Annotated in this window: 172 protein-coding genes and 1 pseudogene (1 of these 173 cut by a window edge); 53 read left to right on the plus strand and 120 right to left on the minus strand. The window is 74.2% G+C overall.

Features of this window, described 5'->3' with window-relative positions; translation table 11 throughout:
• Positions 1 to 111 precede the first annotated feature (111 nt).
• The 7 genes from LG396_RS06615 to LG396_RS06645 all read right to left on the minus strand — a co-directional run bounded on the left by LG396_RS06615 (position 112) and on the right by LG396_RS06645 (position 7,351).
• Complete coding sequence (locus LG396_RS06615; protein WP_018837174.1) at positions 112 to 618, minus strand: PhzA/PhzB family protein; 507 nt, start codon at positions 616 to 618, stop codon at positions 112 to 114.
• A gap of 288 nt (positions 619 to 906) precedes the next feature.
• Entirely contained in the window at positions 907 to 2,142 is a 1,236-nt protein-coding gene (locus tag LG396_RS06620) for an FAD-dependent monooxygenase (protein ID WP_225794019.1), read from the minus strand.
• 164 nt (positions 2,143 to 2,306) lie between these two features.
• Positions 2,307 to 3,206 (minus strand): aromatic prenyltransferase, encoded by a 900-nt coding sequence (locus tag LG396_RS06625; RefSeq protein ID WP_078524001.1) that lies wholly within the window; start codon positions 3,204 to 3,206, stop codon positions 2,307 to 2,309.
• Positions 3,207 to 3,634: 428 nt separating this feature from the next.
• Complete coding sequence (locus tag LG396_RS06630) at positions 3,635 to 4,450, minus strand: SAM-dependent methyltransferase (protein WP_225794020.1); 816 nt, start codon at positions 4,448 to 4,450, stop codon at positions 3,635 to 3,637.
• 29 nt (positions 4,451 to 4,479) lie between these two features.
• Positions 4,480 to 5,661, minus strand: a complete 1,182-nt coding sequence (locus tag LG396_RS06635; RefSeq protein WP_225794021.1) for a hypothetical protein — start codon at positions 5,659 to 5,661, stop codon at positions 4,480 to 4,482.
• Positions 5,662 to 5,894: 233 nt separating this feature from the next.
• Entirely contained in the window at positions 5,895 to 6,356 is a 462-nt protein-coding gene (locus LG396_RS06640) for a hypothetical protein (RefSeq protein ID WP_018837169.1), read from the minus strand.
• A 314-nt stretch (positions 6,357 to 6,670) separates the two neighbouring features.
• Positions 6,671 to 7,351, minus strand: coding sequence for a lytic polysaccharide monooxygenase auxiliary activity family 9 protein (locus LG396_RS06645; RefSeq protein ID WP_145900981.1), 681 nt, complete (start codon positions 7,349 to 7,351; stop codon positions 6,671 to 6,673).
• Positions 7,352 to 7,528: 177 nt separating this feature from the next.
• On the opposite strand from LG396_RS06645, the gene LG396_RS06650 reads away from it, so the two are divergent.
• Positions 7,529 to 8,107, plus strand: a complete 579-nt coding sequence (locus LG396_RS06650) for a dihydrofolate reductase family protein (RefSeq protein WP_037742661.1) — start codon at positions 7,529 to 7,531, stop codon at positions 8,105 to 8,107.
• A 28-nt stretch (positions 8,108 to 8,135) separates the two neighbouring features.
• Here LG396_RS06650 and LG396_RS06655 read toward each other — a convergent pair whose 3' ends face one another.
• From LG396_RS06655 to LG396_RS06665, 3 genes are all read right to left on the minus strand, one after another.
• Positions 8,136 to 9,668 (minus strand): MFS transporter, encoded by a 1,533-nt coding sequence (locus LG396_RS06655; RefSeq protein ID WP_225794022.1) that lies wholly within the window; start codon positions 9,666 to 9,668, stop codon positions 8,136 to 8,138.
• Between the two features lie 88 nt (positions 9,669 to 9,756).
• On the minus strand, positions 9,757 to 10,791 hold the full coding sequence (locus LG396_RS06660) for a Ppx/GppA family phosphatase (protein WP_225794023.1): 1,035 nt from the start codon (positions 10,789 to 10,791) through the stop codon (positions 9,757 to 9,759).
• Positions 10,792 to 10,873: 82 nt separating this feature from the next.
• A complete protein-coding gene (locus LG396_RS06665; protein ID WP_037742655.1) occupies positions 10,874 to 11,446 on the minus strand; it encodes a GNAT family N-acetyltransferase in 573 nt (190 codons plus the stop codon).
• A 190-nt stretch (positions 11,447 to 11,636) separates the two neighbouring features.
• Between LG396_RS06665 and LG396_RS06670 the strand changes: the two genes are divergently transcribed.
• Positions 11,637 to 12,461 carry an LLM class F420-dependent oxidoreductase gene (locus LG396_RS06670; RefSeq protein ID WP_225794024.1) on the plus strand — a complete coding sequence of 275 codons (825 nt, stop codon included), beginning with the start codon at positions 11,637 to 11,639 and terminating at the stop codon, positions 12,459 to 12,461.
• Positions 12,462 to 12,477: 16 nt separating this feature from the next.
• Here LG396_RS06670 and LG396_RS06675 read toward each other — a convergent pair whose 3' ends face one another.
• The 3 genes from LG396_RS06675 to LG396_RS06685 all read right to left on the minus strand — a co-directional run bounded on the left by LG396_RS06675 (position 12,478) and on the right by LG396_RS06685 (position 16,171).
• Complete coding sequence (locus LG396_RS06675) at positions 12,478 to 13,761, minus strand: FUSC family protein (RefSeq protein ID WP_225794025.1); 1,284 nt, start codon at positions 13,759 to 13,761, stop codon at positions 12,478 to 12,480.
• 96 nt (positions 13,762 to 13,857) lie between these two features.
• Entirely contained in the window at positions 13,858 to 15,138 is a 1,281-nt protein-coding gene (locus LG396_RS06680) for a glucuronyl esterase domain-containing protein (protein ID WP_225794026.1), read from the minus strand.
• Positions 15,139 to 15,277: 139 nt separating this feature from the next.
• Positions 15,278 to 16,171: a hypothetical protein gene (locus tag LG396_RS06685; RefSeq protein WP_225794027.1), complete on the minus strand. Its 894-nt coding sequence runs from the start codon at positions 16,169 to 16,171 to the stop codon at positions 15,278 to 15,280.
• A gap of 207 nt (positions 16,172 to 16,378) precedes the next feature.
• On the opposite strand from LG396_RS06685, the gene LG396_RS06690 reads away from it, so the two are divergent.
• Positions 16,379 to 16,924: a tellurite resistance TerB family protein gene (locus LG396_RS06690; protein ID WP_263978842.1), complete on the plus strand. Its 546-nt coding sequence runs from the start codon at positions 16,379 to 16,381 to the stop codon at positions 16,922 to 16,924.
• 66 nt (positions 16,925 to 16,990) lie between these two features.
• On the opposite strand, the pseudogene LG396_RS06695 reads toward LG396_RS06690, so the two are convergent.
• From LG396_RS06695 to LG396_RS06725, 7 genes and pseudogenes are all read right to left on the minus strand, one after another.
• Positions 16,991 to 17,218, minus strand: a pseudogene (locus tag LG396_RS06695) (DinB family protein); the annotation flags it as partial.
• 102 nt (positions 17,219 to 17,320) lie between these two features.
• Positions 17,321 to 18,751 (minus strand): dihydrolipoyl dehydrogenase family protein, encoded by a 1,431-nt coding sequence (locus LG396_RS06700; protein WP_225794028.1) that lies wholly within the window; start codon positions 18,749 to 18,751, stop codon positions 17,321 to 17,323.
• A 67-nt stretch (positions 18,752 to 18,818) separates the two neighbouring features.
• Positions 18,819 to 19,931: an RNA polymerase subunit sigma-70 gene (locus tag LG396_RS06705; RefSeq protein ID WP_225794029.1), complete on the minus strand. Its 1,113-nt coding sequence runs from the start codon at positions 19,929 to 19,931 to the stop codon at positions 18,819 to 18,821.
• Positions 19,928 to 21,463, minus strand: coding sequence for an MFS transporter (locus tag LG396_RS06710; RefSeq protein ID WP_225794030.1), 1,536 nt, complete (start codon positions 21,461 to 21,463; stop codon positions 19,928 to 19,930). Before LG396_RS06710 ends, LG396_RS06705 begins: the two co-directional genes overlap by 4 nt.
• A 130-nt stretch (positions 21,464 to 21,593) precedes the next feature.
• A complete protein-coding gene (locus tag LG396_RS06715) occupies positions 21,594 to 22,505 on the minus strand; it encodes a helix-turn-helix domain-containing protein (protein ID WP_100301541.1) in 912 nt (303 codons plus the stop codon).
• Positions 22,506 to 22,646: 141 nt separating this feature from the next.
• Complete coding sequence (locus LG396_RS06720; protein WP_037743016.1) at positions 22,647 to 23,459, minus strand: SAM-dependent methyltransferase; 813 nt, start codon at positions 23,457 to 23,459, stop codon at positions 22,647 to 22,649.
• 59 nt (positions 23,460 to 23,518) lie between these two features.
• The gene (locus LG396_RS06725) at positions 23,519 to 24,310 is read right to left on the minus strand and encodes an SDR family NAD(P)-dependent oxidoreductase (protein ID WP_225794031.1); all 792 of its coding nucleotides are present in this window, start codon (positions 24,308 to 24,310) and stop codon (positions 23,519 to 23,521) included.
• 76 nt (positions 24,311 to 24,386) lie between these two features.
• Between LG396_RS06725 and LG396_RS06730 the strand changes: the two genes are divergently transcribed.
• Positions 24,387 to 25,646 (plus strand): SLC13 family permease, encoded by a 1,260-nt coding sequence (locus tag LG396_RS06730; RefSeq protein ID WP_018843404.1) that lies wholly within the window; start codon positions 24,387 to 24,389, stop codon positions 25,644 to 25,646.
• Between the two features lie 3 nt (positions 25,647 to 25,649).
• A complete protein-coding gene (locus tag LG396_RS06735) occupies positions 25,650 to 26,171 on the plus strand; it encodes a universal stress protein (RefSeq protein ID WP_037742619.1) in 522 nt (173 codons plus the stop codon).
• A 10-nt stretch (positions 26,172 to 26,181) separates the two neighbouring features.
• Here LG396_RS06735 and LG396_RS06740 read toward each other — a convergent pair whose 3' ends face one another.
• From LG396_RS06740 to LG396_RS06750, 3 genes are all read right to left on the minus strand, one after another.
• Complete coding sequence (locus LG396_RS06740) at positions 26,182 to 26,868, minus strand: DUF899 domain-containing protein (RefSeq protein WP_225794032.1); 687 nt, start codon at positions 26,866 to 26,868, stop codon at positions 26,182 to 26,184.
• 63 nt (positions 26,869 to 26,931) lie between these two features.
• A complete protein-coding gene (locus LG396_RS06745) occupies positions 26,932 to 27,729 on the minus strand; it encodes a class I SAM-dependent methyltransferase (RefSeq protein ID WP_225794033.1) in 798 nt (265 codons plus the stop codon).
• 12 nt (positions 27,730 to 27,741) lie between these two features.
• Positions 27,742 to 28,599: a helix-turn-helix domain-containing protein gene (locus LG396_RS06750; protein WP_225794034.1), complete on the minus strand. Its 858-nt coding sequence runs from the start codon at positions 28,597 to 28,599 to the stop codon at positions 27,742 to 27,744.
• Positions 28,600 to 28,707: 108 nt separating this feature from the next.
• Between LG396_RS06750 and LG396_RS06755 the strand changes: the two genes are divergently transcribed.
• A complete protein-coding gene (locus LG396_RS06755; protein ID WP_225794035.1) occupies positions 28,708 to 30,210 on the plus strand; it encodes an MFS transporter in 1,503 nt (500 codons plus the stop codon).
• Here the strand turns inward: LG396_RS06755 and LG396_RS06760 are convergent.
• Positions 30,149 to 31,075, minus strand: a complete 927-nt coding sequence (locus LG396_RS06760; RefSeq protein WP_225794036.1) for an NmrA family NAD(P)-binding protein — start codon at positions 31,073 to 31,075, stop codon at positions 30,149 to 30,151. The genes LG396_RS06755 and LG396_RS06760 overlap by 62 nt on opposite strands.
• 141 nt (positions 31,076 to 31,216) lie before the next feature.
• On the opposite strand from LG396_RS06760, the gene bla reads away from it, so the two are divergent.
• Complete coding sequence (gene bla / locus LG396_RS06765) at positions 31,217 to 32,161, plus strand: class A beta-lactamase (RefSeq protein WP_225794037.1); 945 nt, start codon at positions 31,217 to 31,219, stop codon at positions 32,159 to 32,161.
• Between the two features lie 27 nt (positions 32,162 to 32,188).
• On the opposite strand, the gene LG396_RS06770 is transcribed toward bla, so the two are convergent.
• The 3 genes from LG396_RS06770 to LG396_RS06780 all read right to left on the minus strand — a co-directional run bounded on the left by LG396_RS06770 (position 32,189) and on the right by LG396_RS06780 (position 34,282).
• A complete protein-coding gene (locus LG396_RS06770) occupies positions 32,189 to 32,851 on the minus strand; it encodes a TetR/AcrR family transcriptional regulator (protein ID WP_225794038.1) in 663 nt (220 codons plus the stop codon).
• A gap of 68 nt (positions 32,852 to 32,919) precedes the next feature.
• On the minus strand, positions 32,920 to 33,996 hold the full coding sequence (locus tag LG396_RS06775; protein WP_225794039.1) for an NAD(P)/FAD-dependent oxidoreductase: 1,077 nt from the start codon (positions 33,994 to 33,996) through the stop codon (positions 32,920 to 32,922).
• Between the two features lie 73 nt (positions 33,997 to 34,069).
• Positions 34,070 to 34,282, minus strand: a complete 213-nt coding sequence (locus tag LG396_RS06780) for a DUF5132 domain-containing protein (protein ID WP_018843411.1) — start codon at positions 34,280 to 34,282, stop codon at positions 34,070 to 34,072.
• Positions 34,283 to 34,508: 226 nt separating this feature from the next.
• Here LG396_RS06780 and LG396_RS06785 point away from each other — a divergent pair, with 226 nt between their 5' ends.
• Positions 34,509 to 34,694: a hypothetical protein gene (locus tag LG396_RS06785; protein WP_225794040.1), complete on the plus strand. Its 186-nt coding sequence runs from the start codon at positions 34,509 to 34,511 to the stop codon at positions 34,692 to 34,694.
• Between the two features lie 7 nt (positions 34,695 to 34,701).
• Here LG396_RS06785 and LG396_RS06790 read toward each other — a convergent pair whose 3' ends face one another.
• The 4 genes from LG396_RS06790 to LG396_RS06805 form a co-directional block, all read right to left on the minus strand.
• Positions 34,702 to 36,189 (minus strand): acyl-CoA dehydrogenase family protein, encoded by a 1,488-nt coding sequence (locus LG396_RS06790; protein ID WP_225794041.1) that lies wholly within the window; start codon positions 36,187 to 36,189, stop codon positions 34,702 to 34,704.
• Positions 36,186 to 36,410 (minus strand): MbtH family protein, encoded by a 225-nt coding sequence (locus LG396_RS06795; RefSeq protein WP_018837133.1) that lies wholly within the window; start codon positions 36,408 to 36,410, stop codon positions 36,186 to 36,188. Before LG396_RS06795 ends, LG396_RS06790 begins: the two co-directional genes overlap by 4 nt.
• 97 nt (positions 36,411 to 36,507) lie before the next feature.
• A complete protein-coding gene (locus LG396_RS06800) occupies positions 36,508 to 39,021 on the minus strand; it encodes an ABC transporter ATP-binding protein/permease (RefSeq protein WP_225794042.1) in 2,514 nt (837 codons plus the stop codon).
• A gap of 77 nt (positions 39,022 to 39,098) precedes the next feature.
• On the minus strand, positions 39,099 to 46,775 hold the full coding sequence (locus tag LG396_RS06805) for a non-ribosomal peptide synthetase (protein WP_263978817.1): 7,677 nt from the start codon (positions 46,773 to 46,775) through the stop codon (positions 39,099 to 39,101).
• Positions 46,776 to 47,025: 250 nt separating this feature from the next.
• Between LG396_RS06805 and LG396_RS06820 the strand changes: the two genes are divergently transcribed.
• Together LG396_RS06820 and LG396_RS06825 are read left to right on the plus strand one after the other, a co-directional pair.
• The gene (locus tag LG396_RS06820) at positions 47,026 to 47,982 is read left to right on the plus strand and encodes a TIGR02996 domain-containing protein (RefSeq protein WP_225794043.1); all 957 of its coding nucleotides are present in this window, start codon (positions 47,026 to 47,028) and stop codon (positions 47,980 to 47,982) included.
• The gene (locus LG396_RS06825; RefSeq protein ID WP_225794044.1) at positions 47,979 to 49,904 is read left to right on the plus strand and encodes a hypothetical protein; all 1,926 of its coding nucleotides are present in this window, start codon (positions 47,979 to 47,981) and stop codon (positions 49,902 to 49,904) included. The genes LG396_RS06820 and LG396_RS06825 overlap by 4 nt, the downstream gene beginning before the upstream one ends.
• On the opposite strand, the gene LG396_RS06830 is transcribed toward LG396_RS06825, so the two are convergent.
• The 3 genes from LG396_RS06830 to LG396_RS06840 all read right to left on the minus strand — a co-directional run bounded on the left by LG396_RS06830 (position 49,805) and on the right by LG396_RS06840 (position 54,661).
• Complete coding sequence (locus tag LG396_RS06830; RefSeq protein ID WP_130457527.1) at positions 49,805 to 51,799, minus strand: ATP-binding protein; 1,995 nt, start codon at positions 51,797 to 51,799, stop codon at positions 49,805 to 49,807. The two genes, LG396_RS06825 and LG396_RS06830, sit on opposite strands and share 100 nt — an antisense overlap.
• Positions 51,799 to 53,283, minus strand: a complete 1,485-nt coding sequence (locus tag LG396_RS06835; protein WP_225794045.1) for a DUF2201 family putative metallopeptidase — start codon at positions 53,281 to 53,283, stop codon at positions 51,799 to 51,801. The genes LG396_RS06830 and LG396_RS06835 overlap by 1 nt, the downstream gene beginning before the upstream one ends.
• A gap of 130 nt (positions 53,284 to 53,413) precedes the next feature.
• Positions 53,414 to 54,661 (minus strand): serine hydrolase domain-containing protein, encoded by a 1,248-nt coding sequence (locus tag LG396_RS06840; protein WP_308190078.1) that lies wholly within the window; start codon positions 54,659 to 54,661, stop codon positions 53,414 to 53,416.
• 162 nt (positions 54,662 to 54,823) lie between these two features.
• On the opposite strand from LG396_RS06840, the gene LG396_RS06845 reads away from it, so the two are divergent.
• The 3 genes from LG396_RS06845 to LG396_RS06855 all read left to right on the plus strand — a co-directional run bounded on the left by LG396_RS06845 (position 54,824) and on the right by LG396_RS06855 (position 57,539).
• Positions 54,824 to 56,275 carry an MFS transporter gene (locus tag LG396_RS06845; protein ID WP_225794047.1) on the plus strand — a complete coding sequence of 484 codons (1,452 nt, stop codon included), beginning with the start codon at positions 54,824 to 54,826 and terminating at the stop codon, positions 56,273 to 56,275.
• Positions 56,276 to 56,523: 248 nt separating this feature from the next.
• Positions 56,524 to 56,985: a hypothetical protein gene (locus LG396_RS06850; RefSeq protein ID WP_225794048.1), complete on the plus strand. Its 462-nt coding sequence runs from the start codon at positions 56,524 to 56,526 to the stop codon at positions 56,983 to 56,985.
• A complete protein-coding gene (locus LG396_RS06855) occupies positions 56,973 to 57,539 on the plus strand; it encodes a hypothetical protein (RefSeq protein ID WP_018837123.1) in 567 nt (188 codons plus the stop codon). The genes LG396_RS06850 and LG396_RS06855 overlap by 13 nt, the downstream gene beginning before the upstream one ends.
• Here LG396_RS06855 and LG396_RS06860 read toward each other — a convergent pair.
• From LG396_RS06860 to LG396_RS06875, 4 genes are all read right to left on the minus strand, one after another.
• Positions 57,536 to 58,291: a DUF817 domain-containing protein gene (locus LG396_RS06860; RefSeq protein WP_225794266.1), complete on the minus strand. Its 756-nt coding sequence runs from the start codon at positions 58,289 to 58,291 to the stop codon at positions 57,536 to 57,538. The genes LG396_RS06855 and LG396_RS06860 overlap by 4 nt on opposite strands.
• Positions 58,292 to 58,345: 54 nt before the next feature.
• On the minus strand, positions 58,346 to 59,578 hold the full coding sequence (locus tag LG396_RS06865) for an RNA polymerase sigma factor (protein ID WP_225794049.1): 1,233 nt from the start codon (positions 59,576 to 59,578) through the stop codon (positions 58,346 to 58,348).
• Positions 59,575 to 59,898, minus strand: coding sequence for a YciI family protein (locus LG396_RS06870; RefSeq protein ID WP_018837120.1), 324 nt, complete (start codon positions 59,896 to 59,898; stop codon positions 59,575 to 59,577). Before LG396_RS06870 ends, LG396_RS06865 begins: the two co-directional genes overlap by 4 nt.
• A 109-nt stretch (positions 59,899 to 60,007) precedes the next feature.
• Positions 60,008 to 60,640 carry a dihydrofolate reductase family protein gene (locus LG396_RS06875; protein WP_225794050.1) on the minus strand — a complete coding sequence of 211 codons (633 nt, stop codon included), beginning with the start codon at positions 60,638 to 60,640 and terminating at the stop codon, positions 60,008 to 60,010.
• A 295-nt stretch (positions 60,641 to 60,935) separates the two neighbouring features.
• On the opposite strand from LG396_RS06875, the gene LG396_RS06880 reads away from it, so the two are divergent.
• Entirely contained in the window at positions 60,936 to 65,522 is a 4,587-nt protein-coding gene (locus LG396_RS06880) for an RHS repeat-associated core domain-containing protein (protein ID WP_225794051.1), read from the plus strand.
• Positions 65,519 to 65,965, plus strand: a complete 447-nt coding sequence (locus LG396_RS06885) for a hypothetical protein (protein ID WP_225794052.1) — start codon at positions 65,519 to 65,521, stop codon at positions 65,963 to 65,965. The genes LG396_RS06880 and LG396_RS06885 overlap by 4 nt, the downstream gene beginning before the upstream one ends.
• Positions 65,966 to 66,003: 38 nt before the next feature.
• Here the strand turns inward: LG396_RS06885 and LG396_RS06890 are convergent, their stop codons facing one another.
• Complete coding sequence (locus tag LG396_RS06890) at positions 66,004 to 66,387, minus strand: hypothetical protein (protein WP_018845146.1); 384 nt, start codon at positions 66,385 to 66,387, stop codon at positions 66,004 to 66,006.
• 40 nt (positions 66,388 to 66,427) lie between these two features.
• Positions 66,428 to 66,883, minus strand: a complete 456-nt coding sequence (locus LG396_RS06895; RefSeq protein WP_225794053.1) for a PaaI family thioesterase — start codon at positions 66,881 to 66,883, stop codon at positions 66,428 to 66,430.
• Positions 66,884 to 67,035: 152 nt separating this feature from the next.
• Here LG396_RS06895 and LG396_RS06900 point away from each other — a divergent pair, with 152 nt between their 5' ends.
• Positions 67,036 to 68,460 carry a hypothetical protein gene (locus LG396_RS06900; protein WP_225794054.1) on the plus strand — a complete coding sequence of 475 codons (1,425 nt, stop codon included), beginning with the start codon at positions 67,036 to 67,038 and terminating at the stop codon, positions 68,458 to 68,460.
• A gap of 170 nt (positions 68,461 to 68,630) precedes the next feature.
• A complete protein-coding gene (locus tag LG396_RS06905; protein ID WP_225794055.1) occupies positions 68,631 to 70,481 on the plus strand; it encodes an alpha-L-fucosidase in 1,851 nt (616 codons plus the stop codon).
• A gap of 50 nt (positions 70,482 to 70,531) precedes the next feature.
• Here the strand turns inward: LG396_RS06905 and dmpG are convergent, their stop codons facing one another.
• The 22 genes from dmpG to LG396_RS07015 form a co-directional block, all read right to left on the minus strand.
• On the minus strand, positions 70,532 to 71,554 hold the full coding sequence (gene dmpG / locus LG396_RS06910) for a 4-hydroxy-2-oxovalerate aldolase (RefSeq protein WP_225794056.1): 1,023 nt from the start codon (positions 71,552 to 71,554) through the stop codon (positions 70,532 to 70,534).
• Complete coding sequence (locus LG396_RS06915) at positions 71,551 to 72,522, minus strand: acetaldehyde dehydrogenase (acetylating) (protein ID WP_100301515.1); 972 nt, start codon at positions 72,520 to 72,522, stop codon at positions 71,551 to 71,553. Before LG396_RS06915 ends, dmpG begins: the two co-directional genes overlap by 4 nt.
• The gene (locus LG396_RS06920; RefSeq protein ID WP_018851445.1) at positions 72,519 to 73,349 is read right to left on the minus strand and encodes a 2-keto-4-pentenoate hydratase; all 831 of its coding nucleotides are present in this window, start codon (positions 73,347 to 73,349) and stop codon (positions 72,519 to 72,521) included. The genes LG396_RS06915 and LG396_RS06920 overlap by 4 nt, the downstream gene beginning before the upstream one ends.
• Positions 73,350 to 73,443: 94 nt before the next feature.
• Positions 73,444 to 74,880 carry an aldehyde dehydrogenase gene (locus LG396_RS06925; protein ID WP_018840858.1) on the minus strand — a complete coding sequence of 479 codons (1,437 nt, stop codon included), beginning with the start codon at positions 74,878 to 74,880 and terminating at the stop codon, positions 73,444 to 73,446.
• On the minus strand, positions 74,855 to 75,085 hold the full coding sequence (thmT, locus tag LG396_RS06930) for a 2-hydroxymuconate tautomerase (RefSeq protein WP_027745277.1): 231 nt from the start codon (positions 75,083 to 75,085) through the stop codon (positions 74,855 to 74,857). Before thmT ends, LG396_RS06925 begins: the two co-directional genes overlap by 26 nt.
• Positions 75,057 to 75,755, minus strand: a complete 699-nt coding sequence (locus tag LG396_RS06935) for a cysteine hydrolase family protein (RefSeq protein WP_100301512.1) — start codon at positions 75,753 to 75,755, stop codon at positions 75,057 to 75,059. Before LG396_RS06935 ends, thmT begins: the two co-directional genes overlap by 29 nt.
• Complete coding sequence (locus LG396_RS06940; RefSeq protein WP_018840855.1) at positions 75,752 to 76,465, minus strand: FadR/GntR family transcriptional regulator; 714 nt, start codon at positions 76,463 to 76,465, stop codon at positions 75,752 to 75,754. Before LG396_RS06940 ends, LG396_RS06935 begins: the two co-directional genes overlap by 4 nt.
• A 5-nt stretch (positions 76,466 to 76,470) precedes the next feature.
• The gene (locus tag LG396_RS06945) at positions 76,471 to 77,535 is read right to left on the minus strand and encodes an amidohydrolase family protein (protein ID WP_018840854.1); all 1,065 of its coding nucleotides are present in this window, start codon (positions 77,533 to 77,535) and stop codon (positions 76,471 to 76,473) included.
• A gap of 37 nt (positions 77,536 to 77,572) precedes the next feature.
• Entirely contained in the window at positions 77,573 to 77,902 is a 330-nt protein-coding gene (locus tag LG396_RS06950) for an extradiol ring-cleavage dioxygenase (RefSeq protein WP_130457532.1), read from the minus strand.
• 53 nt (positions 77,903 to 77,955) lie between these two features.
• Positions 77,956 to 78,804: a DODA-type extradiol aromatic ring-opening family dioxygenase gene (locus tag LG396_RS06955; protein ID WP_018840852.1), complete on the minus strand. Its 849-nt coding sequence runs from the start codon at positions 78,802 to 78,804 to the stop codon at positions 77,956 to 77,958.
• Positions 78,805 to 78,888: 84 nt separating this feature from the next.
• Positions 78,889 to 79,836 carry a creatininase family protein gene (locus LG396_RS06960; RefSeq protein WP_225794057.1) on the minus strand — a complete coding sequence of 316 codons (948 nt, stop codon included), beginning with the start codon at positions 79,834 to 79,836 and terminating at the stop codon, positions 78,889 to 78,891.
• On the minus strand, positions 79,833 to 80,687 hold the full coding sequence (locus tag LG396_RS06965) for an ABC transporter ATP-binding protein (RefSeq protein ID WP_225794058.1): 855 nt from the start codon (positions 80,685 to 80,687) through the stop codon (positions 79,833 to 79,835). The genes LG396_RS06960 and LG396_RS06965 overlap by 4 nt, the downstream gene beginning before the upstream one ends.
• Positions 80,684 to 81,520 carry an ABC transporter permease gene (locus LG396_RS06970; protein WP_225794267.1) on the minus strand — a complete coding sequence of 279 codons (837 nt, stop codon included), beginning with the start codon at positions 81,518 to 81,520 and terminating at the stop codon, positions 80,684 to 80,686. The genes LG396_RS06965 and LG396_RS06970 overlap by 4 nt, the downstream gene beginning before the upstream one ends.
• A 5-nt stretch (positions 81,521 to 81,525) precedes the next feature.
• A complete protein-coding gene (locus LG396_RS06975; protein ID WP_225794059.1) occupies positions 81,526 to 82,425 on the minus strand; it encodes an ABC transporter permease in 900 nt (299 codons plus the stop codon).
• A 104-nt stretch (positions 82,426 to 82,529) separates the two neighbouring features.
• Positions 82,530 to 83,510 (minus strand): ABC transporter substrate-binding protein, encoded by a 981-nt coding sequence (locus tag LG396_RS06980; protein WP_037742524.1) that lies wholly within the window; start codon positions 83,508 to 83,510, stop codon positions 82,530 to 82,532.
• A gap of 276 nt (positions 83,511 to 83,786) precedes the next feature.
• Complete coding sequence (locus LG396_RS06985; protein WP_018840846.1) at positions 83,787 to 84,569, minus strand: 2-keto-4-pentenoate hydratase; 783 nt, start codon at positions 84,567 to 84,569, stop codon at positions 83,787 to 83,789.
• Positions 84,570 to 84,712: 143 nt separating this feature from the next.
• A complete protein-coding gene (locus LG396_RS06990) occupies positions 84,713 to 85,561 on the minus strand; it encodes a cytochrome c biogenesis CcdA family protein (protein ID WP_225794060.1) in 849 nt (282 codons plus the stop codon).
• Positions 85,558 to 86,328 carry a DsbA family protein gene (locus tag LG396_RS06995; protein WP_225794061.1) on the minus strand — a complete coding sequence of 257 codons (771 nt, stop codon included), beginning with the start codon at positions 86,326 to 86,328 and terminating at the stop codon, positions 85,558 to 85,560. Before LG396_RS06995 ends, LG396_RS06990 begins: the two co-directional genes overlap by 4 nt.
• A 13-nt stretch (positions 86,329 to 86,341) precedes the next feature.
• The gene (locus LG396_RS07000) at positions 86,342 to 86,941 is read right to left on the minus strand and encodes a hypothetical protein (protein ID WP_225794062.1); all 600 of its coding nucleotides are present in this window, start codon (positions 86,939 to 86,941) and stop codon (positions 86,342 to 86,344) included.
• A gap of 156 nt (positions 86,942 to 87,097) precedes the next feature.
• Positions 87,098 to 87,484: a hypothetical protein gene (locus LG396_RS07005; RefSeq protein ID WP_225794063.1), complete on the minus strand. Its 387-nt coding sequence runs from the start codon at positions 87,482 to 87,484 to the stop codon at positions 87,098 to 87,100.
• Between the two features lie 135 nt (positions 87,485 to 87,619).
• A complete protein-coding gene (gene ybiA / locus LG396_RS07010) occupies positions 87,620 to 88,165 on the minus strand; it encodes a riboflavin biosynthesis intermediates N-glycosidase (protein ID WP_225794064.1) in 546 nt (181 codons plus the stop codon).
• 140 nt (positions 88,166 to 88,305) lie between these two features.
• Positions 88,306 to 91,476 carry an amidohydrolase family protein gene (locus tag LG396_RS07015; protein ID WP_225794065.1) on the minus strand — a complete coding sequence of 1,057 codons (3,171 nt, stop codon included), beginning with the start codon at positions 91,474 to 91,476 and terminating at the stop codon, positions 88,306 to 88,308.
• A gap of 296 nt (positions 91,477 to 91,772) precedes the next feature.
• On the opposite strand from LG396_RS07015, the gene LG396_RS07020 reads away from it, so the two are divergent.
• The 5 genes from LG396_RS07020 (at position 91,773) to LG396_RS07040 (ending at position 96,019) form a co-directional block, all read left to right on the plus strand.
• A complete protein-coding gene (locus tag LG396_RS07020; protein WP_018839831.1) occupies positions 91,773 to 92,060 on the plus strand; it encodes a heavy-metal-associated domain-containing protein in 288 nt (95 codons plus the stop codon).
• 285 nt (positions 92,061 to 92,345) lie between these two features.
• Positions 92,346 to 92,711: a BlaI/MecI/CopY family transcriptional regulator gene (locus LG396_RS07025; protein WP_037742506.1), complete on the plus strand. Its 366-nt coding sequence runs from the start codon at positions 92,346 to 92,348 to the stop codon at positions 92,709 to 92,711.
• Positions 92,708 to 93,622, plus strand: a complete 915-nt coding sequence (locus tag LG396_RS07030; RefSeq protein WP_225794066.1) for a M56 family metallopeptidase — start codon at positions 92,708 to 92,710, stop codon at positions 93,620 to 93,622. The genes LG396_RS07025 and LG396_RS07030 overlap by 4 nt, the downstream gene beginning before the upstream one ends.
• Before the next feature lie 192 nt (positions 93,623 to 93,814).
• Positions 93,815 to 93,958 (plus strand): hypothetical protein, encoded by a 144-nt coding sequence (locus LG396_RS07035; protein ID WP_225794067.1) that lies wholly within the window; start codon positions 93,815 to 93,817, stop codon positions 93,956 to 93,958.
• Positions 93,959 to 94,273: 315 nt separating this feature from the next.
• Entirely contained in the window at positions 94,274 to 96,019 is a 1,746-nt protein-coding gene (locus tag LG396_RS07040; protein WP_225794068.1) for a VanW family protein, read from the plus strand.
• A gap of 27 nt (positions 96,020 to 96,046) precedes the next feature.
• On the opposite strand, the gene LG396_RS07045 is transcribed toward LG396_RS07040, so the two are convergent.
• The 18 genes from LG396_RS07045 to LG396_RS07130 all read right to left on the minus strand — a co-directional run bounded on the left by LG396_RS07045 (position 96,047) and on the right by LG396_RS07130 (position 115,694).
• Positions 96,047 to 97,483 carry an NADH-quinone oxidoreductase subunit N gene (locus LG396_RS07045; RefSeq protein ID WP_225794069.1) on the minus strand — a complete coding sequence of 479 codons (1,437 nt, stop codon included), beginning with the start codon at positions 97,481 to 97,483 and terminating at the stop codon, positions 96,047 to 96,049.
• Positions 97,480 to 98,985 (minus strand): complex I subunit 4 family protein, encoded by a 1,506-nt coding sequence (locus LG396_RS07050; protein WP_225794268.1) that lies wholly within the window; start codon positions 98,983 to 98,985, stop codon positions 97,480 to 97,482. The genes LG396_RS07045 and LG396_RS07050 overlap by 4 nt, the downstream gene beginning before the upstream one ends.
• A gap of 8 nt (positions 98,986 to 98,993) precedes the next feature.
• Positions 98,994 to 101,009 (minus strand): proton-conducting transporter transmembrane domain-containing protein, encoded by a 2,016-nt coding sequence (locus LG396_RS07055; protein ID WP_225794070.1) that lies wholly within the window; start codon positions 101,007 to 101,009, stop codon positions 98,994 to 98,996.
• Entirely contained in the window at positions 101,006 to 101,311 is a 306-nt protein-coding gene (nuoK, locus tag LG396_RS07060; RefSeq protein ID WP_018839838.1) for an NADH-quinone oxidoreductase subunit NuoK, read from the minus strand. Before nuoK ends, LG396_RS07055 begins: the two co-directional genes overlap by 4 nt.
• On the minus strand, positions 101,308 to 101,871 hold the full coding sequence (locus tag LG396_RS07065) for an NADH-quinone oxidoreductase subunit J (protein ID WP_225794071.1): 564 nt from the start codon (positions 101,869 to 101,871) through the stop codon (positions 101,308 to 101,310). Before LG396_RS07065 ends, nuoK begins: the two co-directional genes overlap by 4 nt.
• A 63-nt stretch (positions 101,872 to 101,934) precedes the next feature.
• Positions 101,935 to 102,870, minus strand: coding sequence for a complex I subunit 1 family protein (locus LG396_RS07070; protein ID WP_225794072.1), 936 nt, complete (start codon positions 102,868 to 102,870; stop codon positions 101,935 to 101,937).
• Entirely contained in the window at positions 102,863 to 104,137 is a 1,275-nt protein-coding gene (locus LG396_RS07075; protein ID WP_225794073.1) for a hypothetical protein, read from the minus strand. Before LG396_RS07075 ends, LG396_RS07070 begins: the two co-directional genes overlap by 8 nt.
• Complete coding sequence (locus tag LG396_RS07080) at positions 104,128 to 104,490, minus strand: NADH-quinone oxidoreductase subunit A (RefSeq protein WP_027745242.1); 363 nt, start codon at positions 104,488 to 104,490, stop codon at positions 104,128 to 104,130. Before LG396_RS07080 ends, LG396_RS07075 begins: the two co-directional genes overlap by 10 nt.
• 125 nt (positions 104,491 to 104,615) lie before the next feature.
• A complete protein-coding gene (locus tag LG396_RS07085) occupies positions 104,616 to 106,535 on the minus strand; it encodes an SMI1/KNR4 family protein (protein ID WP_225794074.1) in 1,920 nt (639 codons plus the stop codon).
• Between the two features lie 37 nt (positions 106,536 to 106,572).
• Positions 106,573 to 107,472 carry a hypothetical protein gene (locus LG396_RS07090; RefSeq protein ID WP_225794075.1) on the minus strand — a complete coding sequence of 300 codons (900 nt, stop codon included), beginning with the start codon at positions 107,470 to 107,472 and terminating at the stop codon, positions 106,573 to 106,575.
• Positions 107,473 to 107,476: 4 nt separating this feature from the next.
• A complete protein-coding gene (locus tag LG396_RS07095; protein ID WP_225794076.1) occupies positions 107,477 to 108,139 on the minus strand; it encodes a hypothetical protein in 663 nt (220 codons plus the stop codon).
• Between the two features lie 5 nt (positions 108,140 to 108,144).
• On the minus strand, positions 108,145 to 109,437 hold the full coding sequence (locus LG396_RS07100; RefSeq protein WP_018839846.1) for a putative T7SS-secreted protein: 1,293 nt from the start codon (positions 109,435 to 109,437) through the stop codon (positions 108,145 to 108,147).
• A 2-nt stretch (positions 109,438 to 109,439) separates the two neighbouring features.
• The gene (locus tag LG396_RS07105; RefSeq protein ID WP_225794077.1) at positions 109,440 to 109,706 is read right to left on the minus strand and encodes a hypothetical protein; all 267 of its coding nucleotides are present in this window, start codon (positions 109,704 to 109,706) and stop codon (positions 109,440 to 109,442) included.
• Between the two features lie 204 nt (positions 109,707 to 109,910).
• Positions 109,911 to 110,768: a DMT family transporter gene (locus LG396_RS07110; RefSeq protein WP_037742475.1), complete on the minus strand. Its 858-nt coding sequence runs from the start codon at positions 110,766 to 110,768 to the stop codon at positions 109,911 to 109,913.
• Positions 110,750 to 112,480 carry a transposase gene (locus tag LG396_RS07115; protein ID WP_225794078.1) on the minus strand — a complete coding sequence of 577 codons (1,731 nt, stop codon included), beginning with the start codon at positions 112,478 to 112,480 and terminating at the stop codon, positions 110,750 to 110,752. The genes LG396_RS07110 and LG396_RS07115 overlap by 19 nt, the downstream gene beginning before the upstream one ends.
• The gene (locus LG396_RS07120; RefSeq protein ID WP_225794079.1) at positions 112,473 to 113,048 is read right to left on the minus strand and encodes an IS607 family transposase; all 576 of its coding nucleotides are present in this window, start codon (positions 113,046 to 113,048) and stop codon (positions 112,473 to 112,475) included. Before LG396_RS07120 ends, LG396_RS07115 begins: the two co-directional genes overlap by 8 nt.
• A gap of 183 nt (positions 113,049 to 113,231) precedes the next feature.
• Positions 113,232 to 114,683 carry a WGR domain-containing protein gene (locus tag LG396_RS07125; RefSeq protein ID WP_225794080.1) on the minus strand — a complete coding sequence of 484 codons (1,452 nt, stop codon included), beginning with the start codon at positions 114,681 to 114,683 and terminating at the stop codon, positions 113,232 to 113,234.
• Positions 114,684 to 114,818: 135 nt separating this feature from the next.
• Positions 114,819 to 115,694: a universal stress protein gene (locus tag LG396_RS07130; protein ID WP_225794081.1), complete on the minus strand. Its 876-nt coding sequence runs from the start codon at positions 115,692 to 115,694 to the stop codon at positions 114,819 to 114,821.
• 268 nt (positions 115,695 to 115,962) lie between these two features.
• On the opposite strand from LG396_RS07130, the gene LG396_RS07135 reads away from it, so the two are divergent.
• Complete coding sequence (locus LG396_RS07135) at positions 115,963 to 116,676, plus strand: CBS domain-containing protein (protein ID WP_225794082.1); 714 nt, start codon at positions 115,963 to 115,965, stop codon at positions 116,674 to 116,676.
• Positions 116,673 to 117,407 (plus strand): response regulator, encoded by a 735-nt coding sequence (locus LG396_RS07140; protein ID WP_308190068.1) that lies wholly within the window; start codon positions 116,673 to 116,675, stop codon positions 117,405 to 117,407. Before LG396_RS07135 ends, LG396_RS07140 begins: the two co-directional genes overlap by 4 nt.
• A 24-nt stretch (positions 117,408 to 117,431) precedes the next feature.
• Here LG396_RS07140 and LG396_RS07145 read toward each other — a convergent pair whose 3' ends face one another.
• The gene (locus LG396_RS07145) at positions 117,432 to 118,619 is read right to left on the minus strand and encodes a GAF domain-containing sensor histidine kinase (protein ID WP_225794083.1); all 1,188 of its coding nucleotides are present in this window, start codon (positions 118,617 to 118,619) and stop codon (positions 117,432 to 117,434) included.
• Positions 118,620 to 118,901: 282 nt separating this feature from the next.
• Here LG396_RS07145 and LG396_RS07150 point away from each other — a divergent pair, with 282 nt between their 5' ends.
• On the plus strand, positions 118,902 to 119,774 hold the full coding sequence (locus LG396_RS07150) for a universal stress protein (protein ID WP_225794084.1): 873 nt from the start codon (positions 118,902 to 118,904) through the stop codon (positions 119,772 to 119,774).
• Between the two features lie 21 nt (positions 119,775 to 119,795).
• Positions 119,796 to 120,470: a CBS domain-containing protein gene (locus LG396_RS07155; protein ID WP_225794085.1), complete on the plus strand. Its 675-nt coding sequence runs from the start codon at positions 119,796 to 119,798 to the stop codon at positions 120,468 to 120,470.
• A 47-nt stretch (positions 120,471 to 120,517) separates the two neighbouring features.
• Here LG396_RS07155 and LG396_RS07160 read toward each other — a convergent pair whose 3' ends face one another.
• Entirely contained in the window at positions 120,518 to 122,923 is a 2,406-nt protein-coding gene (locus tag LG396_RS07160; RefSeq protein WP_225794086.1) for a glycoside hydrolase family 65 protein, read from the minus strand.
• Positions 122,920 to 123,717, minus strand: coding sequence for an HAD family hydrolase (locus LG396_RS07165; RefSeq protein ID WP_225794087.1), 798 nt, complete (start codon positions 123,715 to 123,717; stop codon positions 122,920 to 122,922). Before LG396_RS07165 ends, LG396_RS07160 begins: the two co-directional genes overlap by 4 nt.
• Positions 123,718 to 123,928: 211 nt before the next feature.
• Between LG396_RS07165 and LG396_RS07170 the strand changes: the two genes are divergently transcribed.
• On the plus strand, positions 123,929 to 125,614 hold the full coding sequence (locus LG396_RS07170; RefSeq protein ID WP_225794088.1) for an NAD(P)H-dependent oxidoreductase subunit E: 1,686 nt from the start codon (positions 123,929 to 123,931) through the stop codon (positions 125,612 to 125,614).
• Positions 125,602 to 128,301: a formate dehydrogenase subunit alpha gene (fdhF, locus tag LG396_RS07175; RefSeq protein ID WP_225794089.1), complete on the plus strand. Its 2,700-nt coding sequence runs from the start codon at positions 125,602 to 125,604 to the stop codon at positions 128,299 to 128,301. Before LG396_RS07170 ends, fdhF begins: the two co-directional genes overlap by 13 nt.
• An 18-nt stretch (positions 128,302 to 128,319) precedes the next feature.
• On the opposite strand, the gene LG396_RS07180 is transcribed toward fdhF, so the two are convergent.
• The 10 genes from LG396_RS07180 to LG396_RS07225 all read right to left on the minus strand — a co-directional run bounded on the left by LG396_RS07180 (position 128,320) and on the right by LG396_RS07225 (position 142,915).
• Positions 128,320 to 130,995, minus strand: coding sequence for a cation-translocating P-type ATPase (locus LG396_RS07180; protein WP_225794090.1), 2,676 nt, complete (start codon positions 130,993 to 130,995; stop codon positions 128,320 to 128,322).
• A 206-nt stretch (positions 130,996 to 131,201) separates the two neighbouring features.
• The gene (locus tag LG396_RS07185; protein WP_225794091.1) at positions 131,202 to 131,858 is read right to left on the minus strand and encodes an NAD-binding protein; all 657 of its coding nucleotides are present in this window, start codon (positions 131,856 to 131,858) and stop codon (positions 131,202 to 131,204) included.
• The gene (locus tag LG396_RS07190; RefSeq protein WP_225794092.1) at positions 131,855 to 132,514 is read right to left on the minus strand and encodes a potassium channel family protein; all 660 of its coding nucleotides are present in this window, start codon (positions 132,512 to 132,514) and stop codon (positions 131,855 to 131,857) included. The genes LG396_RS07185 and LG396_RS07190 overlap by 4 nt, the downstream gene beginning before the upstream one ends.
• Entirely contained in the window at positions 132,511 to 135,252 is a 2,742-nt protein-coding gene (locus LG396_RS07195; protein WP_225794093.1) for a cation-translocating P-type ATPase, read from the minus strand. Before LG396_RS07195 ends, LG396_RS07190 begins: the two co-directional genes overlap by 4 nt.
• An 83-nt stretch (positions 135,253 to 135,335) precedes the next feature.
• A complete protein-coding gene (locus LG396_RS07200) occupies positions 135,336 to 136,214 on the minus strand; it encodes a universal stress protein (protein WP_225794094.1) in 879 nt (292 codons plus the stop codon).
• Between the two features lie 228 nt (positions 136,215 to 136,442).
• On the minus strand, positions 136,443 to 137,372 hold the full coding sequence (locus tag LG396_RS07205) for a pyridoxamine 5'-phosphate oxidase family protein (RefSeq protein WP_225794095.1): 930 nt from the start codon (positions 137,370 to 137,372) through the stop codon (positions 136,443 to 136,445).
• A gap of 38 nt (positions 137,373 to 137,410) precedes the next feature.
• Positions 137,411 to 137,869 carry an Hsp20/alpha crystallin family protein gene (locus LG396_RS07210; RefSeq protein WP_225794096.1) on the minus strand — a complete coding sequence of 153 codons (459 nt, stop codon included), beginning with the start codon at positions 137,867 to 137,869 and terminating at the stop codon, positions 137,411 to 137,413.
• A gap of 11 nt (positions 137,870 to 137,880) precedes the next feature.
• Positions 137,881 to 138,186 carry a DUF1876 domain-containing protein gene (locus LG396_RS07215; RefSeq protein WP_100301476.1) on the minus strand — a complete coding sequence of 102 codons (306 nt, stop codon included), beginning with the start codon at positions 138,184 to 138,186 and terminating at the stop codon, positions 137,881 to 137,883.
• 198 nt (positions 138,187 to 138,384) lie between these two features.
• Positions 138,385 to 142,074, minus strand: coding sequence for a hypothetical protein (locus LG396_RS07220; RefSeq protein WP_225794097.1), 3,690 nt, complete (start codon positions 142,072 to 142,074; stop codon positions 138,385 to 138,387).
• The gene (locus tag LG396_RS07225) at positions 142,064 to 142,915 is read right to left on the minus strand and encodes a DUF4132 domain-containing protein (RefSeq protein WP_225794098.1); all 852 of its coding nucleotides are present in this window, start codon (positions 142,913 to 142,915) and stop codon (positions 142,064 to 142,066) included. The genes LG396_RS07220 and LG396_RS07225 overlap by 11 nt, the downstream gene beginning before the upstream one ends.
• Before the next feature lie 181 nt (positions 142,916 to 143,096).
• Here LG396_RS07225 and LG396_RS07230 point away from each other — a divergent pair, with 181 nt between their 5' ends.
• Positions 143,097 to 145,541, plus strand: a complete 2,445-nt coding sequence (locus LG396_RS07230) for an AAA family ATPase (RefSeq protein ID WP_225794099.1) — start codon at positions 143,097 to 143,099, stop codon at positions 145,539 to 145,541.
• Between the two features lie 24 nt (positions 145,542 to 145,565).
• Here LG396_RS07230 and LG396_RS07235 read toward each other — a convergent pair whose 3' ends face one another.
• From LG396_RS07235 to scoE, 9 genes are all read right to left on the minus strand, one after another.
• The gene (locus LG396_RS07235) at positions 145,566 to 148,451 is read right to left on the minus strand and encodes a helix-turn-helix transcriptional regulator (protein WP_225794100.1); all 2,886 of its coding nucleotides are present in this window, start codon (positions 148,449 to 148,451) and stop codon (positions 145,566 to 145,568) included.
• A 59-nt stretch (positions 148,452 to 148,510) separates the two neighbouring features.
• Positions 148,511 to 157,828, minus strand: coding sequence for a type I polyketide synthase (locus LG396_RS07240; protein ID WP_225794101.1), 9,318 nt, complete (start codon positions 157,826 to 157,828; stop codon positions 148,511 to 148,513).
• A 172-nt stretch (positions 157,829 to 158,000) separates the two neighbouring features.
• Complete coding sequence (locus LG396_RS07245; protein WP_225794102.1) at positions 158,001 to 163,367, minus strand: type I polyketide synthase; 5,367 nt, start codon at positions 163,365 to 163,367, stop codon at positions 158,001 to 158,003.
• 95 nt (positions 163,368 to 163,462) lie between these two features.
• Positions 163,463 to 163,654 carry a ferredoxin gene (locus LG396_RS07250; protein WP_018839866.1) on the minus strand — a complete coding sequence of 64 codons (192 nt, stop codon included), beginning with the start codon at positions 163,652 to 163,654 and terminating at the stop codon, positions 163,463 to 163,465.
• 23 nt (positions 163,655 to 163,677) lie between these two features.
• Positions 163,678 to 164,937 (minus strand): cytochrome P450, encoded by a 1,260-nt coding sequence (locus LG396_RS07255; protein ID WP_018839867.1) that lies wholly within the window; start codon positions 164,935 to 164,937, stop codon positions 163,678 to 163,680.
• Positions 164,938 to 164,952: 15 nt separating this feature from the next.
• Complete coding sequence (locus LG396_RS07260; RefSeq protein ID WP_225794103.1) at positions 164,953 to 166,509, minus strand: long-chain-fatty-acid--CoA ligase; 1,557 nt, start codon at positions 166,507 to 166,509, stop codon at positions 164,953 to 164,955.
• On the minus strand, positions 166,506 to 172,895 hold the full coding sequence (locus tag LG396_RS07265; RefSeq protein WP_225794104.1) for a type I polyketide synthase: 6,390 nt from the start codon (positions 172,893 to 172,895) through the stop codon (positions 166,506 to 166,508). The genes LG396_RS07260 and LG396_RS07265 overlap by 4 nt, the downstream gene beginning before the upstream one ends.
• Before the next feature lie 43 nt (positions 172,896 to 172,938).
• Positions 172,939 to 173,490: an FcoT family thioesterase gene (locus tag LG396_RS07270; protein WP_225794105.1), complete on the minus strand. Its 552-nt coding sequence runs from the start codon at positions 173,488 to 173,490 to the stop codon at positions 172,939 to 172,941.
• A 65-nt stretch (positions 173,491 to 173,555) separates the two neighbouring features.
• On the minus strand, positions 173,556 to 174,446 hold the full coding sequence (gene scoE / locus LG396_RS07275) for a (3R)-3-[(carboxymethyl)amino]fatty acid oxygenase/decarboxylase (protein WP_443729173.1): 891 nt from the start codon (positions 174,444 to 174,446) through the stop codon (positions 173,556 to 173,558).
• A gap of 282 nt (positions 174,447 to 174,728) precedes the next feature.
• On the opposite strand from scoE, the gene LG396_RS07280 reads away from it, so the two are divergent.
• Positions 174,729 to 175,775: a hypothetical protein gene (locus LG396_RS07280; RefSeq protein ID WP_225794106.1), complete on the plus strand. Its 1,047-nt coding sequence runs from the start codon at positions 174,729 to 174,731 to the stop codon at positions 175,773 to 175,775.
• A gap of 214 nt (positions 175,776 to 175,989) precedes the next feature.
• On the opposite strand, the gene LG396_RS07285 is transcribed toward LG396_RS07280, so the two are convergent.
• The gene (locus LG396_RS07285; RefSeq protein ID WP_225794107.1) at positions 175,990 to 176,757 is read right to left on the minus strand and encodes an SDR family NAD(P)-dependent oxidoreductase; all 768 of its coding nucleotides are present in this window, start codon (positions 176,755 to 176,757) and stop codon (positions 175,990 to 175,992) included.
• 93 nt (positions 176,758 to 176,850) lie between these two features.
• A complete protein-coding gene (locus tag LG396_RS07290) occupies positions 176,851 to 177,867 on the minus strand; it encodes a zinc-dependent alcohol dehydrogenase family protein (protein ID WP_225794108.1) in 1,017 nt (338 codons plus the stop codon).
• Positions 177,868 to 178,133: 266 nt separating this feature from the next.
• On the opposite strand from LG396_RS07290, the gene LG396_RS07295 reads away from it, so the two are divergent.
• The 5 genes from LG396_RS07295 (at position 178,134) to LG396_RS07315 (ending at position 184,028) form a co-directional block, all read left to right on the plus strand.
• Positions 178,134 to 179,030, plus strand: coding sequence for a helix-turn-helix domain-containing protein (locus tag LG396_RS07295; protein ID WP_225794109.1), 897 nt, complete (start codon positions 178,134 to 178,136; stop codon positions 179,028 to 179,030).
• A gap of 63 nt (positions 179,031 to 179,093) precedes the next feature.
• Positions 179,094 to 180,158 (plus strand): sugar-binding transcriptional regulator, encoded by a 1,065-nt coding sequence (locus LG396_RS07300; RefSeq protein WP_225794110.1) that lies wholly within the window; start codon positions 179,094 to 179,096, stop codon positions 180,156 to 180,158.
• A gap of 221 nt (positions 180,159 to 180,379) precedes the next feature.
• Positions 180,380 to 181,774: an FAD-dependent oxidoreductase gene (locus tag LG396_RS07305; protein ID WP_225794111.1), complete on the plus strand. Its 1,395-nt coding sequence runs from the start codon at positions 180,380 to 180,382 to the stop codon at positions 181,772 to 181,774.
• A gap of 58 nt (positions 181,775 to 181,832) precedes the next feature.
• A complete protein-coding gene (locus tag LG396_RS07310) occupies positions 181,833 to 183,119 on the plus strand; it encodes an MFS transporter (RefSeq protein ID WP_051642896.1) in 1,287 nt (428 codons plus the stop codon).
• A gap of 72 nt (positions 183,120 to 183,191) precedes the next feature.
• Positions 183,192 to 184,028: a phosphotransferase gene (locus LG396_RS07315; RefSeq protein ID WP_225794112.1), complete on the plus strand. Its 837-nt coding sequence runs from the start codon at positions 183,192 to 183,194 to the stop codon at positions 184,026 to 184,028.
• A 4-nt stretch (positions 184,029 to 184,032) separates the two neighbouring features.
• Here the strand turns inward: LG396_RS07315 and LG396_RS07320 are convergent, their stop codons facing one another.
• Positions 184,033 to 184,731 carry a response regulator gene (locus tag LG396_RS07320; protein ID WP_225794113.1) on the minus strand — a complete coding sequence of 233 codons (699 nt, stop codon included), beginning with the start codon at positions 184,729 to 184,731 and terminating at the stop codon, positions 184,033 to 184,035.
• The gene (locus tag LG396_RS07325) at positions 184,728 to 189,092 is read right to left on the minus strand and encodes a hybrid sensor histidine kinase/response regulator (RefSeq protein ID WP_225794114.1); all 4,365 of its coding nucleotides are present in this window, start codon (positions 189,090 to 189,092) and stop codon (positions 184,728 to 184,730) included. Before LG396_RS07325 ends, LG396_RS07320 begins: the two co-directional genes overlap by 4 nt.
• 115 nt (positions 189,093 to 189,207) lie before the next feature.
• On the opposite strand from LG396_RS07325, the gene LG396_RS07330 reads away from it, so the two are divergent.
• Entirely contained in the window at positions 189,208 to 191,022 is a 1,815-nt protein-coding gene (locus tag LG396_RS07330) for a SpoIIE family protein phosphatase (RefSeq protein ID WP_225794115.1), read from the plus strand.
• Between the two features lie 99 nt (positions 191,023 to 191,121).
• On the opposite strand, the gene selA is transcribed toward LG396_RS07330, so the two are convergent.
• Complete coding sequence (gene selA, locus LG396_RS07335) at positions 191,122 to 192,432, minus strand: L-seryl-tRNA(Sec) selenium transferase (protein ID WP_225794116.1); 1,311 nt, start codon at positions 192,430 to 192,432, stop codon at positions 191,122 to 191,124.
• Between the two features lie 164 nt (positions 192,433 to 192,596).
• Here selA and selD point away from each other — a divergent pair, with 164 nt between their 5' ends.
• The 7 genes from selD to LG396_RS07370 all read left to right on the plus strand — a co-directional run bounded on the left by selD (position 192,597) and on the right by LG396_RS07370 (position 197,209).
• The gene (gene selD / locus LG396_RS07340) at positions 192,597 to 193,601 is read left to right on the plus strand and encodes a selenide, water dikinase SelD (RefSeq protein WP_225794117.1); all 1,005 of its coding nucleotides are present in this window, start codon (positions 192,597 to 192,599) and stop codon (positions 193,599 to 193,601) included.
• A gap of 142 nt (positions 193,602 to 193,743) precedes the next feature.
• Complete coding sequence (locus LG396_RS07345) at positions 193,744 to 194,448, plus strand: hypothetical protein (RefSeq protein ID WP_225794118.1); 705 nt, start codon at positions 193,744 to 193,746, stop codon at positions 194,446 to 194,448.
• On the plus strand, positions 194,445 to 195,023 hold the full coding sequence (locus LG396_RS07350; protein WP_225794119.1) for a MauE/DoxX family redox-associated membrane protein: 579 nt from the start codon (positions 194,445 to 194,447) through the stop codon (positions 195,021 to 195,023). The genes LG396_RS07345 and LG396_RS07350 overlap by 4 nt, the downstream gene beginning before the upstream one ends.
• 2 nt (positions 195,024 to 195,025) lie before the next feature.
• Positions 195,026 to 195,532, plus strand: coding sequence for a hypothetical protein (locus LG396_RS07355; protein WP_225794120.1), 507 nt, complete (start codon positions 195,026 to 195,028; stop codon positions 195,530 to 195,532).
• Entirely contained in the window at positions 195,532 to 196,452 is a 921-nt protein-coding gene (locus LG396_RS07360) for a peptidoglycan-binding domain-containing protein (RefSeq protein WP_225794121.1), read from the plus strand. Before LG396_RS07355 ends, LG396_RS07360 begins: the two co-directional genes overlap by 1 nt.
• Positions 196,453 to 196,456: 4 nt before the next feature.
• The gene (locus LG396_RS07365; RefSeq protein ID WP_018840948.1) at positions 196,457 to 196,630 is read left to right on the plus strand and encodes a hypothetical protein; all 174 of its coding nucleotides are present in this window, start codon (positions 196,457 to 196,459) and stop codon (positions 196,628 to 196,630) included.
• Between the two features lie 63 nt (positions 196,631 to 196,693).
• Positions 196,694 to 197,209 (plus strand): hypothetical protein, encoded by a 516-nt coding sequence (locus tag LG396_RS07370; RefSeq protein ID WP_225794122.1) that lies wholly within the window; start codon positions 196,694 to 196,696, stop codon positions 197,207 to 197,209.
• Positions 197,210 to 197,275: 66 nt separating this feature from the next.
• Here LG396_RS07370 and LG396_RS07375 read toward each other — a convergent pair whose 3' ends face one another.
• Positions 197,276 to 198,070: a GAF and ANTAR domain-containing protein gene (locus tag LG396_RS07375; RefSeq protein WP_225794123.1), complete on the minus strand. Its 795-nt coding sequence runs from the start codon at positions 198,068 to 198,070 to the stop codon at positions 197,276 to 197,278.
• Between the two features lie 310 nt (positions 198,071 to 198,380).
• Here LG396_RS07375 and LG396_RS07380 point away from each other — a divergent pair, with 310 nt between their 5' ends.
• Positions 198,381 to 199,034, plus strand: coding sequence for a hypothetical protein (locus LG396_RS07380; RefSeq protein ID WP_225794124.1), 654 nt, complete (start codon positions 198,381 to 198,383; stop codon positions 199,032 to 199,034).
• 15 nt (positions 199,035 to 199,049) lie between these two features.
• On the opposite strand, the gene LG396_RS07385 is transcribed toward LG396_RS07380, so the two are convergent.
• The 7 genes from LG396_RS07385 to LG396_RS07415 all read right to left on the minus strand — a co-directional run bounded on the left by LG396_RS07385 (position 199,050) and on the right by LG396_RS07415 (position 209,673).
• A complete protein-coding gene (locus LG396_RS07385; RefSeq protein WP_225794125.1) occupies positions 199,050 to 201,509 on the minus strand; it encodes a glycoside hydrolase family 95 protein in 2,460 nt (819 codons plus the stop codon).
• Positions 201,510 to 201,660: 151 nt separating this feature from the next.
• Positions 201,661 to 203,154 carry an aldehyde dehydrogenase family protein gene (locus tag LG396_RS07390; RefSeq protein WP_225794126.1) on the minus strand — a complete coding sequence of 498 codons (1,494 nt, stop codon included), beginning with the start codon at positions 203,152 to 203,154 and terminating at the stop codon, positions 201,661 to 201,663.
• 42 nt (positions 203,155 to 203,196) lie between these two features.
• Complete coding sequence (gene pgfA, locus LG396_RS07395) at positions 203,197 to 204,264, minus strand: cell envelope lipid trafficking protein PgfA (protein WP_225794127.1); 1,068 nt, start codon at positions 204,262 to 204,264, stop codon at positions 203,197 to 203,199.
• 86 nt (positions 204,265 to 204,350) lie between these two features.
• Positions 204,351 to 204,827 carry a (2Fe-2S)-binding protein gene (locus LG396_RS07400; protein WP_100301456.1) on the minus strand — a complete coding sequence of 159 codons (477 nt, stop codon included), beginning with the start codon at positions 204,825 to 204,827 and terminating at the stop codon, positions 204,351 to 204,353.
• Between the two features lie 18 nt (positions 204,828 to 204,845).
• Positions 204,846 to 207,152: a molybdopterin cofactor-binding domain-containing protein gene (locus LG396_RS07405; protein WP_225794128.1), complete on the minus strand. Its 2,307-nt coding sequence runs from the start codon at positions 207,150 to 207,152 to the stop codon at positions 204,846 to 204,848.
• Positions 207,153 to 207,174: 22 nt separating this feature from the next.
• On the minus strand, positions 207,175 to 208,398 hold the full coding sequence (locus LG396_RS07410; RefSeq protein ID WP_225794129.1) for an oxygenase MpaB family protein: 1,224 nt from the start codon (positions 208,396 to 208,398) through the stop codon (positions 207,175 to 207,177).
• 42 nt (positions 208,399 to 208,440) lie between these two features.
• Positions 208,441 to 209,673 carry an oxygenase MpaB family protein gene (locus LG396_RS07415; protein ID WP_018840450.1) on the minus strand — a complete coding sequence of 411 codons (1,233 nt, stop codon included), beginning with the start codon at positions 209,671 to 209,673 and terminating at the stop codon, positions 208,441 to 208,443.
• A 218-nt stretch (positions 209,674 to 209,891) separates the two neighbouring features.
• On the opposite strand from LG396_RS07415, the gene LG396_RS07420 reads away from it, so the two are divergent.
• Positions 209,892 to 210,575: a TetR/AcrR family transcriptional regulator gene (locus LG396_RS07420; protein ID WP_051642565.1), complete on the plus strand. Its 684-nt coding sequence runs from the start codon at positions 209,892 to 209,894 to the stop codon at positions 210,573 to 210,575.
• Positions 210,576 to 210,611: 36 nt separating this feature from the next.
• Here the strand turns inward: LG396_RS07420 and LG396_RS07425 are convergent, their stop codons facing one another.
• Positions 210,612 to 212,777, minus strand: a complete 2,166-nt coding sequence (locus LG396_RS07425; RefSeq protein WP_225794130.1) for a 3-hydroxyacyl-CoA dehydrogenase NAD-binding domain-containing protein — start codon at positions 212,775 to 212,777, stop codon at positions 210,612 to 210,614.
• A gap of 32 nt (positions 212,778 to 212,809) precedes the next feature.
• On the minus strand, positions 212,810 to 214,018 hold the full coding sequence (locus tag LG396_RS07430; RefSeq protein ID WP_130457567.1) for an acetyl-CoA C-acetyltransferase: 1,209 nt from the start codon (positions 214,016 to 214,018) through the stop codon (positions 212,810 to 212,812).
• A gap of 231 nt (positions 214,019 to 214,249) precedes the next feature.
• Between LG396_RS07430 and LG396_RS07435 the strand changes: the two genes are divergently transcribed.
• The 4 genes from LG396_RS07435 to LG396_RS07450 are packed head-to-tail and all read left to right on the plus strand — an operon-like array spanning position 214,250 to position 218,915.
• Positions 214,250 to 216,067 (plus strand): AMP-dependent synthetase/ligase, encoded by a 1,818-nt coding sequence (locus tag LG396_RS07435; RefSeq protein ID WP_225794131.1) that lies wholly within the window; start codon positions 214,250 to 214,252, stop codon positions 216,065 to 216,067.
• Between the two features lie 49 nt (positions 216,068 to 216,116).
• Positions 216,117 to 216,764, plus strand: coding sequence for a TetR/AcrR family transcriptional regulator (locus LG396_RS07440; protein WP_225794132.1), 648 nt, complete (start codon positions 216,117 to 216,119; stop codon positions 216,762 to 216,764).
• Positions 216,765 to 216,790: 26 nt separating this feature from the next.
• Entirely contained in the window at positions 216,791 to 217,933 is a 1,143-nt protein-coding gene (locus LG396_RS07445) for an acyl-CoA dehydrogenase family protein (RefSeq protein ID WP_225794133.1), read from the plus strand.
• Positions 217,934 to 217,943: 10 nt separating this feature from the next.
• Positions 217,944 to 218,915, plus strand: coding sequence for an NAD(P)H-dependent flavin oxidoreductase (locus tag LG396_RS07450; protein ID WP_308190069.1), 972 nt, complete (start codon positions 217,944 to 217,946; stop codon positions 218,913 to 218,915).
• A 185-nt stretch (positions 218,916 to 219,100) separates the two neighbouring features.
• On the opposite strand, the gene LG396_RS07455 is transcribed toward LG396_RS07450, so the two are convergent.
• Positions 219,101 to 220,264, minus strand: a complete 1,164-nt coding sequence (locus LG396_RS07455) for an aldose epimerase family protein (RefSeq protein ID WP_225794134.1) — start codon at positions 220,262 to 220,264, stop codon at positions 219,101 to 219,103.
• A gap of 188 nt (positions 220,265 to 220,452) precedes the next feature.
• Positions 220,453 to 221,463 carry a LacI family DNA-binding transcriptional regulator gene (locus LG396_RS07460; RefSeq protein WP_225794135.1) on the minus strand — a complete coding sequence of 337 codons (1,011 nt, stop codon included), beginning with the start codon at positions 221,461 to 221,463 and terminating at the stop codon, positions 220,453 to 220,455.
• A 320-nt stretch (positions 221,464 to 221,783) separates the two neighbouring features.
• On the opposite strand from LG396_RS07460, the gene LG396_RS07465 reads away from it, so the two are divergent.
• The 4 genes from LG396_RS07465 (at position 221,784) to LG396_RS07480 (ending at position 228,653) form a co-directional block, all read left to right on the plus strand.
• Positions 221,784 to 222,752 carry a glycoside hydrolase family 6 protein gene (locus LG396_RS07465; protein ID WP_225794136.1) on the plus strand — a complete coding sequence of 323 codons (969 nt, stop codon included), beginning with the start codon at positions 221,784 to 221,786 and terminating at the stop codon, positions 222,750 to 222,752.
• 143 nt (positions 222,753 to 222,895) lie between these two features.
• Entirely contained in the window at positions 222,896 to 224,542 is a 1,647-nt protein-coding gene (locus LG396_RS07470) for a glycoside hydrolase family 27 protein (protein WP_225794137.1), read from the plus strand.
• A 30-nt stretch (positions 224,543 to 224,572) separates the two neighbouring features.
• Positions 224,573 to 226,207 (plus strand): glycoside hydrolase family 43 protein, encoded by a 1,635-nt coding sequence (locus LG396_RS07475; RefSeq protein ID WP_225794138.1) that lies wholly within the window; start codon positions 224,573 to 224,575, stop codon positions 226,205 to 226,207.
• Positions 226,208 to 226,301: 94 nt separating this feature from the next.
• Positions 226,302 to 228,653 (plus strand): alpha-glucuronidase family glycosyl hydrolase, encoded by a 2,352-nt coding sequence (locus LG396_RS07480; RefSeq protein WP_225794139.1) that lies wholly within the window; start codon positions 226,302 to 226,304, stop codon positions 228,651 to 228,653.
• A 58-nt stretch (positions 228,654 to 228,711) separates the two neighbouring features.
• Here LG396_RS07480 and LG396_RS07485 read toward each other — a convergent pair whose 3' ends face one another.
• Positions 228,712 to 230,686: the 3' portion of a right-handed parallel beta-helix repeat-containing protein gene (locus LG396_RS07485; RefSeq protein WP_225794140.1), read on the minus strand. 38 nt of this gene lie beyond the right edge of the window; 1,975 of the gene's 2,013 nt are visible here — the last part of the coding sequence; its start codon lies beyond the right edge, outside the window; the stop codon is at positions 228,712 to 228,714.

Raw genomic sequence — 230,686 nt, forward strand, 5'->3', positions numbered from 1 at the left:
CCGGGGCGGCCCCCACCCCCCCCCCCCGGGCGCCCCCCCCCCGCCCGCCGGGGGGGGCCCCCCGGGCGGGGCCCCCCCCCCCGCCCCCCGCTCGGCGCGGGACCGGTCCCGTCAGGAGGGGATCCAGTCCCGCTCGATGTGAGGTGTCTCGATGCTCAGGGCGCGCATGTGCTCGATCGGGTTGGTGTACTCCCGGCTGGCGACGATGCGCCCGTCGCTGAGCGTGAAGCCGTGGATGAAGTGGTTGCGGTAGCGGCCCGGGGGATAGCCGGGAAAGAGGATGGTGCCCTCGCCCCCGCACTCGACCCAGATCACCGACGGGTCCTGGGTCTGGTAGATGTGCACGTCGCTCCACTGCCAGTCCGGCAGCACCTGCATCGACAACTCGCCGTGCCGCTTCAGCTTCTCGCGCCCCCTGACGACGATGGGCCGCCCCATGTCGGTGTAGAAGAGCGACGCGGAGCCGTCCTCGGTGTAGAGGGTGTAGCGGCTCAGCCGGGCCTCCGCGCCGGTCCGCATGTACTGCTCGACGGCTCTTCGGTTGCGGTCACGCAGGTCGTGGTGGTCGGCGAACACCGGAGCGGCGGTGTCGGGTGCCGCCGGCATGGGCGAGGTCATGGCGTCTCCTGGCGCGTGTGACGGATGTCGGTCGGTGGTGCCTTTCGTGGAGAGCGCGCACGCCGCCGTTGGGGGACGGATGCGGACGTAGGCGCCGCTCCTCGGCCGGGGCCCGGTTCGGGCCGCCGGCGGCGGCAGGTGCCGGATGCCGCGTCGGGGAGCAGGCGGGCCCGCCGGCAGCTGCCGGCGGGCCCCTTCGGTCCGGACTCCGCGGTGTCCCGTCGCCGGGACGCCGCCGGGCAGCGCCGCTGCCCGCGCACCGAGTCCTCGTGCCGGCCGGGGCCGGTCTCAGCTGCCGGCCCGTGGGGCCGGCGGGGTGTAGGAGGCGCGGGAGTTGAGCTCCGCGACCTCGCTCTCGGCCTTCATGCGGTACATCTCCATCATCTGGGTGACCTGAGCCCGGTCCCAGGTGCTGGGGCTGGTGGCCCGCTCCATGGCCCGGGCGGCCATGACGACGCCGTTGGCGGGCTCCAGGCGGGCGCGCTCGTACGCGGCCAGCCCCGCCGGCACGTCGCCGTCCGCCTGCGCCAGTTCGTAGGCGAGCACCCGCGCGTCCAGGACGGCCTGCGCGGCGCCGTTGCCGCCCGCCGGGTACATGGGGTGGGCGGCGTCGCCGAGGAGCGTGACGCGGCCGCTGCCCCAGGCGGGCAGCGGGTCGCGGTCGACCATCGGGTACTCCAGGACGTCCCCGGAGCGCTCCAGCAGGTCGCGCACGTCGAGCCAGCCCATCGACCAGCCCTCGTAGTGCGCCATCACCTCCTTGAGCAGGCCCTCGCGGCGGTCGTCGACCGGGCCGTCGGCGGCCTCGGGCAGCAGGCCCGGCTCGGCGACCCGCACCAGGCAGACCCAGTTGGTGCGGTCCTTGCCGATCGGGTACGCGACGAGCGTGACGTCGCCGTCGCTCGCCCCGACCCAGGAGCGGCCGGTGAGGAACGGCGGGACGCCCTCCGTCACACCGCGCCACATCCGCTGGCCGGACCAGGCCAGCGGCCCCTCGTCCGGGTGCAGCAGGGTGCGGACCGTGGAGTTGAGCCCGTCCGCGCCGACCAGCGCGGCGGCCCGGAGGGTCTCGGTCCCGCCGCCCGCGCGGTCCGTGACGCGGACCTCGACGGCGTCGTCGTGCTGGGCGAAGTCCTGCAGCCGCGCGCCGGTGCGGACGGCGTCGGGGCCGAGCCGCCGGCGGACCTCGTCCAGGAGCATCAGGTGCAGCTCGCCGCGGTGGATGCAGTACTGCGGCCACTTGGAGCCGGTCACCGTGCCGCGCGGCTGCGAGAACAGCTCGTTGCCGTACTTGTCGCAGAAGGCGTACTCGGCGGTGGCCACGCCGAGTTCGGCCAGCTCGTCGCCGAGGCCCAGCTCGACCAGTTCGCGGACGCCGCCGGTGAGGAGGTTGATGCCGACGCCGATGGGCTCGATGCGGCGGGCGCTCTCGACGACGACCGCGTCGATTCCGGCGGCGTGCAGGCTCAGCGCGGTGGTGAGCCCGCCGATGCCGCCGCCGGCGATGAGGACGGGAGCGGCCATCAACTGCCTCCCCCGGTGGCGCCGGAACACCGGGTGCGGGTGCTTCCGGCAGGGGCGGATGGGTGGTTGCGGAGGTGGACTGACAGCGTGGCCGGGTCCTCGGATTCGGTGCTTTCTCGGGTCTCGGTCATGCTCGGCTCCTTGTCCTCGCTGTTTTCCGGCGGTCAATCCGCGGGGCGGACCCGGTCGGAAACCTGAGACGACATCTGGTAATAGGACGCAAGCTTGAAGAACTCCTCGCCCCGCGCCACCGTTCCCGCGTAGACGTAGCTGGGCTCGCCCTTGTGCACGGTCGGCATCTCGCGTGCGAACTTCCCCACAGCGGGCTCTATCCGGGCCGGCAGCAGGTCCGGATCCGAGGTCCGCGTGGAGAAGCACATCCGCTCGATCCGGGTGCTGTCCCAGCCGAATGTCGGGTACATGGCATACGAGGTGCCGATGAACTCCAGCATGTGCTCGCTCGGCTCCGGCAGCCCCATGCCGCGGAGCGTCGGGATGATGGCGTCGGGCCGCGTGTACTCGGGGGTGAGCCCGCTGATGTACAGGTTCCACGACCGGCTGCGGTAGTCGACGCCGATGGCGGAGACCTTGCCGTCGAGTCCGGCGGCGCCGAAGGACTCGGCGTGCTCGGCGAGGGCCGGCGGGATCGACGACAACTCGGTGAGCGCCTTCATGCTCTGCGGCTCGGCCAGCGGGAAGAAGGCGACGGCCTTCCTGAAGCCGCCGACGATGCCGAAGTCGACGCCGTAGGCGTCGACGGTGAAGCGGTCCCTGATCTCGGGGAGCAGCCCGGCGATCGGGTGGTCGACCTTGTCCAGCAGGCCGCCCGCCAGCGCGGCGGCGTAGGGGTCGCCGGCCGCCTTGGGCAGGGAGAAGTCGAAGGCCAGCTCGCCCCGGTACCGGTTGCCGGTGCCCATGCTGAAGATGATGTGGGCGTCGTCGAGCCACTTGCCGAAGGTGTCAAGAGCCGGCCAGACCCTGTCCCGGGAGCAGGGTGCGTCCACTAACCGGGCGGTTTCCTCAACTGCTGAATAAATGGTTTCCAGCTCGGTGGCCTCGGGCATTCTTCCCTCCAAGGGGTCAACCCCAGCGATCGTCGGAATAGCAAATTCCTGTGCCCTTCCGGCTGTTCGCACCGGCCCTCTCGGCGGCGACCGGATCGGCGTCGAGGAGTTCGCGCCGGACGGCCGTAGCAGGCATTGGCGGAGGTTTACACCCCTCCTTTCGGCCTGCGGACACGTCCGGATCCTCCCACTTGCCTCTTGAGACTGACTTTACGTGGACTTGGCGATCGCTTGGCATCCCTGCCGCCACCTCGGGAAATAGCGCCGGGCGTTTGTGCGGCAGTGCGCGGACCGGTGGCCAATTCGGCAATTCCCGCACTGGCGAATTTACGGCGGTGCGGCCGGATCCGTACGGCACGCGAAACGGCCGCCGCCGGGGAGCCCCCGGCGGCGGCCGTCACCGCCCGCGCCGTACGGCGCGGTTCGCCTCACGCCTTGCGGAGCACCGCCCCGTAGGCGTCGCACGCGTTCCGCACCTCGCCCGCGGGCCGCCAGTGGCTGACCGGGACCAGGCCCGGTTCGACCGGCGTCCAGCCGTCGAGCATCCGCTCCAGCGCGGCGCGGTCCCGGTCGATCAGCGGGTCGCTGGCCCGGCGGAAGATCTCGATGACGTCCGGGACCCGGGGGTCGATGTCGGACGAGATGTGGTTGATCCCGAGGTAGCTGCCCGGCACCACCGCCTCGTGGATCCGGTTGACGATGGCGGCCGGGTCCTCCTCGTCGGTGATGAAGTGCAGGATGCCCGAGAGCAGGACCCCGACGGGCATCGTGAAGTCCAGGGTGGACCTGACGACCTCGTTGAACAGGACGGTGTCGGGGTCGCGTACGTCGCCTTCGAGGGCGACGGTGTACTCGCCGTCGGCCTGCAGCGCCGCCATGTGCGCGACGGCGACCGGGTTCTTGTCGACGTACACCACCCGCGTGTCCGGCGCGATGCGGTGGGCGACCTCGTGGACGTTGTCGTAGATGTCCGTGGGCATGCCGCCGCCGATGTCGAGGATCTGCCGCACGCCGGCCTCGCCGACCCAGTACTCGACGGTGCGGTCGACGAAGAGCCGCTGCTCCCGCGTGAGCACCTTGAGGTCGGGCATGATCCGCTCGGCCTCCTCCAGCAGGTCGCGGTCGGCGTGCACGTTGTCACGGCCGCCCAGCGCGTAGTCCCAGAAGCGCGAGGGGTGGGGCTTGCGCGCGTCCGGCAGCGGCATTCTCCCCTCACGGCCCGCCGACGACTCGTCAACCGTCATGTCTGCCTCCGTACCCGTGGCCACCGGTCTCACTCGCCGCCGAGCGTGATCGAGGTGTCGATGAACTCGTTGGTCACCAGGTCGTCGGGCGCCAGTCCGTCCTTGATCGGCTTCTTCTGCGACTCGAAGACCGGTCCGGCGAGGTCGATCAGCTCCTGCACCCGCCCGGTGTCGAACTCGCCCACGGGCTTGCCCGGGTCGGCGACGAGGTCGAGCGCCCGCATCTGCTCCACCGAGTACTTCCCGACGCCCTTGGAGAAGGGCTGGTCGGCCTTGAAGGTGTCGCGCAGCTCGATGACCTTGTCGATCACCGGGTCCGGGTTCTCCATCAGGTCGACCGCGCCCTGCTGGATGACGGGCACCAGCTTCTCCAGGCACGGCGCCAGCTCGGCCCTGTCCGCCGGGCGGATCATCGGCGAGGGACCGGGGTTCGGGTAGTACTCGTAGGCGAGCTGCGACTCGACGGGCTTGCCCCAGTCGGGCAGCTCCTCCTCGTAGATGTACGGGTCCTCGGTGGCGTACCCGGAGGTGGCGACGTCGCCGCCGGCGGCGACGAAGCGCGCCGGGGAGCCGTCGCCGGAGCTGTCGACCTGGTCCTTCTTCAGGATCCCCTTGCTCGTCAGGTAGTCCATGTAGGGGGTGGGGACGTAGACGACGGTGGCGTCGGTCCTGCCGATGTCCTCGATCGACTTGACGTCCGGGTACTTCTCCGGGTCCCACATGATGACCTGCGGGTTCTTCGCCAGCAGCGACATCACCGCGAGCGTCGGCTGCTTGTCGGAGTTCTGGATCGCCTCGTCGAAGCCCTGCGGGATGCCGAGGTGGATGGTGTCGTCCGTGTACATCTGCGAGGACGTCGGGTTGAAGCCGATCGCCGGGCCGCCGGAGCGCAGCTCCAGCTTCACGCCGGTGTCCTTGCCGCCGGAGGCGACCAGCGGGGCGGTGACCTTCTTGGCGTTGGCGTCGACGTCCATGTCGTCGCCGAGGAGCTGGTACATGGCGCCGGCGGAGGTGATGTCCGGCCACCACGCCGTCTGGACCACGATCGTCTCCGGGCACTCCTTGCTCAGGTCCGTGGCGCCGCCGGCGCCGGCGGCCGGGGAGGCGGTGTTCTTGCCGTCATCGCCGCCGTCGTCGTCGCTGTCGCCACAGGCGGCCAGCACGGACAGCATCGCTACGGCGGCGGCGAGGGGGACCGCCTTTCTACGCACGTGGTGCAGAGACATATGAGTTCCAGTGACGTTCGGGCGGCCGGGGGCCGGTCGGGCTGACGGGGGTGCCGGACAGACTGATGCCTGATCATAGACATGCCTTCCGCGCGTACGTTCGGCGCGTTCCCCGGTCGAGTTCCTTTTGCAACATGGGGGTTGGCGCGCCGGAGCGCCGCGTTCCGTACCGGCGGGGGCGGGGACGGCCGGTCGGCGCATCCGGTCGGCCCGGCCGGTCAGCCGAGCCAGTCGCCGATCCCGTCCCACGCCAGTTCCAGCTCGCGGTCGGGGCCGCGGCCCAGGACCGCCTGCACGTCGTCGTGCGCCCGGACCATCCTCCGCTTGCCGCCCATCCGGTGCAGTTCGGCGCCGATCTCGCGGGTGCGCCTGTCCTTGCCGGTGCGGGTGAGGAAGCCGCGGCTGAGGCCTATCTCGATCAGTTCCGCCACCAGCAGCCGCATCCGGTGGTCGGGGTCGGTCTCCCGGCGGCGCCGCTCCGCCTCCGCCACCCACGGCGGGGTGTCGACGCCGCCGTCCCGGGTTGGGCCCGATTCCATCCGGCGCCGGACGGAGTCGGGCAGGGTCCGCCGCCACGCGGCCTCCGACCGGCGGCCGCGCCGGTCGAGGGCGAAGGCGGCGAGGTTCAGGGCGGCGATGGCCCCCAGGACGACCACCACGACGATCAGCCACACCGGCATGCCGCACCTCCCGGTCCGCTCCTGCCGGGCACGTTCCCGCCGCTGCCCGGGGGCGACGACACTACCGGCGCCGGCGCGCCGCGTCAGGCGGGCGGGTCCGGGCCGTCGGCGATGCGCGGCGGCGCCGTGCCGTGACCGGCCGCACCGCCGCCGGCCGGGTGGGTCAGGCGCGCTGCGGAAGGCATGACGGCACGATAGGCGCGTGCCGCGCGGAAGTGTGCTGCCGCAGTGTTGCGCCATCCCGAAGGGCCCGCGGTACGGGCCTGAGCCGGGACGACGCCAGGCGCGGGCGGACTTCCACCGCCTGTGCCGCGCTAGAACGTCACGTCGCTGCAGAAGAAGTAGATCTGGTCGGCGTGCGACGCCTTCCAGATGGTGTAGACGATGTGGTGGCCGCTGCGGCCGGGGGCGCTGGCGTCCGCCGTGTAGTGGTTGGCGGGGCCGTACGGGCCGGCGGTGGCCACGCGCTCCAGGTCGCCCCAGTCGAGCGCGTCGGTCTGCGCGTCGTAGCCCTGCCGGGTCACGTAGACGTAGAGGTAGTCGGCGCCGTGGTACGCCTGGTCGAGGACGTCGACGGTGAAGTCGGTGCCGATGGCGTCGGTCTGCCACGGGCCGGGCGTGTCCATGGAGTCGTAGCGGCCGTCCTGGGTGCGGCCTGCGCTGCAGAGCTGGTTGTCGGGGATGTGGGCCTGGAAGTCGCCGCCGGTGCCTTCGCGGTAGAGCCCGTTCCAGTTCCACATGCCGTTGGTGTCGTGCTGCCACGCCTGCCAGCACATGGGGTCCTGCTGCTGCATGTCCGGGTTCTGGAAGTCGTCACCCCAGCGCTGCCAGCAGCCGTAGTTGCGGGAGACGGGGTCGGCGGCGGAGCCGTGGGCCTGGGCGGTGCCGCCGCCGGTCCACGGCGTCAGCAGGAGCGCGGCGGCGGCCAGGACGGTCAGGAGGGCGCGCACGGGCAGGCTCCGCGCGTCGGTGCGATCGTTCGGTAGCGATGACACTGCGACTCCTCCTCCGGGAGAGGGGTGGGGGAAACGGGATTGGGAGCGCTCCCATTCCTCGGACCTCTCCCCCGGCGGCGCCCGTGCGAAACCTGGGCGCCGCGCGGCGATGAGTTCCGGTGCCCCGCCCGGTCCCTACCCGCGTACCCCGTTCGACAGCCTTCCGAGGAGCGCATCATGACCGCCACGTACACCTTCGACGTCTTCAGCAGCCTCGACGGCTTCGGCGCCGCCGGCGGCGACTGGACCGGCTACTGGGGCAAGCAGGGCCCCGAACTGCTCGACCACCGCCTCGGCCTGTACAGCGAGGAGCAGCGGATGGTCTTCGGCGCGCAGACCCACCGGCTGTTCGCCCGGATGCTCGCCGAGAGCAGCGAGGGCGACGACGTGCGCGACCCGTGGGTCACCCGGATGACCCAGCTGCCCGCGACCGTGGTGTCGACCACCCTGACGGAGCCCCTCGACTGGCACGACGCCACCATCGCGCGCGGCGACGCCGTCGACGTCGTCGCGCGCCTGAAGGAGGAGTCCGACGTGCCGCTGCGCTCCCACGGCAGCCTGGCGATGAACCGCGCGCTGATGGCCGCCGGCCTGGTCGACCGGGTGCAGGTCACCGTCTTCCCCGTGATCACCGGCCGGTCCGGGCTCGCCCCGGTGTTCGAGGGCGCGGCCGACTTCGACCTCGACCTCCTCGAGACCCGGACCCTCGACGGCCGCATCCAGGAGCTGATCTACCGGCCCACCCTGCACGGCTGAGCGGCCGCGCCCGCGCGGGCGGCGGTCGTCAGAGGAGGTTCCGGCGCTGGGTGCGTACGACCTCCTCCGCCTCCGCCGCCGTCGCCACCGCGGGCGGGGAGCCCCACAGCGGCAGGCCGGCGGTCTCCTTGAGGAACGACACGGAGACGATGCCGACGACGGCGAACGCCATCGTGTAATACGCCGCCGCCAAGGGCGTGTCCAGGACGTGCACCAGCCCCTCGATGACGGCAGGGGTGGTGCCGCCGAAGACCGCGACGGAGATGTTGTAGCCGATGGCCAGGGAGCCGTAGCGGATCTCGGTGGGGAAGAGCGCCGGCAGCGTCGCCGACATGGTGCCCTGGAGGCAGATGAGGCTGCCGCCGAGCAGCAGCATCCCGAAGAAGACGGCGAGGACGGAGCCCTGCCGGACCAGCCCGTAGGCGGGCACCGTGACGACGAGGAAGCCGACCATGCCGATCATCAGCAGCGGTTTGCGGCCCAGCCGGTCGTTGGCGCGGCCGACGAGCGTGACGACGGAGATCATCGCGACCATGGTGGCGATGACGACGGCGAGCTGCTCGGCGCGCGGCCAGTCAAGGTTCTCCGTGAGGTACGTCGGCATGTAGGTGAGCAGCATGTAGTTGGCCACGTTGTACGCCGCCACCAGCGCGATGCACAGCAGCATCGTCCGCCGCTGCCCCGCCAGGATCCGCCGCAGCTCCCTGGGCGCCTGCTTCCCCTCGGTCTTCACCCCCTCGACGGGTTCCGCCTCGCCCGTCACCTGCGCCACGGTGGCCCGGCCCGCCTCGGACTTGACGAAGGCGGGCGTCTCCTCCAGCCGCAGCCGCAGATAGAGGCCGATCGCGCCGAGAGGGCCGCCGATGAGGAACGGGATGCGCCAGCCCCAGGAGGCCATCGCGTCCTCGCCGATGCCGGCCGTGAGCACGAGGACGAGCCCGGAGGCGCCGATGTAGCCGGCGAGGGTGCCCATCTCCAGGAAGGAGCCGAAGTAGCCGCGCCGCTTGTCGGGGGCGTACTCGGCGATGAAGGTCGCCGCGCCGCCGTACTCGCCGCCGGTGGAGAAGCCCTGCATCAGCCGGGCGACGATGAGCAGCGCGGGCGCCCACAGGCCGATGGTGGCGTAGCTGGGGATGAGGCCGATGGAGAAGGTGGCCGTGGCCATCAGGATCATCGTCAGCGCCAGCACCTGCTTGCGGCCGACGCGGTCGCCGAGCGGGCCGAAGAACGCGCCGCCCAGGGGGCGTACGGCGAAGGAGATGGCGAAGGTCGCCAGCGACAGCATCGTGCGGGTGCCCTCGCTCGCACCGGAGTAGAAGACGTCGCCGAGGGTGACGGCGAGGTAGGCGTAGATGCCGTAGTCGAACCACTCCATGGCGTTGCCCAGCGCGGCGGCGCGCACGGCGCGCCGGATCTCGGGCTCCTCGGTGACCGTGATGTCGCGCAACCGCCACCTGGGCCGCAGCTTGGCCTGCGCCACGCGGAAGAGCATGGGGTGGCGTCTGCGGGCCGCGGGGTCCCCGGCAGCGCCGCCGTCCTTGTCCTGGGCCTCTGCGTCCATGAGATCCGGGGTACCACGCCGCCCGCCGCCATCGCGGTCAACGCGCCGCCGCTGCCGCCCCTTCGGCCGTGGGGGGGGCGGGGCGGGCTCAGTTCGACAGGTTGATCTGCGAGCGCACCTGGTCGAACCCCAGTCCCGGGTGGGGCCGGCGAGGGCCCGGTACGCGCGGCTCGTCGCCGGCCGGGGCCGTCCACCAGCTCACGCTGCCCTCCTCGACGGTGCGCAGCAGGATGCCCTCGCGGATCGCCCAGGGGCAGACGGTGACCACGTCGATGCTCATCAGCTTCATCGCGGTGTGCGCGACCACCGCGCCGGCCAGCGACTGCCGGGCACGTGCGGGCGAGATGCCCGGCAGCCGCGCGCGCTCGGCCGCGGGCAGCCCCTGCAGTTGCTTGACGGCGCGGCGGAGGTCCTCCTGCGCCATCGTGCGCGGCACGAACGGGCCGTGCCGGCCGGGTGCGGCGCCGCAGAGGCGGGCGAGCTGCTGCATGGTGCGGGAGGTGACGACGGTGGTGCGGGGCGCCTCCCAGCGGATGCGGGCGGCCACGTCGCGCAGCCGGTGCCGCACGTGGCGGCGTACGGCCTTGACCTCGGCGGCCGGCGGCGGGTCGTGCTTGCCGAAGAACTCGCGGGTCAGCCGGGCGGCGCCGAGCGGCAGCGCGATGGCGAAGTCGGGCAGCCGGCTGCGGCCGCAGGCGACCTCGAACGAGCCGCCGCCGATGTCGAGGACGGCCATCGGCCCGGCGCGCCAGCCCATCCACCGGCGGGCCGCCAGGAACGTCAGCTCCGCCTCCTTCTCGCCGGGCAGCAGCTGCAGGGCCACGTCGGTGCGCTCGCGGACGGCGCGGCAGATGTCGCGCGCGTTGGGAGCGTCGCGTACGACGGCGGTGGCGAAGGCGAACGGCTCCGCGACCCCCCAGCGCCGGGCCTCCTCGCGCGCGGCGCCGACGGCGGCGGCCAGCTCCCCGACGGCCCGCTCGCCGAGCCGTCCGTCGGGGTCGGCGAGCTCCGCGAGGCGCAGCTGCCGCTTGGCGGTGTGCACCGGCAGCGGCACCTGGCCGTCCGCGTCCGCGACCACCAGGCGCACCGTGTGGGATCCCGCATCGATCACGCCGACTCTCATTCAGCCTCGCGTACCCCAATCGGCGGCTTTTTAGACATCCCTCCTCTTCCGACCCTGGTGCCCCGGGCTGCGCCGTACGCGCTCAGCGCAGGTCGAGCCGCATCAGGACCCGGGGGTGGCCGGCCAGCCGCGACGTCGTGTCGGCGGCGTGGGTGAAGCCGGCGCGCTCGAAGTTCTTCCTCAGCCCGGCGTACGCCATCGTCAGGTCGACCCGGGCGGACCCGTTGTCCAGCGGGTACGCCTCGACCACGGGGGCGCCGTGGTCGCGGGCGAAGCCGACCGCGCCGGCGATGAGGGAGTGCGAGATGCCCTTCTTGCGGTGGCCGGGGCGGACCCGGACGCACCACAGCGACCACACCGGCAGGTCGTCGACGTGCGGGATCCTGCGGTTGCGCGCGAAGGTCGTGTCCGCCCGCGGCGCCACGGCCGCCCACCCCACCGGCACGTCCCCCTCGTAGGCGAGCACGCCGGGCGCCGGCTCGCCGGCGCACAGCCCGGCCGCGTACTCGCCGCGGGCGGGGCCGCGCAGCTCCTGGTTGAGCCGCGAGGGGATCCGGTAGCTCAGGCACCAGCAGACGGTGGCGTCCGGGGATTTCGGGCCGATCACGGCCCTGACGTCCTCGAACACCGAGGCGGGGCGGACTTCGATGGTCATGGGGCGAGCATGTCATGCGGGCTCTCCGGCGCCCGCTCCCCGCCGCGTGCGCCCGGGGCGCGCGTACCGCCCCCGGGCGGTGCGTGCGGCGCCGCCGGCTGATCCTTGCGGGTCCCCCGGCGGTGTGCGAGCGTGCGTGGCCGTAGCCGGGCGGTACGCCCGGCGCGTACCCGACGAGAGGTGGCCGCCCGTGAAGTTCGGGGTGTCGACGTTCCTGACCGACGAGGGCATCGCGCCCGCGGTGCTCGGGCGGGCCCTGGAGGAGCGCGGCTTCGACGCGCTGTTCGTCGCCGAGCACACCCACATCCCGGTCGAGCGGGTCTCGCCCCTGCCGGCCGGCGGGGAGCTGCCGCGGAAGTACTACCGCACGCTCGACCCGTTCGTCGCCCTGTCGGCGGTCGCCGCGGTGACCCGGGACCTGCTGCTCGGCACCGGCATCGCGCTGGTCGTGGAGCGGGATCCGATCATCACCGCGAAGGAGGTCGCCACGCTCGACCTGGTCTCGGGCGGCCGGGTGGCCTTCGGCGTCGGCGCCGGGTGGAACCGCGAGGAGATGCGCAACCACGGCACGGAGCCGCGCACCCGGGGGCGGCTGCTGGACGAGCGGATGCGCGCGATGATCGCGCTGTGGACGGAGGACGAGGCGGAGTTCCACGGCGAGTTCGTCGACTTCGACCCGGTCTTCTGCTGGCCCAAGCCGGTGCAGCGCCCCCATCCGCCGGTCTACGTGGGCGGGGGCGGCGAGCCGGCCTTCGCCCGGGTCGCGGCGTACGGCACGGCGTGGCTGCCGAGCCGGGTGCCGGCCGGGGAGCTGGGCGGGCGGATGGAGCGGCTGCGGGAGGTGGCGGGCGACGTGCCGGTGGTGCCGTACTCCGCGTCGCACGAGCCGCAGGCGCTCCAGGCGTACGCGGAGCTGGACCTGGAGCGGGTGCTGCTGGACCTGCCGACGCTGCCGGAGGCGGAGACGCTGCGGAAGCTGGACGAACTGGCGGCGGCGGCCGGGGCGTACCGGTGACGCGGCGCCCGCGCGGTCAGCGGGTGAGCCAGGCGCCGAGGCGGGACAGCCGGGGGATGTGCTCGCGGTAGTCGCGGCTGTTGCGGTCCAGCGCCTCCAGGAGGCGGGCGGAGCGGTGTTCGGTGTCGAGTTCGTCGAGGATCCGGTTGACGTCGGCGAGCAGCGCGCCGTAGAGGAACCAGTTCTCCTCGTCTCGCCCCACGGTCTCCAGCAGCAGGCTCTCCACCCGGTCGCGTACGGCGTGGGCCGCCACCAGGTCCGCCTCCAGCCGGCCTGCGGCGGTCTCGGCGCTCTCCGAGACCTCGGTCGAGACCAGCTGCGCGAAGCTGACCAGCGCGTCGCCGAGGTAGCCGAAGAGGTCCTGCAGCGCGGCGCCCGCGTCGTGGGGGAACAGGGTCTCCCCCCTCCCCCGGGCCTTCGCCAGGTCGGCGAGGCCGCGGGTGAGGACGCGCAGCACCACCGCGCAGACCTCCAGCGTGTCCAGCCCCGTGCGCAGCACGACCCGGTGCATCAGGCCCTCGCTCACCCGGGGGTTGAGCCGCAGGCTGTCCTCGGCGCGGCGCAGCGAGGTGTCGACCTCGCCGACGAAGTCGTCCAGCTCGCGCGCGGTGTGCAGCCGGTCGGCCGCCGCCGAGGGCGTGGTGACCTCGGTGAGCTGCTCCGCGCTGCGCAGCATCAGGCGGCGCATGCGGCGGGCCAGGTCCTCGATGGCGTCGCCGGCGCTCTCCACCCACACCGGGGGCGCCAGCACCAGGTTGAACGTGAGGCCCACGACGGCGCCGGTGAGCGTCTCCAGGATCCGCGTGAACGCCGTGTCGCCCACGTGGCTGACGCCGAGGACGAGCATCGCGCTGATGGCGACCTCGGGCACGAACTCGTTCACCCGCACGATGCGGCCCGCGACGAGCGAGCTGAGGATGATCAGCCCCAGGCTCCACCAGCTCAGCCCGACCAGCGCGCTGAACCCGCTGGCGATGAGCACCCCGACGACGACGGCGGTGACACGCCGGATGCCGGTGGTGAGCGTCGCGTAGAACGTCACCTGGACGACGAGCAGCGCGGTCAGCGGCGCCGTCAGCGGCTTGGGGCCGCTGGTGAGCTGGAGGGCGACGACGTACGCGAGGGTGGCGGCCATCGCGGCGCGCATCGTCTGCGCCACGGCGGGCGCGCGGAGCCGCTCGGCGAGGCCGGCCAGGGGCGAGCGGTTCCTGGCGGCGTCGGCTGCGTAGGGCTTCAGCGCTCCTCCCGGTGACGTCGCGACCGGAGCGCCGCGGCGGTTCGCCGCGGCGCCGGTGATCACGCACAACGTCTCACAGAGAGGGGCCCCGCTCGCGCTGCGGAGCCACCCCCTCGGGTCCGGGTAGGCCGAGGGGGTGGCGTGGGGGGTCCGGCGGGGTCAGCCGCCGCCGGTGAGGACCGGGGTCTGCCAGGTGCGCCACTCGGCGAGTTCGGCGGGCTTCCTCGGCGAGATCCGGAACGCGCCGGGGGCGCTGCCCGTACCGTGCAGGAACGCCGCGATGCTCTGCTGGAGCGGGGCGCGCCACTCGGACCGGGCTGCGCAGTGGGTGCCGTCCTGCACATCGGACCAGTAGCTGATGTTCCGGCCCGCGCCGAGCGCCTTGTAGACCTCGGCCCCGCCGAGGGCCGCCACGGCGCCGGACCGGGCGCCGAGCCAGTCGACGTGCGGGTTCTCCATGAGGAACAGCCCGCGGGGTGCGATCATGCCGACCATCTCGTGGGTGTCCACCGGCAGTTGTGCGGGGTTGCCGGTGTACGAGCCGAAGGCGTCGCCCAGCCACGGCTGCTCCGAGTACCCGCTGCTCAGCGGCTGGGCGCCGCTCTCCCGGGCGACGCTGCGCAGGGCGGGGGCGCCCGCGGTGCCCGACTCGATGGGCATCGTCAGCGCGATGCGCTGGTCGAACGCGCCGGCGACGAACGCGCCCTTGCCGAACCGGGAGCAGCCGGTGACGCCGGTCGCGTCGGCCCGCAGCACGCTGCCGTCCGACTGCTCGATGACGTCGATGATGCGGCTCACGCCCCAGGCCCAGGCCATGAGCAGCCCGGTGCTGCTGGAGGAGCCGTAGACGCTGTAGAAGGCACCCTGCTTGTTGTTGCGCGGGGTGCCCTCGCGGCCCACGGCGTACGGGTCGAAGTTGACGACGGCGGCGCCCGCGGCCTTGATGGCGGCGGTGTCCGCGCCGAAGCCGCCGTAGACGACGACCGCGGGGAACGGGCCGGTGCCGCCGGGCAGCTCGACGCGCGCGGAGAAGCTCGCGCTGCGGCCCTGGTCCGAGACGTTCACCGTGATCTGGCTCTGCGACACGCTGCCGGTGACGCTCGCGGGCTTGGCCGGCTTCTGGCCGTAGACGGTGCGCTCGGCCAGCTCCCTGATCTCGGCCCGGCGGCAGCGCCAGTCGGACTTGGTGGTGACGCGCGTGCCGTCCAGTTTGGTGAAGGGGTCGGGCAGCAGGGTGTTCGAGGCCGTGGGCGGGCTCGGGACGGGGCAGTCGGCGCCGTCGTCCTCGACCTGCGGGGCCGCCTGCGCGACGGTCCCGATGCGGTCGGCGGCGGCGCCCGGCCGGGCGTCGAGGGTGGCGGCGAACATCGCGGCGACGGCGACGAGGGCGGCGACAACCCAGGAGAGCGGTCTGGGCCGGCGGAGCGGGCGGAAGCGCATGGGGGGAACCTCCAAGCCGGGTGGGAGCGCTCCCATACCGTAGGGAGGCGACCGGCACGCGACAACAGTGGTTTTCAGCCACTTTCGCGATGCTAAGCGAAACTTTCGGAGACCTATGCGTGTGCCGCGCCGCCGGCCCTCAGCCGATCACCGCGCTCGACGGCACCCGGTCGGCGGGCACCGAGAACACCGCCACGTACGGCTGCGGATCCCCGCACGCCCCGCCGCCCCGCACCGGCCGCAGCCGCCGCGACGTGATCTCCAGCAGCAGGTCCTCGCCGCAGCCCCGCCCCTCGAAGGCGAACCGCCGCGCCGGCCCCGGCAGGTCCGAGTCGTACAGGCTCCCCAGCTCGGCCTCCAGCGCCGCGGCCGGCTGCGCGGGCAGCGGGCGTACGAAGGCGTCGAACTGGTCCGGCTGGCTGACCTCGGCCGCCCGCGGCCGGCCCGCCGCCGCGCCGTCCAGCGGTGCGTACGCGAGGAGTTCAGCCGGTCCCGGCGGCTGGGGCGACGTGCCGCCGATCCTCGGGTCCGTGCCGACGTCCTCCTCCGCGACGGCGAAGACCGCGAGCACGTCCCAGGGGCTGTCGCAGGTCTCGTACGTCGTCGTGTCGGTCAGCCGCGCGGAGTAGCCGGTGTTCTCGGCGTACGTCAGCACCGCGCCCTCCGCGCTGGTGCACCCGCTGCTCCAGCTCATCGCGACCAGCGCCTTCGCGTCCAGGTCGGGTTCGAGCAGCTCGTCCCGCAGCCCGGCGCCCATGCTCTCCTGCGGGAACCAGCCGGCGAACGCCTTCACGTCCGCCGGCGACCGCAGCATCGTGCTGACCGGTGCGAACCCGTGGCCCTGCTCGAAGTGCACGGTCTGCGCCCCGGGCACCACCGCGCCGTCGACGCCGTCCGGGCCGGACACGGGCGGCCCGTCCGAGCCCTCCACCGCCCACCACACCCAACCCGCGAGCAGCGCCCCCGCGACGACCGCCGCCGTGATCCACCACGTACCGGCGCGCAGCCGTGCGTCCGCCGAATCCCCCGCCATCCCCGTCCCCCCGTCGCTCCCCCGCACACCTCTTCGACGGCACCCCGCCCCACGCGGTTCCCCGCGTCCCCCGGACGGGTGCATGCGGAACCTCTGCGTCCTGCGGGGGCGTTGAGAGACTGACCGCGGCACCGCGGTCTTCGGTACGACGACCGGAACCGACGAGCCGGGCGGCATGCCCGCAACCCGAGGTGGCATTCAGTGTCGATGTTTGATCGGATCAAGGACCAGGCCAAGGGCCTTCAGCAATCCCGGGGCGGAGCGCGGTCCGGGAGCCAGGGCGGCTCCGGCTCGCCGGGCTCGGGCGGAGGTTCCAAGGCCCAGCTCATGAGCATGTTCAAGTCGCAGCTCAGCTCGATGAAGACGGAGCTGAAGAGCGGCGCGTACCGGGACGCCAGCATGGCGGTGTGCGCGCTCGTGGCGGCCGCCGACGGGCACGTGCACCCCGCCGAGCGGGAGCGCATGGACTCGCTGATCGTGAGCAACGACGTGCTGCAGAACTTCCCGCCGGAGCAGCTGCGCCAGCGGTTCACCAAGCATCTGGACCGGCTCACGGTCGACTTCCAGCAGGGCAAGTCGGAGGCGCTGCAGGAGATCGCCAAGGCCAAGAAGAAGCCGGCGGAGGCGCGGGCGGTGATCCAGACCGCGTTCGTCATCGCGAGCGCGGACGGCAACGTCGACCCGGCCGAGCAGCAGGTGATCCGCGAGGCGTGCTCGGTGCTCGGGCTCTCGCCCTCGGAGTTCGGCCTCTGAGCCCGGACCTGCCGTAGTCCGCGTGCCCCGTACGCCCGTCGCGGGCGGCCGGGGCACGCGGTGCGCTCAGCCCGCGGCGAAGCGGGCCCGCCACAGGTCGCGCAGCAGCGCGATCTCGGCCATGTGGTGGATGAACTCCAGGTTGCCCGCCCACAGCACGTCGACGTACCGCTCGTCAGGGTCGGAGGCGTACGGGTACTGCGAGAAGCCGACCGTGTCCAACTGCTCCTCGGTGACGGTGGCGACGCTGTCGCGCCAGCGGTCGACGACCTCCCAGAACCGCGCGACGGCCACCCGCCGCCCGCGGGGAGTGACGGGGTTTCCCCGGGGCGGGGCCCTCGGGCGGGGCCCGCGGTCCCCGGGGCTTGCGCGCGGGCGGCCCGGGCTGACGTGCGGTCAGCCGCGGTACGCCTCCAGCAGCCGCAGCCACACCTCGCTGATCGTCGGGTACGACGGGACCGCGTGCCACAGCCGGCTCACCGGGACCTGCCCCGCGACCGCGACGGTCGCCGAGTGGATCAGCTCCCCCACCCCGGGCCCGACGAACGTGACGCCGCGCAGGATCTCCTCGTCCAGGTCGACGACCATGCGCGCGCGCCCGCGGTAGCCCTCCGCGAACAGGCCCGCGCCAGCGACCGAGCTGATCTCCACGTCCACCGCGCGCACCCGGTGGCCGGCCCGTTCCGCCTCGGCCAGCGACATCCCGACGGCCGCGGCCTCGGGGTCGGTGAAGACGACCTGCGGGACGGCGCCGTGGTCGGCGGTCGCCGCGTGCGCGCCCCACGGGTCCGACTCCAGCAGCGGCACGCCCTGCGCGCGGGCGGCGATGGCGGCGCCCGCGATGCGCGCCTGGTACTTGCCCTGGTGGGTCAGCAGTGCACGGTGGTTGACGTCCCCGACCGCGTACAGCCACTCGCTGCCCTCGACGCGCAGGCTGTCGTCGACGGCCAGCCAGGAGCCGGGCTCCAGGTCCACGGTCTCCAGCCCGATGTCGCCGGTACGGGGCGCGCGGCCGGTGGCGAAGAGGATCTCGTCGGCCTCGATGGTGTCGCCCGCGTCGGTGGTCGCGCGGACGGTGCCGTCCTCGCGGACGACGGAAGTGACGGAAGTGCCGGTACGGACCTGCGCGCCGGCCTCCGTCAGCGCCTCGGCGACGAGTTCGCCGGCGAAGGGCTCCATGCGGTCCAGCAGGGCGTCGCCGCGGACGAGGACGGTGACCCGGGACCCGAGCGCCTGCCAGGCGGTGGCCATCTCGACGCCGACCACGCCGCCGCCGACGACGATGAGCCGGCCGGGGACGGTCGCGGAGCTGGTGGCCTCCCGGCTGGTCCACGGCCGGACGTCGGCGAGGCCGGGCAGGTTGGGCAGCAGAGCGCGGCTGCCGGTGCAGACGGCGACGGCGTGCCGGGCGGTCAGCGTGCGTACGGCGCCGTCGGCGTCGGTCACGGCCACCGTGCGCGGGCCGGCGAGGCGGCCCCTGCCGCGGTAGAGGTCGGCGCCGATGCCGTCCAGCCAGGCGACCTGGCCGTCGTCCTGCCAGTGGGAGGTGTACTCGTCCCGGTGGGCGAGGACCGCGGGCGCGTCGAGGTCGCCGGCCACCAGGCCGCTCAGCCCGGGCACCCGGCGGGCGTCGGCGCGGGCGATCACCGGCCGCAGCAGGGCCTTGCTGGGCATGCAGGCCCAGTACGAGCACTCGCCGCCGACGAGTTCGCTCTCGACGACCGCGGTGGACAGACCGGCGGCGCGGGTGCGGTCGGCGACGTTCTCGCCCACCGGCCCGGCGCCGAGGACGACCACGTCGTACGCGAAGGATTCCGTTTCCGTCATGGGGCCAGTGTGGCCGGTGGGTGCGCGGGGGCGGAACAGCGGCCCGGCGGGGTGTGTCGCCCGGCTGTCACCGGAGGGCCGGCGGCAGCGAGAAGGCGGCGAACAGGGCGCCGGCCCGCGCCCCGTTGTAGTCGACGATCTCGGTGACGCGGCCGCCGGCGCCGGAGACGACCTCCAGCGCGAGCGGCCGGAAGGCGGTGCCGCCGGGGCGGCGGAGGTAGACGGCGACCGCGGGGCGGAGGTTCGCGGAGGTGAGCAGGAACCGGTAGTCGCCGGGGGCGGCGTGCCTGCGGCGGCCCTCGGCGAACTCCTCCCGGCCGTCGTACCACAGCGGCCTGGGCGGGAAGGAGATGCGCAGGTCGGCGCCGAGCACGTCGGCGAGCGCGGCGCCGCCGCGCTCCAGCGCCGTGACGTACCGCGCGGCGAGTTCCCGTTCGGCGGGCGCCGCGGCGGCGTCCTTCGCGCGCCAGTCGAGCCGGTCCCCCGGCAGCCGGCCGCGGAGCGTGGCGCGGGCGCGCTGGAGTGCGCTCTTGACCGCGGGCACGGACAGGTCGAGCACCGCCGCCGCGTCCCTGGCTGGCCAGCCGAGCACGTCGCGGAGGACCAGGACGGCGCGCTGCCGCGGCGGCAGGTGCTGGACGGCCGCCAGGAAGGCGAGTTCGACGGTCTCCCGGGAGACGGCGGCCGCGTCGGGGCCGGCGTCCGCGGGCGCCAGCAGCCCGCTGGGCACCGGGCCGACCCAGGCGTGTGCGCCGCTCTCGGCGGGCAGGGTGCCGTCGGCGTGGCCGGAGCCGACGACGTCGTACGGCAGGACGCGCCGCGGGCGGCCCTTGAGCAGGTCGAGGCAGACGTTGGTGGTGATCCTGTACAGCCAGGCCCGGACGCCGGCGCGGGCGTCGTAGGTGTGGCGGCTGCGCCAGGCGCGCAGCAGGGCCTCCTGGACGGCGTCCTCGGCGTCCTGGTGCGAGGCGAGCATGCGGTAGGCGTGTACGAACAGTTCGCGGCGGCACCGGGCGGCGGCCCCGTCGAACGCGGCGGCGTCGAGGGGCGCGGCGCCGGGCGCCGGACCGTCGGCGGTACGGGCCCTGGGGACGCCGGTCGCGGCGGCCTCCGCAGCGGGGGCAGTCGGGTGCCTGCGGGAGCCGGCCCGGCGGGCCGGAGGGTCGGCGGCGTGCGTCATCGTCCCAGCCTCCTCGACGCCAGTACGGCCAGCAGCGCGGCAGTGACCGCCGACACCGCGGCGACGACGCGGAAGCCGTCGACAAACGCGCCCCGCGCGGCGGCCAGTACCGCGTCGGCGAGCCCCGGTGGCAGGTCCGCGGCCGCCGCCCCGGCCTGGGTGAGCCCCTCGCCGGCGGACGAGGCGGCGTGGGCCGGCACGCCGTCCGGCAGTGCCGCGGACAGCCGGTCCCGGTACACCGCGCCACCCAGGGTGCCGAGTACCGCGACCCCGGCGGCGATGCACACCTCGGCCATGGTCTGCATCAGCGCGGCGGCGGAGCCCGCGCGCTCCGGCGGGGCCGCGCCCACGACGAGGTTCGGCAGCAGCCCGGTGGCGGGGCCGACGCCGAGGCCGCAGACCACGCCGGAGGCGATCAGCACGGGCACGCCGCCGCCGGCGTCCACGGTGGTGAGGATCAGGTATCCGGCGGCGACCGCCGCGAACCCGGCGGCGATCACCCGGTGGGGGGCGAAGCGCCGGGCGAGGTGCGGGGCCGCGAGCGAGCCGGCGACCATCGCGGCGGCGCCGGGCACCAGGCACAGCCCGGCGTCCCGGGGGCCCAGCCCGGCCACGTCCTGGAGGTGGACGTTGGTCAGCAGGTACGCGCCGCCGCCGATGACGCCGGGGACGGCGAAGGCGACCAGGGCGGGGCCGACGGACGGCAGCCTGAACAGCCCCAGATCCAGGAGCGGGTGGGTCAGCCGGGCCTGCCGGCGGACGAAGAGGACGCCGACGGCCGCGCCGCCGGCCAGCGTGGCCGCGGGCAGCGGCCCGAACCCCCGGTGTGCCAGTTCCTTCAGCCCGTACACCGCGAGCAGCACGGCGGCAAGGGACATCGCGGCGGACTGGGCGTCGACGGGGGCGTCGTGCTTCTCGCCGCGCGGCGGCTCCGGCAGGATCCGCGGCCCGAGCACCAGCAGGAGGGCCATCACCGGCAGCCCCGGGAGGAACACCGAGCCCCACCAGAACGCGGAGAGCAGCAGGCCTCCGACCACCGGCCCGAGGGCCATGCCGGCCTGGAACCCGGCCATCCAGAGCGCGAACGCCAGCGCCCGCTGCCGCGGATCCGCGAACAGCGCCCCGATCATCGCCATCGCGGACGGCACGAACGTCGCCCCCGCGACGCCCAGCAGCGCCCGGGCGGCGATGAGCATCCCGGGGCTCGTGGCGAAGGCCGCCGCGAGCGACGCCGCGGCGAACGCGGCCGCACCGGCCAGCAGCAGCCGCCGCCGGCCGACGCGGTCGCCGACCGCGCCCATCGTGACGAGGAAGCCGGCGAGGAGGAAGCCGTAGACGTCGAGGATCCACAGGGACTGGGTGCCGGAGGCGCCGAGGTCCGCGCCGAGTGCGGGCAGGGCCAGGTACAGGCCGGTGAAGTCGAGGGACAGGATCAGCCCGGCGAGCACGAGGACCGCGAGCGCGAGCCACTGCCGCGCTCCCGCGCGGGGGGCGTGCGACGGGTCGGTGGGGGAGGTGGAGGGGACGGGCATGGGCGGCGCTCCGGGTCTCGGGTGTCTGCCCGTATGACCGCAGCCCCCGGGAAAAGGAATCGGTGCGGTACGGAGGCACTTCCCGCCCGGGTCGCCCAGGTGGCCGGGTGGGGCGCGGCGCCCGCCGCCCTCAGTGGCCGTGCAGCAGGCGGGTCAGGAACTCCGCGGCGTCGGTGCCGGTGCTGACGGCCGCGGCGAGGTTGTCCAGCGCCAGACGGTAGCGGTCGACCTCGCTCGGCTTGTCGATGCGCACGGTGCCCGAGAGCTGGTCCAGGCAGACCACGTCCGGGAGTTCGGGCTCGGCGAACCGCAGCATCGTCAGGGACTGCGCCACCGCCGCCGTGCCGCCGGCCGCCAGCGGCACCACGTCCAGCGTGACCGTGGGGTGTTCGAGATGCAGCCGGAGCAGGTGCTGGAGCTGGCCCTCCATCACCCCCGGGGAGCCGACCGAGCGCCGCAGCGCCGCCTCGTCGAGCAGCACCCAGCAGCGCGGCGGGTCGGTGCGGGTGAGCGCCTGCTGGCGGCGTTCGAGCAGGTGCAGGCGGCGCTCCACCGTGTGCACCGGGTCCCGCGGGAAGCCGAGCTGGGTGACGGCACGGGCGTACGCGGCGGTCTGCAGCAGGTCCGGGATGCGCTGGGACTGGTAGCTGCGGATGACGGTGGCGGCCTCCTCCAGGCCGAGGTGGGTCTCCGCCTGACTGGGTATCAGGTCGCTGTACTCCTGCCACCAGCTCGGCGCGTTGGCGCCGCGGGTCAGCGCCGCGTACTCGTCGAGCTCGGCCTCGTCGACGATGCCGTAGAAGTCGAGCAGCGCCGAGACGTCGTGGTCCTTGCAGCCGCCCTGGCCCAGCTCCAGCCGGCACAACTTGGCGACGGAGGCGCCGATCTGACGGGCCGCGGTCTGCAACCGGATGCCCCGGTCCTGGCGGAGCCGGCGCAGCCGGGAGCCGAGAACGGACCTGCAGACGGGCCGGCCGCCCCGCTCGTGCTCCCCGGCGAGCGGGATCTCCGGGTCGTGCACTGCCGCCATCGGCACCGTCATCGGGTCCTCCGCAGGCGATGGTCCGTCGCCACCAAGACTCACGCTACCCGGCGAAGGGTAGCCCGCCACAGGCCGCAAAAGCGCACCTTGGCCCGATCTTTGCAAGCGGCGGACCTGCCTGGGGCGGCAGCGCGCCGCGGTCTACGGCTTCCGGCCGACGCCGCCCAGGACCGCCATCTCCACGGGGCTGCCGACCTCCACCGGCTCGGGCCGCCACAGCGGGCAGGACACCACGCCGGGCTCGACGGGCTCCAGGCCGTCGAGGTAGCCGGCGATCTGCTCGGCGCTGCGCAGGTGGTACGGCACGGCGCCGCTGGCGTTGTAGCCGGCGATCGCGCGGCTGTACTTCTCGTTCCCCTCGACGCCGTCGCGTATCGCCAGGTAACTGCCCGGCGGCAGCGGGTCCATCAGCCGCCGCACCACAGACCTGGCCTGCTCGTAGCCGTCGACGTGGGCCAGGATGCCCATGAGGATCACGGCGACCGGCCGGTCGAGGTCCAGGGTGCGCGCGGCGCCCGCGAGTATCGCCTCGGGGTCCTCGACGTCGGCGTCGATGTACGCGGTGGCGCCCTCGCGGGTGCTGGTGAGCAGGCCGCGGGCGTGGGCGAGGACGAGCTTGTCGTTGTCGACGTACACGATGCGGGACTCGGGGGCGATGCGCTGGGCCACCTCGTGGGTGTTGTCCGCGGTGGGCAGCCCGGTGCCGATGTCCAGGAACTGCCGTACGCCCGCCTCCCCGGCGAGGTGGCCGACGACCCGGCGGAGGAAGTGCCGCCCGCTGCGGGCGAGATCGACGATCTCCGGGAAGACCTGCTGGAACCGGGCGCTGGCGGTGCGGTCCGGCTCGTAGTTGTCCTTGCCGCCGATCCAGTAGTTGAAGATCCTCGCCGAGTGCGGCACGGACGTGTCGACGACCACCTGCCGCGCGCCGTCGTCGAAGGTTTCCTCTGACATGAACTCCACCTTCCGGATCGGGTGCGCGGCCCACAACGTAGCCGAGGGGAAGCCCGCCGTCACCGCCGCCGGTCCCCCGCGATGCCGCGGGACATCGCGAGGTGGCTCGCCAGCAGCCCGCCGTCCACGGGCAGGCTGACGCCGGTGATCCACGCCGCGTCGGGGGAGGCGAGGAACGCGACCGCCGCCGCGATGTCGTCCGGCTCGCCGACGCGGCCCAGCGGGTAGTGCTCGACGACCCGGGCCAGGACCTCGGGCCGGTTCTCCCAGACGGCGGTGCGCACCGTGCCGGGCTCGACGAGGTTCACACGCACCCCGCGTGCCGCGCTCTCCACGGCCAGGGTGCGGGTGAGGGAGACGAGCGCGGCCTTGGCGGCGCTGTACGCGTGCTCGCCGTAGTGGCGTTCGGCGTTGACCGAGCCGATGTTGACGATCGCGGCCCGGCCCGGCGCCGCGGCCAGCAGCGGCAGCGCCGCGCGGGCGCAGCGCGCCGCGCCGTGCAGGGTGACCTCGAAGTCCTCGTACCAGTCGGGCTCCTGCCAGTCCTCGAAGCGCGGCGGGTCGCGGTGTACGGCGTAGGCGTTGTTGACCAGCACGTGCAGACCGCCGAAGGCGTCCGCCGCGTACGCGACGGCCGCCCGGACCGCCTCCCCGTCCGTCACGTCGCAGGCGAGCCCCCGGGCCGTGCCGCCGGCGGCGCGTATCGCGGCGGCGGCCCGCTCGGCGCGGGGGCCGTCCCGGTCGGTGACCAGCACCTGCGCGCCCTCCGCCGCGAACCGGCGCGCGACCGCCTCGCCGATGCCCTGCCCGGCGCCGGTGACCAGCGCCCCGTACCCCTCGAATCGCGTCATCCGACCAGGTTAGAAGGCAGGTCCGACACGGCCTCGCCTCGCGTCGCGGCGGGAACCCGGCGGCCAGGATGGGGCGGTGAGCACTGCCGTGGCCGAGGCCCTGTCCGTCGCGCTGCTGGCGGCGGTGCTGGTCTGCGCGGTGGTACGGCCGCGAGGGCTGCCCGAGGCGGTGGTGGCGGTGCCGGCCGCCGGGGTGGTCGTCGCCACGGGGGCGCTCTCCCCCGGCCACGCGGCCGACGAGGCGGCGCGGCTGGGGCCGGTCGTCGGGTTCCTGGCGGCGGTGCTGGTGCTCGCCCGACTGTGCGACGACGACGGGCTGTTCGCTGCGTGCGGGGCGTGGATGGCCCGTACCGCCGCGGGACGTCCGCGCCGGCTGCTGGCGCAGGTCTTCGTCCTGGCCTCGGCGATCACCGCGGTGCTCAGCCTCGACGCCACCGTGGTGCTGCTGACGCCGGTGGTGTTCGCGACCGCCGCCCGGCTCGGCGCACGGCCGCGGCCGCACGTGTACGCCTGCACCCACCTGTCGAACGCGGCGTCGCTGCTGCTGCCGGTCTCCAACCTCACGAACCTGCTCGCCTTCGCCGCCAGCGGGCTGAGCTTCACCCGGTTCGCCGGGCTGATGGCGCTGCCGTGGCTGGCGGCGATCGCCGTCGAGTACGCCGTATTCCGCCGCTACTTCGCCGTCGACCTGGACGCCGGCGCCACCGCCCCGGCCGCGGTGGCGCCGCCCGCGGTGCCGGTGTTCGCGCTGGCGACGCTCGCCTGCACGCTCGCCGGCTTCGCGGCGGCCTCCGCGTTCGGGGTCGACCCGGCGTGGGCGGCGTGCGCGGGCGCGTCGGTCCTCGCCGTACGCGCCCTGGCCCGGCGCCGCACCACCCCGGCGGCTCTCCTGCGGGCCACCGCGCCCCCGTTCCTCGCCTTCGTCCTCGCCCTGGGGCTGGTCGTCCGCGCCGTCGTCGACAACGGCCTCGGCACGGCCCTGGGGCGGCTGCTGCCGACGGGCACCGGCCTGCTCGCGCTACTGGGGACGGCAGCGCTGGCCGCCGTGCTCGCGAACGTCATCAACAACCTGCCCGCGGTACTGGTCCTGCTGCCGCTGGCGGCCCCCTCGGGGCCGGCCGCGGTGCTGGCCGTGCTGCTGGGCGTCAACATCGGCCCGAACCTCACCTACACGGGCTCGCTCGCGACCCTGCTGTGGCGGCGCGTGGTGCACGCGCACGACGCCGAGGTGGAACTGAAGGAGTTCACCCGGCTCGGCGTGTACGCCGTACCCGCGAGCCTGGGCGCCGCGGTGCTGGCACTGTGGGTGTCGCTGACCGTGATCGGAGGAGGGTGACCCGTGGCCGTGGTGGTGTGGATCGTCGAGGGCACGTGGCCCGCCTGCGTGGACGCCGCGGGCGCGCACGCGCCGTACGACGCCGAGGTCGTCCTGCTCCACGTCGCCCCGGCCGACGTGCCCGGCGCGGCGCACGGCGCGCTCGCGGGGCTGCTCGGCCGGGGCCTGCCCGCGCCCGGGCGGCCGGGGCCCGGGGGGCCCGGCCGCGACCCCGGCGAGCGGCTGGAGCACCTCGCGGACGCCTCCGCCGACGAGCTGCTGGCCGAGGCCGCCGCGCGGCTGGGCCGGCCCTGCACCCTGGACAAGCGCACGGGGCGGGTCGAGCGGGAGGTCGTCGCGGCGGCGGAGGGCGCCGACCTGCTGGTCGTCGCCCGCGACGGCGACCGCGCGCACCTGGGCCCGCGCAGCCTCGGCCCGCCGAGCCGCTTCGTCGTCGACCACGCGCCGTGCCCGCTGCTGCTGGTGTGGCCCGAGCCCGCCCCCAGCACGTCGACGCTCCCGCCGCCTCCCCCGCCCCCGCACTAGCCGCGCGGGGTCACGCGTCCTCTCCGTAGAGGCGGGCGATGTCCTTCGAGTCGAGCCAGCCGCTGTACGCGGGCGACTGCGGCCAGCCCTCCGGCGAGTCCTGCCACTCCTCCTGCCGCCCGTACGGCAGCACGTCGACGAGCGGGAAGGTGTGGCTGAGCTGCTCGGTGCCGCGGCCGCTGGAGTGCCAGGTGCGGTAGACGGTGTCGCCGTCGCGCAGGAAGACGTTGAGCGCGAAGCCGCCGCCGGGCGGGGCGTCGACGTCGGAGCCGAACGGGCTGTTGGCGGTGGAGTACCAGGTCATCCGGTTGCCGACGCGCTTCTTGTACGCCAGGGCCTCGTCGATCGGGCCCTGCGTGACGATGACGAACCGCGCGTCGTACGGGTCGAGGAAGCCGAAGCGGGTGAACTGCGCCGTGTAGCTCGTGCAGCCCCCGCACTGCCACTCCTTGTCGTCGAACCACATGTGGTTGTAGACGATGAGCTGCGACCTGCCCTCGAAGACGTCGACCAGCCGGACCGGACCCTCCGCACCCTCCAGGGTGTAGTCGGGCAGCTCGACCATCGGCAGCCGGCGCCGCTGCGCGGCGATCGCGTCCAGCTCCCGGGTCGCCGCCTTCTCCCGGACGCGCAGCTCGTCCAGCTCGCGGCGCCAGGTGTCGGTGTCGACGACGGGCGGTAGTGCCTTGGCGGTCATGGTGGTCCTCCGGCGTTCAGAAAGTGCATGTCCATACCGGTAGACCGGCCGGCCCCGCGAAACTCATCGCCCGGCGCGATGGCACTCGGTCACGTACGGCATCTCACCCGGTCGCTCCACCGCGAGCAGCGCGCGGACCCGGTCCAGCAGCGCGTCGCGTACGGCGGGCGCCAGGGTGATCACGTAGCTGCGGGACGTGACCATGTCGACGATCTCCGCGTCCGTCATGGGGTGGCGCCAGCGGAAGTCACGGCGCTCGACCGGCCCGAACGGCGCGCCGATGCGGTCCGCCTGGCGGTCCTCGGCCGGGGGCGCGGCGTACTCCCGCAGGATGCGGCCCAGCTCCGCGACCCAGGGCACCGACTCGTCGCGGTTGTTCCACACCAGCGCGAGCCGCCCGCCGGGGCGCAGCACCCGGGCGGCCTCCGGGACGGCGCGGTCGGGGTCGACCCAGTGCCACGCCTGGGCGCAGACGACGGCGTCGGCGCTCGCGTCCGGCAGCGGGATCGCCTCGGCGGTGCCGGCGAGGGCCCGTACGCCGGGGAGCACCCGGGCGAACTCCTCGCGCATGCCGTCCGAGGGCTCCACCGCGACGAGTTCCCGGCCGGGGGCGCGCAGGGCGCGGGTCAGCTTGCCGGTGCCGGCGCCGAGGTCGACCACCGTGCGGGCGGTGCCGGGCACCAGCCAGGCGCTCGCCTCGGGCGGGTAGGGCGGGCGGCCGCGCTCGTAGGCGCCGGCGGCGGCGCCGAAGGAGCCGGCCTGCCGGCTGCGGTCGCGCTGCGACTGCTGGTGTCCCTGCTGGTCCCAGCCGTCCTGTTCGACGCGTTCGCCCCGTTCGCCCTGCTCGTTCGCTGAGGTCATGGCCGCATCGTGTCAGGCGCCCGGCGGGAGCGATGCGGCGGCCAGCAGCCGGAGCGCGTCGGCGGAGGCGGGGTCGCCGGGGGTGTAGACCTCCAGCCGGTGGTCGGGGCTGTCGGGCTGCAGCCACACCTGGTAGTCGACGTCGAGCGCGCCGACGGTGGGGTGGCGCAGCCGCATCGTGCCCACGGTGCAGTCGGCGACGTCGCCGGAGGCCCACAGCCGGGCGAAGTCGGTGCTGCCCATGGCGAGTTCGCCGATCAGCTCGGCGAGGCGCGCGTCGGCAGGGTAGCGGCCGGCGGTCAGCCGCAGGTACGCGACGTGGATACGGGCCAGCTCCGCCCAGTTGGCGTGCTGGTCCCGCGCCAGCGGGTCGAGGAAGAACATCCGGGGCACGGACGGCCGGCGCGCGGGGTCGCCCGGCGCGTCGAAGTCGACGTGCCCGGCGACGAGCGCGTGGCCGGTGCGGTTCCAGGCCAGCACGTCGCCGCGGCGCCCCAGCACGATGGCAGGCGTCGCCTCGGCCAGGGACGTCAGCAGCGCCAGCACCCGCGGGTGCGGCTCCTCCGGCGCCGGGCGGACCAGCCGGGGTGCGGCGGGGCGGCGCGCAAGGTTGTGCAGATGGGTCGTCTCCGCCGGGTCCAGCCGCAGCACCCGCGCCAGCGAGTCGAGCACCTGCCGGGAGGCGGTGCCGGCCTGCCCCTGCTCCAGCCGCGTGTAGTACCCGGCGCTCACCCCGGCGAGCTGCGCCAGCTCCTCGCGGCGCAGCCCCGGCACGCGGCGGGCGGCACCGTAGGTGCCGAGTCCGGCGGCGGCGGGTGTGACGCGGCCGCGGCGGGTCTTCAGGTACGCCCCGAGGGTTTCCAGCTCCATGGTCACGAGGCTACGTCGGGGCGGGCCCGGGTGCGGTGCCCGAGGGTATCCCTGCCGGGTGTACCCACGGCTCGGGGATGGCTGGCGGCGGCGCGGCGGAGCACCGTCGTGGCCATGGACGTACGGCGAACTCCCTCCCCTCCTGCCCCCGGCCTGCGCGCGTGGCTCGGCCTCCTCGTGGTCCTCGGCCCGGTGCTGCTGGTCGCGATGGACGGCTCGGTGCTGTTCCTGGCGATGCCCCGGATCTCCGCGGAGCTGTCCCCGTCCGCGGACCAGGCGCTGTGGATCCTCGACGGCTACGGGTTCGCGGTCGGGTCCCTGCTCATCGCGTTCGGCAACATCGGCGACCGCTACGGCCGGCTCCGGCTCCTGATGATCGGGGCCGCGGTCTTCGGCACCGCCTCGGCGGGGGCGGCGTTCGCGCCGTCGCCGGAGCTGCTGATCGCGTTCCGGGTCCTGATGGGCGTGGCCGGCGCCACCCTGCTGCCGTCCGCGCTGGCGGTGCTGAGCGAGCTGTTCACGGACGCGCGGCGGCGCTCGCAGGCCATCGGGATCTTCGCGGCGGCCTTCGCCGCGGGCTTCGCGCTCGGCCCGGTCGTCGGCGGACAACTGCTCGCGCACTTCTGGTGGGGCTCGGTCTTCCTGATCAACATCCCGGTGGTCGCGCTGTTCCTGCTGCTGGCTCCGCGGCTGCTGCGCGAGGTGCGCACCGGCGGCACGGGCCGCGTCGACGCGCGGAGTGTCGCGCTGTCCGCCGCCGGCATCCTGCTGACCGTCTACGGGATCAAGCACGCGGCGGCCGAAGGGCCGGCCGCCGTCCCGTTCGCCGCGACCGGCGGCGGCGTGGCCCTGCTCTGGTGGTTCGTACGCCGCCAACTGCGGCTCGCACACCCGCTGATCGACCTCCGGCTCTTCCGCGACCGGGTGTTCACCATCGCGGCCGTCACCGGGCTGCTGCCGCTGGCGGCCTGGTCGGCGATGGCGTACCTGGGCGGCATCTACCTCCAGTCCGTACGCGGGCTGGACGCCTCCGACGCGGCCCTCGTGGCGCTGCCCGGTGCCGTCGTGCTCACCGTCACCACCGTCGTCACCCCGGCGGTGGTCGCGCGCACCGGCACCCGCGCCGGGCTGCTCGCCTCCCACTTCCTCGTCGCCGGGGGCGTGCTGCTGATGCTGCCGACGGGCGTCTCGGGCGGCACCGGCTGGTACGTCGCGTCCACCGTCGTCGCCGGCTTCGGCTACGGCATCTCGTTCAGCGTCGTCGCCGACACCGCCGTCGCCGCCGTACCGCCGGAGCGCGCGGGGGCGGCCGGGGCCATCGCCGAGACGAGCAACGAGCTCGGCAACGCCCTCGGCATCGCGCTCCTCGGCTCGCTGGCGGCGCTGGTCTTCCGGCTCCAGGGCCCCGACCTGGCCGGCACCCTCACCGAGACGCTCCAGGTGCCGGGAATCACGGCGGCGGCGGCCGGGCGGGCGGAGTCGGCGTTCGTCACGGGGCTGCACGCGGCCGCGCTGGTCGCGGGGCTGCTGCACGCGGCGCTTGGGCTGTTCACGCTGCGGCACCTGCCGAGCCGCCGGCGCTCCGCGGCTGTGCCGGCGCCGGTTCGCTGAGCAGGGGCCGCAGGTGCGCGTACGCCCAGGCGGCGAGGGTGGTGGGCGTGGTGGTGAGCACGTCGCGCGGCTGCTCGGGGGTCATGTCGCGGGTGCCGGCGGCCATGCCGGCGACCGCCTCCACGGCGCCGGGCGGCAGCCCGGCGGAGCCCAGCGCGGCACGTACGTCGTCGTCGCCGACGGCCTCCACCCGCACCGGCCGGCCCAGGGCCCCGGTCAGGATCTCCGCGACCCGCACGAAGCTCAGGTCCTCGGGCCCGTGCACGCCCTGGACCACCCGCCCCCGCCAGTCGTCGGCGAGCAGCCGCGCGGCGACGACGTCGCCGACGTCCCGCGGATCGACCCACGCCATGGGGCGCTCGGGGCGGAACTGCGTGGTGAGCACCCCGCGCGCCAGGTCGTCCAGGGACATGAGGAGGTTGCTGAAGAAGTAGCCGGAACGCAGGTGGAGGGTGTCGGCGCCGGTGGCGTCAAGGCTCTCCTCGATCCGGCCGAGCGCGTCGATGTGCCCGGCGCCGCCGCGCAGTTCCGCGCCGACGCTGCTGAGCAGCACGACCCGTTCGACGTCGCCGGCGCGGGCGGCGGCGACGAGCCCGGCGGCGGTCCGCTCGGAGGCCGCGTTGGGGTCGGGGTCGGTGTGCGGGGTGGGGTCGACCCAGAAGACGGTCCGGGCGCCGGCCGTCGCCTCGCGCACGAAGGCGGTGTCGGTCATGTCGCCCTGCCGTACGTCGACGAGGCCGCGGACCGCCGCGTCGAGGCGCGCGGGGTCGCGGACGAGCACTCGGGGGCGTACGCCGGCTTGGAGGAGGAGGCGGACGACGCGGGATCCGACGTGGCCGGTGGGAGTGGTGACGACGATGCTCATGGTGGTGCCTCTCGTTTCTCGGCTCCCTGCCACCGTAGGAAGGAAGGAGGACGGTTCCCGGCCTCCTTCGCCCCGGCGTGGACGCATGATCGCCGGATGGGCGAAGGTGGTGGCGGCACTGATCGACCGGAGGTCCGGAGCATGCGGCTCACCCGCACCCACCGCGCGGCAGCAGGGGCGCTCTGCGCGCTCGTCCTCGCCTCACTGACGTCATGCGGACAGGACGCACCGCAAGCGGGACCCAGCCCCTCGCGGACGGCCGCCCCCTCGGCGCCGCCGGAGCCGTACGTCCGCGAACTGGCGGCTCTGGAGCGCGAGTACGACGCGCGGCTCGGGGTCTACGCCGTCGACACCGGCTCGGGGCGGGAGGTCGCGTACCGGGCGGGCGAACGCTTCCCGTACGCCTCGACGTTCAAGGCACTGGCCGCGGGCGTCGTCCTGCGCACCCACTCGGCGCGGGAACTGGACAAGGTGGTCACGTACTCCGCGGACGACCTCATCGCCCACTCCCCCGTGACCGGGGAACACGTCGCCACGGGCATGACGCTGCGCGACCTGTGCGAGGCCGCCGTCCGCTACAGCGACAACGCGGCCGCCAACCTGGTCCTCGCCGAACTCGGCGGCCCGGCGGGCATGGACGCGGAACTGGAGGCACTCGGCGACGACGTCACGCGCATGGTGCGCGACGAACCGGAACTGAGCCGCTGGAACCCGGACGACACCCGCGACACCAGCACGCCGCGCGCGCTGGCGGAGGACCTGCGCGCGCTCGTCCTGGACGACGCCCTCGACAGGCGGGACCGCGCCCGGCTCACGGAGTGGCTGCGCACCAACACCACGGGCGACACCCTGATCCGTGCCGGGGTGCCCGAGACCTGGCGGGTGGGCGACAAGACCGGCACGGGCAGCACGTACGGCGCCCGCAACGACATCGCGGTCCTCTGGCCCCCGGACCGCGCCCCGATCGTCCTGGCAGTCATGACCAACCGCACGCAACGGGACGCGGAACCCGACGACGCGCTGCTCGCGGACGCGGCTTCGGCGGTCGCCACGGCGCTCCCGCGGCCCCGGGGCGGCTCCTCCTGAGCGGACGGCGGCGCCGTGCGGCGGGGGTCACGCCTCGTCGGGGTGGAGGGCGTCGAGGATGAGACTCAGGCCGAAGGTGAACTCCGTGGCGTGGTCGCAGCCCGGTGCGCGGGCGCGGGTGGCGGCGAGTTCGGCGAGGTGGGGGTAGGTGCCCGGGGGCAGGCCGCGGGCCATGGCGTCCGCCGCCTCCTCCAGTTCGGCCATCCCGTCGAACGGCAGGCTCGTCTCCTGCATGACGAACCCGTACAGGTAGCTGTCGACGAGCGAGACCGCGTGGGTGGTCATGGCGACGGAGAAGCCGGCCGCTCGCAGGGCGCCGATGACCGCGTCGTGGTGGCGGAGGGTGGCCGGGCCGGGGCGGGTGCGGGAGTCCATCAGGGAGACGGCCCAGGGGTGGCGGCGCAGGGCGTCGCGCGCGGAGTGCGCGCGCTGGTGCATGGCGGACTTCCAGTCGGTGTCGCGCCGCGGCAGTGCGATCTCCGCGAACACCGCGTCCACCATGCCGTCGAGGATGTCCTCCCGGCCCGCGACGTGGTGGTACAGCGACATCGCCTCGACGCCCAGGGGGTCGGCGATGGCCCGCATGGTGAGGGCCGCCGTGCCCTTCCTGTCGGCGACCGCGACGGCCGTGCGGACCACCCGCTCACGGCTGAGGGGCGCGCGCCCCCGGCGCGTGCTTCGCTCGGGCATCGGGTCGCTCCTGTCGGTCCGTTCACTGCCTTACGGCATGAGGTCGCCGTTCCCGGCGGAGGGGTGGTTCACCGCGGGCGGCAGCGGCGCAGCTCCGGGGGCTGCTCGCCGGTGGCGAGTTCGGCCGCGACCAGGCGGCCCGCGGTGGGGGCCAGGGTGACGGCGGAGTGCATGACCGCGACGTAGGCGGAGCGGTCCGGTGCCGCGTAGCCGACGAGTGGGCCGTGCGGCGGCATCGGGCGGCGCCCCAGCCGGTAGTCCAGTAGGCGGCACTCGTCCGCACCGCGGAAGGCGTTCCTGAGTCGGTGGAGCGCCCTCTCGGCGGCCTGTGCCAGAGCCGCCGGCGAAAAGTCGTCGGGGCGCGGGATCGTCATGAGCAGTTCACCCTCGCGCACCTCGCGCACCTCGAACTCCGGTGTCGCCACGATCGTCCTGACCAGGCCGGGGCGGGCCGCGACCCGGACCAGGAACGCCGGGGACACGGGTACGCGGACGTCCGCGGGCAGCTCTGCGGACAGTTCGGCGACGCCGGTGCCGGCGGTGAGGACGACCGTCGCCGCCGGGTGGAAACCGGTCGACGACCGGGCGCCGACGACCCGGCCGGCCTCGGTCTCCAGGGCCGTCACGGCCGTGTCGAGGAGTACGGTCGCGCCCCGGGAGCGGGCGGCGGCGATCAGCGCATGGGTCGCCCCCGCCGGGTCGAGACCTCCGTCACCGGGGGTGTGGACGGCGTGCGCGGGCGGGTTGCGGAGGTGGGGCTCCAGCCTCGCGATGTCGTCCCGTACGACCCGGCGCCTGCCCGGCACCCCGGGCGGGTCGGCCGCGGTCTGCCCGGCGGGCCAGGTCAGCGAGCCCGTCCAACTGACGGCGTAGCCCGGCACCTCGGCCTCCAGCCGCCGGTGGTCGGCGAGTACGGACCCGCGCAAGTCCTCGGCGCCGCCGGGCCAGTCGCCGCCTGACCCGCCGGTGCCGCCGATCCAGGCGAAGGAGGCACCGGTGACGCCCGCGGCCGGGGCGGCCTCCCGGTCGAGCAGCGTGACACTCACGCCGTGGCGTGCCAGGTGGTACGCCACGGAGGCACCGACCACCCCCGCGCCGACGACAACGACACCGTCCCGCAACGCAGCCGGGCTCCCGGGCACCATGCGAATCACCTCGGCGGCAGTGTCGCATCCGGGCCCGGAGGCCGCCGGGGCCGCCGCCCGCTCAGTCGGCCGCTCAGTCGGCCGCGACCGCCTTGCCCGTGCGGGTCTTCTTCGCGCCCTGGCGCGGTACGTCCGCGTCGCCGCGGACGTCGGAGGCGAACGCCTCCGCGCTCGCCTCGGCGGCGATGTCGCTGATGTCCTCGTTGATCTCGTGCGCGGCCCGTTTCACATCGACCGCGAGTTTCACGGACGTCTTGATGGTGCCGCGGACCACCGGCCTGACCACTTTTTTGATGAGAGGCGCAGATACCGCCCCGACCAGAAATACAGGAAGCACTGGAAGCATCTTCAGTACCCGCCCCTTCGAATTTCGTTCACGTTCCCGTCCAACATTTCCGAGCCTAGCGGGAGAAGTATCCTTCCCACTAGCCTGACCTGCCAATCTTCACTCTTTCGAGTGCCGCGGGATTGAGTGGATCTTTCGCTTCCCAGCGTGATCTATCGTTTCCCGTGTGAAGGAACGGGAAAACACGGACGACGACCTCCTCTATTCCGCGGAACTACGGCATGCGGACGGCGAATATTTCCTCACTATCAACGACCACAGATGCGATGAAATCGAAGTCTTTCCGGTATCGCGCAAGGCTGTGAAGAGAATTCCCTTCTATCTCTCCGCGCTGCGCGGCAAGCTCCCCTGACCCCCCGTCACACCCGCCGCTGCCGCACCACCCGCACGCCCGCCCGGGGGCCTTCGAGCAGCGAGTGCGCGAGCACGCTGTACAGCACGTCGTTCGGGCCGTCGGCGATGCGGAGCCCGCGGATGTCCCGGAGGCGCTTCTCCATCGGGGTGTGGCACGTGTAGCCGTCGCTGCCGTGGAGTTGGAGCGAGAGGTCGACCGCACGGTACGAGGCGTCCGTGGCCAGGGCCTTCGCCGCGGAGCAGGCCGCCGCGTCGGCGCCCTCGGTGTCCCGGTCGAAGCCCTCCAGCAGGGAGAAGCACCAGGCGGTGGCCGCCTGCACCTCCGCCGCCGCGGTACCGAGCCGGGACACCACGGACGGGATGCCCGACAGCGGCGTCCTGCCGACGCTGCGCCGGCGGGTACGGGCCATCGCCTCGTCGATCGCGGTGCCGGCCGCGCCCAGGCAGACCAGCGCCATCATCAGCCGCCAGCCGGCGAAGTGCGCGTCGAAGATGCGGCGGCCGTCGCCGGGGGCGCCGAGCAGCCGGTCGCGTTCGACCCGGACGCCGTCGAAGTGCAGGTGGCCCAGGCTCCAGCCGCGCAGGCCCAGCGGCGCGGCGGTCTGGGTGCGCACGCCGGGGGCGTCCATCGGCAGCCAGAGCGCCGACAGCGGCACCTCCCGCAGCCCCGCGCAGGCACCGCCGTCGGCACCCGCGTCGGCACCCGCCGCCGGCTGCGCGGTCAGGGCCGCGGCCTGCTCGGGCGCGACCACCTTGCAGAACACCACGAAGCCGACGGCCTCCTCGACCCGGCTGACCAGCCCCTTGGTACCCGACAGGACCAAGTGGTCGCCGTGGTCGACGGCAACCGTGCGCAGGCCGCGCAGGTCCGAGCCCGAGTGCGGCTCGCTGGAGGCGACGCCGGCCAACTCGCCGCGCCCGACGACCCGGTCGCGTACCGCGAGGGCGACGGCGGGCGGCCCGTAGCGCAGGGGCATCGCGCCGTGGCCCGAGCTGAAGACCTCGCGCGCGTCGCAGTCGCGCCGGCCGGCCAGGTACATCGCGAGCCCCTGCGCCACCCGCTCCAGACCGGCGGGTACGGCACCGGCCCCGACCGGGGCGCGTTCACCGGCGACGCCGGCACCGGCCTCCCCGCCGCCGCGCGGCGCGTCGCCGCAGGTGCCCGGGGCGGCCACGTCGAAGCCCGTCAGCCCCGCCCGGGCCGCATGTCCGCGCAGTTGGAGCCAGGGCGGCCGGGCCGCCTCCTCCGTGACCGGCTCGGGCAGGTGCCGGTCGAGGAAGTCGGTGACGCGGGCGGTGAAGTCCGCGAGCGCGGGGTGGCGGGCCAGTACGGCGCGGAGTTCGGCGGGGGCCGCGTACGGGCCGCCGGCGGGCGGGAGTCCGGGGGCGGGACGGCCCGGCGCGGAGCCTGCGGGCGCGGCGTCGTGCGCGGCGTCCGCGGTGGCGCCCGGCGCGGCGCCGTTGGGCGCCGAGGTCGTCGGCGGCGGTGTCATCGGCCACCGTCCGCGGCCTCGGCGAGGCTGCGCGGCCGCATGTCGGTCCACGTCCTCTCGACGTACTCCAGGCACGCCTGCCGGGTGTCCTCGGGAAGGGCGACGGTCCAGCCCTGCGGTACGCCGGCGAAGGCCGGCCAGAGCGAATGCTCGCCCTCGTCGTTGACGAGCACCAGGAAGCGGGCTTCGTCGTCCTCGAACGGATTGGTCGCGTGCGTCATTCCACGCTCCTGGTTCTCAACGGACGTTCATTGTCTCGGTTCAGCGGCATTTCTTGCGGCTCCGCGTGTCGTTACCACCCGAAGGAATGACCACCTGCTAACTGGGCACCGGGCCGCCGGCCTGGAGCTTCCACAGCGAGCTGTAGACGCCGCCGAGCGCGACGAGTTCGTCGTGCGTCCCGCGCTCGGCGACCACTCCCCCGGAGCCCATGACATAGATGCGGTCCGCGCTCTGCACGGTGGAGAGCCGGTGCGCGATGACGAGCATGGTGCGGTCGATGCCGAAGACCTGCAGGGCCCGCTGGATGGTCGCCTCGGTCTCGTTGTCCACGGCGGAGGTGGCCTCGTCGAGGATGACGACCGGCGGGTCGCGCAGGACGGTACGGGCCAGCGCGATCCGCTGCCGCTGCCCGCCGGAGAGCGCCGAGCCCCGCTCCCCGACCCGGGTGTCGTAGCCGTCGGGGAGGCTGTCGATGAACGTGTCCGCTCCCGCCGTGCGGGCGGCGGCGACGAGTTGGGCCTCGGTGGCGTGGAAGGTGCCGTAGCGGATGTTCTCGGCGATCGTCGCGTCGAAGAGGAACGGCTCCTGCGTGACGTACCCGATCGCCCGCCGCAGGTCGGGCAGGGCCAGTGTGCGCACGTCGGTGCCGTCGAGCAGCACCTGCCCCCGGCCGGGGTGGCGGAAGCGCATGAGGAGCTTGGCGATCGTGGTCTTGCCCGCGCCGGTGGTGCCGACGAGGGCGGTGGTCCGGCCGGGCGGGATGACCAGCGAGGTGTCGCGCAGGACGGGGGTGCGGCCGGGGTAGGCGAAAGTGACCTTCCGCAGCTCGATCCGCCCCCGCAGGCTGCGCAGCGGCAGTTCCCGGCCCGAGGCGGCCGCGCCGCCGGCCCCGGCCTCCGCCACGGCGCGGTCCGGCGCGTACGGTGCGCCCGGTCCGAGCCGGCGCACCGGCCGGTCCGGGCCCACCGCCCCCGCCCGGCCGTCCGGTTCCACGGGCAGCTCGTGCAGCCGCTCGATCCGCTCCAGGGCGGCCAGGGTGCGCTGGTAGTGGTCGGAGGCGCTGCCGACGCGGGACAGCTTCAGCATGGCGATGCCCGGGAGTTCGATCAGCGGGCCGAACGCCGCCGTCGCCAACTCGCCGCGCAGCACGGCCCGCCCGCCCAGCAGCACCGTGCCCACCAGCGCCGAGCCGCCGGCCAGCCGCAGGATCTGCGGCGGCAGCGCGGCGCTGCGCCCGGCGGACCGGTTGGCCTCGCTGCACCTGCCGTTCAGCTCGCCGATACGGGCGATCTCGTGCGCCTCCGTCGTCGCGGACTTGATGGTGGTGTGGGCGTGCAGATTCTCGGTCACACGGCTGTTGAGCTGCGCCCGGCGCTCGCCGCAGGCCGCGGTGTCGGCGACCGCGCGCTCGTGGAAGCGGAACGACAGCCAGGCGACGAGCGGGATCGGCGCGAACGCGATCCAGGCGAGCTGCGGCGCGAGCAGCAGGAACATCGGTACGAGCAGCGCCAGCCCCGCGCCCATCTGCACGACGTCGTGCATGTTCGTGCCGACGAACGTGCCGAGCTGACCGATGTCCTCGGACAGCACGGCGTTGACGCGGCTGACGCGCTCGTTCTCCAGGTCCGCCGGCGCCACGCTCTGGACGTGGGCGTAGGTGCGGGTACGCCAGTCGTCCTCGACGTCCTGTGCCACCCCGCGCCAGGCGACTCCCGCGGCGTAGCCGGTGCCGGCCATGACGGCGCAGGCGAGGGCGCCGGCGCCGGCGAGGGTGCCCAGTTGGGCGGAGAGGCCGACGATGCCGTACCGGGTCAGGGTGGCGCTGCCGCCCCGCGCGACCAGCAGCACGATGGACGGGGTGAGCGCGAACAGCGCCATCTCGGCCAGCGTGGAGAGCCCGGAGAGCAGCGCCGCCATGCCGAACTTGCGCCGGTGCCGGCCGACGATGCGCCGGACCGCGTGCCGCCGCGGCCCCGCCCCGTCCGGCCCCTCGCGCGCCCGGTCCGTCCTGCGCCAGGCGCGCCGGACGACGACGGCCGTCGCGACGGCGGCGGCGCCGAGGGTGAGCAGGGGGCGTCTGAGGAACCGCAGCAGCAGCGGGCCGCCGGCGACCGCCGCCGCTGCCGCGCAGCCGAGGCCGAGGATCCTGGGCAGCCGGCGGGCGGCGCCTTCCGGACCGCGCGGCGCGCGGGCGGCGGGCAGGCGCGCGGGCGGGGTGGCGGGCTCGGCGGCAGGCCCGGAGCCCAGGGCGTTCACCGCAGGCGTGTGCAGGGCCGTGAGCACGCGGTCGACCGCGAGGTGCAGCAGCCGGGCGGCGTCGCGCGGGCCGAGGGTGCGGTCGTGCCGCAGGAGCACCCGGCCGGTGACCGGGTTGACGTGTACGTCCTCAATGCCCGGGGCCTGCCGCAGGGACGCCTCCGCCACTCCGGCGAGACCGGGTCTGCCGCGGAAGAGGTCGACCTCCCAGCGCTGCCGCCCGGGCAGGATCGAGCGCGGCCTCGGTACGGCGCGGTCGCGGCTCCCGGCGCGCGTACGGGTACGGGCGCGGTGTGCCGCCGCGGCCGCGCCGTTGGCGTGCGGGCCTGCGGCCATGGTCGGGGTCGGGGTCATCGGAGCTGTCACCGGTTCTCTCCAGCGGTGCGCCGCCGCGGCGGCGCGGATGATCGGTCTCGTACGACGGGCGCGTGCTATCCGCCCATGGAGGTCCAGTACGCCTCGACGGCGGCCTCGTCGACGTCCGGGATCCCGATCCCGTACCGCCGAAGTCGCGCGAGCGTCCGGCCGTTGTCGAAGGACCGGGAGGGTCTCGCGCCGGCCGCCCCCGCCAGGGCCTCCAGGTGTTCGCGGTACGGCGCGATCGGCAGCTCCCGGCCGCGGGCGCCCGCCGCGCGCAGGCGCTCCAGCCAGGCGGCGAGCGGCACCGCCGCGGAGCGGGTCCCGTGCAGCCGGCCGTGGCCGGCCATGAAGACGCCGGGGCCGGTGCGGCGCGGGTGGTGGAGGTGGTGGACGGACGGGCCGCCGTCGTCCCGCAGCACCAGCGCGACGAGGGCGCGGGCGAGGACGTCGACGGGGAGCAGCGCCTCGTCGAGCGCCGGCTCGGCCGGGTGGCAGCCGAGTGCGGCGCTGCTCACCAGGAGCCGGGAGAACATGTCGTCGCGGTTGACGGCGCCGGTCGCGGAGTGCGCCCAGATGCGGCCGAGCCGGTGGATGCCGCCGCTCGCGCCGCGCGCGAACGCCCGCTCCACCAGCCGGTCGGCGACCCATTTGCTCGCGGAGTAGCCCTTGCCGTACGGGTGTTGCTCTCCGCCGGTCGGGGACTCCTCCGTGACGGGCGGCGCGCCGGGCCCGGACTCGCGGAACACCCCGAGCGTCGACAGGTGGTGGAACGCCTTCGGCCGCCCCTCCGCCGCCAGGCCCAGCAGGGTGCGGGTGCCCTCGACGTTGGCCGGCTTCAGCCGGGCGTACGGAGAGACGTGGTGGACGCGCGCGCCGGCGTGGACGATCGTGTCGACGCCGTCGCGCAGCCCGGCCCATGCCTCCGGGCCGGTGCCGAGGTCGACGGCGCCGAGGTCGCCGGGGACGGCGACGGTCCGCGGGTCGCAGGCCGCGGCGCCCAGGCCGTACGGGCGCAGGGCGGCGGCCAGCCGCTCGCGCGCTTCGGCGGCGGTGCCCGCCCGGACGAGGCAGTGCACCCGGGCCGCCGTGGAGCGCAGCAACTCGGCGAGGAGGAAGGCCCCGACGAAGCCCGTGGCTCCCGTCAGCAGCACCTCGAGCGGGCCGCCGGCCGGCGGCGGGGCGGCGGTGAACCGCAGCGCCGGGCTGAGTTTCGCCTCCGTGTCCGGCACCCGGGAAGGCGCGGCCCGTGGTCCCTCGGCGGCGAGCCTGCGGGCGAGCCCGGCCGGGGTGGGGGCCTCCAGCAGCGCGGAGAGGCCGAAGGGCACGCCGAGCCGCTCGCCGATGCGCGCGGCGAGGCGGGTGGCGAGCAGGGAGTGGCCGCCCAGTTCGAAGAAGTCGTCGTCGACGCCGACCGCGGGCAGCTCCAGGGCTTCTGCGAACAGCTCGCAGAGGGCTTTCTCGTGCGGGGTGCGCGGGGCGCGGGCGGGGGTGGCCCGGGTGGCGGCCGCGGGGTCCGGGTCGGGCAGGGCGCGGCGGTCGAGTTTGCCGTTGGGCGTGAGCGGCAGCGCGGGCAGCGGGACGATCGCGGCCGGTACGGCGTGGGCGGGCAGCCGCTCGCGGAGGAAGGCGCGCAGCGCCGCCGGGTCGGGGTCGCCGGCGGCGGGCACCGCGTAGGCGACGAGCCGGGTCTCGCCGCGGAGGCCGGCGCGGGCGGCCACCGCGGCGTGGGCGATGCCGGGGTGGGCGGCGAGGGCGGCTTCGACCTCGCCGGGCTCGACGCGGTGGCCGCGGACCTGCACCTGGTCGTCGGCGCGCCCGGCGAAGTCGAGCAGGCCGTCGCGGCGCCGGCGGGCGAGGTCGCCGGTGCGGTACATCCGCGTGCCCGGCGGGCCGTACGGGTCGGCCACGAACCGCCGGGCCGTCTCGCCGGGGCGGCGCAGGTAGCCGCGCGCCAGGCCGGCCCCGGCGACGTACAACTCGCCGGTCACGCCGGGCGGCACCGGCCGCAGCGCGGTGTCCAGGACGTACGCCCGGGCGCCGGGGACGGGCCGGCCCAGCACGGGCGCGGCGGCGTCCGCCAGCCGCGCCTGCACGCAGTCGACGGTGCACTCGGTGGGCCCGTACATGTTGTGGGCGGTCAGCCCTGGGACGGCGCGCAGCTCCCGCCACAGCCCCTCGGGCAGCGCCTCGCCGCCGAGGACGGCGAGGCCGGGGTGCCGGCCGCCGGGCGCGAACAGGCCGCGGTCGCACAGCACCTGCATGTACGAGGGCGTCACGTCGACGCTGTCGACGCGCCGTGCGGCGAGCCAGGCGACGAAGCGGTCGGCGTCGGTCCAGGTGGCGGCGTCGGGTACGTGGAGTTCGTGGCCGCCGGCGAGGGCGGCGAGCTGCCCCCACGAGGCGTCGAAGGACACCGGGGCGGTCAGCGCGACCCGCAGCGGCCGGCCGCCCGCGCGCCGGGCGGCCGGGCCGAACACCTCGTCCCGGTACCGCTCCGCGACGGCGGCGACGCTCGCGTGCCGTGCGACGACGCCCTTGGGCGCACCGGTCGAGCCGGAGGTGTGGATGACGTACGCCGGGTGGTCGGGCAGCGGCCCGGGCGCGGGTTCGGTGCCGGGCAGGCCCGCCAGCTCCGCGACGGTCTCCGGCGCGTCGAGGAGCAGCCTCGGGGTCCCGGCGGCGAGGGTGCCGTCGGCCGCGGTGCCGGTGTCGGTGAGCAGCAGGACGGGCCGGGCGTCGGCGGTCATGGCGGCGAGGCGCGCGGCCGGGTAGCCGGGGTCGAGCGGCAGGTAGGCGGCGCCGGACTTGAGCACCGCGAGCAGGGCCGTGACCAGGTCGGCGGAGCGGGGCAGGGCGAGGGCCACGACGGCCTCAGGGCCGGCGCCGCGGGCGACGAGTGCGTGCGCCAGGCGGTTGGCGCGGGCGTCGAGTTCGGCGTACGTCAGCTCCGTACCGCCCGCCGCGACGGCCACCGCGCCGGGGGCGGCCCGTACCCGGGCGCGGAACAGCTCGGGCACCGTGCGCGCGGGCGGCGCCGGGGCCGGGGTCTGCTCGGCGCCGCCGCCCACCAGGAGCCGGCGCTCGGCGTCGGACAGCACGTCGATGCGGCTGACCGGCAGGTCCGGTGCGGCCGCTGCGGCCCGCAGCAGGCGCACCCAGCGGTCGGCGAGGTCCTGCACGGTGGCGTGGTCGAAGAGGTCGGTGGCGTAGTCGAAGGTGCCGGTCAGGCCGAGGGGTTCGCCGGCGGCGGAGCGCTGTTCGCCGATGCCGATGTCCAGGTCGAACTTGGCCGTCCGCGTGGGCACCCGGATCCGGGAGGTGCGCAGTCCGGGGAGCGTGAACTCCGCGGTCTCGTCGGCGTCGACGGACAGCGCGACCTGGAACAGCGGGTGGCGGCCCGGGGAGCGCGGCGGGCCGAGCGCCCCGACGATCCGCTCGAAGGGCACGTCCTGGTTCGCGTACGCGGCCAGCGCGGTGTCCCGTACCCGCTCCAGCAGCTCCGCGAATGCGGGGTCGCCCGAGGTGTCGGTGCGCAGCACGAGGGTGTTGACGAAGAAGCCCACCAGGTCGTCCAGCGCCTCGTCGGTGCGGCCGGCGATCACACTGCCGACGGGCAGGTCCGTGCCCGCACCGAGCCTGGTCAGCAGCGCCGCCAGGCCCGCGTGCAGCACCATGAAGAGGCTGGCGCCCGAGCGGCTGCCCAACTCGGCGAGCGCCCCGTGCAGTTCGGCGTCGATACGGAGCCGGACCCGGCCGCCCGCGTAGGAGGCGGCGGCGGGCCGGGGGCGGTCGCGGGGCAGCGCGATCTCGTCGGGCAGACCGGCGAGCGCCGTCGTCCAGTGGGCGAGTTGGCGGTGCAGCACGCTGTCGGGGTCGCCGGAGTCGCCGAGGAGGCGGCGCTGCCAGAGGGTGTAGTCGGTGTAGCGGACCGGCAGGGGCTGCCAGTCGGGTTCCCCGCCGCGCAGCCGGGCGGCGTACGCGGTCGCCAGGTCGCGGGTGAGGGGGGCCATGGACCAGCCGTCGGCGGCGATGTGGTGGATGACGAGGCAGAGGACGGACTCGGTGGGACCGAGCACGAACAGCTCGGCGCGCAGCGGCGGTTCGACGGCCAGGTCGAAGGGGTAGCGTACGGCGTCCGCGAGCCGCCGCCGCAGCTCCGCCGCGCCGGCCACCTCGGTGACGCGCAGCGCGGGCCGGGCCGCGGCGGCGCCGAGGATCCGCTGCCGCGGCCCGTCTCCGGCCGCGTCGCCGGCCCCGGGGTGTGCCGCGCCGACTGCCGCGGCCCCGTCCGCGTGGGGGAAGACGGTGCGCAGGCTCTCGTGCCGGGCCACGACGTCGCCCAGCGCGCCTGCCAGCGCGGCGTGGTCGATCCCGCCGCTGAACCGCTGCACGAGGGGGATGTTGTACGTGGCCGCCGGGCCCTCGGCGCGGTGCAGGAACCACAGCCGCTGCTGCGCGTACGACAGCGGCACCGCCTCCTGCCGCGGCTGCGCGGTGAGCGCCGGGCGGGCCGGCCCCGCGCCGTCGAGGCGGGCCGCCAGCCGGGCGGCCGTCGGCGCCTCGAACAGGGCGCTGAGCGCGAGGTCGGCGCCGAGTGCGGTGCGGATCCTGGCGACCAGGCGGATCGCCAGCAGCGAGTGCCCGCCGGCGGCGAAGAAGTCGGTGTCCGCGCCGACCCGGGGCACGCCGAGGACGTCGGCGAACAGCTCGCACAGCAGCCGCTCGCGCGGGGTGCGCGGCGGCATGCCCGCGGGCTCGCCCTGGTCCTGCCCGGGGGCGGGCAGGGCGTCGCGGTCGATCTTCCCGTTGGCGTTCAGCGGCAGGTCGGGGAGCATGACGAAGGCCGAGGGCACCATGAAGCCGGGCAGCCGGGCGAGCAGGCGCTCGCGCAGCGCGGGCGCGCCGAGCCCGTCCTCCGCGGCCACGACGTACGCGACGAGCCGCAGGTCGCCGGCCGGCGGGTCGCGGCGGGCGAGGACCGCGGCCCGGGCGACGCCGGGGCAGGCGAGCAGCGCGGCCTCGACCTCCTCCTGCTCGATGCGGAAGCCGCGGATCTTGACCTGGCGGTCGGCGCGGCCGACGTAGTCCACCTGCCCGTCGGCGCACCAGCGCACCACGTCCCCGGTCCGGTACATCCGGGTGCCGGGCGGGCCGTACGGGTCGGCGACGAACCGCAGGGCCGTCAGCCCGGGCCGGCGCAGATAGCCGCGGGCGAGGGACGCGCCGGCGATGTACAACTCGCCGGCGGTGCCCACCGGCACGGGCTGGAGGGCGCCGTCGAGGACGTACAGGCGGGTGCCCGAGTGCGGCCGGCCGATCGGCGGGGCGGTGCCGTCGGGGGTGAGCGGGTCGCTGGTGGTCACCATCGCGGTGGTCTCGGTCGGCCCGTAGACGTTCACGAGCCGCCGGCCGGGGGCCCACCGGGAGACCAGCCCCGGCGGCACCGGTTCGCCGCCGACCGCGAGTACCGCGACCCGGCTGTCCCGCTCGGCGACCGCGGCGAGCGCGGAGGGCGGCACGAAGGCGTGGGTGATGCCGAGGGCGGGGTCGGTGAGGACGGCCAGGGGGTCGTCCGCGGGGGCGAGTACGAGCGTGGCGCCGGTGAGCAGCGCGACGCACATCTCCCAGGTGCAGGCGTCGAAGCTGGGCGAGGCGAGCTGCGGGAAGCGGCTGCCGGGGGTGATCCGCAGCCGCTCGGTGTGGAACGCGACGAGGGAGGCGACGCCCGTGTGCGGCACCACGACGCCCTTGGGGCGCCCGGTGGAGCCGGAGGTGTAGATCACGTACGCGGGGCGGCGGGGGTCGACGGCGATGCGCGGGTCGGTGGCGGGCTGCCCGGCGGCCAGTGCGGCGAGGGCGCGCGGGTCGTCCAGGACCAGGGCGGGGCGGGCGTCGGCGAGCATGAACTCCCGCCGCGCGGGCGGGTATCCGGGGTCGACCGGCAGGTAGGCCGCACCGGCCTTCAGTACGGCCAGTTCGGCGACGACCAGGTCGACCGAGCGCGGCAGGACGAGGGCCACGACGTCCTCCGCCCCGATCCCGCGGGCCGCCAGCGCGTGCGCGAGGCGGTTGGCGCGGGCGTTCAGCTCCGCGTACGACACGGCGGTGCCCGCGGACTCCACGGCGGGCGCCCGCGGTGTCCGGCGCACCTGCGCCTCGAAGAGCGCCGCCACCGGCGCGGGGGTCGCGCGGGCGGCGGTGGCGTCGCCGCGCGCGAGCAGCTGCCGCCGCTCGGCCGCGGGCAGGAGGTCGATCCGGCCGACGGGGAGGTCGGGGCCGGCGTCCGCGAGCTGCGCGACGACGTCGAGCAGCCGCCGCTGGGTGTCCGCCAGCTCCGCGGCGCCGTACGCGCCGGGGGGCGCGTGCAGCCGCATGTGCGGGCCGGAGCCGTCCCGGCGGTCCCACACCATGATCATCAGTTCCGCGGCCAGCGGGAACGACAGGTTGTGCGCGGTGCAGCGGTGGCCGGCGAAGGAGATGTCGTAGTCGAAGCCGATGAGGTTGACCATCGGCGCGTACGCCGTGCCGGGTCCGCGGGACAGGCCGAGGTCGCGGTGCAGGTCCTCGGCGCGGTAGCGCTGGTGCTCCACGGCTTCGCGCATGCGCGCGTCGACCTGGGCGAGCAGGTCCCCCAGCGTCGTCCCGGGCCGCACGGTCAGGCGTACGGGAACGCTGTTGGCCAGCATCCCCGGGGTGGCGTGCGACTCCGGCCCCGTCCGGCCCGCGACGGTCAGGCCTACGACGATGTCGCGGGCGCCGGTGCGGCGGTGCTCGTGGAGCGCGACGGCGGCGAACACCAGGCGGAAGCGGGAGATCCCGGCGCGCCGGGCCGCGGCGCGCAGCGCCTCCGGGCGCGGCAGCGGCAGCAGCGGGGTGCGCGGCACGGCCGCCGGGTCCGGGGGCGCAGACCCGCCGGGGGCGGGTTCCCCGGGCGCCGGGCGCTGCTTCGGCAGCCGCGCGTCGGCGTCGCCCCCGACGCGCTTGCCGCCCCCGTCGGCCCCGTGGCTCCCGTCGCCCCGCTCGGCCCTGCCGCCCCGGCCGCCCGCGTCGGCCGCGGCGTCGCGGGTCCAGCCTGCCAACTGCCGCGTCCAGTACGCCCGGTCCTCGGCCCGGTCCGCCGAGTCCTGGTACTCCCGGTCGGCCCCGACGAGCGTCGCCAGCCGCCCGAAGGGCGACGGGCCGGCGGGCCGGCCCCGTACGAGAGCCGTGTACACCTCGGCGACCCGGCGGGCCACGAGCGCGTAGCCGAACGCGTCGACGGCCGCGTGGTGGTACGTGTGGTACCACCAGAACCTCTCCGGCCCGAGTTTGAGCAGCGCGAAGCTGAACAGCGGCCCCTCGGCCAGGTCCATCGGCCGGGCCACGTCGGCGTCGGCCCACGCCCGCCCGGCGGCCTCCGGGTCGGGTGCGCCGCTCACGTCGACGAAGGCGAGCGTCCACGGCAGCCGGGGCGCCACCACCTGTACGGGACCGTCCGCGCCCGGCACCAGGCGTACGCGCAACGCGTCGGCCTCGCCCACGACATGGCGCAGCGCCGCCTCGAACAGGCCGGGCTGCACCGGCCCGTCGATCTCCAGGTACTCGCCGAGCCGCAGGGCGGACCGGTGCCCCGGGGAGTGCTGCTCGGCGAGCCACACCTCCCGCTGCCCGGCGGTCACCGGCAGGGTCTCCGGCGCGTCGGCGGGCAGGTCGCGGTGCGGCGCGCGGGCACCGCCCTGCTCTGCGGAGACCTGGCTACGGGACGACAACGGCGTACCTCCTGCTGGTGCCGGCAATCTCTGCTGGAGAACGGTGGCTTGGGGCACTCCGGGCCCGGGGGAGGAAGATGTGGATCATCGTGCCAGCGGGCACGGGATATTCCCGAATCTGGCAGCACATAGCACTCGAAGGAATGATCTGCGGCCCGATGCACGGATATCGGTTGACCGCGGCACACCGGGGCGGCCGGCCCGCCGGGGGCGGAACCGGCGTGTCAGTGGGCGCTGTTAGCCTCCGGCAATGACCTTAGGGGCCCTGGAAGAAACACTGCGGGAACGCCCGGACGACCTGGCGTCCTGGCTGGTCTACGGCGACCGGCTGCGGGAGCGCGGCGACCCCCGCGCGGAGTTGATCAGACTGGCGGAGCGGCGCTCGCGCGTCGGCCCGGGCAGCGGCCGGGACGCCGTCGACCGGGAGATCGACGCACTGGTGGCGGAGCATCGCGGGAGCTGGGACGCGGAGTTGCCGGAGGGGGTCAGCGCCGCGGAGCGGCGGCACGGGTTCGCCACGGCGATCGCCGTCGAATGGGAGGACGACGACGCGCCCCGGGTGGTCGACGAGGTCCTGCGCGCCGAGCCGTTCGCGACCGCGCTGCGGATCGTGCCGCCGGAGTCCGACCCGGCGGAGTTCGACTACTGGGACGACGACACGGACGAGGACGGCGAGCCGCTGCCGTCCGCCGAGGTCGAGGCGGGCGTGCTCGCGACCCTCGACCTGGCCCCGTTCACCTCCGTCGACCTGTCCTACCTCCGCATCGGCGCCCTCGGCGCCAAGGCCCTGGCGGTGTCCTCGTACTTCCGCAGCGAGGCGGCCGGCGGTGAGAGCCTCGCCGCCGCGGCCGGGCCCGGCCGGCTCCGCACGCTCGACCTGCGGTACTGCCACATCGGGGACAGCGGCCTGGCCGCGCTCGCCGCCAACCCGTTCTTCACCGGCGTGCGCCGGCTGCACCTCCAGCGCAACGCGCTGGGCGCGAAGGGGGTGCGCGCCCTGCACGCCTTCGGCGAACTCACCGACCTCGACCTGCGTTACAACGCGATCGGCGACGAGGGCGCGGAAGCCCTGCTCGCGGCGCCGTTCGCCGGCTCGCTCACCCGGCTGCTGCTCTACTCCGCCGACGTCGGCGACTCCGGCGCGCGCCGGCTTGCCGCCGCACCCCAACTCCCGCCCGTACTGCGCAGTTATTGGAGGAGCGTGTGAGCATCGAGCTCCGCGACCGGTTCTTCGCCCTGTCCGCCGCCGCCGGGCAGGCGCCCGCGGAGGAGGTCGACAGGTATCGCGCCCTGGTGGACGCCGCCGAGGCGGAGCCCACCGCCGTACTCGACGGGCTCGCGGTCTCCTGGCATCCGACGGCGCGGTTCAAGGCGGTCCGCTTCGTCGACGCCGAGCGCATCGACGCGGACGTGCGCGAACTGTTCGCGCGGCCCAGCGCGAACGCGCCGTATCTGGCCGCCGTGTTCGCGGACCCGCGGGAGATGTCGTTCCGTACGTACGAGAACATCCTCCCGCTCGACCGGCTCTTCGCGGACGGCGGGCTGGACGTCGAGCTGACTGACCGCACGGAGTTCGCCGAGGGGGCGTACTCCTTCTCGGTCGGGCTGCCCGCCGCGGCGCGGGCGAAGCTGGCGGGCCTGGACGCCCTGGACCTCTACGTGCCGCCGCTCAACGCCCGCTCCCGCGGCGGCGACCGCTTCATCTTCCACTCGGCCCTGCTCGCCGAGGCCCTGACCGAGGCGGTGGCCAAGGCGCTGCCGCAGCCGCGGCTCGACGGCTTCGCGCACGTCAACCCCGTCTTCCGCTGCAACCGCTTCGAGCCGGACGACGCCAACTTCCACCGCCACCGCGACACCCCGTACTACGACCGGTCGCGCGGCCACGTCTCCCGCTACACCGTCCTGCTGTACCTCACCGGCGGCTCGGGCACGCCCGCGCTCGACCTGACGGGCGCCGCCGGCCTCACCGACATCGAGCCCTTCACCTGCGTGATCTTCGATCAGCGGTACGAGCACGAGGGTGCCCCGTACCGCGACGGGCGGAAGGTCTTCCTGCGCACGGAGCTGGTCTTCACCGAACCGGACGCCGCGCACGACCCGGAGATCGGGGCCCTCTTCGCCAAGGCGTGCTACCTGACGGGCGAGAGCGTCTTCGCGCCCGAACTCGCCCGGTACGCCGACGACTACTACAACCGCGTCGCCGCGGCGCACTGGAGCGGCGACCTCGGCACGGGCACGGCCGACGAGCCGTTCTTCCACAAGCGGTTCCGCGGCCTCGACTTCGTCGCCAACGGCCACGACTTCTGGTTCCCCGCGTCCGGCGGCCTGTCGCCGGCCGCGTGCGCGGCGATCACGCTGCTGGACTACTTCAACTGCAAGGTCGGCGACAGCGCGTTCCGCGCGGCGTGCGAGACGACGGTGGTCCAGGCCGAGGGCACCGACTGGATACCGGCGTTCCTGGCGGAGAGCGGCGTGACGTCACCGGTCACGGCGTTCGACAAGAGCCTGCTGTTCCCCCCGCCCGAGGAGCCCGCCACCGACGACATGCCCGACTGCGCGTGCGGCATCTGCGACGGCGGACTCCTCGGCCCGCACTTCGACACCTCGCGCAACGCCGACGTCATCAAGCACTACGTGCGCGCGCAGGACGCCGCGAAGGCGGACGTGCTGCCCGCGCCGGTGATGATGCTCGGCGAGGACGTGGTACTCGACCCGGACCGCTTCGTCGTGGAGGGCAACCGCATCCACGTGCTGGGCAGCAAGGCGCCGGCGCCGGTCAACTTCGCGTCCTGCCAGGGCGGTCCGCCGGTGCCCCCGGCGCAGGACTTCGTCACCACCGCGGCGACCGTGGACGTGGCGCACTTCCTCGTGCCGCCGATCCTGTTCACCGAGCACGACGGCCTCTTCCACCTGAAGTTCGACTTCTTCCGCAACTCCTGGACGGTGGACCACGAGCAGTCCACCGTCGCGGTGCCGATGGTCCGCCCGTTCAGCGAGGACGACATCGACGAGGACTGGGAGGACCACTACTACGACGAGGACGAAGAAGAAGAAGAAGAGGAGGAAGAAGAGGAGGAGGAAGAAGGGGGAGACGGGGAGGAAGAAGCGGTGGCGGCGGAGAAGGAGTAGGCGGGCGCGGAGGCCAGCTCCCCCATCCGGGCCAGGGCGGCGATCCAGAAGCGCTGGCGCGCCGCCGCCTGGCCCACGAGGTAGGTGGCGCGCAGCTTGGGCGGCAGGTGCGGCAGCAGCAGCGCCACCACGTCGAGGTGCCGTTCGAGCTGCGACACCTCCGCGTTGGAGAACACCTGGTGCACCAGGTCGGTGTCGTTGGTGCCCTCCGCGGACGTCTCGACGGCCGCCGCCAGCCGGGCCTGCCAGCCCGGCAGGTCGGCGGCCAGCTCCGCCAGCCCGATGTGCGGCCGCTCCGCGAGCCGCGCCTGGAGACCGGAGAGCGGCACCGGAGCGTACTCGCCGTCGCCGAGGTAGATCAGGCCCTGCTCCAGCGGGATGTCCGCGTGGTGCAGCTTGATGAGCCGTTCCAGGGTGCGCTTGGTGACCCAGTCGCGGCCCTCGTCGTCGATGTCGTTCTTCCACCACTCGAGGACGGTCTCGGCGGTCTCGCCGTAGGTCGAGATCAGCCACTCGTTGGCCGGGATGTCCGCGGGCTGCACCTCGTAGCTGACCGTGAACCGGCTGGCCTGGGCCACGTTGTTGCTGCTGACCAGCATCTTGCGGCCCAGGTGGTACGGCGGGTTCTGCAGCGCCACCTGCGCGCGCAGGCCGGGCAGCGGGCGGCCGGCGAGCGTCCACTCCTGGGTGATCTCCATCAGCTTGGCGTACGTCGCCTTGTCCTTGGGCCGGTTGTACTCGTCCCAGATCAGCACCTTCGGCTCCGGGTCGAGCAGCGACCGGGCGAGCATCGCCTCCAGCGCCCCGTCCGCCGTCGGCACCGGCACGCACAGGTCCTCGACGTTGGTGACCGGCAGCGAGAAGTACACCGGTTCCCGGCCGGTCTCCTCGCGGGCGACCTGCTTGGCGATCTCCGTCTTGCCGCAGCCGGGCGGTCCCTGGAGCAGCACCGCCCAGCGGTGCGCCGCCGCGGCCCGCAGGATGCGGCGAACGGGGTCGGTCACGGTGGCGGGGTTGGCCGCGCCGACCGCCGCGGCGACGGCGTCGAGCACTTCGTCGGTACGGTCCCGGCCCGGTGCGCCGCCGGCGCCCTCGGCGCCGGGCTCGACCAGCGCCAGCCGGCGGCCGTTGTGCAGCGGCAGCCCCCAGGCCAGCGGGAAGCCGGCGCGGGCGCAGTCGAGTACGTGCTGGAGGGTGCGCGGTGAGAGCAGGCCGCGCAGGTGCGGGTCGAGGGCGGCCCACTGCCGGAACACCTCGCGCAGGTCCCAGTCGGGGAACCGGGCGGCCAGCGCGTGCCGCCAGGCGGTGTCGTTGGCGGTCAGCCGGAGGGTGACCATCCGGTCCAGGATCGCCAGGTCGGAGCGGCGCACGCTGGTCTCGGCCAGCGACTCGTTGTCGGTGAGGAACACCCCGACGCAGCCCAGCTCGCGCAGGTCGTACTCGCCGAGGGTCCAGTTGCAGGCCATCTGCATGAGCTGGCTCTGGACCGTGTTGCCCGCCTGGAGGGAGTCGTCGACGAGGAGGACGAACGGCGTGCCGGGGGTGAGCTGGCGCATCACGAGCTGGCGCAGCGCCAGTTCGCCGCTGCGCTCGTCGCGTACGGGGGCGTTGATCAGCAGGTCGTCCGGGGCGAGGTTGGCCGCGGGGAGGACCACGAGGCCGGTGCCGGGGTAGCGCTTCGGCACGTACGAGACGAAGGTGGACGTCTTGCCGATGCCATGCTCGCCGAAGATCTGACCGGTCTGGCCGGTGGCGATCATCGCGTCGATGAACTTCTCCAGCGCGGCGGTCGGGCCGTCCCCGGGCGGCTCCGGGTAGGTGGCGTTCGCTCGCCACTGCCGGCCCGCTGCGGGCGTTGCGGGCGGTGTCGCGGCGGGCGGGGTCGCGGCGGCCACTATGCGGTGCTCCTCGGTTTCGTCGGTTGCCCCGGTTGCTGCCGTTCGGATGTGACCCGGTGGCAGGCCATCGGGCGGTGGTGGCGTTCGGGCCAGTCGTCGCCGCCGTCGGTGATGAGCCAGATCCAGCGGTCGGGGTCGGCGGGGGTGACGTGCGGCGCGTAGCCGTCGGTGACGACGATCACCGCGTCGGGCTCGTGCGGGAAGGGCTTGCCGGCGACCTCCAGCCGGCCTTCCGCGTAGTCGACGACGCATTGGAAGTCGGTGCCGCCGCCGCCCGCCACCCGCTCCCCGGGGACGAACGGCATCACGACGCCGTCGAAGGAGAGCCAGTGGCTCTCCACTCCGTCCGTCTGCCCGACGAGGGTGGTCAGCCACTCGACGACGGAGTCGGGCATCGACCCCGAGGTGTCGAACGCGACGAGGACCACCTTCGTGCGCTCCGGGCCGCGGCGGGTGAGCATCGGCTCGTGGCCGAGCGCGAGGACGATCGCGCCGTGCTTCTTCGGGTAGACCAGCCGTTCGCTCTCGGTCAGCTTGGAGGCGAGGACGTCGGTCAGCCACCGCTGCCACCAGTCGACCCGCCGGGTGCGGGGGGTGCTGCCGCGCAGCTGGTCCAGGCCGAGGCGGCCCCACAGCCGGCTGAAGCGCTCGCCGCCGTCCGCGGTGCGGTCGGCGAGGCCGAGCAGTTCCTCGCGCGCCGACCTGCCGCCGCGCAGCGCCGACTGCATCACCTCGCGCAGCACGTCGTCGCCGACCTGTCCGACGGTCTCGGGGTCGAGGGGGACCCCGGTGCCGGGTGCGCCTTGGGCGAGGTGGACGCAGAAGGCGGAGCGGGGCGTTTCGTGCTGCTTCATGCGGCGCAGTTCGCCGTAGACCGTCAGGTCGGTGCGGATGAAGTCGTCGTACGGCAGCGGGTCCAGGCCCTGCTCCCGCAGGTCGTCCCGGTACGCGCGGTACACCGCGTCCGGGTCGACGCCCACCGGTTCCGGCGCCCCGCCGCCGGGGGGCACCGCCTCGGGTAACGCGGTACGGCCCAGCCGGCGCAGGGCGACGTGGTTGATCGCCACCTCGGCGGCGAGGGTGAACACCGGGTCGGAGCGCAGCTCCTCGTCGACGTACAGGTGCCGGTGCATCAGGTGCCGCGCCTCGTGGAAGAGGACGAACTTGACGCCGTCGAAGTCCAGCGAGGCGAAGAAGTGCGGGTTGTACAGCAGCGCGCAGCGGCCGTCGCCGGTGGCGGTGACCGCGGCGGTCGGGACCGCGGTGGTGGCGAGGTGGCGGTGGCACTTCGCGTACAGCCACGAGGCGACGACGCTCTGCCCGACCCCGAAGTCCAGCAGGGCGGCCTCCTTGCGGCGCCGCGCCTCCGCCACGACCTCCGGGTCGGCGGGCTCCCCCGCGAGGTCCCCGGCCGGCGCGCCGGCGGCCGGCCGGGGCAGCATGCCGGGGGCCCCGTGCGTGCTCCGCCGCTCGCCCCGCACCCGTGATCTCCCCTCGCCGCTCGCGGGCACGCTACATGCCGCCGCTCGGGCGGTGCGACGCGGGTTCAGAGCGTGCCCGCGCAGAGCGCGAGGCGGGCCGTCCCGCTCCCGGCGGGACGGCCCGCGGCCGTCAGCCGCAGAACTCGGCCTCCAGCACGGCGTTCTCCCCCTCCTGGGCGCCCCAGTCGCCGTTCCGGTTCAGGGTGAGCACGTGGCGGCCGTCGCGGGTGGCCGCCGCCCGGGTCAGGGAGCCGGGGACCTGCCCGCCGTGGCCCCAGACCGTGACCCCGCAGGAGAGCCGGTCGGACCGGATGCCGAGGCCGTACGCGGCGGCGGGCGCGCCGCCCGTACCGGACTCCTCCGCCTCGATGGGCACGGTGGTCAGCATCTCCCGCAGCTGCTCGCGGGGCAGCAGCCTGCCGCCCAGCAGGGCGGCGTAGAAGCGGTTCAGGTCGCGGGTGGAGGAGATGACCTGGCCGGCGGAGCCGGCGACGGACGGGTCGAACTCGGTGACGTCGTACACCGGGGCGTTGGGGTCCTCCTCGTAGAGCCTGGAGTAGTGCCGGCCGTGGGGGCGCGGCACCGCGGCGGAGGTGCCGGGCACGGAGGTTGCCCGCAGGTGCAGCGGCCGGAGGATCCGCTGCCGGACCTGGGAGGCGTAGTCGTCGCCGGTGGCGCGCTCGATGACCATGCCGGCGAGGATGTAGTTGGTGTCGGAGTACTCCCAGCCCGTGCCCGGTTCGAAGAGCGGCGGGTGGGAGAGGCCGATCCCGACGAGTTCCTCCGGCGTGGCCCCGTCGTAGCGGTGGTCGAGGAAGGACTCGCCGGTGAACCTGGCGAGGAAGCCCTCGTCGCGGTTGTAGTTGAAGATCCCGCTGGTGTGGTCGAGCAGCCGGCGCACCGTGATCCTGCGGCCGTCGTTGCCGTTGCCGCGTACGACGCCGGGGAGCCAGCGCTCCACGGTGTCGTCGAGGGAGAGCACCCCCTCGGCGTCGAGTTGCAGCATCACCGTGGCGGTGAACGTCTTCGTCAGGCTCCCCACCCGGAACCGGTCGCGGTCCCGGCGCGGCTCGCCCGTGGCCAGGTCCGCCACCCCGGCGTCCCCGCGCCAGCGTGCGCGCCCGTCGCGCACGGCGGCGAGGGCGCCGGGCGTGCCCTCGGCGACGATGGCGTCCAGGGCCGCCTGCGTGGTGTCGTGCGCCCGCGGTAACCCGGCGTCCCGCTGCCCCGCGCCTGCCGCGGCGGCGGGTGCGATACCGCCCGCCACCAGCGCTCCCGCGGCGGCGAGCAGCGCCCAGCGCCGGCCCGCCGCGCGTGTGAGGTCGGTCATGTCGATCCCCCATTCCCTTGGTCCGCGGCGGTCGCCGCGGCCGTTCACCGCAGTCAACCGGCGAAGCGGTCCGCGGGCGTCAGGGATCACCCCCACCCGTCCCCGGACGCCACCCTCGGTCACCCCTGGGACTTGCATACCCCCCAGGGGTAATGTTATATCTCTGTCGCATACCCCCAGGGGGTATCCTGCTCAAGGAGGCGTACTGCCATGTCATCCGTCAACCCCCGCCGCTGGTGGGCACTGCTCGTGCTCGCCACCGCGCAGTTCATGGTCATCATGGACACTTCGATCATCGGCGTCGCGCTCCCGGAGATGCAGCGCGACCTGGGCTTCTCACCGGGCGACCTGCAGTGGGTCTTCAACGCCTACGTCGTCGCCTTCGGCGGTCTGCTGCTCCTCGGCGGGCGGCTGTCCGACCTCTTCGGCGCCCGCCGCGTGTTCGTCACCGGGTGGGGCGTCCTCATCGCCGGCTCCGTCGTGGCCGCGGCGGCGCAGACCGCCTGGGTCGAGATAGCCGGGCGCGCCGTGCAGGGCGTCGGCGGCGCGCTCATCGCGCCCTCCGCCATGACCCTGCTCATGATCCTCTTCACCCACGACCCCCGGGAGCTGGGCAAGGCGCTCGCGCTGTACGGCGCCGCCGCCCCGGCCGGCGGCACCGCCGGGGTCTTCCTCGGCGGCGTGTTCACCGAGTGGATGAGCTGGCCGTGGATCTTCATCATCTACGTGCCCATCGGCGTCGCCACGCTGCTCGCCACCGGCCTGCTGCCGTCCGTCCAGCCCCGCCGCGGCGGCGTGGACGTGCTCGGCGCCGGCGCCGTCACCGCCGGGCTCGCGCTCGCGGTCTTCGCCGTCGTGCGGGCTCCCGAGGTGGGCTGGGGCTCCGCAGGCACCGTCGTCCAACTGGCCGGCGCCGCCGGGCTGCTGGCGCTCTTCCTGGTGATCCAGCGCACCGCCCGGACGCCGCTCATGCCGCTCGGCGTCTGGCGCACGCCGCGGCTGGCGTCCGCGAACCTGGCCATGGTGCTGCTCGGCGCCGCCTGGATCCCGATGTGGTACTTCCTCAACCTCTACCTCCAGCAGGTCCTCGGCTACGGGGCCTTCGCCTCCGGCGCCGCGCTGCTGCCCATGACCGGCCTGCTCATGGTCGTCATGACCCTGCTGGCGGCGCGGCTCCTCGGCCGGTTCGGGCCCAAGCCGCTGCTGGTCGGCGGGCTGCTGACGCTCGCCGCGGGGCTGCTGTGGCTGTCGGCGGTCGAACCCACCGGGTCGTTCGCGGTCGACGTCCTGCCCGCCTCGCTGGTCGCGGCGCTGGGCATGTCGCTGGCGTACATCCCGGGGCTGATGGCCGCGATGTCCGGCGTCCCGCAGGAGCAGGCCGGGCTGGCGTCCGGCATCGTCAACACCACGTACCAGGTGGGCTCCGCCCTCGGCCTCGCGGCGCTGACCGCGCTGGCCACCTCGCAGGGCGCCGACCGCCTCGGCGACCTGCCGGCGCTCACCGACGGGTTCAGCGCCGCGTTCACCGGGGCCGCCGGGGTGGCGGCGGCGAGTGCGCTGCTGACGGCGCTGTTCATGGGGCGGCGCGGCAGCCGGCCGGCGGCCGGCGCCGCCGGCACGGGTGCGGGCACCGGCGCGGGAGCCGAGGAGGTACGCCTCTGACGGCCTGCCGCCGCGCCGCACCACCGGGGCACGGGTCACGGGACGCCGCCGCACGGCGGGCCCGTCACCCGTGCCCCGGACGCGTATTCGGGAGGGGTACCGAGACGGGCGCAGTACAACTGGGACCGGCGGCGGGCGACCGGCCGGACACGCAACGTACCGGCCGGTCCCCGCCGCCGGCACCGACCGACGACGACCCGCGCCGCCCGGCGCGGCCGGCGGCCGTGCCCCGACCGCGAGGAGGACCCGTGCCCACCGACTCACGCGTGTTCGCCGAAGGCAGCCGCGCCCTGCGCTACACCCTCGCCGGGATCGCCGCGCTCGCCCTCGTCTACGTCGCCGGCGTCCTGGCCTGGGGCGGCGCGTCCTGGTCCACCGCGCCGTTCCGCGGCGCCGCCGACGCACGCGAGCGCACCGTGGGCTCGGGCGAGTTCCGCCTCTCCACGTACGAGGAGTTCTTCGACCTGTGCGCGGCGGTCGAGACGAAGGAGGACGAGATCGGCGCGCTCCAGGACGAGTTGGACACCAAGCCGTCCGAGTACCGCAGCGAGCAGATCACCACCTCCCTCACCGCGCTGCGCGCCACGCGGGCGGAGCTGGTCAACGACTACAACGCCAAGTCCCGGCAGGAGCACCGCAAGGCGTTCAAGGACGCCGGGCTGCCCGCCGAGCTGAGCACCGACGCGAAGGAGACCTCGTGCGCCGCCTGACCCGTGCCCTCACCGCCCTCGCCGCGACCGCCGCCCTGGCCTTCACCGCCGCGGCCTGCACCGACGACTCCTCCCAGGCGCAGGAGTCGCGGACCAAGCAGTCCGGCTACGACCGGATGGTCCAGCGCCAGCCGGCGAACGCGATGACGTACTCCCCGACGCGGGAGACCATCAACAAGTGGGTCGACAACTGGGAGAAGCCCGGGAAGCTGTCGTACGTCTACCTGCAGAACGCCAACGGGGAGTACGGCTACTTCGTGCTGGAGGGGCTGCCCGTCTCGTACTGCGCCATGCTCACCCCGCCGGAGGACGTCGACACCTCCAACACCGGCATGGTGACGAAGACCGCGCCGGGCATGGACGGCGTCTACTACTCCGGCGGCCAGTGCAGCGCGTACTACGGCTTCGACGCCACCACCGGCGCGTACCTGGAGTTCACCATCGGCAGCAACCAGAGCTTCTTCCTCTATGACAAGCCGATGGCGCTGCCGGAGTTCCGCGACGCGACGCCGCTCGGCGAGACGCGCATCGAGGACGGCAAGATCGCCCGTTAGGGCTCTCGGGTCCCCGACTCCTCCCTGGCACGGGCGACCAGGACGAAGGTGACCGTGATCAGCAGCGACCAGGCGGCGAACTTGTCGATGCCCACCGGCTGCCAGCCGGCCGCCTGGTTCGGATAGCGCCACGCGCCGAGCCGGGTGGCGATGTTCTCCGCCAGCCACAGGAAGAAGCCGATGAGGACGAACGACAGGGCGAGCGGCATCCGGTGGCGCCTGCCGTGCACGGTGAACGTCACCCAGGTCCCCCAGGTCACCGCGAGCAGCACGGCCGCCAGCAGCCAGCGCGCGTCGGGCAGCCAGTGGTGGGAGAAGAAGTTGACGTAGATCGCCGCCGCCGCAAGCTCCGTGAGCCGCGGCCGGTACCGGACCAGGCCGAGGTCGAACAGCCGCCAGGCCCGGCACACGTAGCTGCCCACGGCGGCGTACAGGAAGCCGCCGTAGAGCGGCACGCCGGCGAGCTTCAGCACGGCGGGCTCCGGATAGCTCCACGAGCCGAGCGAGACCTTCAGCAGCTCGAAGGCCAGGCCGATGACGTGGCATACGGCGATGACCGCCACCTCCCGTCCCGTGTCCCAGCCGCGGACCCGGAAGAGGACCGTGAGCGCCAGCCCGTAGAGCAGCAGCAGGTCGTAGCGCGCCACCGGCAGCCGGGGTATCGCCCCGGAGAGCGCGACGCCGGCCAGCACGGCGGCGGCGAAGGCGCAGCAGCGCAACTGGATGCCGCCGAAGTGCCACAGCTGTCCCATGATCGTCGTGGCGGATCTCATGAGGGCTAGGACGGCTGCCGCCCCCGCCCGGTTCTACCCCGCCGCGTCGCGGCGGCGCGTCAGGTAGGCGGTCTCCGCGGTGTTGCCCGCCAGCTCGACGGCCCTGTCGTACGCCTCGCGCGCCGCACCGCCGCGGCCCAGCCGGCGCAGCAGGTCGGCGCGGGTGGCGTGGAAGGCGTGGTAGCCGGCGAGGCTGTCCGCGAGCCGGTCGACGGCCGCCAGCGCGACGTGCGGCCCGTCGGTCTCGGCGACCGCGACCGCCCGGTTGAGGGCGACGACCGGCGAGGGATCGAGGCGTACGAGCTGGTCGTACAGGGCGACGACCTGCGACCAGTCGGTGTCGCGGACGTCGCGTGCGGAGGTGTGCACGGCGTTGATGGCGGCGAGGATCTGGTAGCGGCCCGGGGCCTCGCCAGCGGCCAGCCGCTCGCGCACCAGCCGGTGGCCCTCGGCGACCAGCGCCGCGTCCCAGGACCCGCGGTCCTGCTCGCCGAGCGGCACGAGTTCCCCGTTCGCCGAGACCCGCGCCGGCCGGCGGGCCTCGGTGAGGAGCATCAGCGCCAGCAGCCCGGCGGCCTCGCCGTCCGCGGGCAGCAGGCCGCGGACCAGCCGGGTCAGGCGGATCGCCTCGGCGGTCAGGTCGCGGCGTACCGGGCCTGCGGCCGGACCGGTCGGCAGATAGCCCTCGTTGAAGACCAGGTAGAGCACGGCCAGCACGCCGGAGACCCGCGCCGGCAGGTCCTCCGCGGCCGGCACCCGGTAGGGGATGCGGGCCGCCTTGATCTTCGCCTTCGCGCGCGTGATCCGCCGCCCCATCGCGGACTCCTGCACCAGGAAGGCCCGGGCGATCTCGGCCACCGTCAGCCCGCCGACCATGCGCAGCGTCAGCGCCACCCGGCTCTCCGGCGCGAGCGCCGGATGGCAGCAGGTGAAGATCAGCCGCAGCCGGTCGTCGTCGATGGCGCCGACGTGCTCGTGCGGAGTGTCGTCGTGGAGCATCCGGGCCTCCCGCTGCTTGCCGTCGCGCTTGCCCTCGCGCCGGATCCGGTCGATCGCCCTGCGGGTGGCGGTGGTGGCGAGCCAGCCGCCGGGAGCGGGCGGTACGCCGTCGGCCGGCCAGCGCTCGACGGCGGCGGCGAACGCCTCGGCCGCCGCCTCCTCGGCGACGTCGAGGTCGCCGAAGCGCCGGGTCAGCGCGGCGACGATACGGGCCCACTCGGCGCGGTGCGCGCGGGCGACCGCCTCCCGTACGCCGTCGCCGCTCACAGGAACGGCCGTACCTCGACCCGGCGGTTGCAGTGCTTCGACCCCTCGGCGGCCAGCGCGAGCGCGGCGTCGAGGTCGGGTGCCTCGATGACCCAGAAGCCGGCGAGGAACTCCTTGGTCTCCAGGAACGGCCCGTCGGTGAGGAGCGGCTGCTCGCCCCGGTTGTCGATGACGGTGGCCGTGTCGGGCGCGGCGAGGCCGCCGGCGAAGACCCAGTTGCCCTCGGCGCGGAGCCGGTCGTTGAAGCCGTGGATGGCGGTCATCTCCTCCTCGGTGGCGGAGGCGGTCCTGTCGTCGATCACGGAGACCAGGTACTGCATGACGGGTCCTCTCTCGTCTGCCGGCCGCTCCCGGCGCGCGTACGCGGGCCGGGAGCGGCCGTCGGGGACGGCGGGTCGGGACGGCGGGTCGGGGACGGCGGGGCCGCGGCTACGAGTCGCGGCCCGGGCCGGCGTCCTCACCGGCGTACTCCGGGCGCCCGGCCGGCCGGTAGACCTGTGCCGTGATACCACCCGGGAAGGCCCGGTGGTCGACCAGGTCGAGCGCCGCGTCCGGCCCCTCGGCGGGAAACAGCCGCCGGCCCTGGCCGACGACCACCGGGTAGGTCAGCAGGGTGATCTCGTCGACCAGGCCGTTCGCGAGGAGGCAGCGCAGGAGCTTTCCGCTGCCGTGCACCTGCACCTCCCCTGCGCCGCCGGCCTTCAGCTCCCGTACGGCGTGCACGGGGTCGCCGGCCAGGACGCGGGTGCCCGCCCACTGCGGGTCGGTGAGCGTGTTCGACACCACGTACTTGGGCTGCCGGTTGAGGGGCCCGCCGATGGGGTTGTCCTCGGGGTTGGGCAGGACGCCCCAGGAGCCGGCGAAGACCTCGTAGGTCCAGCGGCCGAAGAGGAAGGCGTCGGCGCGCTGGTACACCTCGCCGAGGTAGGCCTCGGCCTCCGGCTCGAACAGCGGCAGCGCCCAGCCGCCCCGCTCGAACCCGTCCCTGCGGTCCTCGTCGGACCGGCCGAGGCCCTGCATCACTCCGTCGACGGAGACGTTGGTGACGGTCGTCAGCTTCATGGTCGTTCCCTTCTGCGGACAGCCCGCGCGGGTGCCCTCTCACCTCTTCCACGAACGCCGCCGCCCGGATCCGACACCGATCCCGTCGTGGTCTGCCGAAAGGTGACGCTACCTCCGCGATCACCACTCCCCGCGCAGGTACGAGCGCGGGCCGTCACCCGGGTCCCGGGGCGCGCCGGACGGGGCGAAACACCCGCCGTGTCGGCTATCTCCGCATGCGGACGGCCGGTGTACCTTCGTAAGGAGGCTCGCCGTCCACAACACGACGGCGGCCGCGGGGGGTTGGTGAGTACGCATGGGGAATCGCCCGACGGACTGGCATGTCCTGGATCTGGACGACGATCCCACGCCGGGGGATCCGGAGCGGGTCAAGCAGCTGGCGCGTGAGCTGCACGATTTCGCCGATGACGTGGCGGATGCGCTGCGGCAGATCAAGGGCATGGCGGGCGAGGATGCGCTGCTTCGCTGGGCGGGGAAGACGGCGAAGGCGTTCCAGGACGAGTTCGAGGAGGTTCCGAAGAACCTCAAGAAGCTTCAGCGTTCGTACGACCTGGCGGGTGACGCGCTTGCGGCGTACTGGCCGAAGCTGGAGCGGGCGCAGTCGCTGGCCGACAAGGCGCTGGCCAGGGGCCGTGAGGCGCAGAGCGACCTGACCGCCGCCAACGGCCGCCTCGACTCGGCGAACTCCTGGGTGGACCGGGCGACGAAGAAGACCGAGGAGTACGACGAGAAGGAGGGCAAGGAGAAGCCCGACGAGTCGGAGGTGCGCGCCGCCACCCGCAACGCCACCGACGCCAAGTCCGCCCGCGCCTCCGCCCAGACCGCCGTCGACAACGCCCAAGGCGGCCTGGAAGCGGCCAAGAAGATGGCCGCCGACGCCAAGAAGATGCGCGAGGACGCCGCGTCCGAGGCCAAGGACAAACTCGAAGACGCCTCCGACGCGGGGATCCAGAACCGCAAGTGGTGGGAGAAGGCGGTCGACTGGGTCAAGGACAACTGGGACACCATCGTCACCGTCTGCAAAGTCATCGTCGCCGTCCTCGGCATCGTCGTCCTCATCATCGGCGGACCCCTGGCCTGGGTCGTCCTCGCCGCGGCGCTGGTCGTCCTCGCCGACACCCTCGTCAAGTACATGAACGGCGAAGCGTCCCTCTGGGACGTCGCCTTCGCCGCCCTCGACTGCATCCCCGGCATGAAAGGCCTCACCACCCTCGGCGGCCTCGCCAAGGGCCTCAAGGGCGGGCTGAGCGCCCTCAAGGGTCTGAAGTCCATGAAGTCCGCCGTCCTCGGCCTCGCCAAGCGCGGCGGCGACATGCTCGCCAACGGCGCGAAGGGCGCGTACAACCGCCTCAAGAACGTCGTCCGCGGCTGCGGCGACCCCGTGGACATGGCGACGGGCAAGATGTTCCTGACGCAGACCGACGTCGAACTGCCGGGCGCGCTGCCGCTGGTGTTCACCCGCCGGGCGGAGTCGGGCTACCTGGCCGGCCGCTGGTTCGGCCCTGCCTGGACCTCCACCGCCGACCAGCGGGTGGAGGCGGAGGACGACGGCGTCGTCTTCGTCTCGGAGGACGGGCTGCTGCTGAAGTACCCGCATCCCGCCGGCACCGACGACGACGTCATGCCCGAGGAGGGGCCCCGCTGGCCGCTGCGGCGCCTCGAAAATGGCGGCTACCTCGTCACCGACCCCGGCACCGGCCACACCCGCCGCTTCGCCCCGCCGGCGGACCACGACGTGCTCGGCCCCGGCGTCGCCCGCATCGAGCAGGTGTCGGACCGCGACGGCCACACCCTCGACTTCGACTACGGCGAGGACGGCGCCCCGGCCGGCATCCGGCACTCCGGCGGCTACCACCTCAAGATCACCACCGCCGGGGACCGCATCACCGCCCTGGCCGTCGCGCGCGCCGCCGACGACGGCTCCGGCGTCACCGTCAAGAGCTTCGCCTACGACGAGGACGGCAACCTCACCGAGGACGTCAACTCCTCGGGCCTGCCGCTGGTCTTCACCTACGACGAGCGGCTGCGCATCACCTCCTGGACCGACCGCAACAGCCGCCGCTACACCTACACGTACGACGAGCACGACCGCTGCATCGCGCAGCGCGGCGAGTCCGGCGTCCTGGCCCTCGTCCTCGCCTACGACGGCGCCGACCCCGCGTGGCCGGGCGCGCGCGTCACCACGCTCACCACCCCCGAGGGCGCCGCCACCCGCTTCGTGATCAACGAGAACTCCGAGGTCGTCGCCGAGATCGACGCGGTCGGTGCGGTGTCGCGCACCGAGTACGACGCCCACCACCACGTCGTCTCCGAGACCGACGCCCTCGGCCACACCACGCGCTACACCAACGACCCGGGCGGCCGGCCGACGCTGGTGGTCCACCCGGACGGCACGGAGTCGGAACTGGCGTACTCCGCCCTGGGCAGGCTCACCTCGCTGCGGCTCACCGACGGCGCCGCCTGGTTCTGGGAGTACGACGCCCAGGGGCGCTGCACGTCGGTCACCGACCCGGCCGGTGCCGTCACGCGCTACGAGTACGACGAGTTCGGGCACCTCGCCGGGATCACCGATCCGCTGGGCCAGTCGACGAGCGTCAAGTGCGACGCCGCGGGGCTGCCGCTGACCATCGCCACCTCGACCGGCCGCCGCATCGTCCGGCGCCACGACGCCTTCGGCCGGGTGCGGGAGGTGGCCGACCAGCACGGCGCCGTCACCCGGCTGCGGTGGACGGTGGAGGGCAGGCTCGCCGGCCGTATCGGACCGGACGGCGCGCGGGAGGCCTGGGAGTACGACGGCGAGGGCAACTGCACCGGCCACCGCGACGCGCAGGGCGGCACCACGCGCTACGAGTACACCCACTTCGACCTCCTCGCCGCCCGCAGCAACCCCGACGGGGCGACGTACCGGTACAGCTACGACCCGCTGCTGCGGCTGACCGCGGTGGCCGACCCCGAGGGCCGGGAGTGGACGTACGAGTACGACCCGGCCGGCAACCTCACCGCCGAGACCGACTTCCACGGCGTCCGCATCGCCTACGGCCACGACGCCGCCGGCCGGATGTCGTCGCGGACCAACCCGCTCGGCCAGACCGTGGAGTTCGAGCGGGACTGGACCGGCCAGATCGTGGCCAAGCGCGTCGACGGCGCGGCCACGACGTTCGAGCACGACCCGCTGGGCAGGCTGCTCCGCGCCACCGCACCCGGCTGCGACCTGCGGCGCACCCATGACGTACTGGGCAGGCTGACGGCCGAGACGGTCAACGGCCGCACGCTCACCCTCGCCCACGACGCCGTCGGCCGGCCCACGGAGCGCGTCACGCCCGGCGGCAGGCGTACCCGCTACGGCTACGACGAGACGGGGCAGCGCACCGCGGTGGACTTCGCCGGCCACGCCATCCGGTCGGCCTTCGACGCCGCGGGCCGGGAGACGACGCGGTCCCTCGACGACGCCCTCCTCCTCGACAACGCCTGGGACGCGGCGGGCCGCCTCGGCGAGCAGCGGGTGCGTACGCCCGCGGACGACGTGCTGCGGCGCCGGTACGACTACCGGGCGGACGGCCACCTCGTCCACGTCGAGGACGGCGACCGCGGCTCCCGCCGCTTCCGGCTGGACCCCGTCGGCCGGGTCACCGGCGTCGAGGCGGCCGGCTGGCGCGAGGAGTACGCGTACGACGCCGCCGGCAACCAGACGCGGGCGTCCTGGCCCGAGCAGGGGGACCCCGACGCCCAGGGGGCGCGTGAGCTGGACGGCGGCCGGCTCGTCGGCGCGGGCCGGATCCGCTACACGTACGACGCCGCCGGACGCGTCACCGTACGCACCAGGTCGCGGCTCTCGCGCAAGCCGGAGGTCTGGCGCTACGAGTGGGACGCGGAGGACCGGATCACCGCCGTCACCACCCCCGACGGCACCGTCTGGCGCTACCTCTACGACCCGTTCGGCCGCCGCCTCGCCAAGCGGCGGATGGCGCCCGACGGCTCCGGCATCGCGGAGGAGATCCTCTTCACCTGGGACGAGAACACCCTGGTGGAGCAGACCACGGTGACCGCGGGCGGGCCCCATCAGACCACCCTGACCTGGGAGTACGACGGGCTGCAGCCCGTCGCGCAGGCGGAGCGGCTGACGGACGCCGCCACGCAGGAGGAGATCGACTCCCGCTTCTTCGCCATCGTCACCGACCTCGTCGGGGCACCCACAGAACTGGTCGATCCGCGCGGGGAGATCGCCTGGCAGGCCCGGCGCACGGTCTGGGGCCACACCCGCTGGCCGGCCGGCTCCGCCGGCTACACGCCGCTGCGCTTCCCGGGTCAGTACTTCGACCCGGAGACGGGGCTGCACTACAACTGCCAGCGCTACTACGACCCGGACACCGCGCGCTACGCGAGCCCCGACCCCCTCGGGCTCACCCCGGCGCCCAACCCGTACACCTACGTCCACAACCCGCACACGTGGTTCGATCCGCTGGGCCTCACCCCCTGCTTCATCGGCCCGCTCGACCACGTCGCCCTCGGCCGCAGCACCCGCGGCGGCCTCCAGGTGCAGGACTTCGCCGAAGTGGTGCAGGCCCGGCACTTCATGGACCCGGCGTTCGCCGCCACCTGGCAGGACGAGGTGGTCAACGCGATCGCCCGGGTGGGCCGCGGCGAGGGCCGCATCTCCTTCATGCTCGACGGCCTGCCCGCCGCGGGCGGCGGCCCGGCGCGGGCGCTGAACAGGGCGCTGACCGACGCGGGCGGGCTCCACCTGGCGGACGACGCGTTCGCCAACGGGCGCATCTTCGCCACCCAGTGGGAGCTCATCCAGGTCCACAAGGCCGGCCTTATGGATAAGGTCGACTTCTACCGCTGGAACAGGAAGTTCGACGAATGGAGGCCCGTTACGTGACGACGGAACGGCGGGAAGAAGCGGAGCCCGACTTCCGGGACGACCGTCACTTCGGGCTGCTGGTCTACCGGCCCAACTACCCGTGCGCGGTCTTCCGCGGCACTCCGCCGCTGGAAGACCTGGACGTGGACGACACCCTCGTGGTGCGGGACATCCTCTTCTCCGACCTGTGGCGCATCTCCAGCTGGAACGACCTCGGCCCCGTCCACCTGCGCAGGGCCGCGCCGGCGGAGCGGGAGACCCTGGCCGGGCGGCTCGGGGAGATCCGCCCGGGGCACGGGATCTACCTGCTGGAGGCCGGCTCCCTGGAGACGTACGTCATCGCCGGCGGTGTCACCTGGGCGGACTACGAGCTGGAGTCGCCCCTCCAGGACAGCCCGCTGCTCGCCCGCGCCGCGGACCGGCGCCCCCCGGTCGACGGAGTCATCCGGTACGGGAGCTGACGGCGCAGCGCCCGCGGCCCCCGGCGGGTCCGCGCCGCTCAGTCAGCGCGGCGGAAGCGGAACACGGTGTCGCCGGGGGCGCCGGTCGGGGCGGCCCGCATCGTGTCGCCGTCGACCTCCACGTCCAGGCTCACCGGGACGTCGACCGTGAGGCACGAGTTCGCGCCGGCGAACGCGATGCGGAAGCCGTCGTCGCCGGTGGCCTCGACGGAGGCGCCGCCGCACAGGCTCGACGGAGACGTGCCGAGCGTGGCCTCGCCGCCGTCGACCCTGATCATCGCGTGCTCCCCGAAGTGCGCGAAGCCGGCCGGCTGCGCCCCCTCCGCCGCCCACTCGCCGGTGACCGGGTCCAGCTCGTCCGAGCCGGAGCACCCCGCCGTCAAAGCGATCACGACGGCGCTGCCCGCCAGTATGCGACGCATCAGAAAACCCCCCACAAGGCCGCCGCCAGCCTACGCGGGGTCAGCGCTCCCGCGGCACCCGGATCAGCGTCTGCTGGCCGTTGGCGACGAGCTTGGGTGTGCCCTCGTCGCGGCGCCCGAACACCTCCAGCCCGCACACCGTCAGGGTCCGCCCCGGCTTCAGCACCGTCCCCACCGCCTCCAGGTGGTCGCCGACGGCCGGCGCGAGGAGGTTGATCTTGTACTCGACGGTGAGGACGTCGGCGTCTTCGGGGAACAGGGTGTACGCGGCGTACCCGCCCGCGCTGTCCGCGATCGCACTCGTGGCGCCCGCGTGGAAGTAGCCGTTCTGCTGGGTGACTTCGGGCCTGCCCGGCAGCACGATGTGCACCACGCCCGGCGCGATGCGGGAGATCCGCGCCCCGAGGTGGCTCATCAGCCCCTGCCGGCCGAAGCTCTCCAGCACCCGCTTGCGCACCGCCGGGCTCGCTTCCCCGGACTGCGACTCGTCCTCCACGGCTCTCCTCCTCCGGCAGCGCGGCACGGCCGCCGGCTCCTCGTCGAACGGGCGTCGGTGGTGCGCAGCGTATCGACGCCGCCCCTTGTCAGATGCGATTCCCACGTGAGAATCCACAGAGACAGCCACCTCACGGACCGCAGGAGCGCCGTATGACCTCTTCGCACCGTCTGTCCCGCCGCCATCTCCTCGGCGCCTCCGCCGCGTTCGGCGCCGCCGGCGCGGCCTCGGCCCTCGGCCTGCCGGCCGCCACCGCACGCGCCGCGAGCCCGGCGGCCGCCGCCGGCGGGGTCGTGCCCATCGACTGGGCCCGCCTCGGCCAGTACGGCGCGAACGACGCCGCGGGGCGGCGGGTCAAGGCGATCCTGGCGGGCAGCTCGCGCTACCTCATCGGCCCCTGGTACGCCGGGACCTACCGCACGTACCTCCCGGACGGCTACATCGACCTCCGCGGCACCGACGAGCGCGCCATCCGCCTGCCCGCCATGGCCGCCGTCGCCGCGACCACCGCCCTGGTCAGCGGCGTCTACGACCCCCGCACCCTCTCCGCCGCCAACGCCACCGTCCGCACCCGCAACCTCGTCCGCACCCTCGCGGCCCGGCACCTGGCCAACAACACCGATCCCGCGACCCGTTGGGGCAACACCTGGCAGAGCGCCCTGTGGGCGTACTACACCGCCCTCGCCGGCTGGCTCTTCTGGGACGAGCTGGACGGCCGGGAGCGCGGCCACCTCGCCGCGATGACGGCGTGGGAGGCGGACCGGCTCACCACCGGCAACGACGTCCACCTCATCGGCACCTCCGGCGAACAGCTCTACGAGAAGCGCCGCGACGGCACCGCGGTCACCCCCGGCGACAGCAAGGCGGAGGAGGACAACTGGAGCGCCGCCGTCCTCTCCCTGGCCGAGGCGATGATGCCCGGCGACCCGCGCGCCCCCGGCTGGGCCCGCCGCAACATCGAGCTGCTGCTGGCCGCCGCCGCCTGCCCCGCGGACCTCACGGGGAGCGAGACGGTCAACGGCATCGAGCTGGCCACCTGGCTCCAGGGCACGAACATCGCCGACGACGGCACCCTCGACAACCACCACATCCTGCACCCCCTCTACATGGTCGCGTTCGACCAGAGCCTCTACGAGGGCTTCGTCTACGGCCTCGCCGGCCGCCCTGCCCCGCGCGCCGCGCTCCACAACATCAACCGCGTCTACTCCGCGCTCGTCGACCTGCCGTTCACCGCGCCCGACGGCACCACGAAGACCATCTACCAGCCGGGCAGCGGCGAGATCCACTACCCGGAGGGCAACGACTGGGGCACCCACTTCCCCTTCTACTTCGGCAACTTCGACCTCCTGGTCTCCCTCACGGCCCAGGACACGGGCATCGACCCGGCCGCCGCCTCGTGGGAGCGCCACCACAACGAGGAGCAGCTGAGGATGATGTCCCGCTTCGACGACGGCCGCACGTACGGGGCGTCCGGCGAGAACACGTACTACGGGCGGGAACACCGCATCGGCGCGATGGCGGGCCAGGCGTACTGGACCCTGCACCTGGCCCGGAAGGACAAGCTGCACTTCGCGTAGCCCGGGCCGGGTCGGGTACTGCGGGGGTCCCAACGGGCCCCCGCAGGACGATACATAGGACCTCTCTCTCCTAACTCGCAGCCAGCGCACGCGAATTGGCCTTACGCCGTCCATTGACATCCGATGTATCCGTTCCTACCTTCCGGGTCATCCGATGAATTGGAGCTGCGATGCGCACCCCTCGCCCCCGCGCCAAGCGGAGAGTCACCGCACTGCCCCTGCTCGTCGCCGCGGCGCTCGCCGCCGCCGCCCTGCCCGCCGCGACCCCCGCCGCCGGCGCCGCCGGAGCCGCGGCGCCGCCCGCGGCCGGCCCCGGGACCGACCACGCCGTGGACGACCCGTTCGCCTCCGACCGCACGAGCTGGTTCCGGCAGGACCGGTTCGGGATGTTCATCCACTTCGGCGCCTACTCCAACCTGGAGGGCGAGTACACCCGTCCCGACGGCACCGTCTGCCGCGACGCCGAGTGGATCAAGCGGCAGTGCGACATCCCGACCGACGCGTACGAGAAGCAGGCCGCGACGTTCGACCCCGCGGACTTCGACGCCGAGGCCGTCGTCGGCGCGGCCAAGGACGCCGGGATGCGGTACATCGTCATCACCTCGAAGCACCACGACGGCTACGCGATGTGGCCGACGAAGGTCAACTCGTGGAACCTGCGGGACCACTCGGCCTTCGACAAGCGCCGGGACATCATGGCCGAGCTGAAGACGGCGGCGAAGAAGGCGGGCATCAAGCTCGGCTTCTACTACTCGATCTGGGACTGGCACGACCCGGACTTCGCCGACCCGGCCACCTTCCCGCGCTACGAAAAGCGCATGTACGCCCAGCTCGAGGAGCTGGTGAGGAAGTACGACCCCGCGCTGCTGTGGTTCGACGGCGAGTGGGAGACGGACCGGCCGAACAACCCCTGGACCGCGCAGGACGGCGAGCGCCTGGAGACGTACCTGCGCGGGCTCGACCCGGACCTCGTCGTCAACAACCGCGTCGGCAAGCGCCGGGTGACCGACGGCGACTACGGCACCCCGGAGCAGGAGATCCCCGGCGCGCCGGTCGACGGGCAGCTGTGGGAGTCGTGCATGACCCTCAACGGCCACTGGGGGTACGCCCGTTACGACGAGAACTGGAAGTCCGGCGCCTCCCTGGTACGCAACCTGCTCTCCACCGCCGCCCGCAGCGGCAACTACCTGCTCAACGTCGGCCCCGACGCCCGCGGCCGCATTCCCGCGCCTTCCGTCCAGCGGCTCGGGGAGATGGGCGACTGGCTGCGTACCGCCGGCCAGGGCGAGGCCGTCTACGGTGCGGGGTTCGGCGGGCTCGTCGAACAGCCCGGCTGGGGCACCGTCAGCCGCAAGGGCGACAAGCTCTACGCGGCCGTCACCGCCTGGCCCGCGGCCGGCGGCTCCCTGCCTCTCAAGGCGCGTACCGGCATCGACGTCACGGCGGCCCGCGTGCTCGGCTCCGACCAGGAGGTGGCGGTCGCGAAGACGGCCGACGGCTTCGACCTCACCCCCGCCGGCGCCGCCACCAACGACGCCGCGACCGTCATCGAGCTGACCGTCGACCCCGGCCCGACGGCCGCGCCGGGCAGCGGCACGGGCCTGAGGCAGGAGGTCTTCGACAACCCCGCGCTGTCCGGCTCGCCGAAGGTCACCCGCACGGACCCGGCGGTCAACCACTCCTGGAAGTACACGGGCTCACCCGCGGCGGACATCCCGGCCGACGGCTTCGGCATCCGCTGGACGGGCACCGTCGAACCGCGCCGCACCGAGACGTACACCCTGACCACGGTCTCGGACGACAACGTACGGGTCTGGCTCGACGGCGAACTGGTCATCGACAACTGGACCCCGCACAACGTGACCGTCGACAAGGCGGAGGTCGCCCTGAAGGCGGGCACGCGCCACGCCATCAAGGTCGAGTACGCGGAGCAGACGGGCGACGCCCACATGAAACTGCTCTGGTCCAGCCCGGGCCAGCCCCAGCAGATAATCCCCCGGCACCAGCTCTACCCGAACTGACCCAGGCAGCCCCGGGACGCCCCGCCCGAACAGCGGGGCGTCTCAGCCGGCTACGCCCCGGCCAGGTCGAGGGCTATGTCGGTGATCATGTCTTCCTGGCCGCCGACCATGCCCCTGCGGCCCACCTCCACCAGGATCGTGCGCGTGTCCAGGCCGTAGCGGGCCGCCGCCGCCTCCGCGTGGCGGAGGAAGCTGGAGTACACGCCCGCGTAGCCCAGGGTCAGGGTCTCCCGGTCGACGCGGACCTCGCGGTCCTGGAGCGGGCGTACCACGTCGTCGGCGGTGTCCATCAGCGGGAACAGGTCGCAGCCGTGCTGCCAGCCCATCAGGTCCGCGACCGCGACGAACGCCTCCAGCGGGCAGTTGCCCGCGCCCGCGCCCTGGCCGGCCAGGGAGGCGTCCACGCGGACCGCGCCGCTCTCGACGGCGACGACGGTGTTGGCCACGCCGAGGGCCAGGTTGTGGTGGGCGTGGATGCCGAGTTCCGTGGCCGGGTCCAGGGCGTCGCGGTACGCGCGGAAGCGGGCGCGTACGCCGTCCATCGTCAGCCGGCCGCCGGAGTCGGTGACGTACACGCAGTGGGCGCCGTACGACTCCATCAGCTTCGCCTGCCGGGCCAGCTCCGCCGGTTCGGCCATGTGGGACATCATCAGGAAGCCCGCCACGTCCATGCCCAGTTCGCGGGCCGCCGAGATGTGCTGGGCCGAGATGTCCGCCTCGGTGCAGTGGGTCGCGACGCGCACCGAGCGGATGCCGAGGCGGTGGGCGAGGCGGAGGTCCGCGAGGGTGCCGATGCCCGGCAGCAGCAGGGTCGTGGGGATCGCGGTGCGGGCGGCGTCGGTGACGGCTTCTATCCACTCCCAGTCGGTGTGGGCGCCGATGCCGTACGTGATGCTGGAGCCGGACAGGCCGTCGCCGTGGGCGATCTCGATCGCGCCCACGCCCGCGACGTCGAGCGCGGCGGCGATGGTACGGGCCTGCTCGACGGTGTAGCGGTGCCGCAGGGCGTGCATGCCGTCCCGCAGGGTCACGTCCTGGACGTACAGCGCGGTGGATCCGGAGGTCTCGGTCACGGGGTGCTCACCTTCGCGGTTCGGTCTGCGGCCATGCGCTCCGCGGTGCGCAGCGCGGCGGAGGTCATGATGTCGAGGTTCCCGGCGTACGACGGCAGGTAGTGGGCGGCGCCCTCGACCTCCAGGAAGACCGAGACCTTCACGGCCCCGGGAGCGTCCGCGGGCGCCAGCGCGCGCAGGGGGTCGTCCGCCGCCACCCGGTCGAACTGGACCCGCTGCTTGAGCCGGTAGCCCGGCACGTACGCCTGCACCGAGGCGACCATCTCCGCCACGGAGTCCGCGACCGCCCCCTCGTCGCACTCGCCGACCAGGCAGTACACGGTGTCGCGCATGATCAGCGGAGGTTCCGCCGGGTTCAGCACGATGATCGCCTTGCCCCGTGCGGCGCCCCCGACCTGCGCCAGGGCGGCGGCGGTGGTCTCGGTGAACTCGTCGATGTTGGCCCGGGTGCCCGGTCCCGCGGAGCGGGAGGCGATGGAGGCGACGATCTCGGCGTAGTGCACCGGGGTGACCCGGCTGACGGCGGCGACGACCGGGACGGTGGCCTGGCCGCCGCAGGTGACCATGTTGACGTTGGGCGCGTCCAGGTGCTCGTCGAGGTTCACCGGCGGTACGACGTACGGGCCGAGGGCGGCCGGCGTCAGGTCGATCACCCGGCGGCCGGCGGCCCGCAGCACCTCGTCGTGCCGGCGGTGGGCGCCCGCGGAGGTGGCGTCGAAGACGATCGCCACGTCCGCGAACCCGTCCAGCTCCAGCAGCCCGTCCACGCCCTCGTGCGTGGTCGCCACGCCGAGGCGGCGGGCGCGGGCCAGGCCGTCGGAGGCGGGGTCGATGCCCGCCATGGCGGCCATCTCCAGGGTGCCGGAGAGCCGGAGCACCTTGATCATGAGGTCGGTGCCGATGTTGCCGGAGCCGATGACGGCGACCTTCGTACGGCCGGTCGCGCCACCGGGAGCGCTGTCGCTCATCGTTCCTCTTCCTTCCCGAAGGTGACCCGCGCCGAGCCGAGGCCGGTGATGCGGGTTTCGAACATGTCGCCGGGGGCCGCCGGGACCATGGGCCCGAGCGCGCCGGTCAGCACGACGTCGCCGGCGCGCAGCGGGTCGCCGGCGGCGGCGAGCACGGAGGCCAGCCAGACGGCCGCGTTGAGCGGTCCGCCGAGGCAGTCGGTGCCGCTGCCCGCGGAGACCTGCTCGCCGTCGCGGGTGAGCACCATCCGCACCGCCCGCAGGTCGACGCCGGTCAGCGGGACCGGGGTGCCGCCGAGCACGAACAGCCCGCTGGAGGCGTTGTCGGCGACGGTGTCGGCGTAGGTGATGTCCCAGTCGGCGATCCGGCTGTCGACGATCTCCAGCGCGGGCAGCGCGAAGTCCACGGCGCGCAGCACGTCGGCGACGGTGCTCTGCTCGTGCGGCAGCCCCGCGCCCAGGACGAGGGCGACCTCCGCCTCCACCTTGGGCTGCAGCAGCCGGCCGGCGGGTACGGTGCCGCCGTCCGGGACGGCCATGTCGGACAGCAGCGCGCCGAAGTCGGGCCGGTCGACGCCCAGTTGCCGCTGCACGGCGGGCGAGGTCAGGCCGATCTTGCGGCCCACGACGCGCCGCCCGCCGCCGAGCAGCCGCTCGGTGTTCAGGCGCTGCACGGCGTACGCCGCGGCGGTGTCCGCGGCGTCGATCAGGCCGCGTACGGGCGGGCACGGGACGCCGGTGCGGGCGGCTTCGGCGAGCGCGTCGGCGGCCTTGGCCACCGCGTCCGGCGGCGGGGCGGCGCCTTCGGCCCGTGAGGGAGCAGGCATGCGGGCACTCCTGACGTGAGGGAGGGGTGAGCGGTGCGGGGACGGCGGGTGCGGGGAGGGGCGGCGGCGTGGTGTGCGGCGCGGGGTGGGGTCGTCAGGCGGGGGTCACGGCCATCACCACTGCCTTCGGCTCGGTGAAGAACTCCCTGCTGAAGTTCCCCCCTTCGCGGCCCACCCCCGAGTCCCCGACGCCGCCGAACGGCGCGCGCAGGTCGCGGATGAAGAAGCAGTTGGCCCACACGGTGCCCGCCTTCAGCGCCGCGGCCACGCGGTGCGCCCGGGAGAGATTCTCGGTGAAGACCATCGCGTTCAGGCCGTACGGGCTGTCGTTGGCGGCGGCCACCGCCTGTGCCTCGGTGTCGAAGGGGGTGACGACGACGACCGGGCCGAAGACCTCCTCGCGGTGGATCCGCGCCTCCGGCGGCGCGCCGGTGACGACGGTCGGGAGCACCGTCCAGCCGTCTCCGCGCCCGCCGGTGACGACGGTGCCGCCGTCGGCGGGCACGCCGTCGAGGTAGGAGGTGACCTTGGCGTGGTGCTCCGCCGAGGCGAGCGGGCCGAGCTGGGTCGCCGGGTCCTTGGGGTCGCCGGTCACCAGCGCCTCGGCGGCGGCGGTGAAGCGGGCGAGGAACTCGTCGTACACCTCGCGCTGGACGTACAGCCGGCTGCCGGCGAGGCAGACCTGCCCGGCGTTGCTGAAGATCGCCTTGATCGACCAGGAGACGGCGGAGTCGAGGTCGGCGTCGGCGAAGACCACGTTGGCGCCCTTGCCGCCGAGTTCGAGGCTGACCGGGGTGAGGTTCGCGGCGGCGGCACGGGCGATGGCGCGCCCGGTGCCGGACTCGCCGGTGAAGGTGATGCGGTCGACGCGCGGGTCGGTGGTCAGCGCCTCGCCGGCGGCCGCGGGCCCGTAGCCGTGCACGACGTTGAGGACGCCGGGCGGCATGCCCGCCTGGAGCGCGAGCCGGGCGAGCAGCGTCGCGGACGCCGGGGTGTCCTCGGCGGGCTTGAGCACGACGGTGTTGCCCCAGGCCAGGGCGGGGGCCACCTTCCAGGTCTCCAGCATCAGCGGGAAGTTCCACGGCGCGATGGCCGCCACCACCCCCGCGGGCTCGAACCTGCTGTAGGCGTGGTGGCCGCTGTCCATGGGCAGTGCCTCGCCGGCCGCGAGCCTGGCGTGGTCGGCGAAGAAGCGGAAGTTCAGGGCCGAGCGGGGGACGTCCTTGGCGGTGCTGTCGGCGATCGGCTTGCCCATGTCGGTGGTGTCCGCGAGGGCGAGTTCGCCGCGGTGCTCGTCGATGAGGTCCGCGAGCCGGTGCAGGATCGCGCCGCGTTCGGCGAAGCCCATCCGCGGCCACGGCCCGTCGTCGAACGCGCGCCGCGCGGCGGCGACGGCGAGGCCGGCCTCCTCCGCGCCGCCGAGGGACACCTCGGCCCACGGCTCGCGGGTCCACGGGTCGACGGTGGCGAAGGTCTCGCCGGAGGCCGACTGGATCTCCCGGCCGTCAACGATGTGCGGAATGAGGTCCATGGTCCTCGCCTTTCTGGTCCTGCTTCTCCTGGATGGTCACGTCGCCCGCCGCCCAGTGCGTGGCGGGCACCTCGCGGAGGATCACGCGGATGCTCTCCGGCGGCGCGTCCGCGGTCCGGGCCACCGCCCGGGTCACCTCGCCGATGAGGGCGCGCAGTTGGTGCGGCGGGCGGCCTTCAACGAGCGTCACTTCGACCAGCGGCACCGGTCCTGCTCCTCTCGTGCGACGGGTCGGGGCCGGGGCCGCCGGCGAGCAGCCCCGCGGCCTGACCGCCCCCGACGACCTCGGCGAAGACGGTGCCCATCAGCCGCAGGCTGGCGGCGTGCAGCTCCTCGACGTAGCCGGCGACGGCGTCGCGGGCTACGACGACCCGCAGGTCCCGGAAGAAGGCGTCGCGCACGGTGGACTCCACGCAGAAGTCGGTGCGTACGCCCGCCATGACGAGGGTGTCGACGGCGAGCCGGGCCAGCAGGTCGTCCAGCGACGTGCGGTGGAAGGCGCTGAACCGGGGCTTGACCACCACGTGGTCCCCGGGCCGGACGTCGAGCCCGGCGACCGGCTCCGCGCCCCAGGTGCCGCGGCGCAGGCCGCGCTCGCGCAGGAACGGACTGCGCTCGGCGAGCAGCCCGACGGAGTCGTCGTCGGGCCACTCCATCCGCACCCACACCACCGGCCGGCCGCCGCTGCGGGCCGCCGCCACCAGGGCGTTGATCCGCTCCACGAGACCGTCGAGGCCGGCGACCCGCAGCCCGGCCGCGGCGAAGACGCCGTCGGGGTGGCAGTAGTCGTTCTGGACGTCGATGACCACGAGTGCCGCCGTGGCAGAAGCCGCCGCGGCGGAACCGGACGTGGCCGGAGAGGTCGGTGTGCTCATCCGGGCTCCCTCGGTGTGACGGTGAGGCCGGCGTGGGCCTCCATGGCGGCGTCGAGCCGCTGCCTGCTGCCGGAGGCGATGGCCTCGACCAGCTCGCGGTGCACGGCGGCGCCGTCGGGGTTGATCCGGCTCGGCTCGTCGGCGGTGACGCCGCGCAGCCGGCTGGCGACGAACTCCAGCAGCGAGACGTAGGTGTGGCGCAGGATCTGGTTGGGCGTGATCTCGGCGATCCTGCGGTGCAGCGCCCAGTTGGCCGCGAGGTAGTCGGCGGCCGACAGCCCCTCGACGGCCATCTTCTCGGCCAGCGCGCGCAGTTCGGCCAGGTCGGCGTCCGTGCGGTGGCGCATCGCCTCCTGCGCGACGAGCGGCTCCAGGTTGTCCCGTACCACCAGGCAGTCGGAGACCGACACCGAATCGCCGCTCAGCTCCAGCATCTTGCGGCCCAGGCGGACGAGCGCGGGCGGCGAGGCGACGAAGATGCCGCCCTTGACGCCGGGGCGTACGGAGACGGTGCCGCGGGAGACCAGCAGCCGGACGGCCTCGCTGAACGTGGCCGCGGCCACGTCGTACTCGCGGCGCAGGCTCTCCTTGGTGCCCAGCTTGTGACCGCTGGGCAGGGACTGCTCGGCGATGCGCCCCTCGATCCGCTTGGCGACCGCCTCGGCGCGGGATGACCGGCGCAGCTCGTCCGTCCCTGCTTCGCTGCTCAATGTCCTCAGCCCTTCGACTGGATGGAATGGGATGGCGAGGGTAGCGAGCGCCCGCCGGCGGCCGTCGCGGGCCCGGTGCCGAGGCCCAGACCCGGCAGCAGCGCGGCGGCGTTGCCGCCGAGGATCGCGGCCTCGTCGGCGGCGTCGAGCCCGATGCGGCGCACGGTCTCCAGCGGCCGGTCGTCCATGAGGTCGAACGGGGTGTCGGTGCCGAGCAGTACGTTGCGGGCGGTGACGTCCTCGACGAGCCGGGCGATGGTCCGTACGTCGAAGACCGCCGTGTCGTACAGCAGCCGGCGCAGGAACTCCGTCGGCTCGCTGCCGACCACGCGCGCCACCGGCTTGCGGTGCCAGCCCAGGTCGAGCCGGGCGCCGACGGCGTGCGCGCAGCCGCCGCCGTGCGCGAGGCAGAGGGTCAGCTCGTGCCGTTCGAGTACGCCGCCGAAGATCAGCCGGGAGACGGCGAGGGCCGTCTCCAGCGGATAGCCGAGGAGTTGGACGAGGTGGTAGTCGGCGAGCCGGTCGCGCTCGGAGACCCGGCTGGGGTGCAGCAGGGTGAAGCAGCGGCGGGCGGCGAGCACCGTCCACAGGTCCTCGTTGACCGGGTCGTCCAGCTCGCGGCCCGCGCCGAAGGTGCCCATGGTGGCGCCCACCAGGCCGAGTTCGTCCAGCGCGCGGGTCAGCTCCGCGGCGGCCCCGGGGTGGCCGACGGGCACCGTGGCCAGCCCGTGCAGCCGGCCGCCGGACTCCGCGGCGAACTCCGCCAGCGCGTCGTTCGAGCGCCGGGCCAGCTCCAGTGCCAGCGCGTCGTCCGTCGCCTGGGAGGCGAAGAGGAACGGCGGCGCCGCGACCACGTGGTGGTCGACGCCGGAGGCGTCGAGCAGGGCGAGCCGGTGGTCCATGGCGTACTGCTCGGGCGGCAGCGGCACCGGCGCGCCCGCGGGCAGCCCGCACAGCGCGGGGTCCAGGGTGAGCACGCGGTCGCCCGCGCGGGAGAGGTCCGCGCGCCCCTCCCGCTCCAGCGCGCGCAGCAGCGGCAGGGGCATGGCGTGCGTGTGGATGTCGATCACAGGCGCGGGGGGTGCGGTCCCCGTACCGGTCGGCGTGTCAGTCACCGCGCGCTGCCATGTAGGTCTCGTACTCGTCCCCCAGCAGCGAGCGGATCAGCGCCGTCGCGGCCTCTGAGGTGCCGGCCTTCTCGCCGGTGCCGTAGATCAGCCGGGCCAGCTGCGACAGCAGGTAGGGGTGCAGCCCCAGGTCGTACAGGCGCCGGAAGTCGCGCGCGGCGATCGCGGTGCGCTCCTCCTCGGTGAGGGGGTACGCGGCCAGGACCTCCGCCTCGGACGTCTCGAAGCGGGCGCGCAGCTCGCGGTCCCACTTCAGCTCCTGCACCAGGTCGTTCGTCCGCAGTTGCGGATCGAAATGGTCGAGTGCCATCAGGTGTCCTTCTGTAGTGATTCGGGCGTCGTGGGGGTGCCGGTGCCGGCGGGTCAGGGCAGGTGCCACTGCACGGCGCCGACGCCGCACCGCCACTGATCGACCGCGACGTACCCCAGCGAGGTGCACGGGCGCGGGCCGATGGCGCCCATGACCACCACCCACGACAGCAGCTCCGCGGTGCCGCCCGAGCCGGCCTGCTCCATGCGGTCGAACGTCGCCTCGGTGAGGATCCGCTCGTGGTCGCCCTCCTGGAGCAGGTCGAGCCACCAGCGGTCGAACTTCTCGTCGATGTCCAGGTACCGCGGGCCGCCGGGCTCGTGGCTCAGCCCGCCGGAGCCGAGCAGGCCCACGCGCAGCCCGTCGGGCAGGCGGGTGCGGATCGCCTCGCCGAGCGCCTCTCCGAAGGCGTAGCAGGCGCGCTCGTCGGGGACCGGGGGGACGGTGCAGTTCTGCAGTACGGGGACGACCCGCACCCCCGTCTCGACGAGCCGGGCCATGGCGGTGGGCACGGAGAGGTTGTCGTCGAAGCGCAGGTCGCCGGGCTCGGCGCGCAGGCCGGGGCCGCTGTCCCGGACGGCCTCGAAGAGGCCGGCGGCGACGCCGGGGTCGCCGGGCAGGGTGTAGTCGTCGACGCGCAGCCAGGGCTTGAACCACTCGTCGGGGCCGCGGTGTTCGGCCGCGAGGCCGAAGGTGAAGTCGGCGTAGTCGCTCACCCGGGCGTTGGCGACGTGGTCGTTGCCGACGACCAGCAGCACGTCCGCGCCCGAGTCGACGACGGCGTCGTGCACGGCGTCGTACGCCTCGGTGACCACCCGGCGCTCGGGCTCCGGTGCCTTGTCGAACCAGCCGGTGAGGCCGGGCGTGTGGCTCGCGGCCAGGGCCAGGCATATCTCTGCCATTGCTCCTCGAACTCCTCCGTGTGTCGCTGAACTGTCGTGCGGTGCGCGTGCGGTACGCGCCGGGCCCCCGCTGCGGGCGCGGGGTCAGCCGGTTCCCAGCCGCTCCTCGATGGCGTCCGCCGCCAGTCGGGCGGCGGCGGCGTGCAGCTGCCGGCCCTCGTCGGCGCCGGCCGCGGCGGGGTCGCCGAAGTAGCCGCGCGGCGTCACGCGCCGGGCGTCGTCGTAGCCGCGCCGCCAGACGGCGAGTTCGGACAGGCCGTGGCCGGTGGCGGGCAGGGTGGCGCGGACCTCGTCGCGGACGAGGCCGGGGTGGGTGTGCAGCATCACCGACGTCTCCCACCGGCCGGCGTGGACGTCGATGCCGCCCGCGCCCGCGCCGCCCGCGGCGGACCCGGGAGAGGAGACGGCCACCCGGCCGCCGGGCGGCGCCCCGGGGGACGCCGCGGAGGCGTGCACGGTCAGCGCCGGGTCGTCCGGGTCGAGGCCGAGGCGCTGCGCCAGCTCCGGTTCCACGACGAAGCTGATGTCGGCGCCGGTGCGCTCCCGCCCCGCCCGCACCCCGGCGTGCACGGTGCGGTTGTGCAGCGCGTCGCCGTGGCCGGAGAAGCAGAAGACGCGCCGGAAGCCGTCGCCCGCCAGGCCGGTGAGGAGGTCGGCCATGACCTGCTCCATCAGCTCGGGGCGGATGCCGTACGAGGCCGGGAAGCTGCCGGAGACGACGTTGATGCCCCAGTAGTACGGCGGCACGATGAGCGCCTCGATCCCGCGGCCGGCCAGCAGCCGCCGGACCTCGCGCAGCCGGGCGCCGGGCAGGTAGACGTCGGTGCCGGCGGGCAGGTGCGGGCCGTGCTGCTCGATCACGCCGAAGGCCCAGAGCAGCACGGCCCCGTCGCGGGCGGCGCGCTCGACCTCGTACCAGGTCAGCTCGGCGATGGTGTCGGCGAACACGTCCGTCGTGCCCGCCGGCCCGGCCGGGGGCGCCTGCGGCGTCCCGGCTCCCGGGACGGCTGCGTCCACTCCGCCGCCGGTCATGGCCGGTCCCCCGCACCGGCCGCGGCGGCGGCGGAGTGGAACGTCTTGGCGCGCTGCACGTGGCCGTAGACGGCGGCGCGCAGTTCGGCGAAGCGGGGCAGCGCGCGGGTCGTCAACTGCTCGCGCTCGGCGGGCAGGTCGACGTCGATGTCCTCCATGACCACGGTCGGCGAGGCGGACAGCACGAGCACCCGCTCGCCCAGGTAGACCGCCTCGTCGATGTCGTGGGTCACGAACAGCACCGTCATGCCCAGCTTCCGCCACAGCGAGCGGGTCAGGTCCTCCAGCTCCGCCCGGGTCTGCGCGTCCACGGCGGCGAACGGCTCGTCCATCAGCAGCACCTTCGGCTCGTACGCGATGGCGCGGGCGATGGCCACGCGCTGCTGCATGCCGCCGGAGAGCTGCCAGGGGTACGCGGCCGGGGCGTCCTGGAGCCCGACCGAATCCAGCGCCTGCGCCACCAGGGCCGCCCGCTCCGCCTTGCCGATCTTCTTCTGCTTCAGCGGGAGTTCGACGTTCGCGCCGACGGTCATCCACGGGAACAGGCTGCGGCCGTACTCCTGGAAGACGACCGCCATGCCGGGCGGCGGGCCCTGCACCCGCGCGTCGCCGAGGCGCACCTCGCCGGACGTGGGTGCGAGCAGCCCCGCGACGCACTTCAGCAGCGTCGTCTTGCCGGCGCCCGAAGGGCCGACGATGCAGGCCAGGTCGCCCGCGCCGACGGTGAACGTCAGGTCGCGCACGGCCTCGACGGTCCGCCCGGAGCCCTGGTAGACCTTCCGCACTCCGCGGACGGCCAGCGCACCCGCGCTGTACTCGGTGGCGGGCGCCGCCGCCTTCGTGCCGGTCATTTCTCACCTCGCTGCGACTGCCTCAGGCCGCGGTACCAGCCGAGGACTCGGGACTCGAAAAGGGCGAACAGCAGCGACAGCGCGAAGCCGAGGAGACCGAGCAGCAGGATGCCGCTCCACATCTCCGGGATGGCGAACGACCGCTGGAACTGCACGACGGTGAAGCCCAGGCCGCTGGAGCTGGCGAACATCTCGCTGATCACCATGAGGATGATCGAGATCGAGAGCGCCTGCCGCAGCCCGGCGACGATCTGCGGTGACGCGCCCGGCAGCACCAGCCGGCGCAGCCGGGCGGTGCCGGTCAGGCCGTAGCAGCGCGCGGTGTCGGAGAGCACCTCGTCGATCGCGCGGACCCCTTCGACGGTGTTGAGCAGCACCGGCCACAGGGCACCGGAGATGATCACCACGATCTTCATGGTGTCGCCGATGCCGGCGACCAGCATGAGGACGGGGATGAGCACCGGCGGCGGCACGGCGCGGAAGAACTCCAGGACCGGCTCCAGCAGCGCGCGGATCCGCGGCCGGGTGCCGAGGAGTACGCCCAGGCCGATGCCGATGACCGCGGCGCCCAGGTAGCCGGCGGCCAGCCGGCCGAGGCTGGGCAGCACGTCGTCGACGATCCGCTCGGAGAACCAGGTCTCCGCGAACGCGGCCAGGATCTCGTCCAGCGTCGGGTAGTAGAAGTTCGTGCTGCGCGCGGCGAGCACCCACCACAGCGCGAGCAGCGCGGCGGGCAGCCCGAGGAGGTACGCCAGGTGCACCGCGCCGCTCCTGAGCAGCCGCAGCCCCCGGCCCGCGCGGCTCTCGGCGCCCTTCGTCTTCGTGCCGGTCATGCCGCTCACGCGCGGGCCTCCGTCCGCACCGAGGTGTGCCAGGACAGCACGCGCCGCTCCAGCGCCCGGGCCAGCACGTTCACGCAGACCCCGAGCGCGCCGGCCACCAGCACCAGCGCGTACATCCGCGGGATCGCGTTGCTGGACTGGGCGCGGGCGATCTCGCTGCCGAGTCCGGGGCTGCCGATGATGAGCTGGGAGCTGACGGTGAGGATCAGCGCCACCGACGCGGCCAGCCGCAGCCCCGTCATCAGGTACGGCAGCGTGGTCGGCCACACCACGTGGCGCAGCCGCGCCCAGGGCGAGAAGCCGTAGCCGACGGCGGTGTCGCGCGCCACCGGGTCGACGTCGCGGACGCCGCCGAGCACCTGGAGGAGCACGGGCCAGAAGGCCGCGTAGACCACCAGCAGCAGCGTCGAGCCGAGGCCGGTGCCCAGGACGAGCACCGCCAGGGGTATCAGCGCCACCGACGGGATCGGGCGGAGGAACTCGATGGTGGAGGCGGTGGCCTTGCGCAGCACCTCGACACTGCCGATCACCAGCCCCAGCGCCGTGCCGGCCACGACGGCGATGGCCAGGCCGTACGCCCAGCCCTCGACGGTGTCGAGCAGGGCGGTCCAGAAGGCGCCCGAGCCCAGCTCGTCGCCGAGCGCGCCGAGCATCTCGCTGAAGGGCGGCAGGTACTTCGCGGGCACGGCGCCGAGGCGCGGCAGCAACTCCAGCACGGCGGCGAACAGGACGATGCCGAGGACGCCGAGCGCGGCGTCGGGCACGGCCCGCAGCCGGGCCGCGGCCGAGGGTGCGGCGGGGGCGGGGACGGCCGTGGCGGGCGGGTCCGGGGGCCGGTCCGCCGCCGGCGACAGCGCGGGCGGGCGCCCGGTGTCGGCACGCTGGTGAACTCTCACGTCTTCTCCGGCATCTTGGGGGCTGGTGGGTCGGGTGCTCCTCGGGTGCAGAGCAGGGGCCGGCGGCGGCCGGCCTGCGGCAGCGGCCGGCCGCGGCGCGGCGCTCAGTCGGCGAGCAGGTCGTCCAGCGGGTCGAGGTTGTCGATCAGACCGGCGTCGGCGGTCAGCTGGGCCAGGCCGGCGATCTCGTCGCGGTCGGACTCGGGGTTCCAGCCGGGGAGCGTCAGGTCGTCGGTGAGGCCCTCGTCGAGGTCGAGGTAGGTGTTGAGCACGGCGCGCGCCTCGTCCGGGTGCTCCTCCGCGTAGCGCAGGGACTTCTGCAGCGCCTTGGTGAAGCGCTCGACGACCTCGGGGTTCTCGCCGGCGTACGCCTCGGAGGCGAACCAGCCGGCGAAGGGGAGCTGCTTGCCCATGCCGGCGTAGCTGACGGGCAGCGCGTGGCCGCCGTCCTTCTCCACGATGCTGATGAACGGCTCGCTCAGCATGGCCGCGTCGATGTTGCCCTTGTCGAGCGCGGCGGGCATGTCGGGGATCGGCACCTCGACGAGCTTGGCGGCGTCCCGGTCCAGGCCGGCGTCCTCCAGGCTGGCGCGCACGGCGACCTCGTTGATGCCGAGGAGGGTGTTGACCCCGATGGTCTTGCCCTCCAGGTCGGCGACGTCCTTGATGCCCTCGTCCTTGGTCATCAGCTGGCCGGAGCCGTCGTCGAGCACGTCGTCGGAGGCGCGGGCGCCCACCGAGAGCATCGTGACCGGCACGCCCTCGCTCTTGGCGATCAGGAGGCTGACGATGTTGGAGTAGCCGAACTGGTAGTCGCCGCTGACGACCGCGGGGGTGATCGCGGCGCCGCCCTGGGAGTTCTGCAGCTTCGGGTTGAGGTCCTGCTCCTTGAAGAAGCCCTTCTCGATGCCGAGCTTGACGGGCGCGATGTCGATGATGGGGATGACCCCGAGGGTGATGTCCGTGGGGCCGGAGCCGCTGTCCTCTCCCCCGCCGTCCGAGCCGCAGGCGGTGGCGGCGGTGAGGAGGAGAGCGGCTCCGGCCGCTATGGAGACGGTTCTGCGAAGACGGCGCGACGACGGCATGCCGGACTCCCTGCTGCGTGAAGGATCGATGGGGTGGCCGTCGGTCGCCTTGAGGGGCACGGCGGGGACGGCGGGCGAGGGGGGTGGCGTAGGCGGGTGGACGGGGGCCGGGCGCCGGGTACGGCGGCCGGGGCCGGGGTGGGGCGGCCCTGGCCGGGGTACGGCGGACGGGGCCGGTGGGTACGGCGGCCGGGCCCGGTACGGCGGTCGGGCCGGGGAACGGGGCCCGTGGCGGTTCGGGTGTCGAGGGCTGGGCGCGGTGGGTGGTGTGGCGCCTCAGCCGCCGACGACGGTGACGGTGCCGAGTGTCGCGAACTCGGCGGAGATCGTCCGCCCGGGTTCGACGAACACGGCGTCGGTGAGCCCGCCCGTCAGCACGGTCCACCCTGCTTCGAGGGCGATCCCGCGCCGGGACAGGGCGTTGGCGGCGAGCGCGAGCGCCCGGGCCGGATGGCCCTGGACGGCCGCGCCGGTGGCGGTGTCGACGACCTCGCCGTCGATCATGAGCCGGCAGGCCTCGGCGGCGAGGTCGAGTCCGTCCGGCGGCACGGCGCCGGCGGAGACGACGAACCGGCACGACGAGGCGTTGTCGGCGACGACGTCGGGGAGGGCGAAGCTGAAGTCGCGGTAGCGGCTGTCGATGACCTCGAACCCGGCCCGTACCTCCGCGACCGCGGCGAGCGCGTCCTCCGCGGTGACGCCCGGCCCGGCGAGCCGGCGGCCGAGGGTGAACACGATCTCGGGCTCGACGCGCGGGTGGATGGTCTCCGCCATCGGCACGGGCGCCCCGGCCGGCAGCACCATCGCGTCGGTGAGCCAGCCGGTCAGCGGGGCGTCGATGCCCATCCGCCGCTGCTTCGCGGCGGACGTCAGCCCCAGCTTCACCCCGATCACCCGCTCCCCCGCGGCGACCTTGCGGGCCAGCAGCTCGTCCTGTGCGCGGTACGCCGTGTCCAGGTCGAGGCCGGGCCACTCGTCGGTGATCCGGCCGCCGTCGCTGCGCTCCCGCTCGCGGCGGATCAGCTCATCGACGGTGCGCTCGACCGTCCATACGCTCATGAGCTCCCGCCTCCCTCCCGGACACGCGGCCGTGGGAACGGCCGCATCGATCTGCGCGGTGCGCGTTGGTCCCTGAGTATGTGACAAGAAAACATTGCAATCAATAGATTGATAGCAATGAGTTCTGGAACCCCGCCGGCGACCTAGCCTCCGGCGTCCGCCGCTTCCCGGCCCGCGCGGCTCCGGCGGCGCCCGGCTGCGAGGGCCGCGAGGGCGATCGCCGCGGCGGCGCAGACGAGCACCACGTCGGGCACGGCGGAACCGACGTCCCGGGTCCACTGCTCCAGCGCGAACTCCTCCTCCACCCCCACCGCGCCCGGCAGCGCACCGGTGCCGTCGAACGCCAGGAACACGGCGCCCAGGACGACGAACAGGGCGCCGGACACCAGCTGCGTGGAGTGCAGTTCGAGCCGGCCGAGGCGGGCCGGCCGCCCGCGCAGCCAGCGCCGGCGGCCGAGGTCGAACCGGTGCCACAGCAGGGCGAGTACGAACAGCGGGGCCGCCATGCCCAGCGCGTAGAACGCGAGCAGGACGCCGCCGTAGGCGGTGTTGCCGCCGAGCGCCGACACGGTCAGCACCGACCCCAGGATCGGCCCGGCGCAGAACCCGGCGAAGCCGTACACCGCGCCCAGCGCGTACACGCTCACCGCCGACTCCGGCCGGATCCGCCCCGCCGCCTGCTGCATCCGCCGCGAGCCGAACCCGAAGCCGAGCATCTGCGCGGCGCCGAGCGCGATGATCGTCCAGCCGCCGACGGCGATGAGCAGTTCGCGGTGGCCGTAGAAGAGCCTGCTGGCGAACGACCCGGCCACGCCGAGCGGCACCAGGGTGGTGCACAGTCCGGCGTAGAAGATCGCGGTACGGGCCAGGAGGCGGCCGGCGCCGCTGATCGAGTAGGCGAAGAAGGAGGGCAGCAGCAGCGCGCTGCACGGGCTGAGGAGGGCCAGCAGGCCGCCGAGGAACGCGGTGAGGTAGCCGACGTCCGCGCTCACTCCGCCTCCCCGGCCGCGGCGCGGGCCTTCTCGACCGCTTCCTCGAAGACCTCGGTGGGCTGGGCGCCCAGCACGGGCGTGGTGTTGATCAGGAAGGCGGGAGTGCTGGTCACACCGAGGTTCTGGCCCTCTGCGGCGTCGCGGGCCACGGCCTCCTCGGCGGCCCGGCTGCCCATGTCCCGCTCGAAGCGCGCGAGGTCCCGGACGCCGGCCGTCCGCGCCATCGCGATCAGCTCGTCGTCGGCGAACTCGCCGCTGTTCTTCTTCCGTTCCTCGCCGTACGCCACGTCGTGGAACTCCCAGAACCGGCCCTGCTCCCCGGCCGCCCAGCCCGCCTGCGCGGCGCTCTGCGACTCGTCGCCGAAGATCGGGAAGTGCCGCCACTCGATCCGCAGCACGCCCTCGGCGACGTACTTGTCGACCAGCTCGGGCTTGGTGTCGCGGGCGAACTTGCCGCAGAACGGGCACTGGAAGTCGGAGTACTCGATGAGGACCACCGGCGCGTCCTTCTCGCCCATGGCCGCCGGGTCGGCGGCGGCGCGGCGCTGCAGGCCGAGCAGCGCCCGGTCCTGCGCGGACGGCGCGTCCCCGCGGGCGCCGTCGCCGGGCCCGGCGTCCGCGGTACGGCCGCCGCCGGAGCCGGGGTCGGAGTCGGAGCCCGAGCCGGCGAAGAGGGAGAGGGTGCCGAGCCCGAGGGCGGCGGCGAGGACGAGGGCGACGACGACGGTGGACGCCTTGCGGGTGCGCTTGCTGGTGTCGGTGTTCATGGATGGCTCCCGGTCAGCGCGTCGGGTCGGAGGTGGGTTCGGTGGCGGGACCGGCGGCGGGCTGCACGGGCTGCTCCGTGTCCGGTTCCGCGTCCGGTTGCGTGTCCGGTTGCATGTCCGGTCCGCCCGGGGGGCCTGCGACGGCGCATGCCGCCTCACCGGCCAGCCGCTGCACCGCGGCCACCGCGAGCAGCGCCACGGAGCCCGCGCCGATCACGGGCTGCAGCGGCGCCCAGTAGGACAGCGCGCCGGAGGTGCCCAGGGCGACGAGGACGAGCTTGTTGCAGACCGGGCAGCCGACGGCCAGGAACGACAGCACGCCGCCGGCCGCGCCGAGCCGGGAGCCGCGCTCCGCGCCGGGCGGCGCCTGCGGCGCGCGGACGTACGTGGCCAGCACCACCCCGGCGAGCAGGGCGGTGGCGGCCAGCACCGGGTAGCTCCACCACTCCGGCGCGATCTCGCGGCCGAAGACGGGGTTGGGGACGAGGGCGGTCGGCAGTCCGATCGCCAGGGCGGTGGCGGCCGCCGCGGCGGCGGCGGTGAGCCGGCGGGCGGCGCCCCACAGGGCGAGTGCGCGCAGCGCGAGGCGCACGCGGTTACGGAGGAAGGGCATGAGGTGTCCTGCGGTCGGGTTCGGGAACGCGGAGGATCCGCGTGCGCGCGGGGACCGCCGCCGGAAGGCGGACAGGCCGTCAGGCGCAGGCGGGCAGGCTGCGGCGGCGGCTCGCGGAACGGGTCGGTTCCTGCGGCGGGCCGGCCGCGGCGGTGCCTACAGCCGCAGAACCACCAGTCGCGCTATGTCCGGCCCCGGTGGCGTACGGCCCTGGGCCCTCGCCGGTCCGGCGTCCGCGGGCGCACCGACCGCGGCGCGTACGTCCCGTACCGCGTACGGAACGGCCGCCTGCTCGCTGCCGGCCCGGACACCCGGCGCCGCCTGCTGCACGGCCGCGCCGGACTTCCGGCACCCGGGCGACTCCCGCTCACCGGCCTGCGACGCCTGCTCGGGAGCGGCGTCCCGCGGCGCGCCCGCGACCGCGCGGGCATCCGCCGCGGACGCCTCGGCGCCGGGCGCCACCTGGGCGCAGGCGAGGGAGATGAGCACCGCCAGCGTCACCACGAGCGCGCGTACGGCCGCGCGCGGGAGGGTGGCGGTCATGCTGATCCTCAGGTCCGGGGACCCCTCATTAGAACACGGCCGTTCAGGCCGGCGGCCTGCCGACGGCCAGGAAGAACCGCATGGCCGCGTTCCGCACCGGCGCGATCCGGCGGGGGGTGTGCACCGCGCGGTTCATCATCCGCGCGGCGCGCGCGAGCTGCTGGGTGGGCCGGCGAGCGTGGCCCGTACCTCCATCAGGGCGAAGCCCAGCAGGTTCAGGCCGCGCCAGGCGCCGGGGTCCCGGGCCCGGTCGTCGGTGGCGGCCAGGCCGATGCCCCAGACGCGGTCGACCGGGCTCGCCTCCACGAGGACCCGGCTGCCGGTGCCGAGGAGGTACGCGCCGAGGTCGGGGTGCCGGCCGAACTTGGCGAGGTTGCCGCGTACCACCGCAGCGAAGCGGTGCTCCTGCCACACCGCCTCGTCGAAGCCCCGCACCTTCCGCCCCTCGGCCTTGGCCGCACCGGGGTGGCGGGCGGCGAGTATGCGCGCGACGGCCGCCTCGTCGCCGAACAGCCGCGCCTTGGCGGCCATCATCCAGTGCTCGGCGGTCGCGTACGCGACGCCGTCCACCTCGAACTCGACCGGCCACCACTGACTGAGGCAGGCGGCGTCCACGACGCCGGGGCGCTTGGCGCGATGCCCCCAGAAACACAGGTACTTGAACCCCCGCCCCTCCCCCACCGCAACCCGCAACTCCCCCACAGACCCCGGCAACTCACCCACTGGCCCTCCCCCTCCACGCCCCGCACGTCCGTGTCCCGTACAAGGATGGGCCCGGCCCTCCTCGCGGGGAGAGCCGGGCCCGGATTGCGGCGCGCGGGCTACAGGCCCGTGTCGCAGCAGCTGTCCCGGCGCATCAGGCGGCCCACCTCCAGCCAGTCCACGTCCGCGCGCGGGGACGTCTTCGGTTCGAAGGACTGCACCAGGTCCTCCTGCGCGAACCGCCGTCCGCCCCGCAGTACCGACTCCGTGCGTACCAGGGTGGCGAAGTCCGTGAACGGGTCGCCGTCGATCACCGTCAGGTCCGCGTACTTGCCCGGCTCCAGCGTGCCCAGGTCGTCCGCCGCGCCGAAGGCGCGGGCCGGCAGGACCGTTGCGGTGCGGAGTGCTTCGGCCGGGGACAGGCCCGCGCGGTGGAGGGCGCGCAGGGCCAGGTGGAGGTGGAGGCCCACGGGGACGAGGGGCTGGTCGGTGCCGAGGGCGACGACGCCGCCGGCGGCCAGGATCCGGCGGTAGACGTCCGTTTCGGTGGCCAGGGTCCGCAACTCCGCGGCGCTGGGCGGCTGCTCGGCGCGCTGGACGACGGTCGCGGTGTCCCACGGCGGCATCAGCACCGTCACCCGCGGGTCCGCGGCCAGCGCCGGGTCGGCGCCGAGGAGCGGGAGCGCGGTGAAGGGGGTGGCGATGAGGTGGAAGTCGCCGGTCGCGGAGTAGATGTCGACGAGGTCCGCGTGCGCGCGCCCGGACGCCGTCGTCGCGTGGCCGAACTCCAGCCGCTGCGTGGCCTGCAGATGCGTCGTCAGGTCCTGGCCGAGCTGCACGCCCGGCGAGCACAGGTGGCTGCCGCTGCGTACGCCCAGCCGCTCGTGTGCGAAGGCCGCCGCCTCGGCCATGACCCAGCCGGGCGCGCGCACGTACGTCTTGACGAAGTCCCAGTCGAGCCCCTCCGCCCGCGTCAGCGAACGCCGCAGGCCCGCGCGGGTGCCGTGGGCGCGGCCCATGCTGTACGCGACGCGCGCCCCGTCGAGCAGTTCGCCGGTGGCCAGCAGCCTGGGGCCCGCCAGTTCGCCGGCGTCGGCGGCCTCGCGGACGCGGGCCTGTTCGTAGGCGAAGCCGCCGAGCGAGACGGCGGTGGTGATGCCGTACGCGAGTTGCAGCGCGGTCTGCCGGCCGCCGTAGGTCGACTGCCAGGGGTGGATGTGGGCGTCCCAGAGCCCGGGGAGGACCGTGCGCGCGGAGGCGTCGACGCGGCGGGCCGCGGGGCGGCCCGCGCGGTGGGGTTCGACGGCGGCGACGCGGCCGCGGCGGACGACGATGTCCGCGTCGTCCCGTACCGCGTCGGACGTGCCGTCCCAGAGCCGGCCGGCGTGCACGACGGTGTCGGGGGCGACGGGGCGGCGGTAGTCGAGCGGGATGCGTACCGTGCGGGCCCTGCCGGAGGCGACGTCGGCGATACGGACCCGCCCCGCCGACAGGTACGCCACCTGCCGGCCGTCGCCGGAGAACGACGGGTGGTCGGCGGCCTCGTCGGTCAGCTGCCGCGGCTCGCCGTCCGGGGTGCCGTCGGGCCGTACGGGCAGCAGCCACAGCGCGGACTCCACCACGACCGCCAGCCACCGCCCGTCCGGTGACCAGACGGGGCCGGAGTCGTAGCGGTCGGAGATCGAGGTGTGCGCCGCGACGGGGTGGAGGCGGGCGGCGCCGGTGGCGGCGTCGACGAGGCGGATGAGGTTGTAGCCCTCGCGGAAGCGCTGGTTGAGCCGGTTGCGGTCGCACAGCGCCAGGTAGCGTCCGTCCGGCGACCAGCTCGGCCGGCCCGGCAGCCCGCCCCCGCCCAGCGGCGCGGCGAGCACCTTCTCCGCGCCGGAGGCGAGGTCGGTCACCACGAGGTTGCCGGTCATGTCGACGGCGGCGAGCCGGGTGCCGTCCGGGGAGAGCGCGGGGAAGACCCGGCCGCCTTCCGCGAGCACGGTCTCCTTGCCGGAGGCGAGGTCGCGGCGGCGTACGGCGAAGAGGCCGTCGCGGTCGTCGGCGTAGACCAGGCCGCTGCCGTCGGGGGTCCAGGCGGGGGCGAGGAGGTAGCGGGTCCGGTCCGCCTGGACGACCTTGCGCGGGCGCGCGCCGCCGGCGATGTCGGCGGTCCAGAGCGCGCCGAGCGCGCAGAAGGCCAGGCTGCGGCCGTCGGGGGACAGCGCGGGCAGGTGGACGGCGCGCACGCGGCGTACGCCGCCGTCCGCGAAGTCGTACGACTTGGCGCGGTACCGCGGGCGCTCGACGGGCAGCGTGGCGGCGAAGTCGATCGTCTCCGTCCGGTCGGCGGCGGCGGGGTTCACGATGCGGAACCGCCCGCCGGCGGTGAGCAGCAGTTCCTCGCCGGAGACCCAGCGGGGCGGTACGGGCGACACGTCCGCCCCCGCGTCGCCGAGGTCGACGGGGGTGCCGTCGACGACGAGCGTGCACGACGCCGAAGGCGCGGCGGTCGTACGCAGATACGCCAGCCGGCCGCCGGGGCCGACCGCCGGGGTAATCACCTGGGCGCCGCTGGTGTCCGTGTGCTCGGTGCGCACCTCCTGCGGGCCGTCCGCGGCCACGGACGCGACGGTGCGGGCCGCGAGGGCGCCGTCTTCGCCGACTTCGGCGCGTACGAAGAGCACCCGATCGCCGTCCGGCGACCAGGCCGGGTCGAAGTCCTCCCAGGCGCCGCCCTGATGGGGGCCTTCCTGGTCCGGCAGCCCGGTCAGCGGGGTCAGTTCGCCGGTGGCGGGGGTGAGGGTCCAGATGCGGTACGGACTGCCGTCGACCGGGTCGCCGCCACGCTCCGAGCAGAACGCGATGCGGCTGCCGTCGGGCGACCAGGCGGGCGCGCGGTCGTCGAAGGGCCCGTCGGTGAGCTGGGTGAGCCCGGAGCCGTCGGGCCGCATCGTCCACAGGTGGAAGCCGCCGCCGCGGTAGGCGCACACGACCAGGCTGCGCCCGTCGGGCGCGAACTGCGGGCGGTTGGGCTCCAGTCCGGCGGTGGTGAGGGCGGTGGCTTCGCCACCCGATCGAGGGATCGACCACAGGACGTTCTGCACCTCGGCGACGATGCGGTCGCCGCCGGGGGCGAGGGTGGCGGAGCCGTTGGTGGCGGCGGTGAAGGACAGGGTGCCGGCGGCGCCGCGCGGTGCGGCGGCGGCCGGGGTGTCGAGGACGGCGCCGGCGGTGGCCGCGGTGGCGGCGGCCGTGGCCTGGAGGAAGCGGCGGCGGGAGAGGTCGAAGAGCTCGGCGTCCATGGGTCCTCCCGGGACTCGTACGGTGCGGGCGGTACGGGACGATACGGAGGAGTTCAGGGCGTTACGGACCGGGCGAGCGGGCGGTCCGGACGGAACACCCCGACTGTCAGTTGTACGCCGCCGGACGCTCCTGTTGTAGACCGCCTCCTGAGCACCACCCGTCCCGGGAGTCTCCGTACCGCGCACCGCAGCCACCCTCCGGCCGGGCTTGCCAATACCCCCTAGGGGTATTACTGTCGTCCGGGTGAAGGGGCACACGCCCCTCCCGTTCCACCTGGCATTCCGGAGGAAGAACCATGAGCGACGGCAACTCCTGCTGCACCACCGACGGCAGCTGCGGCGGCGGTGCCGCCACCGAGACCGCCACGGCGCAGACCGGCACCGTCTTCACCGTCAGCGGCATGACGTGCGCGCACTGCGAGGCGTCCGTCACCAAGGAGGTCTCCGCCCTCCCCGGCGTGACCTCCGTCAAGGCCGACGCCGCCAGCGGCACGGTCTCGGTCCAGGCCGGCGGGGCGCTCGACGACGCGCAGGTGCGCGGCGCGGTCGAGGAGGCGGGCTACGAGCTGGTCGGCCGGGCCTGACCCGCACCCGGCCCCACTCCGCACCCCGGGCCGGGCGGTGGCGAACACCGCCCGGCCCGGGGCCGGTTCCCGTACATCCGCCCTTCCCCTCGGCCCTCCCCTCACCCTTCCCCTCACCCTTCCCCTCGCCCTTCCCGTCGGCCCTCCCGGCCCTTCGCACCCGCAACGCCCATGCCCTTGGCGGTCATCGACGAGCCGGCCCGGTTCCCGCCCGGAACGGGTGGCTACGATGGGGCCGCGCCGACGCCGCGGCCACCGCCGGGCAGGGGGCCGAAGGGAGCGAGCGTGCGACAGCTGGGTGAGCTGGAGGCGGAGATCATGGACCGCCTCTGGGCCTGGGGGCGGCCCGCGACCGCGCGCGACGTCCTCGCGGACCTGAACAAGAAGCGGCCCCTCGCCTACAGCACGGTCAAGACCGTCGCCGACATCCTCCACCGCAAGGGCGTCCTGCGGCGGGAGAAGGAGGGCCGGGCCTGGGTGTACGAGCCGACGCTGACCCGGCAGGAGTACACCGCGGCGCTGATGCAGGACGCGCTCGGCAGCAACCCCGACCCGGCCGGCGCGCTGATGAGCTTCGTCGAGCAGATGTCGGCGGAGGACGTGGACGCGCTGCGGTCCGCCCTGCGGTCGGCGAAGCGGCGCGCCACGTGACCACCGTCCTGGCCCTGGCCGTGTACGCCGCCCTCGCCGGGGCGGTGGCGCCGTACGCGCTGGCCAGGGCGCGGTGGGCGCACCAGGCGCCGAAGGTGGCGGTGGTCGCCTGGCAGGGGCTGATGGCGGCGTTCGTCGTCACCACCGCCTCGGCCGTCCACCAACTGGCTCTCGTCGAGCAGCACGTGCACAGCGGGCTCGTCGGGCTGCTCGGCATCTGCGGCCTGTCCCGGGCCGTCACCGGCATCCCCGCGCCGACTCCGGCGGACGCCCTGCTGTTGCTGCCGCCGCTGGTCGTCGTCCTCGTACCGACCTGCCGGCTGGTGCACTGCCTCCGGCAGGCGAGGCGTGCGCAGCGCCGCTCGCTCGACATGCTCGCGCTCGTCGGCCGCCCGGCTCCGGAGTACGGGGCGACCGTGGTGGACCACGCCGCCGCTGCCGTCTACTGCCTGCCCGGCGGGGCCCGGCGGATCGTGGTGACGCAGGGCGCGCTCGACGCGCTGACCGAGGAGCAGCTGCGGGCCGTGCTGGCGCACGAGCGCGCGCACCTGGAGGGCCGCCACCACCTGCTGCAAGCCGCCACCAGGGCGTTCCAACGGACCTTCCCCGGGCTGCCGCTGGCCCGGCTGGGCCGCGAACAGACCGCGCTGCTGCTGGAGATGGCGGCGGACGACCGGGCGATGGCCGCGCACCCGCGCGACGTCCTCGCGACCGCGATGTACGAGGTCGCGGCGGGCCAGGCCCCCGAGGCGGCGCTCGGCGCCGGCGGTCCGGGGGCGCTCATCCGGCTGCGCCGGATGCTGGCGCCGCAGCACAAGCCGCGCCGCGTCACCGGATGGAGCCTGGTCGCCGCGTCCCTCGCCGCCCCGGTACTGCCGCTGCTGCTGGCCTGCGGCCCCACGACGAACTGAGCAACCCGCAACCGCCCGCCCGCGCCCGCACCGCTGACGGCGGGGCGGCGATCCGGCCCGACCATCAGGCGCCCCGCACCGCACATACCGCCGCCGACTGCCCCTCCGCGCCCCCGCACCCCGGCCGGCCGGGGTGTCCGAGGCGTCCGCTAAGGTGATTAACGCAAAGAAGCAGTGGACGGAGGTCGAACGATGCCCCGAGATCCCCGCCGGAAGCGCCCAGCCCCCGCCTTCCGCACCGCGGTCCCGGCCGCCGCCCTGCCCGCCGACGGCACCCTGGCCCCCGCGCGGCACGCGGGCCGGGACGCACGGCGGGACGGCACCCTCCGGCAGTAGGCGCACAGAGCCGCGCGGCCGGGTGGCAGACAGCCGGACCCCCGCAGGGTCCGCCCGGGCTGCGCGGGAGGGGCCGTACGCGACCTTCGCTCCGTCCGTACGGCCCCGCCCCGGCGCAGGCATCCGGACCTGCGCCCGGCAGGCGCCGGGCGGGTGCAACCGCCCGGCGCCTGCCACCCGCGGGGGCTCCGGGTCCGCCGCACGGCGGACCCGGGAACCCGGCCCCTCCCCCGCGACCGGCCGCCCGCGGCACCGCACCGGTTCCCGCGCGGCGGCGGCGATCGCCAAGAGACTTAGCCATGAAGAGGAGAGTCCGTGCTCCATACCGTCGACGGCGAGACACCGGACCGCCCGCCCGCCGGCCGTTACCGGCCGCGCCTGGTGGCGGGCGTCGCGGCCGGGGCCGCCGCCGCGGTCTTCGGCCTCCTCTGCCTCGTCGGCCTGCTCGCGGGCGGTGACGACATACCCTCGGGGACCCGCGTGCTCGGCCTCGACATCGGCGGCCTGAGCCGCGCGGAGGCCCAGGCGAAGCTGGAGCGGAACAGCGACCGGCTCGTACCGGAAACCCTGCGGATACGCATGGGCGACCAGCCCGGCGAACTCGGCACGGCAGCGGCGGGCATCACGGTGGACGCCGACGAGACCGCGGCCGCCGCCGCACAGTCGGGTTCCGGCCCGCTGACCGTCATCGGCCGGCTCTTCTCCGGGGGCGGCGGCGACGTGGAGCCGGTGATCCGCGTGGACGGGGAGAAGGGCCGCGCGGCGCTGACCGCCCTCGCCGAGTCGTACGACCGCAAGGTGCGGGAGGGCTCGGTCTCCTTCCACGGCGGCGAGGCCGCGGCCGTACAGCCGCGCGGCGGCAGGCAGCTCGACGTGGACGGGGCGCTGGCGGAGCTGGAGAACTCCGCCCCGGGCCGGGGGAGCGACCCGCTGCCGCTCCCGGTGCGCCGGGTCGAGCCCCGCGTCGGCGCCGAGGAGGTCGACCGGGCCATGGCCGGGTTCGCCGCTCCGGCCATGTCCGGGCCGGTCACGCTCACCGTCCCGGACGGCGGGGAGATAGCGATAGAACCGGCGGCGGTAGCCGGCCACCTCACGATGGAGCCGGACGCCTCGGAGAAGCTGACGCCCCGGCTCGACGGCCGCGGCCTCCTCGGCGAGTCCGAGGTGGCGGCCGCGGTCCGGGAGGCCACCGACGAGGCCGAGAACGCCCGGCTGGACTGGGACGGCGCGAAGGTCACGGTGGCCTCCGAGGGCAGTGCGGGACGCGAGATCACCCCCCGGGCGCTGTCGCGGGCGGTGCTGGAGCTGCTGCCCGAGGAGGGCGCGGACGCCCGTACGGGACGGGTGGCCACCCGGGTCGTCCAGCCGGAGCTCACCGGCGAGAACGCCGGCCGGCTGGGCATCAGGGAGCAGATGTCGACCTTCACCGTCGAGTTCCCGCCGGCGCCGTACCGCACGCAGAACGTCGGGCAGGCGGCGAAGCTGATCGACGGCTCGGTGGTCATGCCCGGCGGGACGTGGAGCTTCAACGACACCGTGGGCGAGCGGACGGAGGCCAACGGTTTCGTGGAGGGCATCATGATCCTGGACGGCAAGTACACGCGGGCCACCGGCGGCGGGGTCTCCGCGGTGGCCACCACCGTCTTCAACGCCGCCTTCTTCGCGGGCGTCGGCTTCGAGGAGTACGGGGCCCACTCGTTCTACATCGAGCGCTATCCCGAGGGCCGGGAGGCGACCGTGGCCTGGGGCAGCCTCGACCTGAAGTTCAGGAACGACTCGGGCAACGCCATCTACGTCCGGGCCGGTGCCACGGAGGACTCCGTGACCATCTCCTTCCTCGGCACCAGGAAGTACGACGAGATCGAGTCCGTCAAGGGCCCCCGGACCAACGTGCAGGAGCCGGGCAGCCGCAAGGGCGACGCGGCGGCCTGCGAGCCGCAGACCCCGCTGGAGGGCTTCGACGTCGCGGTCGAGCGGATCTTCAAGTCCGGCGGCCGGGAGGTCGACCGGGAGACGTTCACCACCACCTACACCCCGCGCGACAGCGTCACCTGCGACTGACCCCGCGCCGGGCGCCGCGGCCGCCGCTCAGCGGGCGAGCGGGCCGCCGAGGAGGTCCAGGACCGGTCCCGCGCCGACGCCGAGGGCGACGGAGGCGGCGGCCGCGGCGTACGCGGTCAGGGCCGCGGGCCGGACGAGCGGCCCGGGCCCCGGCCCGCCGGCGGTGGCGAACGCCGGGCGGATCCAGCGCAGGTAGTAGAAGAGGGAGGCGACGGTGTTGGCCGCGGCGAGGACGGCGAGCCAGGCGTAGCCGCCGTCGAAGGCCGCGGTGAAGACCTCCAGCTTGCCGAGGAAGACGGCGGTGGGCGGGGTGCCCAGCAGCCCGAGCAGGCAGACGGCGAGGCTGAGCGCGAGGCCCGGGTGCGCGCGCAGCAGGCCGCGGTAGCCGGCGAGGGTGCGGGCACCGGGCAGGGCGCAGACGACGGCGAAGGCGCCGAGGTTCGTCACGGCGTAGCCGGCGAGGTAGAACAGCAGCGCCCGCTGGGCCTCGTCGGCGCGGGTGGCGACCGCGACGGGCAGGAGCAGGTAGCCGACCTGGCTGACGGTGGAGTAGGCGAGCAGCCGTCTGACGTCGGTCTGGAAGAACGCGGCGAGGTTGCCGAGCGTCATGGACGCGGCGGCCAGCACCGCGACCAGTTCGTCCCAGGGCATCCGGGTGCCGGCGAGCGGCACCGCGGCCAGCCGGTGGAGCGCGGCGAGGGCGCCGACCTTGGGCAGGGTGGTGAGCAGTGCGGCGGCGGGCGGGCTGCTGCCCTCGACGGCGTCGGGCACCCAGAAGTGGCCGGGTACGGCGCCGGTCTTGAAGAGCAGCCCGGCCAGCAGCCCCACGGTGCCGGCGGTGACGAGGACGGCCGGGGCGCGGGGCAGTTCGCCGCCGAGTGCGGGGTACGCGCTGGCGCGCCCGGCCGCGTACAGCACGGTGATGCCCGCGAGCATGACGACGCCGAGCAGGGCGCCGGTGACGAAGTACTTCAGTGCCGCCTCGGTGCCGGGCGCGTCCTTGCGGAAGCCCGCCAGGGTGTACGAGGGCACGCTCGCCAGCAGGTACGCGGCGGCGAGCAGCAGCAGGTCCTGGGCGCCGGCGAGCATCAGGGCGCCGAGGGCGGCGAGTTGGACGAGGACGTGGAACTCGCTCTCGCGCGCGTCGCCGCGGAACGGGGCGAGGCCGAGGAGCAGCACGACCGCGGTGCCGGCGAGGATGACGACGCGGCCGGTCGACGTCACGGCGTCGACGGCGAAGGCCCCGTCGAAGGCGGCCGTGGGCCCGCCGCCGGCCGCCGCCCGGCGGATCGCGGCCGCGATCCCCGCCGCGCACGCCGCCAGGCCCAGCGCGGCGACCAGCCACTGCCGCCGCCGCGGCAGCCAGGCGCCGAGCAGCAGGCCGAGCACGGCGGAGCCGGCGAGGAGCACCTCGGGCAGCAGGTCGAGCGGGTTCTCGTTCATGCCGCCCGTCGTCCCGGTCATCGGGCGACGAGTTCCAGGACGGTGCGCGAGAACGGCTCGACGACGTCGAGCACGAAGCGGGGGAAGACGCCGAGCACGACGGCGAGGGCCAGCAGCGGGACGATCGCCGCCGCCTCGTGCGCGCGCAGGTCGGGGAACGGCCGCGGCGTACCGGGCGAGTCGGGCAGCCGCAGCGGGCCGAGGAACATCCGCTGCAGGGCCCGTACCAGCAGCGCGGCGGTCAGCAGGATGCCGGGCACGGCCAGCGCGGTCGCCACCGGGCGCGGGCCGAGGCTGCCGGCCAGGATCTGGAACTCCGCGATGAAGCCGGAGAACCCCGGCAGCCCGAGGGAGGCGAAGACGGCGACGCCGGTGAGCGCGGCGAAGGCCGGGGCGCGGGCGGCGACGCCGGAGTAGGCGTCCATGGCGTAGGTGCGGCCGCGTTCGTGGAGCACGCCGGCGAGCAGGAACAGCGCGCCCGTCAGCAGCCCGTGGCTGACCATCTGGTACGTCGCGCCGGTCACGGCGAGCCGCCGGGCGGCGGCCGTGTCCGCGCCGAGCGCGGCGGCGGCGCCGAGGGCCAGGAGGATGTAGCCCATGTGGTTGACCGAGGTGTACGCGATCATGCGCTTGAAGTCCGTCTGCGCCAGGGCCACCAGCGCCCCGTAGAGCACGGAGACGACGCCGACGGCGACGAAGGCCGGGGCGTACGTGCGCCACGACTCGGGCAGCAGCGGCATGGCGATGCGCAGGAACCCGTACGTGCCCATCTTCAGCAGCACCCCGGCCAGGATCGCCGAGCCGGCCGCCGGGGCCTCGGTGTGGGCCGGCGGCAGCCAGGTGTGGAACGGCACCGTCGGCGTCTTCACGGCCAGGCCCAGGCCGACCGCCAGCAGCACCAGGGCGCCGTAGCCGGACCGGCCCGCGAGCGGGTTCTCCCCGGCCAGCGCGACGATGTCGAACGTGTGCGGGTCGGCGGCGAGATAGAGGCCGATGAACCCGAGCAGCAGCGCGAGCGAGCCGGCGAAGGTGTAGAGGAAGAACTTCTGCGCGGCGCGCGCGGCGCCCGGGTGGCCCCAGCCGGCGATGACGAAGTACATCGCGACGATCGACAGGTCGAAGAAGACGAAGAAGAGGATGAGGTCGAGCGAGGCGAAGAGGCCGAGGCAGGTGGTCTCCAGGAAGAGGAACAGGGCGGCGAACTCCCGCACCCGGCGGGTCTCGCGCAGCGCGTACAGCGCGCAGGCCGGGAAGAGCACGGCGGTCAGCGCCAGCAGCGGCAGCGACAGGCCGTCGACGCCGACGTGGTAGCCGATGCCGGCGCTGGGGATCCAGCGGGCGTGCGTCTCGTACTGGATGCCGCCGCCGTGGTCGTAGCCGGTCCACAGCGCGACGGTCAGCGCGAGGACGGCGGCGGAGACGGCGGCCCAGGTGAGCAGGAAGACCCGGCGGCCGGCGGCGCGCGGCAGGCACAGCAGCGCGGCGGCCGCGGCGGCGGGCAGGAAGACGAGGGCCGTGAGCACGGGGGCGGTCACCTCACGAGGACGAAGACGGCGGCGAGGACGGTGAAGGCCGCGACGGCCTGGGCGAGGTAGGCGTGCAACTGGCCGGTCTGCGGGCGGCGGGCGAGCCGGCCCAGGGCGCGGCTCGCGGCGCCGACCGCCTCGACGGCGCCGTCGACGGCCGCCTCCGCGCCGCGGTCGACGCCGCCGGCGAACCGGACGGTGCCGCGGGCGAGGCCGTCGACGCCGCGGTCGAGTACCCGGTCGTCGAAGGCGGCCAGCGCGGCGGCGAGGCGCAGCACGGGGCGGACGAGGAGGGCGCGGGCGGCGGCCTCCATGCCGAGCCAGCCGGCGAAGGGGGCGGTGAGGCCCGCGGGGAGGTGGCCGCGGCGGCCGGAGCGGGCCCACGTGGCGGCGGACGCGGCGAGGGCGAGGGCGGCGGTGAGCGCGAACTCCCAGGCGTACGGGGCGGCTTCGCCGCGTGCGCCGATCCGGTCGGCGACGGCGGCGCGGGGGCCGGGCAGCGCGAGGGCGGCCAGGGCGGCGACGGCGAGGGCGAGCACGGCGAAGGACAGCGCCTCGGGGACGGGGAGGGCCCGGGGGCCGCGTCCCGGCGGCCCGGACCCGGCGCCGCTCCGCGGGGCCGGCGCTTCCACCGGAGTCTCCGTGGGCGTATCCGTGGACGTGTCCGTCGGTGCTTCCGCGGGGGCATCCGTCGGCGTTCCCGCCCGTGGTTCCGTTGCCGTTTCCGTGGGCGGCGCGGCGGTTCGGCGGGGTACGGGTCCGGGCGGATGCCACACGTACCACAGGGCCTTGACGGCGTAGACCGCCGAGACCACGGCCGCCGCCAGGCCCGCCGCGTACAGCGCGGGGCCGTACTCCAGCGCCCCGGCCAGCAGCAGGTCCTTCGCGGCCCACAGCGACAGCGGCGGCACCCCGGCGAGGCCGAGGGCGGCCACGGTGAACGCCGCCCCGGCGACGACGTTCCGCCCGGCGGCGCCGCGCAGCGCGGGCAGGGTCCCGGCGCCGAACGCCGTCAGCCAGAAACCCGCGACGAGGAACGCCAGGCTCTTCGCCGCGGCGTGCGCGAGGAGTTGCAGGGTGCCGCCGGTCGTCGCGCCCACCCCGGCGGCGAGCACCATGAAGCCGATCTGCGCGCAACTGGACGCGGCGAGGAGCTGCTTGAGGTCGCGCTGCGCCACCGCGACCAGGCCGAGCACGAGCGCGGTCGCCGCGCCCGTCCAGGCCACGGCGTCGTCGCCCCAGCCGGAGACGGCGAGCAGCGGCTGCACCCGGAGCAGCAGGTACGCGCCGGCCACGACCATCGTCGCGGAGTGCAGCAGCGCCGAGACGGGGCTCGGGCCCTGCATGGCCCGGGACAGCCAGAAGCTGACCGGCAGTTGGGCCGACTTGCCCAGTGCCGCGGCGAGGACGCCCGCGGTCAGCAGGTGCAGCCAGGGGGCGGGCACCTCGTGCAGCCGGTCGAGGTCCAGCCCCGTCGCCCGGCCGCCGGCGAGGGCCGCGCCGGCGGCGAGGTACAGCCCGAGGTCCGCGGCCCGGGTCGTCACGTACGCGACGCCCGCCGCCTCGGCCCGTACCGGATCGCGCCACTGGAAGCCGATGAGCGCCCAGGAGGTGGCGCCCATGAACTCCCAGCCCATGAGCAGCGCCGGCAGGGCGGTCGCGGTGACGGTGACCAGCATGGCGCCGCAGAACAGCAGCATGAGGCCGAAGAAGCGGGCGCGCGGCTCCCGGGCGCCGGCGCCGGCGGCGCTGGAGACGAGCACGGCCAGGGTGACGGCGGCGACGGCCACCGCCATCGGCCCGGACAGCCCGTGCGCGCCGAGCCCGAACGGCAGTCCCGCCAGCAGCGGCACCTGCGTCTGCGGCCGGGCCGCGGCGACGGACACGGCAGCCACGAGCGTGGCGGCGGAGGCCGTGACGGCGACGGCGGGCGCGTACCGGTCGGCCCGGCGCCCGGCCGCGGCGAGCAGCGCACCGGCGGCGAGCGGCACGGCGACCAGCGCCCAGAGGGCCGCGCTCACCCCTTCAGCTCCGCGGCGTCGTCGGTCATGTCGACCTCGCGGGTCCGGAAGAGGGCCGTGACCACGGCGAAGCCGACGGCCATCTCCACCGCCATCACGGTGACGGCCAGCACGACGAGCACCTGCCCGTCGGTGGCGGCGGGCGCGACGAAGCGCCAGACCGCGGCGGCGGCGAGGATGACGCCGCCGAGCATCAGCTCCAGGCCCATCATCAGCATCACGACCGACTGCTGGGAGAGGGCGCCGAAGAGCCCGACACAGAAGAGCGCGGCGGCCACCAGCAGAACGGGCTCCAGCGTCACCGGCGCGCCCCCGGACGTACGGGGTCGGCGGGGCGGCGGGCGCGCAGGTCGTCGCCGAAGCGGTCGTAGCGGCCGCGGCCGGTGGCGAGCACGACGGTGGCGACGATGGTGGTGAACAGGGCGAGGCCCAGCGTCATCATCGTCAGCATGTGCGGGCCCATCAGCGACTCGCCCAGCGCCATCGTCGGGTCGTCGTCCGGCCGGCCCCGCCGCCGCGGCCAGGGGGCGAGCAGGATGCCGGCGGCCAGCAGGGCGAAGACCCCGGCGCAGATCGCGGCCGCGCCCCGCTTGTTGTGGAGCATCGACATGGGCATCAGCCCGGCCGGGTTCATCATGAACATCACCATGAACACGGCCATGAGGGCCATCTCGATCGTCATCATGAGGATGACGACCACGCCCAGGTAGTCGAGGCCGAGCCGGATGACCAGGCCGCCGACGCAGAGCAGGGACAGCAGCAGCGCGTACGTCGCACGTGCCATGGAGTCGAGGCGGAAGACCATGGCCCCGCTCGCGACGGCCGGGACGGCGAGGACCCAGAACACGGCGTCATCGGGCATCGCGCCGGACTCCTTCCACCATGGGCCGGGCGGCCTCCGGCCGGGCCCGCGTCGGCCGGGACCTCATCGGCCGAGGACCACGACGGCGACGACCAGGGCCTGCACCAGGGTCAGCGGCACGAGCACCGCCCAGGCGAACTCCATGTAGCGCTCCATGCGCAGCGCCGGCAGCAGCCGCCGCCCGGCGACGAGCAGGCCGAGCACCGCGGCCGTCTTCAGCAGCGTCCACGCCCACGCCGGCAGCCACGGCCCGTAGCCGCCGCCGAGGAACAGCGGCACGCTGAACCCGGCGGTGACCACCAGCAGCAGCCACCGGCCGGCCAGCAGCACCAGCCGGTCCACGCCCGCGTACTCGGCGGCCGCGCCGCCCGCCGCGTCCCGCCCGAGGGGGTGGTCGAACGGGCCCCAGAAGGCCATCGCCAGCGCGCTCAGCAGATACACGGCGAACGCCGCCGGCATCCACACCGCGAACCACAGCCCCCGCTGCGCCGCCACCACCTCCCCGACGCGCAGCGACTCGGCGCCCAGCGCCGCGGTGGTGAGCGCGAACATGTGCGGCAGTTCGTACGCCATGCCCTGGGCGAGGAAGCGGTAGCCGCCGATCAGCGACAGCGCCGAGTTCGGCCCCCAGCCGGCCAGCCACACCGCCGCCCACGCCAGCACCTCCATCGCGTTGAACCACACCACGCCGACGACCGGATCCGTGACGGCCCGAAACCCCCACGGGAGCACGGCGCCGGCGAGCACGGCGGCGACGGGCACGAGGGCGATCCCGAGCCGGCCGAGCCACGGATCGCCCGCGGCCGTACGCCTCGGCTGCTGGCCCAGCATCCGCAGCCCGGCGTGCAGCGGTGCCGGTGCGGCGCGCAACGGGCGGCCGGAGCGGCCCCGTTCGGCGGCCGCGGCCAGCACGGCGTCGAAGCCGGCGACGACGGCCGCGGCGGCGGCGAGGGCGAACGGCAGCAGCACGACGGCCCACACGGGCGCGGTGTCAGCCATGGACGGCCACCGCCGGGCCGTCGAGGTCCGGGTCGAGGCTGGCCACGATCACGCGCGCGGACGTGAACTCGGCACCGGGCAGCAACTCGGGCAGGACGTCCAGCAGAGCGCGCGACGGCGGCCGCGGGCCGTCGAGCCGGCCGCGCGGGCCCTCCTGGTCGTACGGGGCGAGGAGCCGGCCGTCGTCTGCCTCGGCGGCGCGGCGCCCGGCCTCGTCGAGCCAGACGAGCAGCCGGTCGTACGCGTCGCCGTCGGCCGCCGCCGCGGGCCCGGTCACCCCGGACCGGCGCGCCCGCGCGGCGGGCAGCGCGCCCAGCCCGGCGGTCGACTCCCGCAGCACCCGCGACCCCCGCACCCGACGCGCGAGCCGCCCCAACTCCGCACCCCACGCCCGCACCGGCGCCCCGCCGAGCACGGCGTCGCGCAAGCGGCGCGCGCGGGCGGCGGGATCGGGCCAGCCGGAGACGGCCAGGAGCCGGCCGACGCTGTCCAGATGCGCGGCGCAGCAGCGCCGCGCGGCGGTGCCGCGCCGGACGTCCTCCCCGCGCGCGGCGCGCAGCCACGGCTCGTCCCAGTACGGCAGCCCGCCGTCGGGGGGCGGGACCGTCCGCACGGCTGCGCGCTGCACGACGTCGCCCTGCAGTGCCACGTCGAGTACGAGTCCGGCGGGCCAGTCGGTGAGCCCGGGCCCGAGCGGCAGGTGGAGCCGGTCGAGCCGGAGCCCGTCGCGGTCGTCGGCGCGCTCGGCCATGGGCAACCCGGCCACCGGGCCGATGTGGGAGTGCGAGGCTCCGTGGCCGCCGTGGCCGCCGTGGTGCTGATGACCCGCGCTGTCCTGGCTGTCCTGCCCATGGTGACTGCCGTGGCCTTGACGGCCGCCGTGGCCCTCTTGCCCCTCGTGCCCCTCGTGACCTCGGTGGCCCTCGTGCCCGCCCCCCTCGTCGTGACCACCGCCGGCGGGCGCCGCCACGGGCCGCACCAGCGCGTCCAGTGCCGTCTCGACGCCGGACGGACCGGCCACCGCGGACCGCGCCTTGGGGTACGGGATCTGCCCCCAGAGCGCGTCCACCCACGCGCCGTCCGCCGGCCCGCCCGCACCGACGACCAGCAGCCCGCTCGCCGCCGCCGGGCTCGCGGCCACCGGCCAGCCGCGCCGCCGCAGGCCCGCCTCCACGGCGAGCCGCGCCTGGGTGCCACCGGGGTGAACGGCCAGGAGGACGGCGGGTCGCCGGGTCGCGATCCGGCTCAGCGCGGTCCTCAGGCCCACCGCAGTGCGCCCTCGCGCCGGGCGTAGACGACGCCCGCGAAGAGGATGCCCAGGAAGAGGAACATCTCCACCACGGCCGGCGTGCCCATCTCGCCGACCACGCGCACCCACGGGTACATGAACAGCATCTCCATGTCGAACGCCAGGAAGATCATCGTCACGGGATACCAGCGCACGTGGAACCGGGAGAACGCGTGCTCCGCGGGCGGCAGCCCGCCGCTGAACGGCCCCGACTCCAGCGCGCCCGCGCCGCCGCGCAGCCACGCTCCCAGCCCGTGCAGCGCCGCGACCCCGCCGACCACCACACCGAGCAGTACCGCCACCGGCTCCCATACCGACACGGTGAGCATCATGCACGACACACACCGTCACCACCGGACGCCACGGCCGACGCCGGAGGATGACACGCCGTCATTTCAACGGATATGCAGAAGGATCGCGGCGCGAGGGGGACGACAGGCCGGCTGCCCGCCCGCGTTCAGCGCCGGGGCTGCCCGACGGTGACGTAGGCGTAGCCGAAGGGCTCGCCGTCCCCCGGTTCCCGGGTCCAGGACCGGGTCGTGAACGTGCGGAGCCTGCCCTCCGTCAGGGCGAAGCGGGGCAGCGAGAGCCCGAGTTCGGCGTGGAGGGCCGTCAGCACGCGCGCCTCGCGCTGCTGCCCGGAGTCCTCCGGGCGGAACAGCAGGGCGGGGTCCAGGGCTCCGGGTATCGCGCCGGAGCGCTCGGCCTCCGTGCCCCGTACGGTGAACGCGTAGAGTTCCTCGCCCTGTTCGGCCACGGACAAGTGGAACGCGGCCGGGTGGTCCGCCGAGTCCGGCGAGGCGCGGTTCACCGGGTCGCGCCAGACCACCGCCGCGCGGCCGGCCGCCGAGGCGGCCGCGGCCGGGGACCGGAACCGCGCGTTCAGCCGGTGGTGGGAGTGGGTCTCGAAGGCGAACGCCCAGTCCTGTGCGGTGCGTCCGACGGCGACCACGGCCCGGTCCTCCCAGAGTTCCACGCCCTCCCGCTCGTGGGGCGCGGGTGCGTTCCTGGACGCCTCGCGCGGGTCGGTGGGCGCGCTCAGCTCGGCGCCTTCCTCCCCGATCAGCGCCGCCAGGCCGGCGGGGTCGGCGCCCTCGATCCACACGCCGCGGTAGCCGTTCCACGGCAGCCGGTCGGCCGCACGCTCCGCCAGCCACGCGAGGCCCGGCGGGTCGAGGTCGGGCGCCGGCTCGGGAGCGGGCCCCGGCTGCCCGGCCCGCGGGGTCGCGAGGATCTCCCGCCCGCGCTCGGGCGTGACCAGCGGACCCAGCACGGGGTCGGCGAGCAGGCCGATCGGGGCGATCAGCGAGGGCCCGGGCGCCTCCCACGCGGGGAGCGCGGCCCGCAGCATCCGCCACGCCTCGTCGGTCCGCCCCCACTCGGCCGCCTCCCTGGCCCGGGCGACGGCGCGGCCCCAGCCGCCGGCGGGCGCGTAGCGGTGGGTGCCGTCACGCACCCCGTTCCACACGGCCTCGGCGGTCTCCCTCTCGACCTCGCGGGCGACCATCATCCTGAGCCATCCCTCCGCCTCGTCCCGGCGCCGGCCGCCGTACCCCCGGGGCATGGCCTGCGCGGGCAGGAGGTCGGGCAGGTAGCGCGGGTCGGCCACGAGGCCGCCGTAGTCGCAGGTGCTCCGCGGGGCCTTCAGGTGCCGGAGCTGGTTCAGCAGGGCGGTGGTGCGCGGCCGTCCGTAGGACTGCGCCTCCTCGAGCAGGGCCACCGCCTCCTCGTGCCGTCCGCGCAGAGCCAGCAGGCGGGCTTCCTCCACCCGGGCGTCCTGGGCCCGCGTGGTCGCGTTCACGAAGTCGGGGCTCTCGGCCCGGTCGCTGTGGAACTCGCGGTACATGGCCTCCATGTACGCGCGGAACGACGGGTGGCGGTCCGGCGATTCTCCGCTCCAGCCCTTGAAGACGTAGAGCGCCCACTCGCCGTCCGGGCCGACGTCGCCGGGGTCGAGCAGCGCGTGCGACATGTCGGAGTCCGTCTCCAGCCGCAGCGCCCGCCGCCACATGCCGGCCAGCAGCACGTCCTCCTCGCGCGGCCGGTCGCCCAGGTTGTCCTCGTACACCGGGCTCACGTCGTACGGGTCGCGGAACCAGTCGATGTCGGCGGCGCCCCCCAACCGGTAGACCCCGGCGGTCTCGTCCACGTGCCAGCCGTCGGTCACGGCGAGGAACTCCCGGTACGACGCCGGCAGCCGCGCCCCCAGCCGCTCCTCGGCCGCGGCGATCACCGCCTCCCCCGCACCGGCCCGCCCGAGGGCGGAGACGGCCCCCTCGCCGCCCTCGCCGTCGTCCTCGTCCTCGTCGGCCCGCGGAACCCACTCCGCCTGCCAACGCCCGAGGAACGCACGCCAGTCAAAACCCCCGCCGCTCATGCCGGGATACTGCCATCCGGCACTGACAGGCCCGCGGTCAGAGGTCGCCGGGCCGGGGCTCGGCCGGGGCTCCTGCCGCGTCCATGAGGATCGAGTGGGTCTCGTAGTGCCCGGGCGCCCGCTTCGCGGGGACCTGGCAGCTCACCTGGACGATGCCGCTGGGCAGCACCGTGAACGCCGGCTCCCCGGCGTCCTTGGGCAGCTCGCCCATGAAGCGGTCCACCCGGATCCGCTGCCCCTCCGTCAGATCCGACTTCTTCAGGCTGCCGACCGCCCCCTGCAACTGCCGGAGCAGCAGGGCCGCGTCGTCGGGGTTCTTCGTCGTCAGCCGCAGCCAGGAGGAGTCGGCGAAGGTGAGGCGCACGTCGGCCTCCAGCTCGCTGTACGGCATCCGCCGCAGCTCCCCGACCGCGTCGCGCGGCACCTCCCACAGCACGTCCGCCGGGCCGACGGAGCCCGCGGTGGTGCCGAGGAACACCAGCCGGCGGTCGGTCAGGGCCAGGTGCGTGCGGTACGCGTCCGGACGCCGGCCCGGGTCGAGTTGCCAGGGGGCGCTGCGGGCCGCGGCACCCGGTCCGGCCCACATGACGGGGAAGTCGTCGACCTCGTTCTCCGGCTCGTCCGGCCGGCCCCGTACGGACACGCCGCCGAACGGGGAGCCGCTGCCGCCGAGCGCGTTCGAGACGACGTTCAGGACGGCCGGGATGCCGATGCCCAGCACCCGCCCGGTGCGCCGTGCCGCCCGCTCCCCCGCGGGCCGTACGGAGAACTCCGGGCCCTCCGGCCAGCCCTGCTGCGCCCGCAGCTCGCCCTGGATGTCGCGGCGGCCGGTGTCCCGGAACCAGCGCGCCCCCGCCACCCGCGGCGCCACGCCGGCGGCGAAGTCCGCCCGCACCCGGCACTCCAGCGTCTCGTCCCGGTCCGGATACCAGTCCATGCCGTCAGCCTCCCTCCGTGCCTTCGGGCGCAGGAAACGCCACCGACTTCACGATCTCCGCCATCAGCTCGCTCAGGTCGTCCCACTGGTTCATCGCGCTGGTGTCGAGCGTGAACACCGCGATGTACGGACCGGTGGGGAACGGGACGTACACCTGGATCTGGCCCGTGATGAGCCGCGAGTCCTCGCCGGACCCGGTGTACTCGCCGTCGATCGTCAGCGCCTTGACGGTGACGACGGCGACGGCGGGGCCGCAGGGCAGGTCGAGCCAGCGCACGTCGTGCTTGGGGCGGCGTCCGAAGATCTCGCGCAGCCCGAGCGCCGCCGCCTCGGCGTCCTCGTGGTCGGACTCCATCGCGGCGACGGTGAGCGAGCAGTGCGCGACGCCGCCCTCCTGGTCGTCGTAGATGCCGATCCCGGTGAAGCAGACGCCGGAGCCGGCCATCGCCTCCAGCACGGGGACGTAGATGGCGCCCATCGCCTCCCAGAGCTGCGGGTCGCCCTTGGGGAAGACGTCCCGGACCAGCTCGGCGGCGGCCTCGGCCCGCTCGGCGGGGTCGAGGGTGAGGGAGACGGCGTGCATGCCCTCCGGGACGTGGAACCCCATGGGCGGCGGCGGGACGTCGACCGTCCCGTTCGACTCGTGCGGCTCGTTCGTCCCGCTCATGTCGCTCACCGGGCCGTCGCCGCGTTGGCGAAGCTGTCGCCGAAGCCGAAGTCGCGCTCCGCCAGCCCCTTGATCTTGTAGCCGGTGAGCGCGCCCTTGATGCCCGCGTCGATGCCGCGGCCCAGCTGCGACATGGGGGCGATCAGCTCGTCGGCCTTGATGAGCGGCTTGGCGAGGAGGTTGATCCCCTGGGTGCCGAGCCACTGGCCCATCCGGACGTTCTGGTACGTGCTCTCCGCCGCCAGCATCATCCGGCTGCCGCCCTTGATGAGCGGAAAGGACTTCAGCGGCCCGAACAGCACGAAGGTCTTCCCGATTCCGGTGACCCCTCTGTACGAGCTGCCCAGCTTCGCGGCGCGCGCCACCGCGTTGGTGCCCTTCGCGAGCTGCGCGCCCCCGATCGCGCCCTTGACGCCGGGGATGATGCCCAGCGCGTCGATGCCGATGTCCAGCCAGCTGACGTCGGCGCCCGCGGCCATGGCCGTCAGGTGGGTGACCAGGGCCAGCGCACTGGTCACCATGGAGGCGACGGCGAAGATGGCGCCGATGGGCTCGAACGGCGCGGTGATGATGGCCAGGACGCCGAGGATGCCGCTGAGGGTGCTCAGCAGGTCGCCGATGGCCTTGATGAAGTCGGCGTGGTCCTGGACCCAGTCGACGGCGTCGCCGAAGGCGTCGGCGATGCCGCCCGTGATCCTGTCGAACAGCCCGGGCTCGTTGGGCGCCATGTCGCTGGCGCTGTCGAGGTCGTCCGTGATCCGCTCGGCGGCGGCCTGGTAGCGGTCGCGCAGTTCCCCGGCGCGGTCGATGACGCGCTGGAGCGCGTCGTCGGCGTTCGACGAGGCCTCTTCCTTGCGCTCCTTGTCCTTCTCGGCGCGCTTCTCCTCGCGCTCGCCGTCGCTGTCCTCGACCGCGCCGGTGGCGCCCTTCAGCGCCAGCTTGGCGTCGTCGGCCTCCTGCTGCTTCCGCTTCGCCTCGCGTTCGAGGTCGGCGGCCTCCTCCTGGAAGTCCTCCAGCTGGTGCGACCAGCGGTTCAGCGCGTGCGATGCCTTCTCGAAGGAGTCCCGGGCCTCGCGCAGCTTGGGCGTGACGTCGTCGGAGACGTAGTCGGAGAAGGCGACGGCGGCCTTCCCCTTCCAGGCGCCGCACGATATCCGCTCCAGGTCGGCGACGGTGTCGCGCAGTTCGCCGGCGACGCCGCCGATCCGCTTGGCGAGGCTCCTGGTGCGGTGCACGTCGCCGGGGGTGGGGTCGAAGCCGAGGGTGGGGAAGCGGCGCGCGGGGTCGGGTGGTGCCACGGTCAGCCGGCCTCCGCTTTCGTGAGCGTCTCCATGAGGTCCTTGTCCAGCTCGTCGAACTTCGTGGCGATCTCGTCGATCATGTCCACGGTGGCGGCCGTGGTCTCGCCGATCTGCGTGATGCCGTACTTCCACTCGTCGGCGAAGTCGTGCACCTCGTCGGCGAGCTTCTCGGCGCCCACGGCGTCCCCGTCGGCGCCGCCGATCACCTTCCGGACGTTCTCCATGCGGCGGGTGATCGTGCTGAATGTCTTTCTGAGGTCCTCCATGACGGTGCCTCGGATAACCAGATCGCTCAACGCGAACGCCCCTCGGTGCAACGGGAGTTGATCGAAAGCGATCAGCTTAGGGCGCTCGGCGGAACGGCCGCGCCCGAAGGTGCCGTTCACAGGAAACTCCCATGCAACGGCTCACGGGCACCGGCGCGCCCGCCCCCGGGCGCCGGGCGGCCCCGGCCGCGCCGCGGGCGGCGGTCAGCCCGTCAGGACGCGGACGTTGGGGACGGCCCTGGCCAGCACGAGGACGCCGGCGATCACGAGGGCGACGCCGGCGCAGCCGGGGAGCAGCCACCACCCCAGGCGGATGCTCTCGTCGAAGAGGAACACCCCGAGGACGAGGCTGACCGTGGCGTCGCCGATGGTGAGGGCCGGCTGCGAGGCGGCGAGTGGGCCCGCCTGCAGGGCGTTCTCCAGCAGCAGGACGGCGGCGATGCCGCAGAGCGCGAACCCGTAGGTCTGCCAGGTCGTCAGGAACGCGACCAGGCCGTCGTTGATCAGGACGTGGGTGGCGGTCTTCAACTGCGCGGCGGTCAGCGCGTTGCCCACGGCGGACGCCGAGCCGAGGACGACCGCGCGCAGCAGGCCGGAGGGGGCGCGGACGCTGACGGCCACCGCGGCGGCCATCGCGCCCAGGCAGGCGATCAGCACCGGGACCCACCGGGTCATCGGCGCCAGGTCCCGGGCCCCGCTCGGGGCGGCGGCGCCGAGGGCCAGCGCGAGCCCGGCGACCACGGCGGCCACGGCCCACCAGCCCTCTCCCGGGAGCCGCCGGTGCAGCAGGTAGGTGCCGATCAGCAGGGCGAACGGCAGTTCCAGGATGAAGACCGGCTGCACCAGGGAGAGCGGCCCGTTGGCCAGGGCCACCGCCTGGCTGACGGCCGCCAGGGTGACCCCGGCGATGCCGATCAGCCACGCCGGCTTGCGTACCAGCGCGAGGAGGAGGCGCAGCCCGCCGCCCTGCGGCACGGTGGCCGCGGCCTTGCGCTGGAACGCCGTGCCCGCGGCGTTGCTGGCGGCGCCGAGGACCGCGAAGGCTACGGCGAGAACGAGCATGTCGGATATCCGCGCGGTAGGTGCCTGCCGCCCTGCCGGTCAGGGAGCATCCGCGGCACTGCGTTCGGACCGTACCGTTCCTCATCAGTGAGCAGGAGTGGGCCTTGGGCCCAAACCTGGTCAACTGGCGCATCCCGAACGGTTGTGGATGCGCTGGTCGCCCGCGTTCGCGCCGCGTCCGGCGACACGGATCGTGTCCGTGGTCCGGGGATGCGGGGGCGGGTTTCCTTACGCCCACGGGTGCCGTGTCCGGCCTGAGCGGTCCGATGCCCCACACGATCGCTCTGGTCGTGTGGGGGCGGTGCCGTCCGTCGCCGGATGCGGTGCCCGAGAGCGCGTCGCCCGATCGCGACGCCGGCGGCGTCGTGGCGGGTGGTCTTGCGGTTCTTGCTGCTGAGGGGCTTCTGCCAGTGCTCGGCGCCCCAGCGGGAGGTGTAGGCGGGGTCGACGACGACGATGGTAATACCGAGTTCGGCGGCCATGGACACGAGCCGTGCCCGCAGTCTGGCGACGGGCATGCCGGAGATCAGCTTGCGGAACCGCTTCCTGCGGCCGTGCTTCTCCCGCGTCTTGTCCGCGCCGAAGTCCAGGTCCTCGATCGCGAGGCAGACGCCTTCGCGCCGTGCCCAGTGAAGGAGGCGGGTGACAGCGTGCCTTACCTGGGCGTCCCGGCAGGTGGCCGGCCCGTCGAGGTCGTAGAAGAACCGGCGGGGCTCACCCATCGGGTTGCCGTGCTCATCCAGACGCCACGCTGCGAAGTGGTCGGCGTTGGTGTCCACACCAAGGAGGCCGTTCGCTCTGGCTGTGGTCAGGGGAACGGTCTGGACCGGCGGGAGCGTCCACGACGCGGTGAGGTACCAGCGGCCCCGGTCCACGTCCAGGTGGATGCGGTAGGCGACAGCACGGTTCGCCGATACGCGGTCGGCCCACTCTTCGCCGCGGTGGTGGAAGTTGATCCGGCCGTCGAGCACGTACCGGCCGCGCGGGGCGCCGGCCAGATGCGCCAGCGGAGCCGGGAGCTTGATGCTGACCTCGCCGTCGGAGCTGACACGGATGGTCTCGTTCCCGAAACGCTTCCCCGACTCCCCGTCTGCCTGGAGGAACCAGCGTACGGCGCTCCAGCGCCTGCGCCACTCGTGCTCGCTCAGCTGGGCGGCTTCCAGATGGTGCCGGCCTCGGGCCAGTCGCTTCCCGCCCCGCGCCACGTGCACGACACCGGCCTCACGATCGGACCGCTCGCGCTCCAGCCGGTCTTCCAGCACATGTAGGCGCCGGGTCTTTTGGAACCACTCCCGCTTCGTGCGGTAGCCGCCCGGCGCCCGCTTCGTGCCCTTCTCCCCGACGGGCTGGGACAGGCGGTGCGCGATCGTGCGCACCCCGGCCTCAAGGTCGTGGATGTGGGCGAGTTGGGCACGGCGCGCCAGGCCCCACTGGTCGTGGGTCGCCTTCGTGATGCTCCCGGCCCAGCGTGAGGACGACTCCTCGGTCAGGGCCCGCTTACGCTCCGCCCACTGGTCACCGTCGTGATCGGTGCCCGCCCGGCAACGTGCCTTGAGGTCGGCGGAAGCCAGCGAACCAAGGTGTGCGCCCACCAGGGACAGCACCTCACGGTCCCGCTGGGACATGCACTTGATACTTGTGCGGATAGCCACCCCGGACGGGCCCAGCGCAACGAACGGCGCCTCGATCGTGCGCAGTGTGGAGTCAGCCATGCTCGGCGGCCTCCAAAGCCTTGCGGGCCCGGTTCTTCGCCGACCGGCGACCGTACAGGCGAGCGCAGAACGAGGTCAGCACCTCCACCATGTCGCGCACCAGATCGTCTTCGACCTCGCCGTCATCAAGGACCACGAGGCGGCGCCCATGCGCGGACAAGGCGGCTTCGACAAGTTCGGTGTTCACCCGGCCCAGCCGATCCTTGTGCTCGACCACCACCGTGGTCACGTCCGGATCGGCCAGCAGCCGCTTGACTTTCGGGCGGGCACCGTTCATACCAGATGCGATCTCCGCCTCCACCCGCACCACCCCGCGGCCGGCCTGCGCCGCCCACCGGGACAGCCGGGCGACCTGCCGTTCCAGGTCAGTCTTCTGGTCATGGGAGGAGACACGGGCATACAGGCCCAGCCCACCGATCGCTTCGAACGCGGCATTGCCCCCCACGTTCACGAGAATCGTGCGCGGGCCGACCCGCTGAGCCGGTACCGGCAGCGTCCCCTCACGGAACCAGCGATACGCAGTCTGCGGATGCACACCCTGCGCCTTCGCCCATTCCGTGAGATTCATGCCCTGACAACGACACTCACTCACACATGGTTACGCTCACTCACCCGACTTTCAAGGCCAGCAGTTGAAAACCCCCCGGCACCTCCCGCCGGCCCACGGCTCGCCCTGGCACCCCACGGATGCACCGCACCACTGCCGCGCGCAGGCGCGGGAGGGTGCCGGGCGGTGCCGGGCGCGGCCGGGTCAGAGCAGCCGGCGGATCTCGCCGCGGACCCGGTAGAAGCCGCCGGCCGCCGCGTGCAGGGCGTCCACGACGTAGCGCGCTCCCGGTTCCCGTATCGCCCTCGGGAACTGGACGTTCCACGACGGGTGGTAGCCCTCGGACACCACGTGCACGCGCATGCGGCCGCCGTCCTGTATGCACTCGACGACGACGGCCCCGGCGGGGGCGTGGGCGACGGTGGCCACCGCGGCCACCGCGGTGGCCGGCGCGTACGTCGGCAGGGCGGCGTCGAGTTTGACGTCCCGCGCCACCGGCACCGTGCCCTGCTGCGCCGCCGCGATGGCCGCTTCGCTCGCGTCCACGCACACCAGTGAGCCGTCGGTGGTCACCAGGTACAGCCGCTCGTCGCGGTACTGCATCGAGAGCGCCGAGCCGCCGCCCGTGCCGAGCTTCCACAGGCGTGCGCCGTCCCGGTCGAAGCAGTAGACGGAGGACTGCGAGTCACCCGCGAAGACGAAGCGGCCACCGGGCGACGTGGCGCACGAGTACACCGCGCTGTCGCAGGTGTACTTGGCCTCGATGGCGCCGGTGGCCTTCGAGAGCCGCTGGGTGACGTGGTGCGCGGTGCCCGCGTACACGGCGTCGTCCTCCTGCCAGCCGAACAGGACGCCGCCGCGGGTGGGGGTGTGCCACAACTCGCCGCTGCCGTCGGGCGCGTAGGCGGTGACGCCGCGGTGGTGGCCGTGGTAGACGGCCCGTTCGTCGGCGCGGACCAGCCAGGCGTGCTGGCCCTGGCTGCGGCGGGCCCACTGGTGCTCGTCCTCGTGGTCGATGACCGTGAGCAGGCCGGCGCGGTCCGAGACGTTCAGCACGCCCTCGTGGATGTCCAGCCAGAAGATGTCGACGTCCGCCGCGATGTCGTACGCGGCGAACGGCAGCTTCGAGGAGAGGTCGTAGACCCGGCCGTCGTCGCACCCCGCGTAGATCCAGAAGTCGTCCGCGACCAGGCACTTGACGCCGTCCGGCAGGCCGAACCGGGCGAGGACGCCGCCGTCGTGGTCCAGCGTGTAGACGTCGCCCGCCTGGTTCCCCACCCAGCAGCGCTCGTCGTCGACGTGGATGCCGAACGCCGAGGAGCCCGTGCGGAACCGCCACAGGACGGGGGCCACCGCGCGCGCCGTGGACGGCGCCGAAGCCACCGAACGCCGCGTCACCGCACGCGGGGCGCGCTGTCCCGGCACCGCCGGGGCGTACCCCTTGCGGACCTTCTCCCCCACCTTCTTCGCGGCGGCCGCCTGCGCCTTCTGCGCCGTGGCGAACGTCGTCGTCTGCGTCTGCCCGGCGGCCCCGATCCGCCCGTAACGCACGGTCACCGTCAGGCCGTCGACGCTCACCTCGTAGAACTTGTGCGCGCCGCCGCCCTCTTGGGACAGCTCCAGATACGTCGTCGACACCGCAGTCCCGGCAGCCATGCCAGTCCCCTCCCCAGGCTGGACCCGCCCCGTTCCGGCCGGTCCGAACGCTACGCATCGTATGAGGAGGCACTGACATCGCGGCCGTTCGCCGCCGGCCGGGCACATGCCCGGCGCCGTACGCCGCGGCCGCGCTCAGTGCCTCTCCGGGATCACGGCGACGGGGCACGTGGAGCGGTGCAGGAGCGCGTGCGTCACCCGGCCCAGTTGGAGCCCCGCGTGGCCGCGCCGGCGCGGCGCGCCGAGCACGACGAGCCCGGCTTCCGCGGACGCGCCCATGAGCACGTGGTGGGCCGGCCCCTCGGTGACGCGGCGCTCCACCTCGACGTCCGGGTACGCCCGTTGCGGCTCGTCCAGCACGTCGGTGAGGATCGCCGCCGCCCTCTCCTCGTGGGGCGCCGCCGAGCCGTGTCCGAGGTGGTGTTCCCCCTGCTCGTAGACGGGGCACCGCCAGGCCCGTACCGCCAGCAGCGGGCTGTGCCGTGCCGCCGCCGCACGGAAGGCGAACGCGGTGGCGGCCTGGCCCTCGGCGAGTTCGCTCACTCCGAGGACGACGGGGCGGGACCGGTCGTCCCACGTGTCCTCGTCGCCGTGCACGACGATGACGGGGCAGGCGGCCCGGGCGGCCACCGCGAGGCTCACCGAGCCGAGCAGCAGCGAGGCGGCGCTGCCGTGGCCGCGGGAGCCCGTCACGACGGCGAACGCCGCGTGGCTCTCCTCCTGGAGTGCGGTGGCCGGCTCGTCGGACAGGATCCGGCTGGTCACCTCCAGGTCCGGCCGGCGCCTCTTGGCCCGCGCCACGCCGGACGCGGCGACGTCCTCCGCGAGCGCCTCGTACGGCGGGCGCTCGCCCTCGCCGATCTCGGGGACCTCCGACTCGTACCTCTCCCAGAGGGAGGCGAAGACGACGCGCAGGGGGACGCCGTGCCGGACCGCCTCGTCGGCCGCCAGGTCGACGGCCCGCAGGCTGTGGGGAGAGCCGTCGGTACCGACGACCACGGGGTGTTCCATCACCCTCACGTCCCTTCGTCGGGGTCGTCTCCCGCCCGGCGGCGGGAGCCGCCGCGCTCCCCTCAAGCGTCCGCCGCGGCGGAGCGAGCGGGCGAGGGGCCACCCGTCCCGACTGCGGCCCGAAGGGGCCCGTCCGAAGCGGTGCTTCCCCCTCGCCGTCCGGGTGACAGTTCGGCGCGCACGAGCGGGTTCCGCCGGCGGAGTGGTAACCCGACCTTGCTCGTCCGGTGCGAGGGCTGTGCCCTGTTCCGGCCTCGGAAGGATCGTCATGGACCATTCGCCGTACCTGGTCAGCGACGTGATGACGCAGACGGTCGTCGCGGTCGGGCCGGAGGCTTCTTTCAAGGAGATCGTCGCCGCGATGCGGAAGTGGCGGGTGAGCGCGCTGCCCGTGCTGGAGGGCGACGGCCGTGTCGTCGGCGTGGTGTCGGAGGCCGACCTGCTGCGCAAGGAGGAGTACCGCGACAGCCCGCTGCCCGTGGCGGACCCGGCCCGGTGGCCGGACGGCATCGTCAAGGCCGGTGCGGTGGTCGCACGGGGCCTGATGACCACGCCCGCCGTCTCGGTACGGGCCGACGCCACCCTCGCGGAGGCCGCCCGGGCCATGGCTCTGCGGCGCTTGAAGCGGCTTCCGGTCGTGGACGGCGAGGGGCGGCTGACCGGCATCGTCAGCCGCGGCGATCTGCTGAAGGTCTTCCTCCGGTCCGACCACGACATCGCGGAGGATGTCCGGCGGCAGGTCATCGACCCGCTGTTCCCGCTCGGCGGGGCCACCGTGGACGCCGAGGTCGACGGCGGAGTCGTGACCCTCACGGGCTGGTTCCGCGACACCGCGCTCGTCCCGGTGGCGGCCCGGATGGCGCGGGCGGTCGAAGGCGTCGTGGACGTCGGGTTCCGCCTGGAGCTGCCGGAGGGCCCGCCCGCGGGGACCGCCCGGCGGGACGGCGGGGGCGCGTCGGCGCCTCCGCCCGGGGACCCGTGACCGGGCCGGGCGGGTCCGCCGGGTCCGGCGAGTCCGCCGCGTCCGGCACCTCCGCCAGCGCGCCGATCCGCGTCTTCCTGCTGGACGACCACGAGGTGGTGCGGCGCGGACTGCGGGACCTGCTGGAGGACGAGCCCGACATCCGGGTGGCGGGCGAGGCGTCGACGGCCGATGAGGCCGTGGCCCGGGGTCCCGCGCTCCGGCCCGACGTGGCGGTCCTCGACGTCAGGCTCCCGGACGGCAACGGCGTCGCGGTGTGCCGGGAGCTGCGCTCCCGGATGCCGGACCTGCCGTGCCTCATGCTCACCTCCTTCGACGACGACGAGGCGCTGCTGGACGCGATCCTCGCCGGTGCCGCGGGCTACGTCCTCAAGCAGATCAAGAACTCCGACCTGGTCGCGGCCGTGCGCACGGTCGCGTCGGGGCAGTCGATGCTGGATCCGGCCACGACCGGCCGGCTGCTGGACAGCCTCCGGGGCGAGCCCGAGGAGTCCGGGGAGCAGGGGCCGCTCTCCGGCCTGGCTCCACGGGAGCGGGAGATCCTCGCCCTCATCGGCGAGGGCCTCACCAACCGGGAGATCGGCGATCGGCTGTACCTCTCGGAGAAGACGGTCAAGAACAACATCTCCCGGCTGCTGGGCAAGCTCGGCGTGGAGCGGCGCATCCAGGCCGCGGTGATCGCCACGGAGGAGGGCGTACGGCCGGAGGGCGACGGCACCCGGGACCGCTGATCCCGCGCGCCGCACCGGGTCCGGTCACCGGCGGGCGAGGGGCACCGACCAGGTCACGCGGGTGCCGCCCTCCCGGGGGGCCGCGACCGAGAGCCGGCCGCCGAGCCGCTCCGCGCGGTCCGCGAGGTTCGCGAGGCCGCTGCGCCGGCCGCCGTCCGGCATGCCCACCCCGTCGTCCTGCACCGACAGCGTCGCCGTACCGTCGGTGACGGCCAGGACCACCTCGGCGGTGGTCGCCCGTGCGTGCCGGGCGACGTTGGTGAGCGCCTCCCCCAGCACCGCACGGACGGCGTCGGCGACCTCCGCGGGCACGTCAGTGTCGATGAGGCCCTCCAGCCGGAGGGAGGGGGTGAACCCGAGGGCGGGTACGGCGTCCTCCACCGCCCGGACGACATGGGCGCGCAGGCCGCTGCCCTCCCTCCCCCGCCCGGCCCGGAGACCGAAGATCGTCGAGCGGATGATCCTGGTGGTCTCGTCCAGGTCGTCCACGGCGCGGAGCAGCCGGGCGCGGGCTTCCTCGTGCTCGACGAAGCGCAGCGCGCTCTGCACCGAGATCCCGGTGGCGAACAGCCGCTGGATCGCCAGGTCGTGCAGGTCCCGTGCGATGCGGTCGCGATCCTTCAGCAGCGCGACCTGCTCGGCGTCGCGCCGGTGGTCGGCGAGTTCCATGGCGATCGCGGCGTGCCCCGCGAAGGCGAGCAGCGGGCCGGTCTCCGCCTCGGTGAAGACGTCGAGCGGGTCGCGGCGGGCGAGCAGCAGCACTCCGCGCACCCCTTCCCCGGCGACCATGGGGACGGCGACCGCCGGCCCCAGCCCCCGCGCCCTGGGCGCCCCCGCGGTGATCCGCGGATCACGTGCGAGGTCGGTGCTCGTGATCGGCTTCCCGGCCTCGGCGGCGGCTCCCGCGAACGATCCGCGGCGGGGCAGGAGCCTGCCCCGGTACGTCTCGGCCTCCTTCCCGGAAGCCAGCGCCACCCGCAGCCGTCCGGTGTCGCCCTCGGTGAGGGCGAGGACGCCGAGGTCCGTGCGGAGGATACGGCGGGCGCGCCCGACGATCATCTCCAGGACGGCGGGTTCCTCCCGCCCGGCGAGCAGGGCGGCCGTGACGTCCGCGTTGGCCTCGAGCCACCGTTCGGTGAACCGCGGCTGTTCCGGTCGGCGTGCCGACCCGGCCGGCCGCGTCCCGTACGGCCGCACACTCCGATCGCTCACCGGACCTCCGTGACGGCTCACCCCCCGCGCCCCTTTTCTCACCTTAGCGCCGGGTTTTCCGCCTTGCTCCCGGAGCGGGGCACGCTACTCGCCGGGACGATCACGAAGCGTCATGGCCGTACGGGAGGACCGGTGCCCGAAGGTCCCTGCGATCAACCCCTCCGGCCCTCGTGGCCCACCCCCTCGCGGCGGCAGCCTGAAGGTGCGGCACAGCTGATGCCGCGACGCTCTTCCGTGACCGGGCCGCACCAGCCGCCCGGTCGGCTCCCCGGGGAGGCAGCAATGGCAGCGCGGCACGTGGTGGTCGGCGTGGACGGGTCGGATCCGAGCATGGCCGCCGTCCGGTGGGCGGCAGCGGAGGCGGCGTCACGCCGGATCTCCCTGCGCATCGTCCACGCGGAGGCATCGCTCTCGGGCAACCGGCAGGCCGGCCCCGCCGGCTCCCTGCACGACGAGTGGGTCCGGGAGCGGATCGCCCACGCATGCCGGGAGACCGCGGAACGGTACCCGGAGGTGGAGATCAGCGGCGGCGCCACGACGGAGACGGCGGTGAAGGCCCTGCTGGAGGCGGCGGAGGACGAAGAGCTGCTCGTGCTGGGGTCGCGGGGTGTCGGGGTGGCCACGGGCTTCTTCACCGGGAGCGTGGCGCTGCCGGTGGTCGCGCACGCCACCGGGCCCACCGTCCTGGTACGGGAGGACTGGCACCCGGACACCGCGGACCTCGATCTCCCCGTGGTGGCGGGGGTGGATCTCGACCACGGCTTCGACCCCGTCCTGGAGTTCGCCTTCGACGCCGCCCACCGGACGGGCAGCGTGCTCCGCGTCGTCCACATGTGGCGGCGCTCGTCCGTCTACGCCTACCCGTCGGCGCTGCCGGACCCGAAGGTCGGCGCCGATCTCAAGGCCGTCGCGCGGGAGAACCTCGACTCCGCCGTCGACCGCTGGCAGGCGCGCTATCCCGATGTGGTGACGGAGCGGGACCTGCTGGACGGCGAGGTGGCGCCCGGTCTGCTGGAAGAGGCCGCCGGTGCCCGGCTGCTGGTCGGTGGCCGCCGCATGCACAAGCGCCTGAAGTTCCCGACGCTGATCGGCCCGGTGACGCACGCCCTGATGCACCACGCCATCGCGCCCGTCGCCGTCGTCCCGCACGAGTGACAACCCGAGCGTGGAGGGAAGATGCAACACCGCAAAGTCAGCGATCTGATGACGCGGCATGTCGTCAGCGCCCGTTACGACGCCCCGTTCAAAGAGGTCGCCCGTCTGCTGACCGAGAACGAGATCGCCGCACTCCCCGTGGTCGATGACGGCGGCCGGCCCGTCGGCGTGGTGTCGGAAGCCGACCTGCTGCGGAAGGCCAGCGACCAGCCCGGGATCGGCGGCCGGGTCCCTCTGCCGCCTCTCGAGGCGTGGGAGCGCGCCAAGGCCCAGGGTGCCCGTGCCGGGGAACTGATGTCGGCTCCCGCCGTCTGTGCCCGCCCCGACTGGAACGTCGTCGAAGCAGCCCAACTCATGGAGGTGCAGCGCATCAAGCGATTGCCGGTCGTGGACGATACGGACCGGCTCCTCGGCATCATCAGCCGCCGGGACCTGCTCCAGATCTTCCTCCGCAAGGACGACGCCATCCGGGAGGAGATCGAGCACGACATCCTGCAGCAGACCTTGGGACTGGGCCCCTCACAGGTGTCCGTTGCCGTGCGGGGCGGCCGGGTGGAGTTGCGGGGCGTCATCGAGACCAGGAGCCTGATCCCGATCGTCGTACGGCTCTGCGGCGCGGTGGACGGCGTGGTCGGCGTCGCCGACCATCTGTCCTTCCAGGTGGACGACGTCGGCCGCACTCCGCTCGGGGCCTGAGCCCTCGGGAAGGCGTGCACTGCCGGGTCCGGTGCCGGAAACGTCGTTCAGACGTCGGGGAGCCGGAGTCGGCGGGACTCACCTGGCTCCACATTTACGGTGCGGTGGGGCAGGACGAGGGTCAGCGGCGGCTCTGTGGACGGTGGGACGGACACGTGGAGCCGGCCGGCCCGCAGGCCCAGTTCGATGCCTTCGTGCCCGCGGTAGCGCACGCGGAGCACGTACTCGGACATCTGCGGCATCGGCACGGGGTCGAGCCACAGCGCGTCCTCGCGCGTCGCCAGCCCGGTCAGGCCGCGCTGGACCATGTCGAGGGTGCCGGCCATCGCGCCCAGGTGGATGCCCTCACCGGTGGTGCCGCCCTGGATGTCGGCCACGTCGCTGGTGAGCGCTTCCAGGCAGTAGCTCCAGGCCGTGCTTCGGCGGGCGCGGGCGAGGACCCAGCCGTGCACGAGGCTGGAGAGGGTCGAGCCGTGGCTGGTACGGGCGAGGTAGTAGTCGACGGTGCGGCGCCACAACTCGTCGTCGAAGCGGTGCCCGAGCCGTCCGAAGACGTCCGCCAGCTCCGCCCGGGAGAAGAGGTAGCCGAGCATGAGGACGTCCGCCTGCTTCGACGCCTGGTAGCGGTTGACCGTGTCGCCTTCGGCCTCCAGGATCCGGTCGAGGCGGCGGATGTCGCCGTAGCGGCTCCGGTAGCCGTCCCAGTCGAACTCGGCGAGCGCGCCGTAGCCCTCGAACTGGCTGATCACGTCGCCGTGGAAGGGCACGTGGAGGGTGCGGGAGACCTCCTCCCAGCGCGCCGTCTCCTCCTTCCCCAGCGCCAGGTGTTCCGCCAGCTCGCGCCGGCGCGCCTCGGGCAGCCCGGCGAGCAGATCGAGTGCGCGCTCCAGCACCCAGGCGGCGAGGACGTTGGTGTACGCGTTGTCGTCGAGCCCCGGGCGGGAGGCGTCCGGGTAGGCGTCGTGGTACTCGTCCGGGCCGAGCACCCCGCGGATGCGGTGGCGGCCGTACGCGGGGTCCCAGACGGCGAGACCGGCGAAGAACCGCGCGATCTCCAGCACCATCTCGGCGCCCCTGCCGTGCAGATACACGGTGTCGCCGGTGGCCTGGCAGTACTGCCAGACGTTGTAGGCGACAGCCAGCCCCACATGGTGCTGCAGCCGGCTGTGGTCCGGCAGCCAGCGGCGCGAGCGCGGGTTGAGGTGCACCTCCTGGGCCTCCTCGCGGCCGTCGCTGCCGCTCTGCCAGGGGTACATGGCGCCGCGGTGCCCGGCCGCGGCGGCGGCCCGGCGGGCCGCGGGCAGGCGCCGGTGGCGGTAGTCGAGCAGGGCGCGGGAGACCTCCGGCAGGTGGAGGTTCAGATAGGGGAGCACGAACAGCTCGTCCCAGAAGACGTGCCCGCGGTACGCCTCGCCGTGCAGGCCGCGCGCGGGCACCCCGGCGTCCAGCCGGGCGGTGTGCGGGGAGAGGGTCTGCAGCAGGTGGAAGGTGTGCAGCCGCAGGACGGCCCCGGCTTCGCCGGGCACGCACAGCTCGCTGCGCTGCCACAGCCGCTCCCAGGCGGCGGAGTGGGACTCCAGCAGGGCCGTGAAGTCCGGGCTCCGGGAGGCGCATGCCCTGGCGGCGGGGAGCGGGTCGCCGGTCGCCGGGTCCCCCGAGGTGTAAAGGGCCGCGGTCTTCTCGACGACGACGGGCTCCCCCGCCGCCGCACGGACGGTCAGCACCCGTGCGGCGCGCGAGTCACCGTGCCGCACAGGACGCGAGCCGGTGGAAGCGCCTGTGGTGACCTCGGTACGGGCCGCCAGCGCAATCCGTACACCGGAATTACTGGTGCGACAGCAAAGCCACACCGTGCCCGGCTCATCGGCGCCGGTGCGGACGCGCGTGAGATGACGCCCGGCGAGGGACCGGTAGCGCTCGACACCGGAGTTGGTCACGGAGCCGTCCAGCGCGCTCTCGATCTCCAGCGTTCCCGACCAGCCGAGCGGGGTCAACGCGGTACGCAGCGCCGCCAGGTGCGGGCTGCCCATGTGCACCAGGCGCTTCTCGGACAGCCCGATCCTGTGCCCCTCGGGGTCGGTGAAGATCGCGCTGCGCTCCAGCACCCCGGTACGCAGCCGCAGGCACAGCCGGTACGCGGCGGGATCGGCGTCGGCAGTGGTCAGCCAGGGGCCGGGAGCGCCGGTGCGGGGGCGGGCGCGGAAGCGCAGCGGCAGCCAGTTGGGCAGGTTGACCATGTCCTCGTTCGCGACCCGGCGGCCGGCCACGGTGGAGGTGAGACGGTTGTAGACGCCGGCGGCGTATGTGCCCGGGTAGTGGGTCCCGTCGGCGGCGGACTCGGCAGCGGCGCCGCGCGTGGCGAAGTAGCCGTTGCCCAGCGTGCAGAGCGCCTCGCGCAGCCGTTCCTGCCGCGGGTCGTAGCCCTCGTATGTCCAGGTCCAGTCGTCGCTCACGGGTCGAGCAGCTCCGCCGGATCGCGGACCACCAGATGTGCGCCCGACCTGCTCAGGTCCGCAGCGCTCGACCCGGTTCCGGTGCGGTCCACCCCCACGACCAGAGCGAAGCCGCCGTTCCGGGCGGCTTCGACGCCGGCGAGGGCGTCCTCGACCACCGCGGTCTCGCGTGGTGCCGCCCGCAGTCGGCGGGCGGCTTCGAGGAAGAGGTCCGGCGCGGGCTTGCCCTTCAGGCCGAGGCGGGCGCTGTCGGCGCCGTCCACCAGGCAGGCGAAGCAGTCCCGTACACCGGCGCGGAACAGCAGGTCACGGGCGTGCCGGGAGGCGGAGACGGCCCCGCACGGCACGCCGGCCCGACGCAGCCGGTCCAGCAGCCGCACGGTGCCCGGGTACGCCTCCACACCGTGCTCCGCGAGGTGGGCGGTGAAGGCCGCCTCCTTGGCCGCGGCGACGGCCCGCACGCTGCCGGTGCCCGGGGGATCCCCGGGCCCGCCGGGCGGCAGGGCCATGCGGCGGGCGGCGAGGAAGGCCGTCGCACCGTCGATGCGGGACCTGCCGTCGACGTACCTCCGGTAGTCCTCGACGGGGTCGAACGGTCCGCGCAGCGCCGGGTCGGCGGGCGGGTGGGCGCGCAGGGCGGCGTCGAAGGCGAGCTGCCAGGCGGCGGCGTGGACCCGGGCCGAGTCGGTGATGACGCCGTCGGTGTCGAACACCACGGCGCGCAGGCCGCGCATCCGCGGCACCAGCCCGGACCGGGGCGTGCCGGACGGTTCGCCGGGGGCAGCCGAGGTCATCGAATCCGCCTCCTCTCCTGCGTAACGTACGGCCGTCCAGCCACCGCGGCGGGCACCCGCCCGCGAGTGACTGCCCGCAGAAACCCAACAACACCTGGATGCCGCCGTCACCGTCGTCCGGACCCGGCCCGAGCCCGGACCGCAGCACCACCACCGAATACACTTTGCCCTGATTGTGTCGCTTTGCACCAAATCATTTGGGGATGAGGGCATGACTCCCACAGCTCCCGGGGACCGCTTCGACGCCTTTCGCTCGCTGGCCGGCCGGCGCGGACGGCCGGGACACCAGTTGCTGGAGTCCCTGGCCAGGACCAGGTCGGGCACGGCAGAAGAGCCCGGAGCCTGGGCCCCGGCGGTCGCCACAGGCCTGGGGCTGCCCGCTGCCGCCGGGCTCGGGCCGGCGACCTACTACGAGGACCTCGCCACCCCGCACGGGCTCCGTCACGTTCGCGTCTGCACGGCGACGGCATGCTTCGCCGCCCGGGCCGGACGTCACCTGACGGAGGCGGAGGAGGCGCTGGGCGTCCGTGCCGGCACGGCCTCGCCGGACGGGAGGACATCGCTGCAACCCGTCCGCTGCCTGGGGTACTGCTACGCAGGTCCCGCAGCGCTCGACGGCGACACCCCCTGCACCGGTCCGACGCTCGCCGGTCAGCTCGCGGGACGCACCCCCGCCCGGGATCCCGCCGTCCCGGTGGCCGACGACACCGGCGATCCGGTGCTGCTGGGAGGGGCGGTGGCCGGCGATCCGGCATGGCAGGTGTGGCCGCGTATCGTCACCACGGGCGCGGCTGACGAGGTTCGGGCGCAGGTGGCCGCGTCCGGGCTGCGGGGCCGCGGGGGCGCTGGTTTCGGGGTGGCCGCGAAGTGGGAGGCGGCCGGCCTGGCGCCCGGCAGCGTGGTCGTGGCCAACGGGGACGAGGGCGATCCCGGGTCCTACGCCGATCGGCTGCTGATGGAGCGGGACCCGCAGCGGGTGCTGGAAGGGCTGGCGCTTGCCTGCCTCGCCTGTGCGGCCGAACAGGGTGTGGTGCTGGTGCGCTCGGAGTATCCGCACGCGCTGGCACGGATGCGGGAAGCGGTCCGGCAAGCCTACGCCGACGGCCACTTCGGGCCGTCGGTGCACGGGACGGACACAGCCCTGCACGTCGTCGTCGTGGCCGGCGCCGGATCGTACGTGGCGGGTGAGGAGACCGCCCTGATCGCCGGGCTGGAGGGGGACCGGGGCTGCGCCCGGCCGCGTCCGCCCTACCCGACCGATCGCGGTCTGTGGGACGCGCCGACGGTGGTGAACAACGTCGAGACTCTTGCCTCCGTCCCGTGGATCGTCGCGCGCGGCGGTGATGCGTACGCGCGCCGCGGGGTGCCGGGCGAGACCGGGACGAAACTGGTGTGCCTGTCGGAGCGGTTCGCCCGGCCCGGCGCGTACGAGGTCGAACTCGGTACGTCGCTGCTACGGATCGTCACCGAGCTGGGCGGCGGCCTCAAGGACGGCGGCGAACCGGCCGCGGTGCAGATCGGCGGACCCCTGGGAGGGTTCCTCGGCCCGGACGATCTGGATGTGCCCCTGACCACCGCCGGCCTGGCCGCCCGGGGAGCCGCACTCGGCCATGCCGGGCTCGTCGCCTTCGACCGGCACGTGGCCGCGGAGGACGTACTGCGGCACATCTGGCAGTTCGCGGCGGCGGAGAGCTGCGGCGCCTGCTCTCCCTGCCGCGTGGGCGCGCGCCGCGGCCTGGAGCTGTCCTCCACCGGAATCCCGCCCGGACCGGAATGGGAACGGCTCGGCCGGCTGCTGGCCGAGGCGAGCCTGTGCGCCTTCGGCCGGCGGATCCCCTCCGCCGTGCACAGCCTTGCCCGTGCCTACGGCAACCGTCCGGCGGGATGGGCATCGTGAAGTCGGCCGGGCAGTTCACGGTCGACGTCGACGGCGTCGCCGTCGAGGTGCTCCCGGGTGCCTCCCTGCTCACGGCGACGCGGGCGGCGGGAACCGACCTGCCCGCACTCTGCTCCGACGACCGGATCAGCCCGGCCGGGTCCTGCCGCACGTGCCTGGTGAGTGCCGACGGGCGGACCGTGGCGGCCTGCGTGACCCCGGCCTCGCCGGGCATGCGCGTCCAGACCGGCACCGACGGCCTCCGGCGCGTGCGCCGGGACGCGGTGGCCCTCATCGCCTCCGCGCTGCCGGCCCGCGCGCTGGCGGAGGGCAACCCCAGCGAACTGGCGCACGTCTGCCGGTCGATGGGTCTCGGTCCCGAGACGGCCCGGGGCGCCGGGGGCCAAGGGGAGGACCTCTCCCATCCGTACGTCCATCTGGACCGGGACCTGTGCATCGCCTGCGGGCGGTGCGTGCGCATGTGCGCCGAGGTCCAGGGCACTTTCGCCCTCACCCTGACCGGCCGCGGAGCCGGCACCGTGGCCGCGCCCGGCACCGGGGGCCCCTGGGCCGCCTCGGACTGCGTCTCGTGCGGCGGCTGCGTCGACACCTGCCCCACCGGAGCGATCACCGAGCCGGGCCCCGGACGCGGCCTCACCTCCGCACACCGCCCGGCCGCGACCCGTACGACATGCGGATACTGCGGTGTCGGCTGTTCCCTCGACGTCGTCACGTCCGGCGGCGGTGTCGCGGCTGTCCTGCCGGCCCCCGACGGTCCGGTCAACCGGGGTCACGCCTGCGTCAAGGGACGCTTCGCCCACGGCTACCTCACCTCCCCCGAACGGCTGACCCGCCCGCTGCTCCGCCGCGACGGCCACCTGGAGCCCGTCGGCTGGGACGAAGCGCTCGGCGAGGTCGCCCGGGGGATGCGCGCGGCCGTTGCGGCCGGGGGCGCGGACGCCGTGGCGGCGATCTCCTCTGCCCGCGCCACGAACGAGGAGAACTACCTCCTGCAGAAGTTCATGCGGGTCGTTATCGGCACCAACAACGTGGACAACTGCTCACGGCTGTGCCACTCCCCGTCCGCCGCCGGCCTGACCGCCTCCTTCGGCCTGCCCGGCGGCACCGACTCCTTCGACGGGGTCGAGGAATCCGACTGCCTGCTGGTAGTCGGCGCCAACCCCGTCGAAGCCCACCCGGTGGTCGGGGCGCGGTTGCTGCGGAAGGTGCTCCGCGGAGCCGGGCTGGTGGTCGCCGACCCCCGTGCGGTCGGGCTCGCCCAGCACGCGGACGTACACCTGCGGCCCCGGCCCGGCACCAACGTCGCGCTCTTCCACGGGCTCGGCCACGTCCTCGTCGCCGAAGGGCTGGCCGACCAGGAGTTCCTGCGCGAGCGGGCCGCGGGGCTGCCGGAGCTCACCGAGCTCCTGGAGGACTACCCTCCCGACCGGGTCACGGAAATCACCGGCGTACCGGCGGACGACCTGGTCACCGCAGCCCGGCTGTACGGACGCGCCCTGCGGCCCGCGATCGTCTACGGCCTGGGCGTCACAGAGCACCTGCACGGCACCGACGGGGTGCGGTCCCTGGCCAACCTGGCGATCCTGCGCGGCGCCGTCGGCACCGACCGCGGTTACGGTGTCAACCCGCTGCGCGGCCAGAACAACGTCCAGGGTGCCTCCGATATGGGTGCGCTGCCCGACCTCCTGCCCGGTTACGGCAAGGTAGGCAACCCGGCCGTGCGGGCGCGGGCGGAGGCGGTCTGGGGCTCGCCGGTCGCAAAGCGCCCCGGTCTGCGGATTCCGGACATGTTCGACGCCGCCCGGACGGGGGCGCTGCGGGCGCTGTGGATCATCGGCGAGGACGTCTGCGCCACCGATCCCGACACCGACCAGGTGGTCCGTGCGCTGGACGCGTGCCCGCTCGTGGTGTGCAACGAGCTGTTCCTGTCGGAGACGGCACGCCGGGCCGACATCGTGCTCCCCGTCGCGTCCTGGCTGGAGAAGGACGGCACCTTCGTCAACTTCGACCGCCGGTTCCAGCGGGTTCGCCCCGCCGTCCTGCCGCCGGACGGGGTGCGCAGCGACTACGACGTCGTACAGGCCGTCGCCTCGGCCATGGGCACCGGCCTCGGCTGCCCCACCCCGGCCGACGCACTGGCCGAGTGCGGACGGGTCGCCCCCGTCTTCGCGGGTCTCTCCCACGGCCGGCTGGACCGGGAGGGCGCCGTCCCGGCGCCCTGTCCAGACCCGGGGCGACCGGGTGAAGCCAAGCTGTACACGAAAGATTTCGCCACGGCGGACGGGCGGGCGCACCTCGCCGCGGCACCGTACCTTCCGCCGGGTGAACGGCCCGACGACGAGTACCCGCTGCTGCTGGTCACGGGCCGACGCTGGGCGCACTACAACTCCGGCGGCATGACCAGGCGCGGCGGCAACCTCGCACTCGACCCGGACGATGTCCTCGACCTGCACCCGGACGACGCGGCCCGGTACCGGGTCCCGGACGGCGCGGCACTCACCGTGGCGAGCCGGCACGGCGAGGCCAGGCTCGTCGCCCGGGTCGGCGAGGTGACGGCGCCCGGACAGGTCTTCTGTTCCTTCCACTTCCCCGCGAGCGGGGTGAACCGCCTGACCTCAGGACATGCCGACACCGTCACGTCCTGCCCCGAGTACAAGGTCACGGCGGTACGGGTGACGGTGCGATGAGTACTCCGCGTGCCGGACTCAGCGCCGTTTCGCACGTGGCGGGCCGCCCCGCGGCGGCCGCTCCGGTTTGAGCCGGGCCTGGAGGCGCATGACGGCGTGGCCGAGGCCGGACACCGCGCAGACGATGACCAGATCGCTGAGCGGCAGCGGTTCGGTGCCCAGCAGCTCCCGCAGCGGCGGCAGGTACACGCCGGCGACCTGGAGGCACAGTGCCGTGCCCACCGCCACCAGCAGAAAGGGGTTGGCCGCGGTGCCCGGGCGGGCCCGCGAGCCGAGCGCCACACCGAGCTGCGTGGCACCGAGGATCAGGAACATCATGGACTGCCAGGGCCGACCGGTCTCCCGCGCCCAGACACCTACCACCAGGGTCACCGCGGCGATGAAGGCGCCCATGAGGAGGATGCGGGGCCACAGACCGGCCCCCAGCACACTCTCCTCGGGAGGACGGGGACGGTGGCGCATGACGCCCGGCTCGACGGGCTCCGCGCCCAGCGCCACACCGGGCAGGCCGTGCGTGAGGAGGTTGATCCACAGGATCTGCGCCGGCAGCAGCGGGAGGGGCATCCCCAGGAACGGGCCGAGGAGCATGACGAGGATCTCCGCGGTGCCCCCGGCGAGCCCGTAGAGGAGGAAGCGGCGCACGTTCGCGTAGACGCGGCGCCCCTCCTCCACCGCGGCCACGATGGTGGCGGGGTCGTCGTCGGCGAGTACGAGATCGGCCGCCTGGCGTGCCACCTCGGTGCCGCGCCCTCCCATGGCGACGCCGATGTCGGCGCGGCGCAGGGCGGGTCCGTCGTTGACGCCGTCCCCCGTCATCGCCACCACGTGCCCGGCGGCGCGCCACGCCTGGACGATGTCCAGCTTCTGTTCCGGACTGGTCCGCGCACAGACCCGTGCCCGCGTCAGGTCGCCCGCCGTGCCTTCCCGGATCCGGTCGCCCGTGGTCACCTCCTCGTCCCGGGAGGCGACGCCAAGCCGTTCGGCCACGGCACGCGCGGTCAGCGGGTGGTCGCCGGTGATCAGTACCGGGATGATGCCGGCCTCCTTGCAGGCCGCGATCGTCGGCTCGGCCGCATCGGAGGGCGGGTCCATGATGCCCACGAGGCCGCGGAGCGACAGGTCCGACTCCCGTACCGGAGGACGCTGCGGCGCCTCCTCGTGGTCGGCGGAGGCGACGGCGAGTACGCGGTAGCCGTGGCGGGCCAGTACCTCCGCCTGCACATGCGCCCGGGTCACTGCATCCGGACCGTCGCGGAGGATCAGTGGCCGGAGCACCGCCTCGGGGGCTCCCTTGCAGGCCACCCGCACGCCGCCCTCCGGCCGGCGGTGGACGGTGGTCATGTGCTTGCGGTCGCTGTCGAACGGGATCTCCGCCACGCGCGGCAGGTCGCGGGCCTGCGCCGCACGGTCGAGCCCGAGGCGCGCTCCGGCCGCGAGCAGGGCGGCCTCGGTGGGATCGCCCAGTGCCCTCCACTCCCTGGAGTCGTCGGAGGGCGGCTCGAGCGCCGCGTCGTTGCACAGCACCGCGGCACCGAGCAAGTCTGCAAGGTCGGGCGCGGACCGCGGGGTCGCCGTCGTGCCGTCGCGCACGACCCGGCCGCCGGGGTCGTAGCCGGTGCCCTCGACCGTGGCCTCTCCTCGTGGTGTCCACAGTCGCTCGGCCGCCATCCGGCCCTCGGTCAGGGTGCCGGTCTTGTCGGTGGCGATCACGGTGACGGAGCCCAGGGTCTCCACGGCGGGCAACCGGCGGACGATGGCGTGCCGTTCCGCCATTCGCCTTGCGCCGAGTGCGAGGGAGAGGGTCACCACGGCGGGCAGGGACTCCGGGACGGCGGCGACGGCGAGGCTGATCGCCGCGACGATCATCAGCTCCACGGGCTGTCCCCTCACCAGCCCGAGCGCGAGGACCGCCGCGCACAACGCCACGATGACGGCCGCGAGCGTCCGGCCGAACCTCGCCAGGCGGCGTTGCAGCGGGGTCGGTCCGGGCGCGGCGCCCATCAGGGAAGCGATCCGGCCGAGCGCGCTCCCGGCCCCGGTCGCGGTGACCACGGCTCGGCCGTGACCGCGTACGACGACTGTCCCCGCCGACACCCCGCCGCGCACCGGGTCCCTGTCGGGTGCCTTCTCCACCGCTACGGACTCACCTGTCAGCGACGACTCGTCCACGAGCAGCCGCGTCGCGGCTGCCAACTCCGCGTCTGCGGGGACGATGTCCCCCTCGGCCAGCAGGACCAGGTCGCCTGGCACCACCTCCGCTGCCGGGACGGACCGTTCCGTACCGTCCCGCAGCACTCTGGCGGCGGGGGCGCTCATGGCGGACAGCGCCAAGACCGCCTGCTCCGCCCGCACCTCCTGGACGACGCCTACCACCGTGTTCACGGTGATCACGAAGAGGATCACGACCGCGTCCGACAGATCGCCGGTGGCGAGCGTCAGGGCGGCGGCCCCGAGCAGCACGAGGATCAGCGGGTCGCGCAACTGCTGGAGCACCCGCCGGACCACCGGGGTCCGCGGCGCCGCGGGGATCTCGTTGGGCCCGTGGCCGGCGAGCCGCCGCACCGCCTCGGCCGTCGAGAGCCCCGTGGCAGGGGACTGGACCCGGTCGGGACCGGCCGCGATCCGCCGCCCGCTTCCGTCCGGACGCGCGCCTTCGCCGGCGGCGTGTCCGGACGGCTGCGCGTCGCGTGCCATCCGTCACTCCCGTCCTCTGCCCGGCCCGCCCGGCGGCGCGCGCCCCGCCCCCTCAGCGTGCATCCCCGCCCCCCACCGCGCACGGCCGCGGGCCCGTCCGGCCTGCTTCCACGACCTCGGATCGCGTGATCGCCGACCAGCGGTGACCGACGGAGCCGGTTGACCGTCTTCCTCGTCGCCCGCACGCGGCCACACCTGGCGCACGCCTACTGGAAGGCCGCGTGGATCTCCTGTTCGGTCGCCGAGTGCGAGACGAGGAGCAGTTCGTCGCCGGACCTGAGCCGTACCGACGCGTCCGGAGCGATGGGCTGACCGTCGCGGACGACGGTGGCGACGACCGTCCCCTCGGGCAACCGCACCTCGGCCAGGCTGCGGCCCGCTGTCCTCGACTCCGACGTGATGGCCGTTTCGATGACGGCGACGCCGGCCTTGCTGAGCCGCAGCAGAGCGATCGTGTCGGTGGCCTCGGTGGCTTCCTCGATGAGGGAGATCAGCGGCGCGGCGGCGGGAACCGCGACGTCGACGCCCCAGTGGCCGTCGAACAGCCAGGTGTTGTCGGCCTCGTTCACCCGGGCGGCCACCCGGGGCACCGAGAACCGGCGTTTGGAGAGGAGGCTGATGACGAGGTTGGCCTCGTCGGCGCCCGTGACCGCGACGACCAGGTCAGCGGCCAGCGCACCGGCGTGCTCCAGGACCCACGGCTCACAGGCGTCCCCGGCGACCAGCCGGACGTCGATGCGGCCTCGGAGTTCGGCCACGCGGTCGTCGTCGGTGTCGATCAGGGTGATCTCGTTGCCCGCCGCGGAGAGCACCTGGGCGACCTGGGTGCCGAGCCGTCCGGCACCGGCGATGAGCACCTTCACGTCCCCAGCTCCTTGTCGAGGAAGCCGCGCAGAGTGTCCAGGGCCGCGGCGGTCACGGCGAAGGTGACGAGGTCGCCTGCCTGTACGCATGTACCGTGCGCGGGGAGCAGGGAGTGCCCGGCGCGTGTGACCTCGACGACACGGATCTCGCCGTCGACGTCGAACTCCGTCAGCCGCCGCCCGACCAGGTAGGCGGGCACGTCGGAGCGGACCAGCAACGTCTCTCCGTCCCCGAAGCTGAGTTCGGGTCGCAGGTTGCGGTGGAGCAGCATGCGGTGGATCTGGTGCACGGTCCAGCGGACGCCGGCGATCGTGGGGATGTCGAGGTCGCGGTAGACGTCGGTGTACCGGAGGTCGTGGATGCGGGCGAGCACGATCGGCACCCGGAAGGTCTCCTTCGCGGTGCGGGCACTGACGACGTTGCTGTTGTCACCCGACGTGACGGCCACGAACGCGTCGGTGTGTTCGATCCCCGCGGCCGTCAGCACGCCTCGGCTGAAGCCGTTGCCCTCGTGGAAGCGGATGCGGGAGTCTCCGGGAAGCCGCCGGGCCGCCCCGGCACGCCGGTCGATGACCCCCACCTCGTGTCCTTCGGCGGCGAGCAGACCGGCAAGCGCGGCTCCCACCCGTCCGCAGCCGACGACGATCACCTTCATCGTGAGGCTCCTTTTCCACGGTCGTCGCGGTGGCGCAGCCACCCTTTGCGGGCCTCGTCGGCAAGCAGCGGCAGCGTGCCGAGCCCCGCGAGGAGCGCCCAGTCGGCGGCGGCGAGCGGGGCGGTGTTGAAGACTGCCTGCAGCGGCGGCAGATAGCTGATGGCGGCCATGAGTGCGACACCGACACCGCCTGCCGCCAGCAGGGCCCGGTTGGACAGCAGCCCCGCCCTCAGGATGCTCTGGCGTTCCGTACGCACCGCGAGGGCGTTGAAGAACTGGCTGAGCACGATCCCGGCCTGGACCATGGTGACCGCCTCCTGGTAGACGAGTGTGTCCTTCGTGAAGTCCTGGAAGGGGATTCCCGAGGACGTGATGTGCCAGAAGAAGACCGCGGTGACGCTGATCGCCTGGATGCCGCCGAGGAACAGGATCCGTCCCACGACGGAGGCCGAGAACAGGCGTTCCCTGGGGGAACGCGGGGGGCGGTCCATCACGTCGGGCTCCGGCGGCTCCGCGCCGAGGGCCAGGGCGGGCAGCACGTCGGAGCCCAGGTCGATCGCCAGGATCTGCACCGCGCTGATGGGCACGAGCGGAAAACCGGCGAAGGTCGCGGCGAGGATGGGGACCAGTTCTCCGATGTTGTGGCTGAAGAGGTAGATGAGAAACTTCCGGATGTTCTGGTAGACCGCACGGCCGAGTCGCACCGCCGCGGCGATGGAGGCGAACGAGTCGTCCAGGAGCACCATCGAAGCGGCCTCCCTGGCGACATCGGTGCCCGAGGCCCCCATCGCCACGCCGATGTCGGCGTGCTTGAGCGCCGGGGCGTCGTTGGCGCCGTCCCCCGTGACCGCCACCACCTCCCCTCTCCTCTGGAAGGCGGAGACGACGCGCATCTTGTGCTCCGGGCTGACGCGGCACAGCAGCAGTTCCGACGGCTCGCCCAGCCGCGCGACAAGTGCCTTGTCGTCCATCGCGTCGAGCCGGTCGCCCGTCACCACGACCGGATCCGGAAGACGTACGATCCCGACCCGGCGGGCCACCGCCTCCCCGGTCAGCGGGTGGTCGCCGGTCACCATGACGATCCGGATCCCTGCCCGGCGGCAGTCGTCGACCGCACGGGTGACCTCGGAACGGGGCGGATCGAGCATGCCGACCATTCCCAGCAGGGTGAGACCTGACTCCGCCTCGGCCTGTGCGGGTCGTGGCCGGTCCAATGCCCGGCGCGCCACGGCCAGCACCCGCAGTCCCTCGGCTGCCAGCGCATCCCCCGCCTCCGCGGCCGCCGTACGGTCCTGCTCCGTCAGTGGTCCGCGTCGCCCTTCCCAGTCGATCGCGCTGCACCGCGCCAGCACCTCTCCGGGCGCTCCCTTGACACACGCCTGGTACGCCGCGCCGGCCTTGTGCACGGTGGTCATGAGCTTGCGGTCGGAGTCGAAGGGAAACTCCGTCACCCGCGGGGCCGCCGCCTCTTCCGCGCTCAGGTCCAGGCCGGCCTTGGCGGCGGCGACGAGCAGGGCGCCCTCGGTGGTGTCGCCGAAGACCTGCCAGTGCTTCCGCCGGCCGGCTGCTCCGGGCGGAACAAGCCGGGCGTTGCAGCACAGGCCGGCCACCCGCAACAGTTCCCGCACCGGCGCCGCGTCGGCGACCTCGCCGGCAGGGGCGTAGCCCACGCCGCTCACCTCGTGCGGCGCGCCCCCCGCCCACACCCGCGTGACGGTCATCTCCGCCTGGGTGAGTGTCCCGGTCTTGTCGGTGCACACCACGGTGGTGGACCCGAGCGCCTCCACCGCCAGGAGTTGCTTGATCAGAGCATTCCGGCGCGCCATCCTCCGTACGCCGATCGCCAGCGACACCGACAACGTCGCCGGCAGCCCTTCCGGCACCAGTGCCACCATCACACCCAGCGCGAAGACGAAAAGGGCCACCGTCGACTCCCCGGTGGGCAGCCGCACGGCGAAGATCAGGCCGCCGACCGCCAGGGCCGTCCCCGCCACCCGCCGAGCCATCACCGCGACCTGGCGCTGCAGCGGCGTCTGCTGCCGGGGAGCCGCTGCGGCCAGCCGGTAGATCCGCCCGAACTCGGTCTCCGAACCGGTGGCGAAGACCACGGCGCGCCCGGAGCCGGCAACGACGTCGGTCCCCATGAACACGCAGTTGCGAGCTTCCAGGGCAGGGCCGGCCGCCTCAGGGTCGGCCGTTCGGCCCACGGGGTTGCTCTCGCCGGTCAGCGGAGCATTGTTCACGGCCAGTTCGTGTGCCTCGACGACCCGGCAGTCCGCCGACACCGCGTCTCCGGCCACCAGCACCACCACGTCGCCCGGCACGAGGTCCCGGGCGGACACTTCCCGCCGTTCCCCGTCGCGCAGCACCCGGCAGGTGCGGGGGACCATCGCCGCAAGCGTCTGGGCCGTCCGTTCGGCCGAGTACTCCTGAGCGAAGCCGATGGCCGCGTTCAGCACCACCACGCCCATGATCGCCACCGCGAGCTGAACCGTGCTCACGTCACGCGGTTGCTCCAGGGCGTATGCCACGAAGGTGATTCCCGACGCGACGATCAGCACCACCGCGAACAGGTCCGTGAACTGCGCCCCCAGCCGCCGCCAGCCGGCGCCGTGCCGGGTGCGGGGGAGTTCGTTGGGCCCGTGCTCCGCCAGCCGGGCCCTCGCCTGCGCCTCCGGCAGGCCGCGCCGCGACGAGCCCAGTGCGGCGAAGACCTTCCCGGCATCCAGTTGCGGCACCCCGGCTCCCGCGCCGGGGGAAGCGGCGCCGTCCGGTGCCGGAGGGCCCGAACCCGTGGCGTGCTCCGCAGCCGTCCGCCGGTTCACACCGGAACCGAGATGACGGGGCACCGTGCATGGTGCAGCACCCCCTGGGTCACCGAGCCCAGCAGCATTCCCGTGAACCCTCCGCGGCCCCTGGTTCCCACCACCAGGCCCAGGGAGTGCTCCGAGGCGTCCGTGAGCGCCTGCACCGGGTGGCCGCGGACGACTTCGTGGTGCAACTCCACATCGGGGTACGTCGCTTCACGGCCCGCGACCGTCTCCGACAGCACCCGGCGGCATTCCCGCATCGCGGTGTGCTCGTCCGGCGCGCCGAGGAACGGAGAATGCCACACGTGCAGTGCCCGCAGCTGGGCCCGGCGCAGCGCCGCCTCCTCGAACGCCGTGTCCACTGCCGCGGCCGACTGCGGGCTGCCGTCCACGCCGACCACGAAGTAGGGGTGCTCCTGGGTCACGTGCTCCGGCTCCCTTGCGACGACCACCGGGCAGGGAGCGTGGGCGGTGAGCGAGAGCGCCACCGAAGCGGGGTTGAACAACTCGTGCCGCCGGCTGAGATGCCGGGAGCCCACGACGACCAGGGCGGCATCCCGTGCCTCCGCACGCAGTACCGCGGCCGGGGCTCCCTCCGACAGCACCGGCGTCACCTCCACGGACGGCTGCCGGGATTCGACGAAGGCAACCGCCTGCCGAAGCGTGCGGTCGGCCACGCCGTACAGCACGCGATTCCACTCGGCCCAAGCCCCCCGTGCCATCTCCGACCGGTATCCGCTTGTCGGAGGGGGCACATCCTGCGCATGCACGAGCCGAAGCGGCAGACGGCGCCGGAGCGCCTCATCGGCTGCCCAGGCAAGCGCCGTCCGCTGCACACGATCGGGGCCGACTCCCGCCACGATCGGCCGACGCCCGCTCGCACCAGCCATGACTGTCTCCAGAGAGGTCCTGCGCCTGCGCGCCTTCCCGCCCTGCCAGCCTGCCCTCTGCCGAGCCGGGGCAGGCTGTGCCACACCGTGACGGGCGGTTCCCCTCCGGGTGGCGTACCCCCGGTGGTGGAGCAGCAGTCCGTGGAGCGGGATCCGTCCTCCCGGCCGAGCGCCCGCCGCGCGCTGCCGGCAGAGCCGTCCGACAGCGGGCCCGACCGGCCGTCCCTGTCAGCGCCCGCCCTCCGTGATGCGGCGTCCCGTGATGCGCGTGGGCCGGATCGACACCCACATCTCGCGTTCGCCCCCGGCCCACGGGGAGGCATGGGCGCCCTCGGTCAGCCGCCGTACGGCGTCCGGCTCCGTGACCACCCGCGCGTACCCCACGACCAGCACGCTCCAGCCCTGGCCCGTGGCCTCGTCCAGGTGGTCGACCTCGAAGGCGACCTCCGAGCCGACGGCTGCCGCCGGGACCGAGTCCGGCGCGGTCCGGTACGCGATCGCCTCGTCGACGACCTCGTAGTTGACCGGAACGACCGCCGGGCCCCGCGGAGTCGAGACTGCTACCCGCCCCACGCCGGACGCGGACAGCAGCCGGCGGCACTCGTCGGGGCCGAGGTCCCGCATCCGGGGGTGCAGGAGCGCCTGGCCCTGACCGGGCGGTAGATCGATGTCGCCGCCCCGCAGTGCGACGGGCGTGGTGCCCAGGACTCCGGCGAGGCGGGCGAGACAGGCCGCCGTCGGATCGGCCGCCTGCTCCTCGAGGTACTCCAGGTACTCCGGCGCCATCCCGGCACGGCGGGCCGTCTCCTGCCGGGTCAGCCCGGCGCGTCTGCGTTCCGTGGCGACTCGCCGTCCGATGTCACCGGGGTGGGGCACCCTGCGGGGCGCGGTGGTGGCCGGCCCGGCGCTCGGCGCCGCTTCCGTCCGGTCGGTACGCGGCCGGGCGGACCCGACTGCTGCTCCCTGCCCGTGCCAGAAGCCGCGTACGTGCGCGTCCGGTCCGGGGAAGACGAGGGTCACCGCACCCGTGTCCGACCAGCGCACCTCGTAGGGGGGCGTGCCATCGGCATGGCGGATTCCGACAATCTCGCCATCACGTCCGGCGGCACCGGTGACGGGACTCTCGACAACGAGTTGATCGCCGAGTTCAGCTCGCATGATCTCCACCGTCTCCTCGGAATGCTGCCGTGCCGGGGTCAGCCCTCGATCTCGATACGCCGCGGCTCGGCCTTTTCGGCTTTCGGTACCCGGACGGTGAGAACGCCGTTGGCCAGTTCCGCGCTGACGTGCCCGGTGTCCGAGTTCGACGGCAGACTTGCGCGGTAGTCGAATTCCCCGACATGGCGCGCACGCCGCCGGACCACGCCGGTGCGTTCCTTCTCCTGGATCTCGCCGTGCACGCTGATCTCGGAGTCGGTGATCTCCACGGCGATGTCGTCCTTGTCCACTCCGGGGATCTCGAACTCCATCAGATAGGCGTCCTCGGTGTCCTCGATGTCGGCCAGGGGCGCCCATGCGCCGGGGGCGCCGGAGCCGGGTACGGCCGGAACGGCGGACTGCACGAGGCGGTCCAGGCGCGTGTGCAGGTCCTGCATCTCCCGGAAGGGGTCCCAGGTCTGGAGAGCCCCGCTGCTGCGACGGGCCGGCTTCGTCATCGTCCTCCTCCTCACATCCGGTCCGGGGCCGGCCAGCCGGCCCCCGGGCGCGCGCTCCGCCCGGAGGAGGCGACCGCGTCGATGTCCTCGATGTCGTGCCGGGCGGTGTCCAGCAGCTGCCGGCCCAGGTCGTCGAGCGCCCGGCCGGCCGCCAGCTCGTCGCCGATCGCCGGCACGTCCGGGTCCACGGGGTTCCGGTGCGCGTCCCCGTGCCCGGTGAACTGCGTGGTCGCGGTGTCCAGCACCGCGCGTGCCTTCGTCGCCCCCTCCTCCTCGAAGAGGTAGAGGTCGATCTTCCACTTCTCGGTGTGGTCCATGGTCCTCACTCCGCATCTCGCTGCGGAGCGCCGGCGCGCCGCGCACTCCGCCCGGAAAACGCCCTTTCCACCAGTCTGTGACTGTGTGCACACCCCCTCACAGGGCCGAAGGTCCCTGCCGCCAGGCCGCTCGGCCCGCACCGGGCCGCGGCGTGAGGGCCGGGAGCGGGGCCGCTCCCGGCGGTCGCACCGGTACGGTCAGCCGGGCCGGCGCCGGAGGTGTTCCGCCGCCAGCCGCTCGGCCGTCGCCCGCTGGTCCCAGAGCCCTCCCGGGTCGTCCGGCATCGCCGCGTCGTACAGCTCCAGGCGGGCTTCCGTGGGCACCCGGCTGAGCCTTTCGCACGCCTCGGCCGTCTCGGTCGCCTTCAGCCCGAGGGCGGTACGGGTGCCGGGCGGCAGAAACTTGCCGGTGTGGACGCCACTGGCGTCGATCCCGGGCAGGCCCGTCAGCCACAGGGCCGCCTCCGCGCGGTCGAGGCCGGCGGCCCCGGCGAGGCGGGCTGCCGCGTCCGGGTCGAACGGCACCGGTCCGCGCCGCTCCAACTCGTCGGCCAGCGAGCGGAGCCGCTCGGCGGTGGCCCAGCCCCGCGCCACAGGCCGGACGTCGACGAAACCCTCCGGCGGGGGCATCTCGCCCCGCTGCAGGAACGCCTTGATCCGGTAGTTGCGGCCTGCTTTCGACCGGGACCACTCGCCGTAGTGCATGGCGATGTCCAGCGGCAGCTGCCTGCCCTGAGCGGTGGACCGGGCCACCGGGGGTTCCTCGTCCCCGTCCTCGCCCGGGTCCAGCAGGCCGCGGTGCAGCGCGGGATCCGCCAGCGGCGAGGAGGCCCAGAAGCGCAGCAGTGCGATCACCGCCGCGCGGTGCCCTGCGGGGGTGACGGCGCTGGCCGCGCGGACGCCCAGGCCGCCGATCCGGCCGGCCAGCTCCGTCCAGTCGTAGTGGCTCCCGTGGACCGTCCAGTGGGCCATGGCCGTCTCCCCGTCGATCGAGCCGGCGAAGAACGCCGAGGCCAGCTCGATCTGCCGGACCGTACCGCCGGATCCCTCGGGGCAGTAGGAGACCAGCCCGTCCAGTGCACCGTCCAGGTCCGGCTCCGGCACCTCCAGCAGCCGGGGCGTCTGCCGGTCGAGCACCTTCAGGAGGCGGTCCCGGTGGCGTATCCGCCGGTCGGTCTCCTGGAAGAACCCGGTGAGGCCGTCCAGGAGCGCCGGGTGGGAGACCTCGGGCAGCAGGGACCCGAGGGCCTTCCGCAGGGCCTGGGCGGAGGTGGCCGCCGCCGCCAGCAGCGCCCGTACGGTGTCCTCGGAGACCTCCCGCAGCGCCCGCGAGCCCGGCAGGTCACGGGGCGTCAGGAAGTGCCAGAACGCCTTCGGCGGCATCCGCCGCGTGCCCGCGGCCATCGGCGACGGCTGGTTGACGATCCAGCTCTGGTCCATCATGTAGACCCGCCAGTGGGCCGCGCCGGTCTCCGGATCGCGCGCGGTGACGTCGTAGCCGCCGTCCAGCAGCAGCCGCCGGTCCGAACCGGGTACGTCGAGGAGCCCCCAGGGAACGGGGGGCTTGACCGACCAGCGGGCGTGCGGCAGGGATCCGGTCGTCGGGAGCGCGGTGCCGTGGACGCCGTCGATGCGGTGGTAGCGGACCCGTCCCGTCACGCGGTCGTAGGAGACCCGGAAGCCCAGGTGGGTCCCGTCGGTGCCGAGGGGCGAGGCCGCGGTGCCGGTGGCGACCGGGGCCAGCGAGGAGCGCTCGACCAGCCAGGTCTCGTCCGCGCCCAGCAGGGACGGGTCGAGGAAGGCGGGCAGGCCGGGCTCGCCGAGCTGCTCGGTGACCAGGTCGACGGGGCGCACCACCCGGGATTCCCTGTCCACGCCGGTGTACCACCAGTAGGTGCGGCCGTCGTGGAACATGTGGCCCTCGGGGCCGACCCTGCGCTCGCCCAGGACCAGCGGCCGGTGGCCCGTGAACCGCCGGGCGCGGGGCCCCAGGAACGTGTAGCCGGCGCGCGTCTTCTCCCCGTAGCGCCACCTCCAGGAGGTCTCCTGTTCCGCGTGGATCTCGCCGGGCTCGCCCGACCAGTACACGCTCTGCTCCTGGTTGACGGCGTGGAAGACCTGGAACTCCCCTTCGGAGAACAGCGCCCGGACGTCGTAGTCGAACTGGGCGGCGCCCTTCGGCACCACGAGCCGGTGCTCCGCGATCCGGCCGCCGGGGCCGACGGCGATGGCCTTCTTGCGGTCGTGCACGGTCAGGATGGGCCAGCTGGCCCGGCACCAGATGTCCTCGTCCGACAGCTCGCCGGCGGCCTTGTCCAGGGCGTCCCAGCCCAGTTCGTCGAGGATGCCCGCACGGAGCGTCGTGGTCAGCGGGGTGACCAGGTCGACGGCGGCGAGCCGGCCGAGGAGGCCGGGCAGTTCGGCGACCGCCCGCCGGGACAGCGTGTCGTAGAGCCAGTCGAACGCGTCGAGGGCGCTCTGCAGGGTGCCGGAAGTCGCGCAGTCCAGCCGGTCGTCGATGATCCTGCGCAGGAAGGGCCGCAGGGGTTCGACCGTCCACGCACTCTTCCAGCGTTCGTCGGACCACTTGTCCGCCAGGAGTGAGGCGGTCAGCGGGCCGGCGAACCGGCCGTCGGCGGTCAGCGCCTCCAGATCGACGCGGTCGTGCTCCCACCAGTACCCCAGCAGCAGCCTCGGATCGGGGTCCGGCACCGGGATGCCCGCCGCCAGGCAGCCGGCGACGACCGCCGCGTCGATGCGGTACTCCTTCGCGGCGCCGGTGCCGAGGCGCAGCGGGCCCTCTTCCGGGCCGATCCGTGCGGCCAGGCGGGGCAGCAGGGCCAGGAGTTCCCCGGGGGCCCTGGGAGGACGTTCGTCGAATCCGCGGTAGCGGCGGAGCATGGCGGTCAGCCACCGGCCGGTGTCGTCGCCGAGCAGGTCGAAGGCGCCCGCCTCGTCGAGGAAGGCGACCCACCAGGCGTCCATGTCCGAGCACGGGAGGCCGGCCAACTGCCGTACCAGCCGCCGCTTGACGGTGTCCGACGTGGCGACGGCGGCCAGCCAGGTCTTGCGCTGCGAGGTCCAGAAGCCGTCCGCGGCCCGCCAGAGCGCGGGGGCCTCGACGAGGGACTCCAGCAGGGACCCGTGTTCCGCGGCCACGTCGAGGCCGGCGGCCCTGGCCAGCCTGGTGAGCTGCTTGAGCATGTCGGGCCAGGGCGGCAGGCCGCCGAGCGTACGGCGGACGGCCAGCTCCCGCAGCTCCCGGTACGCCCCGGCGGGGTCGCCCCCGCGCTTGCCGAGGTCCGCGACGTAGCTCTTGATGTCCTTGACCGACAGCGCCCCGGCGAGGGCGAACTCCAGGAACACCGCGCGCTGCCTGGCCGGGTCGACGGACGGCAGGTGCCGGTCCGCCCGGCGGGCCCGGCCGAACATCATCGCGGCCTGCCGGTGGCGGCCGGCGGCGGCGAACGCCCGGCCGACCTGTTCCCAGTAGGCCGGCAGGTGGTGGTCGGGCAGCGTCGCGGCGAGCTGTCCGTACAGGTCGAGCGCGGGTCCCGGCCTGGGTCCCGCGAGCCGCTCGGCGCGCGCCATCTCGGGCGCCGCCGCGAGGGCCGCGTCGGCACCGGCGGGGTCGTGGAGTACGGCCCACGCCGGGTAGCCGGGCTCCCGGCGGTGCCCGGCAGCCACCGGGGGGCCGGCGTCGGGCGCGGAGAACCCGGCGGCGGCCAGCACCCGGTCCTCGCCGGGTGCGGCGGCCTGCCCGGTGAGCCGGACCACGGGGCGGGTGCCGAGCAGGGGGTGGGTGTAGCGGCGGGCGGTGACCGGCTCGCCGCCCGCCGTGCCGGCGGGCGCCAGGCCCGTGTCCAGCGCGCTTCGGTCAGCGCTCATCGGTCGTCCTCCCCGCGTGGATCAGCTCTGCCATGCGTACGCCTTCGGACCAGGCCACCGGGCCGACCCCGCCCAGCGCGACGGGCCGCTCCGAGGCGTCCACCCACAGCAGCCGCCCGGTCTCGGCGGGCAGGCCGGGATCGTCGGACCCCAGCCAGTAGCGGGCCTCGAGGACCGCGCCGCCCTCGGCGATCCGCACCATCGCGAACCCGCCGCGCATGACGAAGCCGTACCGGGCGGCGCGGGCGGTGGCGTGCCGCAGCTCCGCGAACTCGCCCCCGGCGTAGTCGTCGAGGCCGGTGGCCGCGGCGTCGACGGCGACCGGCCGGTCGTGGACCTCGCGGGCGAGCTGCGGGATGCCCTGCGCGGCCTCGCGGGCGCCGAGCAGCTCCCGCCACTTCTCCGCGTCGGGCAGCAGGACCGGATGCGGCAGGGACACGGGGCCCGCCGGCGGGGTGAGCGCGCCGCCGTCCTGGCCGGCCAGGACCGTACGCCCCTCCCCGGTCACCTCCGTGAGCAGGCCCGTCCGCCCGCCGACGACCACCACGAGGTGCTCCAGGACGGACCGCCAGCCCGGGTCGGGCCACACGCGGGCCAGCAGGGCGGCGGGCACCGGAACGCCGCCCAGTAACCAGGACTCCGCGGTGGACCGGCACTCCTCCTCGTGCCGCAGCAACCGCTCGCCCAGCTCCGCCAGTCTCTCGCCCGCCGCGCTGGCGCGCACGGCTCTGGGGACGGACCGCAGCACGCGGCCGTCGGACTTGCGGCATCTGAGAACGGTTCCGTCCAGGGCCAGTTCGTGGCCACGGGTGGCGGGAACCCACACGAGTGGAGTCGACATGGCGGGCATCGTGCCAGCCCCCTGTGACAGCCGGCTCCCTATGTGCGTGTACGCCCCCGGATACTCCGTATGTCAAGCGCCGGACAAGGGGGCTTCAAGGGCGATCTGCGACAGTTCCCGCCGAAGACCCGATCCGCGCTCGGGAAGGCCGCACGTCGGATGGATGGGGGACACCTTCGCCATGCCCGGAACTCACCGTCTCAACGCCATTCCCCTCGTCGAGCGCGATTACCAGCTGCGTCTGCTGGAGGTCGCCGTCGACTCCTGCCGGAGCGGAGCCGGCGGCCTCGTCGTCGTCGAAGGGCGCTTCGGGACCGGGAAGACCTCCCTGCTGCGCGCCGCGCGCGAGCACGCCTGCGCCGCCGGGCTGACCGTCCTCCGCGCGCGCGGCAGCGAGTTCGAGAGCACCTATCCGTACGGGGTCGTACGCCAGCTCTTCGAGCCGTACCTGGGGTCCGTCCCGGCAGGCGTACGCGCCGCCGCCGTCGCCGGTCCCGCCGCGCCGGCCGCGCCGCTCTTCGACCACCGGCACCCCGTCGCGTACGGCGAGCTGCCGCGCCGGCAGCACGAGGCGATCCTGCGCGGACTGCACTGGATGCTCGTCAACATGAGCCGGCACAACGCCGTCCTGCTGCTCCTCGACGACCTGCACCTTGCGGACGCCGCTTCGCTGCACTTCCTGCGGTACGTCGAGGACCGGCTGAACGGCCATCCCGTGCTGTGCGTCGCCGCGACCGCCCCGGTCGACTGCGGTGCCGACAGCGACATCAGCCACGCGCTCCGCGGCTCCGCCGCGGGGCGCTCCGTTCCCGTGGACGTGCTCAGCGAGAAGGCCGTGGGCGAGGTCCTCGGTGCGGTCCTGGACGCGGAGCCCGGTGCGGAGCTGGCGGCCGCGGCCCGGTCGGTCACCGGCGGGAACCCCTGCCTGCTCAGCGAACTCGTCGGTGAACTGCGCCGCCACCCGGGGCCGGAGGCGCCGTGGGAGCCCGGACTCGTGGCCCGGGCGGCGCCGCTGAAGGTCGCCAGGGCCGTGCACCGCTGGGTGGGGCACGTACCGCAGGAGCACCGGGAGGCGGCCCGGCGGCTCACCGACGCGCTCGCCGTCGTGGACGGCGGCGCCGGATACGGCGAGCTGGCCGACGTCACGGGGCTCACCTCGCGCGAGGTCGGGGAGGCGGTCGGCATGCTCACCGACATGGGCATCGTCGCGCCCCGCCTGCCGCCCCGCTTCGCCCACCCCCTCGTGCGCAACGCCGTCTACGCGCACATGAGCCACGCGTCCCGCTACCGCGTGCACTCCGGCGCGGCGCAGGCCCTCACCCGCAGAGGCGCCGCCGCGGAGACGATCGCCGGCCACCTGCTGCACCTCCCGCCCGCCCGCGGCGGCCGGCCCGCCGCCGTGCCTGACGCGGCCGCCGCCGCCGGCGCGCCGCCTGCGCGGCGCGCCTTCGCCGCGCTGCTCGACGGGGCCGGCGCGGCCGAGGTCGGGCGGCTGGCGGAGGAGGCCCTGCGGCACGGCCCGCGCTGCCCGGAAGCGGACGACGACGCCCTCGCCCCGGCCCTGATCGCGCTGTGCCTGTTCTGCTGCGGGCGCCTTCCCGAGGCCGCGGCCCTCCTCGACGACGCCGTCCGGCGGGCAGAGGCGCTGGGGCTGGTGCCCGCCTCCCGCGACCTGCGGGCCCTGCGGGCGTTCGTCCAGCTCGGCCGCGGCATGCTGGCGGAGGCGGACACCGACGCCACGGCCGCGCTCAGCGACGCCGACCCGGACGACGCGACCGTACTCGGCCGCTCCTTCGCCGTGTACGCGCTCACCGAAGTGCTCCTGCTGCGCGGTCAGACGGGCGCCGCGGCGGCCGCGTTCGCACGCCACGGAGCACCCGGCGGCCCCGCGCACCACACACTGTCCCTGCCGCTGACGGCCGCCCGCGGCCGGCTGCGCCTCGCCCAGGGCGACACGGCGGCGGGCGCGCTCGACCTGCTGCGGGTGCACGAACTGCTGGCCGAACGCGGGGTCCGCTCCCCCGCGTTCGACCCCGGGGTACGCGCCGTGCAGGCGCTCGCCGCGCTCGGCAGGGCCGACGAGGCCCGGGCGCTCGCCGGGGAGCGGCTGCTCGCCGCGCGCGCCTTCGGCGAACCCCGCACCCTGGCATGCGCCCTGGCCGCGCGGGCGGCCGTCCTGAGCGGTGACGCGTCGCTCGCGCTGCTGGCCGAAGCGGCGGAGCACATCGAGGGCACCCACGCGGTCGTCGACAGGTGCGCGATCCTCGGCCGGCTCGGAGCCGGGCTCCGGGCGGCCGGCCGGACCGCGGAGGCCCGCCGCGCGCTGAGCGAGGCCGTCAAGGCCGCCGACTCCGCCGGCCTCACGTCGCTCGGCAGGCCGGCCCGCCGGGAGCTGTCCGCGATGGGCGTACGCGTCCGCAGGGCCGCGCGCACCGGCGCCGCGGGGCTCACTCCCCGCGAGCACCGCGTGTCGCTGCTGGCCGTGGAGGGCAGGACCAACCGGCAGATCGCCGGCATCCTCTTCGTGACGGTGAAGACGGTCGAGTGGCACCTGAGCCAGGCGTACCGCAAGCTCGGGATCGCCGGGCGGCGGGAACTCGGCGCCGCCCTCGCGGGCGACCGATGAGCGCGCCGGTGCCGGCCCGCCGCCTCAGACTGCGGTGGCGCGCTGCCGCGCCAGCGCCTTCGGCAGTTGGTGTCGCGAGGTGATGCCGAGCTTCCGGTAGGCGCGGTTGAGATGCCACTCCACGGTCTTCACGGTGACGAAGAGGGTCTGCGCGATGTCCCGGTTGCGGATGCCCTCCGCCGCCAGCGCCGCCACCCGCCGCTCCTGCGAGGTGAGGGCGCCGGCACCCTCCTCGGTGACGCGGACGCGCACCCCCATCGCCGACAGCTCGGACCTGGCGGCCTTCGCCAGCCCCCACGCCCCGCAGCGCTGGGCCACGGCGAGGCCGTTGTTGAGGGTCCTTCTGGCCCGCGCCCACCGCTCGCACCGGCGCAGGCCCGCCCCGAGGTCGACGAGCGCCGTGGCGTAGTCGAGCCGCGCCTCGGAGCCGGCGAGCATCTCGGCGGCCTCCTCCAGGTACCGCACGGCGGAGCCGGGCGCCGCCGTCAGGCCGCGCGCCCGCAGCGCGGCGGCGACCACCCGCGGGGACGCGAAGGCCCGTACGCGCGGAAGCACCCGCTCGGTCATGACGCGGGCCGCCTCCCCGCGGCCGGCCCGGTTGAGCATGACGGCGGCGTCCAGGGTGTACAGGAGGGCGGGGTCGCGCAGACCCCAGTCCTCCATGAGCCTGCACCCGTGGAGGATGTCCTCGACGGCGGTGTCGGTGTCGCCGAGGGCCGCGTGCAGATGGCCGCGGGCGAACAGGACGGGGACGTAGACCGCCGACCGCCGCATCGAGGCGCTGAAGTCGTGGGTGCGCAGGACGGCCGCCGCGGCGTCCAGTTCGTGGCGCGCGGTCAGCACCCTGGTCAGCGCGCCGACGGCGAACACCGCCATCGGGCTGCGCAGGGCGGCCCCTTCGCCGCGGTCCAGCACGTGCCGCGCGTCCGCCTCCGCCTCGGCCAGCCGGCCGCGCTGGTACCGGGCCCAGGCGCGCACGGAGCGGTAGGAGTCGGCGGCGATCGACGCGCCGGTCTCCTCCGCGTCCGCGAGCGCGTGGGTGAGCAGGCGCTCCGCCTCCCCCAGCAGGTCGCAGGAGATGAGGAGGGCGGCGACCCGGCACCAGAGCTGCGCGGACGCCTCGTGGTCGTACGGCGCGAGGCCGTCCGCGAACACGTCCGCGAGCGCCCGCTCGGTCAGCTCGCGGATCCGGTGCGCGGGCTCGCCGCGGCGCAGGGCCGCGGCCTGTTCGTCGAGTGCGATGAGCCTTGCCGCCCCCGGGTCCCCGGCGCCGGCGCGCGCCAGTTCGCCGAGGCGCTGCGCCGCGATGCCCCGCAGGTGGGTGGCCTGGCTGGCGGCGACGACGAGCGCGATGTCCAGCCGGCTGCCGAGGTCCCCGTCGAGGCCGTCGACCTCCTCGCGCAGCCGCTGGAGGAGGGACACGGCCTCGCCCACCCGGTCGGCCGCCACGAGTCCCTCCGCGAGGCCGAGGCCGACCGTGCCCCGTTCCACGGGGTCGTCGCTCAACTCCACGGCCTGGCCGAGGTGGTCCAGCGCCGCGGCCTGCCGGGCGCGCAGTTCCGCCCTGCCGAGTTCGGTGAGTACGGCCACCTCGTCCTCGGGTGCCGGCGGCTCCTGCGCGGCGCGTGTCAGGTACGCCACGGCGGCGGTCGGCCGGTCGTCGGCGATGGCCTTGCGGGCCGCTCTGCGCAGCAGCCGGACGGCGTCCCGGTCGCCGGCGACGTCGGCGTGCAGCAGGTGCCGGGCGACGTCGTCCACGGGGGCGGCGGCCTCTGCGAGGACGCGCGCCGCCCGGGCGTGGACCGCGTTGCGCCCGGTGGCCGGCAGGCTGTGGTAGATCGCGGTGCGGACCACCGGGTAGAGGAACCGCGGCGGCAGGTCCGGCTGGAGCAGGCCGCCGTCCACGAGCGACCCGAGCGCGCCTGCGACGGCCCCCTGGTCGATGCCCGCGACGGCGCCGGCGTACGTGAGGCCTGGTTCGGTGCCGAGCACGGCCATGGCCTCGACGAGGGCGACCGCGGGCGCGGGCAGCGGGCGCAGCCGGCGCAGCACGCCGTGCACGACCCGGGGCGGGGCGAGGCCGGGCACCAGGGCGGCCGGGGGCGGACCGCCGTCCGGCGGGTCGACGGCGGCCAGTTCGTCGATCAGCTCGCGGAGCAGGAAGGGGTTGCCGCCGGTCGCCCGGTGGCACGCGTCCGCGAGCGCGGAGCCGGCCGCCTCGCCCAGCCGCGTACCGAGCCACGCGCCGGCCCCCGCCGCGCTGAGCGGGGCGAGGCGGAGCAACTCGGCTGCCGGGAGGCTGACGATGGCGTGCACGCCGCCGATGCGGGGCCCCTTCTGGGCGGGGTCCGTGGTGGCGCCGAGCAGGATCGGCCGGCTGTCCAGCCGGGTGGCGAGGTAGTGCAGGAAGCGGAGGGAGGGGGCGTCACCCCACCAGACGTCGTCGAGCAGCAGCGCCAGCGGCTTGCGCTCGGCGAGGTGGACGCACATCCAGTAGAGGCCGTTGAGGAGTACGTGCTGCCGGTCGCCGGAGTGGAGCGCGGCCTCCCGGCCGGCGTGCAGGGGGTCCTGGGACCCGTAGTCGAAGAGCCTGCGCGCGGGACCCGCCGGCCCACGGAACACCCGGCGCTGCTCGTCGGGGGACGCCGCGGCCAGCCAGCCCTCGAAGAGCTGGCGCACGACGCCGTACGGGAAGACCCCCTCCGACTCGTCGCTCCTGGCCTGGAGCACGTGGCAGCCCTCCGCCTCCGCCCTGCGCCGCAGGGCGGCGAGCAGCGCGGTCTTGCCCATCCCCGGCGCGCCTTCGATCAGGAGCAGCTGCCCGGCGCCGCGCCGGCACCTCGTGATCGCGCTGTCGATGACCGCGAGTTCGTGTTCCCGCTCGATCAGCGGCACGTCTGCTGAGCGCATGAAGTCCTTCCCCCGTCGGTGACCCATTGTCGTGCGGACGAGCCGGGATCGCCGGCTCGTCACCCGCCCTCCACAGCCTTGTCGATGAGGGCGAGCAGCTCGTCGTCGACGATCGTCGCGTGCTCCGCCTCCCCGGCCGCACCCGCCGCGTCCGGGCCCGGCTCGGCGGCCCCGCCGGACGCCGCGTCCACGGGGTCCGGCGGGAAGAGTTCCGCGTGCAGCCGGTCCGCCAGCTCGGCGGGGGTGGGGTGCCGGAACACCACCGTGCTCGGCAGCCGCACGCCCGCCGCGGTGGTGAGCCGGTTGCGCAGCTCCACCGCGGTGAGGGAGTCGAATCCCAGCTCCCGGAAGGGGCGGTCCGGCACGATCTCGTGGGCGGTGCCGTGCCGCAGGACGGTGGCCGCCTGGGAGCGGACCAGCCCGAGCAGCACGCGCTGCCGCTCCTCGGGCGACGCGCCGGCCAACTGCCGTGCCAGCGCGCCGTCGTCGGCACCGGGCTCCGCCGCGGTCCCGCCGGCCGCGGCCCGCGGCCTGACCGTGCCGACCAGACCGCGGAACAAGGGTGGAAGCCCGCCCGCGGCGGCCTGCCGCCGCAGGCCCGGCAGATCGAGCCGGGCGGCGACCTGGACGGGCTCGCCGGCGGCCAGTGCCGCGTCGAAGAGCGCCAGCCCGGCGGCGGTGCCGAGCGGCGCCACGCCGGCGCCCGCCAGCCGGTCGAGGTCCCGGCCGGCCAGGTGCCCGGTCATGCCGCCGGCCTCCCGCCAGAGGCCCCAGGCGAGGGAGACGGCGGGCAGCCCGCGCTGCCTGCGGCGCCGGGCGAGGGCGTCCAGGGTGGCGTTCGCGGCGGCGTAGTTGGCCTGCCCCGCGGTGCCCAGCAGCCCGGCGACGGAGGAGAACAGCACGAAGGCGTCCAGGTCGAGGCCTTCGGTCAGCTCGTCCAGGTGCTGCGCGGCCCGCGTCTTCGCCCGCAGCACCTGCGCCACCCGCGCGGCCGTGAGCGCCTCCACGACCCCGTCGTCCAGCGTCCCGGCGGCGTGGACCACCGCGCCGAGCGGCCGGTCTGCCGGAACGTCCGCGAGCAGGTCGCGCAGCGCCCCGCGGTCGCCGGCGTCGCAGGCCGCCAGGCGTACGTGTGCGCCGAGATCCGTGAGTTCGGCGGCGAAGTCCGCCGCGCCGTCCGCGGCGGGGCCGCGCCGGCCGGCCAGCAGCAGGTGCCGTATCCCGTGCCGGGTCACCAGGTGGCGGGCGAGCAGGCGGCCGAGCGTCCCCGTACCGCCGGTGACGAGGACGGTCCGGTCCGGGTCGAGGGGGCGGGGCAGGGTGAGCACGGCCTTGCCGAGGTGGGCGGCGTTCTTGAGCGTCTCGAACGCGTCCGGCGCCTCACTGACGTCCCACGAGGTGATCGGCGGCGGCGGGAGCGTACCGGCGGCGAAGAGACCGGTGAGGCGGCGCAGTACGCCGCCGACCCGGCCGGGGTCCTCGGCGAGCAGGTCGAAGGGCCGGTAGACGACGCCGGGGCGCTCCGCGGCCACGGCGCCGGCGTCGCGGACGTCGGTCTTGCCCATCTCGACGAACCGGCCGCCGCGGGGCAGCAGGTCGAGCGAGGCGTCGGTGAACTCCCCGGCGAGGGTGTGGAGGACGACGTCCATCCCGGCGCCGCCGGTGGCGTCCCGGAACCGTTCCCGGAAGTCCAGGTCGCGGCTGGAGGCGATGTGGTCGTCGTCGAGCCCGAGGCGGCGCAGCAGGTGCTGCTTGGCCGGCCCGGCGGTGGCGAACACCTCGGCGCCGACGTGCCGGGCGACGTGCAGCGCGGCCAGTCCGAGCCCGCCGGTGGCGGTATGGACGAGGACGCGCTCGCCGCGGGCGAGGCCGGCCCCCTCGACCAGCCCCATCCAGGCGGTGAGGTACACCACGGGCACGGCCGCCCCCTGCGCGAAGGTCCAGCCCGCCGGCATCCGCACCAGGGTGCGGGCGTCGGCCACGGCCACGGGGCCCATGGCGCCCGGGATCAGGCCCAGCACGCGGTCCCCGACGGCCGGTTCCGTCACGCCGGGCCCGACGGCGGTCACCGTGCCCGCGCCTTCGACGCCCATGTCCGCCTGCCCGGGATACATGCCGAGACCGACCAGGACATCGCGGAAGTTGAGCCCCGCGGCACCCATCGCGACGCGGACACGCCCCTCGGGCAGGGGCCCGTCCGCCTCCGGGGCGGGCAGCGCCGCGAGGCTGTCGAGCGTGCCCCGGACGGTGGTGCCGATCCGCCACGACCCGCCGTCCGCCGGGACGGGCAGGCGGGCGGCGGGGATCTCCAGCCGCGGGACGCGGACGTCCCCGGCGACCACGCGGATCTCCGGCTCCGCCGCCGACGCGAGGGCGTCGGCCGTGGCCCGGTACCCCGGGTCGTCGGTGACGTGCGCGAGTGCGAAGCGGCCGGGGTGCTCGGTACGTGCCGTGCGCACCAGCCCCGCGACGGCGGCCTGCGCCGGGCCTTCGCCGGTGACGGCGAAAGCGAGCCGGGACGCGGCGAACCGCTCGCCGGCCAGCCACTCCTGGACGAGCGCCAGCGCCCTCGTGGCTGCGTCCTCCGCGGTGCCCTCGTCGGGAACGGGTGCGACCACGGTGGCCGGCACGGGGTCGGCGAGGGCGGCGAGCCGGGGTGCGCGCGCGTCCAGGACGCAGGGCGGCGGGGGCGTACCGGGGCCCGCCGCGCCCGCCGGTCCGGCGGCGGCGGACACGGCCGACGGCCCGACGGGGCCGGCAGGGGCGGCGGGGCCGGCAGGGGCGGGGGGCCGCCAGCCGATCCGGTACAGCCGCCCCGAGCCGTCCGCCCCGGCGGCGCCGCTGGCGGCGGTGCCCTCCCGGAGCGTCAGGGAGTCGACGGCGGCCAGCGGGCGGCCGGCGGCGTCGGCCACGTGCAGCGCGAAGGCCCCGTCGGCGTCCCCGTCCGGGACGATGCGCACGCGCGCCGCCGTGGCGCCGGTGGCGTACAGCTCCACGCCGCTCCACGCGAACGGCAGCGCCGGCCCGGCGGCCCGCTCGCCGGTCCGGCCGGGCAGCGCGGCGTGCAGGCAGGCGTCGAGCAGCGCGGGGTGCATGCCGTAGCCGGCGGCTTCGAAGGGGAGCCCGGCCGGGAGCGCGACGTCGGCGAACACCTCGCCGCCGTGCCGCCAGGCCGCCGCCAGGCCGCGGAACGCCGGCCCGTAGTCGTAGCCGAGGGCCGCGAGTTCCGCGTACAGCTCGTCCGCGGTGAGCGACTCGGCGCCGGCGGGCGGCCATGCGGCGGGGACGGACCCGGGGTCCGCACCCCGTACGGGCACGAGGACACCCGTGGCGTGGCAGGTCCACGGCTCTCCGGGCGCGGCGCCGGCGGGCCGGGCGTGGACCGCGACGGAGCGGCGGGGCACCGGGGCCGCCGGGTCCTCCGGGGGCCGCACGGCGATCTGGAGCTGGACCGCGCCCTGTTCCGGCAGGTGGAGCGGCGTGCTCAGGACCAGTTCCGCCAGCCGCCCGCAGCCGAGCTCCTCGCCCGCGCGCAGCACCAGCTCGACGAAGGCGGCGCCGGGCAGCGGTACGGCGCCGGAGACGACGTGGTCGGCGAGCCACGGCGCGGTGCGGCGGGACAGCGTCGCCGTCAGCAGGGCGCTGTCGGAGTCGGCGAGTTGCGCGACGGACCGGGCCAGGGGGTGGTCGCCGGGTTCCGCGGCGGGCGCCGGTGCGGCCATCCAGTAGCGGCGGCCCTCGAAGGCGTACGTCGGCAGGTCCACGGTGCGGGCGCCGCGGAAGGCGGGGGCCCAGTCGACGGCGGCACCGTGCACGTGGGCCTCGGCGAGCGAGGTGAGGAAGCGTTCAGCGCCTCCGTCGCCGCGGCGCAGGGATCCCACGGCGACCGCGTCCGCCTCGGCGGTCTCCTGGACGCCCATGGTGAGGACGGGGTGGGGGCTGGTCTCGACGAACATGCGGTGGCCCAGGCCGGCGAGCTTCGATACGGCATCCGAGAACCGCACGGTCTGCCGCAGGTTGCGCACCCAGTAACCGGCGTCCAGCTCCCGGCCGTCCAGCATCTCGCCGGTCACCGTCGAGCAGAACGGCACCCGGCACGGCCGCGTACGGACCTCCCCCAGCACCTCCGTCAGCTCCGCCGCAATGACGTCGACCTGGGCGGAGTGGGACGCGTAGTCGACGTTGGTGCGGCGTACCCGTACCCGGTCGGCCTCCAGCGCGGCCGTCAGCTTCTCCAGTGCCGCCACGGGGCCGCTGACGACCGTCGAGGCGGGGCCGTTCACCGCCCCCACGCACAGCCCGCCGCCGACGGCGTCCAGCCGCTCCTGCACCTCCGCTGCCGGCAGTGCCACCGACAGCATCCCGCCGCTCCCGGCGAGGCCGCGGGCGATGACCCGGCTGCGCAACGCCGCCACCCGCGCACCGTCCTCCAACCCCAACGCCCCCGCCACCACCGCAGCCGCGATCTCCCCCTGCGAATGCCCCACCACCGCAGCCGGCACCACACCGAACGACTCCCACAACCGCGCCAACGACACCATCACCGCCCACAACGCAGGCTGAACCACATCCCCCCGACCAAGACCACCCCCCAAATCCGCCACCAACGACCGACCCGTATACGGAGCGAGCGCCTCCGCACACTCGTCCAACGCCCCCGCAAACACCCCCGACTCCCCGTACAACTCCAACGCCATCCCCCGCCACTGCGACCCCTGCCCGGGAAACACGAACACCGGACCGGCCCCCGGGCCCGTGGCCCTGCCGGTGACGAGGCCGGCGGCGGGCGCGCCCGCGGCCAGCGCGTCCAGGCCGTCCGCCAGGTCGCCGGCGCTCCTGCCGACCACCACGGCCCGGTGCTCCAGCGAGGCCCGGGTCGCGGCGAGCGACCAGCCGATGTCCGCGGCGGCGTGCCCGGGGTGCGCCCCGGCGAAGTCGCGCAGCCGCCCGGCCTGGGCCGCCAGCGCGCGCGGGGTGTGTCCGGACACGGGCCAGAGAAGCACCGGAGCGGCGGGCGGCGCCGATTGCGTACGCGGCCCGGCGGGCTCGGCGGAAGGTACGGGCTCGGCGGGTTCGGGGGCCTCCTCCACGATCACGTGCGCGTTGGTGCCGCTGATGCCGAACGAGGACACGCCTGCCCTGCGCGGCCGGTCGCTGCCGCCGGGCCAGGAACGCGCCTCGGTCAGCGGGGCCACGGCGCCGGACGCCCAGTCGACGTGCGGCGACGGCGGATCGGCGTGCAGCGTGCGCGGCAGTACGCCGTGCCGCATCGCCATCACCATCTTGATCACGCCGCCCACTCCCGCGGCGGCCTGGGCGTGGCCGATGTTGGACTTCAGCGAGCCCAGGTGCAGCGGATCGCCCGTCCCGCGGTCCTGCCCGTACGTCGCCAGCAGCGCGTGCGCCTCGATCGGGTCGCCGAGGGTGGTGCCCGTGCCGTGCGCCTCGACCGCTCCGACGTCCCCGGCCGCCAGCCCGGCCACGGCCAGGGCACGGCGGATGACCTGTTCCTGGGCGCGGCCGTTGGGGGCGGTCAGCCCGTTGGACGCGCCGTCCTGGTTGACCGCGGAGCCGCGCAGCACGGCGAGGACGCGGTGCCCGTTGCGGCGGGCGTGCGCCAGCCGCTCCAGTACGAGCATCCCCGCCCCCTCCGCCCAGCTCGTGCCGTCCGCGGCGGCGCCGAACGCCTTGCAGCGGCCGTCGGCGGACAGCCCGCCCTGGCGGCTGAACTCCAGGAACATGCCCGGGTTCGACATGACGGCCACCCCGCCGGCGAGGGCGAGGGAGCAGTCCCCCTGCCGCAGCGACTGCGCCGCGAGGTGGAGGGAGACCAGCGACGAGGAGCAGGCGGTGTCGACGGTGAGCGCCGGCCCCTGGAGGCCCAGCGTGTACGCCACGCGGCCGGACAGCACGCTGGGGCTGCCGCCGGTGAGGATCTGCCCTGCGAAGCCCTCCGGCGCCTGATCGAGCCGGGCACCGTACTCCTGGGCCATGGCGCCGACGAAGACGCCGGTGGTGGTGGCCCGCAACGCCGCCGGGACGATCCCGGCCCGCTCGACCGCCTCCCAGCAGACCTCCAGCAGCACACGCTGCTGCGGGTCCATGGTCAGCGCCTCGCGCGGGGAGATCCCGAAGAACCCGGCGTCGAACTCGGTGGCGCCGTCGAGGAATCCGCCCCGCCAGCTGCCGCCCGCGTCCCAGCCCCGGTCGTCGGGGAAGCCGGTGATCGCGTCGGTGCCGTCGGCGACGAGCCGCCACAGGTCCTCGGGCGACCGCACGCCGCCGGGGAACCGGCAGGCCATGCCGACCACCGCGATCGGCTCGTCCCCGCCGCCGTCGCCGGGCCGGTCCGCCGGCCGCCGCGGCGCGCCGGCCGCCGCGGGCCCCTCCGCGGTCCCGCCGCGCAGCCGCTCGGCGAGAGCGGCCGGTGTGGGGTACGAGAACAGCACGTCGGACGGCAGGCGCAGCCCGGTGGCGGTGGCGAGGCGGTCGCGCAGCTCGACGGACATGTGCGAGTCGAAACCCGCGTCCTTGAACGTCGTTCCCTCCGCGACGCGTTCGGGGTCGGCGTAGCCGAGCACGGCCGCCGCGTGGCTGCGTACGACATCGATCAGCGGCAGTTGCCGCTCGCCGCCGGCCGGCCCGGCCGGATCGGCCGGATCCGCCGGCTGCGCCAAGGCGCCGGCGGCCGGTGCCGCGTCCTCGGCACCGGGGGCCGCGGGTTCCGCCGCCGCGCCCGGCCGGGCGTCAGCGCCGGGCAGCCAGTGGCGGGTGCGCTGGAAGGGGTATGTGGGCAGCGGGACCCGCCGCGCGCCGAGACCGTCGAACGCCGCCTCCCAATCGACCTCCGCTCCCCGCGTCCAGGCCTGCGCAACGCCGGTGAGGAATCCCTGCCGGCCGCCGTCGCCGCGCCGGAGGCTGCCGATGGCGGCGGCTTCGACGCCGAGTGCGTCGGCGGTCTGGGAGACCGCGGTGCTCAGCACGGGGTGGGGGCTGGACTCGACGAACGTGCGGTGGCCGCGGCCGAGGAGGTTCCCCACGGCGTCGGAGAAGCGCACCGTGCGGCGCAGGTTGCGTACCCAGTACGCGGCGTCCAGCTCCCGGCCGTCGAGGGGCTCCCCCGTCACCGTCGAGTGGAACGGCACCCGGCAGGGCCGGGTGGGGATCTCGCCCAGGACGTCGAGGAGTTCCGGCACGACGGCGTCGACCTGGGCGGAGTGGGACGCGTAGTCGATGTCGACGCGGCGTACCCGGACCTCCCTCGCTTCCAGCGCCGCCGTGAGTTTCTCCAGTGCCGCCACGGGGCCGCTGACGACCGTCGAGGCGGGGCCGTTCACCGCCCCCACGCAGAGGCCGCCGCCGACCGTGCCGAGCAGTTCCCGTACCTCGTCCGCCGGGAGCGCCACCGACACCAGCCCGCCCTGCCCGGCGAGGCCGCGGGCGATGACCCGGCTGCGCAACGCCGCCACCCGCGCACCGTCCTCAAGACCCAACGCCCCCGCCACCACCGCAGCCGCGATCTCCCCCTGCGAATGCCCCACCACCGCAGCCGGCACCACACCGAACGACTCCCACAACCGCGCCAACGACACCATCACCGCCCACAACGCAGGCTGAACCACATCCCCCCGACCAAGACCACCCCCCAAATCCGCCACCAACGACCGACCCGTATACGGAGCGAGCGCCTCCGCACACTCGTCCAACGCCCCCGCAAACACCCCCGACTCCCCGTACAACTCCAACGCCATCCCCCGCCACTGCGACCCCTGCCCGGGAAACACGAACACCGGACCCGCGCAGGGCCGGGCCACGCCCTGCACGACGCCGGGCGCGGGCTCTCCCCTCGACAGGCTCGCGGCCGCCGCGCGCAGGCGGTCCCCGCCGCGCCCGATGACGACGGCGCGGTGGTCGAACTGCGCCCGGGTGGTGGCCAGGGACAGCCCGACGTCCTGCGGTCTGCGCCCGGGGTGCGCGCGCAGGTCGCGCAGGAGCCGCGCCGGCTGGTCCCGCAGGGCGGGCAGGTTACGGGCGGAGAACGGCCAGGGCAGCGGCCGGTCGTCGTCCGCGGCGCCGGCACCGTCCGGCCGCGGACCGGCCGCGGCGGCGTCCGTAGCGGCGTCGGGCCGGGCAACCACGACATGGCAGTTGGTGCCGCCGAGGCCGAACGACGAGACGCCCGCCACCAGCGGCTGTTCCGGACGCGGCCACCCCCCGCGGGCCACCTGCACCCGCAGGTTGAGCCGGTCCAGCGGAATCCCCGGGTGCGGTGCCGTGTGGTGGAGGGTGGGCGGGAGTTCACCGCCGCGGATGCTGAGCGCCACCTTGAGCAGGCCGACGATGCCGGCCGCGCCCTCCAGGTGGCCGACGTTGGTCTTGACGGAGCCGACCGCGACCGGGTCGCCCGCGGGGCGCGCGGCGCCGACGACCGCGCCGAGGGCCGCCGCCTCGACCGGGTCCCCGACGGGGGTGCCGGTGCCGTGCAGCTCGACGAACTGGACGTCGCCCGGGTCCGTGCCGGCCCGCCGGTACGCCTGCCGGAGCACCTCCTCCTGGCTGCGGCGGCGCGGCGCCCCGAGGGAGTCGCCGCCCCCGTCGTTGTTCACGGCACTGCCGCGGATCACGCACGACACGGTGTCGCCGTCGGCCAGCGCCCGCGCCAGCGGCTTGAGGACGAGGACCGCGCCGCCCTCGCCGCGGACGTAGCCGTCGGCGGCGGCGTCGAAGGTGCGGCAGCGTCCGGTGGGGGACAGCGCGCCCATGCGGTCGGAGGTGGCGGTGGACTCCGGGGCGAGGACCAGGTTCACTCCGCCGACGAGGGCCAGGGTGGACTCCCCGCGGCGCAGGCTGTCGCATGCGAGGTGGACGGCGACGAGGGAGGAGGACTGCCCGGTGTCCACCGTGAGGCTGGGCCCGGTGAGCCCGAGGGCGTACGAGACCCGGTTGGCCAGCATCGCCCGCCGGGTGCCGGCGAACGTGTGGTGGGTGCGGGCCGACTCGCCGCGCCGGCTCGCCAGTTCGGCGTAGTCGTCCCAGATGGCGGAGGCGTAGACGGCGGTCGCCGACCGGGCGAGATCGGACGGGACGGTGCCCGCGTCCTCCAGCGCTTCCCACGCCAGCTCCAGCATCAGCCGCTGCTGCGGGTCCATGACCGCGGCCTCGCGCGGGGAGATGCCGAAGAACTCCGGGTCGAAGGAGTCGACGCGCTCCAGGAAGCCGCCGCGCACCATGCCTCCGGCGTGCTGCCCGCGGCCCTCGGGGACCTCTCCGACGGCGTCGGTCCCGTCGCGCAGCAGCCGCCAGAACTCCGCCGGGCCCGACGCGCCCGGCAACCGGCAGGCGAGGCCGACGACGGCGATCGGATCCGTCCCGGTCATACCCTCTGCTCCCCCCCGTGCCATGTCACCGGTGCCGCGGCTCCGCCGCCGCACCGGTCGCGGTCTCGTCGTTGCAGGGACAACAAGATTCTGTGCACCAGTACCAGCCGTCCACCCTGGTGCACACCCCCGGCCAGACCCCAGCCATCCCCGGTCCCGGCGGGGGGCACGGCTACTCGGAGGGTGGGTCCGGTGGGTGCGGGAGGTCGAGGTGGGAGAGGAGGTGGCCGGTGAGTTCCGCCGGGCTCGGGTGCTCGAAGACGGCCGTGGCGGACAGCCGCACTCCGGTTGCGGCGACCAGGCGGTTGCGCAGCTCGATCGCGGCCAGCGAGTCGAACCCGGCGTCGCGGAAGGGCCGTTCGGCGTCGCGGAAGGACTCCTCGGCCCCGGCGTCGGCGCTCCCGCCGTGGCCCAGCGCGCCGGCGGCGTGGACACGCACCAGGTCGAGGACCAGGCGCCGGCGTTCGTCGGCGGAGGCGCCGGCCAGGGAGTGCGCCAGCTTCTCCGCGTCGGTCCGCTCCGCCTCGGAGCGCTCCGCCCCGCCGGCCGCGGGGACGGTGCGCCGGGCCGGAGCACGGACCAGGGACCGCAGCAGCGCGGGGACGCCGTCCCCGGCAGCCCCCCGGGCCCGGACGGCCGCCGGGTCGAGCCGTACGGGCACCAGGGTGGCCCCGTCCGCCCGGTCCGCCCCGTGCGGTTCGTCGGCGCCACCGGACCCGTCCGCGGCCAGCGCCGCGTCGAAGAGCGCCAGCGCCTCGTCGGCGCCGAGCGGGCGCATGCCCCAACGGTCCATCCGGGCCCGGTCGGCCGGCCCCAGCGCGCCGGTCATGCCGCCGGTCCCGGCCCACGGACCCCAGGCCAGCGACACGGCGGGCAGGCCGCGAGCGCGGCGGCGGGCGGCGAGCGCGTCGAGGTAGGCGTTGGCCGCCGCGTAGTTGCCCTGGCCGGGGGTGCCGAGCACGCCCGCGGCGGAGGAGAAGAGCACGAACGCCGACAGGTCCGTGCCGGCGGTGAGTTCGTCCAGCGCGAGCGCCGCATCGGCCTTGGGTGCCAGGACGCGGGCCACCTGCTCGTCGGTGAGGGAGGTGACGACCGCGTCGTCCAGCACGCCCGCGGCGTGCACCACGGCCCGTAGCGGGAACTCCTCCGGGATGTCCGCGAGGAGGCGCGCCAGCGCGGCGCGGTCGGCCACGTCGCACGCGGCGACCTGCACCGCGGCTCCCGACCCGGCCAGCTCCGCCGCCCACGCCTCGGCGCCCTCGGCCGCCGGGCCGCGCCGACTCGCCAGCAGCAGCCGGCGTACGCCGTGGCGTTCCACCAGGTGGCGGGCCAGCTGCCGGCCCAGGTGCCCGGTTCCGCCGGTGAGGAGCACGGTGCCGTCGCCGGACAGCGGCGAGGGCCCGGAGGCCTCCGCGGGGGCGGCGCGGACCAGCCGCGGGCGGAGGACGGCGCCGCCGCGCACGCGGAGGTGGTTCTCGCCGGCGGCGGCCGCGGTGCGGGCGATGCCGGCGGGCGGCTCCGTGTCCCCGTCTGTGGTCACCAGCACGAAGCGGCCGGGGTGTTCGGCCTGCGCGGAGCGGATCAGGCCCTCGGCCGCGGCGTGCGGCGGCAGGCCGGCGCGGGTGACGACCGCCAGTCGCTCGTCCGCGGGGCGCGCCGCACCGAGCCGGTCGCGTACGAGCGCGAGGGCCTGGCGGACGGCTCCGCGCGCGTCGGTGTCCTCGTCGAGCCGGGCCACGGCGAGACCGGGACCGGGATCGGGGCCGGGATCGGCGGCGGGGGCGGAGCCGCCGGCGACGGGCTCCCACACGACCCGGTACAGGGAGCCGGGTGACGCCGGTGCGGGGTGCAGCCCCCCGGCGGGAGCGTTCTTGAACGTCAGGGAGGAAACGGCGGCCACGGGCCGCCCGGAGCCGTCCGCGACGTACACGGACACCGCGTCGCCGGCGGCCGGGGTGAGCGCGACGCGCAGCACCGTGGCGCCGGTGGCGAAGAGTTCGGCCCCTTCGAAGGAGAACGGCAGGGCCGGTGCGCCGTCGGAGGACACCATGCCGGCGAGGACCACGGGGTGGAGCGCGGCGTCCAGCAGCGCCGGGTGGAGGCCGTAGCCGCGCACGTCCGCGTCGGCGGCCGGGGCGACTTCGGCGAACACGTCGCCGCCGCGCCGCCAGGCGGCGCGCAGCGCCCGGAAGCGGGGGCCGTAGTGCAGGCCGGCGGCGGCGAGCCGGGGATAGCAGTCGGCGAGGTCGAGGGGTTCGGCGTCCGGCGGGGGCCAGGAGGCGAGGTCGGCGGGCGGGCGCGGGGCGGCCGGGAGTGCGCCGGCGGGGGCGAGTACGCCGGTGGCGTGCCGGGTCCACGGCGCGCCGGCCTCCGCGTCCGGCCGGGCGTACACGCCGAACGGGCACCGGCCGGCGCCGTCGGCGGCGTCCACGGCGATCTGGAGCTGCACGCCGCCGCGGTCGGGGACGGCCAGCGGGGTGTGCAGGGTGAGTTCGGCGGGCCCGCCGCGGCCGGCCTCGTCTCCGGCACGCAGGGCGAGGTCGAGGAAGGCCGTGCCCGGCACCAGCGTGCGCTCCCCCACGCGGTGGTCGGCCAGCCAGGGCTGGGCCGACAGCGCCAGCCGTCCGGTGAGGACCACGCCGCGGCCGTCGGCCATGTCCACCGCCCCGCCGAGCACCGGGTGCCCGGCGGCCCGTACCCCGAGGGCGGCTGCCGCGGCCGTGCCGCCCGGCGCGGGCCGGAGCCAGTACCGCCGCCGCTGGAAGGCGTACGTGGGCAGGTCGGTGCGGCGCCCGCCGGGGCACAGGGCCTGCCAGTCGACGTCGACGCCCGCGCACCAGGCGCGCGCCAGCCCCTCGACGGCGGCCTGCGGCTCGGGGCGGTCCCGGCGGCCCAGGGGGCAGAACACCACGCCCCCGGGGTCGGCGAGGGCTTCGGCGGCCATCCCGCTGAGCGTGGCCTCGGGGCCGATCTCCAGTACGTGCCGGATGCCCTCGGCCTCCAGGGTGCGTACGGCGTCGTGGAAGCGGACGCCTTCGCGGGCGTGCCGCACCCAGTAGTCCGCGGACGCCAGGTCGCCGGGCCCGGCGAGCCGGCCGGTCACCGTGGAGACGGCCGGGATGCGCGGCGTGTGGAAGCGCAGGCCCTCGGCGACTTCGCGGAAGTCCGCGAGCACGGGCTCCATCAGCGGCGAGTGGAAGGCGTGGCTCACCCGCAGCCGGCGGGTCTTGACGCCGCGTTCCGTGAACCCCCGGGCGACGGCCGTCACCACCGGTTGCGCCCCGGAGACGACCACCGCACGGGGGCCGTTGACCGCGGCGATGGCGGCCTCGTCCTCGTGGCCCGCCAGCGCGGCGGCCACCTCGTCCGCGGACGCGGCCACGGCGACCATGGCGCCGCCCGCGGGCAGGGCCTGCATCAGCCGGCCGCGGGCCACGGCCAGCGTGCAGGCGTCCTCCAGGGTGAGGATGCCGGTGACGTGCGCGAGGGCGATCTCCCCGACCGAGTGGCCGGCCACTAGGCGCGGCCGGACGCCCCACGACTCCAGCAGCCGGAACAGGGCCACTTCGTGGGCGACGAGGACCGGCTGCGCCCACTCGGTACGGCGCAGGGTCTCCTCGTCCGCGCCGAAGGCGACGTCGTTCAGCGGGCCGGGCAGCAGTTTGTCGAGGATCTCGCGCGCCTCGTCCCAGGCCGCCGCGAACGCCGCGAACGCCTCGTACAGCTCGCGGCCCATGCCCGGCCGCTGCGCGCCCTGGCCGGCGAAGAGCACGGCCGCCCCCGCGGCGTCGCCGCGCACCGCGCCGCGGACGATGCCCGGCCCCTCCGTCCCGGCGGCCACGGAGTCGAGGCGGCGGGTCAGGTCCTGCGGCGTGCCGCCGACCACGACCGCCCGGTGCTCAAGGTGCGTCCGGGTGCGGGCCAGCGACCAGGCGACGTCCACGGGATGCGGATCCGTGGCGGCGCCGGCCGCGAACTCCCGTAGCCGCACCGCCTGCTGGCGCAGGGCGGCCCCGCCGCGTGCGGAGAGGATCCACGGGACGACGGCGGGGGGTGCGGCGGGCTCCCCGTCCTCCTCCGGTGCCCTTGGTCCGGCGGCTCCGTGTCCGGCTTCCCCGGCTTCCGGGGCTTCCCCGGCGTCCCCCGCGTCCCCGGCTTCTTCGAGGATGACGTGGGCGTTGGTGCCGGTGATGCCGAACGACGACACGCCCGCCCGCCGGGGCCCGCCGCGCTCCGGCCACGGCCTGGCCTCCGTCAGCAGCTCCAACACCCCCGCCGCCCAGTCGACATGGGGCGACGGCGCGTCGACATGCAGCGTCGCGGGCAGCAGGCGGTGGCGCATCGCCATGACCGTCTTCATGACCCCGGCCATCCCCGCCGCCGCCTGGGTGTGCCCGATGTTCGACTTCACCGTCCCCAGCAGCAGGGGCCGTTCGGCGGGGCGGCCCCGGCCGTAGGCGGCGGCGAGCGCCTGGGCCTCGATCGGGTCGCCGAGCCTGGTGCCGGTGCCGTGGCCCTCCACCGCGTCCACGTCGGCGGCGGTGAGCCGGGCGTCGGCCAGCGCGTCGCGGACGACCTGTTCCTGCGCCTCCTCGTTGGGGGCGGTCAGGCCGTTGCTCGCGCCGTCCTGGCCGACCGCCGTGCCCCGTACGACGGCCAGCACGGGGCGGCCGTGGCGGCGGGCGTCGGACAGCCGCTCCAGCAGCAGCACGCCCACGCCCTCGGCGGGGCCGAAGCCGTCGGCCGCCGCGGCGAACGCCTTGCACCGGCCGTCCGCGGCCAGGGCCCGCTGGCGGCTGAGGTCGACGATCCAGTTCGGGGACGACATGACGGTGACGCCGCCGGCGAGCGCCATGGTGCACTCGCCGCGGCGCAGCGCCTGCACGGCGGTGTGCAGGGCGGTCAGCGAGGACGAGCAGGCGGTGTCGACGGTGAGGGCGGGGCCGCGCAGTCCGAAGGCGTACGCGATCCGCCCGGACATCCCGCTCGTGGTGGTGCCGACGGCCAGGTAGCCCTCCAGGTCCCGCGCCGCCGGGTCGCCGTGGCGCGGCGCGTACTCCTGGGGCGTCCCGCCGACGAAGACGCCCACGGGCTCGCCCCGCACCTCTCCTGCCGGGAGACCGGCGCGCTCGAACGCCTCCCACGCCACTTCGAGCAGCAGCCGCTGCTGCGGGTCCATCGCCAGCGCCTCCCGCGGCGAGATCCCGAACAGGTCCGCGTCGAAGTCGCCGGCCTCGCGCAGGAATCCGCCGGCGCGCAGATACGTCGTGCCGGGCAGCCCGGGGTCGGGGTCGCGGAGCGCGTCCAGGTCCCAGCCCCGGTCGGCGGGGAGGGGCGACAGGCCCTCCCCGCCGTCGGCGACGAGGCGCCACAGCTCCTCGGGGGACGCCACCCCGCCGGGGAAGCGGCAGGCCATGGCGGTCACGGCGACGGGCTCGTGCCGCCCGGCCTCGGCCCGTTCGAGACGCTTGCGGGTCTCGCGGAGGTCGGCGGTGACCAGCCTGAGGTACTCGCGCAGCTGCTGTTCGTTGGCAGACACCGGAAAGGGACTCCCGTCAGTGACATGGAGCGCGGGTACGGGGCGCGGACGCCCCGCCGTGTCGGCGGTTCGCTCCCCCGCGGCTCCCGGGGCGGCTACTCGACGTCGATCACCTGCGCGGGGCAGCGCACGGCCGCCTCCTGCACCGCCTCGTACTGGTCCTCGGGCGGGTCCCGGTGCAGGACCACGACCACGCCGTCCTCCTCCCGCTGGCCGAAGACCCCGGGCGCCACGAACGCGCACATGCCGGAGGCCACGCACTTGTCGACGTCGACGCCGATCCTCATCGGTCCGCCGCCCCCGCCGCCCGTCATCCCGCCTTTCCCGCGGGCAGAACGGCGTCCCAGGCCACGGGGACCTCGGCCGGCCCGTACACGATGCTCCCGGTCTTGAACGGGACGTCGTCCAGCGGTACCGCGAGGCGCAGCGACGGGACGCGGCGCAGCAGGGTCTCGAGGGTCACCGTCAGCTCCAGCCGGGCGGTCTGCTGTCCGAAGCACTGGTGGGTGCCGTAGCCGAAGCCCAGGTGGTTGTTGGGCCGGCGGCCCAGGTCCAGCCGGTCGGGGTCGGGGAACGCGTCGCCGTCGCGGTCGGCGGCCTGCATGGCGAGGACGACGTACTCGCCCTCGGCGACCGGGTGGCCGCCGATCTCGGTGTCCCGGGTCGCCTGGCGGACGATGCCCGGGGCGCCCCCGAGGAAGCGCACGATCTCCTCGACCGCGCTGGGGATCAGCGACGGGTCGGCGCGCAGCCGCGCCAGCTCCGCCGGGTGTGCGAGCAGCGTGAGGAGGCCGTGGGCCATGACGGTCGCGGTGGTGTCGAAGCCGGGGACGAGCAGGGCGGCGCAGATCCCCACCAGCTCCAGGTCGGTGAAGGGCCGCTCGCCGGCTTCGCTGCGCGCGATGATGCGGCTGAGGCTGTCGTCCGCGGGTGCCGCGCGGCGCGTCACGACGAGCTTGTACAGGTACTCGTGGAGCGGCCGCATCACCTTGAGGACGTCCGCCTGGCTGGTGGCGCCGCTGAACATCACCGCCGCCGCGTTGTGGAACAGCTCCCGGTCCTCGTACGGCACACCGACGAGCCCGCCGATCGCGGCGGTGGTGACGGGGACGGCGAAGTCGCCGTAGAAGTCGGCGCCCGGCCCGGCGGCGGCCAGCGCGTCGAGCCGCTCGTCGACGAGGTCCTGCACCATCGGACGCAGCTCCGCCATCCGCTGCGCGGTCGACACCTCCGGGCCGATGATCCGGCGGAACCGCTGGTAGTCCGCGCCGTCCATGCGCGAGAACTCCACGTCCCCGACCGGCCGGCCGGGATCCGCGTGCGCCATCAGGTGGATCGCCTGCCCGGCGCGGCTGCTGAAGCGCTCGGCGTCCCCGAGCACGTCGCGCACGTCGTCGTAGCGGGTGACGAGCCACGCGGTGATGCCGGTCGGGCACTTCACCCGGACCACCGGCGTGCGCTCGCGCAGCCCCGCCATCTCCGGGGGCGGCCCGAAGGGGCACTCCCGCGGCTGCGGCAGCGGCAGGTCCAGCAGGTCCGGCCCGCCCGGGCGGTCGGTGCTCGCGTCCATGGTCGGTTCCTCTCCCTAGGAACGGCCGCGCAGTTCGCGGCGCAGGATCTTGCCGCTCGCGGTGCGCGGCAGGGCGTCCACGAAGGCGTAGTCCGTGGGGCTCTTGTAGTCGGCGAGCCGGTCCTTGAGGAACGTCGTCAGCTCGCGCGGGGACGGCCGCTCCCCCGCCCGGGGTACGACGTACGCCCTGACCGCCTCGCCGCGCACCCGGTCCGGCACGCCCACCACGGCCACCTCGGCCACGCCGGGGTGCTTGCCCAGGGCGTTCTCGACCTCCGCCGGGTACACGTTCTCCCCGGCGACGAGGATGACGTCCTTGATGCGGTCGCGGATGTGGACGTAGCCGTCCTCGTCGAGGAAGCCCGCGTCGCCGGTGTGCAGCCAGCCGTCGACGACGGTGCGTTCGGTGTCGCGGGGCCGGTTCCAGTAGCCGTCCATGACGGCGGGGGTGTCGAGGAGGATCTCGCCGACCTGCCCGGCCGGCAGCGGGTCGCCGGCGCGGTCGACGACCTGCACCGCCACGCCGGGGTACGCGCGGCCCGCGGCGGTGAGGCGGGGCCCGCCGGGGACGTGGTCGGCCGGGGGCAGACAGAGGGCGGAGGCGCATGTCTCGGTGAGGCCGAAGATCTGCGCGAACTCGCAGCCCATCACCTCCAGGCACCGGCGCAGCAGGGCCTCCGGCATCGGCGAGCCGCCGTACACGACCTTGCGCAGACCCGCGAAGTCGGCTTCGCCCGCGCCCGGTTCGTCGAGGAGTACCTGGAGCATGGACGGCACCATCAGGGTGGTGGTGATGCCGCCGTCCCGGATCTGGCGGAGGGTGCGCCCGCCCTCGAAGCCCTGCCCGAGCACGTTGGCGGCCCCGGCGCGGAAGCCCTGGAGGAACCACCACGGGCCGCCGATGTGGTGGCCCGGCAGGACGTGCAGGATCCGGTCGTCCTCGCGCCAGTCGAGCCAGTCCAGGCGGTGGCGGGCCAGCAGGTCGTTGACCGCCCAGAAGCTGCGCTGGCTGAGCACCACGCCCTTGGGGGTGCCGGTGGTGCCGCTGGTGTAGATCTGCGTCAGCGGGTGGGCCGGGTCCGGGACCGCCTCGGGGGCGGTGTCGGGACGGCCGCCGGCCCAGTCGGCGAAGCCGCCGCCGGGCGCGTCCGGTTCGAGGCCGACCACGGCACGCAAGTCGGGCAGCGCGGGCCGGATCCGCTCGGCGGCGGGCAGCCGCTCGGCGTCGGCGAACAGCAGGGCGGCGCCGGAGTCGCGGAGCACGTGCTCGATCTCACCGGGGGTGAGCCGGGGGTCGGCGGGCACCAGCACGGCCCCGGTCTTGGCGCAGGCCAGGAGGATGTCGTAGTAGTGCTCGGTGTCCGCGGCGAGGTACGCGACGCGGGTGCCGGCGGTGACGCCCTCGGCGGCCAGTGCGTGGGCCGTACGGTTGCTGCGCAGGTCCAGGTCGAGGAAGGTGACCCGGCGGCCGGCGCACTCGACGGCGGTGCGGTCCGGGCGGGCCGCGGCGTGGTGGGCCGCGGTGGCGGCGATGGTGGGGAACCGGACGGCGGTTCCGGCGGCCTGGCTCATCGTGCGTCTCCGTCCGTGCTGTCCGTGCTGGTCGTGCTGGTCGTGCCGGGGGTCGCGCTGGTCGCGCCGGCGGGGGCGGCGGCCGTGAGCCGGCCGTCGAGGAACTCCGCGAGCTGGGCCACCGACGGGTGGTCGAAGACGCTGGTGGCGGAGAGCTGCAGCCGGAAGCAGAGCTCCAGCGCGTTCTTCAGCTCGACCGCGGCCAGGGAGTCGAGGCCCACCTCGAAGAAGCGGGCGTCGGGCGGCACGTCGTCGGCGCTGTCGTAGTGCAGCAGGTCGGCGATGAGCCCGCGGACGGCGCGGGAGACGGTCTCCTGCCGCTCCGCCGCGGGCAGCGCCCGCAGGGCGTCCGGGTCGACGTCGACGCCCCGGCGCCGCGGGCCGCGGGCGACCTGCTGGTACAGGGCGTTGGGCTGCGGCCGGGTGGCGGCGAAGCGGTCCCAGTCGACCTCGGCGATGGTGACCTGGGCGGGCGGCCGGTCCAGCAGCCGGAACAGGGCGCGGATCCCGGCCGCCGGCCGGAAGAAGGAGAAGCCCTGCCGCTCGACGCTCGCGGCGTGCTGCGGACCCGCGGCGGCGGCCAGGCCGATCTCCCCCCAGGCGCCCCAGTTGACGCTGGTCCCGGGCAGCCCGGCGGCGTGCCGGCGGTGCATCAGGGTGTCGAGGAACGCGCTGCCCGCGGCGTAGTTCGCCTGGCCGCCGTTGCCGACGATCGAGGTCACGGTCGAGTAGCCGATGAAGAACCGCAGTTCGGGGAGGGAGAGGGCGGCCTTGTGCAGCAGCCAGCTGCCGTAGACCTTCGTCCGGAAGACCGTCTCGATGCTCTCCCAGGTCTGCGCGGCCACCGGCGCGTCGGCCAGCACGCCCGCGGCGTGCACGATGCCGCCCAGCGGCCACTGCCGGGCCCCCAGGTCCTCGAAGACGCGGCGCACGTCGTCCTCGTCGCCGATGTCGGCCGCGTAGGCGGCGACTTCGACGTCCGGGCCCAGGCGCTCCCGGAGGGCGGCGAGGTCCTCCTCCGCCGGGGTGCGCCTGCCCAGCAGGGCGAGGTGGCGGGCGCCGAGGACGGTGAGGCGCTCGGCGACGAGGCCGCCGAGCGCGCCGAACCCGCCGGTGACGAGGTAGGTGTGGTTCGCGTCGACCTCGACGGGCGGTGCGGCGGGCGGCGGTTCGGCGCCCAGCCAGTCGTCGAACCCGATGACGAGCTTGCCGACGTTGGTGCCGCGGCTGAGGGACCTGAACGCCTCGTCGACCTCGTCGAGGGTGTGGACGGTGGTGGGGATGGGCGGCAGTTCCCCGGCGTCCACCAGCTCCATCACGGGGCCGAGCACGTCCGTGGTCAGCCGGCGGAGCTGTTCGGGGTCGAACACGCTGAAGTCGAAGGTGTGGTACGCGACGTCGGGCCGGGCCGCGTGGATCTCGTCGGGCGTCCACGCGCCGACCTTCCCCAGTTCGACGAAGCGGCCGCCCCGCCCGAGCGCGCGGAGGCTGGCCTCGACGCGGTCGCCGCCGAGGCTGTGGAGCACGATGTCGGCTCCCTCCCCGTCCGTGGCGGCCAGCACCTCGTCGGCGTACGCCGGCTCGCGGGAGTTCATGACGTGGCGGATGCCCTGGCCTCGCAGGAACGGCCACTTCTGCGGGCTGGCGGTGGCCAGGACCTCGGCACCGGCCCGCTGCGCGAGCCGTACCGCCGCCTGGCCGACGCCGCCGGCCGCGGAGTGCACCAGCACCCGGTCGCCGCGCCGCATCCCCGCCAGGTCGTGCAGCGCGTGGTGCGCGGTGAGGTACGCGATGGGCAGGCCGGCGGCCTCCGCGAAGCCGAGCCGGGCGGGCTTGGGCACCGCCCTGTCCGACTCGACCGTCAACTCCCGGCGCAGGGCGCCGAGGTGGGCCGTGACGACGGCGTCGCCGACGCGGAACGCGGCGTCGGGCCCGGCCGCCGTCACCACCCCCGCGCACTCCATCCCCAGCGGCAGTTCGGTCAGCGGGTTCCCGGCCTCCTCGGCGAGCGCGCGGTGCAGGCCCAGGACGTTCGCCACGTCCACGAAGTTCAGGCCCGCCGCGTGGACCCGTATCCGGATCCGGCTGCCGGTGGGCGCGGGCTCCGGTGCGAGGGGCACCGCGACGACGCCGCCGATCTGACCGTACTCCTTGGTGACCAGCTCGACGTCGGTGTGCGGGCCGCCCGGCTCGGCGTACACGCGGCGCACGTGCCGCACCCCCGAGCGGTACGCCACCTGGTAGTCGGCGGAGTCCACGGCCGTCCACTCGTCCAGCAGCGAGAGGTATCCGGCGCCGTCGCTCTCCGGCCGCGGCAGGTCGACGAGGGTGACACCGTACGCGGGGTGCTCGGTCCACATCACGTGCCCGAATCCCCACAGTGTGGCGGCGACCGGGGCCGCGCCGCCTCCGTCCGATCCGTCCGGCCGGTCGCCGGGGAGCCACTGGCCGCCTTCGGTGACGAGCCACAGCCGCTGGCCGTGCCCGAACCCCGCCTGGCCCAGCGCGTCGCGCAGCGCCAGCAGATCGCGGTAGTTGCGTTCGCACTCGGCGGGCAGCGGTTCGCCCGGCTCCGGCGGCGGCCGCCAGAACCAGCACACGTCGGTGGGCCGCTCCGCGAGGAGCGCCGCTGCCTCGGCGGGGGTGGCGGCCACCGACAGGTCGACCTCGTGCTCCTCGGCGGACCCGGCCAGGGCGCGCACGCCGGCCGGATCGGCGCCCACGAGCAGCACCCGGCGCGGCTCGCGCGGGGTGGCCTGCAACGCGCGCTTGACCCACCGCACCTCGGAGTACATCCGGTCGCGGTCGGGGGCGGCGTTCGCGACGCGCCGCAGGGTGAGGCCCTCCAGCACGAAGACCGTGCGGTCCCCGTCCAGGACGAGCACGTCCGCGGTGGGCAGCTCCCCCTCCCCCGCCGCGTCGCCGCTGCCGCCGTCGGCGGGCGGGTTGACGCGCAGGACGCTGCGCAGGGTGCTGCCGCGGGGCTTGCGCAGCAGCCGGCAGCGGGCGAACCCCACGGGCATGGCGACGGTGTCGTCGTCGGCGAGGGCCGTGAGGGTCTGGAGTGCGCAGTCGAGGACGGCGGGCGGCAGGAACTCGCCCGGGGCGGCGTCCGGCCCGCGCAGTTCGCCCACGGCGAGGTCGTCGCCGTGCCGCTCGACGCTCCGTACGCCCTGGAAGTGCGGCCCGTACTCCACGCCCAGCTCGGCGAAGTCCGCGTACAGGTCGTCGGGCAGCCGCCGGGAGCGCGGCTCGCCCGCCGGGTCGAGCAGGGCGTGCAGGGATTGTTCGGTGCCGGCGAGCCCGGCGGCGGCCCCCGCGTCGACGGTGGCGGTGACGTGGCGCCGCTCGAACGGCTCGGCGCCGGGGTCCTCGCTCTCCACCACGCTGACGATCTCCACCTCCGCCGGGCCGCCACCGTCGCCCGGCCGCAGCCGGGTGCGCAGCTCGACGGTGCCCTCCTCGGGGAGGAACAGGGCCTCGTGGATCGTCAGCCCCGCGAGGGGCAGGCCCGTCTCGCCGTAGACCGCGTCCTGGAGCGCGAGCAGCGTCTCCACGTAGCCGGCGCCGGGGAAGACGACCCGGCCCATCACCTTGTGGTCGGCGAGGTAGCCGGGCCGGCGGGCGTCGATGCGGGCGGAGAACGTGCGGACGCCTGCGGCCCGTTGCTCGTCGGTGGAGACCTCGCGGCCGAGCAGGGCGTGTACGTCGTTGCGGCCGAGGGCCGCGGCGCCGCCGCCGCCCGGGGCGGGCAGCCAGTGCCGGCGCCGGTCGAACGCGTAGGTCGGCAGGGTGAGCGTGCTGCGGGGGCGGTCGCCGTAGTAGCCGTGCCAGGAGACGGGGGCGCCGGCCGCGTAGAGCTGGGCGAGGGACTGGCGGGCCACTGTGCCGTCCGAGTCCTCGGCGTGCAGGCTGCTCAGCCACAGGTGGTCGCCGGGGGCATCGAGGCCCTGCTTGCCCATGCCGACGAGTTCGGAGGCCGGGCCGACCTCCAGGAAGGCGTGCCGGCCGCGCTCGGCGACGGCGCGCATGCCCTCCGCGAACCGTACCGGCTCGCGCAGGTGGCGGGCCCAGTAGTCGGGCGTGGCCAGCTCGGCCGGGTCGGCGACCCGGCCCGTCAGGTTGGAGACGAGGGTGAACTCCGGCGTGTGGAAGGTGAGTCCCGCGGCGACGGCGCGCAGTTCCCCGGCGGCCTCGGCCATCAGCGGCGAGTGCGAGGCACAGGACACGGCGAGGCGCCTCGTCTTGATCCCGCGCCCGGCGAGGGCCTCCTCGACGCCCGCCAGGGAGGCCTTGCCGCCGGAGAGGACGATCTGCCGGGCGCCGTTGACGGCGGCCACCGACAGGTCGTCGTGCTCCGCCAGCAGGTCGGCGACCTCGGCGGGACCCGCCTCCGCGGCCGCCATGGCACCGGGCGGCGAGGCGTCCATGAGGCGGGCGCGTGCGGCCATGAGCGTGACGGCGTCGTCGAGGGAGAACAGGCCGGCGACGGTGGCCGCGACGATCTCGCCGACGCTGTGGCCGGCGAGGACGGCGGGCCGTACGCCCCAGGAGAGCCAGAGCCGCGCGACGGCGTACTCCAGCGCGAAGAGCGCGGGCTGCATGTACCGGATCTGGTGGATCAGCTCGGCGTCGTCGGCGTCGCCGAGCACCATGTCGCGGATCGACCGGCCCAGGTGCGGCGCGAACAGCCGGTCGCAGTCGTCCAGATGCTCGCGGAAGGCGGCGAACCGCTCGTACAGCGGCCGGCCCATGCCCACGTACTGGGTGCCGCCGCCGGAGAAGAGGAACGCCACCCGGGCGGCGCCGGCCGGCTGGTCGGGGCGGGTGGAGCGGGTGAGGGCGTTGTCGAGGAAGCGGGCGACGTCGTCGTGGTCGCGGACGACCCCGGCGGTGCGCAGGTCGAAGTGGGCCCGCCGGGTGGCGGCGGCGTGGCACAGCTCCGCCACGTCGGTCCCCGGGCGGTCGCGCAGCAGCCGCTGGTAGCGCTGGACCTGCCCGCGCAGCGCGCCGGGGCTCTTCGCGGAGAGCGTGAGGACGTGTGGCTCGCCCGCGGGGGGCGGGACGGCGGCGGGCTCCGCCGCGGCGTCGGGGGCCTGTTCGAGGACGACGGAGGCGACGATGCCCGTGAGGCCGAAGGCGCTGACCATGGCGCGCCGGGTGGCCGCGGTCCACTCCCGGCCGGCGGTGGGGACGGAGACCGGGAGGTCGTCCCAGGGGATGCGCCGGGAGGGCGTGTCGAGGTTCAGGTGCGGGTAGAGCGCGCCCTCGCGCAGTTGCAGGACGGTCTTGATGACGCCGCCGATGCCCGCGGCCGACTCCATGTGCCCGATGTTCGTCTTGAGCGACGCGACCGCCAGCGGGTCCTCGCGGGTGTGCGACGCGCCGAACACGGCGCCGATGGCGCCCATCTCGATGGGGTCGCCCAGCGGCGTACCCGTGCCGTGGGCCTCGACGTACGAGACGTCCCCCGGCTCCAGCCCGGCGCCGGCCAGGGCGGTCCGCAGCAACCGCTCCTGGGCCGTGCCGTTGGGCACCATGAGGGAGCTGCTCTCGCCGTCCTGGCCGACGGCGGAACCGCGGACGAGGGCGTAGATCCGGTCGCCGTCGCGCTGGGCGTCGGAGAGCCGCTTGAGCACGATGACGCCGCAGCCCTCGCTGCGGCAGTAGCCGTCGGCCGCGTCGTCGAAGGTCTTGCACACGCCGTCGGGGGCGAGCATGTTCCCGCTGCTGGCCATGACGTACGCGCGCGGGCTGTGGATGGTGTTGACCCCGCCGCACAGCGCGATGTCCGTCTCGCCGGCGCGCAGCCCCTGCGCGGCGAGGTGCACCGTGACCAGGGAGGCGGAGCACGCGGTGTCCACCGTCATGCAGGGGCCGCGCCAGCCGAGGAAGTAGGACAGCCTGCCGGAGAGCGCGCTGAACGTGCCTCCGGTCGCCATGTAGGCGTTGAGGTCGTCCAGCGGGTACGTGCTCATCTCGCCGATGTAGTCGAGGTTGCTGACGGCCATGTAGACGCCGCCGTTGCCGTGGCGCAGCGGGGCCGGGTCGATGCCGGCGTCCTCCAGGGCCTCCCAGGCGACTTCGAGCGCGACCCGGTGCTGGGGGTCGACGTAGTCGGCCTCCTTCGGCGAGACGTTGAAGAACTTCGCGTCGAAGTGGTCCGGCCTGTCGAGGAATCCGCCCTGCGCGCACCGGATGGCGCCCCGTGCCCCGGGGTCGTCGGGGTCCGCTTCCACGGGGTCCCACCGGTCGGTGGGCAGCGGCCGCAGCGCGGACCGCCCGTCGCGCAGGAACGCCGCGAATCCGTCGGGGGTGGTGTTGTCGCCCGGGAACCTCAGGCCGATACCGACGACGGCGATGGGCTCGCCGTGGGGTGTGGACATGACTCCGTACTCCCGTGTCATCCGTGGGCAGGGTCTGGTCGGTCTACGCCGTCGCGGCGGAGAGGTCGTCGGCGCCGGCGGCGGCCTTCACGGCGACCAGCACCTTGCCGTGGGCGGCGGGCTCGTCGGCCTCGCCGAACCGGCACGTCGTACGGAGGAACAGGAACGGGCCGCTGCCCCAGTCGCCCTCGAACGCCTCGACGACGTCGAGCTCTCCCCAGAAGCGGCGACCGCGCATGTGCCGGCGGAAGGAGCTGTGGAAGTCGACGATGAACATGTCGGCCAGCTGCCGCGCCCAGAAGTCGTCCAGGGACCAGCCGGCGAAGGAGCGCATCAGCCGCTGCTCGACGGACTCCGCCATGAGGAGGTAGATCATCTGGTTGTAGCAGATGTTGAACTCGACCGCGTTGAAGTGCCCGGTGTCGTCGATGTAGCAGGACTCGGGGATGTGGAAGCGGCCCCGTACGCCGACCTGCCCGCCCTCGTCCGCCGGATCTCCCCCGGCCGTCACCGTGGCCGACTCCAGGTACCGGCAGTGCGGCTTGTAGACCCGGAGCACGCGTTCCAGCAACGCCTCGTCGCCGTCCACCGCCACGCTCCCTCCTCCCGCGTCCGTCTCTCCTCCCGGGTCGTCTCTCCTCCCGGGTCCGCCGTCGCCGCCTAGGGGCGGCCGATGCCGGGGTAGAAGTCGTACTCGTCGTGGACCGTCACCCGGAAGGACACCGTGGGCTCGGGGTTGACGGTGTGCAGGGCGCGGTGCACCAGGCTGCGGTTGTCCCAGACCAGCAGGTCGCCCTCGTCGAACCGCTGCAGGTGGATGGCGGGGTGGGTGAAGGTGCGGTCGGACTGGCCGACGGCCTCGAAGAGGTCCTCCAGCAGCCCGTCGCGCAGCGGCTTGCCCTCGCCGTCGATCAGCTGGTAGCTGACCGCCTCGCTGATGTAGAGCACCGGCCGCCCGGTGACCGGGTGCGGGAAGACCGTCGGGTGGGCGATCGCCGGGGTCTGCTCCTCGATCTCCGCGATGATCTCGGATATCGGGCGGTAGACGTCGGTCGGCCGTATCTTGAAGTACCGCCGCACGCTGTTCAGGACGCGGCTGCCCTCGATCTCGTCCTTCAGCTTCTGCGGCAGGTGCTCGTACGCCTTCTCCAGGTCGATGAAGAAGGTGCCGCGTTCCCCGCGGGGGATGACCTGGGGGTAGATCAGGGTCAGGCCGAACGGACGCGGCATGAAGGAGTAGTCGTGGTGCCAGAACTTCCCCGTCTGGGGAACGCCGACCTGCTCCCCCTCCTTCTTCACGTTGGAGGAGACGAAGATCTCGCTGTGCTCGGGGTGGTGGTACATCGGCTGGTAGTACGTCTCCACCTCGCCGAGGCGCCTGCCCAGCGCCACGAACCCGGCCGGGTCCAGCCGCTGGTTCTTCAGCACCACGATCTTGTGGGTGTAGACGAGCTGCTTCAGCGACGCGAGGTCCGCGTCCGGTGCGCCGAGGACGTCCATGCCGTCGACGGCCACACCCATCAGGGACTGTTCCTGCGGAATAGTGATCACGGGCACTGCTCCCACCTGGCGCTCGGCACTGAACCGAGGCTCACCGTAAGCGCGCCCCGACGCCCGGACAGGGGCCCCGGTGCCGAACCTGGGGTGGAGGCTGGGGTAGCCCCCAGAGAAGCGGGCCCGGCGCCGGGCACACGGGGCAACGCGGCCGGCCCGGACCCCGCACGGGCCCGGACGGCCCCGGCCACGTGGCAGCCGACGGCCGCACGGCACGGGTGTTGCGGAGCCGTGATCTTCCGGGGACAACCCCGGACGGGCCGGCGCGGTCCTATGTACATGCCGCGTCTGCCGATGGTGCTTGCCTTCCCCCGTGTGCTCCGCCACCTGCGTTCCGTCGGCGCCTCGCTGCCGCCGGTGACCCAACTGGGCGTCGACCGCCCCGATCCCGTACTGCGGCCGGTGCTGTCCGCGGCGTGGGACGGCGACCACGGCCCGGCCCGCGAACTGCTCGCCGACACCCGCCGCCGCGGGGCGTGGGAGCGGCGCGACACGTGTGTACGCCACCTCGCGAACGTCGCCCTGACCCGGCCCCGGTGGCTGGAGGACTGGCTGCAGAAGGACGCCGACGACCCGGACGCGGCCCTCGTCGCGGCGGAGTCCGAGGTCTGCCGCGCCTGGGAGGCGCGGACAGGCGCGTGGGCCAAGCACGTCTCCGCGGAGCGGTTCGACGAGTTCTTCCGGATCCTCGCCCGGGCCGCCCCGCTCATCGACAAGGCGACGGAGCTCAGCCCCGGCGACCCGGTGCCCTGGCGCGTCGCCCTGCAACACGCCACGGGCTCCCGGGCCCCCCGCCCGGTGTTCGACCGGCTGCTGCTGAACGTCATGGACCGCGACCCCGACCACTACGGCTGCCACTCCAGCGCCCTGCAGTACCTCTGCGCGAAGTGGTACGGCTCGCACGAGGAGATGTTCGACTTCGCGGAGGCCGCGGCAGCCCGCGCCCAGCCGGGCCGGCTGCTGGCGGCCCTGCCGATCGTGGCGGCGACGGAGTACCTCACCGAACACCCGACCCGCGGCCCGGTCCCCCGCCGGCGCATCCACGCGGCGGTGGACCACACCCTCGCCGCCTGCGCCGCCTACGCCCCGGACGACCCGGCCGTCACGGGAATCCGCAACCACCTCGCGCTGGCGCTGACGCGCTGCGGGCGCTGGGAGGAGGCGCTACGGCAGTTCGAGCTGATCGGCACGGACGTGCGGGAGTTCCCGTGGTGCTACCTGGACGGGGAGAACGAACTGCGCGCGTTCGTTGACGAGCGCGAGAACACCCGGGTCCAGGTGGCCAAGGCGATACCGCTCTTCTCCCGCTACCACCCGGCCGCTTGAGCGGCTCCGCTCGGACCGGGTGGTGGGCTCCGGATCGGCGGTCAGCACAGGCACATCGGATCGCAGGCTGATCCCGCCGGCACGGGGCGGCGTTCGGGTCGGGCAGGCAAGCGCCGGACCCCTCGTCCGGCTGCCGCCCGCCTGGCGAGCCGGAGCATGTCCGGCTCCGGGTCCATGCCGATGACGGTCCCCCTGGACGCGAGCGGTGCGGGGGTCATTGTGCGGTGTAGCCGCCGTCGACGGGGAGGGCCACGCCGGTGACGTAGGCGGCGCCGGGGCTGCACAGCCACAGCACGGCCTGGGCGACCTCCTCGGCGGTGCCCAGGCGGTCGATGGCCTGGCCGGTTTCGGCCCGGGCGCGGTCGAGTTCTCCCCTGGCGACCATGGTGTCGACCATGGGGGTGCTGATGGTGCCGGGGCAGACGGCGTTGATGCGGATGCCGCGTGGGCCGTATTCGAGGGCCGCGCTCCTGGTCAGGCCGATCACGCCGTGCTTGGCCGCGTGGTACGCGGCGCGGCCCGGGTTGCCGACGAGGCCGCCGAGTGAGGAGCAGTTGACGATGGCCCCGCTGCCCTGCGCCCGCATGTGGCGCAGTTCGTGCTTCGTGCTCGCCCAGATGCCGCGCAGGTTGACGGCGTTGACGCGGTCGAACTGCTCGGCGGTCTCGTCGGCGGCGTCGGTGGGCGGCGCCATGACGCCGGCGTTGTTGTAGGCCATGTCGAGCCGTCCGAAGGCCTCCACGGTGCGGTCGACGGCGGCAGCGACGTGGTCTTCCCGGGTGACGTCGCAGACCAGGGCGAGGGCTCGGTGGCCGGCTCCGGTGAGGTCCCTCGCGGCGCCGGCCACGGCGTTCTCGTCGATGTCGGCGAGTGCGACGGCCGCGCCCGCTTCTGCGAACGCGCGGGCGGCGGCAAGGCCCATGCCGGAGGAGGCGCCGGTGATGAAGGCGGCCTGGCCGGTGAAGTCGTACGTGGGGTTCATGGGGTTGCTCCCGATGCAGGTGCGCGGTGCGGCCCGGGGGCGGGCCGGGTCAGGGGGCGTTCTCGGTGCGGGCGGTCGCCGCCGCGGGGTGCGTCAGGGGATGAGCAGGGTCTTGACGGCGCGGCGCTCGTCCATCGCCCGGTAGCCCTCGGCGACCTGGTCGAGGGGCAGGGTGAGGTCGAAGACCCTGCCCGGGTCGATCCGCCCGTCGAGGACCCGCTGGATCAGGTCGGGAAGGTAGCGGCGTACGGGGGCGGGGCCGCCGCGCACGCCGACGTGGGAGAAGAACAGCTCCTGCCCGTCGACGGCGACCTCGTGCGGGACCCCGGCGAGTCCCACGTTGCCACCGGGGCGGGCGGAGTGCAGCGCCTGCTGCACGGACTGGGCGGTGCCCACGCACTCCAGGACGCAGTCCGCGCCGATCCCGCCGGTCATGTCCTTGATCCGGGCGACGCCCGCCTCGCCGCGCTCGGTGACGATGTCGGTGGCGCCGCATGCGAGGGCGAGCCGCTGCCGCGGTTCGTGCCGCGACATGGCGATGATGCGCTCCGCTCCCGCCTCCCTGGCCGCGAGCACCGCGCAGAGGCCCACCGCGCCGTCGCCGACGACCACGGCGGTCGAGCCGGGCCGCACCTCGGCGGCGTCGGCGGCCCACCAGCCGGTGCCCATGACGTCGGAGACGGCCAGCAGCCCGGGCCAGAGGTCCTCGTCCGGCACGTCGTCGGTGGCGACGAGGGTGCCCTGGGCGTGGGGGATGCGGACGTACTCGGCCTGGCAGGTGGACATGAACTCGCGGTCGAGGCAGTTCGACGGGAACCCGTTGCGGCAGTTCGCACACGTGTTGTCCGAGGTGGCGAACGAGCCGACGACGAACTGGCCCGGCCGGACCGCCGTCACCTCGGCTCCGACCTCCTCGACGAAGCCGACGTACTCGTGGCCCATGGGGTGGGCCCGCCCCGTCGGCTCCGCACCGCGGTAGGGCCACAGGTCCGAGCCGCACACGCAGGTCGCGGCCGTACGGATGACGGCGTCCGTCGGCTTGACGATCTTCGCGTCGGCCACGGTCTCGAAGCGGATGTCACCGGGGCCGTGGATCACTGCACCGCGCATGAAGAGGGATTCCTTGCCTGCTGAGGCCGCCGGCGCCGGAGGGCGCCGGCAGGCCGCCGAACGGGTGGCGGGTCCCGGGGGGCGGACGGGGAGACCGCTTCCCCCGGGCCCGGGGCGGGCACCCCGGCGCCCTCCTGCTCCCGCAGGCGGGCAGCGAGTGCCACGCCCTCCAGGCAACCCCCGTCCGGCCGGGACAGCGAGTCCCTGATGAGGGGTGTACCGGCGGTGCACCCCTCCGCGGCCCGCCAGGCCGTACCGTCGAAGGCATGGACAACCGTGCGGAGGTCCGCGAGTTCCTGACCTCGCGGCGAGCGAAGATCACCCCCGAGCGGGCCGGGCTGCCCTCCGGCAGCAGGAGGCGCGTGCCCGGGCTGCGCCGCAGCGAGGTCGCCGCCCTGGCCGACGTGAGCGTCGAGTACTACGCCAAGCTCGAACGCGGCAACCTCGCCGGCGCCTCCCCGGTCGTCCTGGAAGCAGTGGCCCGCGCCCTCCGGCTCGACGAGGCCGAACGCGCCCACCTGCTGAACCTCGCCCGCGCCGCCGACGGCTCCGACGCCCTGACCCGGCCCGCCCGCCGCCGTACCAGGGACCACTGGAAGCCGCACCGCAGCCTCCAGTGGATCCTCGACGCCGTCACCGCCGGGCCCGCGTTCGTACGCAACGGGCGCATGGACGTCCTCGCCGCCAACCCGCTGGCCCGCGCCTTCTACGCCGACCTCTACGCCGCCCCGGGCAACCAGGCCAACCTGGCCCGCTTCCAGTTCCTGGACCCGGCCTCCCGGCGCTTCTACCCCGACTGGGACGCCTTCGCCGACGTCGCCGTCGCCATCCTGCGCACCGAAGCGGGCCGCAACCCCCACGACAAGGGCCTCCACGACCTGGTCGGCGAGCTGTCCACCCGCAGCGAGGAGTTCCGCACCCGCTGGGGCGCCCACGACGTCCGCCACCACGGCACCGGCACCAAGCGCTTCCACCACCACGCCGTCGGCGACCTCACCCTCGCCTACGAGGGCCTGGAGATGGCCGCGGAACCGGGCCTCACCCTCACCGTCTACGCCGCCGAACCCGGCTCGCCGTCCGAAGAGGGGCTGCGCCTCCTCGCCTCCTGGACCGCCACGCAGGACGCCGGAGGCTCCCCCTCCCGGCGCACCCGCAGCGGATGACGCCGGACACCGCGGCGGGCCCGACCTGCCCTGTCCGCTCCCCCCTCCCCTAGGATGACGCGCGTGGGACCTGCGGACATGCCCGGGGATTCGCCCCGCCGGCCGCTTCACGAGGATCGGGATCCCGACCGCTACGAGCCCGGGGCGCCGGGAGTCGCGGCGGACGGCAGGGTCGAGACCGCCCTGCGCGTCGCCCAGCAGTACTACCTCCAGCGCGCCACCATGGGCGCCATCGCCAAGGAGCTGGGGACCTCGCGCTCCACGGTGTCCAGGCTCCTCGGCTACGCCAGGGACACCGGGCTGGTGGAGATCCGCATCCACCGCCCCCAGCCCCGGGTGGGCGTGGTGGAGCGGCGGTTGCGGGAGCAGTTCGGCGTCCGGGCCCACGTGGCCCGGGTCCCGGCGGCCGCCACCAACGTCGAGCGGCTGGAGCTGACGGCCATCCAGGCCGCCCGGGTGATCAACTCCGTCTTCGACTCCGACATGGTCATCGGCCTGTCCTGGGGCACCATGGTCAACGCCATCAGCCGGTGCCTGATCCCCAAACCGGTCCACAACTGCCAGTTCGTGCAGTTGAACGGGGCAGGGAACTCGCGGGTCACCGGCACCCACTACTCCCATCAGCTGTTCTCGGCGTTCGGCGCGGCCTTCGACGCCGTCGTCCAGCAGCTGCCGGTGCCGCTGTTCTTCGACTCGGCGGAGACCAAGCGCGCGCTGTTCCGCGAGCGCGTGGTGCGCAGGGTCACCGAGTTGCAGCAGACCGCCGACGCGGCCCTGTTCAGCGTGGGAACGGTGGCGGACGGGATGCCCAGCAGCCCCTACATGGCCGGCTACTACCTCGACGAGTCCGACTTCGCCTCCCTCGCCGAGGACGAGGTGGTGGGCGACATCGCCACCGTCTTCATGCGCTCCGACGGGAGCCATCACGGGGTGCGCCTCAACGAGCGTACGAGCGGCCCCGACCTGGACCGGTTCCGGGACGTGGGCCACCGGATCTGCGCCGTCTCCGGCGACCACAAGATCGATGCGCTGCGCGCGGCCCTGGCCGGGGACTACATCACCCGGCTGGTGATCGACGAGCGCACCGCCGTCCTCCTGCTCGACGGCCCCGCCGCGCCGTCCGCCTGACCGCACGGCCGCCGGCTCCCCGCCCCGTACGCCCGTCCCTCACCTTGCGGGCACCAGTACGCGCTGGTCAGACGCACAATCGACTCACGCTGCACATGTGTGCACTGCCCTGGTAAAACGTGCACGGGAGCAGGCATGGTGGCGGGCACCACCGGGCCCGTGAGCCGCAGAACCAAGCGGGCCCCTCCCCCGCACCCCCTGTCACGGAGGTCTGTTCCACCATGCCCAGTCACACGTACACCCGCCGGCTCCCGATGAGTGAGCCCACCGACGTCCTCGTCGTGGGGAGCGGGCCCTCCGGGCTGGGCGCGGCGCTGGCCGCCGCCCGCAACGGGGCCTCGGTCCGGCTCGTGGAGCGGTTCGGGTTCCTCGGGGGCAATCTGACCGCCGGCCTCGTGGGGCCCTGCATGACCTCCTTCTCGCTCGACGGCACGACCCAGCTCGTCCGCGGGATCTTCGACGAGTTCGTGCGGCGCATGGTCCGGGTGGGCGGCGCGGTGCACCCGTCCGAGACCCGTTCCGGCAGCCCGTACTCGGGCTTCATGGTGTACGGGCACGAAGCGGTGACCCCTTTCGACCCGGAGGCGGCCAAAGTGGTCGCGCTCGACATGTGCCAGGAGGCCGGGGTCGAGCTGCTGCTGCACACCTTCGTCGCCGACGCCCTCACCGAGGACCGCCGGGTGACCGGCGTGGTGGTGGGCAACAAGAGCGGCCTCGGCGTGCTCCCCGCCACCACGGTCGTCGACTGCACGGGGGACGGCGACGTCGCCGCCCGCGCGGGGGCCGGCTTCGACCTGGGCCGGGACGGGGACGGCCAGATGCAGCCGATGACCCTGTTCTTCCGCGTCGCGGACGTCGACGACGACGCCGTACGGGCGTATCAGGACGCGCACCCCGAGGAGCGGTTCCCCTTCCAGGGGCTGGTGGAGCAGGCGAGCGCGGACGGCTCCTTCACCCTCCCCCGCCGGGGCATCCAGCTCTTCAAGACCCTGGAGCCGGGGGTGTGGCGCATCAACACCACGCGCGTCCTCGGCCTGGACGGCACGGACGCCGGCGACCTCACCGCCGGGGAGATCGCGGCCCGCCGCCAGGTCGTCGAGCTGATGCGGTTCTTCCGCGAGCGGCTGCCCGGGATGGAGAACTGCAGGCTGCTCGACACGGCCGCCACCGTCGGCGTCCGCGAGACGCGGCGCATCCGGGGCGAGCACCTCCTCACCCTCGACGAACTGACCTCGGGGCACGCCTTCGAGGACACCGTCGCGGTGGCCGGCTATCCGGTCGACATCCACAGCCCGACCGGCCCGAACGGCCCCTTCGACGACGGCATCCCGCCCACCGCCAACATCTACGAGATCCCCTACCGCAGCCTCGTCCCCCGGGACCTGGACAACCTGCTGTTGTCCGGGCGGTGCGTCTCGGCGACCCACGAGGCACTCGCCGCGATCCGCGTCATGCCCCCGTCCTTCGCGATGGGCGAGGCAGCGGGGGCCGCGGCCGCCCTCGCGCAGCGGGACGGGGTGCTCCCCCGCGCCGTCGACGTACCCGCGCTCCAGCGCCTGCTCCTCGCCCAGGGCGCCTACCTGGGCCCCCGTTTCGAGTCCGCCCCCGTCAGCTGACCGTGCCGCACCGGCCGGCACACCCTGTACGAAGGGACACGCCATGATTCGTCGCGTCGTGAGCGCCAGCACCGTGGGCACTGCCCTGGAGTGGTACGACTTCATGCTCTTCGGGACCGCCGCCGCGCTGGTCTTCGACGAGGTCTTCTTCCCGGGCCACGACCCGATGGTGGGGACGCTGTCCGCACTCGCCACGTTCGCCGTGGGCTTCTTCGCCCGCCCCTTCGGCGGCCTCCTCTTCGGCCACTACGGCGACCGGATCGGCCGGAAGAAGGTCCTGGTGATCACGCTCTGCCTGATGGCGGTGGCGTCCACCCTCATGGGCCTCATCCCCGACTACGACAGCATCGGCGTCGCCGCCCCCGCGCTGCTGGTGGTGCTGCGCATCCTCCAGGGGCTCGGCGCCGGAGCGGAGTACGCCGGCGGGGCGCTGATGGCGGCCGAGCACGCGCCGCCCGGCAAGCGCGGCCTGTACGCGGCCATCCCGCCCACGGGCAACGGGGTCGGCGTCATCCTCGCCGCCGCCGTCTTCACCCCGTTCACCCTGCTCCCGGACGACCAGTTCACCTCCTGGGGCTGGCGGATCCCCTTCCTGCTCAGCATCCTGATCCTGCCGGTGGGCCTGTACATCCGCATGCGCGTGGCCGAGACACCGGCGTTCGACCAGGCGAGGGAGCAGGGCGAGCGGACGCCGGTGCCGGCCCTGGACCTGGCCCGGAACCAGCCGAGGACGCTACTGCGGTGCCTGCTCGCCAACATCGGCCCGAACGTCGCGACCTACGTGCCCAGCGTCTACGCCCTCACCTACATCGAGGACGACCTGGGCATGGCCGCGAGTGTCGGCACCGTCGGGCTGCTGATCGCCAACTCCGTCAAGGTGGTCACGCTGCCGCTGTCCGGGGCGCTCTCGGACAGATGGGGCCGCAAACCGGTCTTCGCGTCGGGAGCCGTGCTGTGCGCCCTCCTCGCGTTCCCCTTCTTCTGGCTGCTCGACACCGGCCATTCCTGGGTGGTGTGGATCGCGATGACCCTGATGCTCACCTTCGCCAACGACCTGATGCTCGGCGCCCAGGCGGCGATGCTCCCCGAGCAGTTCGACACCCCGGTGCGGTACACCGGCGTCGCGGTGAGCCGGGAGTTCGCCGCCGCGATCGCGGGCGGCACCCTGCCGTTCATCGCGGCTGCCCTGACCGCGCTCACCGGCGGGACGTGGGCCCTGTCCACACTGATGATCTTCATGTGCGCGCTCTCGCTCATCGGGGTCGCCGGCCTGCGGGACGGCCGGGAGCTGTCCTTCGTCGAGGAAGGCCCCCGGCTCGAAAAGGAGATCGCTTCCCCGCGGTAGCTCGCGTACCCTCCCGGCGGTGAGCGGCGCCTGCCGCCGCCGAACCACTCTCGACCGTGAAGGGGGGACGGCATGGAGCCGTCGGAACTCGGGCGCGCGGTCGCGGCAGGGCGGACGACCGCCGCGGAGCTGGGCCTCCGGGCCGACGACGCGGTCGTCGTCAACGACTCGGACCGCGTCGTGCTGCGCCTGCTCCCGTGCGACGTCCTGGTGCGGGTCGCGCCGCCGCGGCTGCTGGCCGACTCCGAGATCGAGGTGGAGGCCGCCCGCCTGCTCGCCGACGCCGGCGCTCCGGTGGCCGAGCTCGATCCCCGGGCCGAGCCGCGGGTATACGTCCGCGGGGGCTTCGCCGTCTCGCTCTGGCGCTACTACGAGCCCGTGGGACCGGAGATCGCGCCGGCGGACTACGCGGACGTCCTCATGCGGCACCATGCCGCCCTGCGCCGGATCGACCTGGACGCACCCCACTTCACCGACCGGGTCGCCGAGGCGCTGAGAGAGGTGAGGGACCCGGAGCGCTCCCCCGAACTGCCCGATGCCGACCGGGCCTTCCTCGGCGACACCCTCAGCGGCCTGGGCGCCGCGATCGGCGCCGGAAGTCCCGGGGAACAGCTGCTGCACGGCGAGCCGCATCCGGGCAACCTCCTGAGCACGAGGAGGGGGCCGCTCTTCGTCGACCTCGCCACCTGCTGCCGGGGGCCGGTCGAGTTCGACCTCGCCCATGCGCCCGAGGACGTGGGGAAGCACTACGCTGGAGCCGACCGGCGCCGGCTCCAGCAGTGCCGCGCCCTCGGCTGGGCGATCTTCTCGGCCTGGCGCTGGCGCCGGGACGACGGCATGCCCGACCGGGCCCGCGGGAGAGTGGAGGGGCTCGAACGGGTCCGTGCCGTACTCGGCCGCGACCGGTGACGGCCTACGGGCCGCTCCCGCCGCCGTCCGCGGCGGCGCCTTCACCGGTGTCCGTGTCCGCGTCCGCATCGCCGTGCCGGGCGAGGCCGCGTACCGACGCCTCCAGGTCCTTGATCCGGTCGGCGAGGGCCGGCCCGCTGAGGTTCGCCCCCTCCCGCAGTAGCGACTCGACCTGCATCAGCCGCCAGGTGACGTCGCTGAGCCGCTCCCCGAATCCCGTGGCCCCGTCCTGGTCGGTGATCAGCAGGCGCTGCAACTGCTCTGCCTGCACCGCGAGTTGCCGGTTCTTGCGGTGCAGCTCCAGGAAGACGTTGACCTTGGTGCGCAGTATCCAGGGTTCGATCGGCTTGGACAGGAAGTCGGCGGCGCCCACCGCATAGCCGCGGTAGGCGTAGTCGGGGTCGATGCCGTGGCCGGTGAGCAGGATGATCGGGACGTCCTTGGTCTGGTCGAGGCGTTTGATGTTCGCGGCGGTCTCGAAGCCGTCCATCCCCGGCATCAGGATGTCCAGCAGGACGACGGCGAACTGCTGGCGCAGCATCGCCTTCAGCGCCTCCTCGCCGGAGTGGGCGACGACGACGCGCTGGCCGAGCGGACCGAGCACCGCCGTCAGCGCGACCAGGTTCTCCTCCATGTCGTCGACGATGAGGATGCCGGCCGGGTCCGGAGCGGGCGGCGGCGTCGGCGCGGTGGGGGCGGTCATGCGGCCCGCCCGGGTGCCGTCGGGCCGTCGCCCTGCGAATCGTCACCCGGCGAATCGTCGTCGGGGTGCGGGGCGGAGGCGGGCCGGTCCTCCCCCGGCCCGGCGGCGCGGCGGGCCCCGAGGTCCGTGACGGCGGCGTCCGCAGCCCCGGAGTCCGCGTCCCCGGAGTCCCCGGCCGGGCGGCCGGGGTCCGACCGCCGGTCGTGCGAGTCGAGTTGCTCGTAGATCGCCGCCAGCAGCCGGTCGACGTTGACCGGCTTCGGCACGTAGCCGTCCGCACCGGCCTCGATGGCCTTCTCCCGGTCGCCCGGCATGGCCTTGGCGGTCAGCGCGATGATCGGCACGGCGGCCAGGCGCGGCGTGGCACGGATGGTCCGGATCACCTCGTAGCCGTCGATCTCCGGCATCATGATGTCCATCAGCACCAGCGAGATCTCCGGGGAGCGGTCCAGGACGTCGAGCCCCTCGCGGCCGTTCTCCGCGTACTTCACGGAGATCCCGACCCGGCCCAGCATGTGCGTCAGGGCGAACACGTTGCGGATGTCGTCGTCCACGATGAGGACGTGCCGGCCGGTGAGCACCTGCCCGGGCCGGCCGCTGAGCCACTGCCGCAGCCGGGTCGTCTCCGGCCAGGTGTCCGCCCGTTCCCGCTCCGACGGGCCGGCGCCGCCGGCCGCTTCGGGACCGGGTGCCGGCTCCGTGGTGCGTACGGCGTCGCCCTCCGCGCCGCGGGCGGGGGCGCGGGCCGCCGGCGGTGCCTGCGGCTCGGCCGGGTGCTCCCGCCGCTCGCCCCGGTCCCCGGCGGGCCGCTTCTTCCAGGGCCCGCGCACCTCCGCCGGTTCGAGCTGCGGCGTCGCGCTCCCCGAGGCGGCCGCGAGCGCCTTGCCGGGCAGCTGCGCCGGTACGTAGAGGGTGAACCGCGAGCCCACGCCCTCCTCGCTCTCGGCGTCGATGCGCCCGCCGAGGAGGCCGGCGATCTCCCGGCTGATGGACAGCCCCAGCCCGGTGCCGCCGTACTTGCGGCTGGTGGTGCCGTCGGACTGCTGGAACGCCTCGAACACCACGTCCAGCTTCTCGGCGGGGATGCCGATGCCGGTGTCCTTGACGGAGAACGCGACGACCACCTCCGCGTCGCGCAGCGTGTCCTCCTCGAACTCCTCCGACGGGACCCGGTCCACCCGCAGTTCCACCCGCCCGCTGCTGGTGAACTTCACCGCGTTGGACAGCAGGTTGCGCAGCACCTGCTGGATGCGCTGCTGGTCGGTGTGCAGCTCGGACGGCACGTCGTCGCCGACGGTCACCTCGAAGCCCAGCCCGCGGTCGATGGTCAGCGGCCGGAACGTGGCGCGTACGTACTCCAGGAGCTTGGTCAGCGGGATCCGCTGCGGGCGCACGTCGACCCGGCCCGCCTCCACCTTGGACAGGTCCAGGATGTCGTTGATGAGCTGCAGCAGGTCGGAGCCCGCCTGGTAGATGGTGCCGGCGAACTCCACCTCCTGGTCCGACAGCCGCCCGTCGGCGTTGTCGGCGAGCAACTGGGCGAGGATCAGCAGGGAGTTCAGCGGCGTGCGCAGCTCGTGCGACATGTTCGCCAGGAAGTCCGACTTGTACTGCGACGACGTGGCCAGCAGCGACGCCTTCTCCTCCAGCTCCGCGTTGGACCGCTGGAGTTCCTCGGAGCGGGTACGCAGCTCGGACGTCAGCCGCTGCGACTGCGACAGCAGCGCCTCGGTGCGGGCGTTGGCGAGGATGGTGTTGAACGAGACGCCGATGGTGTGCGCGAACTGGTCGACGAAGGTCAGCTGGATCTCGTTGAACTTGCTGAACGAAGCCAGCTCGATCACGCCCAGCAGCCGGTCCTCGAAGAGGATCGGCAGGATGAGGATGCTGGAGGCCGGCGCCGAGCCCAGGCCGGACTCGACGGTCACGTAGTCCTGCGGGGCGTCCTCGATCAGGATCCGCTTCTTCTGCTGCACGGCCTGGGCGATCAGCCCGCGGATCGGGGACTCCGACTGGAGGTCGTCCCGGCCGCGGCCGCCGACGCCGTAGTCAGCGATGAGCTCCAGGCCCTCGCCGTCCGCGGCGCCGGAGTCGACCCGGAAGAACAGCTCGGAGTGCGCGTTCACCAGCGGCGCCAGCTCGCGCAGGATCAGGTCCGCGACCTCCACCATGTCGCGGTGGCCCTGCATCAGGCCGGCGATGCGGGTGAGGTTGGACTCCAGCCAGTCCTTGGTACGGGTGGTCTCCCGCAGGTTGGACACCATGCGGTTGACGTTGTCCTTGAGGTCGGCGACCTCGCCCTGCGCCTCGACGGTGATGGACCGCGACATGTCGCCCTTGGCCACCGCGCTCGCCACCTCCCCCATGTTGCGCACCTGTGTGGTGAGGTTCAGGGCCAGCTCGTTGACGCTCCTCGTCAGCCGCTTCCAGTTGCCCGACACCCCCTCGACACGCGCCTGGCCGCCGAGGCGGCCTTCGCTGCCGACCTCGCGCGCCACCCGGGTCACCTCGGAGGAGAACGACGACAGCTGGTCGACCATCGTGTTGAGGGTGGTCTTGAGTTCGAGGATCTCGCCGCGCGCGTCCACGTCGATCTTCTTCGACAGGTCGCCCTTGGCCACCGCCGTGGCCACCTGGGCGATGTTGCGGACCTGCGACGTCAGATTCGACGCCATGAAGTTCACGTTGTCCGTCAGGTCCTTCCACACCCCCGAGACACCGTGCACCTGCGCGCGCCCGCCCAGCTTCCCCTCGGTGCCGACCTCGCGCGCCACCCGGGTGACCTCGTCCGCGAAGTCGCGCAGCTGCTGCACCATGCTGTTCACGGTGGTCTTGAGTTCGAGGATCTCGCCGCGCGCGTCCACGTCGATCTTCTTCGACAGGTCGCCGTTGGCCACCGCGGTGGTCACCAGGGCGATGTTGCGGACCTGCGACGTCAGATTCGACGCCATGAAGTTCACGTTGTCCGTCAGGTCCTTCCACACCCCCGACACGTCCCTGACCTGCGCCTGACCACCGAGGTTGCCGTCGGTGCCGACCTCGCGCGCCACCCGGGTCACCTCGGAGGAGAAGGCCGACAGCTGGTCGACCATGGTGTTGAGGGTGGTCTTGAGTTCGAGGATCTCGCCGCGCGCGTCCACGTCGATCTTCTTCGACAGGTCGCCGTTGGCCACCGACGTGGCCACCTGGGCGATGTTGCGGACCTGCGACGTCAGATTCGACGCCATGAAGTTCACGTTGTCCGTGAGGTCCTTCCACACCCCCGACACGTCCTTCACGTGGGCCTGGCCGCCGAGGATGCCGTCGGTGCCGACCTCGCGGGCCACCCGGGTGACCTCGTCGGCGAACGCCGACAGCTGGTCCACCATCGTGTTCACCGTGCTCATGAGCTGGCGTATCTCACCGCGCGCGTCCGCGGTGATCTTCTGGCTGAGGTCGCCCCGCACCACCGCCGTGGTCACCTGGGCGATGTTACGGACCTGGGAGGTCAGGTTCGAGGCCATCAGGTTGACGTTGTTCGTGAGGTCCTTCCACACCCCCGACACGTCCCTGACCTGCGCCTGGCCGCCGAGGATGCCGTCGGTGCCGACCTCGCGGGCCACCCGGGTGACCTCGTCGGCGAACGCCGACAGCTGGTCCACCATCGTGTTCACCGTGAGCTTCAGCTCCAGCAGCTCCCCCGCGGTCTCCACCGTCACCTTGCGGGTCAGGTCGCCGCTGGCCACCGCGGTGGTGACGGCGGCGATGTCGCGCACCTGACGGGTCAGCCGGGAGGCCATGGTGTTGACGGCCTCGGTCACCGCGCGCCAGGAGCCGGACAGCCCCCGCACGCTGGCGCGGCCGCCGAGCCTGCCCTCGGTGCCCACCTCGTGCGCCACGCGCATCACCTCGCCGGTGAAGGCGGACAGGTGGTCCACGACGCGGTTGAGCCCCACGCCCAGACTGCGCAGCTCGCCGTGGAGCTGCCGGGTGCCGACCCGCAGCTCCATGTGCTGGCTCAGGTCGCCCTCCGCCACGGCCTCCAGCACCCGGGTGGCGTTCGTCATCGGCACGGCCAGCGCGTCGAGCAGGTCGTTCGCGTCGTGCACGGTCTGCGCCCAGTCGCCCTGGCCCGTGCTGGCGGATATCCGCTCGTCCAGCACGCCTTTCCGTGCGACCACCCCCCGCACCCTGCGCACCTCGGACGCCAGGTGCTCGTTGCGGGCGGCCACCTGGTTGAAGGCGTCGGCCACCTCGCCGAGCACCCCGTCGCCGTCCTCGGGCAGGCGCGCGGAGAAGTCGCCGTCGCGCAGCGACCTGAGCGCGGTCAGCAGCGGGCGCAGCTCGGCGGGGTCCGCCGACTGCTTCTCACGGTCCTCCATCACTCCCCATCCCGGCACGCTCGGTGCCTGGCCGGTCGCGCCTCCGTGTTCGCTCCTCACCCAAGGAGCTTTTGTTCATTATATTAGGATTTGTCTAGGTTGAGAGGAGCCCTCAGTGCAGGCCGTCTCTCCGGGCAGGTCCCGCGCGCAGGACGGGTCCGGCATACGCACGGAACTGCCGGTCACCCGGCAGGCGCCGGCGCGCGCCCGGGCCTACGTCCGCGCCATGATCACCGAGCGGGCGCTCGCGACCTCCTCGCTCGGCCCGCCCGCCGAGCAGCTGGCCGACGACGCCGCGCTGCTCACCGGCGAGCTGGTCACGAACGCGCTGATCCACGCCGGCACCCCGATGGAGCTGGCCTGCCGGGTGGAGACCGACCCGGCGGCGGACGACGCCCTGACCGGCGCCGTGGTCGAGGTGTACGACCGGCAGCCGACGGCCACCGTGCCGTGCGCCCCGGACGGCACGGGCAGCGGGCGCGGGCTGGGACTCCAGATCGTGTCGACCCTCTCCGACGCGTGGGGGGTCACCTACCGGCACACGGAGAAGGCCGTGTGGTGCCGCCTCACCCTGCCCCCGCCGGGCGAGACGAAGGTGCCGGTAGGCCCGCTGAGCCCGGTGCTCTACCAGCAGCTCCAGGCCACGGAGGTGGCCCACCCCCTCGCCCGTACCGAGTACCGCGGCCAGGCCGGCGTGGGCGGCCACGGCGGCACGTTCCTCGCCGAGGCCAGCGAGCTGCTGGCCGGGCAGCTCGACGAGAAGATGGTCGCCGCCCTGGCCACCCAGCTCATGGTGCCCCGGCTCGCCGACTGGTGCGCCGTCTGGCTGCTCGCGGAGGACGGCGGGATGCGGCTCACCAGCGTCTGGCACGCGGACGAGCAGCTCATCGGCCCGCTCCGCGGCGACCTCGAAGCCGAGGCCCCGCCGCCGAAGCTGTGGACCGCGGGCACCCCCTGGCCGTGGCCGCAGAGCGCCGGCACCGACGACGGCGGCTCGGCACTGGCGTTCTCCCTGGTCTCCGGCGGGACGTACCAGGGCACGCTGCTGATCGGGCAGGCCGGCCCGCCCGAGATCACCGACTCCGTGGCCCACATCGTCGAGGACGTCTCCCGCCAGGTCGCCCAGGCCCTCGTCACCGCCCGCCAGTACACCCGCCAGACGAGCATCAGCAGGGCCCTCCAGCGCCGGCAGCTCCCGGCCACGCTGGGCCGGCTGCCCGGCATGGAGTCGGCGATCGTCTACGAGCCCCACGCCAGCGGGCAGACCGTCGGGGGCGACTTCTACGACCTCTTCCCCACCGGTGACGGCCGGTGGTGCTTCCTCCTGGGAGACGTACAGGGCAAGGACGTCGAGGCGATGTCGGTGACCGGCCTGACCCGCCACCTGGTGCGGCTGCTCGCCCGCGAGGGCCACGGCGTCGAGTCCGTGCTGCGCTGGCTGAACGCGATGATGGCGGAGGACGCCGCGGAGGCGGTGAGCGCCAGAGGAGAGGGGGCGCGGCCCCGCTTCCTCAGCATGGTCTACGGGGAGCTGACGCCCGACCCGAGCGCGGGCGGCGCCCAGTGCCGCCTCGCCAGTGCCGGCCACCCCCTGCCGCTGCGGATGACCGCGGACGGGGAGGTGGGCTCCGTGGTCCGCTCCCAACTGCTCCTCGGCATCGACGAGGACGCCGAGTTCAGCGCCGACACCTTCCGGATCGCGCCCGGCGAGACGCTGCTGTGCGTCACCGACGGGGTCACCGAGCGCCGCGACGGCCAGCGCCTCCTCGACGACGGGGACGGGCTGGCCGGCATCCTGCGCACCTGCGCGGGCATGGGCGCGATGGCGGTGGCCGAACGGGTCCGCCAGGCGACGCACGACTTCAGCCCCGAGCCGGTCGAGGACGACCTCGCGATGGTGGTGCTGCACGCGGAGGCACCGGCGCGCTGACCCCGGCGGGGGTGCGGGCGCACCGGCGAACACGCGCCACCTGCCGGCTCCCGCGCCGGTGAGCGCCGGCTGCGGCCGTACGGGGCCGGGGAGCCGCGGTTACGCCTCCCGCGGCGGCCCGCCGGCCGTGGCGAGGACGGCGGCGAGCAGTGCCGCGTCCTCCTCCTCGGGCACCGTCCGCAGATCGAGCAGCAGCCGGTCGCCGTGTACGCGGCCGACGACGGCCGGGTCGCCGGCGCGCAGCGGCCCGGCGAGGGCGGCGGGCAGCGCGACGGCGGCGCTCGGCAGGGTGACGCCGGGTGCTCCCCCGCCGCCGACCCGGGCGTCGCTGGGCACCGCCTCGGCGGCGACGCCCCGTTCGGCGAGCCCGGCCGCCAGCGTCTCGGCGCGGGCGGCGAGTTCGGCCTCGCCGGCCGCGAGGGCCCGGGCCACCGGGGGGCGGGGGCCGAGGAGGGTGGCCTCCAGGGCGGCGAGGGTCAGTTTGTCGACACGCAGCGCGCGGGCCAGCGGATGGGTGCGGAGCCGTTCGACAAGGTCGCGCCGGCCGAGCAGCAGGCCCGCCTGGGGGCCGCCGAGCAGCTTGTCCGCGCTGGCCGTGACCAGGTCGGCGCCCTGGTCGAGGGAGGTCGCGGCGTCGGGCTCGTCCGGCAGCGCGGGGTAGGGCCGCAGCAGCCCGGAGCCGATGTCGTGGACCACGGGAACGCCCAGCGTGGCGAGCCTGGCGACCGGAACGGCGGAGACGAAGCCGGTGGTCAGGAAGTTGGAGGGGTGGACCTTGAGGACGAAGCCGGTGTCGGGGCCGGCGGCGCGCGCGTAGTCGTCGAGGTGGGTGCGGTTGGTGGTGCCGACCTCGACCAGCCGGGCGCCGGTGCTCTCCAGCAGCTCGGGGAGGCGGAACCCGTCGCCGATCTCGACCAGTTCGCCCCGGCTGATGAGGATCGCCCGCCCGCCGGCGAGGGCGGTGGCGGCCAGCACCAGTGCGGCGGCGTTGTTGTTGACCAGATGCACGGCCTCCGCGTTCGGGACGGCCTCGGCCAGGGCGGCCGACGCGCCCCTGCCGCGCCGCGCGCGGCGCCCGTCGCGCAGGTCGAACTCGACGTCCGTGGGTCCTGACGCGGCCCGCAGCGCCTCGGCGGCGGCCGCGGAGAGCGGGGCGCGGCCCAGGTTGGTGTGCACGACGACGCCGGTGGCGTTCACCACCGGGCGCAGCGAGGTGGCGTTGCGCGGCAGGGCGGCGACGGCCGCGTCCGCCGCCTCCTCGGGGGCCAGCGCTCCGGCCCGTACCCGCTGCTGGGCCTCCGTGACCGCGCGGCGGACCAGGGTGGGCCCCAGCCGCCGTACGGCGTCGGCGAGCCGGGGGTCGGCGAGCAGGGCGTCGGTGCGCGGAACGCGGCGTCTGGCGTCCGTCAACGCCTGCCTCCCCGGTGGCGTCGGAGCAGCCGGGGGCCGGCCGCATCGGCGTGGGCGGCCGTGGGGCACCAGGCGCCCACCCGCCTCGGGCAGGGAGTCTACGTCCCGGGCGGCGCCCCGAACCCCCTGTCCGGGCACGGCGGTCCGGGGGTAGCGTCCGGCGGATGACCGTGCGACTGACCCAGTACGCGGGCGGCGGTGGCTGCGCCTGCAAGATTCCTCCCGGCGAACTCGACGACCTGGTCTCCTCCCTGAACCGGACGAGCAGCAGCCCGCAGGATCCGGCCGCGGAGTTGCTCGTGGGCCTCGAAGGCGGCGGGGACGACGCCGCCGTGGTCCGGCTCGACGGCGAGCGGGCCGTCGTCACCACGGCCGACTTCTTCACGCCGGTGGTGGACGACGCCTACGACTGGGGGCGGATCGCGGCGGCCAACGCGCTCTCCGACGTCTACGCGATGGGCGGCACCCCGTGGGCGGCGATCAACCTCCTCGCCTGGCCCAGGGAGACGCTGCCGATGGAACTGGCCGCCGAGGTGCTGCGGGGTGGCCGGGACGTGGCGCACGCGGCGGGCTGCCAGGTCTCCGGCGGCCACAGCGTGACCGACCCGGAGCCCAAGTACGGGATGTCGGTGGTGGGGATGGTCCACCCCGAGCGGATGCTGCGGCTGGACGCGGCCGAGCCGGGGCGGGCACTGACACTCACGAAGCCGCTGGGCAGCGGGGTGCTCAACGCCCGGCACAAGGCGACGGGCGAGGTCTTTCCCGAGGCGGTCGCGGTGATGGCCGCGCTGAACCGGGACGCCTCGGTCGCGGCGGTCGCCGCGGGCATCCGGGCGGGAACGGACGTCACGGGCTTCGGCCTGCTGGGCCACGCGTACAAGCTGGCGCGCGCCTCCGGTGTGACGCTGGCGATCGACGCGGCGGCCGTTCCGTTCCTGGCGGCCGCCGGGCCGGCGGCGGCCGGCGGCTTCATCAGCGGCGGCACCCGGCGGAATCTGGCGTGGGTGGAGCCCTGGGTGGAGTTCGGTTCGCTCCCCGAGGTGGACCGGCTGCTGCTGGCCGACGCGCAGACCTCGGGAGGGCTGCTGCTGGCCGGCGAGGTGGCGGGGCACCCGGTGATCGGCGAGGTGCTGCCGCCCGGCGAGGCGCCGGTGGTGGTACGCGGGTGAACGGTGCGGCCCCGGAGCCCGGTTCGTGCGGCGGGGAAAGGAGTCGGCTTGTATGTACACCGTCATTCTACCCGGGTAGAGTGAGCCGCCGTCCAGCGCAACAGGTTCGAGACACCGTCCCCAGGGTTCTCAGGAGGACCACGTGGCGTCATCCACTGCCGTCGAGCACCGCGCGTTGGACGGTATCGCGTACCGTCTCGCCGCCGACCTCGACCTGACACGGCCCGCGACCTCCGTGGTCGAGGTGATCGCGGACGGCCGCCTGTACGAGCTGACCGCCGGCCCGGCCGACCTGGCCGAGTCGGTGGCCGCGTCCCTGGGGGTCACCGCGTTCGACAACGAACTCTCCTTCCAGGGGGGCACGTTGCGGACCGCCACCACCAGCGAGTACGACGCGCAGTCGCAGCAGGTGGAGAACCCGGTGCTGGTGGTCTGGCGGGGCCGGCGGTTCAGCCTGGTCACCCGGCTCTACCGGGCCGCGCTCAGCGACGTGCTGCTGCTCCTGCGCACCCTCGGCATCGCCGAGCACTCCGACGGCATCACGCTCACCCCGGACGCCGCCGCCGGCACCCGCCTGGCCCGGCCGGCCACGGTGCTCAAGGAGGTGCCGACCCTCGGACTGGTCGAGATGAGCCGCCCCACCCGCGAGCACACCGTTCAACTCCCGCCCTGGAAGGGTGCGTCGGTGTCCTCGGGAGAGCTGTTCCGCGACTCGCTCTCCGACGGGCGCCCCTTCTTCGTACTCTCCGGCGAGGAGGTGTGGGCGACCATCGTGCCGCTGGCCGACACCGCCGCCGAGCACGTTCCCACGCTGGTCGGGGCGCTCGACCTGCGGGCCGTGGGGTGACGTCCCTGATCGCCGCCACGGCGACGGGCGTGGCGCTGCTGGCCCTGCTCGCGGGCGGCGCCGCACACCTGAGCCGGCCCGCCGCCCTCCCGGACGCGCTGACCGCGCACCGGCTGCTGCCGCGGCGCGCCGTGCTGCCGGCCGCGCGGGCGGTGACGGCCGCCGAGTGCCTGCTCGCCGTCGCCTGCGCCGCCGCGCTGCTCGCCGGCCACCGCGCCGGGCTCGCCGCCGTACTCGGCGCCGCGGCGCTCGTGTTCGCCTGCTACGCCCTCTACACCGGGTACGCGTTGGCGGCCGGGCGCGGCGGCCCCTGCGGCTGCTCGCGCTCGGACGTCCCCCTCAGCTCCTGGGTCGCCGGCCGGGCCTGGGCGTTCGCCGGGCTGGCCGCCGTCGGCGCCGCGCTGGCGGCGGGGCGCATCGATCCGCCGGGCGGCCCGGCCGAGTGGACCACGGCGGCGCTGGCCGCCGTGACCCTGGCGGCCCTGCTCTGGGTGCTGCCGGCCGCCATGGCCCGGCCCGTCCCGCCGGCACGCGCACCGGCCGGCCCCGTACCCGCCGTCGAGGGAGGCCGCTGACCGTGGACTTCACCACCAGCGCCCTGATCCTGTCCTGGGTCGCCATCGCCCTGCTCGCCCTCGTGGTGTCCGGGCTGGTGCGGCAGGTCCACCAGCTCTCACGGGGCCACGTGGTCCGCTCCCCCGGGCGGTTGGGCGTCGCCCCGGGCAGCGCCGCGCCGCACGCGGACGAGCTGCTGGCCGGGGACGGCGAGACGCTGCTGCTCTTCCTCAGCGCCGAATGCCGCACCTGCGCCGACGTGCTGGCGGCGGCCGGCCGCCTCGACGGGCCGCCCGCGGTGCGCGCCGTCTACGCCGGCGACGCGCCTGCCGCCCCGGCGGCCGGCGTGCCGGTCACCGGGAACCGGCCCGACCTCTTCACCGCGTACGACGCGATCGCGACCCCGTTCGCCGTGCTCGTCGGCCCCGACGGGCGCGTCGTGCGCAGCGAACCGCTCGGCTCCGCCGACGCGTTGGGCGACCTGGTCGCCGCAGCCCCCCACCACACGAGTCAGCCGAGGAGCGCGTGATGACCACCCTCGACGAGGTCCCCCAGCTGCGCCGCGCCGGCGCGGCCGACCGTCCCGCCCGCCGCCGGAGCACCTCCTCGCTGCCGAGCCTGGCGCCCCGCCGGCGCACCGTGCTCCAGTCGGCGACGGTCGTCGGCTTCGCCGCCCTCGGCGTCTTCGGGGCGGCCAGGGAGGCGTACGCCGACGGCTACGACATCTGGGAAGGCGCGTGCCCCTCCTACGCCTCGGAGCACGACTGCTCCCCGGGCTGCGGCCCGAGCACCGTGCACGCCGCCGCATGCGAGACGAGCGGCCCGAACGAGGGCTTCCACCGCAACGACGGGGTGACCTGGACCCTGCGGCCCAACCAGTGCTACTCCGGCTCCTACGACGGGTGGCTGTGGGCGTTCAGCGGCGCGTGCGGCGCCTGCGGCTGCGGCATCGAACGGCGCTGCCACGACGGCTACTTCAACTCCGGCTCCGGCTGGGTGCGCTCCATCTGCCGCTGGACCACCGACTGCGGCTGCGAGGGCGCCGTCGCGTGGCCGACGCTGCGGGACGGCTCGCGCGGCCCGGACGTGGCCACGGCCCAGCACCTGCTCGGCTTCCGCGAGTTCCCCACCGAGCCGGACGGGATCTTCGGGCCGAACACCGAGACCGCGGTCACCGGCTTCCAGGAGGCCCAGGGCCTGCAGCAGACCGGCACGGTCAACGCGACCACCTGGACCCACCTGGTGGCCACCGTCCGGCAGGGCGACTCCGGGGCCGCCGTCAGCGCGGCTCAGCGGCAACTCGTCAAGCACGGCTACCCGTTGACGGTGGACGGCAAGTTCGGCGCGCTCACGGCGGACGCGACCCGGGAGTTCCAGGGGGGCGCGGGACTGACCGCGGACGGAATCGTCGGCCAGCAGACCTGGCGCGCCCTCGTCGGCGGGGCGTGAGCCGGTGCACGTCGGCACGGGGCCGGCCAGGCCGGCGTGGCGGGGCCGGCTGACCGACCCGGCGGTGCCGATGCTCGTGCTCAGCTGCGGCGCGGTGGCGGCCGCCTGGTACGGCCCCCTGCTCACCTGGGCGGTCCTCGGCGGCCTGGCCGGCTACTCGCTCTCCGGCTCCGTTTGAACGCGTAACAGCGCGCACGCGCTTGCCTCGCCAGGTTGGCGGGCCGTTCACCGACAGACCACCGTGCTCGGGGTCTTCTCCACCGGGCTGCTGCTCGGCGCCCTGCTGTCGGCCACCGTGCTGTGGCTCGCCTCCGGGCTGGCCGCACCTCTCCCGGCGGACTGGCGCGCGGGGGCGACGGCCGCCCTCGGGCTGCTCGCCGTCGCGCGCGACGGCGGGGTGCTGCGCCTGCGGCTGCCGCAGAACGCCCGGCAGGTCCCGCAGGACGTGCTGCAACGCCATCTGGCGCGCGGCGCGCTCCAGTTCGGGTTCGAGATGGGCACCGGGGTGCGGACCTACGTGTCGGCGAGCCTGCCGTACGCCCTCGCGCTGGGAGTGCTGCTGGCCAACGACGCGGGCGTGGCGCTGCTGGCCGGCGTCGGCTTCGCGCTGGGCCGCGCGGCCACCCCGGTCCTCCGGTTCGCCTCCGGCACGGGCGAGGAGTGGGACGACCGGCTCCTGACCCGCCTGACCCTGCTCAAACCCGGCGCGGCGACGGTCGCGACGGCGGCCTGGGCGGTGCTGGCACTGCGGGGGTAGGCACCGTCCGGCGGAGCGGCACGGTCCGCGTCGGGCGGCGGTGGAAACGCGGTCGGCGCCGTCCGGTCAGGCGGCGTTCGCGGCCGGGCCGGACGGCGCCCGGGCGCGGGCCTTCGCGGACCGCGGCTCCCCGGGGAGTCCCGCCGGATCGCGGTGGAGGGCGTCGGCGACATGCGACAGGCGCTGTTCGGTGGCGATGCTGCGGGCCCGCAGGTGGGCGAGCGCGGCGTGGGTGGTGCAGCCGTGCCGGGCGCTGAGGATGCCGACGGCCTGGTGGATGCGCCGCCAGCTGTGCGCCGCGGCCGTGCGGCGGCGGGTGTCGTGACCCCACTGGAGGATGGCCGTGGGGCCCGGGCTCACGTCGTAGACGGCCCACGAGCCGCTGTCGCCCGGCCGCTGGACGCGGCGCGCGCCGCCGAAGTCGAAGCGCCGGGGCCCGGCGTAGTACAGGGTGAGCACGCCCGGGATGTGCCGGCCGATGCGGACGGGCAGGGCGAGCAGCGCACCGACTCCGGGCAGGCGGCCTGCCAGCCGGCCACCGGGCGAGGCGGCGGGCGGGCGGTGCAGGTCGCCGGCGGCGACCGGGCGACGCTCCGCGGCGGCGGTGCAGGTCGGACCTTCGCCGAGGAGGAACTGGGCCTCCTCCCCCGCCAGCGCGAAGTCGGTGGATGCGTAGAGCAGTTGCCACTGGTCGGCGTGCGGTACCAGCGAGAGCGCGACGCCCTGCGCCCCGGTCCGCCCCGCGATGTCCTCCGCGAGGGAGCGCGGTGGGAGGGCCCGGGTGCCCCGCTCCACGACGTCGGCCAGCAGCAGGGGGATCGGCAGCGGGCTGTCCTCGGTCGGCAGCGGATTGCCCTCCATGGTTCGCATCCTCTCTCAAGGGCTCGTGGTGCTCGTGGCTGCTGGTACCCCCCGCGGATGGCGGCATGCACGCCGGACATCCGTCCGGCAGCGGCGCGGTGGGCCGGGCGGGTTTCGCCCACGGTCACGGTGCGCGTTCACGGCGGCGTCGACCCGGGTGGTTCCCGCGTCGATACGGGCAGCTCAAGGCCGCAGACGCGGGATTCGGAGCCCCGCCGCGGTGACGTTGGGTGCGTGCCGCGGAGGAAGCTGGGTAACGGGTCGATAACGCCAGCCTCGCGAGGGGGAGCCTTCACCGGAAGGACGCACCATGCCCAACGGGACAGCGATCATCATCCTCGGCCTCGGCCTCGCCGGCGTCGTGGCACTGGCCTTCGCACCCACCGTGCTGGTCAGCAGCCGCGCGCTGCGCCGCCGGTTCGGACCGGAGTTCCAGCTCGTCCTCGACCACCACGGCGGAGAGGTGAAGGCGGCGCGCAAGGAGCTGAGCAAGCGGCTGTACCAGTACGGCGACCTGCCCGTTCAACCGCTGTCCGCGGGGGCCCGCGAGCAGTACCTGCGCGAGTGGGCCGAGATCCACCTGCGGTGGCTCAACGCCCCCGCCGAAGCCGTGGTGCAGGCCGAGGGACTCCTCTTCCGGCTGGCGGCCGACCGGGGCTTTCCCGGCGGCGACGCGAAGCAGCTCGGCGACGCGCTGTCCGTGCGCCACCCGCGGCAGGTCGCCGGCTTCCGCCGACTGCACGAGGTGGCCCAGCGCGTACGCTCGGGCGACGAGAAGACGGTCGGCTTCCAAGGGGTCCTGTCCGGCAGCCAGGAGCTGTTCGAGCAACTGGCGGAGGACCGGCCGCGCGGCCGGGGGCGCGGCCGCGGCCCCGGCTCGCGTACGCGCTTCGGCATGACCGGCCGGCCGCGGCAGCGCCCCCGCTCCGCGCAGGACGGCACCGCGCTGCGCGAACCCCGCTGAGCGGCCCCTCGGGCGTCACTTCGCCTGCGGGACGATGCGGTACGTCGCCCCCGCCCTCGTCGGCAGCGTGAGAGTGTCGCCGTCGGTGGCGAAGCCGGCGGGCCTGCCGTTGGCGCGGTAGACCCGGACCTTTCCGCGGAACACCCCGTGCCGCAGCACCGCGTCACCGCCCTCGGCCGAGGTGAGCCGGATCTCCACGGGCTTGCCCGAGCGCCACGTCGCACCCACGGTGAACGCACCGCGGGCCTTCAGCCCGTCCACGCTCCCGTCCGCCCAGGCGCCCGGCAGGGCGGGCAGGACGTCGATCGTGCCGAGGTGGCTCTGCAGGAGCATTTCGGCGACCCCGGCGGTGGCGCCGAAGTTGCCGTCGATCTGGTACGGGGGGTGCGTGTCCCAGAGGTTGGGGAGCGTGCTGGTCCGGAGCTGCTGGGTGAGCAGCCTGTGCGCGCGGTCGCCGTCGAGGAGCCGCGCCCAGAAGTTGATCTTCCATGCCTTGCTCCATCCCGTGCCGTCGTCCCCGCGGGCGTTCAGCGAGACCTCGGCGGCTTCGGCGAGCGCCGGCGTGGTGGTCGGCGAGATCTGCCGGCCGGGGTGGACGGAGAACAGGTGCGAGACGTGCCGGTGCTTCTCGTCCGGGTCGTCCCTGTCGGCCTTCCACTCCTGCAACTGCCCCCACGATCCGACCCGCAGCCCCGGGTCCAGCTTGTCCAGGACGGCGCTCGCCCGCTTGGCGAAGGCCTTGTCTCCGGTCTCGGCGGCGGCTTCCGCAGTGTCCGTGAAGAGGTGCCACAGGATCTGCTGGGACATCGACGCGCCGGCGGTCGCCGGACCGATCTCCGGGGAGCGGCTGGGGGTGGCGACCAGGGTGCCGTCGGACGGGTCGGTGCGCAGGTTCCCGATCCAGAACTGCGCCGCCTCCTTCATCACCGGGTAGGCGACCTCGTCGAGGTAGTCCTCGTCGAGGGTGAAGCGGTAGTGGTCGTAGAGCTGGTCCGCGAGCCAGGCGCCGGACTCGGGGAAGAAGTACGCCGGGTGGTCCCAGGCGCCGGTGTGCCCGTAGATGTTGGAGGCGTGGTGGGCGACCCACCCCCGCCCGACCCCGAACATCTGCTTGGCCGTCACCCGTCCCGGCTCCCGCAGACCGTCGACGTAGGCGGACAGCGGCTCGACGGTCTCGGCCAGATTGGCGGTGTCGGCCGGCCAGTAGTTCATCTGCAGGTTGATGTTGAGGTGGTAGTCCGCCTGCCAGGGCGGGGCCTCCATGTCGTTCCACACCCCCTGGAGGTTCGCCGGCAGCGAGCCGGGGCGGGAGGAGGCGGCCAGCAGATAGCGGCCGTACCGGAAGAACAGCTCCTCCAGCGCGCGGTCGGCCGCCTTCGGCCCTTCGCCGTAGCGGCTCAGCAACTCGTCGGTCGGCACGTCGGGCATCTCGCCGCCGAGGTCGAGCGCGACACGGTCGAACAGCGCGGCGTGGTCGGCCTCGTGGTCGCGCAGCAGGGCGCCGTAGCCCTTGGCCGCCGCACCGTCGGCCAGCGCGGTCACCCTGGCGTGCGGGTCCTCGCCCCGGTAGTCGGGGTAGTCGGCGGTGTAGTCGGTCCCGGCCGCCAGCACGAGGGTCACCGCGTCGGCATCCCGTACGCTCACCGTGCCGTCCGCCCCGTCGCTGCGGGTGCCGCCGTCGTTGAGCACCTGGAGCTGGGCCTCGTACGCCAGGCCGTTGCCGTCGAGCGCGCCGCTGACGGTGATCCGCCCGTCGTCCGCCCCGGCCGTGCCGGTCCGGTTGGGCGGGACGCCGATCCGGGAGGTGAGGTCCACCTGGCCGGGCCGGTCGGCGCTGATGCGGGCGACGATGACGCCGTCGGGCGCGGTGGCGAAGTACTCGCGGGTGAACCGCACGTCGCCCGCCCGGTAGGAGACCCCGGCGACACCCCGGCCGATGTCCAGCTCCCGGCGGTATCCGGTCACCGGCGCCGCCTGACCGGGGAAGTCGAGCCGCACGTCGCCGAAGCTCTGGTAGGCGCCGAAGCGGCGGTGCCGGGGCGAGTCGGACGCGTGGCCGAGCTTGTCCCGCACGTACTCCGGGGACACCTCGCCCTCGTCCCGGATCCGCTGCCGGACCTCCTCCAGCGCGCCAGGCCGGGGCTCGTCCCAGTTGCCGAAGTTGTAGTCGGGCACGCCCGGCCCGCCGGTCCACAGCGTCTTCTCGTTGAACTGGAGGCGTTCGGCCGCGACGCCGCCGAACACCGCCGCACCCATCGCACCGTTGCCGATCGGCAGCGACCGCTGCTCCCAGCCGTCGTGGGTGTCCGGGGCGGGCTCGTCGTACCAGAGGACGGAACCGGGGTCGGATCCCGCGGCCGCGCTGTGCGCGGCCGGGACTCCGGATGACGGTGAGGTGTCGACTGCGGCTGAGGGGATGGAGAGTGCCGCGCACAGCGCAAGCATGCTCAGCCCGGTCATGGTGCGTCTGCCCATCTGACTGCTCCCCACACCGGGATACATCGGAGGTGTTTCCGGGAGTGTAGCCAGCAAGTGGGCGATGGAATAGGCCTGATGCGGATGAGATCGGATGTCTGTGGTGCCGCGTGCCGCCCGTACGCCGACGCGGTCGGCGGCGCCCGGCGGATCAGCGCAGCGCGTGCAGCCGCCGGGCCAGCTCCACGGCGCGCGCCGCCCGTGCCCGCGGGGTGGCGAACGAGGTGAGGTCCGCGTACGGGTGGAAGCGGCGCACGGTGACCGACGCGGGCGCGGCGAACGCGCGCAGCCCCTCGGCGCCGTGGATCCGCCCGTACCCGGACAGGCCGCTGCCGCCGAAGGGCAGCGCGGGGACGGCGGCGTAGCCGAGGACCGAGCCGACCGAGACCGCGCCGGCCCGCAGCCCGGCGGCCACCGCCAGGCCCTCGCGGCGGGTGCGGGTGAAGACGGCGGCGCCGAGTGCGTACGGGGAGTCGTTGGCGCGCTGGACGGCCTCGTCCAGGTCGGCCACGGCGTTGACCGCGACGACCGGCCCGAAGGTCTCCTCGCACATGGCGGGCGAGTCCTCCGGCACGTCGACGAGCACGACGGGGCGGACGTAGGGAGGCTGGGCGGATCCGGGGCCGCCCAGCAGCGCGCGGGCCCCCGCGGTCACGGCCTCCTTGACGTGGTACTCGACCGTGCCGAGCTGCGAGGGAAGCGTCATGGCGCCGTAGTCGGCGGCTTCCCCGCGGCCGGAGGCGCCCGGTTCGAGCCGGCGGGCGCGGCGGATGAGGAGCTGTACGAGCCGCTCGTGCACGTCCTTGACCGCGTACACCCGCTCCACGCCGGCGCAGGTCTGCCCGGCGTTGGCCATGGCGCCCCACACGATCGCCTCCGCGGCCCGTTCCAGCGCGGCCCGGCCGAGCCCGGGTCCCACGATCGCCGCGTCCTTGCCGCCGCCCTCGACGAGGACGGGCGTGAGGGTCTCGGCGCACACCGCGGCGACCCTGCGGGCGGTGTCGGGCGAGCCGGTGAAGGCGACCTTGTCCACTCCGGCGCGGGCCAGCGACTCACCGGTCCGCGCCAGTCCGGTGACGGTGCGGAGCAGGCCCGCGTGGGCGGGGACGGCGGCGTCGAAGACGCGGGAGAGGCGGACGGCGACGCCGGGCGCGAGTTCGGAGGGTTTGACGACGACGCCGTTGCCCGCGGCGAGGGCGTAGCCGATGGAGCCCATGGGGGTGTACAGGGGGTAGTTCCACGGGCCGATGACGCCGATCACACCCAGCGGGCGGTGGCCGACGACCGCCCGCTCGTGTACGGCGAGGGCGCCGGAGGGCACGCGGCGGCGGCGCAGGACGCGGTGGGCGTTGCGCGCCGCCCAGTCGAGGTGGTGGAGGGTGAGGATCACCTCGGTGCGGGCGTCGTGCACCGGCTTGCCCGTCTCCGCGGCGATGGCGCCGGCCAGCGCGTCGGTCTCGCGGGCGAGGGCGCGCTTGAAGGCGAGCAGCGCGGCACGGCGCCCGCCCGGCCCGGCCCGCCGCCAGCCGGCGGCTGCTTCGCGGGCACCGGCGACGGCGGCGCGTACCTCGGCTTCCGTGGCCACGGGGTACTCGGCGACCTGCTCGCCGGTCGACGGCGAGAGGCAGGCGAAGGAGCTGGTCATCGGGGTCCCTCCGGGTGCTGGGGCAGGTCGGCCGGGCGTGGGTCACACCGGTTCTGACTCTTCCTCCGGTACGTCCCGGGCCCCGGGGGACGCGTCCGGCTCCGCGGCCGCCGGGCCGCCGCCGCGCCGGGCCGTCCACACCGTCGCCGCCGCGAGCAGGGCCCCGGCCAGGAGCAGGGCGAGCGGGATCACGTTCTCGGCCAGCGACAGCAACCGGGCCGCGTCCGCGGCGTCCTGGACGCGCTCGTCCACCGACTCGGGGGTCGACTCCAGGCGGTAGCCCAGTACGTCGAAGAGCGGCGTCGCGCCCGCGGGACCTGCGATGTTCGCGGTGACCTTCTGGGCCTTGGCGGTGTGGAGCGGCACGCCGGTGGCGGTGTCGACGGTGAACGTGGTGTCGACCTCGGCGGTGTACGTCACCGGCACCGGGTCGGCGAGCCCGGGGAGCGCCCCTGCCACCTCCTCCCGGCCGGCGGCGGGCAGCCCGGCGGCGAGCAACTGCACCGCGGCCTTCGGCAGCGCCCCGGGCAGGGCTTCCAGCGTCGCCGGATCGGCGACCGGCCCGGAGTGGTGGAACTCGTAGACGTACGTCTCGCGGCCCCCGGTGGACGAAGTCCCGCGGTACTTCGCGGGCGCGGCGTCCCGGGTCGTGGCGTCCCAGAACGGATAGTCGGTCTTCTCGGGCGACAGGGGGAAGCCCACGGCGAGTCCCTCGTGCGCCTCCGCGCCGCTGCCGTCGGGGGGTTGCTTCGCGTCCAGGTCCTTGCGGTCGACGGCGTACACGTGGTGGGTGTCGCGGATCTTCTTCCCGTCCGGGTCGCGCATGGCGAGGTCCTCGGACGCCACCGCCGTCCCGCCGTCGGTGTCGATGACCTGGACCCGCTGGGAGGCGGTGACGGGCAGGTCCTGGATGAAGAGGTTCTCGGAGTCGCCGCTTTCGAGGGCGGCCGTGTCGAGCAGCGAGGCGGTGCCGGCGTAGCGGGCGGTGGCGTCGAGGTCGGACGGGACCTGCGCGATCACCGGGACGACGGCGAACCGCAGGACGGCCGCGGCGGCGACGAGGGTCGCCGCGCCGGCGCCGAGGGCGATGGTGCTCTTCTTTCTTCGCATGGGCGCACTCCTGTGTGCGGACGGGGGTGGGGCCGGCGGACCGCGATATGGGCGGAGCCGGCGGCGGGGTTCGGCACGCGGGTGCCTCACATGCTCTGGGCGCCTGTCCTGATGGCGTCGCGGATGCGGGTGTAGGTGCCGCAGCGGCAGATGTTGCGGATGCCGTCGAGGTCGTCGTCGGTGATCTCCCGGCCCTCGGCGGCCACGCGGCGTACCAGGGCGACGGCGGCCATGATCTGGCCGGGCTGGCAGTAGCCGCACTGGACGACGTCGTGGTCCAGCCACGCCTGCTGCATGGGGTGCAGGTCTGCGTCGACGGTGTCCGCGAGGCCCTCGATGGTGGTGACCTCGTCCGTCGCCTCCAGGTCGCCGACCGGAATGGCGCAGGGGTTGGCGGCCTTGCCGTTGAGGTGGCTGGTGCACGCCTTGCAGACGTTGATCCCGCAGCCGTACTTCGGTCCGGTGACGCCGAGGACGTCACGCAGCACCCACAGCAGACGCTCGTCGTCGGCTGCGTCGACGGTGACTTGCTCGCCGTTGAGGCGGAAGGTGTGTTCGGGCACGGAAAGGCTCCCAGCAGGTCAGCGGACGTGGTCCAGGCCGTCGGTCGGGGACGCGGGAACGGGCGGCACGGTCGGCTTGGGGGTGAAGGAGAGCGTGCCGTGGTTGACCGGGAAGCTGGTGGGCATCGTCCCGGTCGCGCGGCCGTACGCACAGGCGACCGCGGCCATCGACGCGGCGACCCCCAACTCCCCCGCCCCGCCCGGCTCGTCCGAGGTGTCCGGCATCACGATCACCTGCAACTCAGGCGGAGTGTTCCACTGCCGGGTGTAGAAGTAGTTGTCCCAACTCGCTTCGAGGAAATGCCCGTCCCGCAGGTGGAGACTCGACGTCAAGGCCTGGGCGATCCCGTCCATGAGACAGCCCATCATCTGCGCTTCCAGACCACGCGGATTGACCGCGAGACCGGCGTCCACGGCGAGGACCGCCTTGGTCACCCGCGGCCCGGTGACGCCGTCGCGGATGGGGCGGTCCACGGTCCCGGGCCGGCAGTCGATCTCCACCAATACGGCGTTGACCGCGTGGTATTCGGTGTGCAGGGCGATGCCCTGCGCGGTGCCCTCCGGCATCGTCCGGCCCCAGTCGCCGGCTTCGGCGACCTTCTCCAGTGCGGCCCGTGCACGCTCGTCGCGCAGGAACTCGCGGCGGAAGCCGTACGGGTCCTTGCCCATCTTCGCGGCGAGGCGGTCGACGACCAGTTCCCTGGCGCACACGACGTCGGGCGAGTAGACGTTGCGCATGCTGCCGGTGTTGAAGCCCTTGTCGGTCTCGTTGAGCAGCCGGCTGTGAGGGCCGAAGTCGTAGGGCATCGACTGGCTGAGGTGGAAGAACGTCTGCGAGAAACCGATGTCGCCCACCGGCAGCCGCGCGGCCATCGCGGTGAACAGCTCGCCGAGGCCGTGGCCGAGGTCGGTGGCGACGGAGGTGTGCCGCTGCTGGTAGCCGAGCACGGTGCCGCCGAGGTAGGCGGCGCGTACCCGCGAGGTGGCCATGGGGTGCGTACGCCCCTGGCGGGAGTCGTCGGCCCGGTGCCACATGAGCTTCACGGGCTTGCCGATCCGCTGGGAGATCTCGGCGGCCTCCAGGGCGGCGTCGAAGAACAGCTTGCGGCCGAAGGAACCGCCGCCCTCGGTGACGTGCACGGTGACCCTGCTCGGCGGGAGCCCCAGCCGGGCGGCGATGGCCTGCTTGGCGACGATCGGCGACTTGAGCGCCGACCAGACCTCGGCGCGGTCGGGGCGTACGTCGGCGATGGCGCAGTTGGGCTCCAGCGCGCTGTTGCTGCGGAAGTGAAAGGTGAACGTGGCGTCCACCGACGGGGTCACCGGGGGGAGCCCCATCGGCAGCTCGGCCCTGCGCAGCTCCTCGCGTACGGTGTCGTCCGACTTCCCCACCGCGGTGCCGGGTTTCCACGACACCCGCAGGGCGCGTACGGCGTCGATGCACTGGCCGAAGGTCTGCGCGCGCACCGCCACGCCGGTGGAGACCACCGCGACGTCGGTGACGCCGGGCATGGCGCGGACCTCGTCGAGGTTGGCCACCGCGCCGGGCTTCCCGTTGATGGTCGGCGGACGGCACACCATGGTCGGCCTGGCGTCCGGGACGTCGAGGTCCATCGCGAACTTCTTGCGTCCGGTCACGGCGTCCAGCGCGTCGATACGGCTGTGGGGCCGGCCGATCACGGTGAACTGCCCTGCGTCCTTCAGCTCGACGGCCACCCGCTGCGGCTCGACGGCGGCGGCCTTCCCGGCGAGGGCGCCGATGCCGACGCTCCCGCCCGCGGAGTCGGTGACGACCCCGGCCTTCAGGGTGAGGTCGCCGGCCGCCGCGCCGAGTTCGGCCGCCGCCGCCCGCAGCAGCCGGGCGCGGGCGACGGCGGCGGCGACCCGGATCGGGGTGTACGTCGAGATGGTGGTGTTGGACGCGCCGGTGAGCTGGTTGAACACCAGCTCCGGCCGGGCGTCGGCCAGCGTGACCCGTACCCGGCCGACCGGCACGTCCAGCTCCTCGGCGATCAGCATGGCCGTCGAGGTGGTGATGCCCTGCCCGACCTCGGCCCGCGGCAGCGCGAACGACACGGTGCCGTCCGGGTGGACCTCGACCTTGATCAGGCCGGCGGTCGGCAGGGCCGCCGCGGTCATCACGTCGTTGAGGTCGATCAGCTCGGTGATCTCCCCGGACGGGATCTCCGCGGCCCCGGCGGCCCGCGCCGGGACGAGTTCTGCGGCCGTCACCAGGGTCGGCGCGGCCAGCACGTAGCCGAGGAAGCGGCGCCGCCCCGGGGCGGGTCGTCCGGACGCGAGCGGCGGCGGGTCGGGATTCGTCATCGGTGTCCTCTACGGCTCCGGTTCAGGACGGGCGGTTCGCGTCGGGGATCTCGATGTGGATGCCCCGGCCCTCGGACAGGAAGAGCAGCACGACCTTGCGGATGACCTCCTCGATCGTCCAGGCCGCCTCGGGCACCAGCGGCAACGGGATCAGGCCCTCCCGGAAGGCCACCAGCAGCGGCCAGACGGCCTCGATGGTCGGCTTCCAGAAGGGCTCCCGGGACAGCCCGATCCAGTCGCCGATCCGGTCCCCCAGGGTGTACCGGGAGAAGGCCGAGATCAGCGGACGGGTCAGGCCGGCGTCCAGCTCCGCGACGATGTCCAGGAGGATCTCGCAGAGCTTGACGCCTTCCTCGGTGGGGCCGAGGACGGGGTCCAGGAGCTGTTCGGACTGGGCGTTGGCCGCGGCCCAGGTGGCGGGGATGTACTCGTCCCGGACGCCGAGCATGTGCGCGGTCACCTGCCACACGTGCAGGTACGCCTCGGAATCGGCGGGGCTGATCCGGACCTTCCACTCGAGCATCTTGCGCATGACGAACGTGGCCAGGCTGTGCCAGGTGACCAGCACGTCCGCCTGGCTGATCGGGATGGTCTGGCCGCCGCTGGTGTCCTTCCAGTCCGGGGACTGCGGCAGCAGGTTCCGCACGGCCGCGTGCACCATGCGGGTCTTCACGGCGGTCACGATCATCTCGCCCCGGGGCTGGAAGGCGTCCAGGTCCCCGACGTCGTAGCCGAGCTTCGCGGTCTTGGCGATGCGGTCCTTCATGTCGGCGCCGCCCTTGGAGTAGTACACGGCGCGCGACTCCCGGGGGATGGCGGTGCTCATCAGGCCGCTGCCGAGCCCGTACAGGGCACCGACGTAGATCCCCTTGGTCTTGTTGAACTGGGCGGCGGTGTCGAGCTTGCCCGTGTCCGCCCAGGCCGGCAGCCTGCGCGCGTCCTCCATGAACTGCCGCAGGTCCCGGGGCAGTCCGTCGGGGAGCGGCTGGTCGTTGCGGGTCCACGTGCGCAGCAGCTCGTTGACGCGGGGCACCTCGCCGCGGGCGAGGACGGCGCCGAGAACCTCGTCGGCCTCGTCGTCCCACACCCACTCCGGGTCGCTGCCCGCCCCCGAGCCGGCCACCGAACCTCCCGGCGCCCAGGTCCACGCGGTCTTGGCGTGGGCGGGCGCCGCCGCGCCGAGTACCCCGAGTGCTCCCAGCGCTCCGCCGGCGAGCAGCATCTTGCGCCTGCTGAGTTCGTCCATGCTCGCAACTCCTCCTCGGGTCTTACGGATGGGATCGTGCGCTCACGTCGGACGGTTGGCGTCCGGGATCTCGATGTGGATCTCCTCACCCTTGGTGAGGTAGAAGAGGATGTACTGGCGCGCCACCTCGTCGATCGTCCAGGCGATCTCCGGCACCAGCGGCAGGTCGATCACGCCTTCGCGGAACTTCACCAGCAGCGGCCAGACGGTTTCGAGGGTGTTCTGCCAGAACGGCTCGCGGCGGATGCCGTTCCAGTCGGCGACCTGGTCGCCCACGAGGTACCGCGCGAAGGCGTTGACCAGCGGCCGGGTGATGTGGGTGCCCAGGCTGGTCTGCTCGGCGAGCTGGCGCAGCAGGATGTCGGTCAGCTCCACGCCTTCGCGCGTGGGCCCGAGGACGGGGTCGAGGAGCTGGTCGGACTGGGCGTTGGCCGCGGCCCAGGTGGCGGGGATGTACTCGTCCCGGACGCCGAGCATGTGCACCGTCACCTGCCACACGTGCAGATACGCCTCGGACTCGGCCGGGGTCATCGGCACTTCCCACTCGAGCATCTTGCGCATGGTGTAGGTGGCCAGGCTGTGCCAGGTGACGAGCATGTCCCCCAGGCTGATCGGGATCCGCTGGCCGCCGCTGGTGTCGCTCCAGCCCTCGGAGCCGGGCAGCAGGTTCCGCACGGCCGCGTGCACCATGCGGGTCTTCACCGCCTCCACGGCGCAGATGCCCTCCGGGCGGTACGCGTCCAGGGCACCGACGGCGAAGCCCAGCTTGCTGGTCTTGGCGACCCGGTCCTCCATGTCCGCGCCGCCCTTGGAGTAGTACACGGCGCGTGCCTCGCGGGGGATGGCGGTGCTGAGCATGCCGCCCCCGAGGCCGTTGAGGATGTTGTGGTAGATGCTCCTCCGCTTGCTGAACCCGGCGGCGGTCTCCAGCTTGTCCCGGTCCGCCCAGGAGGGCAGCCGGCGCGCCTTCTCCATGAAGTCCCGTACGTCCGCGGGCAGCGCGTCCGGCACCGGCTGGTCGTTGCGGGTCCAGGTCCGCAGCGCCGCGTTGACCCTGGGCACGTCGCCCCGCCTGAGCACCTCGCCCAGGAGGTAGTCGGCTTCGTCGTCCCACGCCTCGTGCGGGTCCGTGCCCGTCCCGTGGCCCGCCACCGAGCCGCCGGCCGCCCATGTCCAGGCGGACCTCGCGTGTGCCGGCACCGCCGCGCCGAGCACACCGAATGCTCCGAGCGCTCCGCCGGCGAGCAGCATCTTGCGCCTGCTGAGTTCGTCCATGCCCGCAACTCCTCCTTGAGCCACCGGAAGCCTGGTCGGTATCCTGATGTTCAGATACGGTGATACAGATCATGTAGCTGCGTATCATCGAGGGAAGCGCAAGCCGGGTCGGAGCACAAGCCTTAGGACCCAACTTCTTCGCCACCGCCGATAATGAGCGGAGAACCGGGCTCCCCCGTCCCGGCCCGGTCCGCACCCGTGTCCCGAGAAAGGCGACCGTGGAACCTGCATTTGCCTTCCTGGCCGCGCCCCAGGACTCCGATTCGGTGCTGGAGCGCGCGTTCGCCGAGGCCGCAGAACAGGCCGACGAGAGCGACGAGACGACCACGCGCGTGCTCGACGCCGCGTTCGAGCAGTTGTGCCGCATGGGCATCCGGCGATCCACGATGGAGGACGTGGCCCGCCGGGCGGGCGTCTCGCGGATCACGGTCTACCGGCGCTTCGCCTCCAAGGAGGCGCTGGTCCAGCAGGTCGTGCAGCGCGAGTTCCGGCGGTACTTCGACCAGTTCATCATCGACGTCCAGGACGCCGAGACCGTCGCCGACCGCGTGGTGCTCGGCTTCGGGAGCTCGCTGCGGGCGATCCGCAGCAACCCCCTCATCGGCGGCCTGATGGAGGCGGAGCCGGAGGCCGTGGTGCCGTCCATGACCGGCGACGGGGGGCGGACTCTCGCCGTGGTGCAGCAGTTCGTGGCGGGCAGGCTGCGCAGGGAGCAGCAGGCGGGCAACGTCGCCGACGATGTGGACGTCGGCGTCGTCGCCGAGATGATGGTCCGGGTGTCGGCGTCCTTCCTGGTCATCCCCAGCCATGTCATCGACCTCGACGACGAGGAGCAGGTACGTGCGGTGGCCCGGCAGTTCCTCGTCCCGATGCTGGACGCCACCGGCGGGGCCCGGCGCTGACCCCCGCCGGCGGCGCTCAGGACCGCCGCGCACCGCTCACTCGTAGCGTTCGCCCTTCTCCGCCCGGGCCACGAGCGAGGCGGGCGGCTCGAACCGTTCCCCGTACCGTTCGGCCAGTTCCCCGGCCCGGTCGGTGAAGCCGGCCGGGCCGCCCCGGTAGCCGTTGATGTACTGCAGTACGCCGCCGGTCCACGCGGGGAAGCCGATGCCCAGGATCGAGCCGACGTTCGCGTCGGCCACCGACCGCAGGACGCCTTCGTCGAGGCAGCGGACCGCGTCGAGCGCCTCCGCGAAGAGCATCCGCTCCTTCATGTCCGTCAGCGGGATCTCGCGCCCCGCCACGGTGAAGTGCTCGGACAGGCCCGGCCACAGCCCCGTGCGCCGGCCGTCCTCGTAGGCGTAGAACCCGGCGCCCGAGGAGCGTCCGGCGCGGCCGAACTCGTCGATCATCCGGTCCACGACCGCCTCGGACCCGTGCGGGCGCCACTGCCCGCCCTCGGCCAGCACCGCGGCCCTGGTCTCCTCGCGGATCTTGCGGGGCAGGGTCAGGGTCAGCTCGTCCAGCAGTTGCAGCGGCGGCGCCGGGTAGCCGGCCTGGGCGCCTGCCTGCTCGATCGAGGCGGGGGGCAGGCCCTCGCCGACCATCGCCACCGCCTCGTCGATGAACTTGCCGATCACGCGGCTGGTGAAGAAGCCCCGGCCGTCGCCCACCACGATCGGCGTCTTGCCTATCTGCCGGGCGAAGTCCACGGCCTTCGCCACGGTGCGCTCTTCGGTCTTCTCGCCGGCGATGATCTCCAGCAGCTTCATCTTGTCGACGGGCGAGAAGAAGTGGAGGCCGATGAAGTCCTCCGGGCGCTTGACGCCTTCGGCCAGCCCGGTGATGGGGAGCGTGGAGGTGTTCGAGCCCAGGACCGCGTCCGGCGCCACGACGCTCTCGATCTCGGCGAGGACGCGGTGCTTCAGCTCCGGGTCCTCGAAGACCGCCTCGATCACCAGATCGCAGCCGGCGAGGTCGGCGGTGCCGGCGGTCGGCGTGATCCGTGCGAGGACCTCGTCGGCCTTCTCCCAGGACATCCGGCCGCGCACCACCGTCTTGGCGAGCAGCTTCTCGGAGTACTGCCTGCCCTGCGCGGCGGCTTCGGGGGTGACGTCCTTCAGGACGACGTCGATCCCGCTCCGGGCACAGGCGTAGGCGATGCCCGCGCCCATCATGCCGGCGCCCAGCACGGCGACCTTGCGCGCGAGGTGCGGGGGGTGGCCCTCCGGGCGGTTGCCACCGGAGGCGATGTGCTGCATGTCGTAGAAGAACGCCTGCATCATGTTCTTCGCGACCTGACCGGTCATCAGCTCGACCAGATAGCCGGTCTCGACCTTCTGCCCGCTTTCGAGGTCGACCTGGGCGCTCTCGACGGCCGCGGCGAGGATGCCGCGCGGGGCGGGCATGTGCGCGCCCTTCAGCTGCCGGCGCAGGTTCGCCGGGTACGCCGGGAGGCTCGCCGCCAGCTTCGGGTGGGAGGGGGCGCCGCCGGGGATCCGGTAGCCCTCGGCGTCCCAGGGCTGTACGGATCCGGGGTTGGCCAGGACCCATGCACGGGCGGCGGTCAGCAACTCCTCCGGCGACCGGGCCAGTTCGTGCACCAGGTGCTTGGCCAGCGCCTCGGCGGGGCGGTACTGCTGCCCCTGGAGCAGGACGTCGCCCAGCGCGCGCTCCAGGCCCAGGAGGCGGACGGTCCGGCTGACGCCGCCGCAGCCGGGCAGCAGTCCCAGGGTCACCTCCGGCAGGCCGATGCGGCTGTCCGGCGCGTCCAGCGCGATGCGGCGGTGGCAGGCCAGCGCGATCTCGTAACCGCCGCCGAGCGCCGACCCGTTGAGGGCCGCGGCGACCGGCCTGCCGAGGGTTTCGAGGCGCCGCAGCTGCGACTTCAGGGTCGTGCAGAGGTCGCTCAGCCTTGCGGCGTCCTCCGGCCTCGCCCTGCTCATGAAGCCGACGTCGCCGCCGGCGAAGAAGCTCTTCTTGGCCGAGGTGAGCACCACGCCGGCGATGCTCTCGCGCTCGGCCTCCAGCCGGTCGACGGCGGCGCCCATCGAGTCGACGTAGGCCTGGTTCATCGTGTTGACGTCCTGGCCGGGGTCGTCCATCGTCAGGATGACGATCCCGTCGGGATCCTGCTCCCACCTGATCATGCTCTTCTCCGGCATCGGCACGGCGTTCCTTCCGGGTGTGTGCGGGTTCAGAGGCGTTCGACGACGGTGGCGATGCCCATGCCGCCGCCGGCGCAGAGGGTGACCACGGCCCGTCGGGCGGAGCGGCGTTCGAGCTCGTCCACGACCGTGCCGACGAGCATCGCGCCGGTCGCGCCGAGGGGGTGGCCCATGGCGATGGCGCCGCCGTTGACGTTGACCTTGTCCCAGGGCAGCCGGAGGTCCCGTACGCAGCGGAGCACCACCGACGCGAACGCCTCGTTGATCTCGAACAGGTCGATGTCGTCCACCGTCAGCCCGGCGAGGTCCAGCGCCTTGCGGGTGGCCGGGGCGGGGCCCGTGAGCATGATCGTCGGGTCGTCCCCGCTGACCGCCGCGGCGACGATGCGGGCGCGGGGCGTGAGGCCCAGTTCCGCGCCGGCCCGCTCGGAGCCGACGAGCACGAGCGCCGCGCCGTCGACCACCCCCGAGGAGTTGCCCGGGGTGTGGACGTGGTCGATGCGCTCGATCCAGTGGTACTTCTGCAGGGCCACCGCGTCGAACCCGCCCAGGTCGCCGATGTTCGCGAACGAGGGCTTGAGGCCGGCGAGCGTGTCGAGCGAGGTCTCCGGGCGCGGGTGCTCGTCCTGCGCGAGCACGGTCACCCCGTTGCGGTCCCGGACCGGGACCACGGACTTCGCGAAGTGCCCGCCGGACCAGGCCGCCGCGGCCCGGCGCTGGGACCGCAGGGCGTAGAGGTCGACGTCCTGCCGGGTGAAGCCCTCGACGGTCGCGATGAGGTCGGCGCTGACGCCCTGGGGGACGAAGTACGTGTCGTACGCGGTCTCCGGGTCGGCCGCCATCGGGCCGCCGTCGCTGCCCATCGGCACGCGCGACATCGACTCGGCGCCGCCCGCGACCACAAGCTGCTCCCACCCGGAACGGACCTTCTGCGCGGCGATGTTCACCGCCTCAAGACCGGAGGCGCAGAACCTGTTGAGCTGCACCCCGGCCACGCGGTCGGGCAGACCGGCCGCCAGCGCCGCCGCCTTGGCGAGGTCCATGCCCTGGTCGCCCACCGGCGAGACCACGCCCAGCACGACGTCGTCGAGCCGGCCGGGGTCCAGCTCCGGCCGGCGCCGGAGGAGTTCGTCGATCAGCCCGGTCACCAGGGACACCGGTTTGACGTGGTGCAGCGCACCGTTCCTGCCGCGGCCGCGCGGGGTGCGGATCGCGTCGTAGATGAAGGCTTCTGTCATCGTCCTCTGCTCCCTCGTGGGCCCGTGTAGGAGGACAGGCAACTCCAGTTATTGTCATCGTGTCAATAGCATTGGACACAACTCCCCTTCGGCCAGGACAGGGTTCCACACGAAGACACACACGCCGGAGCGGACGCGGGCGATGCGATCTATTGACACATGGCCAACAACTGGTCCATCGTGAGGGCCGCGCGATGAGTCCGTTGATGGTCCGCGATGAGGGAGTCCGCCGTGGTCACCGCAGAGCAGCTCCACCAGGAGGCAGCAGGGCTGACGATCACCCGCCTGCTGCGCCGCAACGCCCGGGAGTTCCCCGGCCTTCCCGCGCTCACCAGCGGGATCGGGCCGGACGCGACGACGCTGTCCTGGTCGCAGCTGCGCGCCGAGGTCGCCGCCCTGACCCGCGGTCTGGCCGCGCTCGGCCTGAGCCGCGGAGACCGGATGCTGATCGCCATGTCGAAGCGGCCGGAGCACTGGATCGCCGACCTGGCCGCGATCCACCTGGGGGCGATGGCCTGCAGCCTGTACGACACGCTCAGCACCGAGCAGCTGCGCTTCGTCGCCCGGCACAGCGGGGCCACCGTCCTCGTACTCGAGGGCGAGGAGCAGATGCGGCGCTGGCAGCCGGTCCTCAAGGAGCTGCCGCACCTGCGCGCCGTCGTGGTCCTCGACCCGGAGGGAGTCCCGCCCGGCGGCCGGCTCGTCGTCCGCTACGCGGACATCCCCCGCGAAGGGCCGTCCGGAGACGCCTCGTTCGACGTGCTCACGGACGCGGTCACCCCAGACCAGCCGCTGACCCTCGTCTACACCTCGGGTACCACCGGCGAGCCCAAGGGCGTGGTGCTCTCCCACCGCAACGTGGTCCACGAGTCCCTGATGCAGGACCACCTCGTCGCCGTCCCCGAGCATCCGCGCACGGTGGCGTACCTGCCGCTGGCGCACGTGGCCGAGCGGGTGCTCGGGATCTACATGCCGATCTGCAACGCCGGCCACGTCACCATCTGCCCCGACCCGGCGCAACTGCTGCCGGCGCTGCTCGCGGTGCGTCCGCACGGCTTCTTCGGCGTCCCCCGGGTGTGGGAGAAGCTCGCCGCCGGGCTGCGGGCGAAGCTCGCCGCGCTGCCCGCGGAGCAGTCCGCGGCCCTGAAGCAGGCGCAGGAGGCCGCCTGGGGGGCGTTCCACCTGCGGTCCGCGGGCCAGGACGTCCCGGACGCACTCGCGGCCAAGGTGGCGCAGCTCGACGCGCAGGTGCTGCGGCCGGTCCGGGACGCCATCGGACTGGACGACTGCCGCCGGGCGTTCAGCGGCGCGGCGCCGATCCCCACCGCGGTCCTGGAGTTCCTGGCGGGTCTCGGGCTCCCCGTGTACGAGGTGTGGGGCCTGAGCGAGACCACCGGGGCGGCGACGGTCAGCACCCCCGGGACGTTCGCCCTGGGCGCGGTCGGTGCACCGGGTCCGGGCATCGAGGTGAAGGCCGCGGACGACGGCGAGCTGTTCGTCCGCGGTCCCGTGGTCTTCCCCGGCTACCTCACGGCCGACGGCCGTATCGCATCGGCGACCGACCGCGAGGGCTGGCTGCCCACCGGCGACGTCGGCGCGATCGACGAACGCGGCCTGGTCCGGATCACGGACCGCAAGAAGGAGATCATCATCACCGACGGCGGGAAGAACATCGCCCCGACGAAGATCGAATCCCTGCTGCGGGCGCACCCCCTCGTCGCCCAGGCCGTCGCGATCGGCGACCGGCGCCCGTACGTCACCGCACTCCTCGTCCTCGACGAGGAAGCCGCCCCGCTCTGGGCGCGGGCCAACGGGATCGCCGCCGCCGGCCCCGGTGAGCTGGCACGCCACCCCGAGGTGCTCAGCGCCCTCGACAAGGCCGTCGCGGAAGCCAACGCCGCGCTCTCCCGCGCGGAACAGGTGAAGAAGTACGAGGTCCTGGCCGGACCGTGGACCCCGGAGACCGGCGAACTGACACCGAAGCTGAGCCTGCGGCGCCGGGCGATCGACCTGCTGCACGCCGAGACGATCGAGGCGATGTACACATAGATCCGGCAGTACGGCGATCAGCGGACAGCACGACGACAAGGACACCGGCATGGGCGGTCGACGCCAGACGCAGCGACGCAGGATGGAGCCGGACGCCCGGCGTGCGGAGATCCTCGGCGTCGCCCGCAGGCTCTTCGGGGCGAACGGCTACGCCACGGTGTCCACCTCGGACATCGCGGCCGAGGCCGGCGTGGCCCGGGCGCTGATCAACCACTACTTCGGCAGCAAGCGCCGCCTCTACCTGGAGGTGGTGCGGCAGATGATGGTCGTACCCGCCTCCGTCTCCCGCAATCTGCCGCCGACCGGCCCCGAGGAGCGGCTGTCGATCTGCGTCGACCGCTGGCTCGACGTCGTGGAGCGCAACCGGGAGATGTGGCTGTCCGCGATCGGCCTGGAAGCCCTGGGCAACGACCCGGAGGTCGACCGGATCATGCTGGAGGCCGACGAGATCGCGACCGACCGCATCCTCGAGGCCGCGCTGATGGCCGACGTCACCGAAGGGCGGACCCAGCTGAGGGCGATGATCCGCGCCCACAGCGCCATGCTCAAGGCCGCCTCCCGGGAGTGGCTGGTACGCGGCACGCTCAGCCGCAGCGACCTGCACGTGATCCTCACCCGCACCGTGCTCCACCTGCTGAACACGGTCTATCCCGCGATCCGCGCGGCCGACGGCGGCAGCGCCCCACCGACGCCATGACACCGTTAGATGGAGGAACCCGCACCATGCCCCGAGCCCTGACGGACGAACGCCGCGATCTGACCAAGGCGATACGCGACTTCTGCCGCCGCGAGTGCGGCACCAAGGAGCAGCGGGACAAGCTGACCGAGGGCGGCCAGGAGCCGCACAACCAGAAGCTCTACGAGAAGATGGCGGAGCTCGGCTGGCTCGGCATCGTCGTTCCCGAGCAGTACGGCGGCGCGGGCCTCGGCATGGCGGACCTGTGCCTCTTCCTGGAGGAGACCGCCTACGGGCTCGCGCCGATCAGCGGCTTCGGGACCACGGCCATCGCCGCGGCGACCTACGAGAAGTACGGCACGGAGGAGCAGCGCCGCACCGTCCTGGAAGGCACGGTGCGGGGCCGGGTCCAGGCCATCTCGATGTCGGAGCCGGGCGCCGGCTCCGACGTGGGAGCGCTGGCCTGCCGCGCGGAGCGGACCGACGGCGGGTACGTCGTCAACGGGCAGAAGACCTGGTGCTCCAACGCGCACTTCGCCGACCACATCCTGCTCATCGCCCGCACGTCGCACGAGGAGTCGAAGCACCGGGGCCTGACCCAGTTCATGGTCCCCGCCGACGCCGCCAGCCTGGAGATCAGGGGCATCGACACGATGGGCGGCCGGGAGGTCAACGACCTCTACTTCACCGACTGCTTCGTACCGGACACGGCCGTCGTGGGCACGCCCGGACAGGGCTGGCAGCAGCTGATGACCGGGCTGAACCTGGAGCGGATGATCCTCGCCGCGCTGATGCTGGGCACCGCCCGGCGCGCGTTCGACGACACCCTCGCGTACGTCCGGCAGCGCGAGCAGTTCGGCCGGCCGATCGGCTCGTTCCAGGCGCTCAAGCACCGCATAGCCGACATGGCCACCGAACTCGAATGCGCCCGGCTCCTGCTGGACGACGTCGCGGCCGCGATCGACGCCGAACCCGACCGGGTCTTCGCCCGCGAGGCGTCCATGGCCAAGCTCAAGTGCACCGAGCTGGCCAAGCAGGTGGCCCTGGAGGGCATGCAGATGATGGGCGGCTACGGCTACGCCACGGAGTACGGCATGGAAGCCCTGCTGCGCTCGACCGTCGCGTCCACGGTCTACGGCGGCACGAGCGAGATCCAGCGCGACATCATCGGCAAGACCTACGGGCTGTGAGGGGCGCGACGTGCTGACGACACGGTTCAGCGAGATGTTCGGCGTCGAGCACCCGATCGTCCAGGGCGGCATGCAGTGGGTGGGCCGCGCCGGACTGGTCGCCGCGGTGGCGAACGCGGGCGCGCTCGGATTCCTCACCGCCCTCACCCAGCCCACGCCGGAGGCCCTGGCGAAGGAGATCGACCGCTGCCGGGAGCTGACCGACAGGCCGTTCGGCGTCAACCTCACCATCCTGCCGTCGATCAACCCGCCGCCGTACGAGGAGTACCGCCGCGCGATCATCGAATCCGGCGTGCGGATCGTCGAGACGGCCGGCTTCAACCCGCAGGAGCATCTGCCGGAGTTCCGCGCGCACGGCGTCAGGGTGCTGCACAAGTGCACCAGCGTCCGGCACGCCGTCAAGGCCGAACGGCTCGGCGTCGACGCGGTGAGCATCGACGGCTTCGAGTGCGCCGGACACCCCGGGGAGGACGACGTACCGGGCCTGGTCCTCATCCCCGCGGCGGCCCGGCGGCTGACGGTGCCGATGATCGCCTCCGGCGGCTTCGCGGACGGCCGGGGCCTGGTCGCCGCGCTCGCGCTGGGGGCGGACGGCATCAGCATGGGCACGCGGTTCCTGTGCACGGCGGAGTCCCCGGTGCACCGGCGCGTGAAGGAGCAGATCGTCGCCCACACCGAACAGGACACCGAACTGCTCTTCCGCCCGCTGCGCAACACCGCGCGGGTGGCGACCAACACCGTCAGCCGCAAGGTCGTCGAGATCCTCGACGAGGGCGGCGGGTTCCCCGACGTACGCGACCTGGTCGCCGGGACCCGCGGCCGCAGGGTGTTCGAGGACGGCGACCTGGAGGCCGGCATCTGGAGCGCGGGCCTGGCCCAGGGCCTCATCGACGACATCCCGACGGTCCGCGAGGTCGTGGAGCGCATCGTGGAAGAAGCCGGAGAGCTGATCACCGGCCGCTTGACCGCCCTGCGGCGCTGATCCTGGGGCCGGGGATACGCGCGTACCGGGAGACGGCCGGCCACCGCCGCTCGCGGGGAGCGGGCGGCGGTGGCCGATGCCGTCGCCGTGCTCCGGCAGCGAATCGGCCGCCGGGGTTCACTGCCGGTGGGTCCGACGGGGGTCCGCCCCGCCGGACGGGCACTGCTGCGGGGCGGAGGGACGGGTCAGTCCGTGCCGAAGGAGTGGACCGTGGTGGAGCGGTAGGTGTCGCCGGGGCGGAGGACCGTGCTGGGGAACGACGGCTGGTTCGGGGAGTCGGGGAAGTGCTGGGTCTCCAGGCAGAAGGCGTCGCCCTGACGGTAGACCCGGCCCGAGGTGCCCGCGAAGGACCCGTCGAGGAAGTTCCCGCTGTAGAACTGCAGGCCGGGCTCGGTGGTCCTGATGGTCATCGTGCGGCCCGACAACGGCTCCCGGACCGAGGCCGCCCGCTCCGGGGCGCGGGTGATGCCCTTGTCCAGGACGAAGTTGTGGTCGATGCCCTTGGCGTACAGCAGTTGCTCGTGGCCGTCGCGCAGGTCCGCGCCGACCTCCTTCGGCCGGCGGAAGTCGAAGGGGGTGCCCGCGACCGGGGCCAGTTCTCCGGTGGGGATGAGGCCTTGGTCGACAGGGGTGTAGCGGGATGCGGCGATCTTCATTTCGTGGCCGTGGACGTCGCCGCTGCCCTCGCCCGCGAGGTTGAAGTACACGTGGCTGGTGAGGTTCACGACCGTCGGCGCGGAGGTGGTGGCGGCGTAGTCGATCCGCCAGTCGCCGTCCGCGGTCAGGGTGTAGTCGACCCGGGTCGCCAGTGCGCCGGGATAGCCCATCTCGCCGTCGCCGCTGACGTAGCGCAGGGTCAGGCCTACGCCCGCCGCGGAGGTGAACGGCTCGACGTCCCACACCCGCTTGTCGAAGCCCTTGTCGCCGCCGTGCAGGCTGTGGTCCCCGTCGTTGAGCGGTAGCTGGTACGTCCGGCCGTCGAGGGTGAAGCGGCCGCTGTCGACGCGGTTGCCGTAGCGGCCGATGAGCGCGCCGAAGTACGGGCTGAGGGCGACGTAGGCGTCGAGGTTCTCGAAGCCCAGCGACACGTTCGCGTACCCGCCGCGGCGGTCGGGCAGTTCGAGGGACTGCACGATGCCGCCGTAGGACAGCACCCGTATCCGGGTGCCGCCGTTGGCGAGGGTCCAGCGGTCCACGCGGGTGCCGTCGGCCAGCCGGCCGAACGGCTCGCGGAAGGGCCGGGTCGGCCGGCCGGCAGTGCGCGCGGCCGCCGGGGCGGCGAGCCCGGCGGCGGCCAGGCCGCCGGCCGTCGCGGCCAGCATGGAGCGTCTGCTCGTGCTCGGGGTCATGGAGATAACTCCTCGTCAGCGAGAGTTCGGGATCGGGTCGTACGAGTCGCGGGCCGGCACTCCGCACTGCACTTGTTCCGTGTTCGAAATTTCGTCAGTCGTTCGAAATTCAGGCCAGACGGTAAGGAGGCCGACGGCGGCTGTCAACGGTCAGCGCACGGCGAACCCGTAGCCCGCGGCCGAAAGTTTCAGGTGCTGGCGCGGGCCACGAGGTGGGTGGGGAGGATCAGGGAGCTGGGGTCCTCGCCGGCGACGAGCCCGGCGAGCATGCGGGCCATCTCGTTGCCCAGGGCTTCGATGGGCTGGTGGACCGTGGTCAGCGACGGTTCGGCGATCCGCGCGATGTCCAGATCGTCGAAGCCCACGACCGCGACGTCGGCGGGCACCGCGCGACCCGAGCCGCGCAGCGTGCGCAGCGCTCCGGCCGCCATGTTGTCGTTGGCGGCGAACACCCCGTCCGGTTCCGGCTGCCGCTTCAGCAGTGCTGCCATGGCGGCGGCGCCGCTGGGTTCGGTGAAGTCTCCGTACTCCGGCGGGAAAGGCTGCAGTCCGGCGAGGATCATGGCCTCCCGGTAGCCGCGGTGACGCGCACGGCTCACCTCGGTGTCCGGCAGCCCGCAGATTATGCCGACCCGCCTCCGTCCGCGGGCGAGCAGGTGCTCGGTGGCCTGGCGCGCGCCGCCGGCGTTGTCGACGTCCACGAACCACGGCGCATCGAATCCCGCCGGGCGTCCGCCGAAGACGACAGGGACCTCCGCCTCCCGTGCGAGGTGGAGCACAGGGTCGTTCTCCCGGACGGCCATGAACATGGCGCCGTCGACTCCCCGGGCGCGCAGGAGTTCCGCGAGTCGCCGCCGGCTGCGCTCGCTTGCCGCAAGGCACAGCATCAGGTGCAGGTCGGCTCCTTCCAGGGCGCCGGACGCGCCGACGATCACCTTTGCGAAGAACGGGTCCGCGAAGATCGACGGAGCCTCGCCCGAGATGACGAGGGCGACCGCGCCCCTCTGGCGGGTGGCCAGCGCCCGCGCCGTCGTGTTCGGCACGTAGTCGAGTTCCCTGATGGCCCGCAGGACCGCCGCCCGCTTCGCCGGGCTGACGTGGGGCGCGTTGTTGAGCACCCGGGAGGCCGCCGAGCGGGAGACGCCGGCGCGCTCGGCCACCTCGTCGAGCGTGGGCTGCCGGCGCGGCACGTCTGTCATGGACCCCCGGAGCCTCCTCCGACCCGTGGCCGTCAGGACGCCCCCACCGCCGGGAGCGCTTCCAGTCCTGGGACCTTAACGACTCCCCGCTCTCCGGTGAAGAGTGGCCGCGCGGCAACTCTTGACAGGTTCCCATCAGCGCCCACACGATGACCGGAAGCACTCGCGAATCTCTGCCACAAAATGGGAGCGCTCCCAAGAGCATTGCTCCCGTGCGCCACTCGTGCTCGGAGTGCGGCAGCCCGACACCGTCGCACCTTCATGCCGCGGGCTCAGGACGAAAGCCCCGCGGCGTTCCCCTTCATGAATGAGGTTCACCGATGCGCAAACTCATACGCGGGGCGGTGGCAGCGCTCCTCGCACTGCCGCTGTTCCTGATCTCGTCACCATCCGCGCAGGCGGCGCCCACCCCGCTCGCCATGACCAGCGGCTTCTACGTCGACCCGAATTCCAGCCCCGCGGCCTGGTCGGCCGCCAACCCCGGGGACGGCCGGGCCTCCGCGATCCGCAGCTCCATCGCCAGCACCCCCATGGCCCGTTGGTTCGGCTCCTGGAGCGGCGACATCGGCTCCGCCGTAGGTTCCTACACCGGGGCGGCCCAGGCGGCCGACAAGTTGCCGCTCCTCGTCGCGTACAACATGTACGGCCGCGACGCGTGCGGTGGGCACTCGGGCGGTGGAGCCGCGTCCCCGTCCGAGTACGCCGGGTGGATCGACGCCTTCGCCCGCGCGATCGGCAGCCGCCCCGCCGTCGTCGTCCTGGAACCCGACGCTCTCGGGGACTACAGCTGCATGTCGCAGGCGCAGATCATCGAGCGGCAGACGATGCTCACCAACGCCCTCTCGCGGTTCCGGTCCGCGGCGCCGAACGCCTGGGTCTACCTCGACGCGGGCAACCCCCGCTGGGTCGACGCCTCCACCATGGCCGAACGCCTGCACGCCTCCGGACTCAGCCTCGCCAGGGGCTTCTCCCTCAACGTCTCGAACTACTTCACCACCTCGGAGAACGTGTCCTATGCCGGCAGCGTCAACCAGGCACTGGGCCAGCGCCACGGCTACAGCAAGCCGTTCGTCGTGGACACCAGCCGCAACGGCAACGGCTCGAACGGTGAGTGGTGCAACCCCGGCGGACGCAGGATCGGCACTCCCACCCAGCAGGGGGGCGGCGCCGAGATGCTCCTGTGGATCAAGACACCCGGGGAGTCCGACGGCAACTGCGGTGTCGGATCCGGTTCCACCGCCGGGCAGTTCCTGCCGGAGGTCGCCTACAAGATGATCTACGGCTACTGACACCCGGGCGCGGCCTCCCAGGCTGTGCACAAGCTCGCATGCCCGGGCCGACGCCCACCTGCTGAACGCCGGACGGCCGCACGGAACCGCCCGTCCCGCGGCGAGCGGGGCCCCGCGGGACGGGCGCGACAAAAGGAGAGGCAATGCTCGTTCGAGCACGAAGGCGGCTGGCCCGCCTCCTCGCGGTGACGGCCGCGGTGCTGACGCTGTCCGCCGCGGCGCCCCACCAGCCGGTGGCCCAGGCCGCACCCGGCAGCCCGGCCGTCACCCCGCCACTGGGCTGGAACAGCTGGAACAGTTTCGGCTGCGCCGTCACCGAGGACATGGTGCGCCAGGCCGCGGACGCCATGGTCAGTTCGGGCATGCGGGACGCGGGCTACGAGTACGTGGTGGTCGACGACTGCTGGTTCGACCCGCAACGTGACGCCCAGGGCAACCTGCGCGCCCACCCGGCGAAGTTTCCCGGTGGGATGAAGGCGCTGGGCGACTACATCCACAGCCGCGGCCTGAAGTTCGGCCTCTACCAGGTGCCCACCGAGCGCACCTGTGCGCAGCGCGTCGGCACGTTCCCCGGCTCGACGGGCAGTATGGGACACGAGGTGCAGGACGCCCGCACCTTCGCCTCCTGGGGCGTGGACTACCTCAAGTACGACTGGTGCTCGCCCGCGGGCACGCGGGACGAGCAGGTGGCCCGGTTCTCCCTGATGCGCGACGCCCTGCGGGACACGGGCAGGCCCATCGTCTACAGCATCAACCCGAACAGCTTCCACGCGATCACCGGCTCCACGTACGACTGGGGCGAGGTCGCCGACCTGTGGCGCACCACCGAGGACCTGCTCGACATCTGGCAGAACGGCAACGTCAACAGCTACCCGATGGGCGTCGGCAACGTCGTCGACGTCAACGCCCCGCTCGCCGCCCAGGCCGGCCCGGGCCACTGGAACGATCCGGACATGCTGGTCGTGGGCAGACCGGGGCTGTCGCTGACCGAGTCGCGGTCGCATTTCACCCTGTGGGCGCTGATGGCCGCGCCGTTGATGGCGGGCAACGACATCCGCACCATGTCCGCCGACGTCAGCGCGGTGTTACGCAACCAGCGGCTGCTGGCGGTGAACCAGGACCCCCTGGGCGCCGGCGGACGACGGGTCCGCGACGACGGCGCCACCGAGGTGTTCGCCAAGCCCCTGTCCGACGGCTCGGTCGCCGTCGGGCTCTTCAACCGCGGCGACGGCACCGCCACCGTCAGCGCCTCGGCCGCACAGATCGGCCTGACCGGTGGGTCGTTCGCCCTCACCGACCTGTGGACCGGCGCCACGTCGGACACGAGCGGCCAGATCACCGCGAGCGTACCGGCGCACGGCGTGACGGCGTTCCGGATCACCGGGGGCACGCCGCTCGCCGCCGAGACCTCCCGGATCCGCGGCAACGGCTCCGGCCGCTGCCTGGATGTGGAGAACTCCTCCACGGCCGCGGGCGCCGCCGTCGTGATCTGGGACTGCCACACCGCCGCCAACCAGCTCTGGACGACGTGGGCCGGCGGAGAGATCCGCGTCTTCGGCGACAAGTGCCTGGACGCCGAGAACCAGGGGACCGCCAACGGCACCCGGGTGATCACCTGGACCTGCAACGGCCAGGACAACCAGAAGTGGAGCTTCGCCGCCGACGGTTCGATCCGCAACGTGCACGCCGGACTGTGCCTGGAGACGAGCGGTGCGGCCACCGCGAACGGCTCGCGGCTGGTCCTGGGGGCCTGCGGCGGCCAGGCACACCAGCGGTGGACCCGCAACTGACCCCGATACGACCGAGGAGGCCGACCCCCCATGTCCGACCCACTGCGGCCCTGGAGCCGCCGGAGCGTGCTGACGGCCGCCACCGGCCTGACCGCCGCGACCGCGCTGCCCCTCGCACACTCCGCCCATGCCCGGCCGGCCGCATCGTCCCCCACCGCGGCGAACGCCGCGCTGGCGACGTACGCGAACCCCGTCCTGTGGCAGGACTTCGCGGACATCGACATCATCCGCGTCGGTGACACCTACTACTACTCCGCCTCGACGATGCACTATTCGCCGGGCGCGCCCATCCTGCGCTCCTACGACCTGGTCAACTGGGAGTTCGCCGGCCACTCGGTGCCGGTGCTGGATTTCGGGAGCAAGTACGACCTGAACGGCGGCCGCGGCTACGTCCGCGGCATCTGGGCCTCCTCCCTGGGCTACCGCCCGAGCAGCCGCACGTTCTACTGGGTGGGCCAGATCGACTTCGCCCGCACCTACCTCTACACCGCCACGTCCGTCGAAGGTCCCTGGAGCAGACATGCCTCCCTCGGCAACGTCTACTACGACGCGGGTCTGCTGTTCGACGATGACGACACCCCCTACGTGGCCTACGGCAACACCGCCATCCACGTCGCCCAGCTCGCGCCGGACGCGCGCACCCAGGTCCGTTCCCAGCAGGTGTTCAGCACCCCGTCGAGCGTCGGCACGCTGGAGGGAGCCCGCTTCTACAAGATCAACGGGAACTACTACATCTTCCTGACCCGGCCGGCCAACGGCCAGTACATCCTGAAGTCCGCCTCCGGACCCTTCGGTCCGTACGAGATGCGGCAGGTGCTCCTCAACCTGGCGGGACCGATCGCCGGCGGCGGAGTGCCGCACCAGGGCGGCCTCGTGAGCACCCCGGACGGGCAGTGGCACTACATGGCCTTCGTCGACGCGTACCCCGGCGGCCGGGTCCCGGCGCTCGCCCCGATCACGTGGACCGGGGACGGCTGGCCCGTCCTGCAACTCGTGAACGGCGCCTGGGGGCAGTCGTACACCGCACCGCTGCCCCTGCGCCCCGTCGCGCCGATGACCGGCACGGACACCTTCCAGGGCACCCGGCTGGGCCCGCAGTGGGAGTGGAACCACAACCCCGACACCGGCAGATTCTCCGTCGGCGACGGGCTGACCCTGCGCACCGCGACGGTGACCGACGACCTGTACAGCGCCCGCAACACGCTGACCCATCGCGTCCAGGGACCCACCTCCACCGCCACGATCGAGCTCGACTGCTCCCAGATGGCCGACGGCGACCGGGCGGGGCTGGCCATGCTGCGCGACTCCTCCGCGTGGATCGGCCTCAAGCGCGAGGGCGGCACGACGCGCGTGGTGATGGTCGACGGCCTGACCATGGACGGCAACTGGAACACCACCGGCAGGGGGTCCGAGCGGGCGAGCGCGGGATTCACGGGCAGCCGGATATGGCTGCGCGCCCGCGCCGACATCCGGCCCGGGAGCGGACGGCAGGCCCAGTTCTCGTACAGCACCGACGGCAGCGGCTTCAGCCCGCTCGGGCCCGCCTTCACGCTCAACAATGCCTGGCAGTTCTTCATGGGCTACCGCTTCGCCGTCTTCAACCACGCCACCAGAGCGCTCGGAGGCAGCGTGCGGGTGGCGAGATTCGAGTTGGCAACCCCGTGACCCCCGAGACGCGGAGACGACCACGAAGACGTTCACAGACATGATCAGCGTTCTTCAGACTGACAACCCGGGACTGTTTTGGTAAGACAGGTTCATGTCACTGAATCGACGGTCGTTCATGGGTGCGGTCACGGCGGGCGCGGCCCTGGGATCGAACACGGGCGCGGCCGCGGCGGCACCGGGCCGCGAGGGCGCGCGCTTCGGTCCCGCCGGGCCGCGGAACGACGACTACGACGGCTCCGACATGTGGCTGCGCTACGTGCCCGTCCGCGACCCGCACCTGCTCGGGCACTACCGGCGGCAGGTGACCGCCGTCGTCGTGGAGAACGCCGACCGGAACGCTTCGTACCGGCACACACCGAACCTGAGCATGGCTCCGGGATCGTCCGAGCGGCTGATGACCTCCACCCTGGAGGCGGCCAGGGAGGAGCTGGTCCGGGGCCTGAGCGGGCTGCTGGACCGGCCGGTGCGGGCACTCCCGCGGCCCGGGGACGTCCCGCCCGACGGCGCCGTCGTCGTGGGGACCCCGGAGAGTTCGCAGGCCGTGCGCCGGTTCCTGAAGGCCGACGAGCTGGCGCGCGCGGGCCGGGACGGCTTCGTCGTCAAGTCGGTCTCCCAGGGGCGCCGGGCGTTCACCCTCATCGCGGGGACCACAGAAGTGGGCGCGCTGTACGGCACGTTCGCCTTCCTGCGGCGCATCCAGACCCACGAGCCGATCACGGACCTGGCACTCACCGAGACCCCGAGGGTCGCCAACCGCCACCTGAACTACTGGGACACCGAGCGTCTCTACGCCGGCAACGACGAGCCGGGCACGGGCGGGCTGCGCGGTGAGAACGGCGCGATCTTCAACTTCGCCGCGACCGGCGCCAGTGCCCCGCTGAACCTGCCGGTCGTCCTCGACCGCTACCTCGTGGCGGCGCGGGCGATGGCCTCCGTCGGGATCAACGGGATCACCATCAACAACGTCAACGCCGACAACTCCTACCTCACTCCCGCGTACATCGCCCAGGAGGCCGCGCTGGCCGACGCGCTGCGGCCGTACGGGATCAGGCTCGCCCTCTCCATCCGCTACGCGGCACCCATGGACGGCCGCTTCGCACCGGACACGCTCACCGAGGAGCAGATGGCGCCCACGGACGCCGACTTCCGGGCCTGGTGGACCCGGAGGGCCCGGCGGATCCAGGAATCCATACCTGATTTCCTCGGATTCACCGTGAAGGCCAACTCCGAGGGCCAGCCGGGCCCCCAGGACTTCGGCTACGACCACGGCGACGGCGCCAACGGCATGGCGACCGCGGTGGCACCCCTCGGCCTGAAGATCTACTGGCGGACCTTCGTCTACAACCCCGACGTCGACAGCGACCGGCTGAAGCGCGCCTACCTGGAGTTCGGTCACATCGACGACGAGGCCCAGCCCGACGGAACCACCGGCCGCTTCCTGGACAACGTCTTCCTCCAGACCAAGAACGGCCCCCTGGACTTCCAGGCCAGGGAGCCCGTCCACCCGATGTTCGGACGGATGGAGAACACCAACCAGGCCCTCGAACTCCAGATCACCCAGGAGTACACCGGCCAGAACCGGATGCTCTGCTTCCTGGCGCCCATGTGGGAGGAGATCCTCAAGACCGACACCCACGCCACGGACGCGCGGGGCCGGCCCCTCGACAGGCGCCTGGTCGGCCACGTCGTGGACGGAACGGCCCAGGGCCACTCGGACACCGCCGTCGTCGGCGTGGCCAACCTGGGCAACGCGGACAACCTGACCGGACACCACTTCTCCCAGGCAAACCTGTACGCCTTCGGCCGCCAGTCCTGGGACTGGACCGCGGACTCCGCGGACATCGCCGCCGACTGGGTGAGGATGACCTGGAGCAACAGCCGGAAGGTCGTCGACGCGATCGTCTCCATGATGATGGGCTCCTGGCCGGCGCTGGTGAGCTACCAGACCCCCCTCGGGATCGCCCACCAGTTCACCGCCGACGTCCACTACGGCCCCGGCCCCTCGGAATCACACCTCCCGCGCGAGGACTGGAACCCCGTCTACTACAACAAGGCGGACAGCGCCGGCCTCGGCTACGACCGCTCCCCCACCGGAAGCAACTTCACCGCCCAGTACTCCCCCACCCTGGAAGCGGCCTACTCGGACATCGACACCGTCCCCGAGAACCTGATGATGTGGTTCCATCACGTGCCCTGGGACCGCCCCATGGGCAGCGGCAGGATCTTCTGGGACGAACTCGTCCACCACTACTACTCGGGTGTCCGGTACGTCAGCGGCATGCGCCGGACCTGGGACTCGCTGGAACCCTGGCTCGACGCCCGCCGGTTCGCCGAGGTCAGGGCCAAGCTGGCGCTCCACGAGACGGACGCGGCCGACTGGCGGGACACGTGCGTGAGCTACTGGCAGCGGTTCAGCGGCAGAGATATCCGCGTACCGGACTGAACCGCGCCGGCCGCCGGCACGGGCACCGCCCGCTGCGGTGCCCGTACCCGCCGGTCCGCTAGCCGGTCGGGCCCGCGTCGGAGATCACTTCGCGGGCCCCGGCGGGGATGTCGCCCACGTCGAAGGTGACGTTGTCGCGGGCGACGTTGCCGCGCTGGCCGTCGACGATTCCGGTGATGGCGGGGTTGGTCGTGTAGTTGCCGACCAGGGTGAGGTCGCCGGTGCGGTTGCCGTTCTGGTTGTTGGCGTGCGCCCACTGCCCGGCGCTGCCGACGAAGACGTTGCGGCTGCCGCTGAGATAGCGGGAGCCCTCGTCGAAGTACAGGCCGAGTTGCCCGCTGTTCTCGCAGTAGTTCGCGTCGACGACACCGCCCGGAATCGCGGAGAGGCTGTAGATGCAGCCGGCGTCGAACATCGTCTGCACGACGTTGCGCACGTGGTTTCCCACGACACGCACGTCACGCAGCGTCGTGGGAGTCCGGTAGACCGGCTGGAAGTCGTAGAGCCCGCGGTTGACGTACTCCGGGCTGCCGCCGGGATCGTTGGCGCCCCAGCCGTAACCGATCCCGATGCCGGTGTAGGGCATGTCGGAGACGTAGTTGTGCTCGATGGCCAGTCCGGAGACATAGCTGGCGAAGATGCCGTCCTGGTCGAGGTATTCGAGTGCCGTCGAGTGGATGCGGTTGTTCCTGATCAGGATGTCGCTGTTGGTCATCCGCTCGTCGGAGGGATGGTGCGCGTCCGGGCGTACCCCGCCGGCGACGATGCCGCCGCCGGCGCTCGCGGTGAAGGTGTTGCCGACGACCGACACGTTCTTCGCGCCCAGGCCCACGCCGGTGCCGTGCGCGTTGGCGTCGTTGCCGATACCGAGGCCGACGGAGCCGAGGTTGACGAAGCTGTTGTCCTCGAAGCCGATGTCCTCTGCCGCCGACACCTGCACCGCCCCGGGGGCCTGTGCCCAGTTGTTGCGGGCGCCCTCGAAGCCGCGGCAGCCGACCGCGCACGAGGTGAAGGCGTCGGACGGCCTGTGGGGCTGGACTCCCGTGATGAACGCGCCCGTCTGCTGGTTGGCGTAGCCGTTGGGGCTGCCGGGGTGCAGCCAGGTGGTGCCGGTGAAGGCCAGCCCTTCGAACCGCAGGTTGCGGGCCGGCTCGTCGTAGGTGCCGCCGACCTCCAGCAGCGATTCCAGCCGCGGCAGTTCGACCTGCGCGCGTTGCAGGTCCTGTCCCGGAAGCGGCTTGTAGTACAGCGTGCCTGCGGTGGTGTCCAGGTACCACTCACCGGGCTCGTCGAGGAACCGCTTGGAGTTCAGCAGGGTGAACACCGGGGTACGGAACGGGGACTGGATGGTGTCGTACCCGTAGGTGTTGTTGTCCCAGGCCGGTTGCTGCATGACGACCCTTGAGCCGGAGATGCTCTGTACGGGGGCGAACCGGTTGGTGAACGAGAGCTTCGCCTGGAGTTCGATGCGCCCCTGGTCGGGCAGCGTGGCGAGGTAGGCGAGGTCCGGGTTGTCGAGGGTGAAGCCCGTGGCGTCGAGCGTGATGTCGGACCGGGACAGCCCGGTCCGCGCCCGCTGTGCCGGTACGCCGTCGACGTAGAGCTGGCGGCTGTCGAAGCCGGTGCCGACGTCGGCCTTGTAGACGCCCGTCGCGGGGTCGTCGAGCTCCCAGTCCGTGACCGGTTCCGCGCCGCTCACCACGGCTTCCGCCCCCGGTGCGGCCGTCCAGGTCACGGTGTGTCCGCCGCGGCCGGAGTCGGCGGCCCCGAAGCGCAGCGGGGAGCTGAGACGGTGGATTCCCTTCAGCAGGCTCACCTGCACGTCGCCGTCGCCGCGGCCGGCGAGGTTCCGTGCCCGTCGCTGCGCCTCCGCCAGGGTCTGCAGGGGCTGCTGGGCGGTCCCAGGGCCGTCGTCGGCGGCCTGCGGAGCGCCCGTCGGAGCGACGACGAGGGTGTGATGCCGGGGTGCTGCGAGTGACTCGGTGGGCAGGGCGGCGAGGAGTCCGGCGGCCAGGGCCGCGGCAGCCGCCGCC

This window comes from Streptomyces aculeolatus, assembly GCF_020400605.1.
In the GTDB taxonomy this organism is placed as follows: Bacteria; Actinomycetota; Actinomycetes; order Streptomycetales; family Streptomycetaceae; genus Streptomyces; species Streptomyces aculeolatus.

Bases quoted from the DNA above. Each gene is read 5' to 3' on its own strand.
- LG396_RS06630 (WP_225794020.1), bottom strand. From the start codon at position 4,450: ATGACGGTTGACGAGTCGTCGGCGGGCCGTGAGGGGAGAATGCCGCTG.
- LG396_RS06705 (WP_225794029.1), bottom strand. From the start codon at position 19,931: ATGACGCACGCCGCCGACCCTCCGGCCCGCCGGGCCGGCTCCCGCAGG.
- LG396_RS06860 (WP_225794266.1), bottom strand. From the start codon at position 58,291: ATGGGACAGCTGTGGCACTTCGGCGGCATCCAGTTGCGCTGCTGCGCC.
- LG396_RS07440 (WP_225794132.1), top strand. From the start codon at position 216,117: ATGGGCGGTCGACGCCAGACGCAGCGACGCAGGATGGAGCCGGACGCC.
- LG396_RS07295 (WP_225794109.1), top strand. From the start codon at position 178,134: ATGGACAACCGTGCGGAGGTCCGCGAGTTCCTGACCTCGCGGCGAGCG.
- LG396_RS07180 (WP_225794090.1), bottom strand. From the start codon at position 130,995: ATGGCACGCGACGCGCAGCCGTCCGGACACGCCGCCGGCGAAGGCGCG.
- LG396_RS07240 (WP_225794101.1), bottom strand. From the start codon at position 157,828: ATGACCGGGACGGATCCGATCGCCGTCGTCGGCCTCGCCTGCCGGTTG.
- LG396_RS07090 (WP_225794075.1), bottom strand. From the start codon at position 107,472: ATGGACTGGTATCCGGACCGGGACGAGACGCTGGAGTGCCGGGTGCGG.
- LG396_RS07410 (WP_225794129.1), bottom strand. From the start codon at position 208,398: ATGGACGAACTCAGCAGGCGCAAGATGCTGCTCGCCGGCGGAGCGCTG.
- LG396_RS06720 (WP_037743016.1), bottom strand. From the start codon at position 23,459: ATGTCAGAGGAAACCTTCGACGACGGCGCGCGGCAGGTGGTCGTCGAC.
- LG396_RS07170 (WP_225794088.1), top strand. From the start codon at position 123,929: ATGACTCCCACAGCTCCCGGGGACCGCTTCGACGCCTTTCGCTCGCTG.
- LG396_RS06790 (WP_225794041.1), bottom strand. From the start codon at position 36,189: ATGACACCGCCGCCGACGACCTCGGCGCCCAACGGCGCCGCGCCGGGC.
- LG396_RS07445 (WP_225794133.1), top strand. From the start codon at position 216,791: ATGCCCCGAGCCCTGACGGACGAACGCCGCGATCTGACCAAGGCGATA.
- LG396_RS07150 (WP_225794084.1), top strand. From the start codon at position 118,902: ATGGCAGCGCGGCACGTGGTGGTCGGCGTGGACGGGTCGGATCCGAGC.
- LG396_RS07035 (WP_225794067.1), top strand. From the start codon at position 93,815: ATGCCCCGAGATCCCCGCCGGAAGCGCCCAGCCCCCGCCTTCCGCACC.
- LG396_RS07085 (WP_225794074.1), bottom strand. From the start codon at position 106,535: ATGAGCGGCGGGGGTTTTGACTGGCGTGCGTTCCTCGGGCGTTGGCAG.
- LG396_RS07080 (WP_027745242.1), bottom strand. From the start codon at position 104,490: ATGATGCTCACCGTGTCGGTATGGGAGCCGGTGGCGGTACTGCTCGGT.
- bla (WP_225794037.1), top strand. From the start codon at position 31,217: ATGCGGCTCACCCGCACCCACCGCGCGGCAGCAGGGGCGCTCTGCGCG.
- LG396_RS07265 (WP_225794104.1), bottom strand. From the start codon at position 172,895: ATGTCCACACCCCACGGCGAGCCCATCGCCGTCGTCGGTATCGGCCTG.
- LG396_RS07115 (WP_225794078.1), bottom strand. From the start codon at position 112,480: ATGGCTGACTCCACACTGCGCACGATCGAGGCGCCGTTCGTTGCGCTG.
- LG396_RS07280 (WP_225794106.1), top strand. From the start codon at position 174,729: ATGCCGCGTCTGCCGATGGTGCTTGCCTTCCCCCGTGTGCTCCGCCAC.
- LG396_RS07465 (WP_225794136.1), top strand. From the start codon at position 221,784: ATGCGCAAACTCATACGCGGGGCGGTGGCAGCGCTCCTCGCACTGCCG.
- LG396_RS07205 (WP_225794095.1), bottom strand. From the start codon at position 137,372: ATGCGAGCTGAACTCGGCGATCAACTCGTTGTCGAGAGTCCCGTCACC.
- LG396_RS07155 (WP_225794085.1), top strand. From the start codon at position 119,796: ATGCAACACCGCAAAGTCAGCGATCTGATGACGCGGCATGTCGTCAGC.
- LG396_RS06950 (WP_130457532.1), bottom strand. From the start codon at position 77,902: ATGGCACTCGACCATTTCGATCCGCAACTGCGGACGAACGACCTGGTG.
- fdhF (WP_225794089.1), top strand. From the start codon at position 125,602: ATGGGCATCGTGAAGTCGGCCGGGCAGTTCACGGTCGACGTCGACGGC.
- LG396_RS07190 (WP_225794092.1), bottom strand. From the start codon at position 132,514: ATGAAGGTGATCGTCGTCGGCTGCGGACGGGTGGGAGCCGCGCTTGCC.
- LG396_RS06760 (WP_225794036.1), bottom strand. From the start codon at position 31,075: ATGAGCATCGTCGTCACCACTCCCACCGGCCACGTCGGATCCCGCGTC.
- LG396_RS06650 (WP_037742661.1), top strand. From the start codon at position 7,529: ATGACCGCCACGTACACCTTCGACGTCTTCAGCAGCCTCGACGGCTTC.
- LG396_RS06880 (WP_225794051.1), top strand. From the start codon at position 60,936: ATGGGGAATCGCCCGACGGACTGGCATGTCCTGGATCTGGACGACGAT.
- LG396_RS06920 (WP_018851445.1), bottom strand. From the start codon at position 73,349: ATGCCTGCTCCCTCACGGGCCGAAGGCGCCGCCCCGCCGCCGGACGCG.
- LG396_RS06710 (WP_225794030.1), bottom strand. From the start codon at position 21,463: ATGCCCGTCCCCTCCACCTCCCCCACCGACCCGTCGCACGCCCCCCGC.
- LG396_RS06915 (WP_100301515.1), bottom strand. From the start codon at position 72,522: ATGAGCGACAGCGCTCCCGGTGGCGCGACCGGCCGTACGAAGGTCGCC.
- LG396_RS07015 (WP_225794065.1), bottom strand. From the start codon at position 91,476: ATGGACGCCGAGCTCTTCGACCTCTCCCGCCGCCGCTTCCTCCAGGCC.
- LG396_RS06700 (WP_225794028.1), bottom strand. From the start codon at position 18,751: ATGACGGAAACGGAATCCTTCGCGTACGACGTGGTCGTCCTCGGCGCC.
- LG396_RS07005 (WP_225794063.1), bottom strand. From the start codon at position 87,484: ATGACCGCCACCCTCCCGCGCGCGGCCGTACGCGCGCTCGTGGTGACG.
- LG396_RS06640 (WP_018837169.1), bottom strand. From the start codon at position 6,356: ATGCCGGTGTGGCTGATCGTCGTGGTGGTCGTCCTGGGGGCCATCGCC.
- LG396_RS06905 (WP_225794055.1), top strand. From the start codon at position 68,631: ATGCGCACCCCTCGCCCCCGCGCCAAGCGGAGAGTCACCGCACTGCCC.
- LG396_RS06725 (WP_225794031.1), bottom strand. From the start codon at position 24,310: ATGACGCGATTCGAGGGGTACGGGGCGCTGGTCACCGGCGCCGGGCAG.
- LG396_RS07070 (WP_225794072.1), bottom strand. From the start codon at position 102,870: ATGGCTGACACCGCGCCCGTGTGGGCCGTCGTGCTGCTGCCGTTCGCC.
- LG396_RS07460 (WP_225794135.1), bottom strand. From the start codon at position 221,463: ATGACAGACGTGCCGCGCCGGCAGCCCACGCTCGACGAGGTGGCCGAG.
- LG396_RS07215 (WP_100301476.1), bottom strand. From the start codon at position 138,186: ATGGACCACACCGAGAAGTGGAAGATCGACCTCTACCTCTTCGAGGAG.
- LG396_RS07315 (WP_225794112.1), top strand. From the start codon at position 183,192: ATGGAGCCGTCGGAACTCGGGCGCGCGGTCGCGGCAGGGCGGACGACC.
- LG396_RS06685 (WP_225794027.1), bottom strand. From the start codon at position 16,171: ATGGCGGGGGATTCGGCGGACGCACGGCTGCGCGCCGGTACGTGGTGG.
- LG396_RS07065 (WP_225794071.1), bottom strand. From the start codon at position 101,871: ATGCCCGATGACGCCGTGTTCTGGGTCCTCGCCGTCCCGGCCGTCGCG.
- LG396_RS07375 (WP_225794123.1), bottom strand. From the start codon at position 198,070: ATGGAGGGCAATCCGCTGCCGACCGAGGACAGCCCGCTGCCGATCCCC.
- LG396_RS07360 (WP_225794121.1), top strand. From the start codon at position 195,532: ATGACCACCCTCGACGAGGTCCCCCAGCTGCGCCGCGCCGGCGCGGCC.
- LG396_RS07455 (WP_225794134.1), bottom strand. From the start codon at position 220,264: ATGACCCCGAGCACGAGCAGACGCTCCATGCTGGCCGCGACGGCCGGC.
- LG396_RS07165 (WP_225794087.1), bottom strand. From the start codon at position 123,717: ATGACCTCGGCTGCCCCCGGCGAACCGTCCGGCACGCCCCGGTCCGGG.
- LG396_RS07210 (WP_225794096.1), bottom strand. From the start codon at position 137,869: ATGACGAAGCCGGCCCGTCGCAGCAGCGGGGCTCTCCAGACCTGGGAC.
- LG396_RS07305 (WP_225794111.1), top strand. From the start codon at position 180,380: ATGCCCAGTCACACGTACACCCGCCGGCTCCCGATGAGTGAGCCCACC.
- LG396_RS07230 (WP_225794099.1), top strand. From the start codon at position 143,097: ATGCCCGGAACTCACCGTCTCAACGCCATTCCCCTCGTCGAGCGCGAT.
- LG396_RS07430 (WP_130457567.1), bottom strand. From the start codon at position 214,018: ATGACAGAAGCCTTCATCTACGACGCGATCCGCACCCCGCGCGGCCGC.
- LG396_RS06745 (WP_225794033.1), bottom strand. From the start codon at position 27,729: ATGACCTCAGCGAACGAGCAGGGCGAACGGGGCGAACGCGTCGAACAG.
- LG396_RS07480 (WP_225794139.1), top strand. From the start codon at position 226,302: ATGTCACTGAATCGACGGTCGTTCATGGGTGCGGTCACGGCGGGCGCG.
- LG396_RS07320 (WP_225794113.1), bottom strand. From the start codon at position 184,731: ATGACCGCCCCCACCGCGCCGACGCCGCCGCCCGCTCCGGACCCGGCC.
- LG396_RS07200 (WP_225794094.1), bottom strand. From the start codon at position 136,214: ATGGCTGGTGCGAGCGGGCGTCGGCCGATCGTGGCGGGAGTCGGCCCC.
- LG396_RS07285 (WP_225794107.1), bottom strand. From the start codon at position 176,757: ATGAACCCCACGTACGACTTCACCGGCCAGGCCGCCTTCATCACCGGC.
- LG396_RS07235 (WP_225794100.1), bottom strand. From the start codon at position 148,451: ATGCGCTCAGCAGACGTGCCGCTGATCGAGCGGGAACACGAACTCGCG.
- LG396_RS06960 (WP_225794057.1), bottom strand. From the start codon at position 79,836: ATGACCGGCGGCGGAGTGGACGCAGCCGTCCCGGGAGCCGGGACGCCG.
- LG396_RS06965 (WP_225794058.1), bottom strand. From the start codon at position 80,687: ATGACCGGCACGAAGGCGGCGGCGCCCGCCACCGAGTACAGCGCGGGT.
- LG396_RS06625 (WP_078524001.1), bottom strand. From the start codon at position 3,206: ATGCCCGAGGCCACCGAGCTGGAAACCATTTATTCAGCAGTTGAGGAA.
- LG396_RS07325 (WP_225794114.1), bottom strand. From the start codon at position 189,092: ATGGAGGACCGTGAGAAGCAGTCGGCGGACCCCGCCGAGCTGCGCCCG.
- LG396_RS07225 (WP_225794098.1), bottom strand. From the start codon at position 142,915: ATGTCGACTCCACTCGTGTGGGTTCCCGCCACCCGTGGCCACGAACTG.
- LG396_RS06870 (WP_018837120.1), bottom strand. From the start codon at position 59,898: ATGCAGTACCTGGTCTCCGTGATCGACGACAGGACCGCCTCCGCCACC.
- LG396_RS06715 (WP_100301541.1), bottom strand. From the start codon at position 22,505: ATGACGGTGCCGATGGCGGCAGTGCACGACCCGGAGATCCCGCTCGCC.
- LG396_RS07425 (WP_225794130.1), bottom strand. From the start codon at position 212,777: ATGCCGGAGAAGAGCATGATCAGGTGGGAGCAGGATCCCGACGGGATC.
- LG396_RS07110 (WP_037742475.1), bottom strand. From the start codon at position 110,768: ATGCTCGTTCTCGCCGTAGCCTTCGCGGTCCTCGGCGCCGCCAGCAAC.
- LG396_RS07105 (WP_225794077.1), bottom strand. From the start codon at position 109,706: ATGGAGGACCTCAGAAAGACATTCAGCACGATCACCCGCCGCATGGAG.
- LG396_RS07045 (WP_225794069.1), bottom strand. From the start codon at position 97,483: ATGACCGGGACGACGGGCGGCATGAACGAGAACCCGCTCGACCTGCTG.
- LG396_RS06615 (WP_018837174.1), bottom strand. From the start codon at position 618: ATGACCTCGCCCATGCCGGCGGCACCCGACACCGCCGCTCCGGTGTTC.
- LG396_RS06970 (WP_225794267.1), bottom strand. From the start codon at position 81,520: ATGACCGGCACGAAGACGAAGGGCGCCGAGAGCCGCGCGGGCCGGGGG.
- LG396_RS06740 (WP_225794032.1), bottom strand. From the start codon at position 26,868: ATGACCGCCAAGGCACTACCGCCCGTCGTCGACACCGACACCTGGCGC.
- LG396_RS07415 (WP_018840450.1), bottom strand. From the start codon at position 209,673: ATGGACGAACTCAGCAGGCGCAAGATGCTGCTCGCCGGCGGAGCGCTC.
- LG396_RS06775 (WP_225794039.1), bottom strand. From the start codon at position 33,996: ATGGTGCCCGGGAGCCCGGCTGCGTTGCGGGACGGTGTCGTTGTCGTC.
- LG396_RS06890 (WP_018845146.1), bottom strand. From the start codon at position 66,387: ATGCGTCGCATACTGGCGGGCAGCGCCGTCGTGATCGCTTTGACGGCG.
- LG396_RS07290 (WP_225794108.1), bottom strand. From the start codon at position 177,867: ATGCGCGGTGCAGTGATCCACGGCCCCGGTGACATCCGCTTCGAGACC.
- LG396_RS06620 (WP_225794019.1), bottom strand. From the start codon at position 2,142: ATGGCCGCTCCCGTCCTCATCGCCGGCGGCGGCATCGGCGGGCTCACC.
- LG396_RS07380 (WP_225794124.1), top strand. From the start codon at position 198,381: ATGCCCAACGGGACAGCGATCATCATCCTCGGCCTCGGCCTCGCCGGC.
- LG396_RS07255 (WP_018839867.1), bottom strand. From the start codon at position 164,937: ATGGACGCGAGCACCGACCGCCCGGGCGGGCCGGACCTGCTGGACCTG.
- LG396_RS06925 (WP_018840858.1), bottom strand. From the start codon at position 74,880: ATGGACCTCATTCCGCACATCGTTGACGGCCGGGAGATCCAGTCGGCC.
- LG396_RS06655 (WP_225794022.1), bottom strand. From the start codon at position 9,668: ATGGACGCAGAGGCCCAGGACAAGGACGGCGGCGCTGCCGGGGACCCC.
- LG396_RS06660 (WP_225794023.1), bottom strand. From the start codon at position 10,791: ATGAGAGTCGGCGTGATCGATGCGGGATCCCACACGGTGCGCCTGGTG.
- LG396_RS06770 (WP_225794038.1), bottom strand. From the start codon at position 32,851: ATGCCCGAGCGAAGCACGCGCCGGGGGCGCGCGCCCCTCAGCCGTGAG.
- LG396_RS06845 (WP_225794047.1), top strand. From the start codon at position 54,824: ATGTCATCCGTCAACCCCCGCCGCTGGTGGGCACTGCTCGTGCTCGCC.
- LG396_RS07135 (WP_225794082.1), top strand. From the start codon at position 115,963: ATGGACCATTCGCCGTACCTGGTCAGCGACGTGATGACGCAGACGGTC.
- LG396_RS07220 (WP_225794097.1), bottom strand. From the start codon at position 142,074: ATGAGCGCTGACCGAAGCGCGCTGGACACGGGCCTGGCGCCCGCCGGC.
- LG396_RS07260 (WP_225794103.1), bottom strand. From the start codon at position 166,509: ATGAGCCAGGCCGCCGGAACCGCCGTCCGGTTCCCCACCATCGCCGCC.
- LG396_RS06800 (WP_225794042.1), bottom strand. From the start codon at position 39,021: ATGACCCCGACCCCGACCATGGCCGCAGGCCCGCACGCCAACGGCGCG.
- LG396_RS06690 (WP_263978842.1), top strand. From the start codon at position 16,379: ATGTTTGATCGGATCAAGGACCAGGCCAAGGGCCTTCAGCAATCCCGG.
- LG396_RS07130 (WP_225794081.1), bottom strand. From the start codon at position 115,694: ATGGAACACCCCGTGGTCGTCGGTACCGACGGCTCTCCCCACAGCCTG.
- LG396_RS06955 (WP_018840852.1), bottom strand. From the start codon at position 78,804: ATGGCAGAGATATGCCTGGCCCTGGCCGCGAGCCACACGCCCGGCCTC.
- LG396_RS07390 (WP_225794126.1), bottom strand. From the start codon at position 203,154: ATGACCAGCTCCTTCGCCTGCCTCTCGCCGTCGACCGGCGAGCAGGTC.
- LG396_RS06680 (WP_225794026.1), bottom strand. From the start codon at position 15,138: ATGCGCTTCCGCCCGCTCCGCCGGCCCAGACCGCTCTCCTGGGTTGTC.
- LG396_RS06995 (WP_225794061.1), bottom strand. From the start codon at position 86,328: ATGAACACCGACACCAGCAAGCGCACCCGCAAGGCGTCCACCGTCGTC.
- LG396_RS07475 (WP_225794138.1), top strand. From the start codon at position 224,573: ATGTCCGACCCACTGCGGCCCTGGAGCCGCCGGAGCGTGCTGACGGCC.
- LG396_RS06750 (WP_225794034.1), bottom strand. From the start codon at position 28,599: ATGGAGCTGGAAACCCTCGGGGCGTACCTGAAGACCCGCCGCGGCCGC.
- LG396_RS07405 (WP_225794128.1), bottom strand. From the start codon at position 207,152: ATGACGAATCCCGACCCGCCGCCGCTCGCGTCCGGACGACCCGCCCCG.
- LG396_RS07000 (WP_225794062.1), bottom strand. From the start codon at position 86,941: ATGCCCTTCCTCCGTAACCGCGTGCGCCTCGCGCTGCGCGCACTCGCC.
- pgfA (WP_225794127.1), bottom strand. From the start codon at position 204,264: ATGCGAAGAAAGAAGAGCACCATCGCCCTCGGCGCCGGCGCGGCGACC.
- LG396_RS07385 (WP_225794125.1), bottom strand. From the start codon at position 201,509: ATGGGCAGACGCACCATGACCGGGCTGAGCATGCTTGCGCTGTGCGCG.
- LG396_RS06820 (WP_225794043.1), top strand. From the start codon at position 47,026: ATGACCTTAGGGGCCCTGGAAGAAACACTGCGGGAACGCCCGGACGAC.
- LG396_RS06795 (WP_018837133.1), bottom strand. From the start codon at position 36,410: ATGACGCACGCGACCAATCCGTTCGAGGACGACGAAGCCCGCTTCCTG.
- LG396_RS06980 (WP_037742524.1), bottom strand. From the start codon at position 83,510: ATGCCGTCGTCGCGCCGTCTTCGCAGAACCGTCTCCATAGCGGCCGGA.
- LG396_RS06900 (WP_225794054.1), top strand. From the start codon at position 67,036: ATGACCTCTTCGCACCGTCTGTCCCGCCGCCATCTCCTCGGCGCCTCC.
- LG396_RS06935 (WP_100301512.1), bottom strand. From the start codon at position 75,755: ATGAGCACACCGACCTCTCCGGCCACGTCCGGTTCCGCCGCGGCGGCT.
- LG396_RS07125 (WP_225794080.1), bottom strand. From the start codon at position 114,683: ATGGCTGCCGGGACTGCGGTGTCGACGACGTATCTGGAGCTGTCCCAA.
- LG396_RS06665 (WP_037742655.1), bottom strand. From the start codon at position 11,446: ATGACCATCGAAGTCCGCCCCGCCTCGGTGTTCGAGGACGTCAGGGCC.
- selD (WP_225794117.1), top strand. From the start codon at position 192,597: ATGACCGTGCGACTGACCCAGTACGCGGGCGGCGGTGGCTGCGCCTGC.
- LG396_RS07470 (WP_225794137.1), top strand. From the start codon at position 222,896: ATGCTCGTTCGAGCACGAAGGCGGCTGGCCCGCCTCCTCGCGGTGACG.
- LG396_RS07095 (WP_225794076.1), bottom strand. From the start codon at position 108,139: ATGAGCGGGACGAACGAGCCGCACGAGTCGAACGGGACGGTCGACGTC.
- LG396_RS06875 (WP_225794050.1), bottom strand. From the start codon at position 60,640: ATGAAGCTGACGACCGTCACCAACGTCTCCGTCGACGGAGTGATGCAG.
- LG396_RS06985 (WP_018840846.1), bottom strand. From the start codon at position 84,569: ATGAGCGTATGGACGGTCGAGCGCACCGTCGATGAGCTGATCCGCCGC.
- LG396_RS07020 (WP_018839831.1), top strand. From the start codon at position 91,773: ATGAGCGACGGCAACTCCTGCTGCACCACCGACGGCAGCTGCGGCGGC.
- LG396_RS07250 (WP_018839866.1), bottom strand. From the start codon at position 163,654: ATGAGGATCGGCGTCGACGTCGACAAGTGCGTGGCCTCCGGCATGTGC.
- LG396_RS07120 (WP_225794079.1), bottom strand. From the start codon at position 113,048: ATGAATCTCACGGAATGGGCGAAGGCGCAGGGTGTGCATCCGCAGACT.